The following is a 230,686-nucleotide window of genomic DNA, read 5'->3' on the forward strand; positions in this document are numbered from 1 at the left end:
TCCGGTGGCATAATCGCTTATTGTACCATCTCCATTATCTATAAAATTGTTTTTTCCATATGCTGTGTTTCCTCTAACCATGCGAAAATACATAGTGTTTTTATCTCCGGTTCTGGGTTTGTATTTAGGATATCCTTTAATTCTTCCATCCACAAAATTAACACCAAAAACGGTGGCGTCTTTTCTCATGGTTTTACCTACGTATTCTGTTGCCGACCAAGTTTGCGCATCAATTTCACGTTCACCAATACTTGTGTTTCCTAGTGGTTGATTAAAATATTCAGTATCAATAAACATATCTATGGTAGTAGCTCCTTTTACTTTTCCTGTAAATAAAATAAGTGAGTACAATTCTTTTATTGTTGGAACACGCCAATCTGTATGTTCTCCAAGATTTGAGTTTTTTGCTTTTACAAAGGCTTCTTCAAAAGTGATTTTTGTACCCATATTTTTTTCCCATACCAAGCCTGTAACATGGTCTGTAATCGTGCCGTCATTATTATCGGTGTAAGAAGGCTGATTACCAGTGTATGTAGCATCTTGCCCATAAAAAGGTTGAGCTTTGGTTGGTGCTGTTATTATGGCTGTATTACTATAAAATGCGTTTACACCTGTATCTACAATAGGGTAGGTGGCTTGAGCTTTTACCACAGAAATAACCGAAACAAATAGGCCTAGTGCCGTAAACAGTTTTTTGCTATAATGTATCATCTCTTTGTGTTTAGTATTAACTTACTACAAAGAACTTAAAGTGACGAGTGAAAAAAAAGTAATATCAACGGAAGGAGGTATTTAATCAATGGAATTTTAACTAAAAAAATTATTGCTAATAAATTCCTTAAATTGATCTATGTAAGTGTCGCTAACTACAATAAATCTTTTGTCGCTGTAAATAATTCGGTTGCGTTCTACGGTAACAATATGGTTGAGGTTTACAATGAAGGAACGATGAATACGCATAAAATTTCCCTGTGGTAATACTTCTTCAATATTTTTAAGACGGATTAATGTTTTTACCGGTGCACTATTTATCAAATGAATACAGACGTATTCTTTTTGAGATTCTAGATATTCTATATCGTTAAAATTAATTCGGATGTGTTTTTGCCCAGATTTAATGAACAGGTAATCGCCCGTCTTTTTAATTTCAGTTTTAACTAGCTTATCTTTTTTTATAAAATCTTCAGCTTTGGTAGATGCAGATAAGAAATCATTATATTCAATTGGCTTTAGTAAATAATCTACAGCATTTACTTTATAGCCTTCTATGGCGTAATCGCTATAAGCTGTAGTGAAAATTATTTTAGGCGGATTTTTAAGTGATTTAGCCAATTCCATGCCACTGATATCTGGCATATTAATATCCAAAAACATTAAATCTACAGTATTAGTTTCTAAGTATTCCGTTACTAATGATGCATTCGTGAATTTTGCTGAAAGTTGCAAAAATGGCGTTTGCTCAATGTAAGAAACAATTTGTCTCAATGCCAGAGGTTCATCGTCTACTGCTATACAGGTTGTCATATAGGTATTTTAATAGTTGAATTAAATATATTGTCGTGTTCTGTATGGGTAAATGTATAATTATTTTTGAAAAGTAATTTAAGTCGCTTTTCAGTGTTTTCTATACCTATCCCAGATTGTTCTGTAATTTTTTTCTTTTTATGTAAACTGTTGGATATATTAAATTCAAGCTCGTTTTTATGAATATATAAATTAATATGAACGAATGATTTTTCATCATAGCTTATGCCGTATTTAAAAGCATTTTCGAGAATATTTGTGAAAAGAAATGAAGGAATAGTGATATCGGGTAGTTGTTCTGGTAAGTTGAATTGTATATCGATTTCTTCACTAAACCGCAGTTTCATGAGTTCAATATAGCTATTAATGAAATTTATTTCTTTTGTTAAAGTGGTTGGTGTTGCGTCCGATTCGTATAACAGATGGCGCATTAACACCGAAAGTTTAGCAATAGAACTTTTGGCTTCTTTTGTATCGAAATCAACCAGGGAATGAATATTATTAAGCGTATTCATTAAAAAATGTGGACTAATTTGATTGCGTAAAAAAGCTAATTCGTTTTTAATATTTTCTTTTTCGATCTCTGCTTTTTGCTGCAGTCCCTGTGCCCATTTTACAGAAAGATTCATTCCGGTATCAAAACCAACCAATAAAATGGATAATAATATAAGGTTTATATAAGGTGGAGTTGAAGACATTGGTGCTTCGTAGTTTCCTGTTTTTCTCTCTTTAAATTCTTTATTAGAGTCAGGCAGTTGCAGTAAATTTTGCCCGTGTAATGGTGGTGCTTGTTGCGGGTTTTCCAGTTGTCGTATTGTTATGGAACCAATTACGGTTAGGGCTATTAATAGCGTTACAGAAATTATATATAAGGAAATTCGAGATTTAAATAGAAACTGAGGAATTAAAATAATTCTGTTGATGCAAAATATAATGAGTAGCGGTAAGTAATCGAACCAGACATTAAAAATGATGTTCCAGTTTATTTTATCTACGTTAATCCACTGAAAGAATAGTGGTGCCGTAAATAATAACAACCAAAAGGCTGAAATAAAACTGAACTCAAAAATCTTGGAATTACGTTTGTTTAAGAACTCTAGATTCATAATACTTTTTTAGGTTCTATTAAGATACGGTAAAACTGCAATTTTTATGTTTAGAATTCAAATGTTTTCAATGGAAATGCTGTTTGAGTCAATGGAAATTAGTTGTTGAGGTTGGGACGTTTTATTTAAGAGTAAAGGCGCGTAAATAATCTCTATGGCCGGTGTGCTTTTTGTTTTTTATTTAAATTTTTTCTTCCCACAATTGCCGTAATTTACATCTTTTGATGTAAAAACACCTCAGAATCGAATTATTCGCAAAACAAAAAGGTTCACTCCATTCAAAAAATTTCAAATAAAGTGAACCTTTTGTATAAATAAATTTTTATTTCTTAACTAATCTTCGCATAGCAACCCATTGTTTTAGCATATCACGAGCATCTTGCGCAGGATAACCTAAAACGGTTTGTCCGGCTTTTACATCGTTCATAACGCCAGATCCAGCACCTACGGTTGCTCCCGAATCAATGTTGGTATGGTCTTTAATAGAAGCACTTCCGCCAATAATAACACCATCTCCAAGTGTAACAGAACCTGCAAGACCACTATGTCCAGCCATAATACAAGATCGTCCCATAACACTATTGTGAGCCACCTGTACTAAATTATCAATTTTACAACCGTCGCCAATAATGGTCGAGCTAAATTTAGCGCGATCTACGCAAGAGTTTGCTCCAATTTCAACAAAATGACCAATAATTACATTTCCTATTTGTGGTATTTTAACTAAGCCTCTACCATCGTCACTTGGTCTATATCCAAAACCATCGGCACCAATACTTACATTAGTATGGAAAATACAGTTACTACCAATAATACAACGTTCGCGAATTACGGTACCCGACCAAACAATGGTTTTATCACCTATAATGGTTTCGTCAAAAACACAAACATTAGGGTATAGTATAACTTCGTTACCCAATTCTACATCTTTACCAACGTAGCAATTAGCGCCAATTTTACATCCGTTACCAATTTTTGCAGTTTCGTGTATAACCGCTGTTGGATGAATATCTGTATCAAAAACGGGTGCTGGTTGATTAAAAAGCTCCAATATTTTAGCCATAGCTAAATCGGCATTTTTCACTTTAATAATAGCGCGATTATCTCCTGGTTCAATTTTTAAATTATCATTTACAATAGCAGCACATGCTTTTGAGTCGGCCCAAAACTTTACGTATTTTACACTTCCCACGAAAGTGATATGGTTATTATTTGCGTTTTGTAATTGTTCTGGTCCAGTAATATTTTGAGTAGTTTGGCCAACTAATTCGCCTTTCAATACCTCGTTAATTTCCTCAATTGTATATGATGTCTTCAAATTTTATATAATTAGATTTGTTAGTAATCGTAAATCTAACGGAAAAAAAATAAAATAGTTCTAAAAGAAGAGATGTTTTTTCTGCGATGGACTTTGTATTTCGAATAAAAAGAGATGCTTAGTCTATATGCTTTAAAAGAAGGTAAGTGAAATCTATTATTTCTTTATTCTATTTTCATCGAAGGCAGAGGGTAATAATTTGGGGATAAATTTAATAACCAAAGGTAACAGTATGGCTCCACCTGGTAGTAAGAAAATCGCTAAACTTGGAATAGATTTAAAAATATCTAATAATTGATCGGTTACTTTTTTTTGCTCTTCTTTGGTCAAATCTCTAACGGTAGACTGTGTTAGTAATACCATAAGTTCTTTACTATCCTTGAGTTCTTGGTATAAACGTTTACTATTTCTAGTAATTAATTTAAAGACCATCTTGCTTGAGTTGTCGTAAAAACTGTGTACAATGTTTTTAGAGCTTAGTAGAGCAATATTACCTTTATTGGCTGTGTAAAATGTATTGACATTTTGTATAGATTGTTGAATACGATTAGTGTTCAGTTTTAAATCTTGCCCGAGTTTTACTAAAAACTGGTATTCTTTATCGTCAATAATAGCGTCGCTCCAAGATGCCATACAAGCAATATCTAGAATGTAATAAGCCTCCTTAGTCGTTTTTACCATAGACACAGCTGCATTATAGTCTATAAGTGTTTCATTTTGATAACGTAAAGACGATTCAAACAATTTAATTAAACTTTCATCATATTTGTTTTTAACGGCTTTGGCGTTTAAAACGTCTAAAGAGATAGAGGTAATGGCCGCTTCTAAATTTTTAAAATATTCAATTGAAATAGTTTCGTTTTTTAAATACGCTTGGTAAGCCAAAACATCAATATAAAGTAGAGCGTTAATAACAAAGTAGTTGAAGTTTTTTGTTAAAACATTGGCGTCTATTTGTACGCGTTTATGTATTATTTTTTCGAGTTGATCATTAGAAGTTTTACCGCCTAATAGCCCTTGAAAAAACGAATGTTTAGATTCTTTAATGGTATTGTAAAAACCAACAACACTATCTACAAACTCCACTTTTGAGGTAGATTTTTTGTGGGTGTATAAAAAGGCTAGGCATAAATTGGTTTTACATACCTCTTCTTCCGTAAGGTCTTTATTCTCGAAAGTTTGTTCCACAACTTGCAAATTACTTCCGTAAATAAAGCCAGAATCGCGTAATGCTTCATAAAAAGATTCTGTATCTATATTAAATAGCGCCTCTTTTGTACTAACATCTGTGAGCAATTTATTTATCCAACCTGCAGCCGATGGGTTCATTTAACTATCAATTTTAATATGCAGTAAAGATAAATTTTATCTGCAATAATTAGAAGGTTTTTTGTTTTAACATAATTTTAACAAAACCGCTCTAGTTGTTTCTTCGTAGGTATGGCTGAAATCAATAATTAACAGATTAACAAAAATTTCAAAATCATGAAAAATTTAAAAACAGTATTAGGTATTGGAGTAGTAGCTGCGGCGAGCTTCTTCATTGTTGCAGCAGATCACATTGATGCTCCTGCAGTAAAAGGTGGAACAAGTGATATTACAGACTTTTATGCATTTCAAGCTGAAAACACAAATAACTTGGTGTTTGTAGCAAATGTGCAGGGTTTAATTAGTCCCGATGCAACAGCCGATGCTGCATTTGACGAAAGTGTTTTAGTAGAAGTTAATATTGATACCGATGGTGATAATATTGAAGATTTAGTAATTCAAGCTATTCCGAGAGACGGAAAAATGTACTTTTTTGGACCTGTAGCACCGTCGCAAACAGGACTTAATAGTACCATTGCAACTACAGCAACAAATACAGGTTGGGTAGATATTACTGCTTATGGTGAAGCAGCTATGACAGAAACAAATGCTATGGGAATGACATTTTTTGCAGGACCACGTGACGATCCGTTTTTTATGGATTTTGCACAATACTCTGCGATTATTGCAGGTAATGCAACTAGTTTTAACGATCCAGGAGCCGATACATTTGCTGGCAGTAACGTAATGTCTATAGTTATAGAAGTACCAAAAAGTATGATTGGTGGATCGGGAACTATTAACACTTGGGTAGAATCTAAAAAGAAATAAAAAACTAACTATTAAAATTATAATTATGAAAACTATAAAAAGAATAAGTGTCGTATTTGCATTATCATTTCTAGCATTTAATTGCTCATCGGACGATGATAACAATACAATAGTAGATATGGAACCTGATTTTTCAGGAACTTTTATGCAACAAGATCAAATGGGAAGACCTGCTGTTAATACAGTATTTGTATCAAGTGCGAGTAAAGATGACTTTAATGTAACCATTCCTTCTGAACAAAATGCAGCATTTCAATCCATGTTTCAAACTAATTTAGAAGGGTTGAGTCCTGCTTATGCTAACGCAGGTGATAAAAACGCATTGCAATTAGATGCAGCAACCTTTACTGGTTTGCTTGCAACAGATGTTTTAAATGTGTCTTTAGACGGTACAACAACATTTTACGATGGAACTAATGTTTTAACAGGCCGTGCTTTAGCTGATGATGTTATTACTGTAGAATTATTATTGATTTTTGGTGGTGAAGATTTTACTGAAAACCCACAACTTTCTAATGATAATGTAAGTGCTAATGATAAAGACTTTTTGCCCTCATTTCCTTACCTAGCTTCTCCTTGGTAGAAGCTAATTTAGAGGTTGTTTAATTGTTCTTTTGAGCAACCTCTTATTTTTTTTATCTAAAGAAATTACACCTAAAAATCAAAATTATGAAAATCACAAAAATAATCAATCAATTACTATTTGTAGTTTTGGCCTCTTTTTTTGCCAGCTGCAATAATCAAGATAATCAAGATAATAAAATAACAAATCCAAAAGATTATAATGCCTTTTTAGAAATTAGTAATAATAAAGACTTAGAATTGGCTCAAGCAGATTTAAAATTTTGGAAACAAAAATTACAAAAAACACCCAACCAATTTCCTTATTTGGCAAAAGTTTCAGCATCACAATCTCAAATATTTGGAGTTACAGGAAAAATAGAATCTTTAATTGAAGCAGAAGAAAGTTTATTAAAAGCTAATGAAGCCGTTAATTATACAAATGCTGGGTATTTGCGTGCTTTAGCTAAAAATTATATTTCACAGCATAGATTTAAAGAAGCTTTAAAATTGCTTAAAAAAGCAGAAAATATTGGCGAACATTTAGAGAGTACACAAAAAATGTTGTTTGATGTTAATTTAGAAATTGGTGATTTTGAAACGGCTAAAATGTATTTAGATACCTTTAAAGATTTTTCGGATTTCGATTATTTAATTCGTTTATCAAAATGGTCCGATCATCGTGGTGATTTAGATGGCGCAATAAAATATATGGAGCGTGCAAGAGATAAGGCAGAATATGCCAATATACCATCAACAAAAAAATGGGTTTATACTAATTTGGCCGATTATTATGGGCATGCAGGTAGAATTAATGATTCTTACAACCATTATTTAAAGGCTTTAGAAATTGATTCTCAAGATGCTTATTCTAAAAAAGGAATTGCATGGATTGTATATTCTCATGAAAAAAATCCTGAAGAAGCGCTTCGTATTTTAAATCATGCGATAAAAACGCATGAATCTCCAGACTATTATTTATTACAAGCAGATATTGCTGAGTATTTAGAAGATTCTAATCTAAAAAACCAACAATTGGCTTTGTACAAAAAAGCGGTAAGCAATACACAATATGGAGACATGTATAATAAGTATAATGCGCTTTTATTTGCTGAAGATAACAAGAACAAAACTAAAGCTTTAGAAATAGCATTGACCGAGATTCAAAACCGTCCAACACCACAATCTTACGATTTGCTTGCCTGGTCTTATTTTAACTTAGGTGAGGATAAAAAAGCATTATCTATAATGGAAGATTATGTTGTAGGGAAAACTTCTGAACCTGATGTACTCTACCATTTAGCACGTATTTATAAGGTTAACGGAAAGTTAAATAAAGCACAAGAATTAAAAAAAGAGTTGAATAATAGTATTTTTGAACTTGGTCCTTTAATGGCTAATGAAATAAGTAATATTTAAAATATTTTTTATGAATTATAGAAAATACTTCCTTCTCGTTATAGTATTATTTTTTGTAAATACGGGGTTTGCGCAGCGCATAAAAGGAGTGGTTATTAATGACGATAATCAGCCATTAGAGGCAGCATATATTTATAACATAAATAATGATACCCATGCACATACATCTACAAACGGTGTTTTTGTTTTAGATGATAATAAAATAGGCGATTCTTTAAAAGTAGGCCTATTTGGTTACAAAACTAAAATTATAGTTTTAAGTGAAACGGAACTTACTAACGATATACGTATTGAATTAGAAGATAAAATATTTGAGTTAAAAGAAATGCACTTAACGGAGCAGTTAAATGCGCTCAGTACTATTTCTAGATTAGATTTAAGTATCGACCCTGTAAACTCATCTCAAGAAATTTTGAGAAAAGTGCCTGGTTTAATTATTGGACAGCACGCTGGTGGCGGAAAGGCCGAGCAGCTTTTTTTAAGAGGTTTTGATATCGATCATGGAACCGATGTCGCCATTTCTGTAGATGGTATGCCGGTAAATATGGTATCGCATGCGCACGGTCAAGGATATAGCGATTTACATTTTGTAATAGCTGAAACTGTTAATAAAATAGACTTTGGAAAAGGAAGCTATTATGCCAATAAAGGTGATTTTAATACTGCAGGGTATGTAGATTTTTCGACTAAAGATTATTTAGCTGAGAGTGAAATATCCTTGTCTATAGGGCAATTTAATTCTCTTAGAACTTTAGGTATGTTCGATTTATTAGGCGATTCTAAAAATGAAAATGCTTATGTGGCTATTGAATATTTAGAGAATGATGGGCCTTTTGAGTCTCCGCAAAATTTTAATCGTCTTAATTTATTTGGTAAATACACCCATATTTCGCCGCTAAATAATAAGTTGAGTTTAACGGTTTCTCATTTTACGAGTCGTTGGGATGCTTCTGGACAAATTCCACAACGTGAAGTTGATAATGGAAATATTTCGAGATTTGGCGCTATAGATGATACAGAAGGAGGAAACACGCAGCGTACCAATTTAAATGTGGAATACAGTAAATATATTAATGATAATACTAGATTAAAAACGAATTTATTTTATACGCATTCGGCTTTTGAGTTGTTCTCTAATTTTACATTCTTTTTGGAAGATCCTGTAAATGGCGATCAAATTAAACAAGTTGAAGATCGTGATATATTTGGGCTTAATAGTACATTAATACACGATACGTATTTAGGGGCAACACCTGTAAAGTTAAGTGCCGGGATAGGTTTAAGAAATGATGTGGCAAACGATACCGAGTTGTCTAAAACTTTAAATAGAACAACAACATTAGAGCAAGTAAAGCTTGGTGATATTAACCAAACTAATGCTAATATTTTTGTAAATGCAGAGTTTGAGTTTGGTAAATTAACTTTTGCGCCAGCTTTAAGATTAGAGCATTTTAAATTTTTGTATAACGATAAGTTACAAACGGAGTACACCTCGTTATCAGAAGATAAAACGATTTTACTTCCTAAGTTAAATTTCTTTTATGATGCTAAAGAAAATTTACAACTTTATCTAAAATCGGGTATTGGTTTTCACTCTAATGATACGCGAGTTGTTGTAAGTAATGCAAACGAAAATGTTCTACCTAAAGCTTATAGTTTAGATTTTGGTAATATTTGGAAACCTACACCAAAATTGGTTGTTAATTCAGCTTTGTGGTATTTATTTTTAGAACAAGAGTTTGTTTATGTAGGTGATGCTGGTATTGTTGAACCTAGCGGGGAAACTAGACGTTACGGATTAGATTTAGGACTTAGATATCAATTAAATAATTACTTGTTTTTAGATACCGATGCTACACTAACTAAAGCACGTAGTATCGAAGAAGCTGCTGGTGAAGATTACATACCATTGGCTCCAGATTTTACGTTGGCTGGAGGACTTACGGTAAATAAATATAAAGGGTTTTCTGGAGGTTTACGTTTTAGATATATAGATGATAGACCTGCAAATGAGGATAATAGCATTGTTGCCGAAGGATATTTTGTAAGTGATTTTAACGTTAATTATACTATAAATAAATTAACGTTTGGTATTGCTATAGAGAACCTTTTTGATACGGAATGGAATGAAACACAGTTTGCTACAACGTCACGTTTACAAAATGAAACAGTGGCAGTAGAAGAAATTCACTTCACACCAGGAACACCGTTTTCAGGTAAAGTGTCTGTTAGTTATAAATTTTAAATTGAAAGATATTACGATTGAACCAAGAATTTTGTGATTGATTTTGTTGGTTTTTAGGTGAAAGCACTTGATTGTAGAGATATAGTCAAGTGTTTTTTTTATGGAAAATATTTGGCGGGTTCTAATACTTTAAGAGCCTAAATAAGTTGAGTGATAGCTATAGCAAACTGTTTTAGATTATAATAATGGAGGAGATCTGTGCTTTTTCCTAGCAATAGAACGTAAAAATAAATTACTAAAATTTTTTTAGAATAAATTAATTGGCCAGAACAGCAAACGCATATAGAAACTACATAGTTTGAGTCACGCTTTCGCTAACAGGTTTTTAAGGGTATTGTTTTTATCGAGAATATTAGAAGTGTTCGTGTAATTTTAATAGGATAAACAGGCTTAACTAAAACTATAGCAAGCCGTTTTAGATTAAAAAAATAGAGGATCCCTGTACCTTTTCTTGGTAATAGAAGATACAAATAAACTATTGAAAACGTTTTAAAATGAATTAGCTAGCTGCAACACCTAATGTGTATAGAAATTCCATAGTTGGAGTTTTACTTCCGCCAGCAGGTTCTAAGGTTATACCAAATGCTTCACTTTGGTTGGTATTTGCTATTTCGAAAATTTTGTTAGCATCTGTAGCAAAATCATCAATAGTACCTAAACTTGTAGGTGTAAGTGGGCTAAGTTTTAAAGACCAAACTTGGTATACTTTACCTCTTGGAGGTTCTGGTAAACCTTGAGCATCTAAGAATATGCGTTGTTCTTTTTTATCCCAATATACTTTAGCATAAGCAGTGGCAAAATTACCTTGACCCGCTAAAGGTATTTTGGTAATAGCATCGTCTCTAAGAACAGATACTAAGGTTTGTGCTTCTTCTAAACTGTTTTTAGAATCGGCAATTTGTGTTTCTAATAAAGCTTCTTTTACTTGCGCGACTTCTATATCGGTTTGTAAAGTTTTGTTTTCGCTAATAGTCCATAGTAAGCCTGCTGCCAAAACAATAGATGCAGCCCAACCGGTATAAGTAATCCAATTGTATTTGGTAATAGATATAACTTGAGTATCGCTATTGCCTTTAAAACCTAAAGTTTTTTTGATACTCGTTAATATATAGTTTTTGTTTTTTGGAGCTGTAGCAGCAGTAAGTTTAATTACGGCAGCTTCAATATTTAAAACTTCTTGTAAAATTTCAGGATTTTTTTGCATAAGCGCATAGACCTCTTCATTTTCTTTATCAGAAAGCGAACCAGCGACGTAAAGTTCTAAAATTCCAGATTCTATATATGCGTTAATATCCATTTTTTTAAATAATACTTTGTTGTTTTAAATCATTGGTTTTAATTTAAAACCATGTTTCTCAGCTCTTTTATGCAATTTCTATTTCTTGTTTTGATAGTGCCAATAGGCATATCAAGAGTTTCAGAGGCTTCGGTTTGGGTATAACCTTTAAAGTAGAGAAGTTCTATAACTTCAATACATTTTTTTGCAAGCTTATTTACATAAGCTGCAATACCTATAGCGTCTGTTTTATTATCCAGATTATCACTGGTTTCAAGTATATCTACGAAAAAAGTGGCGTCGAGGTTTTGTTTTGAGTTCTTAAAGTTTTTAGAACGTGTTTTATCTATTGCTGCATTACGTGCAATGTTTAAAATCCATGTAAAAAAACGTCCTTTTTTGCTCGAGTATGTATCCGATTTATGCCAAGCTTTAATAAAAACATCTTGCATAATTTCTTCGGCAATATCGTTGTTTCTAACAATATTGAATATTACGCCATGCATACTTTCGCTGTACATGGCGTATAAACTTTCAAAAGCCTTTTCGTCTTTCTGTTTAAATTTTTCGACTAGAATATCTAAATCCATATATGGTTTTAAAAGTTGAGTGGTGTTAAGGTTGATGTATTAGTTTTCGCGTAAAAAAGTATTAACTTCAATAGCAACATCGTCCCATGTTTTACTAACGCCATCTGGGCCTTTATGTAAATCGAAACATACTTTGTTTAGAGAAGCTAAGGCATCTAAAGCGTCCCATTCTTTTAAATCCATAACACCTGTCATTACCACACGGCGCTCTTCGGTTATTTTAACTTCTAAAGGTAATTCACTTGTAATACCATTCATGACAATCGATGCAGTATAAGCCCCGTTGTCGTGTTTTATAGTACCTTGTAATATACTTGTGTCTAGCATAGCACCAAAAAATGATGTTTTTATTTTAGCATCACGAGTGTTAGTCGCATCATTTGTGAAAAGGCTACTTACTGGAATAGAAAAACTTAAGTTGTTTAAAGCTTCTTCTGGAGTTGCTCCAGTTTTCTCATCAAACCTTAATACTTTAAATTCTCCACCTACAGGTTTCTTTTCTGTAGTTTTATAAGCAGTCCATTTTACTGAAGTTGCTTCTGGCTTTACAACATATTTTACGGCCGTTTCAGTTGCTGTTGTTTCAGTTGCTTTTTCTTTTTTTTCATTTTTGCAAGAGGCTAAACTTACAGCCATTGCTAAGAAAAGGATACTTATTTTTTTCATTTTTTTATGCATTTTTTATTTAGTCGAAAGTTAAGTCATTATTAAGTGACATGCAAGAGTTGGTATGATATATATCATATTTTTAGAAGTGGAATTCTTATAATTTTGAACTATAATTATTAGGTATGAACAAATCATTAATAGATAAGTATAATATTTCTGGACCTCGATACACGAGTTATCCTACGGTTCCGTACTGGAATAACGAGACGTTTTCATTAAATAAATGGAAAGAATCGTTAATGCAATCTTTTAAAGAAAGCAACTCTAAGGAAGGAATTAGTCTTTATATTCATCTTCCTTTTTGTGAAAGTTTATGCACGTTTTGCGGTTGTAATAAGCGTATTACAAAGCAACACAATGTAGAATCACCATATATAAATGCGGTTTTAAAGGAATGGGATTTGTATTTAGAATTGTTTGATGAAAAACCTATAATAAAGGAATTGCATTTAGGCGGTGGCACACCAACTTTTTTTAGTCCGGAGCATTTAAAAATATTAATCAATGGTATTTTAAATAGATCGGTTTTAGCCGATAATTATGAGTTTAGTTTTGAAGGTCACCCAAATAATACAACACGCGAACATTTACAAGCACTTTTTGATGTAGGTTTTAGACGCGTAAGTTACGGTGTGCAGGACTATAATGAAACGGTTCAAAAAGCCATACATCGTATTCAACCATTCGAGAATGTTAAACGCGCTACCGATATGGCTAGAGAAGTTGGATACACCTCTGTAGGGCACGATATTATTTTTGGTTTACCTTTTCAAACTATAGAACACGTAAAATCAACCATATTAAAAACAAAAGCGTTATTACCAGATAGATTAGCCTTTTATAGTTACGCCCACGTGCCATGGATAAAAGGTAATGGTCAACGCGGTTTTAACGATCACGATTTACCCACACCAGAGTTAAAGCGTAAACAATACGAATTAGGTAAGCAGTTATTAGCAGAAGTAGGGTATCACGAAATTGGTATGGATCATTTTGCATTAAAAACCGATAGCCTTTTTAAGTCTATGGAAAATGGTGATTTACACCGTAATTTTATGGGCTACACGGCATCAAAAACGCAAGCCATGATTGGTTTAGGTGTATCGTCGATTAGCGATAGTTGGTATGGTTTTGCACAAAATGTAAAAGGTTTAGAAAGCTATTACAATTTAATCGAAGACAATATTATACCCGTTTATCGCGGACATATTTTAAACGAAGAAGATTTGGTAATCAGGCAACATATTCTTAATTTAATGTGTCGTTTCAAAACGAGTTGGACTAATGATAAACTTCGTTTTCCAGAATTACCAGATGCTTTAATTAGGCTAAAAGAAATGGAAGAAGATGGTTTATTAAAAATTGAAGCAGATAGCATTACGGTTACTGCTAAAGGTCAACCATTTGTAAGGAATATTTGTATGGCTTTCGATTTATTATTACAGCGCAAACAGCCCGATACACAACTGTTTTCAATGACGGTTTAAAAACAAAAGAACAAATTATTTTAAATTATAGTAAGCTGTAATGGCTCTGAGAATTTATATCAACTTAAAACCCAATTAACATGAAAAAGATTATTGTACCCATCGATTTTTCAGAACATTCAGAATATGCTTTAAAAACAGCAGCAAAATTAGCAAAAAAACATGATGCTGAAGTGCTTGCTTTGCATATGCTAGAAATGTCTACAGAAGCACTTTCTGTTTCAGATGAACTTTTAGGACAGAAAGCTGTGTTTTTTATGAAATTAGCAGAACAAAAGTTTAACGATTTCTTAAATAAAAAATATTTAGAAGGTGTAAATGTTACGCCTATTATTAAGCATTTAAAGGTGTTTAGCGAGGTTAACGATGTTGCTAAAGAACATAATGCCGATATTATAATTATGGGCTCTCATGGAGCTAGTGGACTGCAAGAAATGTTTGTAGGCTCTAACACAGAGCGTGTGGTTCGTAACTCAGATATTCCTGTTTTAGTTGTAAAAAATAATGTAGTCGACATCAATTTTGACGTTATAGCTCTGGCTTGCGATTTCTCTGAAGAATCTATAGAATCATACCATAATACCGTAGCAATGTTTCAGGATATTGTATCTAAAATTTATTTGGTACATGTTAATTTACCAAACGAAAAGTTTAATAGTACATCGCAATTAGAAAAAATGGCTGTTAACTTTTTTACAAAAGCTGATAAGCATTTAAGACGTTTAGAAGATGTGGTTTACGTAAGTGATTATACGGTAGACGATGGTATTGTAAATTTTTCTAATAAAAGCGGAGTAGATTTAATAGTAATGCCAACCCACGGCAGAAAAGGTTTATCTCGATTTTTTATGGGAAGTGTAGGAGAAGATGTTGTTAACCATTCACCTTTACCAGTATTAACTTTAAAGATTTAATAGTAGTTTTTTTATTGTAGTGGGGAATAATTTCGTCATTCTGGTTAAACTCAGGGTGGCGAAATTATATTTTACAGCAATACCTAATAAAAAGAATAAGGGGACTTTCTAAAGTGAACAATCCATACTAGACGAAACAGCATCGTAAACTGGAGCAGGCGAGAGGTAAGGAATCCCTAAACCTAAGCCACGAATAATAAAAAGAGCTCCAATAATTATTACAAACACCGGAATGGCTTTCTGAATTTTTTGTCTAGCCGTACCTTTCAAAAATTGAGAAAAGTAAATAGCCGTTGTCATTAAAGGAATAGTGCCTAAGCCAAAACAGGCCATATACAAACTGCCATTTAAGGCGTTTCCGCCAGCAATAGCAGCAAAAACAGCCATGTATACTAGGCCACAAGGTAAAAAACCGTTTAAAAAACCTATAGTTAAAAAGGTGTCCAAGGTTTTTCTCTTCATAGCAGAACCTAAAGAAGATTTTACTTTAGAAATAATACGGTAAATAGGTTTAGAGAAATTGTATTTATTAAATGTTTTCTGCGGTATTAAAACCACTAAAATCATTAAAATACCTATAAAAATAGAAAGTTGTTGTTGAAAACCAAATAAGTATAAACTCTTGCCAATTAACCCGAAAACAAGACCAATAATACTATAGGCCAGCAATCTGCCAAAATGATAAATACCAATTTGTAATACTTTTTTTAAAGCATTATTTCGATCTACCGGAAGCATAAAAGCAATCGGGCCACACATGCCCACACAATGAAAACTACCTAATAGGCCGAGTATAAATGCAGAGAAAAGCATGTTAATAACTTATAGATTCTTTAAATAAATAAGAATTTCCCTTATATTGCCAGTCAATTTTAATGTTCCAACGACCATCTACCAAACGTTTGTCAGGTATGAGCAAAGTAGAATTAGACAGTGAAACAATCGAGGTTTCAAAGTCAAGTTGTTTGTTAGATGGTCTATATAGGAACACTTTTCCTGTTATAGTTTTATAATCAAGTCCTTCTGGGAAATCAATTTTTAGGCCAGCATCTGTACGTGTGTAGCTAATGTTTGCCGATAATTCGTTAGATTTATTAAGTTTATTAATATCGTTTTGATATTGCAATTCTGCACCGTAATAATCCTCCGTTACCAATTCACTTTCATAGCGTTCGTCCACGAACATGGTAATAACAAAGTACATTATAAACGATATAAAACCCACAAATGCTAAAACAACTCCGGTTCCCCAATTAAATTTCATTTCAATACTTTTTTTTTATTTCCGCGAAAGCAAAAATGTATCATTAATAATCTCTTTTTTTAGGGGCATTCCCCTAACGGGTCGGGCTTTTCGTTACAAGTCCTCGCACCTCCTACGTCGGGCTTTGGGCTATTCACTTCAATCCCTAATGCATCATCCGCCAGAACCTTTTCTTCTACCAAGATCAAATACTTTCAACAAGCTGTTTTGTTCTTTTCATGAAGCGTAATTAGGAGTAACTTCAACTGAAAATTTATTTAAAGCTCCGTGGTCCTAAAAAGTTAGCCGTAGTCGTTTCAATTAATTTATCACCAGAGTAAATGCCAATTTTTATTTTATTTCTATCACCACTTAAGGCTGCATTGTTTATTTCAACAAATAAAGTTCCTTTAGATATTTCTTGTCTAGGTACTATAAAGTGATCATTGGTTGCAACTAATTTTAATTCACCTTTGTGCGACATTAATTTAAAGCTAACTGCTTCAATATCTTTAGATGTTTTATTAACCAATTTATAAGTAAACACATTACTAATAATGTTGTTGTCTTTATGTTCATAAAGTTGGCCAGGTAATCTTAAAATAGTAGCTTCCACATCGTTTCTTAGAAAAAGCATACCAGTTAGTAATCCGATCAAAATAGCTAAAACAGCCGTATAGCCCTTCATTCGAGCTGTGAATTTAAACGGTGTTTTCTTTTCTATGTTCTCCTCACTAGCATAACGAATTAACCCTTTTGGAAGGTTAATACTTTCCATAATATTATCGCACTCATCAATACAGGCTGTACAGTTTACACATTCTAATTGCGTACCGTTTCTAATATCAATACCTGTAGGGCAAACGTTTACGCATTGCATACAGTCAATACAATCTCCATGGCCTAAAGCTTCACGATCTTCATTTTTTCTGAATTTTTTTCTGCCATTTTCTGCCTCGCCTCGTTTGTGGTCGTAGGCAACAACAATAGATTTTGTGTCTAAAAGCGCGCCTTGCAATCTCCCATAAGGACATGCTATAATACAAACTTGCTCTCTAAACCAAGCAAAGACAAAGTAGAATACTGCGGTAAAAATAGTTAAAGACACTAATGTGTTTAAGTGTTCTGCAGGGCCGTCGGTGATGTAGGATATTAGTGTATCGCTACCAATTAAATATGCTAAAAATACATTCGCTATAATAAACGATATTAAAATAAAAATTACCGTTTTTAATACTTTTTTTCTAATCTTTTCAGCATTCCAGGGCATTTTTGCTAAACGCATTTGTTTACCTCTATCGCCTTCAATCCAATACTCAATTCGTCTGAAAACCATTTCCATGAAAATGGTTTGCGGACATATCCATCCGCAGAAAATACGCCCAAATGCAACTGTAAATAGCGCTACGAATACAACGCCAATAATCATCGATATTACAAATAGATGAAAATCTTGAGGCCAAAATGGAAATCCAAAAATATTAAATCGCCTCTCAAGAATATTAAACATTAAAAACTGGTTTCCATTAATTTTAATAAATGGAGCGAGTAATAAAAATGCTAGTAATGCGTAGCTTACGTATTTACGATATTTGTAAAACTTACCACTCGGTTTTTTAGGAAAAACCCAAGCACGTTTACCATCTTCGGTAACTGTACCAATAGAGTCTCTAAATGTTTCGTTTTCTGGCGTTTCCACTGTTTTTTGAATTTAACCTGTTAAGGCTATTTGTTTTTTAGATTAATCAGGTTTTTAAACCCCGATTAATCTAAAATTATTGAGTTCAGTATATCTTGTTAATTGGCTTGTGCTGTTTCTTCAATTTCTGCTTCCCAAATATCACCTTGTGGGTCTTTAGGGTTTGCTGGTGTTGTACCTTGTAAGCTTAATACATAACTAGATACTTGTGCCATTTGCGCAGGTTTAAGTTGTGCTTTCCAAGCAATCATTCCTTTTCCAGAACGTCCACCTTCAGATATGGTTTTAAACACGTTTTTAATATCACCACCTAAAATCCAGTATTTATCTGTTAAGTTCGGGCCTATTCCACCACCACCATCTGCCATATGGCAGGCGACACAGTTGGTTTCAAAAATAGTTTGCCCTGCTTTTAGATCTGATGCATCTGTTAATAACGTTACGGTATTAATATCTACTAAATCTTTAGCTGTTTTTTTGTACTCTTCAATTGCAATTCTGGCTTCTGCCAATTCGTTTTCTAATTCATCGAATTGGTTGTCTCCATTAAATACTTGATATCTAAACATGTAAACAACAGCGAATACAATAGATATATAAAAAGCATATACCCACCATGGTGGTAAATTATTATCTAATTCTTTTATACCATCGTAATTATGATCTAGAATTATTTCGCCTTCTTGTTCAATTGGTTTTTGCCCTAACAATTTAGTGTAGGTTTCTTTGATCCAAGTGAATTTATAGCCAAATTCTTTTTCAGCTAAGAAACGTGCTTTAGCTTCTTCATCTAATTTATGAAGCATAACATTTTCCAATGCGCCAATAACACCTTCAATAGCAATTAAAATTAATAGTACTAAAATTAAAAATAATTGAACGGCAGTAAATTCAATAAAAGCAGGCTTTTCGCCAGAATCTACAAAGTATTCTGTTGCTGCGAAAATTATAAAAAAGGCTACGGGAATTCGTATCCAAGATGGAATTAGTTTTCTCATAATATATCTTCGTTTTGAGTTTCTAAAGGCAGGTTGCTAACTTGTTTTAAGTAGTCTTTTTTTGCTGTAATAACCCACCAAAAAAGGAGTACAAAAAAAGTAAAGAATATCACTAACGAAATTATCGGATAAATTTCGATACCGTCAATACTCTCCATGTGGTATTTTACAAATTTCAACATGATTTTATATTGTTTTGATGGTTATTATTTTTGTTCTGGTTTAACATGAATATCGGTGCCTAATCGCTGTAAATAAGCAATAAGAGCAACAATTTCTCTGTTTTTCATTTCAATAAAAGGTTGTCCGTTTTCAGCGGCATATTTTTTATCCGCTTCATAGGTTTTAGCAAAATCTGGGTCTTGATATAGATTTTGTTCAATTTGTGAACCTTGAGCCAACATGCTTTCTTGTGCGTTAACAATTTCTTCTTCCGTATATGGTACGCCAAGGGTAACCATAGCTTCCATTTTTGTTTCGGTTAAAGATTTGTCTAGCTCACTGCTTTCACCTGTAATTAACCAAGGGTATCTTGGCATTATAGAGCCTGATGAGGTACTTTGCGGATCGTACATGTGATTAAAGTGCCAGTTATCTGAATACTTAGCTCCAATTCTATGTAAATCTGGACCAGTACGTTTGGATCCCCAAAGGAACGGGTGGTCGTAAACAAATTCTCCCGCTTTCGAGTATTCGCCATAACGTTCAACCTCGTGTCTAAACGGACGAATCATTTGTGTATGACAACTAACACAACCTTCACGGATATAAATATCTCTACCTTCTAATTCTAAAGGTGTGTATGGTTTAACACTAGAAATAGTTGGGATATTAGATTTTACCATTATGGTTGGAACAATTTGAACAATACCACCAATTAAAATAGCAATAGTTGCTAAAATAGTTAATTGAATAGGCTTACGCTCTAACCAAGTGTGCCATCCTTCATTTGCAGTACGTTTTTTAGATACACGTTCTAAAGCAGGAGCTTCTGCCGATTCATCTTCAACTTTGCTACCTTGTCTAACAGTCATGATTACATTATAAACCAAGATGAACATACCAGTAATGTACAGTGTACCACCAATAGCACGCATAAGGTACATAGGCATAATTTCGGTTACTGTTTCCAAGAAGTTACCATATACTAAGGTACCATCTGGATTGAATTGTTGCCACATAGAATATTGTGTAAATCCAGCAACATATAGTGGTAATGCGTACATAATGATACCCAATGTACCTATCCAAAAGTGTAGATTCATTAAGCCTAAAGAGTGCATTTTTGTTTTGAATAAACGAGGTACTAAATAATAGATCATACCAAAGGCTAAGAAACCATTCCAAGCTAGTGCACCAACGTGTACGTGAGCAATAATCCAATCGGTAAAATGCGCTACGGCATTTACACTTTTTAGGGAGAGCATAGGGCCTTCAAACGTTGCCATACCATAACCGGTAATTGCAACAACCATGAATTTTAAAACAGGATCGGTACGTACTTTATCCCAAGCACCACGAAGTGTTAGTAAACCATTGATCATACCACCCCAAGAAGGCATTAATAGCATTATTGAGAATGTGGTACCTAAAGCTTGCGCCCATTCTGGTAAGGCTGTATATAATAAATGGTGAGGTCCTGCCCATATATATATAAATATAAGAGACCAGAAGTGTACAATAGATAATCTATAAGAGTATACAGGTCTGTTTGCTGCTTTAGGAACAAAGTAATACATAAGTCCTAAGTAGGGCGTAGTTAAAAAGAATGCTACGGCATTGTGACCGTACCACCATTGTACAAGGGCATCTTGAACACCTGCATAAACAGAGTAACTTTTAAAAGCACTAACTGGTAATTCTAAATTGTTAAAAATATGAAGAACCGCAACCGTAACAAAAGTCGCTAAGTAAAACCAAATAGCAACATATAAATGACGTTGTCTACGTTTTAATATGGTCCAGATCATGTTTATACCAAAAACAACCCAAACAATGGTAATTGCAATATCTATTGGCCACTCTAACTCGGCATACTCTTTAGTAGATGTATAGCCTAAAGGAAGCGTAATAGCTGCTGCAACTATAATAAGTTGCCATCCCCAAAAGTTAATGTTACTTAATAAGTCGCTCGCCATTCTTGCTTTAAGTAAACGCTGTAGTGAGTAATAAATACCAGCAAACATAGCGTTACCAACAAAGGCAAAAATTACAGCATTGGTGTGTAGTGGTCTTAAACGACCAAAACTTAACCAAGGAATTCCATCGGTTAAATTTGGGAATAAAAACAAAAAAGCAAGTAGCAAACCTACCGACATACCTACAACCCCAAAAACAATGGTGGCGTAAATGAATTTTGTAACGATCTTATTATCGTACTTAAACTGTTGCATTTCCATAAATTAAAATGTTAATCGTTTTTAGTTAAAATTGTTTTTTTAGTTTTTTCTTTAACCACTTCGTCCTCAAAAAGCATACGAACCGAGGGTGTATAGCTATCATCAAATTGTCCGCTTCGGACAGCAACGATAAACGCTACAAAAAAACCAATAGCAACAATTATGCTAATAGTTAGTAAAATATATATAACACTCATACCTTAATTGAAGTTACGGATCAAAAGTACTTTTATACCATTTTCTAAAACATGACATTTGTCATGTTTTTTTTATTTTGAGCCAATTTTTATTTATTAAAAATAAGCAATTTATATTATTGTTTTATTGTGATGAAAAAAAATTTACTTTTTCAGTTTTCGTCCTAAAATATTGGTGCTGATTGTGGTGAATACAACAATGCTAATAGAACTTAAAGGCATTAATATAGCTGCTATAACAGGTGCTAATTGCCCAGTTACAGCAAAGTAAAGCCCTATACTATTGTAAAAAAATGAAAGTAGAAAACTCCATTTTATAATTTTTATAGCCGATTTTGATGCTTTTATAAAATCATGCAATTGATTAAATTTAGAAGCATCGAGAATAGCATCGCATGCGGGAGAAAAAATGTTTACGTTTTCTGAAAGTGCTATACCAACATTACTTTGTGCTAGAGCTCCTGCATCATTCAATCCATCTCCAATCATAAGTACTTTTGCTCCCGATTGTTGGTGATGCCTAATGTATTCTAATTTATCCTCAGGTTTCTGATTAAAAAATAATTTTGTTTTAGCGGGTAGTAATTTCGTTAAGTTTTCTGTTTCACCAGCATTATCTCCGGAAAGAATTACTAAATCGTAATGCTTTTTTAATTTATTAAACAGTTTAGAGAGTCCTTTTCTGTATTTATTATAAAATGTAAATCGACCCTTATATTGGCTATTTGTACTGACATAAACAGCTGTGTTTAACGTAGCAGTTTCTGCTGAATAGCCAACAAACGGGGCAGAGCCTATTTTAATAGTGTTTTTATTATGTTTAGCCTCCATACCTTTACCAATGTACTCTGCGTAGTTATCTAAGGTAACGATATCATGTTTGTTTAAAATATCGTAAAGTGATCTACTTAATGGGTGGTTAGAGTTTCTTAAAGTGCTTTTTAATAAAGATTCTTCATCGGTTGAAAGCTGCGAGCCTTCGTATTTAATAGCGGTTTCTTTATTTGCGGTAATGGTTCCTGTTTTGTCGAAAATTATGGTGTTAATAGCTGCTAGCTGCTCTATTACTGAAGCATTTTTGGCGTAAAATTTTAGTTTCCCAAAAATGCGAAGTAAATTCCCAAATGTGAAAGGAGCTGCTAATGCAATAGCACAAGGGCAAGCAATAATTAATACAGCCGTAAAAACATTTAATGCTTTTGATGGATCTACAACTAGCCAATATGTTGTGGCCAAAACGGCGATACTTAAAACGGCTATGGTAAACTTTTTACTTATGGCATTTGTAAGTGTTGTAAAGCTATCTTCTTTATTTTTATTAAATACATCGTTACTCCATAGTTGCGTTAAATAACTTTGCTCTACGGTTTTTAATACATCAACCTCAATACTACCATTTAGTTGTTTTCCTCCAGCAAAAAGTTTATCGCCCGATTGTTTAGAAACCGCTTCTGCTTCACCTGTTACAAAGCTATAATCTATTCTTGCTTTTCCGTTAATTAAAATACAATCTACAGGAATTAACTCTTCGTTCCTTATTAATAATCTATCGCCTTTTTCAATATCGTAAACCTGTACAGATTCTTCTGTGCCGTTAGTGTGTAGTTTTGTAATTCCGATAGGGAAATACGATTTGTAATCGCGCTCAAAAGAAAGAAAATTATATGTTTTTTGTTGAAAAAACTTTCCGAGTAATAGAAAGAATATTAATCCGGTTAAACTGTCGAAAAAACCTGTGCCTATATTTAAAACTATTTCGGCTGTACTTCTAACAAATAAAACAATAACACCTAAAGATATGGGTACATCAATATTTAAAATTTTAGAACGTAGGCCTTTATATGCCGATATTAAATAGTCTTGCGCCGAATAAAAAACAACAGGAAGTGAAAAGAAAAACATAAGCCATCTAAAAACAGGAGCATATTGTTCTATCCAAAAACCTGTAACCTGAAAATACTCCGGAAAAGATAAAAACATTACGTTTCCGAAGGCAAAACCGGCAATACCTAACTTGTAAATAAGCGATCGGTTTACGTTTCTTTTTCCAACACTATAATCATCTAAACTAATAAAAGGTTCGTAGCCAATACTACTTAAAAGATTAACCAATTGTTTTATAGAAATTACTTCACAATTATAGGTCACTCTTACTGTTTTCTTTCCGAAGTTTACAACAGATGAGCTTATGGATGGATTTAATTTGTTTAGGTTTTCTAGAATCCATATACAAGAACTACAGTGTATATGTGGTATGTATAAGGTTGCGATTTGTGTTTTTTCATCGTTAAAATCGAGTATGCTTTCAACAATTTTAGCATTATCTAAAAAGTTGTATTTGCCTTCAATATCGCTTGGTTTTGCTCCAGCAGATGCTTGTAAATCGTAGTAACACGTTAAGTCGTTAGTAGAGAAAATCTCGTACACGGTTTTACAACCGTTACAACAAAACGATTTATCATCAAATATGATATTAGCCGCAGACGCGTCTAAACCACAGTGAAAACATGGGGTTTTACTCATTTCAATTTGCTCATTTATACCTGTTGCAAAATTCAGAAATCAACCGTATTTTAAATATGATATTAATCATGTTTTTGCTATTTTTACAAAGTACAAAATTTTACCACAAGGAAATTGTGATAGCATGAAATTAAGATAATTAGCTTAATTCCGTCTTTATTGTTTTTTCTGTTTTCGTGTTTCATGTAAAGTTTCAAAATCAATTTAAGTAATGTTTCAAAATAATGGACGGGTTTTTAATGTGCTTTTTGAGGCTGTTTCAGAAGGTGTTATAGTTGTAGATAAAAATCAAAAAATTGTGGGTTCAAACAAGTCTTCCGAGAATATGTTTGGATACACTAAAAAAGAACTTCTAAATAGTGATCTTAGTATTTTAATTCCGAAAACATATCATGCGAACCATGGCGCCCATTTTGAAGGGTTTATGAAGAATAAGGAAAGTCGTAAAATGGGACGTGGTAGAGATTTATACGGATCACGCAAAGATGGCACCATATTTCCTGTTGAAGCTGGTTTAAATCCTTTAGAAATTGAAGGGGAAACTTTTGTTATGACTCTAGTTATCGATATTTCGATAAGAAAAAAGCAGGAACTCGAATTATTGGAATTAAATACGGAGTTAGAAAAAAAGGTAGAGCAGCGTACTGATGCCTTGAGTAATATTGTAAAAGAATTAAAAAGCGTAAACCTTGAGCGTGATGAGGAAATAAAAAAACGAATTGATGCTCAAAATAAAATTAGTAACGCCCTTAAAAAAGAAAAAGAGCTTAACGAATTAAAAACTAAATTTTTATCGTTAGTTTCTCATGAGTTTAAAACACCGTTGAGTGGTATTTTAACCTCGTCTATGTTGTTAAGTAAATATAAGTTAACAGAGCAGCAGGAGCGAAGAGATAAGCACATAAAAACAATATCAGATAAGGTACATTACCTAAATAATATTTTGAACGATTTTCTTTCTATTGAGAAGTTAGAAACCGGTAAAATGAACTATAAATTAACAACTTTTAAATTAAGTAAAGTTGTTAATGAGGTGGTGTATAATGCCAATATGCTTTTAAAAGATGGGCAAAAAATTAATTACCCAGAGAATATTGACGATTATTCAATGCACCAAGATGAGAAAATTTTGGAGCTAGCATTATCTAACTTAGTTAATAATGCTATTAAATACTCTTCGGAAAACACCATTGTAGATATTAACATTAGCCAAGATGAAACATATACCACGTTCAAAATAAAAGACAACGGTATGGGGATTCCTCTTAAAGATCAAAAAAGTATATTTAATCGCTATTTTAGAGCAGAGAATGTATTATTGGTTCAAGGAACTGGTATTGGATTAAATATTGTAAAAAGTCATTTAGAAAACTTAGGCGGTACTATAAGTTTTTTGAGTGAAGAGAATAAAGGGAGTATATTTACAATTGTATTAAAAAATAAAGCGGAATAAATGAATAAAGTATTACTGATAGAAGATGATGTTGTTCTAAGAGAAAATACAGCAGAATTATTAGAACTATCTAATTATGATATGATAACGGCTCCAAATGGTAGATTAGGAGTGGAAATGGCTATTAAAAATTTGCCAAATATTATAGTGTGTGATATTATGATGCCGGAACTCGATGGCTATGGTGTTTTAGAGGCTTTGTCTAAAAACGAAAGCACTAAGCATATCCCTTTTATATTTTTATCTGCAAAAACCGAACGTAGAGATGTAAGAAGAGGTATGGATTTAGGTGCCGATGATTATATTACAAAACCTTTTGAAGAAGACGAGCTTATTAGTGCCATAGAGAGTAGATTGGCCAAAGCTTCTATTTTAAAAGATTTGCACCAAGATAAGAAAGAAGATGATTCTGATGAATCGGAAATAAGAACGCTTAATGATTTAAAGAATTTTTTTGATGATAATGGTGAGGTAACAAAATATGCTAAAGGTGATATTATATATGAAGAAGGCCAGCACTCCAATTATATTTATTTAATATCTCAAGGGTTAGTAAAGTCTCATAAATTTGATGAAAAAGGAAAAGATTTAACCACGGCGCTTTATAAAGAAGACGATTTGTTTGGTTATACATCGTTTATTGAAAACACAACCTATCAAGAATCTACAACAGCAATAAAAGAAACCGTTTTAATAGGTGTTGCCAAAAGTGCTCTAAAAGAAATACTAAATAATAACCACCAGGTTACTTTAGAATTAATACAATTACTCACAGAAAACCTTACCGACGTAAAAGACCACCTATTACAAATGGCATACAGCTCGGTTAAAAAAAGAACAGCAAACACTATTTTAAAGTTTGCCGAAAAATTAAATAGAAATCCACAAGACACCATTAGAATTTCGCGAAACGATTTGGCTAGTGTTGCGGGGATAGCTACCGAAAGTTTAATTAGAACACTGTCTAGTTTTAAAGATAGCGGTATTATTGATATTGAAGGTAGAAATATTAAAATTTTAGATTTAGATAAACTACAACAAGTACGTTAAAATATCCTAATATGGCACATTCATGATATTGGTCATATTTCATTAAGCATCCTGCCTTTATTTTTGTTTTCTAGAAGAAGATAGGCATGAAGAATATTTTAATACCCACAGATTTTTCTGAAAACGCATGGAATGCCATAGAGTATGCCTTACGTTTTTTCGGCAAGTCGTCGTGTAATTTTTACATATTACATGTAGACAATTTAGAGGTTTCCAGGTTCCAAGAAAAGGTGCTTGCGGGAGATGGCACCATGGTTTCTAGTGTGGTGAAAAGTCCGTCAAAAAAATTATTACAGCAAACTATAAAGCGCATTATTAAAAGTCCTTATTTAAATTCTAAGCACCGTTTTTATCCGGTTATGGATAATAATTATATTGTTAACTCTATTAGAAAACAGGTTACAGAAAAAAAGATTGATTTTATAGTAATGGGCACACGCGGCGAGTCTGGGTTGAATAACTTAGCCGTTGGTAGTAATACAGGTAATGTAATCACAAAAGTAAAATGTACAACACTAGTTGTACCTGAAAATGCAAAGTACGTGAGCCCTAAAGAAATTGCCTTTCCAACAGATTTTTCATTTTTCTATCATGTAGAAACATTACAGCCCATGGCTGATATTATTGAGGCGAACCAAGCAGCAGTTAGGGCACTTCATATCAATAAAAACAGTTCGGCGTTAAATGAAGATCAACAAAAAAACAAAGAGTTTCTAGACGATTATTTTACAAACCAAGAGCATAGCTTTCACTCTTTAACAGATAACCATATAGAAGATGCTGTACAGAATTTTGTTGAGAAGAAACATATTAATTTAATTGCCATGATGGCTAAAAATTTAAATTATTTTCAAAAAATTCTATTTCACCCTACAACGCCTAAAAAGCGTTATTATACCGATGTTCCTTTTTTAGTTTTACATTAAAATGGGGTTTTCAATCAATATTTTTTCAAAGTAAAAACATTAAAATAGGTATGGGGAAGTGTGAACAATGTATAATAAAGCAGTTTAATTCAATGAAGTCTTTAACCAAAGATGAGTTAATCCGTATTTCGGGATGCAAAACGTCTAGAATAATTAAAAAAGGCGAAGTGATTTTCGAAGAAGGAGAAAATATTAACGGCGTATATTGTATTAGAGATGGTATTTGTAAGTTATCTAAACTAAGTGAAAACGGAAAAGACCAAATAGTGAAAATGGTTGTAAAAGGCCAGTTGCTTGGGCAACGCTCTTTAATAACAGAGGAGGTTTCAAATTTACAAGCCGTAGCACTAAACGATATGGAAGTTTGTTTTATTCCTCGAAATGAAATTATGGCAGATCTCCAAAACAATCTTAAATTCTCGTTTGATGTGCTTAAGGTTATGGCCAGAGATTTGCGAGAATCTGATGATATTATAGTCAACATGGCGCAAAAAACGGTTAGAAAAAGATTGGCCGATGTTTTAATCTACCTACACAGCAGTTTTGGCGAAAACACCGATGGCACGTTAAGCATTTTGTTGTCGCGTGAAGATTATGCGAATATTGTGGGCACGGCAACAGAGTCTGCTATTCGTATTATTTCTCAACTAAAAAAAGAAAACCTTATTTCTACAAAAGGGAAATACATTAAAATTGAAGATTTGGCAGGCTTAAAACGCGTAGAATAAGGTAGTATAACCGTATTCATGCTTCCCATAGATAATTCCGATTATCACATATTACTTTTTTGATTTAAAATTGAGTATTTTTATAGTGTTATGACTAAAAATACATCAAGAAAAGGTTTCATTTTTAAAACTTACGAAGCACCTTATCAATCTCCATTCGATAAGTTATTCGATATTTTTAAAGAATTAATTACCCATACTTCAGGCGATTTCGACGAAGCTATAAGCTGGTTGCGCGAACTCGATAAGGAATATACATTAACAACTGCAGAATATACTATAGACGATTTTATTGAAGACCTTAAAAAGAAGGGTTATATAAAAGAAGAAATAGATCTCGATGGTAATGGCGGTATGGCTATTACAGCAAAAACCGAACGCGCTATTAGGCAACAAGCTTTAGATCAAATTTTTGGTAATATAAAGCGCAGTGGGCAAGGTAACCATAAAAGTAAAGGTCAGGGTATAGGTGATGAGCATACTGGCGATTTTAGAAACTATCAGTTTGGAGATGCTCTAGATAAAGTATCGATGACAGAGAGTTTAAGGAACGCGCAAATAAATCATGGTATTTCAAATTTTACCTTATCGGAAGATGATTTGGTTGTTGAAGAAACTATGCATAAGGCCCAAATGAGTACAGTGCTCATGATTGATATTAGTCACAGTATGATTTTGTATGGTGAAGATAGAATTACACCTGCTAAAAAAGTAGCTATGGCTTTAGCCGAATTAATTACTACGCGTTACCCAAAAGACACACTCGATATTTTGGTTTTTGGTAACGATGCTTGGCAAATAGAAATTAAAGATTTACCCTATTTAAAAGTAGGACCATATCACACAAATACCGTTGCTGGTTTGCAGTTAGCTATGGACTTACTCCGAAGAAAACGAAACACCAATAAACAAATTTTTATGATTACCGACGGGAAGCCAAGTTGTTTGCGTTTACCCGATGGTCAATATTATAAAAACAGTAATGGCTTAGATACCCATATTGTAAATAAATGCTACGCCATGGCACAGCAAGCAAGGCGATTGCATATTCCTATCACAACCTTTATGATTGCTCAGGATAACTATTTAATGCAGTTTGTTCAAGAATTTACAAAGGCTAACCAAGGGAAAGCGTTTTATACCGGTTTAAAAGGATTAGGTGAAATGATTTTTGAAGATTACGAAACCAATAGAAAAAAGCGTATTAAAGGATAAAAAAGTTAAAAGAATAAAGAGGTAAAAAATAGAGAATTATTGACAGCTATGTAGGCTCTTTTTTCTCAATTCTATAGTCTCTTTTGTAAATATAAGATATGAAAATAGAAAATATAAATACATTAGGCGAACTTAAAAAAGCGGGCTACCAAAGCAAATCTATAAAAGATGAATTACGTGATAATTTAATCTTAAAAATAAAAAATAAAGAAACCACTTTCGAAGGAGTACATGGTTATGAAAACACTGTGATTCCTGAGTTAGAGCGTGCTATTTTATCTCGACACAATATTAATTTATTAGGATTACGCGGACAAGCAAAAACACGATTAGCGCGTTTAATGCTTAATTTGTTAGATGAATATATCCCGTTTGTTTCAGGTTCGGAAATTAATGACGATCCATTACAACCTATCTCAAGATTTGCTGTGGAATTAATCAAAGAACAAGGCGATAATACACCCATCTCTTGGTTACATAGAAGTGAAAGGTTTGCAGAAAAATTAGCAACACCAGATGTTACAGTTGCTGATATTATAGGAGATGTGGATCCAATAAAAGCGGCAAATTTAAAATTAAGTTATGCCGATGATCGTGTAATTCATTATGGTATGATACCTCGTGCAAATCGTTGTATTTTTGTAATTAATGAACTTCCCGATTTGCAAGCGAGAATACAGGTAGCCTTGTTTAATATTTTACAAGAAGGTGATATTCAAATTAGAGGTTTTAAGTTGAGGTTACCTTTAGATATTCAGTTTTTATTTACTGCAAACCCAGAAGATTATACTAACAGAGGTAGTATTGTAACACCTTTAAAGGATAGAATTGGGTCGCAAATATTAACACATTACCCAGAAGATATAGAAACGGCTAGGCGTATTACTGAGCAAGAATCTAATTTAGTTGAAGGTCAAAAGAGTACAGTAGAGGTGCCCGATTTTGCAAAAGATTTATTGGAACAAATTGTTTTTGAAGCTCGCGATAGTGAGTATATAGATGCCAAAAGTGGTGTGAGTGCAAGGTTAAGCATTACAGCATTCGAGAACTTATTAAGTACAGCCGAAAGACGTGCTTTAGTTTGTGGTGATGATACTACTATGGTGCGTTTAAGCGATTTTTCTGGTATTATTCCGGCTATTACTGGTAAAGTCGAATTAGTTTATGAAGGAGAGCAAGAAGGAGCTGCTGTGGTGGCTTACAGTTTAATTGGTGAAGCTGTAAAAAGCATGTTTGAAGAGTTTTTCCCGAAAATAGGGAAGCTTCAAAAACAAGATGAAGAAAGTCCTTATGATGATATTGTTTCATGGTTTTTTAATCAAAAAGAAGGTTTTGAGTTGTTAGATAATTTAAACAATAAAGATTATAAGAACTTGCTAGAAGCTATTTCTCCGCTAGATGATTTACTTGGGGAATACCAACCCCATTTAAAGAAAGAAGACTCTTATTTTATGAAAGAGTTTGTGCTTTGGGCATTGGTAGAGTTTAAATTATTAAGTAAACAGCGTTTTTCTGAAGGCACTCAATTTAAAGATCCTTACGGAAGTTTTATAAGTGGTATTTAAAAAGAAAATTAATAAGTTTTTAAATAAAAAAAGCGATAAGAAAATCATTTTCTTATCGCTTTTTTTGGTTTTCCAATTATCATATACTTAAAATTTACAGTAGTGTTTTTAAGATTTCGTAGTCATTTACCTTCTCTTTCCTATATATAGAAAACACTTTTGTATTAATTCGTTTTCTTTGGATTTTCGCCTAAAAAGCTCTATTTTCTACTCAAAATAGAGTGAAAATTGAAAATAATCGATAAATTTTAAAGATTTTATGGAAAAACCTAGTAGTGAAATTCAACATGATATCAATCTATTGTCTTTTGATATAGATAACACGCTTATAGATTTTAATACTCATAAAAGTAACTTTCGAAAAGTATGGAAAGCGCACAAGCCAAAGCAAGATGTTTTATTAGCATACAATACAGGGCGTTTAGTTGATGATGTTATTCATTTAATAGAAAAGGGAATATTGCCCGAGCCAGATTACATAATTTCTGGTGTAGGTACTCATATCTATGATTACAATAAAAAATGTGTAGTAAAAGAGTTTAACGACGTTTTAGATGATGGTTGGGATCTAAAGCTAGTTGAAGATATTATACAAAATATTGATGGCCCTATAAACGAGCAACCAAGTAAATATCAACACGCATATAAACGTAGTTATTATTTTCACAACGCCACAGATGGTGTTATTACAGAAATAGAAAACACCTTTGTTAAAGCCAATATGGATATTAATGTGGTGTATTCTCAAGAACAATTTTTAGATATTTTGCCAAAATGGGCAAACAAGGGGAATGCTTTACAGTGGCTTTTAAAGAAGCTAAACTTAAAAACAGCTAATGCCTTAGTGGCTGGAGATAGTGGTAATGATTCCGCTATGTTCGATATGGAAGGTATTAAGGGGATTGTTGTAGCTAATGCACACGAAGAACTTTATAAATACACTAAATACCGTCAAATTTATCATGCAGAAAAAGATTGTGGCGATGGAGTGATAGAGGGCTTAGTTTATTATGGTGTTTTACCAGAAGAGGCGATTGTAGAAAGCCATACAGACCACACAGAAGATTATATTATTCAGCAAGAATTAAATAGTATTGCCTCTGAGGACGATAAGGAAAAATTAGACCTTATTTTAGAAGGTTATGAGAAGGCTGTTGTAGCTCTAAAGAAGAATATTACACCTCTTGGTTTTTCGGCTTGTTCTATTGAAGATAATATCACCCACGGCACCGATGAAAACTACCACAGTGTTTGGGCTAGAGATGGAGCTATTACCGTAATTGGCTCTTTGGCTTTGGTTGATGATGAAGACATACATAAATGTCAACGGCAGACTTTGGTGACATTAATCGAGAATAGCTCTAGAAACGGACAGATCCCTTCTAATGTGCGTTTAAAAGATAATCAACCCGATTATTCCGGAGTAGGCGGTATTTGCTCTATAGATAGCGGAATATGGGTTGTAATTGCATTTTACGAATATGTAAACGTCACAAAAGATATTAAGTTTTTACGTAAATATATTGGTGATATTAAAGAAACCATGCGTTGGCTTGGTGCTCATGATAGTAATAATGATGCTTTATTAGAAATACCTGAAGCAGGAGATTGGACCGATTTATTTGGTGGAAGTTACAATATTTTATATGATGAAATTCTTTGGTATCGCTCTAATGTATGCTATGGCAGAATGTTAGAAATGCTCGGTGATTATGATGAAGCTGGAGAATACATACGATGGTCTCAAGTGATTAAAAAGGAAATTTTACAGAATTTCTGGCCATCTACACAGCAAAAATTATTTCAAACGGTATCATTCGCAGAGCGCCAGTTTACACTAGGAGATACGCCTTATTTAATTCAGCAAACTACACCATTCGACTTTAGTTGGCGTTGCGATGTTTTCGGAAACGTGCTCGCCTTTTTGTTTGGTACAGTCGATGCTGAAAAAGCACATCAAACCTTTAAATTTATGTTAGGTGTTGGCGTTAACGATCCTTTTCCGGTATCTAATGTGTATCCGGTTGTAACACCAGGAGATCCCGATTGGAAACCCTATTACACCGTTAATTTATTGAATTTACCAAACCATTATCACAACGGAGGTATTTGGCCATTTGTAGGTGGTTTTTGGGTGAAATTTATTGGAAAGCTTGGTTTTAGAGATATGGCTATTTCCGAATTACATAAACTCGCTTTAATAAATAAGGAAGGTTTAAATGATGAATGGGAGTTTAATGAGTGGGCACATGGTATAACAGGTAAAGCGATGGGGAAAGCTTATCAGGCTTGGTCTGCGGCGCAATACATTTCAGCTTGTCACGATTTAAAAATAATTAAGAAATAATTTAATAAACTATAAAACTATGAAATCAATATTAATGATCTCTTTACATGGATATGTAGGAGCTAATCCTGAACTTGGTAAACCCGATACAGGAGGCCAAGTAGTTTATGTTTTAGAACTTGCCGAACGTTTTAGTCGTTTAGGTAAGCGAGTAGATTTGGTAACACGTCAATTCGAAGATCAACCAGAGTATGATAATGTTCACGAAAATTATAGTGTTTGGCGAATTCCTTTTGGAGGTAAAAAATTCATTAGGAAAGAAGATATGCACGACCATCTTAAAGCGTTTGTAACAAATACTTTAGCGGCAATAAAGAAAGAGAATAAAAAATATGATGTGGTTTATTCCCATTACTGGGATGCCGGTTGGGCAGGCCAAAAAATAGCAGAAGAATTAGGTATATCTCACGTGCATACACCACATTCTTTAGGTTGGTGGAAACAGCACAGCATGGGAAGCGATATGGACGAGAAGGAAATGGAAAAAACTTATCGTTTTAAAGAGCGTATCAGAAAAGAATATTTTGTTTACCAAATGTGTAACCATATTGTGGCAACCACATTACCGCAAGTGGATTTGTTAACCCAGCAATACGATGTGCTTTCTAAGAACTGTACCATGATTCCTCCTGGTATTGATGAAAATCGTTTTTATCCAGTGCCTTCCAAAGAGAATGATAAAATTAGAGCCAAATACGATATACAACCTACCGATATTTTGGCTTTAGGTAGAATGGCGCATAATAAAGGTTACGATTTACTAATTAGAGCGCTCCCCACTGTTTTTGAACTTTGTCCAGAAGCCCGATTAGTTGCGGCTATTGGTGGCGACCAATCTGAGCAAGATGATAAAGGTGTTGCGGGGTTAAAAAAGCTAGCCAAGGAACTAGGCGTTTTAGATAAAATAACTTGGAAAAATTATATTGCTGATGAAGATTTAGCTAATGTATATCGAGCAGCCAATATTTTTGTGATGCCTTCTCGATATGAGCCTTTTGGTATGGTGGCTATTGAAGCTATGGCTTGCGGAACACCAAGTGTGGTAACTGTGCATGGTGGTTTATACGATTTAATTGATTTTGGAAATCAAGCATTATTTGCAGACCCACATAGACCTACCGAATTTGGTGCTATGATGGCTATGCCTTTATTGTATCCTAAAATGCGAAATGAGCTATCTGTGGAAGGTGCTCGTTTTGCTAGACGTAATTTTGGATGGACGGGTATTGCAAAGCGCATGTTGCAAGTATTTACAAGCTCAATTAGTCAAAACACCATGGAGTCCAATCTATTTTATTAATAGAGATCCTTAATTTACCAAGTATCTCTACTTTTGATATTATTAGCGCATAATCGAATAATTTCGGTTATGCGTTTTTGTTTTGTAGCTTCACGTTTAGCGCTGTGTAGCCAAAATAAATAATGCTTTTTATATGAAGGTGCAAAGTTTTGGTAGTTTTTAAAAGCCTCAAGGTTTTCGTCAAAAGCCTGTTTTAGAGCTTTTGGTATAATACCTTTTTCAACAGAATCGAGTGCGCTCCAGCTACCGTTCTGCTTACTAATGTTTATAATGTCTAATCCAGATTGATGTATTAAACCTTCTTGAGTAAGGGTTTTAATGTATTTTTTGTTTAAGGCGCTCCAAACGCTCTTATGGTTTCTTGGAGAGTAATATTGGCGGCGTTTTCCGTCTCCCAAACTTTTTACTGTAGAATCTATCCAGCCGTAGCAAATAGCAACTTTTACGGCTTCTTCCCACCGCATGGAAACTTCTTCGTTTTCAATTTTGTAAAATATTAAATAGACACCTTTAAAATCTTTGTGGTTTTTATGTAACCATTCACGCCATTCTATATCTGTTTTAAAATAAAGTTCAGGAATTTCCAAAAGCATTATAATTTAGATGTTTCAACATAGAAATCTTTAACGACTTCAAAGGTTGAAATTTTAGAATTAAATTCTAATGTTTTCAACTCATCAGTTGGCTCCAACCATAATATTTCTTCATTTATTTTAACTTCAACGGGCATATCAAAACCTGAAACATTATTTGTCCATTGGTATTTTAATACTTTTTTATCTATGGAATATTCTAAGGTAGGGATTTTTACAGATCTTAAGTATTGATCAAAAAAAGCAGTTAAATCAATTCCGGCTTCTTTAGATAGATAATCTTCAATTTGTTCAGTTGTTACGGTTTGGTGATAGAAAGTAACATTCATTTTTCGCAATATCTGTCTCCATTTTTCGTCATCTTCAATAAGTTGGCGTAATGTATGCAACATATTGGCTCCTTTATAGTACATATCTCCAGAGCCCTCGTGGTTTACGTTGTAGTTACCAATAATTGGGCGGTCGTTTTTAATACTTCTGCGTGTACCAATTACATATTCTGAGGAAGCTTGTTTTCCGTAGTAATAATCTAAAAATAAGCTTTCGGAATAAGCAGTAAAACTTTCATGAATCCACATGTCTGCAATGTCTTTATTCGTAATATTGTTAGCAAACCATTCGTGTCCCGATTCGTGAATAATAATAAAATCAAATTTTAAACCCCAACCAGTTCCAGATAAATCACTTCCTAAATAGCCGTTTTTATATTTGTTACCATAAGTTACCGAGCTTTGGTGTTCCATACCTAAATAAGGTGCTTCCACCAGTTTATATCCATCAACATAAAATGGATATTGTCCAAACCAATGCTCAAAGGCTTTCATCATTTTGGGCGCATCTTTAAATTGTTCTTTAGCTTTTTGTAGGTTGTATTTTAAAACATAATAATCCATGTCTAAATTTCCACCTTGACCATCGTAAACTTCAGAAAAATGAGCATAATCACCAATGTTTATGTTTACTCCATAATTATTAATGGGGTTTTTTACAAACCAACTATAAGTTTGAGTATCTCCAATACGTTCTACAAGTCTGAGCCTTCCGTTAGATACATTTATTAAATCTTTAGGAACATTTACACTAATAAGCATACTGTCTACCTCGTCGTACATATGGTCTTTGCATGGCCACCAAACGCTAGCTCCCAAACCTTGGCAAGATGATGCAATAAAATCATTACCATTATCATCTTTTTTCCACGAAATTCCACCATCCCAAGGCGCATTAACGGCTTCTCTGGGATTACCTTCATAATATACATCTAAACTTTTCAAGGTGTTTAAAGTTTGATTTTCTTTAAGTTTTATAAAATGCGCATTTCCATCGTTTATAACTTCAAGTTCTACATGATCTTGAATAACTTTAGTGATTTTTAAAGGCGATTGCAAATCAATTTGCATTACCGAATCTGCTTTTAGTACTTTGTATTGAATCGTGTTTTTTCCGGAAATAAACTTATGCTCTGGATCTACTTTTATATCTAAATGATAATAGGTTAAATCCCACCATGCGCGCTCTGGAGTAATACTTCCGCGTAGTGTATCTTGTTTTGTGAAATTATATTTCTCTTGCAATAATTCTTGCGAAAATGATGATATGGAAAATAGAAATATCAAGATGTAAACGGACCATTTAATTTTCTGAATAAACATGTTTTTTGGTATTTGTTTATTAATATGTTTTGCGCTTATACAATAGTATTATTTTTTAACACTGAAAGCAAATATATTCTAGAACTACGTAGAATAGATTAAATCTAGATTTTTTTTCTAAAATATTTTAAATCAGACTATAAAAAAAACGCTTCAAAAATCAATTCGAAGCGCTGTGTTTTTAATGTTAGAAAAATAGGTTTAGTTTACACACAAATCTAACTGCGTCATGTAATCTGAAGCTAATTTCTTAAGATTCGAAATATAATAGGTATTAATAGCATCTACACTGTCTTGAGATAAGTCTTTATCAGCATTAGCCATTATTTTCAAAGTATTGTTGCTACTGCACAGTTTTAAATTGTCGTTGTATAGTTTAGCCGTTGTGCTAATAGCGAGTTTATATTCGCTTATAAGCTGTTTCTTTTCCAAGTTTAAAGCTTCTATTTTTTGCGCTGCTAACTTCTTCTTAATTTCGGCTTCCTTTAGTTTTAACGCGGCTTGTTGTTGCTTTAGCTGTTCTTGTTCTTTTTGCAAATTGGCTAAGGCATTGTTTTCGGTTGGCGTTTCTACAACTTCAATATTATTAGCATTGTTGTAGGCGCATTTATCAATTTCAATAACGCTCTGTTTGCTTAAATCTCTGGCACGTTTTACATAAAATCGCCCATCTTCATTAGTCGTTACAGATTCTACCTGAACTAATAAATCTGAAACCTGGTTAGCTAAATCAAGCGCTTTTTCACAATTACAATCGGCTAAATTTTGCTTAGATAGTTTTATAGATTCTACCGAGCGGTTAGAGTAGTATTGTAAATGGCTAATGTTGTTAGAGTCGTAAGCATCTTTAACATGCGAGTAGGAATTTATTAAGTAAGCACTTGCATCTTCGCAATTGCCTTGACTGTGCATGGTGTATGTTAAAAATAAAATAGGTAGGAGTAAAAGAGTTTTCATAATAAGTAGGTATTTAAAGGGGGATTTGGATGGGCTAATGTATTAAAAACAATTTGGTCGAGTGTGCAGTTTGTCGAAAACACAGATAATTGTTGGTTTTGTCCTTAAAATTCGAGGTATACACTATTTCTAAATTCGCTTAGTAAGTCGTTTAATAAATTGTTTATTATATTTATAGAAATTAATTTCCGCAACATTATAATATGAAAGATATTAAAATCGATAAATACAAGGTAAAATCTCCAATTACCCTCAAAAACTCAGAAACTAAATTTGTAATAGACGATGCTAAAAGCGAGCTTAAGAGTATTCGTAAAAAACTAGGTGAGTGGCAAAACATTATGTATGCACACGATAAACACGCCGTTTTAGTATGTTTACAAGGTATAGATACATCTGGGAAAGACAGTTTAGTTCGCGAAGTTTTTAAAGAATTTAACGTGCGCGGTATAGAATGTCATAGTTTTAAAGTGCCAACCGATTTGGAGCGTGGTCACGACTATTTATGGCGTCACTATTTAGTGCTTCCACAACGTGGTAAATTTGGAGTTTTTAATCGCACACATTACGAAAATGTATTGGTAACCAGAGTACATCCAGAATATATTTTAGGTGAAAATATTCCTGGAATCGAAAGCGTAGACGATGTAAATGAAGCCTTTTGGGATAAACGTTTCGAGCAAATAAATAACTTCGAAAAGCATTTGGCAGACAATGGTACTATAATATTCAAGTTCTTTTTAAACCTATCTAAAGAAGAGCAAAAAAGTCGATTACTTCGCCGTTTGGATAAACCAGAAAAAAATTGGAAATTCTCACCAGACGACCTAAAAGAACGTAAACTTTGGGATCAATATCAAGATTGCTATCAAGATGCCATAAACAGAACCTCCAAGCCACATGCACCATGGTATACTATTCCTGCCGATGATAAACCGACAGCGCGTCTTCTTGTTGCAAAAATTTTACACGATACGCTAATTAAATATACCGATATTACAGAACCCGAATTAAACGATAAAATTAAAGCGAATTTAGAGAGTTATAAAGCACAGCTCGATAACGAGTAATTGATTTTGGGCGTTTTAACACGCTTTCACTACTCGCTCCCTTCCGTTGGTCGGGGAGCTTAAACAGGCCGTTCAATCGTTAACGCGATTTAGGCTGGTTAATTAACATAAAGTTATAATTTTCAACCAAGCTCTATTTTACTGAAATACTATCTTTAGCAAAAAATAACGAATCCATTTAATACCTAATCCATATTACTAATGATAAAATTAAAAAGAGTTTTAGCAATAGCTATAACTTTAAGTTCTATGGCACTAGTTGCCCAAACCGACGAAGATGTTCTTAAAACCATTTACAAACAATCTTTAACAAACGGACAAAGTTACGAGTGGTTAAATCACCTTTCAAATCAAATAGGTAGTCGTTTATCTGGGTCATTAGGAGCAGAAAGAGCGGTAGCATACACCAAAGAAGAGCTCGATAAGTTAGGTTTAGATAAAGTTTGGTTGCAACCCGTAATGGTGCCACGTTGGGTTCGTGGAGCAAAAGAGTATGCTTTTATAGAAACCGAGCGCGGTAAAACTAACACCGTAAATATTTGCGCACTAGGTGGCTCTGTAGCAACGCCAGGACTTGGTTTAAAAGCTAATGTTGTTGAGGTAAAAGATTTTAAAGAATTAGAAGCTTTAGGTAAAGCTAAAGTTGAAGGTAAAATAGTGTTTTATAATCGTCCTATGCAAGCCGATTTAATTAGCACCTTCGAGGCGTATGGAGGTTGTGTAAACCAGCGCTATAAAGGAGCTGTAGAAGCTGCTAAATATGGAGCAATAGCAGTAATTGTTCGTTCTATGAATTTACGTCAAGACGATTTACCGCATACCGGTAGCATGACTTACGGAGATTTGCCAGTAGATCAACGTATTCCATCGGCAGCAATAAGCACTAACGATGCTAATTTATTAAGCACCATGTTACAGCTTAAAAGTGATATAAAATTCTATTTTAAACAAAGTTGTAAGCAGTTAAAAGACGTACAGTCTTATAATGTAATTGGGCAAATTACGGGAAGTGAATTTCCAAATGAATATATGGTCGTTGGTGGGCATTTAGATTCATGGGATTTAGGAGATGGATCTCACGATGATGGGGCAGGAGTTGTTCAATCTATGGATGTTTTACGATTGTTAAAAGAATCTGGAATTACACCAAAACGTAGCATAAGAGTGGTGCTTTTTATGAATGAAGAGAATGGCCTACGTGGCGGAAAAAAATATGCAGAAGTTGCTAAACAAAAAAATGAAAATCATGTATTTGCTTTAGAGAGCGACTCTGGAGGGTTTACACCTAGAGGTTTTAGTTTCGATTGTTCCGATGCTAGTTTTAGCCAAGTTTTAAGTTGGGAATCATTATTTAAGCCGTATTTAATTCATTATTTTGAAAAAGGTGGTAGTGGTGCAGATGTTGGTCCGTTAAAAACAGAAACCAATGTATTGGCAGGATTAAGGCCAGATTCTCAGCGCTATTTCGATCATCACCATGCAAGTAATGATACTTTCGATGCTATTAATAAACGTGAGTTAGAATTAGGAGCGGCAACAATGACGTCTTTGGTTTACTTATTTGATAAGTATGGGATTAACCCGATAAATACCTCAGGAAATATTAAAAAATAAATGGGTCTATCTTTAGCAGAATTAATAGCCAACTTATTACTCTGTTTTGAGGATGTTAAATTTTGGTTTAAAAATAGAAAAAGGCGCAAATTTGAAAAAGAGCATGGACTTCCTAAAAAGTTCATGCTTTATCCTTCTCAAAAAATAGGATTAATCGTTTTTCCTTTTTCCTTAATACTATTAATCTCAGGGGTACTACTATTTAAAGATTCTAATCAAGATTTTACACGTAGTAAAATAGTAGAATTAGCAAAAATACTAGAAAAAGAAAAACAAGATATAGGTCGATATCCGGAAAAAATTGGTGATGTTGTTAGGAATAATCCGTTGAGACAAAATGTAATATTCGATTCGTGGAAACAAAAGTTTCATTATAAACCTCTTAATAACGGAACAGAATTTAAACTACAATCTTTAGGGAGTGATGGTGAATTAGATACAAGCGATGATATTAAACACAATAAATAAACTATGAAATTTAAACTTCTTGTTTTACTAATAACAATAAACGGAGTTGCTATGGCACAAAATAGAGAATTACCATATTACGAACTAGAAGAGCCAACTCAAAATTATACAGCAGGAAATGTCGCTGCCAGAATGATAGATGCTTTGGGGTTTCGCTATTATTGGGCGAGCGAAGGTTTACGCGATGTAGATTTGGAGTATAAGGCAAGTGATTCTGGTAGATCTAGTGGAGAAACAATTCACCATATATTAGGTTTGTCTCAATTTATTATAAATTCAATTTCAAAAGAAAGTAAAAAATCAGTTGAGAAAAAGGTGTCATTCGAAGATCAAAGAAGCGAAACATTATTTAATTTAAAAAAAGCTTCCGATATTCTAAGAGAAAGTGATAACCTCTCTGAATTTGATACAACACAACTTCCGTTTTGGAATATGATAAACGGACCGATTTCCGATGCTATTTGGCATTGTGGGCAATTAGTAACACTTCGCCGGGCTTCGGGCAATCCATTTAATTCGAAAGTAGGTTTACTTAGTGGTAAAGTTCGCGATTAATCGACTGTTTTTAGTGAAATTATTCAAATATTCAGTTTAAAATTGATAATAAAAGAGATTTTTTTAAAAGAAAAATAATAATTTATAATTTCTATGAAACGCTATTTTTCATCGATTTAGGGGAGAGCGTTTTTTGTAAGTTTGTGGGACAATTAATCCTATAAATTATTATTATGAAATCGAAATTACTTTTATTATTACTCGTTACGAGTTTGGGGTATTCCCAAACATCTATCCCTACTTTTGAGAGTGCAACAGGTTCTGAGTATGCCGTTGTAAGCGCGCCAACAGATCAAAGTGCAACAGGGGCAAATGCTACATGGACTTTTAATGTTACTTATGACAATCAAAATACATCAGATGAATATTCAACAACAGATGCGGCAATAGCTAGCTATCCAGGCTCTACAGCTGTTATAAATACTAATGCTGGTACTACCCAAGTAAGTAAAATCTTTTTAGAAAAAAGTGGTGCAGATATTTCATTTACTGGTGCTGAGAGCAACGGAGTAAATCTTGTCTATACAGATAAAGGAGAAATAGGAAGTTTTCCCTTAGCCTATGCCTATAATCCTAATCCAGACAATATAGCAGGAAGTTTTTCTTTTGGCGGTAACAATGGAACATTTAGCGGTACTATGAGTAGAAGTGTAGATGCTCAAGGAACATTAAACGTAAATATAAGTGGTTTAACAGGTGAGAATTTTACAGGAGGAGTTACTCGACTGAATCTTGTACAAGATTTAGATTTATATATGATTGTTGATCCGTTTCCATTCCCGATTCAGGTTGCAGATTTAGTGCAAACATCTTATTATTACTATAAGGATAATGGAGATTTAGTTTTTAGAACAACTCGTATAGATATTTCGAGTGATTTCTTTGATAATGAAACTTTTGAAACAGCTGAAAGCTTAGTAACTAGTACCCTTGGTTTAAACGATCAAACTTTAAGTCAAGTAGAATTTTCTATTTTACCTAACCCAGTAAAAAATGAGTTAAATATAGAAATTCAAGCAGAAATTGAATCTGTTTCTATAATAGATCTTTCAGGGCGTCAGGTTTTAAATTCAAAAACTAACCAAAGAAAATTAGTTGTAGATCAGTTGCAATCTGGATTATACATTGCAAATATTGCTACAGATAAAGGTGTGTTTTCTCGAAAATTTGTAAAGCAGTAAGATTAGTAAAATCTTATATAAAAAACAAAACCTGAAAATTAAATTTTCAGGTTTTGTTTTTCTAATAGTTTTCTTTGTTGCTTAATGGTAAGCGAACTTCCATCATGGCTCCAGCCAGGAGCAGCAAACGCATACATAAATTTATGATACCAGTTTTTAGACTTTTTCATGTCGTTCCAGATATCTTTGTATTCGTGTGTTAATATCACCAACGGATTATATGAGTTGGGAGCATGTGTAACACCATATTTTATTTCTATATTTTCATCTAGTTCTTTCCAAGTACCAAATATTTTATCAAAAATATTTAAAAATCCACCATGGTTTTTATCCATGTACTCAAAGTTTTGAGCATGATGTACCTGGTGCATGGTATGTGTATTCATGAATTTTTCGATAAATCCCATTTTAGGAATATAAACAGAATGTAACTGAAACTGCCAAAGGGCTTCAATACCTAAACAAACTACTAACATTTCTGGTGGAAATCCAATAGCAACAATCCACATATAGAAAAATGGTTTGTATAAAATAGTAAACCAACCGTTTCTTACAGCCGTGCCTAAGTTGAAATTATCTGATGAGTGGTGCACGATGTGAGCCGCCCATAAAAAACGAACGTTATGGTTTTGGCGGTGGAACCAATAATAACTAAAATCGTCTAGCAATTGACAAATTATCCAGATGTACCAAGCGTATCCAAATGATTCGTAACCCATAATATTGGTGCGTACGCCATCTACTAAAGGATTGAAAATTTCGTATACATAGTTAAAAAGAACAATAGCTGCTATGGTTTTTGTAAGTGGTGCTAATACCGCAGAACCAATACCCATAGTAAGGCTGGCCGCTAAATCTTTCCAGTTGTATAATTTTTGACTTCGTTCTTCTTTACGATGCTTACTGTATGAGAGTTCTAATAATATGAGTCCTAAAAAACAAGGAACTCCATATACTAAAGGGTTTGTAAAATCCATTAAAAAATATTTGTTGTCTCCAAAAATAGCGTGATTTTGCTCGAAAACCTTGATAAAAATAGTTTTTTTGAATAAAAAAATCCGTTTTAAGATAAATTTACCTCAAAACGGATTTAAAATTTTATAAAAAGTAACTTACTTCGTAGCTACAGTTTCTTTTTGTTCAGAAAAATCGACAGCTATTTGGTTGTGTAAAATATCATCAAAAGTTTCTCTTTTTCTAATTAAATGTGCTTTTTCATTATACCATAAAACTTCCGCAGGGCGCAAACGTGAGTTATAATTGCTCGCCATAGAGAAGCAATATGCACCGGCATTTTTAAAGGCTAAAATATCACCTTCGTTTATTTCGTTTATTCTTCTGTTATTTCCAAAAGTATCGGTTTCACAAATGTAACCTACTACGGTGTAGAAACGCTCACGACCTTTTAAGTTAGAAATGTTACTAATTTCATGATGCGATCCGTAAAACATTGGACGAATTAAATGATTGAATCCAGAATCTACCTGTGCAAATACAGTTGATGTGGTTTGTTTTACTGCATTTACTTGCGCTAAAAAGTAACCAGATTCGCTTACCAAAAATTTACCTGGCTCAAAAGCTAATGTTAATTCTTTACCGTAATCTTTACAGAAATCGTTGAACCTTTTTGAAAGTTTTTTGCCTAATTCTTCAATATTAGTTTCAATATCTCCTGGTTTGTATGGCACTTTAAAGCCAGAACCAAAATCGATAAATTCTAAATTATCAAATTGTTTTGCAGTTTCAAACAAAATTTCACTTGCATAAAGGAATACTTCAATATCCAAAATATCACTTCCGGTGTGCATATGGATACCGTTGATATTCATTTTGGTATTTTCAACAATACGTAAAATATGAGGTATTTGGTGAATTGATATTCCGAATTTAGAATCAATATGTCCAACAGAAATATTTGCATTTCCACCAGCCATAACATGCGGGTTTATTCTAATACAAACCGGTGTGTTTGGGTGTTTTGCACCAAACTGCTCTAAAATAGAAAGGTTGTCAATGTTTATCTTAACCCCTAATGTAGCAGCTTCTTCAATTTCATTTAAAGAAACTCCGTTTGGTGTAAAAATAATTTGCTCAGGCTTAAAACCAGCAGCCAAACCTAATTGCACCTCTTGTATGGAAACGGTATCAATACCAGAGCCTAAACTATGTAAAAGCTTTAAAACAGAAATGTTTGATAATGCTTTTACCGCATAATTAAGTTTTAACTTTTTTACATTTTTAAAAGCACTAGTTAAGCGTTTATACTGGTTCTCAATTTTATGACCATCATAAACATATACAGGGCTGCCAAATTCGTTGGCAATTTTAAGCAATTGACTCTCTTGCATGGTTTTTATAATTTTTGTCAAAGATATTTTTTTTGCTTCAATAAAAAATAAATAAAGTAAAAATTATACAAATTAAACATTTTGTTAAATAATTAACACTGAAAAATAGATAAATGATAATTTCCGCATAAAATAATTAGTGTAATTACCAACGATTATTTACATTTGTTGCACTTAAAATTATCAAGCAGATTATGAATTTACACGAATATCAAGGTAAAGAAATATTAAGCAGTTTTGGTGTACGTATCCAACGTGGTATGGTTGCTCAAAATGCACAGGAGGCAGTTGCTGCCGCAAAACAATTAACTTCGGAAACGGGAACAAGCTGGCACGTGATTAAAGCACAAGTTCATGCAGGTGGTCGTGGAAAAGGTGGCGGAGTAAAATTAGCCAAAAACCTTAAAGAAGTTGAAGAAATTGCAGGACAAATTATTGGGATGGACTTAGTAACACCTCAAACGTCTGCTGCTGGTAAAAGAGTACACCAGGTTTTAGTTGCTGAAGATGTTTACTATCCAGGTGAAACTGAAACTAGCGAATTTTATGTATCTGTTTTATTAAATAGAGGTACAGGTCGTAACATGATTATGTATTCTACGGAAGGTGGAATGGATATTGAAACTGTTGCAGAAGAAACGCCACATTTAATTTTTACTGAAGAAATAGACCCAAATACAGGTTTATTACCATTTCAGGCAAGACGCGTAGCATTTAACTTAGGGTTATCTGGTTTAGCGTTTAAAGAAATGACTAAATTTGTTACGAATCTTTACACTGCTTATGTAAAATCTGATTCTTCTCTATTTGAAATTAATCCTGTTTTAAAAACAAGTGATAATTTAATAATGGCAGTAGATGCCAAAGTAACTATTGATGATAATGCACTTTACAGACATAAAAACTATGTTGATTTACGTGATGTACGTGAAGAAAGCGCTATTGAAGTAGAAGCTGGAGAACTAGGCCTTAACTATGTAGACTTAGACGGAAACGTTGGTTGTATGGTAAACGGTGCTGGTTTAGCAATGGCAACTATGGATTTAATTAAGCAAGCAGGTGGTGAGCCAGCTAACTTTTTAGATGTTGGTGGTACTGCAGATGCTGCACGTGTTGAAGCTGCATTTAAAATTATATTAAAAGATCCGGCTGTAAAAGCTATTTTAATTAACATCTTTGGAGGTATTGTTCGTTGTGATCGTGTTGCTCAAGGTGTTATTGATGCTTATAAAAACATGGGAACTATTAACGTACCAATTATTGTACGTTTACAAGGTACCAATGCTGATATTGCAAAAGAATTAATTGATAATTCTGGTTTAGCAGTAATGAGTGCTACAGAATTTCAAGAAGCTGCAGATAAAGTTCAAGAAGTATTGGCTTAAGCTTTTACTACATTTTATATTTAAAAGAGTAACGTCTAGGCGTTACTCTTTTTTTTTGTGATATATTTTGAAATAGTTGCTGTTATTATAATTTTCTTATAGTTTTATAGTAGAATGATTTTTGAAAGGAATTAAGAGCAAAAAGATATGAAAATAGTGGTTCTAGACGGTTACACATTAAACCCAGGAGATTTAAGTTGGAAAGCAGTTGAAGCCTTTGGCGATTTAGAAGTGCATGATAGAACAGCTTTCGATCATGACACTATTATTAAATATATAGGAGAGGCAGAAATAGTTCTTACTAATAAAACACCTTTGCCAAAAGCGGTTTTAGAGAAAGCGCCAAAGCTTAAATATATTGGTGTTTTGGCTACAGGATACAATGTTATTGATATTGCGGCTGCTAAAGATTTAGGTGTTGTAGTGTCTAATGTTCCGGTTTATGGTACACAGGCTGTAGGGCAGTTTACTATGGCGCTTATTTTAGAATTGTGCCATCATGTTGGCGATCATAATAAAGCCGTTAAAAACGGCGATTGGACGAAGTCTAAAGATTTTTGTTTTTGGAATTCACCACTTATAGAACTGTCAGGTAAAACCTTAGGTATAATAGGTTTTGGAAGAATAGGGCAGGCTACAGCAAAAATGGCGCAAGCTTTTGGATTAAATATTTTGGCTTATAATCGAAGTCAGGATTTACGATTGGAATCGGAAACTTTAAAATATGTTGAATTAGATGAGTTGCTTAAACAATCGGACTTTGTGAGTTTACATTGCCCGCTAACCGAAAGCACAGAAGGATTAATAAATTCGGATTCTATTTCTAAAATGAAAGATAGTGCGTTCTTGATAAATACCTCTCGAGGTGGTTTAATTGTAGAAGAAGATTTAAAAAATGCTCTTAACAACAATGAACTAGCTGGAGCGGCTGTAGATGTTGTTTCTAGTGAGCCTATAAAAGCAGATAACCCTTTGTTAAATGCTAAAAATTGTATTATTACGCCACATATTGCTTGGGCATCAAAAGAGGCTAGGGCACGATTAATGCAAACAACGGCAGATAATATTGAAGCTTTTTTAGAAGGAAAACCAACTCATGTAGTGAGTTAAGTATTTAGGTAGTAATAATAAAGTGCGCACGAGAAGATTCGAACTTCCACATCCTAAAACGGATACTGGCCCCTCAAGCCAGCGCGTCTACCAATTCCGCCACGTGCGCATTTGAGGTTTTAAATCGGGCGTAAATATAATGATGTCTTTGTGAACTAAAAATATAAAAAGCAAATAATTACAAAGTAAGTAACCAACTGCGTTGAAGTTTCTTGAATTTTCTTAATTCGCTTCGTAGAATGGGTAAAAAGTCTTTCCCATTACTGTTCGATTTTTCTAAGCGATATGAGTTTGTGTAAAGCATATTCGTTAATCGTCTTAAAGATGCAATATGCTTATACTTTCTTTCAGAATAGCGTTCTAATTCTGCATTTACAATTTCTGGAACTAGTGATACAGATTGCTGAATAATATCTCCAGAAAAATATATGTTTTCATCCTCTGAGCCATCAGCTTTTAAACTCGATAAATCATCATTTAAGTACATAGAAATACTTTGAGACAAGGACAAAATCTCTATGGCTTTCTTATAAACCGGTAATTCCGATAGATTTGATGGGGTATTAGATTTCATTTTTTATTCTCTCTAGCAATTTTATCAAATTTACCAACAAGAAATCATTTTTATCTTTAGATTTTAAAGTAAAAAGGTATATTTGCTTTAAATATTAATTTATTATAGTTAAAATTCTTTCAAATGAAGTTAGATGTACTTAATGTAAAGATATTAAAGTGTTTACAGCAAAATGCGCGCATGTCTAACGCTGAAATTGGCAGACAAGTTGGTATAACTTCACCAGCAGTTTCGGAGCGTATTAAAAAAATGGAAGATCTTGGTATTATTGAGGATTATAAAGCTATAGTTTCTCCTTTTGAAATGGGATATCAGTTTAAAGCCATTATTACACTTCGCGCTTTTATGGGGAAATTAAAACCGTTTTTAGATAAGGTTAAAACTTACGACGAGGTTATAAATTGTTACCGTATTACTGGTGATGAAAATATTGTTATGGAGGTTGTTTTAAAAAACAATAAGCATTTAGAGACCTTCATAGATCAGTTAATAAGTTATGGTGAATCTAAAACGCAAATTGTTTTATCACGGGTTATTAAGCAAAAAGAAATTAAGCCCGTTTAATTTATGCGCCAAGCCGGATTTTTTCTATTTTCTCCTGCATAGAATAAAATAATATTATTGCCGTCAGGGTCTTTCAAATGTGCTTCGCGCCACAGCCATGGTTTATCATTTGGTAATTCTGAAAAAATAATTCCTTTTTCCTGAAGTTTCCCTACCCATTTATCTAGATGTTCGTCTTCAAAATAAATGTTTATACCATATCCTTTGGGTAATTCTTCTACATGATGTATTGAGAATGTAGCATCGCCATCTGGGCATTCAAAACGAACATATCTTGGGATTGAATCTACAATTAGCTTCAATCCCAAAATAGTGTAAAATTCTACGGCTTTTTCAACATTAATAGAGGGTATGGTTATTTGGTTTAAATTCATAGCACTCTTTTCTTTTTCTGTGTATTTAAATATTGACTTAAAATGAATAATAAAAGTACACAAAAGCCTGCTAGCATTGTAAAAATGTACCAAGTATTATCGAAACCCAAACCATCTACCATATGCATACCAGCGTTGTGAGCAAAGATATGAGCAATAGAAAAGGCTATGGAATACAAGGCCATATATTCTCCTTGGTTCCCTTTTTTAGCGCGATCTAGTGCAAAGGCGTTTGAAAAAGGAAACGTAATCATTTCTCCTAAACTCATAAATAACATACCAATGATTAGTATGCCAATCCATGATGTAAGGTTTAAAACTAAAATACTAAAGCCAAGCATTATTGTACCAAAAACCATGAGACCAGACTTTGTGAAATTAGTGTTCTCTAACCATTTTATTAAAGGCATTTCTAGTAAAAAAATAACAAATCCATTCAAACCTAAAAGAATTCCAATATCAAATTCTGTTAAGCGGTGGATATCTTTGTAATACAAAGGCATGGTAGAAAAATATTGTAAAAATACGATACCAAATAATACCATGGCAACTAAGAATATTAAAAATGCTTTATCGTAATAGGCTGAGCTTGGGGTATCGTTTTTTACTGTATCTAAAACTTTAGCTTTTTTAGGGTGTAATACTTTAATAAGTAAGCCAGTTGCCAAAATACAGGTGATACCATCTACCCAAAATAAACCACGATAGCTTAGTGTGGTAATAATTATACCGCCAACGGCTGGCCCAACCGAAAAACCAAGGTTAATAGCAAGTCTAATTAAGGTTACAGATCGTGTTTTGTTCTCCGGTTTACTGTATGCGCTAAGTGCAACAAACATGGCTGGACGAAACATATCTGCAACTAACATAACCAAAAATATTCCAATACAAAAGTCAACGAAAGTGTTTAGGAATTGAAGTGCAATAAATAAAACCCCGGTTGAAATTAAACTTCTAACCATAACTTTGTAGTAGCCAATTTTATCGGTTAATCGACCACCAAGCCAAGAACCAACAACAGATCCAAGACCAAAGGCGCTCATAATCCATCCAACATCTTTTAATGTGAAATCTAGATTTTCGGTAAGATAAAGCGATAAAAACGGTATAACCATGGTGCCAGCTCTATTTATTAGCGTAATTAGAGCAAGCCACCATACTTCGTGCGATAAACCTTTAAATGTGTTGATGTAGTTGTTAAATAGCGTTTTCATTTTTATTGATTTTAATTGCTTAGTTAGAGCAACTTTTGGAAAATATATTTTTGATAGAATTTTAAATTTTGGAAAATAAAAAAGTCCGACTTCGTAGTCGGACTTTTTAAATACTGAAAATAATATATATTTATATCATCACAATATAGAGCAAGTCCAACCTGTTCGCTTACAACGAGAGGTCCATAACTTTCTATAAATAGTGATGTTACTTTGCATTATTAATAAATAATTTTGTCAAATGTATTTAAAATTTTCTTAAGTTGTATTTTTGAAATGAAATAATTTAAGAATGAAGAACATATATATAAGTTTAGGTTTGTGCTTTTTACTACTATCTTGCGGAAGTAGCTTTCAAGGATTTTACAATAATCATAAAACTGATGTAGGGGCCACATCTTTTCAGGTTCCTAATTTTATGAAAGCGCTTTTAAGTCAAATTTCACCCGAAGTAAACCAAGCTATAGGTAATGTTTCAGACTTAAAATTTATAAAGTTTGATGCGCTTAATAAGTTTAAGCGCGAAAGTTTAATAGCCGAAATGAATGCTGTTACCAATAGTGGGTATACTGATGTCTTTAGAAAGAATGATATTGGTAATACACGTATTATTTCTGTTAAGGAGTTGGGGGTTGTAGTAACCGATGCTATAATTTTTAATAGTACTGAAAATGAAACAACAGCTTATTATTTACAAGGAAGTTTTGATCCGGAAAAAATTAAATCGTTTGCAGATGAAGACGCTTTTAATGAGTTTTCTAATAGTTTAATGCAATCTTATAAAACCAATATAAATCCATCTTTTAATTCAGGAAAATAATGAAGAAATTAGTGTTAATAGCTATAGTTTTAGTTTCTGTTTTTAGTTGCGGACAAAATAAACGCCCAATTCTTGGAGAAACGGAGTTTCAAAAAACTATAAATGCAGAGTATAAAGATGCAACAACATCACCATTAAAAGATAAAGATAGAAAAAGCTTTAGAGGATTGGATTTTTTTAAATTTGATTCTACTTATGTCGTGACAGCACAATTTAAGCGTGTTGAAAATGCCGATTGGTTTAATATGAAAACCACAACAGACCGAGTTTCTAAAGAGCGTGTTTTTGGTGTTTTAAGTTTTGAATTAAATGGAGAAACGTTTAATTTAAATGTTTATCAGGGCCAAGAACTGATGGGTAAAGAAGGTTTTGAAGATTACTTGTTTTTACCTTTTCTAGATCAAACAAATGGTAATGAAAGTTATGGAGGTGGTCGTTATCTCGATATGAAAATTCCGGATTCTAATGAGGTTATTATAGATTTTAATAAAGCTTACAACCCGTATTGCGCTTATAATGATGAGTTTTCTTGTCCAATTGTACCTCGTGTAAATTATTTAAAAACACGTATAGAGGCTGGTGTAAAAGTTTTTAAAAACCATTAAAATATTTATACCCATAAGCCTATATAGCTTATGGGGAATACAATGTTTTTTAATCTTCTAGTTTTGCTGAAAGCTCTAACCAGCGCTCTTCTTTTTCTTCTATAGTATCTAAAATGACTTGAAGTTTTTCGGATAGTGTATTTATTTCTTCTGGTGTTAAATCTGGATTATTAAATTTCGATTCTAATTCCTTTTTATCAAAATTTAAAGACTTTATCTTGCTTTCAATGTTATTTAACTCTTTTTCTTCATTGTAAGATAGTTTTTTATCATCAGTTTTTTTCCAAGCATTCTTGTCCTTTTTATCCTCAATTTCAGTTGCTGCAATTACATCTTGGCTGTCTTCATAAATACGGTAATCTGTATAATTTCCGGGGAAATCTTCAATCTCACCATCTCCTTTAAAAACAAATAAGTGATCGATTACTTTGTCCATAAAGTATCTATCGTGTGTAACTACTATTACACAACCTGGGAAATCTAACAAAAAACTTTCAAGTACGTTTAAGGTTACAATGTCTAAATCGTTAGTAGGTTCATCTAGAATTAAAAAGTTTGGGTTTTGTATTAAAACAGTACATAAATACAAACGCTTACGTTCGCCACCACTAAGTTTTTCAACAAAATCGTATTGCTTTTTTCTGCTGAATAAAAAGCGTTCTAACAGTTGTTGCGCAGAAATTTGTTTTCCTTTTTTTAAAGGAATATAGTCTCCAAATTCACGAATGACATCGATAACCTTTTGTTCTGGTTTAATTTTAATCCCATTTTGAGTATAATAGCCAAATTTCACTGTTTCACCCTTAGTTACTTTTCCTGAATCGGGTTGTGCTATTTGCGTTAAAATATTTAAAAATGTAGTTTTTCCTGTTCCGTTTTTGCCAATAATACCAACACGTTCACCTTTTTGAAACATGTAGCTAAAGCCATCTAGTATAGTTTTGTCTTTAAAGCTTTTCGATACTTTATGAAATTCTAAAATTTTACTACCCAAACGTTCCATGTTCAGTTCTAATTGAACTTCATGATCATTACGGCGTTGGTGTGCGCGATGTTTTATATCGGCAAAATCGTTAATTCTAGATTTAGATTTAGTGGTTCTTGCTTTTGGTTGACGGCGCATCCAGGTAAGCTCTTTTTTAAAAAGTTGCTTAGCCTTATTGGTTTCTATGGCGTCATTTTCTATTCGAGCTTCTCTTTTTTCTAGGTAATAGGAGTAATTTCCTTTGTAGTTGTAGATTTGCCCTTCGTCGAGCTCTATAATTTCATTACAAACGCGTTCTAAAAAATAACGGTCGTGAGTAACCATAAAAAGTGTAATGTTTTCTTTAGCAAAAAAGGATTCGAGCCACTCAATCATTTCTAAATCTAAATGGTTAGTTGGCTCATCTAGAATTAGTAAATCCGGTTTATTTATAAGTGCGTTTGCTAGGGCTAAACGTTTTATTTGTCCTCCAGAAAGTACACTTACTTTCTGAGATAAATCTTCTAATTTAAGTTTAAAAAGTATTTGTTTGTAAAGCGTTTCAAAATCCCATGCCTCATGGCGTTCCATGGCGTCAAAAGCGGCTTGGTAAGCATCGGTGTCATCAGGGTTTAACAGGGCTTTTTCATAATTTGAAATGACTTTTAAAATAGGGTTTTCACTAGCGAGAATTGTTTCTTCTATCGTTAAGTTTTTATCAAACTTAGGGTCTTGAGATAGAAATGAAACGGCAATACCTTTTCGGAAAGTGACGCTACCAGAACCAGCCTCGTCGTCTCCCGAAAGGATATTAAGAATAGAGGTTTTTCCTGTACCATTTTTAGCCACAAAAGCTATTTTTTGGTCTTTATGAACACTGAATGAAACATCTTCGAAAAGGGTTAGTTCTCCGTAAGATTTCGATATATTTTCTACTGTTAAATAATTCAAGGCTATTTGTTTTTTTGCAAAGAACGTCTAAAAAACCAAAAAAAAGGGTATAAGTTTTATTCTTCACGGTGAAAAGTTATATTTGTGGTTAATCTATTAACCTATATGTTAAAACAATTTGCCATTTTAATCCTTGTTGCAATTACGGTTGTTTGCACTTCATGTATTACAAATAAAGATGTAGTGTATTTGCAAGAAAAAGGAAGCGTAACTAACGATTCTTTGCAAATCCAGGCCTTGGCTAAGCCTTATAGGGTGCAGATTAATGATGTTTTGAGTATCGATGTAAAGGCTTTAGATAAGGAATTGGTTGAGATTTTTAATCCCACAACTAATGACGTTGGTAATACGCAACAAGCACTTTATTTTACTGGATTTACGGTAGATTTACATGGAAATATAGAATTCCCTATTTTAGGAGAAATAAATGTGCTCGGTTTTACAGTAGAGGAAATTGAAGATAAGGTGAAACATGAGTTATTACAGCAGTATTTTAAAGAAACGGCTCAAATATTTGTTACTGTGAAACTTGCTGGTTTGAAATACACAACGGTTGGAGAGGTTGCTAGTAAAGGTGTGCAAGTAATTTACCAAGATCGTGTTAATATTATTGAAGCTATTGCAAATGCTGGAGACATTCAACAAACAGGAGATAGAACAGATATTTTAATTGTGAGGCAATATCCTGATGGTCAAAAAATACATCATATAGATTTGACAGATATAGCAGCAATGAAATCTGAGTTTTATTATATACAACCTAATGATATTATTATGGTAAAACCATTAAAACGTAAATCTTTAGGGGCTGGTGAAACAGCTACGCAAACACTTACTACAATTGCTAGTTTGTTTTCAGTTGTTATTAGTACTTATTTTTTAGTAAAGAATTTGTAAGCTATGGATGATGGATTTGATTTTCAAAACGGACAGAACTTCAATTTTAAAGAGTTTGTTTTTAGGGCTATAAGCTATTGGAAATGGTTGCTACTTGGTCTTTGTATTGCTTTTTATGTCGTTTACCATCAAAATATTAGACGTGAGTTTCCTTATACTCTCGGTGCTTCTGTAACTGTCCAAGACGATAAAAACCCTTTATTTACTGCCAACACAAGTTTAGTATTTAACTACGGAGGTATATCTGGGAAGGTGCAAGAGGTGTTATTAAACTTAACATCTAGAAAACACCATGAGAAAGTTGTAGATAGTCTCAAGCTTTATCTAACATATTTACAACAAGGACGTTTTTATAAAACGGATATTTATAAAGAAACGCCTTTTATGTTTGAAGGTAAAGCTGATAGTTATCAGGTTATTGGTCACCCCTTAAAAATTACGCTACTCTCAGAAAATAGATTTCAAGTTTCATATGATTTTGGTGAATTGAATGTTGTGGCAGCTCAAAATTATCGAAATAAAAAAATTCAATATATAAACTTAAAGGAGAGTGTCTTTTCCGAAGAATATAATTTTGGAGATTATATAGATTTACCTTTTTTGAAAGGTCGCTTATTAAAAAGGAATGAAATAGCGTTAGTGCCTCAATCGGAATATTTTATTCATTTTAGTAATTTTGATAATACGGTTTCTAGTTTTATGCAATCTTATGCTGTTAGAAATGAGATGAACTCACCTCTTTTGACTGTAAGGTTAACTAATAAGAATAAATCTAAAATAGTTGATTACATTAATACATCTGTTTTTATTTTAGATCGTGATCAATTGCAACGTAAAAATCAGTATGCGATAAATACCATTGAATTTATTGATAAGCAATTATCTAGAGTGAAAGGGGAGCTGACAAAAAAAGCCGATTCACTTAATGATTTTATGAGGGTTAATAAAATATTTGATATAGAAAGTGAAAGTGCTTTACTTACATCTAAAATTGAAGAATATAAAAACCAGAAGGATGTTTTGACGGAGCAGCTGTTAGCTTTAGATTTATTAAAAAATTATTTAATAACGAACAACGATTATAGTGCTTTACAGGTTCCGTCAACCACAGGTATTTCAGAAACTAATATAGGAACAAATGTTTCTAAAATTATTTTGTTATCTGCTGAAAAATCTAAACTTGCTTATTCCGTAAGAGATAATGTATCAGTTTTTGATGATTTAAATAGGCAAATAAGTGCCTTAAAATTAGTTGTTCTTGAGAATATTGCTTCAGAAAAATTTAATATTCAATCTCAATTAAAGTCTGTCAATTCTAAGATTTATAATTCAGAGAATGAATTTTCTACCATTCCAGAAAGTCAACAAAGACTAAGAGCTATAGAACGGGAATATTTGTTAAGTCAGAGTACATACGATTTGTATTTAGCAAAGCGAGGGGAAGCCGACTTAATCAAAGCTTCTAATGTTTCTGATATTGTTTTAATAGAACCAGCAAAAGATACTGGGCAAGGAAGGAACGCTGTTAATCTTAACATAAGATATGTTTTTGCTTTTTTCGCTGTGCTTATTCCTCTGTTCTTAGTTGCTTTTATCGTAACGTTTTTTGATAATAAACTTCACGCTCCTGCAGATTTGGAAGATTTAAGCAGTATACCGTTGTTAGGTGTTATTGGTCAAAATGATACATCTAATAATTTGGCTGTTTTTAATAAGTCTCAGTCTGCTATGGCAGAAGCCTTTAGGGCTATACGGTCGAGTTTACAGTTTATGTATAAAAAGCATGATTTAGAAGGTAGTAAAACGGTTTTGATTACATCTTCTATTAGTGGAGAAGGAAAGACTTTTACGGCCATAAATATTGCTTCTGTTTTTGCTTTAAGTGGAAAGAAAACGGTATTGGTAGGGTTAGATTTAAGAAAGCCTAGAATTTTTGGTGATTTTGAATTGAAGAATGAAATTGGTGTTGTAAATTATTTGATAGGACAGAATTCACTAGAGGATATTGTTCAGCAGACAAAAGTAGAAAACTTGGATATTATTACTTCTGGTCCAATACCACCAAACCCTTCGGAGTTGTTGATTAGTGAAATAATGGACAAGCTCATAGTCGAGTTAAAAGCAAAATATGATTATATAATTTTGGATACACCTCCTGTTGGTTTGGTTGCAGATGCTTTGGAGCTTTTAGAATATGCAGATGCGTCACTTTATGTTGTGCGTCAAGATTATACTCAAAAAGAGATGCTTACTTTAATAAATGAAAAACACAAAAACGGTGTAGTTAAAAATATTAGTTTTATATATAATTTCTATAATTTAAAAGGGAAATACGGCTATGGTTACGGCTATGGTTATGGAGATTATGCTAATGGATATCATGATGTAGCTAAAGAAAAATCTTTTTTTAAGAAGCTGTTTTCTGTTTTTAAGAAATAGGCTGATATTAACACTGTTATTAATAATAGTACGCATTTATAAATTTTAATATATTGATTTGAATTCAACCCTGAAAGAGAAAGATTGGCTATATACTATATCCCCTAAAAAGAAATTAATAGACCTGAATTTTAAAGAAATTTGGAACTATCGTGATTTATTATTTTTATTTGTGAAGCGTAATGTAATTACATTATACAAACAAACTATATTAGGGCCGCTTTGGTATTTTATTCAACCCTTATTTACAACGCTTACTTTTACCTTAATTTTTAATAACTTAGCTAATATTCCGACGGGTAATGGGATACCTGCATTTTTATTTAATTTAGCAGGCCTAAGTTGTTGGAATTATTTTAGCAGCTGCTTAACTGGTACTAGTAATACCTTTAAAGCTAATCAAAGTCTTTTTGCTAAGGTTTATTTTCCAAGAGTAATAATGCCTTTGTCTACCGTTATTACCAACCTAATTAACTTTGGTATTAGGATGTTTTTATTTATCGGCTTTTATATTTATTTTAAGTTTTTTACAGAAGTAGCCAATCTAGCCTCACCTAATCTTGCGTTATTTTTATTACCAATTTTGATACTATTTATGGCCATTTTTGGGTTAGGATTTGGTATGATAATATCCTCATTAACTACAAAATATAGAGATTTAACGCATTTAGTTGGTTTTGGAGTACAATTATTAATGTACGGCTCTGCAGTGATGTATCCATTATCTTACTTTAAAGAAAAATTACCAGAATATTCGTGGCTAGTAGAGTATAATCCAATGACGACGTTTATAGAGTTATTTAGACATATGACATTGGGAACAGAGGAGTTTTTTTTGTCTTCTTTTTTATATGCAGGAGTTATTAGTATTGTTTTCTTTTTATTAGGACTTATAGTTTTTAATCGCACTGAAAAAACTTTTATTGATACGGTTTAATATGACAGATAAAGACATTATTCTTAAAGCTAATAATATCTCAAAACAATACCGTTTAGGTGTAGTTGGTACCGGTACTATTGCAGACGATTTAAAACGATGGTGGTATAGAGTGCGAGGTAAGGAAGATCCATTTTTGAAAATAGGAGAAAGTAATGATCGAAGTACAAAAGGACTTTCTGATTATGTTTGGGCGTTACAAGATATTAATTTTGAAGTTAAACGCGGAGAGGTACTAGGTATTATTGGTAAAAACGGAGCAGGTAAATCAACGCTTTTAAAAATACTCTCTAAGGTGACTGGCCCAACTACCGGTGAGATTAAAACTAGAGGACGAATAGCATCTTTGTTAGAAGTAGGTACAGGATTTCATGGGGAGATGACTGGGCGAGAAAATGTGTACCTAAATGGCGCAATCCTAGGTATGACTAAAAAAGAAATAAATGCTAAAATAGATGAGATTATTGAGTTTTCTGGCTGCGAACGTTACATCGATACACCAGTCAAACGATACAGTTCTGGTATGACTGTGCGCTTGGCTTTTGCGGTTGCAGCATTTTTAGAGCCTGAAATTTTAGTTGTGGATGAAGTCTTAGCTGTAGGTGATGCAGAGTTTCAGAAAAAAGCCATCGGTAAAATGCAAAATATTTCTAAAGGGGAAGGACGTACGGTGCTTTTTGTTAGTCATAATATGGCGGCAATACAGGATTTATGTACTAAAGTAATTATTTTAGAGAATGGCATGCAGGTTTTTGAGGGATCTGTGGAAAAAGGGGTCAATCATTATCTAACTTCAAATCTTATTAAAGATGGAGTAATTACTTTTGAAAGTAATAAAAACAATTTTAAAGGATATATTAAAAGTTTTAAAATTAAGAACAGTGATAATAAAATAGTAAACTCATTCTATTCAGGAGATAGTATGATTTTTGAAATTGATTTAAATGCGAATGATAGACTTATTAACCCAATAATGAGTTTGAGAATAAGTGATTTTAATAATAAAAACTTACTGACTTGGAGAAGTAATGATTATATTGATTCTCCTATTAAACCTTTTTCTGGAAGTACGAATATAAGAATTGAATGTAATAAATTGTTTTTATTAAATGGGTTTTATAGTCTGTCAATAGGTTATGGGGATGGTAAAGAACCTATAGATGTTAAACAGAATTTCATTGAATTTGAGGTGTTTCCTAATAAGTTTGATCAAAAACACAACTCAATTACTAAGGAAAAAAGTTCTAATAGTATGATATATCATGAAGCAAAATGGATTGTTAAATAAAAGAGTATTCAGATATTTTAAGAAAACTTATAAGAGTTTAATTAAAACGAAAAGTATTCAATTGAGGAAGCGTGTTATAAAAAAAATTGCTATCATAATTGATGAGGATAATGATAATATTGCTGGTCTTTTAAAGGCAATTAGGCTCTTATCAGAAGATTATAGTTTTAAATTTTATAATCAAGCTTTATCCTATGTATTTGAAGATGAAGATTTAATTATTTTTACAGATATAAAAAAATTTAACCAGTCTGAAAAAATGAATAATAATCCTATAATTGCTTTATTACTTCATGAGGATGCTGCGATAATAAAAAAAGGATACAAACTAGATCTTGTTTTGTGTAAAAGCTTTTATCAAGTGGATGCGTTAAAAAAACATTATAATACTATACACGCTTTTGGAATTGATTATATTATGTCGGATACAAATATTGAAGAGAAAAATATTGATGCATCTGGTATACTTAAAAAAAGATATGCAGGTTTAAAAGAAATAAATTCTAATGATTATAACTCAGAATTTTTGATTTCGCCTTTATGGGATATTAAGTATTTTTCGGAACAACTTAGAAAAGCTTTTAATTTATTTCAAACAGATACTACAAGAAAAATAAATCCCATTTTTTCTAATAGATTTTTAAAAGTAGGGAGGCATTCTTTTCATAATGGATATGAAATTAATGGAAATGTATTTGTAAACATTGGTTCATTTTGTTCTATAGGAAAAAATGTAAGTATATATACTGTAAATCATGATACACGGTTTCCTACAACACAAGGTTACCTTTACAGGAAATATTTTTTAAAGCCGCATCCAGCAGAAATGGATGTGAATTTATCAAAAAGTAGAAGTAAAGGACCAATTACTATTAAAAATGATGTTATTATTTACGAAGGTGCTAAGATAATGTCTGGCGTCGTAATAGGTAATGGTGCTTGCATTGGTGCAGGTGCTATAGTAACAAAAGATGTAGATGATTACGAGATTGTTGCAGGTATGCCTGCTAAACATGTTAGTTATAGATATTCTGAAAATATAAGGGAACAATTATTAGAAATAAATTGGTGGGATTGGTCTGATACTAAAATAGCAAGAAATGAAACCTTTTTCACAACAGATCTAACTACAATTGAGAGTGTTTTTGATTTAATAAATTAACAAAATGAAAGCCTCAATATTTTTTGATAGATATCCTTCAACTCATTTTGATTCTGTATTTCATGATATAAAATAATGATTAGTATAGTTTATAATAATAGTTTTAGAATTTATTTTTCGCATGTTTTATTTATATGTTCAATTATTTTGGATTAGAGTTATATTCATCCAATAATTGGGATTCCATTAATAACTATACTTGTTCTTGTAATGTCTAATATGATTATATCAATATTAAAAAAGAACAGATATACTAGAATAATATCAGGCTAAATGTAAAAATATGAATGTAGGTGTTATTTCAGGACGTTATCCAATTACAGAATTTGATTCTTCAATAAATCATAAACTGTATGCAGACACCTATGGATATACTTACATAAACTGTAATTGGCCTACACAAGCTAAAAACCCATATTTAAATAAAATATACTATGTTTTAGCTTATTTAGAACTGTTTGATTATGTTATTTGGATAGACGATGATGCTTTCTTTTTCGATTTTGATACCGATATAATGCAATATGCACCACAGGACCAAAAATTCATTTCGTTTTGTAAAAGCCCCAGTTACAAATCTTTAAAAACGTATTTAAGTTCTGGACAATTTATAGTTAAATCTAATGCACTTTCAAAACAATTTTTTCAAGACATATTAAAACAAGATTTAACCAAAATAAAAACTTGGTGGACTGACGATTTAGGTTATTTTTCTAATGGAGACCAAGACATTATGGTGTATCTGTTGTTAGTAAATAATGATTATATAGGTAAATGTCAATTGTTTGATTATAAAAAATTTAACAGTCGTTTTGAGAATGTTTTTTTAGAAGATATACATAAACCTTTGGTCTTACATTTTACAGGAAAACCCAATATTAAGCAAGAAAATTATCTTAGATTACAAATAGAATACAAGCTCATGCCGTCTTTAGTTGAAAGCACAATCTTAGCAAAATTTGGATTACCGATTTGGCAACAAAAACAAAGGATAAGTTATAAGAGACGTTTAAAACAATATATAAAACAAGTTTTAAAATGGTCTTAAGTTTAAAAAGGTATGCTGTCGATCTTATACCTTCAAATATTAAAGGAATTTTAAAAGGGTACAAGTATGTTTTTAATCCAAGCTACATTTTCTACAATGACTTAAGCTACCTAGCGGTTAGGGTTTATGACGATACTACTAAATCTATTTTAGCAAAATTGGTTGTTTGGAATAGTGATGTTAACTTAACCGAAGTTGATTTATCACAATTTTTTAAAGAAAAATTAGCACTGGATAAAGTTGCAGATCCTAAGTTGTTTATAATGAATAATGCGGTATGGTGCACATTTAATTCTGGACATACAAATAAAGAAGATAACCAATTAGTTTTATTTAAAATAGAAGGAAGTAATGTAAAAGAATACTATTCCTGTAATTATAAAGATAGAAACCAAGTTGAAAAAAATTGGGCTTTTTATTTTTACGAAAATCAAATTTTTGCGCTATACAGCTTAAATGGTTTAGTTATATTAAAAGCGACAAGTATTGATAAACATAAAATGGTTTTTGAAAACCATTTTAATAATACTAAAATAAATTTTGGAGCTTACACTATAGGCACACCTTTGGCTTTATACAACGGTAATTATCTTTTTATAGGACATAGAAAAATTACTAGAAAAGGAAAACGATTGTATTTGGGTAAGCCTTTTTTATTTAAACCCTCTAATAATCCTGAATTAACTAGTTCTAAAAAATATATAATACATTCATTAAAATCATTGTTTGGTGCAAAACACAAGTTTAACAGGTTTTTAATTTCATGCACTTATTTTTCTGGGATTAATATTTCAAAAAACAAAGTAATTGTAAGTTATGGTGTAAATGATGTGTCTTGGAAAATTGTAAAACTTAATATATCTAAAATATGGCGTTAAGAACTTATTTCTGGCATTCTAGAGTCATTTCAAAACTAGAGTATTACAAAGCTAAATTATTGGGTCGGACAATAACTGGATTTAAACACGGTAATGCGGGAGATATTTTTACTATAGATTTAATAAAATATCTTTACAATGAAAAGGTTTATAACAACAGAGAGGAAGGGAATAGACTTTTAATGGTTGGTTCTATCGCTTCTGTTATAAAAGATACTGACATAATTAATGGTATTGGATGGAAGGGTAATGATCTAGAGTCTATTAAAGATAACATTTCTAAAGTTAAAGTTTATGGTGTTAGAGGTCCATTAACTAGACAACTTTTTGAAAAGTATGATGCCGATTTATCAGAGCTTAAATTTATGTTAGATCCTGGTTTATTAGTAAAGGAAGTTTATAATCTAAAGGTTGAAAACAATATTAATAAACAAATCATCTTTATACCGCATTATAATGACGAGTCTGTTTATAGTTATTATCCTAAAGCATTTAAAAAAGTAAGTATTGATAATAACCCCAAAACAGTGGCTAAGGAGATTATGAGGTCAAAAGTGGTTTATACCTCGTCACTTCACGGTATAATCTTTAGTCATGCTTTAAATAAACCATGCGTATTTGTAGCGCCTCAATCTAATGAGCCACTATTTAAATATAAAGATTATTTTTTGTCAATAGGTATCGATTTACCAATACCAATTGAGTCTATTTACAAAGCTGATTTTGAAAAAGACGTTAAAACTTTTTTGAAAAAAGAGATCACGCGAAGTGATTTTTATTTTCCTAGTTTAGAAGAACTAAAAATAAGACAAACCATTTTTTAAATTTTAGACATGAATATTATTTATTTTAAGTCAGATATTGGGAATTTTGGGGATGATTTAAATCCTTGGCTATGGGAACAGTTGTTTGGAGATTTTTCTTCTTACAAAAAAGATCTTGATTTTATTGGGATTGGCTCTATACTGGATACTAGAATAAATAGCGATAATGCTAAACTAGTTTTTGGTAGTGGCGTTAGAGATTTTGATTTTGATATTAATGAAATATCAAATTTAGAGATTAGTTTTGTTAGAGGACCAATTTCTAGTAGGCTTACTAATAATTCTAATTATATCACAGATGCAGCTTATGCGTTAAGGCTGTTACCAGAAAAAAGTTATACTAAAAAATATAAGACTTCCATTATTCCATATTTTAGACATGCGTATCAATTTAATTGGAAGTTATTTGAGAAGTTTACCGGTATTCATGTTATTATGCCAACACAACCTGTTGAAAAAGTAATCGAAGAAATTAATCAATCTGAAAATATCTTAGCGGCAGCAATGCATGGTGCAATTTTGGCAGATATTTATCGTGTACCTTGGATGCGTGTAAAATTTTCTAAACATGGTCATGAATCTGCTTTAACTTCAGAATTAAAATGGAATGATTGGTTAGGGAGTGTTGAAATTAAAGACCCATCAATACATAGTTTTGATTTTAATTTTAATCAAGAATTATCAAAACCAAAACAATGGTTTGCACTAGTAATGATGCGGTTGAAGTTTAAAAATAATAGGTTTATATTGTCATCAGACAAGGTTGTAAAAACAATAGACAAAAAAATGAAAGAAGCTGTTGATCAGTTTAAAATGAAGTATAAAAATGTGTAAAATACTTATGACATCTGATTATAATTCTCCGAATACTTATGTGAAAAGTATAGTTGATGAATTAAATAAAACACACGAGGTTTTATGTGATGTTGATGGGTTTTGGAAGTCTAGTGACACTTTTGATATTATTCATATTCAATGGTTAGAAGAATTATTTAACTGGTCTGAAATAACAGAAAATAATTTATCAGATCTAAAAAAGCAGTTTTCGTATTGGAAAACAAAAGGAGCTAAAATTGTTATAACAAAGCATAATAAGTTGCCACATCGTATACAACCTTTAGGTGAAGTACTGTATTCTATTGCTTATAAAAATGTAGATGCAGTTATACATTTGGGAGCGTATAGTTTAAAAGAATTCGATAATAGAAATAATGTAATCATACCTCATGTTAATTATTCAAACCTTGTTGAAGTAGTCAATAAAAAAGAAGCAAAGCAGTACCTAAATGTTCCATTAGAAGGGAATTTATTATTAAGTTTTGGGGTTATAAGGGATGTAAATGAAGAAGAGCAAATAATAAAAGCTTTTAAAAAGATAAAACCAAAAAAGGATTATCTACTAATTTGTAATTCGTTACGTTTCAATAAAAAACCATCGTTTAGAAAAAAGCCACTAGCTAGAATACAATATAATGTCGAAAAATACATATATAAACAACAACATATACTATTCAGGAGAAAGCGTGTTTTAAATAGTGATTTAAAATATTATTTTAATGCTGCAGATATTATTATTTCACCAAGGATAAATACATTAAATTCAGGTGTTATATATATGGGTTTTTCATTTTCTAAAGTCGTTATTGGTCCAAATATTGGAAATATTGGTCAGATTTTAAGGGATCTTAATAATCCTGTTTTTGAACCAAATAATATTCAGTCTATTGCTAAATCCATGCTAGAAGCAAATTTTCTTGTGGGTACAGCTACTGAAAAACAAAATTTTGAATATGCAAACACAATATGTACTCCATATATGGTAGCAGGCAAGCATAATCAACTTTATAATTCCCTTTTAAATGACTAACATTTATAAAAATAGTTTAGTATCTATAATTATACCATGTTATAATAATGCAAATCATATAATTGAAACATTAACTTCTGTTTTAAATCAAACTTATACAGATTGGGAATGCTTTATTATCGATGATGATAGTACAGATAATACTGTAAAAATCATAGAAAAATGGTGTTCAATTAATCCTAAGTTTAGTTATTTAAAAAGGCCAGGTTTTAGAGAAAAAGGAGCAAATGCTTGCAGAAATGTTGGAATTGAAAATAGTCAAGGTATATATGTTATATTTCTTGACGCTGATGATATATTAAATAAATACTGCCTAGAAAATAGAGTTAAGGAATTTGATAAAAATCATGATTTAGACTTCGTAATTGCAAACACTTCTTTTTATAGTGATGGCGTGTTTTTAGATAAGGCAATATGCAGATATCCGGAAAATTATACAGCAGAACAATATTTAAATCTATTTTTAAGATACGAATTACCTTGGACTATAATGAGTGTGTTGTGGAAAAGAGAAACAATAGTAAATGTTTCATTTGATGAATCATTACCAAGGTTGCAAGATGTAGATTTTCATATCCAAATCTTATTACAAAATAATTTAAAGTGTATTAGATTAAGTGCAATTGATACTTATTATAGATCTAATACAAACGGTAAAACTACTATTGAACACAATCAAATAGTAATCAATGCTTCAAATTTATTTTTTGAAAAATACTTGACAAAACCATTTTTAAATAGTATTCAGAAAAAACAATTTAGACGTTTTATAATGTTATTTTTATTCAAGCATATTTATCCTTCTCAACAGGAATTAAAAGTAGAAGTACAACAGATTGAGGTTTTAATTAAAAATTCTAAATTGTTTACGATTAAAGAATTATTACTGCTGAAAATATATAAACTAATTATCAAGTATAATTTACAGACAAAAACGGGGTTAGGTGTACATAAATTATCTAAAGCATTAAAAAATGGACTTAACTATGACAGATAAAGCATTTATAACTTTTGTAGTACCGTGTTATAATCAAGCTAATTTTTTAGACGAAGCATTACTAACGGTGCAAAATCAAACTTATACTAATTGGGAATGTATAATAGTTAATGATGGTAGTACAGATAACACAAAAGCTATAGCGCAGATTTGGTTAGAAAAGGATGATCGTTTTAAGTATCTTGAAAAAGAAAATGGAGGCTTATCTAGTGCAAGAAATGCAGGAATTAAATTATGTAAAACAGAATATGTTTTTCCTTTTGATGCAGACGATAAATTGCATGAAGATTATCTAAAAAAAGCAGTTAGTATTTTATCTGACAATAAAAAAATAGAAGTTTTAACAGTAAAAGTCCAGTTATTTGGAACTAAAAACAATATTCTAGAACTACCAGAATACTCGTTTAAAAGACTATTAACTAGAAATTGTTTTATAGCTTGTTCTATATATAAAAAAGAAACATTTGATCGTGTTGGAGGTTATGATGAAAATTTAAAATCATTTGAAGATTGGGACTTTTGGATTTCAGCATTAAAAAATGGAGGAGAACATTACCAAATTGATAAGGTTTTGTATTATTATAGAAAGCATGAAGATCATTCATTATCTAATAGGTTTTATAAGGATAAAGACTTTTATGAATCGTTATATGATTATGTTTATAAAAAACATATAGATTTGTACGATAAGTATTATCCTAATTTCATTCTATTGTATAATGATTATCTATTGCTTGAAGAATTCAATAAAAAAGCAAAAAATAATTTTATCTTTAAAACATATCACAAGCTAAGGACTCTTTTTAAAAGCCAGAATTAAAGTCATGCAATGAAAAAGAAAATTAAAACAAAACTTATTGATTTTTTAGGAGCTAAATTAAATATCAGTTTTGCAAGAGCTGGAGACGATTTGCAGCTTATGAAACTTATAAATAATAGCACTCCAGGTGTTTATGTGGATGTAGGGTCTTGGCATCCTAAAAAAGCTTCAAACACATACTTTTTTTACTTAAGAAAATGGAAAGGTATTTGTATAGATCCAAACCCAGAATTAAAAGAGTTATATAGTAAGATGAGGCCCAAAGATATCTTCGTTAATGCAGGTGTTGGAAAATCAGACTCAAGCATGGAGTATTATATGTTTTCAGAAAGCTCAATTAATACTTTTAGTAGTGATTTTATCGAAAGGAATAATCTTACGTCTAAAATTGTAAAAAAAATAGAAGTACCAGTGTATTCTTTAAAAGAGATTTTGGGCAAACACATAAGTAGTACAGATCGCTTAGATTTTTTTGATATTGATGTAGAGGGTTTAGATTTAGAAGTTTTAAAAACTAATGATTGGAATTTGTATCGCCCCAAAGTAATAGTAATAGAGACAGATTTACCGATTAAAGAGGATATAGATTCTGAAATTGTAAAATATTTAGAAGCTAAAGATTATAGGTTATTAGGTAAATCAATAATTAACCAAAATCTTGGTAATCTATTTTTAATTTCAAATTAAAATGAGGAAAGGAGAAAACACTTCAAAAGAACAATTAATAAATATTAATTCTAGTCAGCATAGGGTCATTATACCATTATATATTCCTCATGAAAAGGATTATTATAAAGAGGCCTTTACTATTTTTAATTTGTGCATCAAATCTTTACAAAAAACATCACATTCAAAACTTAAAATTTCAGTAATAAGCAATGGTTCTAGCAATCAAATTAATGAAAAATTAATGGATTTGTACCAACAAGAAATTATTAATGAATTAGTTATAGAACGTGATGCAATAGGTAAGCTTAATAGTATATTAAAAGTTTTAAGAACCTGTGAAGAAAAAATTATAACTATTAGTGATGCAGATATTTTATTTGATAACAATTGGGAAGAAAAAGTTATGACTGTTTTTCATAATTTTCCTAAAGCAGCAGCTGTTAGTCCAATCCCCGTTTTTAGAACCCAAAACCATTACACTTCAAATATTTTATTTGATTATTTTTTTTCAAAAAAACTTCAATTTACTAAAGTAGCAAATCCTGAAGCCTTAACGCTTTTCGCAAAAAGTATAGGTTGGTCGAGACTGGATGAAAAATGGAAAGATGTTATCTTGACAATTTCGGCTAAAAATAATAGTAAAGCGGTAGTAGGCTGCAATCATTGTGCAGTAACTTATAGAAGAGAAGTGTTTGGTGTCATACCTAAACAAAATACTAATTACAAATTAGGAGGTAGCAGCGAAGGCGTATATTTAGATCAACCTCCATTATTTTTTGATGGTTACCGATTGGCAACAGAGGATAATTATGCCTTTCATATGGGTAATACCACAGAACAATGGATGTATAGAGTGTTTGATAATCTAAAAGATCAAGAAAAACAAGAGGGGCTTGTTTATTTAAAGCCAATAAAGAAGCAGCTTTTTAAAAATTATATTAAAAATATACTTTTTAAAAAAGTAATATCTTTAAAAAAATTAAGAATGTTTTTTTATTTAAGAAAAGGACTTTCGAAAGCACAAATAAAAAATTTTATTTAAACTAAGTTTTTAATTTTATAAATAGTGAGTATTATAAAAGTTATAGAGAATCATATCAAATGAAAGCGACGTCGTTTTATAACCAATCGAAACGCACAATTGAAATAGTCAGATGTTATAAAAATTAATGGTTGGGTCAATGAGTATACCAATTTAGAAATTATTAATATTTTCAAAAAAAAACTTTTGAATTAATAGAAAAAAAGCTTGACGCAAACAAAATATTTATGTTTTTAAAAAATAAAAATAATTAATGCTATCCATAATATATCCATATCGTGAACGAGATTTAGAACGTATACGTTTTAGTCTTAATTCATTATTTAAACAAACTAATAAAGATTTTCTTGTCTATTTTGTTGATTATGGTTCTCCTATAGATCATGCCCGTCAAGTTAAAGATCTTCTAGAAGATTATACTTTTGTAAAGTATTTTTACTGTTTTACAGAATATCAACCTTGGAACAAGTCTAAAGCATTAAATAGTGTTGTTAAATTACTGGACACTGATTACTTTTTTGTAGCGGATATTGATATGATTTTTCATCCATGTTTTATAAAAATTACAAAAAAACTATCTGAAACACGGGAAGTATGGTATTTTAAAGTTGGTTTTTTAAGTGAAACAGAATCTATAAAAGAGAAAGAGTTTAGTGAGTATAAAGTTAAATTTGAAAGTAATAAAGAGGCAACAGGCTTAACGTTATGCCCAACAAAGCAAGCACAAACAATAAACGGATTTGATGAAATATATCACTTTTGGGGAAGTGAAGATACAGACTTTCATGTGCGATTAGTTAACGCAGGATATAAGCTTAACTATTATGATAAAGGTTTAGTAATGTTGCACAAATGGCATAAAACTTATCGTAATAAAGAAGTCAATCATTTAACATTATCATTACAGGTAAAAGGTATAGTGCAATTCAATCAATTACATTTAAAGCAAGCTGTAGATAATAAGGTAACTAAAGTAAATAATAGTAATTGGGGAGAGGTAATAAGTGAAATAGATTTTAAAGAATTACAAAGTAAATCGCAAATTCAAGTTATTAATAATTTGTCTACCGAGGTCAATTATTTTGTTTTTCAGCAATTAGCAAATTTAAAATCAGGTGTTCATCATTTTCAGTTTAAAAAAAATAAAAATACCGCTCAATTAAAAAAACAATTAAAACAAGTATTAAAATTTAAACAGCAGTCTCAAAAAATTTATAGTTTAAAAGAAATAAATGATCTTGTGTTATTACATATTGTTAACTTTTATCATTATTACAGTTATACGTACCAAATTGAAGACAACTTAAAATCTATTAATTTATCAATCAAAGTAAATTAAACTAATGATATCAGTAGTTATAAGAAATAAAAATCAAGATAAAGCACTTACGTTTTTACTAAAAAATTTAACTGAGCGTTATATTAATGATATTGGCGAAATAATAGTCATTGATAATCTTTCATCGGATGATAGTGAACAAGTCGCAAAAAAATATGACGCACGTTTTATCACAATAGAAAAGTTTAGCTATGGTAGTAGTGCTAACTTAGGTGCCAAGTGTGCTAATTTTAATATTGTAGTTTTTTTTAGTGCACATTCTTATCCAGTAAGTCATGATTTTTTTAAATTAATTAAATCTAAATTTGATAATAGAAATGATTTAGCTGGTCTACGCTGCTTGCATAGTCCTAATGATTACAGAAATTATATTAATAATGTTTCATCAAAAGAAGATCCAAATAAGTCTGGATTAATATTTTCAGGTTCTGCTTTCAATAAAGAGATTTGGAAGTTTCATCCTTTTAACAATGATGTAGCTACTTTTGAAGATAAAGAATGGTCTAAGCGTGTCATCAAAAATGGCTATAGGATTGAATTTGTTCCAGCGATTTTTAGTTATGAAATAAAACGTACTAAAAAACAAGAATTATTTAGGTATAAAAATGATTTGATTGGTAATTATCAACTGTGGCAAGAGGGGCCCAGTTTTAAAAATGCTTGTGGATTTCTAGTTATTTCTTTTGTTAGGTTGTTTAAAAACTTGTTTTTAGATACTTATTACATCTTTATTAAATTTATGCTTGCATTAAAATTTGTTATTAAAAAGCCAACAAAATTAAAAGACTTATAAATGTTTACGAATAAAAAAATACCATTATTTTGGTGGAGTGAGGTGTATTTAATGCACAAGAAAAAAGAGAATTATGGAGATCTATTAGGTAAGTATTTAATAGAAAAAATATCGAATCGAGTAGTCGTATTTAAACACACAAAAAAAACGCATTTTTTTGATTCAAAAAAAGTATTGGTAACTATAGGTAGTATCTTATCAAATGTTAATAAGCGCTGTGTCGTTTGGGGGAGTGGAATAATATCAAAAAAGGATACTGTAGAAAATGCTACTTTTTTGGCGGTACGAGGTCCTCAAACAAGACAATTTTTGATTGAAAAAGGCTATAGTGTCCCTGAGATTTATGGTGATCCTGCATTACTATTACCTGATTATTATTCTCCTGTTATTGAGAAAAAATTTGATTATGGTATTATACCACATTACACAGATTTTAAACTTATAAAGGATCAATTTAATGATATTTCAGGAGTAAAAATAATTGATTTAATGACGTTGTCAATAGAGCATACTACAGATGAAATCTTAAGTTGTAAAAAAATAATTTCGTCATCATTGCATGGTGTGATCTTAGCGCATGCTTATGGTATACCGGCAGTCTGGCAAAAATTTTCTAATAATCTTTATGGCGATGATATAAAATTTCAGGATTATTTTGAATCTGTAAAAATTAATGCTTACCAATTGCCTATTTTCAACAAAGGATTTGATTTAAATACTCTAATAACACTTTTTGAAGAAGTAGAAACTTTACCAAGCAAGGTTATTGTAGATCAAATTAAGAAAGGGCTAATTGAAGTTTGTCCTGTATAATACAAATATGTCAAATTTCATTTTATCTTTAATTTATATACTTTCATCCTTAAAAACTGTATTTTAGCGATTAATTATATGAAAAACGAGTTTCAATATATGAAAAAAATAGGCTTCATTCCCTTGCGAAAAGGCTCTAAAGGTATTGTCGGTAAAAATAAACGAAAAATGGTTGGAAGACCATTGTATACATGGGTTTTAGGAGAAGCGTTACACTCAGATTTAGACCTAGTGTATATCTATACAGACGATCAATCTATTATTGATTTTATCGCTAAGGAATACCATTATACAAACAAAGTAAAAGCGGTTTTACGTAGTGATGCAAGTGCAACAGATACAGCCTCTACAGAAAGTGCCATGTTAGAATTTGCAACACAAATAGATTACGATTTTGATGTGTTTTGCCTATTACAAGCAACGTCGCCATTTACTACAGCATTGGATATAAATAATTGTTTAGATACTGTTGCAGATGGTAAAGATTCTGCATTAACCGTTGTTAATACGCATCGTTTTTTATGGAATGCAAACGGAACTCCCATTAATTATGATTACAATAATCGCCCAAGACGTCAAGATTTTGAAGGGTTATTAATAGAAAACGGAGCCGTTTACACGTGTACTAAACAAGTATTGCAAAATAATAAAAACCGATTAGGACAAAATATAGGCATTGTAAAAATGTCTGAAGATAGTTTGCAAGAAATTGATAGCGAGTCCGATTGGATTGTTGTAGAAAACTTATTGATCGAACGTCAAAAGCAATTAAAAAAAGCTGAGAAGATCACGCATTTAGTACTTGATGTTGATGGTGTCTTTACAGATGGAACGATAACTTACACTAAAGATGGAGAACATACTAAAAGCTTTGATATGCGAGATGGTATGGGATTAGAGATTTTAAGACAGTTTGGGATAGAAGTCATGATCATGACAAGTGAACAGTCCGAATTGGTTGCTAAACGGATGGAAAAACTTCAAATTAAACAAGTGTTTTTAGGTGTTAAAGACAAATATACGTTACTTAAAACCCTATCTATACAGCAAAATTTTTCTTTAAATAATGTTGCTTATGTTGGAGACGATGTTAATGATATGGCCAATATTTGCAGCGTAGGCTGGTCTTTTGCTCCTCAAAATGCGATGACAGAAATTAAAACCAACGCTGATGTTGTATTGTCAAAACCATCAGGAGCAGGTGCTATCAGAGAAGCTTGCTATTTTATTAAAAATTATAACAAAAGATATTAAGGATACATAATGAATACATACAGTAAACCCTACATCATAGCCGAAATTGGTTGTAACCATAAAGGTGATATGCAAATCGCTAAAGAGTTAATTCAAATGGCTAAAATCTTTTGTAACGTGGATGCTGTGAAGTTTCAAAAGCGTCACAATAAAGAATTATTAACAGAAGCACAATATAATAGTCCGCATCCAAATCCTACGAACTCTTATGGAAATACCTATGGCGCACATCGTGAGTATTTAGAGTTTGATGTTAACCAACACCAAGAGTTAAAAGGTTTTTGTGAATCTATAGGTATTGATTATTCAACCTCTGTTTGGGATGTCACTTCTGCTAAAGAAATAGCTTCGTTACATCCAAAATTTATAAAAATACCATCAGCTTGTAATAACAATGTAAAAATGTTAGAGTGGTTGTGTCAACATTATCAAGGAGACATTCATATCTCAACTGGAATGACTACTAAAGATGAGATTGAAGATTTAGTACAGCTATTTAAAACACACAAGAGAAATAAAGATTTAGTCTTGTATAATTGTACTTCTGGATATCCTGTGCCTTTTGAAGATGTCTGCTTATTAGATATTAATTTATTATTGGAACGCTATAGTGGAGAGGTAAAGCATATTGGGTTTTCTGGTCACCATTTAGGTATTGCAGTCGATGTTGCTGCTTATACTTTAGGAGTTCCTATTATTGAGCGTCATTATACCTTAGACAGAACTTGGAAAGGGACCGATCATGCGGCGTCTTTAGAGCCTATGGGATTACGTAAGCTGTCTAGAGATTTAAAGGCAGTGCATAAGGCACTAACGTTTAAGTCTCAAGATATTTTACCAATCGAGCAGGTGCAACGTGATAAGTTGAAGAATCAAAAGGGGTAGCGTGTAGTTTGTTTTGGGTATAATGCAAAGGAGAAAAGGGAAAAGCTGAAAAAAAATAAGACTTTAGATAAATTAGAAGTCAAAAGAAATTAGCTATAATTAGATTAGTGTATTAAAGAATGAAAAAGAAGGTGTTTGTGTTTTTTCCCGATGGTGTTGGTGTACGAAACTTCGCTTTTACTGATTTTAAAGCGGTTGGAGAACAGATGGGGTTTGATATTACCTATTGGAACAATACTGTTTTTTCTTTAAAAGACAATTTAGGCTTTAAGGAGGTTAAAATAGATAACCATCAGATACACCCATTAACACCTATATATTCTCGTGCTAGAAAGCGAGCCGAATTAAATGTGTCTAGAGACAAGTTTAATGATGACGTCTATCCAACGTATAAGTTTCCGTTTAGCTATAAAGGGGTTAAAAACACATTTAAAAGTGTGTATACTAAACTATTGATAGGCTTATACTCTTCAGAAAAAGGCATTGAAAAACTACGACATAAAATAGATGATTTAGAGCGTAAAAATCCTAAATATGCCTATTGTAAAGCACAATTAGAATTACATAATCCAGATTTAATTTTCTGTACTACGCAGCGTGCCACACAATCTATTAGTGCCTTATTAGCCGCTAAAGATTTAGGGATTCCTACAGTTGCTTTTGTGTATTCTTGGGATAATGTTCCCAAGGCAATGCAGGTCGTTAATACAGATTATTATTGTGTTTGGAGCGACCACATGAAGCGCGAAGTGTTACAATATTATCCTTTTGTAAAAGAGTCTCAAGTATTTGTCACAGGGACGCCACAATTTGAACCACATTATGATACTAGCTTAAAACAAAGTCGAGCAGACTTTTTTAAACACTATAATTTAGACGTTAATAAAAAATATATTTGTTATTCTGGAGATGACGAAACCACGTCGCCTTTAGATCAATATTATTTAGAAGATTTAGCAAATGCTGTTAGACGTCTAAATGCAAAAGGTGAAAATCTTGGCATTATTTACAGAAAGTGTCCTGTAGATTTTACAGATAGATACAATGCAGTAATTGAAGATAATAAAGATATTATTGAAGTTTTAAACCCTATATGGAAACAAGTAGGGAGTCAGTGGAATCAGGTGTTACCTGCAAAAGAAGATTTTAAAATGTTGTATAATGTTTGCGAGCATTCGGAGTTTGTCACTAACGTCTGTTCTTCAACTGTTTTTGATTTTGTAGCTCACGATAAACCATGTATTTATTATAATTATGAGCAACCACAACTTAAAAAGGGTATTAGAGATATAGGGCAAAATTACAAGTACGTACACTTTAGGAGTATGCCAAGTCCTGAAGCAGCTGTATTTTGTACCGATAAGAACGACTTAGAAGCCCTAGTCAAACAAATTTTAGATGGACAATTATCTAATGTTGAAGAAGGGAAAAAATGGTATGAGGTTATTGTTGGTGAAAGGCCTACAAAAGCTTCTGAAAATATTTGGAAAGTACTCAAACAAATTTCATAATGCACATAGCTTATATTACTTCCGAATATCCTCACCCAAAGGTTACGCATGCTGCAGGTATAGCTACAAGTATTAAAAATCTTGCAGAAACTTTAGTGCAAAAAGGAATTAGTGTTACGGTTTTTGTCTATCATCAAAAAGAGGATGCTGTTATTAATGATGAAGGTGTAACGATTCATTTAATAGCTAAAAAAAAGTATAGATTATTGTCGTGGTATTTTTACAGAAAACAACTTCAAAATTATGTTAATGCTATAACTGTAAAAGAAAACATTACCCTTGTAGAAGCTCCAGATTGGACTGGTATCACAGCTTTTATGCGATTAAAAGTACCATTAGTAATACGCTTTCATGGTAGTGATGCTTATTTTTGTAAATTGGATAAAAGGCGACAAAAATTTAAAAATTTTATTTTTGAAAAAAAAGCTTTGAAGTCTGCTTCCGCTTATATTGCACCAACAACATTTGCAGGGGAAGAGACTGCTAAGATTTTTGGTTTAAACCGAAAGAAAATAAAAACTATTCATTATGGTTTGCAATTAAATCAATTTAATAATGAGACTCCAGAGAATTATGAGCCGCAAACACTATTATATATAGGGACGATTATACGAAAAAAGGGAGTTTTAGAATTAGCAGAAATTTTTAATAAAATTGTAGAAAAAAGACCACAGATTCAGCTTAAATTGATCGGTGGAGACTCTGGAGATATACAAACAGGAAGTGCTTCGACCTATGCCTTAATGCAGGTCATATTTTCAGATCAGGCCAGAGCTAATGTTAGTTATCTGGGTAAAATACCTTATGCTGAGGTGCAAGGTCATATGAAAAAAGCGCATGTGTGTACCTTTCCAAGTTTTGCAGAAACCTTAGGTATGGTGACTATAGAGAGCATGGCCTTGCAAAAACCAGTCGTTAATACTAGTATTGGTTGGGCCAAAGAGTTAATTGATGATGGTGTTAATGGATATTTAGTACATCCTTCAAATATTGAACTGTTTAGTCAACGCATATTACACCTTTTTAATGACCAAGACTTCTGTTTGAAAATAGGAAGCGCAGCAAGAGAAAAAGTAGAAACTACTTTTGATATTAATACTATTGCGGAAACTAATATAGCATACTATAAAACAGTTATTGAATGATAATTTTAGTCCATGAGAACAACAAAGTCGTAGCACTTTTAAATGCTGGTTTAGAGCCAATGGATGTGTCTCTTGATAAACATATTGCCACTGCTTTGATCGCTGTGGCAAAACAATTTCCAGAGACCCTAATTATTTGGTGCCACAAAGCTTTTGTAAATAGTCTTAATACTGATCTTTTACATTACATTTTTCATCATAAACGGATATTGGCTAGTTATAATCCATCCGAGTTAAATTACTTACCAAATCAAATAGGATATGTCGATCGAGAATTTTACTTAAAAATAAATAAAACAGTAAGTTATCCTACTTGGGTAACAAGTAGTAATATTGGAGGTGTAAATTCTAGTGTTATTAATTCTTTAGTAAATCAGTTGAATCCTAAAGTAAGCTTCGATTATTTTTTAATTTCCTTAGCCAAGCGAGCTATGGTCAATGGTTTGTTCTGTTACTCAGAACCTAAATTGTTAAAAACAAATACTTCGGTGTTGATTGAAACGCCAAAGGCTTCAACATCCGATTTGTTTCTATTTGTGAAACAACATTATAAATGGGTTTGGGTGTTTTTTTTATCAATGTGTTATTTTGTGTATGAAAAGAAAATAGTGCTATTTCCTTTGCTAAAAAGTTTATTTTTTAAACGGTTGTCACAAGATTTAAATTTAGAAGGAGTAGTCGTAGAATCTACTAAATTAATTCTTGAAAAGAAAGCGATAGATGTGATTATCCCAACGATAGGGAGAAAAGAATATTTATATGATGTTTTAAAAGATTTAGCCTCACAAACGCTGTTGCCTAAAAATGTTATTATAGTTGAACAAAACACTTTGTCAGGATCCGTATCTGAATTATTTTATTTAAAGACTGAAGATTGGCCATTTACTATAAAACATACCTTTACACATCAACCTGGTGTCGTTAATGCCCGTAATATTGCGTTGTCTGAAGTGCAAAGTGAATGGGTGTTTTTTGCAGATGATGATATTAGATTTGATAAATATTTATTAGAACACTCTTTTAAAACTATTAATCAATTTGGGATTTCTATTTTAAATTATTTATGCTTGTTGCCTAATCAAAAGCAAGTTTTTTTTAGATTGCAACAAACCAGTATTTTTGGCTCGGGTTGTAGTCTTGTAAAAAGAGAAGCTTTAAAAGCTACAGTGTTTAATAGTGCATTTGAGTTTGGTTTTGGAGAGGATAGTGATTTTGGAATGCAATTAAGAAATAAAGGATATGACGTTATTTTTGTACCGCATATAAAAATTACGCATTTAAAAGCACCAATTGGTGGTTATCGTACTATAATTAAACAACGCTGGGCTGACGATGCTATTCAGCCTAAACCATCACCAACCATACAATTGTTATATCAAACCTATTTTACAGACCATCAATTATTAGGTTATAAATTATTGTTAGGTTTACGCAGTTATAAACATAGTGCTATTAAAAATCCGATGACTTATATTAAACATTTTAATAAACAATGGCAGCGTAGTCAATTTTGGAGTCATCAATTAAATTAAAAGGGAGATGAATATAAGAAAATCTTTTAGCCGTATCGTATTAAGGTATAATACCATTAAAGCACACCCTTTAACAAAAGACGCTTCTTTAAAGGGATTATATCGTTATCTTATTTTTAATTTATCTCAAGCCATAAAAAAAAGGCCACAAGTTTATGATTGGATAAATGGATTACAATTTTATGCTGAAAAAGGAGATGCAGGTATTGTTGGTAATATTTATTATAAGTTAATGGATTATGAAGATTCGATGTTTTTATTGGATCATTTAAAAAAAGAGGACTTATTTGTTGATATTGGTGCTAATTTGGGGCATTATACTTTACTAGCCAGTGGGGTTTGTCAATCCAAAACAGTCGCTATTGAACCTATAGTATCCACATTAATAAAATTAAAAAACAATATAGTACTTAATAATTTAGAGGAAAAGGTATCTGTATTGGCTATGGGAGTAGGGGATGCAAAGGAAACTCTTAATTTTACCACCAATAATACTGTGATGAATACCGTTTCTTTGACAGAAAACAGTAATACAGTTAAGATTGAAGTTGATACTTTAGATTTTATTTTGGAAAGCCAACACCCTTCTTTTATAAAAATTGACGTGGAAGGTTATGAGTATAAAGTGCTTAAAGGGGCCACTCATGTTTTACAACAACCTCAGTTAAAATTTTTGTTAGTAGAATTTAATAATTCTGGAGCTAAATTTAATTTGAAAGATGAAGATGTTTTTGAGTTAATTACTCAAAACGGATTTAAGCCTATAAGATATAATCCAATTTCAAAAGAAATAAGAACTATTAAAAGTTATAATAGAGATAAGTTTAATACCTTGTTTATTCGGTAAATCTAATGCTTAAACTATACACAAATAAAGAGTTTTTAACAGAAACGTATCGACGTCAAGTCTTTCCGTTGTTGTTTGATTTGGTGTTTTTAAAGAACAAAACTCTTTTAGAGCATTATACAATAGTGAATACTGTTGCCGATGCAGATATTGTTGTATTTCCTGTTGATTATGCCGTGTTTTTAAAACAAAACACCGTATTTCTAAGTTTATTAAAAGCAGCAAAACAACATCAAAAAGCAATATGGATTTATACCGCAGGAGACTATGGGTTTACTAATTATATAAACAATAGTTATACCTTTAGATTAGGTGGTTTTAATAGTAAATTGAACAGGAATACGTTTATTTTACCTTCTTTTATTAATGATCCCTATTCTTCATTTTTACCACAAGGGTTTTCAGTTTTAGAAAAAGAAAGAAAACCAAGTATTGGATTTGTAGGACATGCACAATCTGGGGTTATAAAGTATTTAAAAGAATATAGTAATCATTTAAAATATCTGGTTAAACGGAAAACTAATCTGTTGCTCGCGGATCGCCAGCTGTTTTATCCTTCCAGTGTTAAACGGGCCAATTATTTACAGCGTTTAACATTACATGACGACTTAGACGCGACATTTATTTTGAGGCAGAAATACCGTGCAGGCTCTCATTCTAAATTAACACAACAAGAAAGCTCGCAGCAGTTTTTCGATACCATTTTTAATACAGCTTATACGTTTTGTATTAGAGGCGTAGGTAATTTCTCTGTTCGATTTTATGAAACCTTAGCAGTTGGTCGTATTCCTATTTTGTTAAATACAGATTGCCGATTACCGTTAAGTACGGAAATAGATTGGACTAAACATTGTGTTATTATTGACCATAATAATAAGGATACTGTAGCGGATCAAATTTTAGCATTTCATAATAATTTAACAGATGCTGAGTTTGAAAACATACAACACTCAAATCGTGAGTTATGGTTAAACACGTTAAGACGTGATGTTTATTTTATAAAAATAGGGAGACAATTTAAAACAAAAAGACAATAATGAGTCAGTCGTTTTCATTAATAATTTGTACATACATGCGATCCAAAGTGATTGTCAAGTTGTTGAAGTCCGTTGCAATACAGACCTTATATCCTGATGAGATATTAATTATTGATGGTTCTACAAACAAGGATACCGAAATTGTTTTAAAAAATAAGGCGTTTAAAAATTTGGGTTATTATAAAGTTGAGGCAGAAGATAGAGGCTTGACTAAACAGCGTAATATTGGGATTAGTAAAGTTAATAAGGCGTCTGAAATTGTTTGTTTTTTAGATGACGATGTGGTTTTAGAACCAGATTATTTTGAAATGGTAATTGCTGCTTTTAAATCAGATTCAAATATTGTAGGCGTAGGTGGTATTGCTATCAATGAATATCGATGGTTGCCAAAAGCAGCAGGATTCAACTATTCTAAGAAGCGATTTTATACTTTAGGAAGTTATGTAATTAAAGAAAGTATAAGAAATGTGGCTCGTAATTATTTAGGATTACAATCTCATGAAAAACCCGGTGTAATGCCTTATTTTTCACATGGAAGAACTTACAATTACCCTTTAACGGGCCAAATTTATGAAGTTGATTTGTTAGTAGGGATGTCGTTTAGCTTCAAAAGAGCACTCTTTGATAAGATTAAATTTTCCACTTATTTTGAAGGTTATGGTTTATATGAAGATGCAGATTTTAGTCTTAGAGCTTTGCAATATGGTAAAAATGTAATTTCGACAAAAGCGAAATTATCACATTACCATGACGCTTCTGGTCGGCCAAATCAATATAATTACGGTAAAATGGTGGTTAGAAATGGGTGGTATGTTTGGCGTGTTAAGTATCCTAACCCTAGTTTAAAAGCACGTTTTAAATTCCACGCTACCGTTTTACTACTCTTATCTATTAGAGCTACTAATATTATAACTTCTAAAGATCGAGTCAAAGCACTAACTGAAACTTTAGGACGTCAAGTAGGATGGATTTCCCTTATATTTAACAAGCCTAAACACCAATAATTGTTTTGAGTTTAAAGTCAGATTTTATAAAATATAAAAAGTATAGCGGGAATAAATCGGTATTTTTACTGTTATTAACACAACAAGGCTTGTGGGCTTTAGCAGTGTATAGGCTATCAAATACAATATATCGAAGTTCTATTTTTGGACCACTAAAAAAACTATTGCTAGGTTTTGCAGTAATACATCAAAAATGGATAGAAATAGTAACTGGTATTAGTATTCCGTATACCGTAACTGTTGGGAAGCAGTTTTACATTGGGCATTTTGGTGGTATTATTATAAACGCCAACGTTGTTATTGGAGATAATTGTAATATCTCGCAAGGCGTGACTATTGGGGTTAGTGGACGAGGTGATACTCGTGGGGTTCCAACGCTTGGAAATAATGTATATATTGGTGCCAATGCAGTTATTGTTGGACCAATAATAATTGGGGATAATTGCGTTATTGCAGCTAATACGTTAGTCACAAAATCTATGGACGCTAATGCTATTGCGGTTGGTGTTCCAGGCGTTATCATTAATCATAAGGGCTCTAAAGATTATATATAATGAAGTTTTTAGTCGTTACAAATGCACCAACCTTAAAAGAAGATCATAGTTATCAAGCATATACGCCGTATGTCAGAGAAATGGATATTTGGAGTGCTAATGTCTCAGAGTTTAGAATAATTTCGCCCACACAATACAATCAAAAATTATTAAAGTCCTCATTTAAAAAGCAACCCACGGTAACTTCAATACCGAGTTTAAATTTTTCGAATGTTTTATCAGCCTTACTAAGTGTGTTTTATTTGCCGATAATTGTGTTTCGTTTGTTTAAAGCCATGTTGTGGGCAGATCATATCCATTTAAGATGTCCTGGGAACATTGGTTTAATCGGTTGTTTTGTGCAACTGTTTTTCCCAAAGAAACTAAAGACAGCAAAATATGCAGGTAACTGGGCTCCAAATGCAAAACAACCTTTAAGTTATCGTCTTCAAAAAACGATTTTGAGTAGTACAAAATGGACAAAAAAGATGACTGTTTTAGTTTATGGAGATTGGCCCAATCAAACTAAAAATATTAAATCATTTTTTACAGCAACGTACAATGATCAAGATCGTTTAGTACCTGTTATTCGAGACTATACAAAAGCATTAGAATTTGTGTTTGTTGGAAGTTTAGTAACTGGTAAACGTCCTTTGTTAGCTATTCAAATTGTAGCGCAATTATTAAGCTTAGGTTTTAAATGTAACTTACAAGTGTTTGGAGATGGTGTTTTAAAACCGAAATTGCAACATTACATAGATGATAAACAACTAAGGAAGCATATTGTTTTGCATGGTAATAAAACTAGTGAAACCGTAAAGACAGCTTTACAGTCTGCTCATTTTATAATATTAGCTTCTAAGTCCGAAGGTTGGCCTAAAGCCTTGGCTGAAGCTATGTTTTTTGGAGTTATACCAATCGCAACGTCCATATCATGTGTGCCAAATATGTTAGACTATGGTAACCGTGGTATGCTTATAGCTCCTAATGTGGAGGACGCAGTTTCTAAAATAGTCTTAGCTTTAGGAGCTAATCAAGCGTTAGTAACAATGTCTAAATTAGCGTCGGGCTGGTCACAACGGTATACTTTAAATGTATTTGAAAGTGAAATTAAAAAACTATTAAAGGTTTAGAATGAAAGTATTGCAACTTATAGATAGTTTAGAAGCAGGAGGAGCAGAACGTGTTGCTGTCAACTACGCTAATGGTTTGTTTGATTATGTAGACGGTAGTTATTTGTGTGCGACTAGAGCAGAAGGTCTTTTAAAATCTAGTGTAAACAATGCGGTTGGTTATTTGTTTTTAAATAAAAAAGCGATTATAGATGTTACGGCGATTTGGAGGTTACATCGTTTTATAAAAAAAGAAGGCATAACAGTAATACATGCACATTCTTCGTCTTATTTTTTGTCTACGCTGATTACTATTTTAAATCCTAAATTGAAATTAGTGTGGCATGATCACTATGGTAAAAGTGAGTTTTTAGAGCAACGTCCCAAACGTATTCTGCAATACTGCTCTAAATATTTTGATCACATATTTAGTGTTAATTCCAAATTAAAAGATTGGGCTTCATCACAATTAAAAGCAAAAACAGTTAGTTATTTGCCTAATTATGCTGTGGTTGGAGATACAGTATTGTCTACACGATTAAAAGGCACAGATGGTAAGCGCATTGTTTGTTTGGCAAATTTAAGACCACAAAAGGATCATTTAAATTTACTTGAAGCATTTAAATTAGTAGCTAAAAACAATCCAGATTGGACACTGCATTTGATTGGTAAGGATTTTGAGGATGATTATTCTAAGCAAGTGTTTGAATATATTAAAAGCGAGGAATTAGAGGGGAATGTTTTTTTTTATGGGCGTTGTGCAGATGTTTCTGCAATACTATTAGCTTGCAATATTGGTGTTTTATCGTCTCAGTCAGAAGGCTTACCTTTGGCTTTATTAGAATATGGTTTGGCTAAATTAGCAGTTGTAGCCACTCATGTAGGCGAGTGTAATCAAATTATTAAAAATGAAAATACGGGTCTATTAGTTAATGCTGAAGACAGTAAAGCTTTGAGTGATGCTATTATAAATATTATAGAGGACCTTGATTTAAGAAACTCGTATGCTATAGAGTTAACACAATTAATTAAAACTGATTTTTCTGAGACAACAACACTACAGGCAATTGTAAATACATATTCTCGATTATAATATAAATGCAAAAAAAATATTTAAAACTATTAGTAATACATGTTTTGTTAGGGGCTTTAATATACCTGTCAAGACCTTTAGGTAACCTGTATTTTTACGGAATTTTTATTTATTTTTTAATTAGAATTATTAGTGCCAAAAAGCAATTAAAAACATTTGAGATTATAAGAGCTAGTGCTTATTTTATAGGGGCTGAGGTTATTTTACGAATGACTAATAGTGGACCTTTTTACGAGGCTAGCAAATATATGGTTATAGTTTTTTCTGTTTTTGGTTTGTTCTATAATGGGTTTAATAAAAAAGCTACACCTTATTTATTGTATATATGTCTTATGATTCCGAGTATTTATGTCTCTTTGTATCTCTTGGAAGTTGATCAGAACATTAGAAAGGCAATTGCTTTTAACTTAAGTGGGCCAGTTACTTTAGGTGTTTCAGCTTTGTTTTGTTTTGGATTAAAAGTTACAAGAAAACAACTAGAGGGGATAGTTAATTTTATCTTATTTCCTTTAGTAAGTACACTTGTTTATGTTTTTATGTATAATCCAGATGTATCTGCAGTATCAACGGGTACGGGGTCAAACTTTGCGGCTTCTGGAGGATTTGGACCTAATCAAATGGCAACTGTTTTAGGTTTAGGTTTTTTTTTAATGACGGTTCGTTTTTTTTATTTTAGCAAAAGTAAAATTTTTCGATATTTAGATTTGATATTTGTATTGTTATTTGCTTTTAGAGCTATTGTTACTTTTAGTCGGGGAGGTGTGTTTACTGCTATTCTTATGATTGTTGCGTTTATATTCATTCTATACAAAGTGATGGATAAAAAACATAAACGTAAAATGCGTATATCTATAATGATGTTCTTAATAATAGGCATTGTTACATGGGGTATTTCTGCAGTGCAAACAAATGGAATGATTGAAAAACGTTATGCCAATGAAAATGCTTCAGGACAAGAAAAAAGTGATATAACAACAGGCAGGGGGAGTTTATTTTTATTAGAATTTGAAGAGTTTATAGATAATCCGTTTTTGGGTATTGGGGTTGGTAGAGCCAAAGAAATTAGATTTCAAAAAACCGGCATTCATGCGGCCTCTCATAATGAAGTAAGTCGTATTGTTGCAGAACACGGTTTGTTTGGGGTTTTTGCATTTTTAGTATTGCTATTGGTTCCATTATTTTTTAGAATAGGTGACCGAAGTAATGTGTTGTTTTATTCTTTTTATCTATTTTGGCTACTTACTATAAATCATTCAGCTATGCGTATTGCGGCGCCTGCATTTATTTATGCTTTAAGTTTATTACATATTGTTGATGAAAAACATCCTCTACATAGGAAACAAATTATCGAAAAAAGGTAAAACAGAATCTACAATCGATACTTTAGAAACTGGACTGAAAAGTTTGGGATTTCATGTTGTTTCAGTTTCAAGTTACAAATCGATTACACTTCGTTTTATAGATATGCTTTGGGCTGTAGTTAGATACAGAAAAACAGTCGATTATGTATTAATAGATACTTACAGTACATTAAATTTTTATTATGCCTATGCTGTTAGTCAATTATGTAGATTTTTTAAATTAAGGTATATTCCCATACTTCACGGAGGCGAGCTACCCAAACGCTTGATTAAATCTCCTAAATTATCTCAAGCCATATTTAAGCCTGCGTTTAAAAACGTAGCACCTTCTTTGTATTTAAAATCACATTTTGAAGCTAGTGGTTACCTTAATTTAGTTTATATACCCAACTCTATTAAAATTGAAGATTATAAATTTCAAAATAAACGCTATGAATCAATTAAATTATTGTGGGTGCGTTCATTTTCCGAAATTTACAATCCGTCGTTAGCGATTCATATTTTTAAAGCTTTAAAAAATGAAAACATTGATGTGGAGCTGTGCATGGTAGGTCCAGAAAAAGATGGTAGTTTGGCAAGTGCTAAGCAGCTTGCTCAATCATTAAATTTAGATGTTGAGTTTACCGGCTTACTGTCTAAAAAAGAATGGCATGTAAAAGCCGAAGATTTCAATATATTTATAAACACAACTACTATTGATAATACACCTGTAAGCGTTATAGAAGCTATGGCCTTAGGTTTACCTGTAGTATCTACCCATGTTGGAGGCATGCCTTTTTTAATTGAAAATAATAAAGACGGTATCCTTGTGGAATCTAATAATATTGAAGCTTTTGTGTTGAGTATAAAACAATTAGCTTCAAATACTAATAGAACTCAATGTATTGCAGACAAAGCAAGGGAAAAAGTTGAAAATTATGCTTGGGAAAAAATTAAGCACCAATGGTATAATCTCTTAAGTTAAATAAGGGCAGTCTATTTAACTTTTATATCTTTACCGCTCTCTAACTAGTGCAAAATATGTTTAAAAGTAGCATCCATTTTGATATTTCAGAACGAAAAGTCCTTTTACGGATTGTGGATGTGCTTTCGGTACTTGTAACTCTTTATGCAGTTAGCAATTTTTTCGATTTTAATTATTTTATTATTAATAAAGAAAATTGGAAGTGGGTACTAGTCCTTATTCTTTACATGTCTATATTCGGAACTATTTTTGAACTTTACGATTTACAAAAGTCTAGTAAGCTAGATAAAACCTTTGCAAATATTGTTTTTGCATCATCTATCACAGTGCTGTTTTATTTTTTAACACCGCGCTTAACACCCGTTTTACCAGATAATAGGCTACAGATTTTATATTTTTATTGCTCTATAATTTTTGCTTTACTCTTATGGCGTTGGATTTACGTAACTTTCATTACGTCGCCACGATTTCATAAAAAAGCCTTAATTGTTGGTGAGATTTCCAGTATTCAATCTATAGTAGAAGCTTTTAAAAATTCCGATCCTAATTATAAAATTATTGGTTTCATTAACTGTGAAATAAAGAAAACGGAAGGTATTAAATATACGGGAGCAAAAGAGTTTAGACCAAATGAAATCCATAAGGTTATTAAGGATGAAAATATATCAGAGATTGTGATTGCAAGCTACAACTCTGAGTCCATAACACCTGAAATCTATCGTGATTTAATTACATTACTAGAAAGTGGTTTTCCAATAAAAGAATATACGCAAGCTTATGAAGAAATGACACAGCGCGTGCCTGTGCAGTTTGTTGGTAAAGATTTTTATAAATACTTTCCATTTAGCCGTAGCAATCATAATAAGTTGTATTTGTTTTTTAGAAGAATTTTTGACATTTCAATTTCAATTATAGGTTTAACTGTTAGTTTGGTTTTTCTTCCTTTAATTTTTATTGGAAATTTAATAGGAAACAAAGGCGCTCTTTTCTATACTCAAAAGCGAATAGGAAAAAATGGTAGAACTTTTCAGATTATAAAATACAGAAGCATGGTTGAAGATGCTGAAAAAAATGGAGCAGTTTGGGCTCAAAAAAATGACTCTAGAATTACGCCGTTTGGGAAGTTTTTAAGACATTCCAGATTAGATGAAATTCCTCAGTTTATCAATATTTTAAAAGGAGAAATGAGTTTAATTGGGCCAAGACCAGAACGCCCACGTTTTGTTTCAGAACTGTCTGAAGTGTTACCGTTTTATGAAACACGACATATTGTAAAACCAGGACTTACCGGCTGGGCACAAGTGAAAACGAGATATGGAAGTTCTGTAGATGATAGTTTATTAAAACTTCAATACGATTTATATTATATCAAACATCGTAGTTTTTTCTTAGATATTAACATTTTAGTAAAAACAATAAGCACCATGATATTTTTTAGAGGTCAGTAGTCTATACAAACCCTTAAAAGAATGGTTTTATCCCTTTAGTTAAATTGTTTCACCAAATATATATATCGAATAAATAGCGCTATTAAAAGCGGGATAATTCCAATAGCAAAAACTTGAACACCAATAAGCCAATGCAAAGTAAGTAAGCATAGCATAATTACTAATAGTTTTAAATATTTACCAAACCAAGCGCTTGGTGCGTTTTTAAAAAATTGGCCAATAACAAAAATGTTTAAAACAAAAGCCCAAAGTAGATTGTAGTTTTGGTGTGTTCCCGTATGGTCTGTAGCAAACCAAAGGAGTAAAATAACGATACCAATAAAGCCTGTAAGGACAAATAAACTTATATCTAACCAGTTACTTCGTTTATCGTTTTTATAATCTTTATAGGTTATAAAAATAATAAAACACGCAATAAGGCTAATTATAAATATCGGACTCGTTAAAAACGAAGTCGACACATATTTTTCTTTCTTATTAAATAAAATATGGTTTTGGGATACTAGAGGTCTATTATCAGTTCCAATAGTTGCAACCTCAAAAAAGCGATAGATGTTTTCTGGTAAAAACATGTGTTCTTCAGGAGTGGCTTGTCTATCAATTACAGAGCCTAAGGCCAAATCGATACCAAAACTACCCCATGTGTTTTTATCTACATTTTGGTAAATTAATGCTCTAAAAGTAGCATCTTCAAAATCTTTTGGCTTATTAAAAGTTATGCTATTATTTACCGAAGTATTTGCAACTTCTTTTATTTTAGTAGCGCAATTGTCAAAAAAGAACTCGTAAAGATAGCCTCGGTTTTCTGGTTTGTAGTTATTAATTAGAAAGTCGTAAAGCTTTTGTTTTTCAACTTGAGATAAATTTAAAACTTGAGCCTTTATACTTCTGTTAAAATAAATATAGTTTTGATAAAATTTATTGAATTCCGATTTGCTTATCAGGTAATCCAATTTTCCTTGTGCAAATTTTAAATAAAAGTTAGGTGAGTCAAAATCATATTGACCATAACCATAAACCACATCTAATCCGCGAGAAACATCTTTTATTCTAAAGGCACTATGGCCAAAGGCATCATTTAATTCGGTTCCAGGACCAACGGTAAGTACACTTATTTCTGCATTTTCAGACAATAGATGCTCTTGCGCTTGTATGGTTTCAAACGATAATAAAAGTATAAATAGAAAATATATGTTTTTCATAAATAGTGAAATTATCTAAAAATGCTTAAATCAATTTTTAAAGAAAACACATTAGAATAAAGGGCTACACTTTGGTCGCCAATATCAGTAAAAGCATAATCTACCTGAATGCCGTTGTATTTAAAACCTACACCAAAACTAGGTTGAAAGCTTAATTGCTCGGTATTATCAAGCTGTAATTCATTTTGAAAATTTCCCATTCCGGCGCGTAAGTAAACCATATCAATATAGCCAAATTCAAATCCTAAGGCAGGATTGATACTAGCGACAGATGTTGAAATAATATCATTATTTTCCTCAAATCTAACGTTTAGATTAACAGCAGTTAATAGCGTGTAGTCGTAATTAAAATCGACAAGTTTAGAAACTCCAATTTGTAATTTAGGAATAGTAATTTCGGTAGTTTCAGGTAATTCTTGGTTTTGTCCTTCAACAGCATTTTGCACGGTTGCAAATTCTTCTTCATCAATGGCCCAAGCATTAAACGTTGTGGTAATATCGCGAGCCATAACACCAAATTTCCAATCGTTTTCGGTTTCAAACTGAACACCTAAATCGAATCCAAAACCCCATGAAGATGCAAAATCGCCAATAACACGACGGATTACTTTAGCATTTATACCATAATTTAAGCCTTGTACAGGCAATGCTCTAGCATAAGAAAAGGTTAATCCATAATCTGCTGTGGAGAATAAGCTAATTCTGTCGTAGTTAATATTTCCTTGATCGTCAATAAGTTGTGTTGTATTCAAAATGTCATCAACAGCAAAACGTATTAATGAGATTCCAATAGCGCTTCTATCATCTAAGGGCATGGCATAGGCCGCATAATCGTAATTTGCAATATTCGCAAAGTAGCTTGAGTGCATTAATGAAAGCTGATTGTCTTCTAATTTTAAAAGTCCTGCCGGATTCCAATACCCAGAATTAACATCGTTAGAATGCGAAGTAACGGCGTTACTCATCCCTAATGCTGCGGCATCTACACCAATATTCATAAATTCGTTCGAGTATTTTCTAGCCGTTTGGCTAAATACCGAAATAGAAATTATAAAAAATAAAGTGCTCAGGTTAAGTTTCAATAGAATTTTTTTTTACAAAGATGCACATAATACCGTTTTAATCATAAAAATTCAAATTGAAACTTCAACTTATTTAACATCTAAGTGTATTATATTTAAGAGTATAAACTTGAATTTGCTATAGATATTGTTTTAGACGAAATTTGTTTGCTATTTTTACAAAATTAAAAGACTAAATATGAAGAGACACATACCTAATGCTATTACACTTTTGAATTTACTGAGTGGTTGTATAGCTGTTATTTTGGCTGTAAATGATGATTTTGTTGCGGCTGCATTATTTGTGTTTTTAGGTATATTTTTCGATTTCTTTGATGGTTTTGCCGCAAGAAAACTAAATGTATCTAGCCCTTTGGGTTTACAGTTAGATTCTTTGGCCGATATGGTAACAAGTGGTTTAGTCCCTGGAATTATTATGTACAAACTATTGATGTTATCTACAGGTGATTTTGTTGATTACGCGGAAGCTTCGCATTGGCAAGAACATTCAGGTTGGATAAGTACAAAATTACAGATTTTACCATTATTGGGGCTTTTAATTACTTTAGGCTCGGCATATAGATTAGCAAAATTTAATATAGATGAAGATCAGCAAACCTATTTTAAAGGCTTACCAACACCTGCAAATGCCCTTTTAATATTATCGCTACCTCTTATCATGGAGTTTCAAAATAACGACCTTATAAATACTATTATTCTAAATCAATGGTTTTTAATAGGGCTTACTTTGTTAAGTTGCTATATATTAAATGCCGATATAAAATTATTTGCCTTAAAATTCAAAAATTATGGTTTTAAGGACAATATTACGCGCTATATTTTTCTAATTTTGTGCGTGGTACTTTTAATTGTTTTACAATTTGCTGCTATACCTTTAATAATAATTCTTTATATACTTTTATCTGTTATAGATAATTTAAACTCCAAATAATTTACCAATGTTAGAAAACATTTTTACTCTGTTAATGCTAGTTCTATTACAAGCCGTTTTAGGATTTGATAATTTATTATACATTTCTTTAGAAAGTAAAAAAGCTCCAGAAAGCGACCAAAAACGAGTACGTAAAGTTGGTATTTTAATCGCTATAGTCTTGAGAATTGTGCTTCTGTTTGTTTTAGTTTCTATTATTGGGTTTTTTAAAGAGCCTTTTTCTTTTTTAACAGGTGGGATCGAAGATATTCTTCATTTTGCATTTAATGGACACAGTATTATTGTTTTAGCTGGTGGCGGATTTATAATTTACACGGCTATTAAGGAAATCTGGCATATGATTTCTAATCATGATTTAGAGCATGATGTGGAAGGTGGTGACGGTAAGCGTTTAAAATCTGCTAATGCCGTTATTACTAGTATTGTAATTATGAATTTAGTTTTTTCTTTCGATTCAATTTTAGCCGCTATTGGACTTACAAGTCATTTAGAAAATAGTACTACAGCATTCATTATTATGGCCATCGCCATTGTAGCAAGTGGATTACTTATGCTTGTTCTTGCCGATAAAATTTCCTCATTCTTGGCCAAGAATCGTATGTACGAAGTGTTAGGTTTGTTTATACTTTTTATAGTTGGTATCATGCTCGTTACCGAAGGTGGTCACTTAGCTCACATTAATATATTCGGTGAAAATATTGAGCCAATGAGCAAAACAACGTTCTATTTTGTATTAGCTGTTTTGGTTATTGTAGATGTAGTACAAGGGCGTTACCAAAAGAAATTAATAAAAGAACAAGCAGCTAAAAATAAATAATTTACCAATATGCAAAATATTTCATTTCCATTAAATTTTAAGTTTAACATTTCAACTTTTGCTAACGATTTTGTTGCAACCGATGCTTCTGGAGCTACCGTTGCATATGTTAGGCAAAAAATGTTTAAGCTTAAAGAAGACATTCTTATTTACAGCGACGAGAATAAAACGCAAGTCAATTATAGAATACAAGCCGATAGATGGATCGATTTTTCTGCTGCTTATAGTTTTAAGGATGCATCTGGTAATGAGCTTGGCAAAATAGCAAGAAAAGGTTGGCGATCGATTTGGAAAGCGAAATATGAGCTTATTGATCAAAATCAAAAAATGCAATACCATATTCGTGAAGATAATGCGTGGGTAAAAGTATTTGATTCTATGTTTGGTGAAATTCCTATTCTAGGGATGTTTACGGGTTATTTTTTTAACCCAAGTTATAGTGTTTCAGATTTGAATGGTAAACCTATAGTTAAGCTTAAAAAAGAAGGTTCTTTTTTTGGTAGAAAATTTAGTGTGTCTAAATTACAAGAAATTGATAAAGACGATGAATACCGTATTCTTTTAGGTTTAATGATGATGGTATTATTAGAAAGAAGAAAAGGATAATCGCGGTTCTGTATTTCTATTAGGTCGATAACGGTTTGTGGTATATTGATTTTTTAAACTGATTTTGTTTTCAAAATTATGAAAGTCAATTTTTCACAGAAAAAGAGATTAAATCAGCATATTATAATTTCTAGAGTTAAAAACAAACCGAAAATTATAATTGGAGGTAATGCTGATAAGACAATTGAGTAAAAATTATAATAGTTAATTTGTTCTATATCTCCTTTGTTTTCGACCCAAAAACCATCACTTAATTGATGTCGAAATGTCTGAAATGGTGTTTTTCTAAATACTTTTTGAAAAAAGTATGCTGTGCCCTTTGCTAGATTTAAAGTGATGAATGGCGAAGATGTAAGTAAGATACATTGAAAACGGCATAAGTGATTCCAATCCAATACCTCCATTAAAACACCAATTAAAAGAAGTGCAGAAGTTAGTTTTAAATAATTTGTGTAGTATCTTGTTTGCTTTAAATCTTCGGTAGTAGATATTATAAAAACAGAGAATAGCTGAATGAATATAATTAAGATGAAGAAATAAACTTCAGAAAGCGTCATCATATTACAACTGTGTTCTATTAAAAAGCAATAATATTCAATAAATGAAAAAACAATATGTTTTACTTACTCGCGAATCTTTTTTCTTCGCAACTCAAAGTTTTGACCAAGATAAACCTTACGCACCATTTCATCACTAGCTAATTCTTCTGGTTCACCAGCTTTAAGGATGCTACCTTCAAACATTAAGTATGTTCTATCGGTAATGGCTAGTGTTTCTTGCACGTTGTGGTCGGTAATTAAAATACCAATATTCTTTTTAGTAAGTTGTGCTACAATACGCTGAATATCTTCTACAGCCACAGGATCTACACCGGCAAAAGGTTCATCGAGTAGAATAAAACTAGGGTCGGTTGCTAAAGCACGAGCAATCTCTGTTCTACGGCGTTCACCACCAGACAATAAATCGCCACGAGATTTTCTAATATGCCCCAAACCAAACTCATCAATAAGCGATTCCATTTTATGAACTTGCTCTTTTTTACTTAATTTGGTAAGTTGTAATACACTTAAAATATTATCTTCAATAGATAGTTTTCTAAAAACCGAAGCTTCTTGAGCCAAGTAACCAATACCATTTTGTGCACGCTTGTACATTGGGTAGTTGGTAATCTCTTTATTATCAAGAAAGATATGACCACCGTTAGGTTTTACTAAACCAACAATCATGTAAAAAGATGTCGTTTTTCCAGCTCCATTTGGACCAAGAAGTCCAACAATTTCACCTTGGTTAACTTCAAGAGAAATATCTTTTACAACTTTTCGTCCGCTATAGGACTTCATTAAATTTTCGGCTTTTAGAATCATATCTTTATAATGAACGTTAAAAATAGTGAAATCATATACACTTTTTTAACAGTTGTTGGTTTTTTATGTTTTTATTGGGTTTTGCTATCTTCTTCCAAAGCATCCCAAAACTCATAAGCACGTCTTAAATGCGGTATTACTATAGTTCCGCCTACTAAGGTTGCAATACCTAATGCTTCTACGACTTCTTCTTTTTTTAGTCCAATTTTATAACTGGTTTCTAAGTGATATTTTACACAATCGTCGCAGCGTAAAACAGTAGAAGCTACTAAACCAAGTAACTCTTTTGTTTTTACATCTAGAGCTCCTTCCGCGAAAGCGTTAGTATCTAAATTAAAAATACGCTTTATAATTTTATTGTTATCACCTAAAATTTTATCGTTCATTTTAGAACGGTAATCGTTGAATTCTTTAACTGACTCTGACATTTTTTTTCTCTTTTCGTTTTTGATTTCTAATCACTATTTTAGAAATAGTGATACTTACTTGGTACAAAATTATTATTGGAATAGCCACAATAACTTGACTGGCAATATCTGGAGGCGTAATAATTGCAGATAAAATTAATACAATTACCATGGCATACTTTCGATAAGTTTTTAAGAATTCTGGAGTAACCAAACCTATTTTTGTTAGAAAATAAATAATGATTGGTAACTCGAAAATTAATCCTGAAGCTAATGCCGAAGCACGAACTAAGGCAATATAAGAGCTAATATCTATTTGGTTATCTACCATCGATGATATGCTGTAGTTTGCCAAGAAATTAATCGATAACGGCGTGATAATGTAATAACCAAAAAGTACACCGATAAAGAATAGGAGTGAGCAAATAATGATAAAACCACGTGAATGCTTCCGTTCTTCTTTATGTAAACCAGGACTAATAAAACTCCATAATTGGTAAATTACATAAGGAAATGAAATTATGAAACCACCCAAAATAGCCGTCCAAATATCGGCAGAAAATTGCCCTGCCATGGTACGGTTTTGAAGTATTAAAGGAATTTTATCTGCGCAAAATGTTGTAGTAACATCAAGAAATTGAGCCGCTTTACATAGAAAGTCGTAAGTGGGGAAATCCATGTGCAGTGGCGCAAAAATAATTTCGTCGAAAATAAAACGACTAAAAATATATGCCAACGTGGCCACAATCATTACAGCCGAGCAAATTCTAATTAAGTGCCAGCGTAAATCTTCAAGATGGTCTAAAAAAGACATCTCATTAATATCCTTTTTTGCCATTATATAATACCTTCTTTTATTAAATCGTGTAAGTGAACCACACCTGCATATTTGCCCTCGTTTTCAACTAAAAGTTGCGAAATATCGTTGGCTTCCATAATCTCTAAAGCCTCGATAGCCATGGCGTTTGCCTGAATACGTTTAGGGTTGGCCCCCATAATATCTTTAGCTTTAAGTTTAGAGAAATCGTCTACTTTGGTAAGCATTCTACGTAAATCACCATCGGTAATTATACCTGTAATTTCGTTATTTTCTACCACAGCAGTAACCCCTAGCATTTTTGCTGTAATTTCTACTATAACCTCTTTAATACTCGCATCGCCATTAACGGCTGGTTTTTCGTTGGTAGAAGAAATATCTTCTACTCTTAAATACAGTTTTTTACCTAAGGCTCCACCAGGATGATATTTTGCAAAATCTGAGCTAGAAAATCCGCGTAAATTTAATAAGCAAACTGCAAGCGCATCACCAATTACTAATTGTGCTGTTGTGCTTGTTGTTGGTGCTAAATTATTTGGGCAAGCTTCTTTTTCTACGTATGCATTTAAAATATAATCAGCATGTTGTGCTAAAAAAGAGTTTGTGTTTCCGGTAATAGCAATCATTGTATTATTAGCACGCTTTATTAGCGGAATAATAACTTTTATTTCTGGAGTATTACCACTTTTCGATAAACAGATTACTACATCATCATTTAAAATTAAACCCAAATCGCCATGTATGGCATCGGCCGCATGCATAAAAATAGCGGGCGTTCCAGTAGAGTTTAAAGTGGCTACTATTTTATTACCAATAATGGCACTTTTGCCAATACCAGTAATAATAACACGACCTTTGGAATTATATATTAGATTTACAGCAGCTGCAAAATCTTCTGTAACCAAGCTCGATAAGTTTAAAATGGCTTTACTTTCCATTTCAATTGTTTGCTTAGCAGTTTCAATAATAGAATTTTCTGTACTCAAAATTTATTATTTTTTATAGTTGAAGCATTAAAGATTTTATTATCTTTAAACTTAATAACCAAAATTAATTTTATTTTAACTTGTTTTTTTCGTTGCAAAACTAACGAAAAAAAGATTGAGACTCTCTAAATACACGATGAAATTGATAGCAATTAATAGGCTTTGTGTGTTTACAATTTACAGGTGAAAAATAATTTATACAATTCATGTTGACAGTTAAAAAAGAAATACACAGTGCCTTAAAAAAATATTTTGGATTTAATCAATTCAAAGGACTACAAGAAGATGTAGTAACAAGTATTATTTCGGGCAATCACACATTCGTGATTATGCCAACAGGTGGCGGTAAATCGCTATGTTACCAACTGCCTGCGTTAATGCAAGAAGGTACAGCAATTGTGGTATCACCATTAATTGCTTTAATGAAAAATCAAGTAGACGCTATTCGAGGGATTTCGAATGAAGAAGGCGTTGCACATGTATTAAATTCATCTCTAAATAAAACCGAAGTTAAACGCGTAAAGGAAGATATTGTAAATGGGGTAACCAAATTACTATATGTCGCTCCAGAGTCGTTAACAAAAGAGGAAAATGTTGAGTTTTTACGTACTGTAAAAATATCATTTATGGCGGTCGATGAGGCGCATTGTATAAGTGAATGGGGACACGATTTTAGACCAGAATATAGAAATTTAAGGCATATTATCGGGCGTATAGGTGATAATATTCCCATTATTGGCTTAACCGCAACCGCAACTCCTAAGGTACAAGAAGATATTATTAAAAACTTGGGTATTTCTGGCGCAACAACCTTTAAGGCTTCTTTTAATAGGCCAAATTTATTTTATGAGGTACGCTCAAAAACTAAAAATGTAGATGCCGATATTATTCGTTTTGTAAAGCAAAACGATGGTAAATCGGGAATTATATATTGCTTGAGTCGCAAGCGGGTAGAAGAGTTGGCGCAAGTTTTACAAGTAAACGGTATAGACGCTCTGCCTTATCATGCAGGTTTAGATGCCAAAACACGATCCAGCCATCAAGATAAATTCTTAATGGAAGATTGTGATGTTATTGTAGCAACCATAGCCTTTGGTATGGGAATAGATAAACCCGATGTGCGTTTTGTAATCCATCACGATATTCCAAAAAGTATAGAAAGTTACTACCAAGAAACCGGTCGTGCAGGTCGCGATGGTGGTGAAGGGCATTGCTTAGCTTATTATGCTTATAAAGATATTGAAAAGCTTGAAAAATTCATGTCAGGGAAACCTGTGGCCGAGCAAGAAATTGGGCATGCTTTACTGCAAGAAGTTGTTGCTTTCGCAGAAACTTCAATTTCTCGACGTAAATTTATTCTGCATTATTTTGGGGAAGAGTTCGACACTGAAACCGGAGAAGGTGGTGATATGGACGACAACGTTAGGCATCCTAAAAAGAAAGTGGAAGCCAAAGACGAAGTTAAAATTCTATTAGAAACTATTTCTAAAACAAACGAGAAATACAAATCTAAAGATTTGGTAAACGTTATTATCGGTAAAGAAAATGCACTTATAAATTCGCATAAAACAAACGACCAAGACTTTTTTGGAAAAGGGAAAGCACGCGATAATAAATACTGGATGGCACTTTTACGTCAAGTATTAGTATCCGGATTTCTTAAAAAAGATATTGAAACCTATGGTGTTATAAAATTAAAAGATGCTGGTCGCGATTTTATAGCAAATCCAGAATCTTTTATGATGACGGAAGATCACATTTTTGATGGCGCTCAAGAAGATGGCTCAGTGGTTACAGCAGCAAAAGGCGCAAATGCCGTTGCCGATGCCACTTTAATGCGTATGCTTAAAGATTTACGGAAAAAGAATGCCAAAAAGCTAGGCGTACCTCCATTTGTTGTTTTTCAAGACCCATCATTGGAAGATATGGCGCTTAAATACCCAGTAACCATTGCCGAGCTTGGTAATGTACATGGTGTAGGCGACGGAAAAGCTAAAAAATACGGAAAAGATTTTGTGGCGCTCATAGCGCAATATGTCGAAGATAACGATATTACGCGTCCCGATGATTTGGTCGTGAAATCTACCGGAAGCAACTCTGCAAACAAGCTATATATTATTCAAAATGTAGACCGTAAATTACCGCTAGACGATATTGCATCATCAAAAGGGATGTCTATGGGAGATTTCATTAAAGAAATGGAAGCCATTGTATACTCTGGAACTAAATTAAATATTACCTATTGGGTAGACGATATTCTCGATGAAGATCAGCAAGAGGAAATTCACGAGTATTTTATGGAGTCTAGTACCGATAGTATATCTGATGCTATTGAAGAATTTGATGGCGATTACGACGATGAAGAACTTAGATTATACCGTATAAAATTTATTAGCGAAGTAGCTAACTAAAATTTGGGCGTTACCCGAAAAGGGTCGGGCTTTCACTACTCAATCTGTTTGTTTTTTTTAGGAAAAACAAACAGGATTTCAAACATGCCGTTCAATCCCTAACGCATTTTTTGTAGATGTTTGGTTAAGTCTTTAACTTCATGTTTTATACTTGCAGAGGTAAGCTATTGGATTATATTACATTTAAAATATTTTATTATACCATTTTTTATACTTTCTATTCTTTATGTATTTCGGACTTGGGAAATTTGTAAACGCTTTGCAATAACCCGAGTTAGGATTTGTTTCTCCGTAGATATCGTAGGGAATAATTGTGTATATAGGCGCAGCCTTTTTCTTTTGTTCGTTATATGCCCATGTATAATTCATGGTTATTACTAGCTCTTCTTTCGATTTGTATCGGTGAGCATAATTAATGTCTGGTCCTTCTTTTGTATATGGAATTTCTGCCAAAATATCAACATCGGCTCTTACGCTATAGTATTCCGAGTTCCATTCACACGTTATAATTTGGGTTGATTTCACCTTCATCAAATAGATTTTTGTAGCGTATTCACCTTCATAGTTACAGCAATCGCAATAATCCAAAATATAGGGATCGGTATTTAAAAATTTACAGACTTGTTCTGCTTGTTGTAAGGTTAAATTATCCCATGCATCAGCACACAATAATCGTGGGATTATAAGTGAAAATATAATTAAGGTGTTTTTCATTTTATCTTTTGGTTAATGAGGTTATGGCAGTATTTTTTGCTATTTCGACATCGCGAAAGGAGTTAAAATTTTAGCTAGATTTTTGTTTCGAATCGTAAGGCGAAGTTATTTATTTTCAAGATACTAAGAGATGTTTAGTTAGGAAATAATAATAATATAGAAAGTCGATATATTGTGAGGCATAACCTTTAAAACAGCAAAACGTTATGATAATCATAAAACTTTAAAATTTTCTGCTAAAAATTTGGATATTAACCTTAATTAATTGAATATTTGCATTCACAAAGTTCAAAAACTTACTGAAATGTTATCAAGAAAGGTGGAGGGATAGACCCGCTGAAGCCTTAGCAACCCTTTACACTTAGTAATGAAGGTGCTAAATTCTACTTAAATTACCAATTCATTTATTGGTGTTTGGATAGATAACTAACAAGAATTGCTTTCTGCAATTTTAAAACTTCTTATAACATTTTTCTATTAAGTACACTTTTTTAAAGTGAATTTGACTTTTTACTTAATCGCACAAAGCGGCAATCAATTAACTAAAAAAATAAGAAAAATGAGTGATCACAAATTATCAACAAACGCATTACACGCAGGCCACGACGTTAAAGCAAACGGAGGAACACAAGCAGTGCCAATTTACCAAACATCATCATATGTTTTTAACGACTCAGATCATGCAGCAAACCTGTTTTCATTAAAAGAACTAGGTTTTATTTATACACGTTTAAACAACCCAACTAACCAAATTTTACAAGATCGTTTAGCGGCTGTAGAAGGTGGTGTTGGAGCCGTTGTTTTTGCTTCAGGAACAGCAGCAATTTCAACGGGGTTATTAACACTTTTAAAATCTGGAGACCATATTGTAGCGTCTAGTAGTTTATATGGTGGTACTTACAACTTGTTGAGTGTAACTTTACCTCGTTTTGGTATCACAACTACGTTTGTAGATGCTTCTAACCCAGAGAATTTTAAAGCAGCAGTGCAAGATAATACAAGAGCATTTTTTGTGGAGTCTTTAGGAAACCCAAAATTAGATGTTTTAGATTTAGAAGCTATTGCAGTACAGTCTAAAGCGGCAGGAGTTCCTTTTATTGTAGATAATACAGTGGCTACGCCAGTATTATTAAATCCTTTAAAGCACGGAGCAGATATTGTTATTCATTCTTTAACTAAATATATTGGAGGGCAAGGAACGTCTTTAGGTGGTGCTATTGTTGACGGTGGAACTTTTAATTGGGCTAACGGAAAATTCCCTGAATTTACGGAGCCTTCTGCAGGTTACCACGGATTAAAATACTACGAAACTTTAGGTGCGGCTTCTTATGTTTTTAAATTAATATTAGAAGGTTTACGTGATTTTGGTGGTGCTTTAAGTCCGTTTAACGCCTTCCAAATTATTCAAGGTTTAGAGACTTTACCAGTAAGAATTAAGCAACACAGTGCAAATGCATTAGAGATTGCTAAATGGTTAGAGGCTCAAGAGGAGATTGCTTGGGTAAACTATCCTGGTTTAGAAAGCAGTAAATACAAAACTTTAGCAGATAAATATCTTCCAAAAGGACAAAGTGGTTTAGTCACTTTTGGGCATAAAGGTGGTTTTGAAGCTGCTAAGAAAATTGCTGATAACACCAAGTTATTTTCTTTACTTGCTAATATTGGAGATACAAAGTCTTTAATTATTCACCCAGCAAGTACAACGCATCAACAATTAGATGAAACAGCACAAGAATCTGCTGGAGTGTCTAGCGATTTAGTGCGTCTATCTATTGGTCTTGAAGATATCGAAGATTTAAAAGCAGATTTAAAAGCTGCTTTTGCAACGATATAATTAGTAAAATAATACATCATCCTGCAAGGTTTTGCGATCTTGCAGGAAATAAAATAAACCTACACGATTTTAAAAATGGTGTCGGTTAAATAAAAACTTAGTCGTTTTTAAAAACATAAAGAATTGAAGCACCCATTGCAACATATTACTATTAAAAATTATCGCACTGAAAGCGATGTGCTTAATGCTGAACTTAATTTAAGTTATCAAGTGTTTGGAAAACCACTGGGTAGCGCACCTATTGTGTTAATAAATCATGCCTTAACCGGAAACAGTGATGTTGCTGGCGAAGATGGCTGGTGGTTAGATTTAGTTGGCGATGATAAAGTAATCGACACAAAACTATACAGCGTTTTAGCATTCAATATTCCTGGAAATAGTTACGACGGCTTTGTTGTTGAAAATTACAAGGATTTTATAGCACGCGATGTCGCAAAAATATTTTTGCTAGGTTTAAAGGAATTAAAAATAGGAAAGCTTTTTGCTGCTGTTGGAGGTTCTTTAGGAGGTGGAATTGCTTGGGAAATGGCGGCATTACAACCTGATTTCACCGAAAATTTGGTGGTTATTGCAACCGATTGGAAATCTACCGATTGGCTTATAGCAAACTGCCAGATTCAAGAACAGTTTTTAATAAATTCAAAAAATCCGGTGCACGATGCGCGAATGCACGCCATGTTGTGTTACCGCACTCCAGAATCTTTTAAAGAACGTTTTCATCGTTCTAAAAATGTAGATTTAGAGATTTTTAATGTAGAAAGTTGGTTGTTACATCACGGTAAAAAGTTGCAAGAACGTTTTCAGCTTTCAGCTTATAAATTAATGAATCAGTTGCTTAGAACAATTGATGTTACCAAAAACAGACCAGAAGACTTTAATGTTTTAGAAAATATTAAAGCGAATATCCATATTGTAGGTGTCGATTCCGATTTGTTTTTCACAGCTGAAGAAAATAGAGAAACACACAAACAGTTAGCATTAACCAACCCGAATGTTACGTACAACGAAATTCATTCGGTACACGGTCACGATGCGTTTTTAATGGAATACGAGCAATTAGAAAAAATTATAGAAGGCATTTTTGTGCCAGATTCAAAAAAGAAAAGAATGAAAGTATTAAAGTTTGGAGGCAAATCTTTAGGCAATGGCGAAGGATTGAGTAATGTAATTACCATTATTGAAAATAAAGTTAATAATGGCGATAAAATTTCGGTTGTCGTTTCAGCGCGTGGTAATGCTACCGATGAGTTGGAAGCTATTTTAAATCTTGCTGCAAAGGGCATAGATTATAAAGCACAACTTGAAACGTTTAAAACCTATCAAAAAGAGCCTTTAAAAACTATTGATTTTACTGAAGAGTTTACTCTTCTTGATAAATTATTTGAAGGTGTTAGTTTACTTGGAGATTACAGCGGAAAGATTAAGGATACTATTTTAGCACAAGGCGAATTATTATCTATTAAAATGGTTGCAGCTTTATTGAATGAAAAAGGTATAAAGTCTAATGCGGTAGATTCTAGAACACTAATAAAAACGGATGAGAACTTCGGAAATGCAATTCCTATTGCTAAATTATCTAAAGATAACGTCACTGCTTTTTTCAAAGCACATAAAGATGCTGTAAATGTAATTACAGGTTTTATTGCTTCAAACTTAAAAGAAGAAACAACGACTTTAGGTAGAAATGGAAGTAATTACACAGCAGCGTTAATTGCAAATTATTTAGATGCTGAAGAGTTACAAAATTATACACACGTAAACGGTATTTACACAGCAAACCCAGATTTGGTTGCCGATGCTCAAAAAATTAGAGAATTATCGTTTAGTGAAGCGAATGAGTTAGCTAACTTTGGAACCACTATTTTGCATGCCAAAACCATCATTCCTTTAGTTGAAAAAAATATTAACTTACGTATTTTAAATACCTTTAATCCAGAAGATGAAGGCACCTTAATTACCGCAAAACCAAGTGCTAAAGAAGTGACATCGCTTTCTGTTCTAGATAACGTAGCACTTTTAAACCTTGAGGGGCGTGGATTATTGGGTAAAAGTGGTGTAGATGCTCGAATTTTTAGAGCGCTAAGTATCCATGATATTAGTGTTAGCATCATTTCTCAAGGATCGTCAGAGCGTGGTATAGGGTTGATAATTAATGCAAACCAAGCTACGCAAGCGGTAATTGCTTTAGAGCGTGAGTTTGAAAACGATTTCTATTCTCAGGATGTAAATAAAATTGATGTTGTGGACGATGTGTCTGTAATCTCAATTATTGGTATCGAATTGAGTTCGTTCCACAAACCATTTAATGCGCTAATCAAAAACCAGATTACGCCGTTGTTATTTAACAATACGGTTACCGGAAGAAATATAAGTTTAGTGCTTAAAAAATCGCAATTACATAAAGCTATGAACGTGATTCATGGTGAGATTTTCGGAATTTCTAAAAAGATAAACATTGCCATTTTTGGACACGGAGGTGTTGGAGGCGCTTTGATTAATCAGATTTTAAAATCCAGAAGCGATATTGAAAAACGTAAAGCGATTAACTTAAATGTGTTTGCTATTGCGAATTCTAAAAAACAACTTTTAAGTAAAAATGGTGTTGATGCTAATTGGGAGGATGCTATTAAAACGGTAGAAACAGAAAGTTCTATTGAGGATATTATTGCTTTTGCAAAAACAAATCATTTAGAAAATTTAATTGCAGTGGATAATACGGCGAGTCCAAGTTTTTATGAAAACTACATCCCTTTAATAGAGGCTGGTTTCGATTTGGTATCTTCTAATAAAATTGCAAACACCATTTCTCATAAATTTTATAAAGATTTACGTGTTCAGTTAAAAGAAAATAAGAAACAATATTTATATGAAACTACGGTTGGCGCAGGTTTACCGTTAATTGATACTATTAAGTTATTGCACGAGTCTGGTGAGAATATTACTAGAATTCGTGGGGTGTTCTCGGGAACGTTGAGTTATTTATTCAATAATTTTTCTGTTGAAAATAAACCGTTTAGTGAAATTATTCAGGAAACTATCGACAAAGGCTTTACAGAACCTGATCCTAGAGAAGATTTTTCAGGAAATGATGTGGCTAGAAAGTTATTAATTCTAGCGAGAGAGTTAGATTTGCATAATGAATTTGAAGATGTTTCGGTACAGAATTTAATTCCAGAAGCGTATCAAAATATATCTGTGGAATCGTTTTTAGGACAATTAGATGTTTTAAATGAACAATATCAAGCTATAAAGGATAAACAAGAGCCAGGGCATGTATTGCGTTATATTGGTGATTTATCGGGAGATTTATCTCAAGATAAAGGCGTTTTGGAAGTGAAGCTCGTATCTATACCAAATGATAGTACTTTAGGGCAAATAAAAGGTTCGGATGCTATTTTTGAAATATTTACTGAGAGTTACGGGGAACAGCCTATCGTGATTCAAGGAGCAGGTGCTGGAGCTGAGGTTACAGCACGTGGTGTATTTGGTGATATTTTACGATTATCTAAGCATATTAATTAGGTTTGTTTTTTCATTTCTGCGAAGGCGGAAATTTCAGATTTGTTAGGTTTTTAAAATCTAATAGGTCTTTGGAAGAAAACCAAAACCCTGTCGGTTTTAAAACAAACCATAGCAGGTAAGTGCATTAGGGATTGATGCGGCATCCTTTTTTGTTTTTCTCAAAAAAGATATAGCGGAAAGCCCGACCCGATAGGGGAATGCCCAAATAAAAATATTAAAAATAAATCTTTGAGGGTTTTTTACCTTTATTGAATAGTGAAAATACAATGAGCGAGAAGAAAAAACATTTTGAAACAGAAGCGATACGCACACAGAGTGAAAATACACAATTTTCGGAGCATTCGGTACCTTTGTACTTAACGTCCGGATTTGTGTTTGAAGATTCTGAGGAGATGCGCGCGTCTTTTGCGGAAGAGAAACAACGCGATTTATATAGTAGATATAGCAATCCTAATGTAAACGAATTTGTAGATAAGGTTTGTAAAATGGAAGGTGCAGAGGCTGGTTTTGCTTTTGCAAGTGGTATGGCTGCTGTGTTTTCTACATTTGCAACGTTGTTGGATGCTGGAGACCATGTGGTGTCTTGCAGTTCTGTTTTTGGTGCTACGCATGGTTTGTTTACTAAGTATTTTCCGAAATGGAATATTGAATGTTCATATTTCAATATCAATGAAGTTGAAACCATAGAAAGTTTAATACAGCCAAATACGAAGTTTATTTATGCTGAAACACCTACAAACCCGGGTGTTGATGTGTTGGATTTAGAGCTTTTAAGTGCTATTTGTAAAAAGCATAATTTACTGCTTGTTATAGATAACTGCTTTGCGACGCCGTATTTACAGCAACCTATAAAATTTGGTGCAGATTTGGTTATTCATTCTGCTACTAAACTAATGGATGGACAAGGGCGTGTGTTAGGTGGCGTAACGGTTGGTAAAAAAGAATTGATTCGAGAAATTTATTTATTTTCTAGATTAACAGGACCGTCTATGAGTCCGTTTAATGCTTGGGTATTATCTAAATCTTTAGAAACTTTAGCGATTAGAGTTGAAAGACATTGTGAAAATGCATTAAAATTGGCTACATTCTTAGAAGCACACCCTAAAGTAAAATGGGTGAAATATCCGTTTTTAAAGTCGCATCCTAAATATGACATTGCTAAAAAGCAAATGAAAATGGGAGGAAGTATTGTGGCTTTTGAAGTTGAAGGTGGTATAGAAGGTGGAAAGTCGTTTTTTGATAGTATAAAAATGTGTTCGTTATCTGCTAATTTAGGAGATACTAGAACTATTGTAACACACCCAGCAAGTACAACGCATGCTAAAGTTGAAGCGTCTGTAAAAGCAGCTGCAGGTATTACTGATGGTATGGTGCGTTGTTCTTTAGGTTTAGAACATATTGATGATATTATTGCCGATATAGAGCAGGCTCTTGATTAAATTTTACATATAGTTTACTGAATAGCCATTGTTTTTTAGTTTCTCATAATTTAAGGTGGTATTTTTATAAAAATTATTTAGATCATGAAATTATTAAATATTGTTTGTGCGTTTTTAGTATTAACTGTTGCCTTTAATTGCAGTTCAAGCGAATCTGGAGGAGAAGAGCAGGTTGATCTCTTAGATGTATCTGCAGTTTCTGAGTTTTCAGCAAGTGGAGAAACGAACTCAATAGCAGTAACGGCTAATTTGTATTGGTACACAGCTAATAATAATGATTGGATAACTTTGTCTCCTACAAGTGGGACTAATAATGGTTCTATCAATGTCTCTGTAACGGCAAACCCTAACAACACTTCTCGTACAGGTATTGTAAGCGTTATTGGAGGTGATATTTCAAGAAATATAACAATTACTCAGGCGGCCAAGGCTGCAAGTACTGGGATTCTAGATGCGAGCGCAGCACCATCTGAAAATTTTGATTTATCTACATGGAACTTAAGTATCCCGGAAAATAAAGGAAATGGTACCGCTTTGACTATAACTGTTGCTGAAATAAATGCAGATTACGAAAATGGCACCTATTTTTATACTGCTACAGATGGTGGTATGGTTTTTAAATGCCCTATAGCTGGTTTTAAAACGTCTGTAAATACAAGTTATACGCGTGTTGAATTACGTGAAATGCTACGAGGTATTAATACAAGTATTAGTACGCAAGGTGTAAATAAGAATAATTGGGTTTTTGGATCTGCTCCAACAGCAGATAAAACGAATGCTGCAAGTTTTGATGGAGAGATGAGTGCTACAGCTTCTGTAAACCATGTAACAACAACGGGAAGTGATAGCCAAGTTGGCCGTGTTATTGTGGGACAAATTCATGCCAATGATGATGAGCCTATTCGTCTTTATTATAGAAAATTAAAAGATAATGCTTTGGGATCTATATATTTTGCTCACGAACCTAGGGATGGATATGGTAGTGAACAATGGTATGATTTAATTGGCTCTAGAAGCAGTAGTGCTTCTAACCCAAGTGATGGTATTGCATTAGATGAAAAATTCTCTTATAATATAAAAGTAGTAAGTAATGCTTTAACGGTTACTATTTCTAGAGAAGGAAAGGAAGATATTGTAAAGACTATTGATATGGCTAATAGTGGTTATGATGTTGGTGGACAGTATATGTATTTTAAGGCAGGTGTTTATAATCAAAATAATACTGGAGATGCAGATGATTATGTACAGGCTACTTTTTATTCACTTGAAAAAAGCCATACCAGTAATTAATATCGCTAGGGTACAAAGGATTTAAGTTTTTTTCGATTGATTTTTTACTTTCGTTTTTTTTTTATAAACTAAGTATATTAGAGACAAGCATATTATAAATGCGAGAATGTAATAATATGTATTGTCCGAATTATTTTTAAAGTCTACTGCATCTGTGTTACCGATTATATAAAAACTTCCCCAATAAAATGGGTTGGTGTAAAAGGCTTCTGTATTAGCCAGGTATTTTAATTTAGCTTGTTGGAGTGCTTTGGGCTTATTCATGCCTTTTTTTAGGTTTGAATAAAAGCATTTCATTAATTCAGGCGTGCTTTTATCATGTACTTCCCATTTGCTTAATAGTAAACTTTTGGCTCCTGCATATTGAAAAGCATTTCCTAAACTCATTATGCCTTCTCCGTTAGCAATTTCGCCTATACCAGTATTACAAGCACTTAGTACAACAAGATCTGCAGGAATATCCAAAGCAAAAAGTTCGTGATTATATAAAATATCGTCTTCTATGGTGTCGTTACTTTTTGTGAAGAATAATTTAGAGTTTTCGGGTTTTTTATTATCAACGTCACCATGTAGGGCTAAATGTAAAATACTGTAATTTTTTACATTTTGTTTAAAGGTAGATTCTACGGCATTAGCTCCATAATAATAGTGACCATCTATAATTTTAGATATCATGTCAATTTCTTTTCTCGCACCAGGTAAATCTTCTTTAATATCGCTAGTAAGAGAGGTGTTCTTTTTACTAGATTTTTTAGAGTTAGGAGCGTTTGAATATGAAAAGGCGAGACACTCTTTTAAGGTTTTAGATTCTGAAGCGTTTTTTATTATAGGATTGAATAATAAATCTGCCGAATTGGAATAAGAAATGGCATACTTTTTTAATAAATAGGGGAGTTCTCTACTGTTTTGATTGTTGTTATTTGTGAGTAATAAATCAAAATTTAAATACCATAATATATCATCTGGGATAATTATTAATTCATCACCTATCAGTTTTTCATCTAGGGGTTTAATAAGTTCTTGATATAAAATTGATGCTATTTCTTTATAAGCATTTAAATTTTCGGAAGTAATTGATGAATTAAAGTGTTCAATTTTTTTATCTAATTCAGAAATTGTTAATTCTTTTATTGAAATATCATTTTTTGAAATTGTAAAGGCATAGATTTTACTTTCAGTAGAGAAAAACTCTAATACCGTTGTTCTATTATTTATTTTATCTTGAATATCATTAACGGAAAAGGACTCTGTTTTATGCTTTAATTGATAATATTTTGGATAGTCCTTTTTAAGTCGTTTTATTAAAGAATCCTTTTTTTGATTAATAGTAAATAATTCGTTTTCAAAGTTCTTAATTTTATCTGTATCTAAAATGTTTTCAGATTGTTCTGCGACAATTTGTGATTGATAATATGCTATATCTGATTTGATGCTTTTTTCAAAATCTATGAGTTCACTTGGTAGGTTTGAGAAGTTTTTAGCATTAGTATCATTAAGTAAATCTTTTAAAGTATTAGATCTGCTTTTTTCAGTAAAGTGCCATGCGTTTATTAAATGTTTGCTTTCTGCTGTGTTTTTATATTGTAATACATGTGTAGCAATAGCATCGGCATAAATTGCTTTTGCTTGTTCTGCTAAAACTAATTTATCTTGGTGGTTATTTATAGATTCGCGGATATAGTCTATAACATGATCTGCTTGATAGTATAGTGTTGCACTTCGTTCTAGCAGCTCGTTATCTTTAGTTTGAATAGATTTTAGCTGTAATGTTTGTGCTTTTTTATATATCGTTTTTAATAATAATTGGTGATCAAAATAATTGTTAAGATTAAAGAGCTCTTTATCATTTACCTTTTTAGAGTTCGAAATAAGAGCGCTATCTAAATGTTTTAAAGCAATTTTGTAGTTTTCTTTTTTATAATGTGTAATGCCTATATTGTAGTGAAAATTTGAAGTTAGTAAATGTGTGGCTCCATATATTTCTTGAGTTAATTTTAGTCCTTTTTGATTATAATTTAAAGCTTCATTATAAAATTCATATTTATACTTAAGCTCTCCTAACAGTTTTAGGGAATATGCTGTTTCAAGATGATTACCTAATTTTTCATGAATGTTTATTCCTTTTTTAGAATACTTTAGAGCTGTAAGGTATTCTCCTTTAGAAGCATATAGCGAGCCAATATTGTCATACAGTTTTGCTATTTTATCTTGGTTTTTATCTAAAGTAGCTTTGTAATACTCTAAAGATTTGTTTAAATATATTAAAGCATCATCATAGGCGCCTAGCATTCTATATGTGTTGCCAATATTCATGTAAATTAAAGAGAGTAAAGAAACATCTTCTTTAAAGTGCTCCAGGGTTATTGCTAAACTTTTTTGGTAGTAATTTAAAGCCTTATTTAATTCTCCCTGAGATTTTAGTATGTTTCCGGTATTGTTGTAAACACCTAAAATCCCTTTATAATAATCATTTTTAACAAAATAGGGTAAAGATTTTTGGTAATACATCATAGCCTTATCATCTTGCATAAGATCAAAATAAATAAGCCCGATATTAATGTAACTAAAGCCAATATTAATATGGTCTTCTTCTAATGATTTTATATCAATATTTAAGCTTTTTTCTAGGTATTTTAGTGAGGTGTGTAAGTCTCCTAGATTATAATAACAGAGGCCTATATTATTGTATTTATTTCCTATAACTTCATCGGTCTCTTTATGTGCCTTCAATGAAACCGTTAATGCTTCTTCAAAAAAACTTAAAGCCGTTTTGTAGTTAGATTGAATAAAATTTAATCGTCCTAAACCCGAAAGCGATATCGAAATACTCTCATGGTTTGTTGATAGCTTTTCTTTTTTAAGCTTTAAACTTTTCTCGTAAAATTTTTGAGCGTTATTATAATCTAAAGATTCCTCGTAGCAATAGCCTAATTTATAATAACAATCTGCTATTTTTTTGAAAGTACCTGTTTTTTTATATACAGTAAGGGCTTCATTAAATAAGAGAACAGATTTATTAAAATCTCTTTTCTTTAAAAGTGAATCCGCTGTTTTGTAATTTATAGAAGCAGCTAAGGTATCAGCTTTTTTTTGAGCATAAAAATTAGGTGTAAAAAGAAAACTAACTAAGATCCAAAAGAAAAATAGATGCTTATTCATCATGATAAGTATTGAAAACGTTAAAAATATTTGTTACTAGATATTTTTACTTTTCACTCTCTTAGTTTCAATTCTTCAGTTTTGTTTTTAGGTAATTCTACAAATTTTTTGGCAGTTTCTATATCGCCTTGTTCAAGGTAAATAAGGCCCTTATACCAATTTGCTACTTTAGATTTTTTTCCTGTATGGTATTTAGAAAGTGTGTCTAATGTTTTTAGAGCAATATCAGATTCTTCTTTTTTATAAAAAGATAAGGCTCTAAGCAGTAAAACATCTTCATAATAAATAGTGTCCGCTTTATAATCACTAAGTAAGTTAATGGTAGATTGGTAATTCATGTCACTATAAGTATTGTAAGCAATACTAACGAGGCTTTTTAAAGAATCTTTTTTAGTACTACGGATGGTATTAAAATCTAAACCAATTTTTTTACTCCAAGAACTAGCAATTAGTTTATTTAAGTTGGGTTCTTGAAATGTAGAATTAAGTTGCCAAATAAAAAATGTTATAACAAAACCTGCCGCAATAGCAGCAATCCATTTCCATGGTGTTTTTTTTGTCGCTATTGTTGTTTCCTTATCGTTTAATAGGGGCTTCCATTTTTCTGTTCTTGTCTGTTTATCTTTATCTGGATAAGTCGTGTTTACTATATCGTTGGCTGCCTTAAAAGCTTCACATCTTTCGCGAAATTTTATATCGAGCAATATTCTTTTTTCAAATTCCTTTAACTCTTCGTGAGATAGGTCTAAGTCGAAAAAACGTGTAATTAAGTCTAAATCTTTTTCTGGAATCATTATTAAGAATTATTTTTTTTCAAGTTAATTAAAGCTTCAGTAACTTTTTTAACTAGTCTTTTTTTACAATTATATTTTGCTTGTACTAAAGCTTGGTAATTATTATACCCCATTTCTTGCTGTAAATCTTTTAATTTTATATTGTTATCAAGCTCTGCCTCAATAAGTTTTTTGCATTTATCACATAACTCATTAATGGCAATAGATAAGGCCTTGTGCTTTAGTGAAATATCGTTTTCTAAATCTATTTTTTCCTGCTCTGTTACCAAAATATCATTCTTAGATTTATTGAGGTTGTGTGCATTATTATCTACTAAAATAACAGAGTTCCATGGCTGTCTTTTTTTATGTAGCCATGCGTTTCGACACATCATATAAATATAGGCTATACTATTAAGAGGTAGTTCTTCTTGTTTAATAACAAAGCGTTCCCAAAATTTATGCATAGATGTTATAAAAACGTCTTGCGCATCGTCTCTTGAGTTAGTGAGAGCGGTTAGTTTGGGTAATAGTTTTTTGAAAGTATCTTCAAAAAATCTATTAAAAGGAAATTCATGTCCATTAACGGCGCTATCAATTATTTTTTTGATATTAATTTCTGTCATAGGGAACCACAATGATACTAAAAATAAAGATATCTGCCTTTCTGAATTTCTTTCAGTTCTGAGGGGAAATAAAAAAAACTTGTTATTATTTTTTTAATCTACATCATATACGTGGGAAGCCATGCTAACAGCCTTTTCTTCTTTTTAATAAAATCATGTGCTATAAAAATGGTTTCTCAAAAAAAGCGGTAGCCGAAAAGCTTATATGAATAGAGTAGGCATCTAAATAAATTTTAAAATGAAAAAATTATCAGATTTTAAAGAAAACAAAGTAGAGTTAAAAAATATTGATGGAGGTAAACATTGGCCTACTATGTCTTTTTCTGCTATAAACGCATACCCTGGTGGTACTTCTACTCCTGGAAACTACATATCTACTATTGGTACAGATATAAATGGAAGTTATGTTTGGACTGATTATGAGCCAGGGCAATTTGCAGCAGCACCTAGATAAAAACTTGCAATTTGTTTATTAAAAGTATTTTGAATTAAAAATTTGAGTTCTTTTATGATCATGTTTTTGTGTTTTATAAATGCTCATTAAATAATAATATATAAAAAATAAGATGAAAAATTTAAATGATTTCAGTGACTTTCAATTACAAGCTAAAGTAACAAGAACCGTTTTAGGAGGCAATGGAGATAATGGAATTACTAACGGAAATTGTACGTTAGATCCTTTTGGGCAGCACATTAAGGATAAACTTGGTTTATAATAATTAAAAGCGGTAGCCGAAAAGCTTATAAAAAATAGAGTAGGTATATAATTAAATTTTTTTATGAAAAAATTATCAAATTTTAAAGACAAAAAAGTAGATTTAAAAGAAATTCAGGGAGGAATTGGAGGCACTCCTATTTTGGTGCTCTCTGGAACATTTGTTCCATTACGTCCACCAGGTCATCCAGAAGGTATTGGTCCAGAAAGTTGTGTTCTTAATTGCGATGCGTATATGTCGCCAGTATAATTGTTTAAGCGGTAGCCGAAAAGCTTATATGAATAGAGTAATATTTAATACTATAATCAGTACCGTTTCTTACTGCTAATTATTGTGTTAAGATTCGATTATTGATTCAATAAATTTATTTTAAGTTAACAATTTTTAATATTAAAAATGCTCAACCCTTAATAAGGTTGAGCATATTTCTACATATGATTTTACTACTAACAAATAGTGAACATGATACCACACCAGAAAAAGTAATGGATTGGTTATCATATTATAAACAAGACTTTAAAAGGCTTCATGCTGAAAACTATTCTAATTGGGATTTTAAAAATATAAAAAAAGTAAGTACAGTTTGGTCATGGCGCTGGAGTTTGGTTAAAGGCCTTCCTCCAACAACTGTTGTTGATAATGAAAAAAATATGATTACTTTAAATCATAATATTACAGATGAAAATAAAATGTTATCTCAATATTTTATGTATTTGCTTAAATCTAAAAATTGGCTATCTCAACCCAGTTCTATTGATGTTAATAAATTAATTGTTTTAGATGAAGCAAAAGCTGTGGGGTTTAATATTCCTGAATATCAAATTATAACTAGTAAAAAGCAACTTATAAATTTCAAAGAAAAACACGGTAGAGTAATAACAAAAAGCTTGGGGAATACATTTCCTTTATCGAGTAGAGCCTGCTTTACTATGTTTTATACAAAAGAAGTTACTAATATAGAGGCTATTCCTTCTACATTTCCAAGTTCATTTATTCAAAAATTTATTCCCAAAATACTCGAAATTAGAACTTTTTATTTCAATAAGGAAATTTTCTCGATGGCTATAATGACGCCTAATTCAGAGGTGGATCATAGAAAGTATAGTAAAGATTTACGGAAGGTACCATATCAACTTACAAGGGAAGTTGAAGATAAAATTCACCTTTTAATGGAAACCTTAAATTTAGAAACGGGCTCTCTAGATTTTATGTTAGGGCAAGATAATCTTATCTATTTTCTAGAGGTTAATCCTGTAGGTCAATTTTCTATGGTATCAGAACCTTGTAATTACTTTTTAGAAAAAAAAGTAGCATTACACTTAAAAACATTACATGAAAAAAAACATTAAACAAGGGGTAGAAAATTTGCCTTTATTATATCAGCTTTCTGAAGCTAAAGAAATTGGAGGTGGTACACCTATTCAACCAATTATTCCAAGGCGACCAAATCGAGTTATAAAAATGGAGGTTTATGAGTCTGTTAAAACACTTACAGGCAGTGCTCCAAAACCAATAAGTAAAAGCTTTAATTTTTTTTAATGAAATATTTTTTAATTTTTTCGAACTGCACGCTAACTATAGGTGCAACTAGAACCGTGATAAGTGATTTACAAGAAAATAAACTTTTTTTTATACCCAATGAATTATATGATATTCTAATTGAGCTAAAAAAAACACCTCTAATTCAGGTTAAAAATAAATTAGATCTAGAGACCCAAGAAACGCTTATGGAATACATAAACTATTTTATTGACGAGGGTATAGGTTTTTATACAAGTTCTCCTGATAGTTTTCCAGATTTTCCTTTAGAATATGATACATCAGAAGTTATTAATAATGCGATAATTGATTTAGATGAAAAATCGGATTATGATATTAAAAAAGTAATTAATAATCTTACAGATGTTCAATGTAAATATTTAGAAGTTAGAGCTTACACTACTTTAAGCTTAGGGCAAATGGAGGACATTATAGAGTATTGTTTTAAAGGCTACTTTAAAAATGTTGATTTCATAGCTCAGTTTTCTAATGAAGAAAATTATGTAGAGCAGGTTAAAACTTTAGTATTAAATTCTCCTTTAATAGGTCGCGTTCTATTGCATAGCGCTCCAAGTGATTATGAAGACGATTTTATAAAACAAACTAAAGCTGTAATTCTAAATAATACCTGTTGTGGTGTTGTTAATCAAGGCTATTTTGTGTCTACAATAGCTGTTTTTACAGAAGCTCAAAATCATAATACTTGTCTAAATAAGAAAATTTCGATTGATGTTAACGGGAACATTAAAAACTGCCCAAGTATGTCTAAAAGTTTTGGAAATATTGAAAACACATCTTTTTTAAATGCTTTAAAGATTAAAGATTTTAAAAAATATTGGAATGTTTCTAAAGACGAAATCGAGGTTTGTAAAGACTGCGAATTCAGATATATCTGTACAGATTGTAGAGCTTATACAGAAGACCCAAATAACGATTTCTCTAAGCCTTTAAAATGCGGATATAGTCCTTATACAAACGAGTGGGAAGATTGGAGTACAAACCCATTAAAAGTAGAAGCAATAGAGCATTATGCTATGCCTTATCTTAATAATAAATAAAGAACAACTTTTCTTGCTATTAAATAGTTGTAATTTATTTCTTATTGGAAGAGGAGAAAAGGATGCTACGATTTGAAGTGCGAATTTTTTATAATTACTAAAATTTTAAAGAAAATGTGTTATTATTTTTTTTAAAGGTATCTAAGTATATAGAAGGCTATGTTGTAAAGTTAATTTTGTTTTGACATTAGCTTTTAAAAGCAGAAGTAACCGCAAGGTTCATATAAGCAGACATTAATGTTTTAATAAGTTTAATATTTTGAAATTAGCGATTACACTAATTTTTAATCAAAGTGAAAAATATAGTTAAAGGGAGTATTGAAGATAATGTTATAACTAATTCGTAGAATATATAAACAAGTTAAACTAATAACAAGTAAAAGCGTAAACCGAAAAGCTTATTTATAATAGAGTAGGTATTTTATAAAATTTTAGATTATGAAAAAACTATCGAATTTTAAAAATAGTAAGATAGATTTAGAACAAATCCAAGGAGGGAAAGTTTCGCCTTCATCATATTATCTAGTATGGCATGCTCCAGGAGGAGCAAGTACTCCAGGTAATTGGGTAGAATATGGCCGTTATGATTATCCAAGTCTAAGTTCAATAGAAACATGTGGATGTCAGTAGCTGGTAATAGTTAAGAATAGATAATATCCGCTATGGCCATCTACGAGAAAACTATTTATGGTTATTAATTTCAATAACTTTAAATTAAAGTGATAAAATAACCCAATTCTTTCTAGAATTGGGTTGTTTTATTAAAAAATAGAGAATTTCATACAATACCAGAAATGCGAGAGTTATAGCAAAACCCCATTAAAAGTAGAAGCTATAAAAAGTTATGGCATGTCTCATCTAATCAATACAAATGATTAAAAAGTTTCCTTTTTATAAACAGCTCGATTTTAAAGATTGTGGTGCCACTTGTTTAAAAATAATAGCAAAGCATTATAATAAAATAATACCGATACAAGAGTTACGTACCTTAAGTGAAACTACTAGGTCAGGAAGTAGTTTGTCAGGATTAAGTGATGCGGCAGAAAGTATAGGGTTTAGAACACTTGGTGTAAAAATTACTTCGAAGCAATTAGAAGAAGCACCGCTACCTTGTATTTTGCATTGGAATAAAAACCATTATGTTGTTTTATATGAAATAAAAAATGGCATATATCACATATCAGATCCGGCTCATGGATTGCTTAAATATAACCTACCCGACCTTTTAGAGCATTGGATTGGTAATAACGCGAGCTCAGAAACCGAAGAAGGTATTGTTTTATTATTAGAAACAACACCTAATTTAAAAGAGTATACTACAACAACTAAAGAGGCGGATAAGGATTTTAGTTTTTCGTTTATATCAAAATATGTATTAAAATATAAACAGTTTTTATGGCAATTAGTTATAGGGTTAATTGCGGCGAGTTTACTTCAGCTTGTTTTTCCGTTTTTAACGCAAAGTGTTGTCGATGTTGGTATAAAAAATCAAGATGTACACTTTATATATCTTATTTTATTTGCCCAATTAGCTTTGTTTATTGGGCGCACAGCTATTGAGGTTGTTAGAAGCTGGATTCTATTACACTTAAGTGCAAGAATAAATATATCGCTGGTTTCAGATTTTTTTGTAAAACTGATGAATTTGCCAATAGCCTTTTTCGATACGAGAATGACGGGCGATATTTTACAACGTATAAACGACCATAAGCGTATAGAAAGTATTTTAACAACATCGTCGTTAAACGTGCTCTTTTCTATGGTGAATCTTGTTATTTTTAGTATTGTTTTGGCATACTATAGTTTACAGGTTTTTGGTGTGTTTTTATTAGGAAGTTTTTTTTATTTCGTATGGATTATTATTTTCTTAAAAAAGCGTAGAGATTTAGATTACAAGCGTTTTTCTCAAGTAAGTCAAGAACAAAGTAAAGTTATTGAGCTTATAAATGGGATGCAGGAAATAAAACTGCATAATGCTGAAAAACAAAAACGATGGGGTTGGGAGTTTTTACAAGCTAAACTATTTAAAGTTTCCATAGAGGGGTTAGCACTCGAGCAATACCAAACGGTGGGTTCTGGTTTTATAAATGAAGTAAAAAATATTTTAATTACCGTACTCTCTGCTAAATTAGTAATCGATGGTGATATTACCTTAGGGATGATGTTGGCTATTACATATATAGTAGGGCAGTTAAACTCGCCAATAGCGCAACTTATAGGTTTTATTAGAGAAGTGCAAGATGCTAAAATATCGTTAGAGCGCTTGGCAGAAATTCATAATAAAGAAGATGAAGAGCAGCAAGGTGCTAATAAAATAACAGACCTTTCTCAAGATGCAGATTTAAGCCTCGAAAAGGTTTACTTTAGTTATACAGGGTCAGATCAAATGGTTTTAAAAAATCTCGATTTAACTATTCCTTCTAATAAAATTACAGCTATTGTCGGCACTAGTGGTAGTGGTAAAACCACCTTAATGAAATTGCTCTTAAAATTTTACGAACCTAATGCTGGAAATATAAAACTTGGTAATTACAATTTACAGCATGTATCTCAAAAAGCATGGAGAAGGCAATCTGGTGTAGTGATGCAAGAAGGCTATATTTTTAGCGATACTATTGCTAATAATATTGCAGTTGGCGAAGATTATATAAATAAAAATAAGTTGGCACATGCAGTAGATGTTGCCAATATTAAAGAGTTTATAGAAATCTTACCATTATCGTACAATACTAAAATAGGCATGGAAGGTGTGGGGCTAAGTACAGGACAAAAACAACGTTTACTTATTGCAAGAGCGGTTTATAAAAACCCTGATTTCTTATTTTTTGATGAAGCAACCTCGGCTTTAGATGCAAACAATGAAAAAGTGATTATGGAAAAGCTGAATACTTTTTTTGAAAATAAAACAGTAGTTGTTATTGCGCACAGATTGAGTACTGTAAAAAATGCAGACCAAATTGTTGTTTTAGATCAAGGCAAAATAGTGGAAGTTGGTAATCACGAAACCTTAGTGAAGCAAAAAGGAAATTATTATAATTTGGTTAAAAACCAATTAGAATTAGGGAAATAGCATGTCAGACAAACTAGAAGACATAGATTTAAGGAGCGAAGAGGTACAAGAAATACTTAGCAAAGTACCACATTGGATGATACGTTGGGGCAATGTATTGTTCCTCATATTAATAATATTAGTGTTGTTATTATCTTGGTTTGTAAAATACCCAGATATCATTGCATCAGAAGCTTTAATTACAACTAAAACACCACCGCAAAAAGAATATGCTAAAATTACTGGGAAGTTAGAAGCTCTTTTAATAAAAGACAATCAAGAGGTGAGTAGTGGGCAGCGTTTGGCTATACTAGAAAATACGGCTAATTATAAAGATGTATTTAAGCTCAAATCGATTATAGATACTATAACTTTAAATAGACAATATTTTAAGTTTCCTATAGATAGTTTACCTCTTTTGTTTTTAGGGAATATTGAATCTCAATATGCTTTATTTGAAAATAGCTATATACAGTATCAATTAAATAAAGAATTAAAACCTTATTCTAATGAGGCCATAGCAAATAGATATTCTATTTCAGAATTAAATAGAAGATTACGGAGTCTTCAGTCTCAAAAAGAAATTAATAAAACGGAATTAGACTTTAAAAAGAAGGATTTACAGCGGTTTGTATCATTGTTTGATAAAGGTATTATTTCGGCTCAAGACTTCGAAAATAAACAACTGGAAGCAGCTCAGGCAGAACGTAATTATAAGAATTTTGAATCTTCAATATCTCAAATTAGAGAAGGGATAAGTAACGCAAACCAAACTTCTAAAGGCACTGAAATTAATAGGGTGAAAGAAGAAATGGTATTACTTAAAAATGTTATTCAATCTTTTAATCAATTAAAAAAAGCAGTTAGAGATTGGGAGTATCAGTACGTTTTACAATCTAATATTGAAGGTAAGGTTTCGTTTCTAAATTTTTGGAATTCTAATCAAACCGTTAATCAGGGCGATTTGGTTTTTACAATAATTCCTAGTGAAAACTCTTCGTTTATAGCTAAGTTAAAAGCACCTGGTCAAAATTCTGGAAAAATTAAAATTGGTCAAAAAGTGAATTTGAAAATAGAAAACTATCCTGATACAGAGTTTGGTGTGCTTAACGGAATTGTTAAAAATGTTTCAATAGTACCAGATGTAAACGGTTTATATATTATAGATGTAGAGTTACCCAAAGTACTAGTTACGTCTTACGGTAAAACAATAGATTTTAAACAAGAAATGCGCGGTTCTGCTGAAATTATCACCGAAGATTTACGCTTAATTGAGCGTTTTTTCTATCAGTTTAAAGAGGCTTTAAGACGGTAAATAATTAGAGTAGTAGTTTTTCATATATAAATTGAAGCATTTTATTTTAGCACTTTATAAAAACCAGAGGTCACTAATTATAAAATTTCTTCAAAATAATTATATTAGCAAAGTGTTTTAAATAACTATATTTACCACATGCTATCTAAAAAAACTAAATACGGATTAAAAGCTCTCACTTTTATTGCAAGACATGAAAGCGAATTACCAGTTCCTGTAGGTGAAATTGCTAAAGGAGAAAACATACCTCAGAAATTTTTAGAAGGTATTTTATTAACTTTAAGGAAGGCTGGCGTTTTAGGGTCTAAAAAAGGGAAACATGGTGGCTATTATTTAAGGCAGCCGGCTACGGAAATTAAAATGACAGAAGTAATGCGGGTTCTTGAAGGTCCAATTGCTATGGTGCCCTGCGTAAGTCTTAACTTCTATGAAAAATGTGACGATTGTCCCGACGAACATCAATGTAGCGTGCATAAACTTATGATTATGATACGTGATAACACGTTAAAAGTGCTTCGAGATAATACTTTAGCAGATTTAGCAAATATCAAATCCTGATAAAATTACGAGGAATTTTTGGTTTTCTATAAATTTTCTTCAGTTTAACCCGAAAATATTCCATTATCCTAAAAAATTCTTAAAAGCTATTTGTAATGTACAAAAATGTATTACATTTGTAACTCCTACTAAAACGGTAGGATTAATATAAGATTAAGAAAATGATAGCGCAAATGTTATTAAAAAATAAAGAAAAGTCCACTTACCAAGAAGATGCTGTTGGTGAAAAACCAATTAGAAGTGTGGCAAAAGCTTTGAGCTGGAGACTTATTGGAACGTTAGATACTTTAATAGTTTCTTATTTTTTAACAGGTGAACTATCGGTAGCAGCATCTATTGCTTCTGTCGATTTTATAACAAAAATGGTATTATACTTTTTTCACGAGCGTATTTGGAATTCAGTTAAATGGGGGAAATAATGATAAGTCAGTCAGAATTAGATACATTAAATGAAGCTTTTAAAAATGCTTCACCATCAGAAATAATTGCTAAAGCCTTTGAGTTAAGTAACGAGGCTGTAGTTACTACAAATTTTAGACCTTACGAGGCAGCTATTTTGCATGCTGTAAATACAGTAAAAGCGAAAACGGCTGTAGTTTGGTGCGATACAGGTTACAATACACCACAAACATATAAGCATGCCGAGCAAGTAATAAAAGACTTGGATTTAAATGTGTTTTTATATGTGCCAAAGCAAACATCGTCACATAGAGATGTTGTTTTAGGAATTCCTAGTGTAGATGCTCCAGAGCATGCTTTGTTTACAGAACAAGTAAAGTTAGAGCCTTTTGCAAGAGCTATGGCAGAGCATAAACCAAAAGTATGGTTTACAAATTTACGCCAAGGCCAAACAGCATTTAGAGATAGCATTGGTATTTTTAGTGTAAGTAAAACTGGAGTTTTAAAAGTAAGTCCGTTTTATTTTTGGAGCGATGAAAAATTAGACACCTATTTGGAAGAGAATAACCTGCCAAACGAGTTTAAATATTTCGATCCAACAAAGGCGTTATCCAATAGAGAATGTGGTTTACACGGATAGAAGGTTGAATATTACAGATAGTAAATAAGAAATAAAGAATATATTCCGCGAAAGCGAAATAACAAACAAGATTATGAATAAAGACACATCAAATATAAATTCGTTAGAAAACGAGGCTATATACATTATGAGAGAAGTGGCAGCACAATTTGAAAAACCTGTGTTGTTATTTTCTGGAGGAAAAGATTCTATTACTTTGGTTAGATTGGCTGTTAAAGCTTTTTACCCAGCAAAAATCCCTTTCCCTTTAATGCATATAGACACGGGGCACAATTTCCCTGAAACTATTGAATTTAGAGATCGTTTATGTAAAGAATTAGGCTTAGAGCTAATTGTACGTAACGTTCAAGATTCTATTGATGAAGGAAAAGTGAAAGAAGAATCTGGTCGTTATGCAAGTAGAAATATGTTGCAAACTACTACGCTTCTTGATGCTATAGAAGAATTTAAGTTTGATGCTTGTATTGGTGGTGCGCGTCGTGATGAAGAAAAAGCAAGAGCTAAAGAACGTATTTTTTCTGTTCGTGACGATTTTGGTCAATGGGATGAAAAAAACCAACGTCCGGAGTTATTTGATATGTTGAATGGAGATATAGAGCACGGACAAAACGTACGTGTATTTCCAATTTCTAACTGGACAGAATTAGATGTTTGGTCTTATATAGAAAAAGAAAATATTGAGATTCCTTCAATATATTTTGCTCACAAACGTAAAGTATTCTTAAGAGATGGCATGATTTGGTCTGCTGAAGACGATGTGGTTTACAGAGATGAGAGCGAAGAAGTTATTGAAAAAATGGTGCGTTTTAGAACGGTAGGAGATATGAGCTGTACTGCAGCTGTATATTCAGATGCAGTATCTATTTCGAAAGTAGTAGAAGAAATTAGAGACTCTTCTATTTCGGAACGTGGAGCTAGAATCGATGATAAGCGTTCTGAAGGCGCCATGGAAAAACGTAAACAACAAGGGTATTTCTAGAATACCAATTTTGTTATTTCCGCGAAGGCGGAAATCTTTTAAAATGAATACAAATTAGGCTTTAAAGCCAACAGCCAATAAAAAAATGGAAGTATTAAAAATAGCAACAGCAGGAAGTGTAGATGATGGAAAAAGTACGTTAATTGGACGTATTCTTTACGATACAAAATCATTAACCTCAGATAAGTTAAAAGCGATTGAAGATAAAAGTGAACAATTAGGATATGATTACCTAGATTTTTCTTTAGCGACAGATGGTTTAATGGCTGAAAGAGAACAAGGTATTACTATTGATGTGGCACATATTTACTTTTCAACTAAAAAGAAAAGTTACATTATCGCAGATACTCCTGGTCACGTAGAATATACGCGTAACATGGTTACAGGAGCTTCAACATCTCAAGCTTCTATCGTTTTAATAGATGCTAGAAAAGGTGTTATTGAGCAAACCAATCGTCACTTTTTTATCAATAACTTATTGAGAATTAAAGATGTTGTAGTCGCTATTAATAAAATGGATTTAGTTGATTATTCTGAAGAGGTTTACAATAAAATTAAAGCCGATTTTACAGAATTAATGAACAAAAGAGATTATCAAGATCAAAAAATAACATTTATTCCTGTTAGTGCATTAAAAGGTGATAATGTTGTAAATAAATCTGATAAAATGCCTTGGTACACTGGTGATGCGTTATTGCAGCATTTAGAAGATTTGGATAAAAACGATATCTATAACGTTGGTACGCCACGTTTCCCTGTGCAGTATGTAATTCGTCCTAAAACTGAAGATTTTCATGATTTTAGAGGTTATGCCGGAAAAGTTTACGGTGGTGAATTAAGCGTTGGTGATGATATTATTGTTTTACCATCTAAAACAAGATCTAAAATAAAAGAGATTTATTTTTATGATGAAAAGTATCAAACGGCTTCTAGACGTTCTTCGGTAACCATTACTTTAGAAAACGATATTAATGTATCTCGTGGAGATATGATTGTAAAAGAAAACGATTTACCAAAAATTGATAAGCAATTTACAGCTAATGTATGTTGGATGGATTCTGAAAACTTAACTGTTGGAGGTAAATATATTGTACAACATGGTGTTAATAAAGTATTAGCTAAGGTTGATAGAATTAACCACAAAATTAATCCTGATTATTCAGGAATAGATAAAGAAGCAACATCTTTAGGTGTTAATGATATTGCGTCGGTTTCATTTAAATTAAACAAGCCTATCTTTTTTGATCAATTCAAAAACCATAGAACAAACGGTTCGTTTATTTTAATAGATCCACAATCTAACAACACAGTTGGGGCTGGTTTTATCCAGTAAAAAATAATAAAAAATATTTTTCTAATAAGAAAAAGGTCAGGTATATCATGCAAAGTTTTGAAACAGAAATAGAAAATCCAATAGTACAAAAGGATATCATTGAATTAGCTAATAAAATTGAGCTATTTAACAATGGTAAAATTGATGAAGAAAAATTTAGAAGTCTTCGTTTGGCGCGTGGCGTTTATGGCCAACGTCAAGAAGGTGTTCAAATGATTCGTATCAAGATCCCTTATGGAAAAATGAAAAGTAACCAATTACGCAGAATTGCTGATGTTTCAGATGAATATTCTCGTGGTCGTTTACACATTACAACCCGTCAAGACATCCAAATTCACTATGTAGATTTGCAAAGAACTCCAGAACTTTGGGCAGAACTTGAAAAAGATGAAGTTACAGTTCGTGAAGCTTGTGGAAACGTGGTTAGAAACGTAACGGCTTCGGAAACAGCAGGGATAGATGCTAACGAACTTTTTGATGTATCACCTTATGCGGATGCGATTTTTAAATTCTTTTTACGTAACCCAATTTGTCAAGAAATGGGACGTAAATTTAAAGTGTCTTTTTCTAATACAGACGAAGATACAGGATTATCGTATTTACATGATATTGGTTTTATTGCCAAAGTAGAAAATGGTGTTCGTGGTTTTAAAGTAATGGTTGCTGGTGGATTAGGTTCTCAACCACGTCATGCTGAAGAGCTTTACAGCTTTTTACCTACAGATAAAATTATTCCAGTAATGGAAGGTGTTTTACGCGTTTTCGATCGTTATGGTGAACGTAAAAGTAGAGCTAAAGCACGTATGAAATTCCTTTTAAAGGATATTGGATTAGAGGCTTTTAAAGCTTTAATTGCTGAAGAACAAAAAGCAATTGAATTTAAAACCGTAACTATTGATGCTGATGCTTATGTGGCATCAACACCAGTTTCAGTAGAAGCACCACAAGTTGAAATAAAAGATCAAGCAGCCTTCGATTTATGGAAATCTACAAACCTTATTCCTCAAAAACAGGAGGGATACGTTGCAATTGGTGTTAAAGTTTTATTAGGTGATTTTTATACCGATAAAGCACGTTTACTAGCTAATTTAATTGATAAATATGCTGCTGGCGAAGTGCGTTTAACATTACGTCAAAACATAGTTATTCCTTTTGTAAAGGAAGATTTAGTACCGTTTTTCTATAAAGAACTTGAAAAATTGGGTTTTGTAGAAGCGGGATATAATAAAGCCGTAGATATTACAGCTTGTCCAGGTACAGATACTTGTAACTTAGGTATAGCGAGTAGTACAGGTATCTCTGTAGAATTAGAACGCATGATTACGGAAGAATACCCACAATATTTACAAAATGAAGATCTTGTAATTAAAATTAGTGGATGTATGAATGCTTGTGGTCAACACAATATGGCAAACATTGGTTTTCAAGGAATGACGGTTAGAACACCTGAAAAATTAGTGGCGCCTGCGTTACAAGTTTTATTAGGAGGAGGTAACCTAGGTAATGGAAATGCATTATTTGCAGATAAAGTAGTAAAAGTACCAAGTAAAAGAGGGCCAGAAGCTTTACGAAGAATTTTAAACGATTTTGAAGCGAATGCTAACGGAAAATCTTTTGTAGATTATTATAAAGTAACAGGAGAGCGTTATTTTTATGATTTATTAAACGATTTGCAAGATGTAACTAATTTAACTCAAGAAGATTTTATCGATTGGGGAGAAAATGAGAAATACGTAAAAGAAATAGGAATTGGTGAGTGTGCAGGTGTTGTTATTGATTTAATTGCTACATTGTTCTTTGAAAGTGAAGAAAAAATTGATAATGCTAAAGCTTCTTTTGAAGATGAGGTGTATTCTAGTGCTATATATTATGCTTATCAATCACTAGTTAATTCCGCGAAAGCGTTATTATTAGCTGAAAATAAAAAGACAAATACACACGCTGGAATTGTATCTCAGTTTGATGAATTTTTTATTGAAGGAGGAAAAATTGATTTAGGAACGTCGTTTTCAGAATTAATTTACGAAATCAATAAAAATGCACCAACTAAAGATTTTGCCTTGAGTTATATTGCTAATGCCGATAAATTTTTGGCAGCAGTAAGAGCTTATAGAGAGGCAGAACAAGCTAAGGCATAAGGATACTAAAAAGCAAAAATGAGTATACAAACCCCAATATTAACCATAGTAGGTGCTGGTCCTGGAGATATAGATTTAATTACCCTTAAAGCAATTAAGGCCATTGAATCTGCAGATGTTATTCTTTATGATGCGCTTATTAATGAAGCCTTACTAAAATATGCTGCGGCAGATGCCGAACTTATTTTTGTAGGTAAACGTAGAGGGTGTTATGCTTTTCAACAAGATCAAATAAACGATCTTATTGTATCTAAAGCTAAAGAGAAGGGGCATGTGGTACGCTTAAAAGGCGGCGATCCTTTTATTTTTGGTCGAGGGGCAGAAGAGATTGATTATGTGAGACAATTTGGGGTAGAAACTTATGTTGTTCCTGGTATTTCTTCATCAATGGCAGTGCCTGCTTATCAGGGTATTCCGTTAACAAAACGAGGGTCTTCAGAGAGTTTTTGGGTTATTACCGGAACCACTAAAAAACATCAATTATCTGGTGATGTAGCTTTAGCAGCAAAATCATCGGCAACAGTTGTTATTTTAATGGGCATGGGAAAACTTAGCGAAATTGTAAAGATTTTTTCAGAAGAAAATAAGCAAGATGTTGCAGTTGCTATTATTCAAAACGGTACAAGAGATAATGAAAATGTTGGCATTGGCACAATAAGTTCTATTGAAAGTATTGTGGCAGAAAAACAAATAGCAAACCCTGCTATTATTGTTATTGGTGATGTGGTGAAAGAACGGGCTATTCTATCGTCTGTTGTAGAATCGGTTAATAAAAATAAATAATATGCTAGACGAAGCAGATAAAATAAAAACGTCGAGTTTAGCTGAGAAAGAGAGGAATAATTTATATCCTATTTTTTTAAAAACAAAAAGCTTAAATGTGCTTATTGTTGGCGGAGGAAACGTAGCTGAAGAAAAATTAACGTTCTTATTAAAATCAAGTCCAGATGCACATGTAACCATGGTATCTCCAATGTTTCGAGAAGGAACAAAAACACTTGCAAAAACAGGTTGTGTAACATTAGTTGAAGATGTTTACAAAAAAAAGTACCTTATTGGCAAGCATATGGTTGTTGCTACGACAGATATACCTGAAGTAAATGTGCAAGTTTGGAAAGATTGTAGAGCAGAAGCTAAACTAGTTAACGTAGCCGATAATCCACCATATTGTGATTTTTATATGGGTGGTATTGTAACTAAAGGTAATGTAAAAGTGGCGATTTCTACGAACGGAAAATCACCAACTACAGCTAAACGTTTACGTCAATTTTTTGAGGATGTTATTCCTGAAAATGTAGACGATTTAGTGAAAAATTTAAGCGAGTTTAGAAAAACTATAAAAGGTGATTTTGAACAAAAAGTGGAAACGTTAAACGAGTTCACAAAAGGATTAATAGAAAAAAAAGAGTAATTATATATAAAGCATAGTAAAAATGATTAAAACAGATATACTAATAATTGGCGCGGGGCCAACAGGGTTATTTACAGTATTCGAAGCTGGATTATTAAAACTTAAATGTCATTTAATTGATGCATTACCACAGCCTGGTGGACAATGTTCAGAGTTGTATCCTAAAAAACCAATTTATGATATTCCAGGGTTTCCTGAGATTTTAGCTGGAGATTTAACAAAAAACTTATTAGAGCAAGCAAAACAATTTGAGCCTGGTTTTACTTTAGGTGAACGTGCAGATACTGTTGAAAAACAGGAAGACGGTACGTTTATAGTAACTACAAATAAAGGAACAAAACACCAAGCGCCAGTTGTTGCTATTGCTAGTGGTTTAGGTAGTTTTGAGCCTAGAAAACCGCAACTTGAAAATCTTTCTAAATACGAAGACAAAGGTGTTGAGTATATGATTAAAGAACCAGAAGTGTATCGCGATAAAAACGTGATTATTGCTGGGGGTGGTGATTCTGCTTTAGATTGGTCTATCTTTTTGGCCGATGTAGCAAAAAGCGTTACACTTATTCATAGACGTAATGAGTTTAGAGGACATTTAGATTCAGTTGAAAAAGTTCAGGAACTAAAAGATGCTGGAAAAATAAATCTAATTACACCTGCAGAAGTTACCGATATCTTAGGAGACGGTAAAGTTGAAGCGATAGAAATAACTAAAAAGGATGAAGAACCTTTTACTTTAGAAACCGATCACTTTATTCCTTTATTTGGGCTTTCACCTAAACTAGGACCTATTGCAAATTGGGGATTAGAGATTGAAAAAAATGCAGTAAAAGTTAACAATGCATTAGATTATCAAACTAACATACCGGGTATATTTGCTATTGGTGATGGTAATTTTTATCCAGGGAAATTAAAATTAATACTTTGTGGTTTCCATGAAGCGACTATAATGTGTCAAGCGGCGTATAAAATTATACATCCAGGAAAGAAAAATGTTTTAAAATACACTACAGTTTCCGGTGTAGATGGTTTTGATGGTACTCGTAAAGAAGCTCCTAAGGCCGTAGTTCAAGCTATTACCTAGTAACAATAAACCTTTTTAGTGTTTACTAAAAAGGTCTAAACTAAACACAAGGCATGACTATCCTGCAAGGTTTCCAAAACCTTGCAGGATTTAATGTTTAAAAAAAGAAGCTTTTTAAAAGGATTAGTTTTATTTTTATGAACTGATTAAATACACCATTAAATACAATGGTTTTACACATATAGCAGCAAATGAAAAGTTATAATGTTTGTTTAAAAGACACAGTTAAAGCCTTTACCAAAAAAGTGTTTTATTCTTTGTTCGATTGTGATCACGAAGCAGAACACGCCGAATATTTAGAGAAAACATTCTTGCAAATTCTAGACAAATTAGAAATTGAGAATGGCGAAAAAATATGGAAAACCTTTAAAGCGGAACTTCCAGAAATTAGAAGAAAACTAGATTTAGATGCCATTGCTTTCGAAAATAACGATCCTGCATCGCATTGTTTAGCCGAAATTTATATGGCTTATCCTGGTTTTCATGCTATTTCAATTTACAGATTAAGTCATGCACTTTATAAACTAGGTGTTTACATTTTACCTAGAATGATGAGTGAATATATTCACGGTATTACAGGTATTGATATTCATCCGGGAGCTACTATTGGCGAATCGTTTTATATCGATCACGGTACAGGAATTGTAATTGGCGAAACCTCTATAATTGGAGAGCAAGTAAAAATATATCAAGGGGTTACTTTAGGTGGTATTCAAGTTTCAAAAGATTTGGCTTCTACTAAAAGACACCCAACCATAGACGACAATGTTACCATTTACGCTAACGCTACTATTTTAGGAGGTGATATTGTAATTGGTAAAAACAGTATTATTGGAGCTAATGTTTGGATTACCCAATCGGTACCCGAAGGTTCATTAGTGACTTATCAAACAGAAATTAAAATTAGACCGAAGAAAAATGGCATACGGTAAAACAATATTAGACGAAATAGGGAATACACCTTTAGTTGAAGCAACGCATTTAATTAATAAAGAAGGCGTACGTTTATTTTTAAAGTTAGAAGGAAATAATCCCGGAGGAAGCGTAAAAGATCGCGCTGCTTTCAATATGATTTCTGAAGCTTTAAAACGTGGCGATATTAAAAAAGGAGGCACTTTAGTTGAAGCTACTAGTGGAAACACAGGAATTGCTTTAGCTTTTATAGCACAATTATTAGGATTGAAGATGGTATTAATTATGCCTGAAAACTCTACAGTAGAACGTGTTAAAACCATGCGTGCTTATGGTGCTGAGGTAATTTTAACACCAGCGGATATTGGTATTGAAGGTTCTAGAGATGTTGCTTTTAAATTACGTGATGAAAAAGGGTATACCGTTTTAAATCAGTTTGAAAATGATGATAACTGGAAAGCGCATTATAAAACAACAGGTCCAGAAATTTGGAGAGATACCGAAGGCGAAATAACTCATTTTGTTGCCACTATGGGAACTACGGGAACCGTTATGGGTACTTCAACATTTCTTAAAGAAAAAAAACCGGAGATTGTAATAGTAGGAGCGCAACCTGCTGATGGTGCCAAAATACCTGGTATTAGAAAATGGTCGCCAGAGTATGTACCCAAGTTTTTTGATCGTTCCAAAGTAGATGTTGTTATAGATGTAACCGAGGAAGATGCTAAAAATATAACGCAACGCCTAGCCAAAGAAGAAGGCGTTTTTGCGGGTATGAGTAGTGGCGGTTCTGTTTACTGTGCTTTGCAAATTGCGGAGTCTTTAGAAAGTGGTGTTGTAGTTGCTATTATTTGCGATCGTGGCGATCGTTATTTGTCGTCTAGCCTATTTGAATAGTCTAATAATTTTATAAATATCACAAGGTTAACAATAATATAGTTGTTATTTTTGCAAAAGCAAATCCACAATGGTGGTAACAGTTCATTAATGTAATTGTGTTATCAAGAAAGGCAGAGGGAATAGACCCGTTGAAACCTTGGCAACCCTTTAAGAACCGAGATAACTATCAAGGAAATAAAGAAGGTGCTACATTCTACTTAGTAATTTTTATAATTATTAGACAGATAACGAAAAGTATTTCTTTAACTTTTCTTGATAAAACTTATAATAGAATACAGCGTTTTTGTTAAGTGTTTCGTTCATCAGTATTTTTAATTGCTGTTAACGGAAATAACCTAAAGCGTAAAAAGAAAAGAAAACATGTCGAATATCAGAGAAGCATTAAAAGAGCGAATTTTGGTTTTAGATGGTGCCATGGGTACGATGCTACAAGCTTACAAATTTCAAGAAGAAGATTTTAGAGGCGAACGCTTTAAAGATTATCCAACACCTTTACAGGGCAATAACGATTTACTATCGCTTACCCAACCCGAAGCTATAAAAACTATACATGGTAAGTACTTTGCCGTAGGTGCCGATATTGTAGAAACCAATACCTTTTCGGGAACTACAATTGCTATGGCAGATTACCAAATGGAAGATTTAGTTTACGAACTAAACTACGAGTCTGCAAAAATAGCCAAAGAAGTTGCCGATGAGTTTACAGCAAAAGAACCACACAAACCTCGTTTTGTAGCAGGTTCAATAGGGCCAACAAACCGTACCGCAAGTATGTCTCCCGATGTTAACGACCCAGGATACAGAGCTGTTACTTTCGATGAGTTACGTATTGCATACAAACAACAAGTAGAAGCGCTTATCGATGGAGGAGTAGATTTGCTTTTAGTTGAAACCGTGTTTGATACCTTAAATGCCAAAGCTGCATTATTTGCTATAGAAGAAGTAAAAGACGAACGTGGTATCGATATGCCAATTATGTTAAGTGGTACTATCACCGATGCTTCAGGACGAACTTTATCAGGACAAACAGCTGAAGCTTTCTTAATATCAGTATCTCATATTCCATTACTTTCAGTAGGGTTTAACTGTGCTTTAGGTGCTAATTTATTGCAACCTCACTTAGAAGCTATTGCTTCTAAAACAGATTTTGCTATATCAGCGCATCCTAATGCCGGATTACCAAATGCTTTTGGTGAGTACGACGAAAGTCCTGAAGAAATGGGAGAGCAAATAGAAGAATATTTAAAACGTAATTTAATAAATATTATAGGCGGCTGTTGTGGTACTAGTCCGGAGCATATTCGTGTTATAGCAAATCTTGCTGCCAAGTATAAACCTAGAACTCATGGTGAATTAGTTTAATTTTTAAATTAGAAATTATGATTCTTGAAGTAGCCATATTGAATATAAAAAAAGGATTATCAAGTGATTTTGAAAATGCATTTCAAATCGCTCAGAAAATTATTTCTTCAATGAAAGGCTATATTTCACACGATTTAAAAAAGAGTGTTGAACAAGATGATAAATACATATTATTAGTGCATTGGGAAACGATTGAAGACCATGAAGTTGGCTTCCGTAAATCACAAGAGTATCAACAATGGAAAACGTTGTTACATTCATTTTACGAACCTTTTCCAATAGTAGAACATTATAGATAATGAAGATAAAGCAAACAAAATACATGAAATTGTCTGGTTTAGAACCTTTGGTTTTAAGCGAAAATACCAATTTTATAAATGTAGGAGAGCGTACTAATGTAGCGGGATCTCGTAAGTTTTTACGATTAATTAATGAAGAGAAGTTTGATGAAGCTTTGGATATTGCACGTCACCAAGTAGATGGTGGAGCGCAAATTATCGACATCAATATGGACGACGGTCTTATTGATGGTAAAGCATCGATGGTGCGTTTTCTAAACCTTATTGCTGCAGAACCAGATATTTGCCGTGTGCCTATCATGATCGATAGCTCTAAGTGGGAAATTATAAACGCTGGTTTGCAAGTAGTGCAAGGAAAATGCGTTGTGAACTCTATTTCCTTAAAGGAGGGTGAAGAAAATTTTATTTGGCAGGCCAAGCAAATTAAACGCTACGGTGCTGCAGTTATTGTTATGGCTTTCGATGAAGTTGGACAGGCAGATAACTACCAACGAAGAATTGAAATCGCCGAACGCTCGTATCGCGTTTTAGTTGATAAAGTGGGGTTTCCTTCAGAAGATATTATTTTCGATTTAAATATTTTTCCGGTAGCAACTGGAATGGACGAACATCGCAGAAATGCTATCGATTTTATCGAAGCAACGCGTTGGGTTCGTGAGAATTTAGAAAATGTAAGTGTGAGTGGAGGTGTTAGTAATGTATCTTTTTCCTTTAGAGGAAACAACGGTGTTCGCGAAGCTATGCACTCGGTGTTTTTATATTATGCCATTCAGGCCGGTATGAATATGGGGATTGTAAATCCTGCGCTTTTAGAGATTTATGATGATATTCCAAAGGATTTATTAGAGCACGTTGAAGATGTAATTTTAGATAGAAGAGATGATGCTACCGAACGTTTACTAGACTTTGCAGAAACAGTAAAAGGTTCTAAAGTTGAAAAAGGTGTGGATTTATCTTGGCGAGAAAATCCAGTGCAAGAGCGTATTACACATGCTTTAGTAAAAGGTATTGATGCCTTTATTATTGAGGATGTTGAAATAGCAAGACAAGAAGCAGCTAAGCCTATTGAAGTTATCGAAGGTCATTTAATGATTGGGATGAATGTGGTTGGGGATTTATTCGGAGCAGGGAAAATGTTTTTACCTCAGGTGGTAAAATCTGCGCGTGTAATGAAAAAAGCCGTTGGTTATTTAAACCCGTTTATTGAAGCTGAAAAAGGGGATAAGCAAGAGCCTGTTGGTAAAATATTAATGGCTACCGTGAAAGGCGATGTGCACGATATTGGTAAAAATATTGTGAGCGTTGTTTTAGCTTGTAATAACTACGAAATTGTAGATTTAGGTGTTATGGTGCCGCCAGAAAAAATTATAGAAATGGCCATCAGCGAACGTGTTGACGCCATTGGTTTATCAGGGTTAATTACACCATCATTAGACGAAATGGTGTATTTAGCCAAGGAAATGCAACTTCAAAATTTTGAAGTGCCTTTACTTATTGGTGGAGCAACAACATCTAAAGCGCATACGGCTGTAAAAATTGATACGCAGTATAAAAATGCGGTGGTACATGTTAATGATGCATCTCGTGCTGTTACCGTGGTTGGAGATTTATTAAATAAGAAAACTAGCAACGCTTATGTGGCGAAGTTAAAAGCGGATTATGATGATTTTAGAAACAAGTTTTTAAAGCGTGGTAAAGAGAAATCTTATATTTCTATTGAAGAAGCACGGAAGAGAAAATATAAAATAGACTGGGAAACGTCTAATATTTCTAAACCAAGAGAATTAGGTGTTCAAATTTTAAAACAGTTAAGTTTAAAAGAACTAGAACCGTTTATAGATTGGAGTCCGTTTTTTAGAAGTTGGGATTTACATGGGAAATTCCCTGATATTTTAACCGATGAGGTAGTGGGCGAGCAGGCTACTATTATGTATGCTGAAGCTCAGGAGATGATTAAAGAAATTATTGCCAAGCAACTTTTAAAGCCAAAAGCTGTTTTTGGTTTGTTTGAAGCTAATACTATTAACGATGATGATATTTCGGTTCAGAAAAACGGAAAGGAAATCGCGATTTTTAGAACCTTGCGTCAACAATTAAAAAAACGTGAAGGGATTCCAAATCATGCATTGTCTGATTTTATAGCTCCTAAAGAATCTGGTAGAACGGATTATATGGGCGCATTCTGTGTTGCTATTTTTGGCGCTCAAGAATTAGCCGATAGTTATAGAGCTAAGGATGACGATTATAATGGTATTATGGCACAGGCTATTGCTGATAGATTTGCTGAAGCTTTCGCTGAATATTTACACAAGAAAATAAGATTAACGCATTGGGGTTATGCTGCTGATGAGGATTTGAGTAATACCGATTTAATTAAGGAAAGTTATAAAGGTATCCGTCCGGCACCTGGTTATCCAGCATGTCCTGATCATTTAGAAAAGGAAACAATTTGGGAATTGCTAGAGGTTGAAAAACTAATTGGTGTAACCTTAACGGAAAGTTTAGCCATGTGGCCTGCTGCTGCTGTTTCGGGGTATTATTTTGCTAATCCAGAAGCGAAGTATTTTGGTTTAGGTAAAATAACTGACGATCAGTTAACTGATTATTCTGAACGTAAAGGTATTGATAAGAAAACAGCTAGAAAATGGTTGCATCCTAATTTAGCAGAAGAATAGTATGGCATTTATAGAGGTGACGTTAGGAAGCCACATGATTTCTCATGGTTATGATGCAGATAACAAAGAGGTTTTGGAACATGTTGCGGTAGATGGTTTTTCAAAGAAAGTAGTTGCCGTATCTCGAATAAAATCGTTAAGTGAAGAATATATCCTTACGGATTATTTGGATGGAAGATGGATTTATTGGGAGTACGCAGAAACTTTTGATGAGGTTAAAAGTAAGTTGGTAAACCCGCGTTAGCGATTGCAACGGCATCCTTTTTTTGTTTCTGCCAAAGGCAAAAAAAGATATAGTGTAAAGCGCGACCCTTGTGGTAACGCCCAAAAATTAAACTAAAATATTGATAAGATTCTCGTTTTATGAGGATGACAAAAAATAAGTAATGAAAGTAACAGACCATATTAAAAAAGCCAACGGTAAAACGTTGTTTTCTTTTGAGGTAATTCCGCCAAAGAAAGGTACAAATATTCAGGATTTATATAATAATATAGATCCTTTAATGGAGTTTAATCCACCATTTATTGATGTTACCACATCTCGTGAGGAGTATGTATATATTGATAAAGGCAATGGTTTGTTGGATAAGCGTATTACGCGTATGCGCCCTGGTACAGTGGGTATTTGTGCATCTATTATGCACAAGTATCAGGTAGATGCTATTCCACATTTATTGTGTGGTGGTTTTACAAAAGAAGAAACAGAATATGTTTTGGTAGATTGCCACTATTTAGGTCTGGATAATGTAATGGCTTTGCGTGGTGATTCGATGAAAGATGAGCCATATTTTAAACCTGTAGCAGGAGGGAATGCATTTGCGAGCGACTTGGTGCAACAAATTGCAAACCTTAATAAAGGGCAGTATTTGCACGATGATTTTAAGGTTGAACATAATTCTGACTTTTGTATAGGTGTGGCTGGTTATCCGGAGAAACACATGGAAGCACCATCACTGGTTAATGATTTGCGCCGTTTAAAAGAGAAGGTAGATGCAGGTGCCGATTATGTAGTTACCCAAATGTTTTTTGATAATAATAAGTATTTCGAGTTTGTAGATAAGGCAAGAGCAGCTGGAATTAATGTGCCTATTATTCCGGGAATTAAGCCTATTGCTGTTAAAAGACATTTACAAATTTTACCTCAGGTTTTTAAAATTGATTTACCTCAAAATTTAATTGAAGCCGTTGAGGGGTGTAAAGATAACAAGGCTGTTAGGCAAGTAGGTATTGAATTTGCTATTCAGCAATCTAAAGAATTAAAAGCAGCGGGTGTGCCTGTACTGCATTATTACTCTATGGGGAAAAGTGATAATGTTAAGGCTATTGCCGAAGCATTGTTTTAGTAAATAGTGTGGTTTGTACTTAAGTTTTAAGGTTTACGTTGAAATTTAAGTACATTTGCCGCACAGAAACCCAATCATGAAATTACTTTATACCTGCATATTTTGTGTCTTTTTTTTTAGTGCCTCTTCACAAGATAAAACACATACATCTTACCTCGATTTTAGTTATTTTAAAGGTAATATAGCGCTTCATAATAACGATATACTTCATTTAACTAAAGGACATCCGGAAGGATATCTTTTAAGTTGGAATAAAAAAACATATGGTTTCAACGATTGGGAACAGCGTTTTAATTATCCTGATTATGGTGTAACTTACGCTTATCAAAACATGAAAAATGATGTTTTGGGTAGTGTTACATCTCTTTATGCTCATTTTAATTTCTATTTTTTTAATAGAAATTTACAGTTTAGAATTGGGCAAGGTATGGGCTATACCGAAACGCCTTATGATAAGGTTGATAACTATAGAAATATTGCCTACGGTTCTAAGTTAATGAGTAGCACTATGGTGATGCTTAATTATAAAAAAGAACGTATTTTCGATCGTTTTGGTTTAACGGCAGGTTTTTCTTTAATACATTATTCCAATGCCAATGTTAAGGCGCCTAATGCGAGTACAAATACTTTAGCGCTTAATGTTGGGTTAACTTATAGTTTAGATAAAAAAGAGCTAGAGTATCAACATACTTTAGCTGGCAATGACAGGCAGTTTACACAACCAGTAAAATATAATTTTGTTTTTAGATCGGGTGTAAACGAAAGTGATATTGTAGATAGTGGTCAGTACGCATTTTATGTGCTTTCTGCCTATGCGGATAAACGTATTAACCGTAAAAGTGCTTTGCAGTTTGGTGCCGATGTTTTCTTTTCTAACTTCTTAAAAGAACTTATTTATTACCGAAGTGTTGCTTTTCCAGAGTTAGATGTATCTGGTGACGAAGACTATAAGCGTGTTGGTCTTTTTGTAGGGCATGAGTTGTTTATTAATAGAACCTCATTGCTTACCCAGTTTGGATATTATGTGTATTATCCATACGATTTTGAAGGACAAACATATTTAAGAATTGGTTTAAAGCGCTATGTTGGAAAAAAAGGAAAATGGTTTGGTACCATGACCTTGAAGTCTCACGGGGCTAAAGCAGAAGCTGTTGAATTTGGAATTGGTGTTCGATTATGAAAAAGTTAATATATATATTCGTTTTTAGCCTACTTTTTGCTTGTGATAGTGAAAATACAGGCGATTGTTTTCAGACAACGGGAGCTGTAATACAGCAAGAATTTAGTGTTGATGTTTTTACTAAAATATTAGTAAATCGGGATATTGAATTAATAATTACCGATGGTGAAACTCAGAAGGTGACTGTTGAAACTGGTGAGAATTTAATGAATGATGTTGAAGCTATTGTAGTCGATGGTACATTGACATTAACCGATAATAATACTTGCAATTATGTGCGTAATTATGGTATTACTAAAGTCTATATAACAGCACCTAATATTACCGAAATTAGAAGTTCTACGCAATACACCGTTAGTTCTAATGGTGTTTTAAGCTATCCAAGTTTATCAATTTTATCAGAGGATTTTGGAGCAGAAGATTCGTTTACTAGTGGTAACTTTGATTTAGAAATTGATAACACCAGTTTTTCTCTTGTTTTTAATAACCTCTCCAATTGCTTTGTCTCTGGTAAAACTGAAAATTTACGCATTACTTTCGCTGCAGGAACGTCTCGTTTTGAAGGTCGAGATTTAATAGCGCAATTTGTTAGTGTATCAAATAGAAGTTCTAACGATATGGTTGTAAATCCACAGCAATCCCTTACGGGGAAAATTTCTGGACCCGGAGATGTTATTTCGCTTAATACTCCGGATATTATTACTGTGGAAGAACTTTATACAGGTCGATTAATTTTCGAATAATTGAACCGATTGTTTCGCTATTTCTAACTCTTCATTGGTTGGAATAACTAATATTTTCACCTTAGATTCAATAGTATTTACGGCTCTTAATAGTTTAGATCTTTCTTTGTTTTTTTCTGTATCTAAAATAATACCTAGAAAATCTAAATCTTCACAAACCATTTTTCGCATTAATTCTGAATTTTCTCCTATGCCTGCGGTAAAAACAATGGCGTCCAATCCGTTTAAAACTGCGGCATAACTACCAATGTATTTTTTAATGCGGTAAGTGTTCATTTGTAGAGCGAGTAAGCAATCTCTATTGCCTTTGGCGGCTTCCGTTTCTATTTCTCTTAAGTCGCTAAAACCTGTTAAGCCCAGCATACCGCTTTTCTTTTGTAAAAGGGTGTTAATTTCATCTATGGAATAATTTAATTTACTCGCTAAATGAAAGATTACAGAAGGATCAATATCTCCACTTCGCGTACCCATAATTAAGCCGTCTAAAGGTGTTAAGCCCATAGAGTGATCCACGGCCTTTCCGTTTTTAATGGCTGTTATGCTGCAACCATTGCCTAAGTGAATTGAAATTATTTTAGATTCTTTTTGACCTAAATAATGAATAGCTTGTTCTGATACGTATTTATGGCTGGTGCCATGAAAACCATACATTCTAATTTTATGCTCGGTTAAAAGATTATTCGGTATAGCATATCTATAAGCATGCTCGGGAATAGATTGGTGGAATGCCGTATCGAAAACCGCGACTTGCTTAGCTGAAGGAAAAATAGCTTCGGCTACTTCAATACCTTCAAAATTTGCAGGATTGTGTAAAGGTGCCAAGCTAAAAAGATCTTTTATATTATCTTTTGCCCATTGCGTAATTTCGGTTGTTTCTTTAAATCGAGCACCACCCTGTACTACACGGTGCCCAACAATATCAATATCTGAAGCCGATTTAATGATACCAGTTTCACTATCTAAAAGTTGATGAGATAGTAGTTCTAACCCTTGTTTATGATTGTAAATAGCAGTGATGTGCTCTATGGTGTCTTTTTCTGTTTTGTATATAAATTTAGCATCTTCCATGCCAATACGCTCAATTAAACCCGAACACAAAATAGTTTCTGCTGGCATTGAAAATAATTGAAATTTGAGAGATGAACTTCCTGAGTTTAAAACGAGTACTTGCATATTTTATAAATCTTGTGCTTGAATTGCTGTAATAATTACTGTGCTATAAATATCGTCGGCAGTACAGCCTCTACTTAAATCGTTTACAGGTTTGTTTAAACCTTGTAACATTGGGCCTATAGCTAAAGCGCCAGTTTCTCTTTGTACAGCTTTGTAAGTGTTGTTTCCTGTGTTTAAGTCCGGAAAGATTAAAACACTAGCTTGTCCTGCAACTTCAGAGTCTGGTAATTTACTTTTACCAATGCGCATATCTACAGCAGCATCATACTGAATAGGACCTTCAATTTTTAAATTAGGTGCTTTTTCTTTAGCAATTTCTGTGGCTTTTCTAACGCGTTCTACATCTTCACCCTTTCCAGAAGCTCCAGAGGAATAAGATAACATGGCAACTTTAGGTTCTACCCCAAATTCTTGAGCTGTTTTTGCAGATGAAATCGCAATTTCTGCAAGTTGTTCTGCGTTCGGGTTTGGGTTTATGGCACAATCACCAAATATAGAAACACGATCTTCTAAGCACATAAAGAAAACAGAAGAAACAATATTTACTCCTGGTTTAGTTTTTATAAACTGAAGTGCAGGGCGTAAGGTGTGTGCAGTGGTGTGTATTGCTCCAGAAACCATACCGTCTGCATGCCCTTTGTAAATCATCATGGTAGCAAAATAAGACACGTCGGACATGGCATCCCTTGCCATATCTAGATTTACGTTTTTATGTTTTCTAAGCTCATAAAATGTATTTACATAATCTTTGAAATGTGGCGATTGTTGCGGGAAAACAATATTTATATCGTTGATGTTTAAAGGAATATCATACCTTATTAAGCGTTCTTGAATTTTATCTTTTTCTCCAATTAAAGTTAAGTCCACTACGTTAGCATCGATTAATCGTGCTGCAGCGCGTAATATACGTTCGTCGTAACCTTCAGGGAGTACAATGTGTTTTTTGTCTTTTAAGGCGCGTTGCAATAAATTGTATTGAAACATGCGAGGGGTAAAAATTTCAGATTTAAAAGTAATAAGATCTTCTGATAGTTTTTCGGTAGCTACATGTTGTTCAAAAGTAGCAATTGAGGTTTCAATTTTTTCAATATTTTCGGCATAAATTCGAGATTTTATTTTACCTATAATATTGGTAGTGCTAAACGTTCCTCTTTTAACACTAATAATGGGTACAACACTAGAAAGGCCTTCAATAAGTTTTAAAATAGGCTCTTCGGGAATTATACCTCCGGTTAAAATAATACCCGATATTTTAGGGTAGTTTTTTGAAATGTGCGCTTGTAAAGCACCAAGAATAATATCGGCTCTATCACCAGGAGTTATAACTACAGCGTTTTCTTTTAGGTGTGTTAAATAATTGCGTAATTGCATGGCGCCTACACTAAAATTATCCGATTGGTTATTAAGCATGTCTTCGCCAAATAGAATGATACCATCCAGCTTTTTAGTAATTTCTTTTATGGTTGGGCTCGCTAAACTTTTAATTTTAGGAATTACAGTGATATCCGTACCACTGTTTATTCTCGCTTTTAAAAGAGATTTTAGGGATGTAACATCGTTAGGGGCAATTTTATTGGTCATTATAGATAGAACATCTACTTCTTCTTTAAAAGTGTCGTGCGCTAATTGTACATTATCTACAACCTCAGTTAAAGTTTTACCATCGCCTTGAGAAACAATAATAGCTGGTAATCCTAAGTTTTTAGCAATTAAAAGATTAATATCTAACTCTAAACTCGAATTTTCATGAGAAAAATCGGTGCCTTCAACTAAAATAAAATCAAAATGATCTTCAAGGTATTTGTATTTTTTAATAACCTCGTCTATCACGTCTCCAGATTTACCTTGGTTATAAAGATCTAAGACTTGACTTCTAGTAAAAGCAAAAGTTTTTTTGTAGTTTATATCAATTTCAAAATAAGATATCACTGTATTTATGTGATTATCTGTTTCGCCAACTTTTGTGTCTTCAATAATTGGTCTAAAATAGCCAACCTTTGCTGTTTTACCCAAAAGCATGCGCATTAAACCAAGAACAACAACAGATTTTCCGCTATTAGGCTCAATAGTTGCAACGTAGATTCCTTTACTCATCGTAATATATTTGTATGTTATAAATATAAGTATTACCCTTTTAAATTTAGAGTAATCTATGTTTATAATAGGTGATGCTGCAAATTTATCAGGTTTCTGTATTGTTAAAGATGATTTATATCATACTTTGTAATTTAGATACGCTGGCTTATGATGTTAAATCTCTAAAAAGTGATTCTAGGCTAGCGTTTTTTTGATTTAATTGAAGAATTTTCAATTCATTATCATGAGCAAAATCAAAAACATGTGAGCGCATATCTTCGGAAGTTTTAAATGTAACTTCGTAAACAAAACCATACGTGTTTTTTACATGTTCCACTTTTGGCAATCTTAATAAAAAGGCATCTTCAACCCTAAAATCAAATTCTACAATTACGGTTTGCTCTTTTTCGTTCCTTAATTCATGAAGTTTTTTATCGGCAACAATTTCACCTTTGTTAATAATAATAACGCGGTCGCACATGGCTTCAACCTCTTGCATAATATGAGTAGAAAGAAAAACCGTTTTTGTTTTACCTATGTCTTTAATTAAGTTTCGAATTTCTACCAACTGGTTGGGGTCTAATCCGGTAGTAGGTTCGTCTAAAATTAAAACCTCCGGGTCGTGGAGTAGGGCATTAGCCAAGCCAATGCGTTGGCGATAACCTTTAGAGAGTTGCCCTATTTTTTTATGCATTTCGGGAGTTAGGCCCGTGAGTTCTATAACATCGTTAATACGATTTTTGTCTACCTTATAGATGTCTGCATTAAATTTTAAATATTCTTTCACAAACATGTCTAGATATAGTGGGTTGTGCTCTGGTAAATAGCCTACGCTTTTTTGCACATGCTGTTTGGCTTCATTTATATCGTGGCCGTTTACTTTTGCTTCGCCTTGAGAGGGCGTAATAAATGTAGTTAAAATTTTCATCATGGTCGATTTTCCTGCACCATTAGGACCAAGGAATCCAACAATTTCAGGTTTTTTTACGGTAAAAGAAATATTGTTTAAAGCCTTTTGATTTCCGTAAAGTTTTGATATTCCTGTAACTTCTATCGACATATTTTAATTGTTTTTTCAAAAATAATGAATATGAATTTAAAAATATGAACGAATGCCTTTTTTAAGATGTTTTAGTGTATTGAATATATAATTTAAAATAGTGCATAATAATGGAGGGTTTTGTGTGGAATCTTTATTTTTTTCAATAAAATGTAAAAAAAACTTTTATTGTATTTTGATTTCTTAAATAAATAATTACTTTAGCCACTCAATTATCACTATGACAGTATATTTTACATATTTTAACAACTGGTTTTATTTCTTTTTTAGCGAAAAGACCGAGGCGTTGTATGTATAATTTAAAACTATAAATTTAATATGAGTCTCGATGAAAATCGAGACTTTTTTTGTTTAACAATTTATTGAACATTAATAAAAAATAATAAAAATTGATAAAAACGGTTGCTATACAAGGTATAAAAGGATCATATCATCATATTGTGTCGCAGCAATTTTTTGAAACTCCTGTAGATACTATCGATTGTTTAACATTCGATAGAGTAGTAGATTCTTTAATTACAGAGGAATGCGATGCTGGTATTATGGCTCTCGAAAATTCTATTGCGGGTTCTATTATTCCAAACTATGCGTTAATAGATAAATATAACCTTCATGTTGTTGGGGAGCATTATTTAGATATTCAGCATAATTTAATGGCGTTGCCAAATCAAAGTATTGCCGATATAGAAGAGGTTTATTCTCATCCCATGGCGCTGTTGCAGTGTAAAGCGTTTTTTAGAAATTATCCGCATATTAAATTAATAGAAGATAAGGATACCGCAGAAGTTGCCGAGCGTATTCAAAATAAGCAATTAAAAGGTGTTGGAGCTATTGCAAGTACATTGGCAGCTGAGATTTTTCAGCTTGATATCTTGGCTAAAAGCATTCAAACCATTAAGCATAACGAAACACGTTTTGCTATTGTAAAAAGAACGAATTCGGATTTTACCGAAACAAAAATAAATAAAGCATCTATAAAATTTGAAGCAAACCATAAGCGTGGTAGTTTAGCGACCATTTTAAATGTAATGAGCGATTGTAAACTGAATTTAACAAAAATTCAAAGTTTACCAATTGTAGAAACACCATGGAAATATGCCTTTTTTGTAGATGTAACGTTTGATGATTATTCAGATTTTAAAAAAGCGAAATCACTTATAGAAATTATGGGTGAAGCTTTTAAAGTTTTAGGTGAATATAAAAATGCGAAATTATGATTGGAGTAGCCGATAGATTGCATAGTGTTGAAGAGTACTACTTCTCAAGAAAATTAAAAGAAGTAAACTTGTTAATAGCAAGTGGGAAGCCGGTAATAAATTTAGGTATTGGTAGTCCAGATTTGCAACCACCGCAAAAAGTAGTAGAAGCTTTAACGGAAGGTTTATTAAGTCCTAATGCACATAAATATCAAAGTTATCAAGGGTTACCAGAGTTGCGTCAAGCTATTTCAGGGTTTTATAAAACGCATTACGACGTTAACTTAAGTGCAAATACCGAAGTGCTTCCGTTAATGGGTAGTAAAGAAGGTATTATGCATATTTCAATGGCATATTTAAATAAAGGAGATGCTGTTTTAATACCAAATCCAGGTTATCCAACCTATCAATCGGTAACCAAATTATTAGAGGCAGAACCTATTTTTTATGAGTTAGATGCTGCTAATAATTGGCAACCAGATTTAAAAGCTTTGGAGCAACAAGATTTAAGTAAAGTAAAATTAATGTGGGTAAATTATCCACATATGCCAACAGGAACTCAACCTTCTGAAACGCTGTTTGAAAACTTAGTAGCTTTCGCTAAAAAGCATGATATTTTAATAGTTAATGATAATCCGTATAGTTTTGTTTTAAATGATAACCCTACGAGTATTTTAAATGTAGAAGGAGCTAAAGATGTTTGTTTAGAGCTTAACTCACTAAGTAAAACGTTCAATATGGCTGGATGGCGAGTAGGGATGGTTGTTGGAGATCATAAGTACATTAACGATATTTTAAAAGTGAAAAGCAATATGGACTCGGGTATGTTTTATGGCATTCAGAAAGGGGCTATTGAAGCATTACAGTGTTCTAGCATGTGGTTTTCAACCTTAAATAGTGTTTATAAAGAGCGTCGCGATTTAGTTTGGAAATTAGCCAAAGCACTAAATTGTACTTATGATGAAAATGCAACAGGACTTTTTGTTTGGGCTAAATTGCCTGCACATGTAAAAGCAGAGGAGTATATAGATTTAATATTGAAGGAGAACAGTATATTTTTAACGCCAGGAACAATTTTTGGTTCGCAAGGCGAAGGTTATATTAGGTTTTCCTTATGTGCACAAACCGAAGATTTACAAGAAGCCATAGCTAGAGTAAGTTAATAGTTTTGTTGTCAAATAGAATGTTAGACGTTATAAAAACGTAAATAGTAATAAAGTAAAACCCGTAACATCTCGTTCTCCAAAAGGAGGAGGTTAGGGACAAAAATGAAAAATATATATTCAATAGGTATAGGGTTAATAGGTGGTAGTTTGGCTAAGGATATTAAAGCGCTTAGACCAGATGTAATTATCCACGGTATCAGCCGTAAAGACAGTACGCTTGAAGAAGCTTTGTCTTTAAATTTAATTGATAAGAAAGCAACGCTAGACGATTTGAAAAATGCCGATTTAGTTATTATTTCTATACCAGTAGATGCAACCGTAAAATTGTTGCCAACTATTTTAGATCTTATTCCGGAAACAGGTTTGGTGGTCGATGCAGGTTCAACAAAAGTCGATATATGTAAGGCGGTAGAAAGCCATCCAAAACGCAGAAACTTCTTAGCGATGCACCCTATTGCAGGAACAGAGCATTCTGGACCAGCAGCAGCTATTAGTGGTTTGTTTCAAGGAAAAACAAATATTGTTTGTGAGGTAGAAAAAACAACTTTTAAGCTACAAGAAAAGGCTTTAAAATTGTTTAGTGATATTGGTATGAGAATTCGGTATATGAATCCTGAAGCTCACGATAAACATATTGCTTACGTGTCGCACTTATCGCATATTAGTTCTTTTATGCTGGGAAAAACAGTTATTGATAAAGAAAGAAATGAACGTGATATTTTTGATATGGCGGGCAGTGGGTTTGCGTCAACGGTGCGTTTAGCAAAAAGTTCGCCAGCCATGTGGACACCTATTTTTAAACAGAATAAAACCAACGTAATTGAAACATTAGAAGAATATATTAGTAATCTATCTCACTTTAAAGAGCTAATGAAACAAGACGATTTCGAAGCTATTTATAAGGAAATGGAAAGCACAAATCATATAAAAGATATTTTAAACGGAATACATTAAACTAAAAAAAAAGAATTGAACCTCCAATTTCAGCACAATACAAAACATTAATTTAAAGCGTGGAAATTGGAATTTCATTTTGAAATTTGATTAAGATTATGGAAAACACAAAAGAAATGAGAACCTGGTTAGATGATTTAAAATTAGATCATCCATTAGTAATTGCTGGACCTTGCAGTGCTGAAACAGAAGAACAAGTATTAAAAATAGCTCATGAGCTAAAAGATACCGATGTAAGCTATTTTAGAGCTGGTATTTGGAAACCAAGAACACGCCCAGGAATGTTTGAAGGTGTTGGAGCTTTAGGTTTAAAATGGTTACAAAAAGTAAAGGCTGAAACAGGTATGAAAGTTTGTACAGAAGTAGCAAATGCTGCTCACGTAAAATTAGCTTTAGAGCATGATATCGATTTATTATGGATTGGTGCACGTTCTACAGTAAGTCCTTTTATCATGCAAGAAATTGCAGATGCTTTACAAGGTACAGATAAGCCTGTATTAATTAAAAATCCAGTAAATCCAGATTTAGCCTTATGGTTAGGTGGAATTGAAAGAATTTACAAAGCGGGTGTTAAAAATATTGGAGCAATCCATAGAGGTTTTTCTACTTACGAAAAAACAAAATATAGAAATACTCCAGAATGGCAATTAGCTATTGAATTTCAAAATAAATATCCAGATATTCCATTAATTAACGATCCATCGCATATTACAGGAAAAAGAGATATGATTTTTGACGTATCTCAAACCGCTTTAGATTTAAACTTTGATGGGTTAATGATTGAAACTCATTACGATCCTGAAAATGCATGGAGTGATGCTGCACAGCAGGTAACACCATCTACTTTAGTACAGATCATGAGAGACTTAAAAATTAGAAAAGAATCTAATGCTGAAGCAGAATACAATAGTTCTTTAGATAATTTAAGAGCACAAATTGATGTTGTTGACAATCAAATTCTTGATTTATTAGGAAAAAGAATGAAAACTTCTGATAGTATTGGAGCGCTTAAAAAACAAAAAAACGTTGCAGTTTTACAATCTAAACGTTGGAACGAAATTTTAGGTAAAATGGTTTTAGAGGGAGAGCAACATGGTTTAAGTGAGGAATTTATCTTAAAAATGTTTAAAGCAGTACACCAAGAATCTATTAATCATCAAGAAAAAGTGATTAACGGATAATAACTGTCAATTTTAGATATATAAAAAAGCCTCGCACAGCGAGGCTTTTTTTATGGATTCAAATATCTAATATATAGTAGGACTATAAAAAGATTAATCGTTTTTAGTATAAGCTAAACGTCTAGACGCTTTTCTCATTAAAATGTTAATTAAATCTTCTGGAGAGCTACCTATGCTTCCTCTTACTTTTTTGTTGTAATTCCATAGTAAAACACCATCTAGTGCGTTATGCACAGTCATGTTTATTACCGCATTATTTGTACTTCCCCAAGCACCAAAAAGCACTCCTAAAGCTACACTTGCGCCTTCGGACATTGGTTTATTGGTTTCAAAATCTCCAGATATTACTGCATCGACTTCCAATAAATCTGCTAATTCTTTAGGAGTGTAATCTGTAATATTATCGTAATCTATTTCTTTTCTTTTTAATAAAGCGGTCGTTACTTTAGGATCTTGAACTTCCAAAGAAAGTAATTTACCTCTTTTCTTTCTTTTTAAAAACCAAGAATACATAGCTGTTTGTATGCCTTCGCCTTCGGCTTTTTCAAGTTTATGCAACTGCTCGTTGCTCATGTCTTTCATTTGTTTAGGCCTTAGTTTTACTTGTGTTTTAAAAGGTACAACAGCAATTTTTTTATGAGATTTGGCAATTTCATCAAAATCAGGGTTTTCATAAAGGTTTGTTTGAGCGTTTGCACCAACAGTAATGGTTAAAAATAAAATTGAAAATAATAGTTTTTTCATGTTTTTTGGGTTGTTTTAAATTATGTTACTAATATATGTTTAGTCTTAATCAATAAATAATTTTTTTAGATTATTTTTGGAGAATATGACAGGACGCGTTTATAAATCTACAGGAAGCTGGTACACCGTGAAAACCGATTTGGGTGAAACTTACGAGTGCCGAATAAAGGGGAAGTTTAGAATTAAAGGTATTAAAAGCACCAACCCAATTGCTGTTGGCGATATAGTAGATTTTGAAATAGAAACCGATAATAATCAAGAATCGGGAATTATACATAATATACACGATAGGTTTAATTACATTGTACGTAAATCTGTAAACCTATCTAAGCAAACACACATCATTTCGGCCAATATAGATCAGGTTTTTTTAATGATTACCATTAATAATCCGCCAACACTAACCAGTTTTATAGATAGGTTTTTGGTAACGGCAAATGCCTATTCAATTAAAACGATTTTGTTGTTTAATAAAATTGATACCTACGATCAAGAAACCCTAGATGAAGTAAAATACTTGGCGCATATTTATAGAAAAATAGGTTACGAGTGTCTTGGTGTATCTGCTGTTACTGGCAAAAATGTAGACAAAGTGAAGGCTTTAATGCATGGTAAAGTAAGTTTGTTTTCTGGGCACTCTGGTGTTGGGAAATCTACACTTGTAAATGCTATTGAACCAGATTTAAATATAAAAACCAAGGCAATTTCTACGCAACATATGCAAGGACAACATACTACAACTTTTGCTGAGATGTTCGATTTAAGTTTTGGAGCTCAAATTATAGACACACCAGGGATTAAAGGTTTTGGTGTTGTGGATATGGAAAAGGAAGAAATTGGTGATTATTTTCCTGAGTTTTTCGCTTTAAAGCAAGATTGTAAATTCAATAATTGTTTACATATTAAAGAACCAAAGTGTGCTGTTAAAGATGCTTTAGATGAAGGTGATATTGAGTATTCTCGTTACCGAAGTTACATTCAACTTGTAGAGGGTGAAGATGAGCATTACAGAACCGATATTTGGGACTAACCCAATTGGCCATCCGAGAGACATTTCCCCGTAAGGGTAATTTACTTAAACCTTAAAAAATACATTTGTTAGGTTTTTTAAAAATGCAATTAATTAGATGAAAGCAGTTATACAGCGTGTTACAAAAGCAAGCGTAACTATTGAAGGTGAAAAAGTAGCCAATATAGAAAACGGACTTTTAATTCTTTTAGGAATTGTAAATGATGATGAGCAGGATGATATTGTTTGGCTGTCTAACAAAATTGTTAATCTTCGAATTTTTTCAGATGAAAATGATGTTATGAATTATTCTTTAAAAGATACCCATGGCGATATTATTGTGGTAAGTCAATTTACACTTCAAGCTTCTACTAAAAAAGGCAATCGCCCGAGCTATATAAAAGCAGCGAGGCCTGATGTTGCTATACCATTGTATGAAGCGTTTGTAAAACAAATTGAACAAGATTTAGGGAAAACAGTGCAAACCGGACAATTTGGAGCCGACATGAAGGTAGAGTTGCTAAACGATGGCCCAGTTACAATAATTATAGATACAAAAAATAAAGAGTAATGGCATCCATTTTTGGACATGGCATAGTTGGATATACTTTGGTGAAAGTAACCAATAAACAAAATTTAAAGTGGTTGCTATGGGCTGCGGTGTTTTCTACAATTTTACCCGATTTTGATGTTATTGGTTTTAATTTAGGTATTGCTTATGGTGATCCGTTAGGGCATAGAGGCTTTTCACATTCTATAGTATTTGCTTTAATTTGGGCACTGATTTTAACGTTTACTTTAGGTCGAAATAATAAATTGATTTGGTTTTTAGTCATTTTTATTTCAACAATGTCTCATGGTATTTTAGATGCTATGACTTCCGGAGGAAAAGGTGTGGGCTTTTTTATTCCTTTCAATAACGATCGATTTTTCTTTTCTTTTCAAGATATACGTGTTTCACCTATTGGTATTGGAAATTTTATTTCCCAACGTGGAATTCAGGTGATTTTAAGCGAATTTAAATACATATTTTTACCGTGTTTTATTATATTAGCTGTCAGGTTTTTAGTTGTAAAATTTAAAAAGGGAACAAATTAGTTCGTTTTACTATAGTTGAAATAACTAGGCGCTGTAAAATAAACATAACCCCTTTTTCATGATTATAAAGCGTATTCTCAATACACTGTTTTTATTCGTAACACTTTTTAGTTTTTCTCAACAAAATTTATACACTAGTTTTAGTATTCCCGATAGTTTAAAGCAAAATGCTAATGCTGTTGTTAGAGATGATGTTACCACTATTGTTTTGGAGTCTTCACAAAGTATGCTGGTTACCGAAAAAAGAATTGTAACTGTACTAAATAAAGAAGGAAACGAAGCTGTTAATGCCTATATGCATTATGATGATAATGTAAATATTAAAATATTAGAAGTTCTTATTTACGATAATTTTGGTAAGGTTATTAAGAAGATTAAAGAGAAAGATTTTAGAGATGTAAGTGCTGTAGATGGCGGTACTTTATACTCCGATTCTCGAGTTAAATATCTAGAATATACACCCATAAAATATCCATATACCATCGAGTTTAATTCGGGATATGAAACGAATAATACGGCTTTTATTAATTCTTTTTTTCCGGTAACCGAGTATTTTTTAAGTGTAGAAAATAGCAGCTATACTTTAAGTTTTCCCGGAGAACTTGTTATTAGAAAAAAAGAAAAGAATATTGAAGGTTATAAAATTAGTAAAGACGTTACTTCAACTAAAATACATTACAGTATAAAAAATGTTTCAGGAATTAAACCAGAAGACTACAGTCCTAATTTTTCTGATATTGTTCCAAAAGTAATGTTTGCATCAAAGCAGTTTTCATTAGAAGGTGTTAATTCTGAAGTAGAAAATTGGAGTGAGTTTGGAACTTGGATGTATCATGATTTAATAAAAAGTACTCATGATTTATCGGAAGGGACTATAACTAAAATTCAGGAATTGGTAAAAAATGAACCTGATAATATAGCTAAAGCAAAAAAAATATATCAATACGTTCAGGATAAAGTTCGCTACATAAGTGTGCAAGTAGGTATTGGTGGTTGGAAACCTTTTAATGCTTCGGAAGTTGATAGGTTAGGGTATGGCGATTGTAAAGCGCTTACTAATTATACCATGGCTTTGCTTAATGCAGTTGATATAGACTCTAATTATTCTGTTGTTTTTGCAGGAGATTCCCAGCGCAGTTTAGAGAAAGATTTTGCAGCTATGCAAGGCAATCATGTTATTTTGAATATCCCGAATAATGATGAGAATATTTGGTTAGAATGTACAAGTCAGAAATTGCCTTTCGGTTTTATTGGTGATTTTACAGACGATAGAGATGTTTTGGTGATTAATCCAGAAGGCGGAAAAATACAACATACCAAAAAATATATTCCAGAAGAAAGTTTGCAAACCATAAAGGGAGTTTGTGATATTTCAAACGATGGTTCGATTAAGGCCGTGGTAGGTGTAAATTCCAAAGGCATTCAATATGATAATAAATATTGGTTAGAAACGGAGACAGAACGTGATTTAGATGTGTATTACAAAAAGCGTTGGAAGTACATAAACAACATGTCTATAAATAGCATGAGTATTGAAAATGATAAAAATATTATAGAATTAATTGAAAATATCAATTTTCAAGCTATTAATTACACCAAAAAAGTAGGTGAACATATGCTCGTTAATTTAAATGTTTTAAATAGAAATACACATATTCCAGATAGATATAGAAACAGGAAACTTCCGTTAAAAATAAATAGAGGGTTTAAAGATGTTGATGAGGTAGAAATTAATTTACCATCAGATTATAATATAGAGTCGTTACCAAAAGGGCAGTCGTTAGAAACTAATTTTGGTAGCTATATCACAGAGATTTCAGCTATTGATAATTCTAAAATAAAATATAAGCGAACATTTATTATAAAAGATGGCAAATTTCCTAAAGAAGATTATGCTGCGTTTAGAACCTTTTATAAAGAAGTATCGAAACTTGATAACGCTAAAGTCGCATTAATTAAAAAGTAAATTTTATTATGAAACTAACCTCATTATTAGTAACCCTTTGTTTTTCATTAACCGTATTTGCCCAAGATTACCATTTTGGGAAAGTATCTAAAGAAGAATTGCAAGAAAAGTTTAATCCTTTAGATTCTTCAGCAAGTGCAACGTATTTATACAAACATCGAAAATCTTATTATGAATATGTTGAGCCAAGTGGCTTTCGTTTAATAACAGAAATCCATGAGCGCATTAAGATTTACAATCAAGAAGGGTTTGATTATGCAACAAAGTCTAATCGATTGAGTACAAGTGGAGGTTCCGATGAGGAACTTAGAAATTTAAAAGCGTATACATATAATTTGATTGATGGTAAAATTGAAGAAACCAAACTTTCAAAAGATGGGATTTTTAAAACAGAATTATCTAAATATACCAATGAGTATAAATTTACTATGCCAAATATAAAAGCAGGTTCTATTGTAGAGTATAAGTATAGAATTAATTCACCATTTATATACAATGTAGATGAGTTTGTTTTTCAGCATAGTATTCCAGTAAAAAAAATAGAAGCGCGATTTGAGGCTCCCGAATATTTTAACTTCAAAGAAAGTACGAGAGGCTATTTAATGATTACACCAAAGAGGAGTAGTCAAACAGATAAAATAAAACTCACAAGTAGAACGAGCATAGGAAGGTCTTATTCTGAGGATTTAGCTTTCAAAAAGAATATTATAGAGTTTGATTTGAAAGATGTTCCAGCATTAAAAGATGAACCTTATGTCAATAATATTAATAATTATAAATCATCTGTAAAATTCGAGTTGTCTTATACTAAGTATCCAGATTCTCCATTAAAATCATACAGTACAACATGGACGGATGTAGTAAAAACTATTTATGATAACTCTAACTTTGGCGCAGAACTAAATAAAAAAGGTTATTTTGAAGATGATATTGATGCGCTTATATCAACAGTTTCCAATCCACAGGAACGCACGGCATTAATCTTTAATTATGTAAAGAACAGAGTGAAATGGAACGGTTATTATGGCTATGGTACCGATGATGGTGTTAGAAAAGCCTATAAAGAACAAGTAGGTAATGCGGCCGAAATTAATTTAATGCTTACCGCGATGCTAAAACATGCAGGGCTTACCGCATACCCCGTTTTAGTAAGTACTAGGCAACACGGTGTTCCATTATTTCCAACTTTAGAAGGTTATAATTATGTGGTAAGTTATGTAAAGCTAACCGATGGTGATATACTTTTAGATGCAACAAGTAGGTTTAGTACACCTAATGTTTTACCTTTTAGAACCTTAAATTGGAAAGGGCGAGTTATTGCGGAGGCCGGTGGTTCTACTTTAATGGATTTATACCCTAAACAAATTTCTGAAAACACCATATTTTTAATGGGAAGTTTAGCCGATAATGGAGATTTATCAGGTGGATATCGAAGTATAAAAAAGAGCCATAAAGCTTTATCGTTTAGGGAACGTTTTGTTGATGTAGATCGAGATGATTTTATTGAGCGATTAGAAAACAAGTATGACGGACTTGAAATTTCAGATTACGATGTTAAAAATGAATTAGATTTAGGTAAGCCTGTAGTAGAATCTTATAAATTTGTAAAAGAAAGTCAGGCTGATATTATTGGTGATAAAATGTATTTTTCGCCATTATTTTTTCTAAGAACAATAAATAACCCTTTTAAACTAAGTGAGCGAGAATTTCCAGTAGATTTTGGTTACCCTTCTCAAACCAATAGTAAATTGGTGGTTAATATTCCCGAAGGATATAAAATAGAAAGTCTACCAGAATCTAGTGCCATAGAATTACCAGATAATTTGGGGAAATTTGTTTATCATATTAGTGGTGCAGGTAATAAAATACAATTATCTGTTTCACATGATATAAATTCGGCTATTATTAATCCAGCATATTACGGAACTTTAAAAGCTTATTTTGCACAGATGATAGAAAAAGAAAACGAACAAATAGTTTTAAGTAGAATATAATGAATATAGAAAACGCACAACAAGAAGTAGATAATTGGATAAAAGAACATGGCGTTCGTTATTTTAACGAGCTTACCAACATGGCTCAACTTACTGAAGAAGTAGGAGAGGTCGCTAGAATAATTGCACGTAGATACGGAGAGCAAAGCGAAAAAGAAAGTGATAAAAACAAAGATTTAGGCGAAGAATTAGCCGATGTTTTATTCGTTGTATTATGCTTAGCTAATCAAACCGGAGTCGATTTACAAAAAGCTTTTGATGAAAGAATGTATAAGAAAGGAAAACGCGACCACGATAGACACCATAATAACGAAAAATTAAAGTAAATTAGCAGGCTTTAAAACGTATAGAATTTTACAATGAATATTACCCTTCATAAATCGAAACTCGAAAACCAAAAATCGGCAGTTACAATTACAGGTTCAAAAAGTGAGTCTAACCGTTTGTTATTATTGCAAGCTCTTTATCCGGAATTTAAACTCGAAAACGTATCCAATTCCGATGATAGTAATTTAATGACAAATGCCTTAAGCTCGCAATCCAACTTGGTAGATATTCACCATGCTGGAACCGCCATGCGATTTTTAACAGCGTATTTTTCAATTCAAGAAGGAAGAGAAGTAACACTTACGGGTTCTAAACGAATGACGGAGCGTCCAATTAAAATATTAGTGGAAGCTCTTCAAGACCTTGGCGCTAAAATAAGTTATATCGATAACGATGGTTTTCCTCCAATAAAAATTACAGGAAAAAAATTAACAAATCATAAGGTTTCATTAAAAGCAAATGTAAGTAGCCAGTACATTTCGGCTTTATTATTAGTTGCTTCTAAATTGGAAAATGGTTTAGAATTAACTTTAGAAGGCGAAATTACATCGGTACCGTATATAAACATGACGTTAAGCTTACTCGACGAAATAGGTGTAGAGTCGTCGTTTGTAAATAACGTGATTACCGTAAAACCAAACACAAAAGCATTAACACCAAAAACATTAGTTGTTGAGTCCGATTGGTCTTCGGCATCGTACTATTTCAGTATTGCAGCCATTAGTGATATCGGTACGGAAATTACTTTATCATCATATAAAGAGAATTCTTTACAAGGCGATTCTGTGTTAGTTGAGATTTACAAGCGCTTCGGAGTAACTAGTACATTCAATGGTAATTCTATTACATTAAAAAAAGAAAAAGCTAGTGAATCAACATTAAGTTTAGATTTAAAGAACGCACCAGATATTGCTCAAACCATTGCAGTAACATGCTTTGCATTAGGTATGCCTTGCGATTTAATAGGTTTGCACACTCTAAAAATTAAAGAAACAGATAGATTAGTTGCTTTAAAAACCGAAATTGAAAAATTAGGTGGCGAAGTAAAAATCACAGATAAGTCTTTACACTTGGCGCCATCAACTAAAATAAAGGAATTAGTGCCAATTGCAACCTATAACGATCACCGTATGGCTATGGCATTCGCGCCTTTAGCCCTAAAAACATCATTAATTATAGAACATGCTGCCGTGGTATCTAAATCATACCCAACCTTTTGGGACGACTTAAAAGCTATCGGTTTTAAAATAACCGAATAATAATCACGCATTTACTTGACAACCCCTATGCGCAAATTGTATATTTGCAGCTGTTAGATTTTTTTTGGGGAGGCTCAAAATAAATCAAAACACATTAACTTAAAACCTTTTTGAATGAAATTATCACATTTTGGTTTCAATTTACCAGATGAATTATTAGCGGAATATCCAGCTGAAAACAGAGATGAATCACGTTTAATGGTGCTTAATAGAAAAGAGCAAACCATTGAGCACAAAATGTTTAAAGACATTATTGATTATTTTCAGGAAGACGATGTTTTAATTTTAAATGATACTAAAGTTTTTCCTGCCCGTTTATACGGAAACAAAGAAAAAACAGGTGCGAGAATCGAAGTTTTTTTATTAAGAGAATTAAACGAAGAGCAACGCCTTTGGGATGTTTTAGTAGATCCTGCGCGTAAAATAAGAATTGGAAATAAATTATATTTTGGTGACGACGAAACGTTAGTAGCCGAAGTTATAGATAACACAACCTCTAGAGGGCGTACTTTACGTTTTTTATATGATGGTTCTTACACTGAATTTCGCAAAAAATTAAACGAACTTGGTGAAACACCTCTTCCAAAATACATCAAACGTGATGTAGAACCAGAAGATCAAGATCGTTACCAAACTATATACGCAAAAACAGAAGGCGCTGTAGCGGCACCAACTGCTGGACTTCACTTTTCTAGACACTTATTAAAACGCTTAGAAATTAAAGGCGTTAAATTTGCTGAGGTTACGTTACACGTAGGTTTAGGTACTTTTAATCCTGTAGAAGTAGAAGATTTGTCTAAGCACAAAATGGATAGCGAAGAGCTTAAAATTGAAGGTAAAGCAGTAGAAATTGTAAACACAGCGCTTAAAGAAAAGCGTCGTATTTGCGCCGTTGGAACAACAGCTATGCGTGCCATAGAAAGTGCCGTTTCTACAAGCGGACAGCTTAATGAAGTAGAAGGATGGACAAACAAATTTATTTTTCCTCCATACGAATTCAGTATCGCAAACTGCATGATTACTAACTTCCATACACCAAAATCTACATTATTAATGATGATTTCGGCATTTGCAGGTCACGATTTTGCTAAAAAAGCATACGAAGAAGCTGTAAAAGAAAAATATAAATTCTACAGTTATGGTGATGCGATGTTAATCATCTAATCCATTCAAAATAAAATTTAAGCCTCATCTATTAAAAACGATGAGGCTTTTTTTTGTTCTATATTTAATAATAATAGTAAGTTTTAAAATTTGGGCATTCCCTTTCAGGTCGGGCTTTTCGCTATATCTTTTTGTAAAACAGTCTATGTTTATTTGTAATTAGGTTTTTTATAAAGTATCACGCCTACAAAAAACTAATTTATAAACTCTACAAAAAGGATGCCGCTGCAATCCCTAATGCAGCCATGTGCTAAATTTAAGGTCTATACTAAATTTAGGACGACTTTATAAAAACAAGTGCTATAAAAGAAAAAGCTTTCACTATTTTTGCAACCAAATGAAAGATAATAAAAAAGACATACGCGCCTTAACCAAAGAACAACTTAGGGAATTCTTTGTAAAAAATGGCGATAAAGCTTTTCGAGGCAATCAAGTTTACGAGTGGCTTTGGCAAAAATCGGCTTACACCTTTGAAGATATGACAAACGTATCTAAAGAAACACGCCAAATGCTGGAAGACAATTTTGTAATCAATCACATTAAAGTAGATACCATGCAACGTAGTAGTGATGGTACAGTTAAAAATGCGGTACGTTTGCACGATGGTTTAATTGTAGAGTCGGTTTTAATACCAACAAAAACTAGAACCACAGCATGTGTTTCTAGTCAGGTAGGTTGTAGCTTAGACTGTAAGTTTTGTGCAACTTCGCGTTTAAAACGTATGCGAAACTTAAATCCAGACGAAATTTACGATCAAGTTGTTGCTATCGATAACGAAAGCCGCTTATATCACGATCGTCCCTTAAGCAACATTGTGTTTATGGGTATGGGCGAGCCGCTAATGAATTATAATAACGTGATTAAGGCTATCGATAAAATAACATCTACCGATGGTTTAGGTATGTCACCAAAACGAATTACGGTTTCAACATCAGGAGTGCCTAAAATTATTCGAAAAATGGCAGATGATGAAGTTAAATTTAACTTAGCAGTATCTTTGCACTCTGCAATAGATGAGGTTAGAACACGAATAATGCCATTCAATGAAACTTTTCCTTTAAAAGATTTAAGAGAATCTTTGGAGTATTGGTATCTAAAAACAGGTCGTAAACTTAGTTATGAGTACGTGGTTTGGAAAGACATAAACGATAGCCAAAAAGATATTGATGCCTTTGTTAAATTTTGTAAATATGTACCTTGCAAGGTTAATATTATTGAATATAACCCTATTGATGATGGCGAATTTCAACAAGCCTCTAACGAAGCCTTAGAAAACTACATAAGTACATTGGAAAAAAATAGAATTGTTGTTAATGTGCGTCGTAGCCGCGGTAAGGATATTGATGCCGCTTGTGGGCAGTTAGCGAACAAAAGTTAAGTATTTCGTATTTCGCATAAAATCATAAACCGTTTAGCACATAAATTTATAAATCATATATTTAATTTCTTTTAATATTTCATCTTGAAAATAGTAGAACAAATAAAGCAACCCATAGCTTACGAAATGGATCTTTTTGAACAAAAGTTCCTGCTTTCTATGTCGAGTAAAGTGGCTTTGCTAAACCGAATTACACATTATATTGTTAACCGAAAAGGGAAGCAAATGCGACCTATGTTTGTGTTTTTGGTCTCTAAAATGGTCTCTAATGGCGAAGTTTGCGAAAGAACATACCGTGGAGCATCTGTTATAGAACTTATCCATACAGCCACTTTGGTACATGACGATGTAGTAGATGATAGTAATAGGCGCCGTGGTTTCTTTTCTGTGAATGCACTTTGGAAAAATAAAATTGCCGTTTTAATTGGCGATTTTTTACTTTCAAAAGGTTTGTTATTGTCGATTGATAATAATGATTTCGATTTGCTTAAAATTATTTCGATTGCGGTTCGGGAAATGAGTGAAGGAGAATTGCTTCAAATAGAAAAAGCCCGAAAATTAGATATTACAGAAACCATTTATTACGAGATTATTCGTCAGAAAACAGCAACCTTAATAGCTGCTTGTTGCAGTTTAGGTGCTGCATCTGTAAAGCCAGAATCAGAACATGTGGAAACCATGCGTAAATTTGGAGAACTCATTGGTATGGCTTTTCAGATTAAGGATGATTTGTTCGATTATGGTGATACGCAAATCGGAAAACCAACGGGTATTGATATTAAGGAACAAAAAATGACATTGCCTTTAATTCATGTGCTAAATGGCGCATCTAAAAAGGATAAAAAATGGCTTATTAATTCCATTAAAAATCATAATAAGGATGCCAAACGCGTTAAGGAAGTTATTGCCTTTGTGAAAAATAATGGTGGTTTAGATTATGCTATTTCTAAAATGACACAATTTCAAACCGAAGCTTTAGAATTACTTGAAAAATATCCAGATTCTGAATATAAGCAATCCTTAGAGCTTATGGTTAATTATGTTATCGATAGAAAAAAGTAAAATAAAATTTTATTGTTGCTGCTGTTGCTGCTGTTGTCCGCCACCGTTTTCTTTTTCTTCTAAACTACGCTTGTAGCTGTTCGATGGATATACGGTAGAAATTTCTGGATTTATCTGTTTTCCACTTTCGTTTTTATCATTTTTAACAGATACGGTTACTTGCATTTCTGCTTCAACACTACCTTTAAACACTCCTTTAACAGGTGCGCAGTCGCTATAATCTCTTCCAATTGCTAATCTCACATGGTTTTCATTTGCTATGGCATGGTTTGTTGGGTCGAATCCTAGCCAACCATAAAATGGGATATAAGCCTCTATCCAGGCATGTGTAGCCCCCTCGCCACGAGTTATTTCATCGTTAGGGCAAATATAGCCGCTTACATATCTAGCTGGTATACCTAGCATTTTAACCATACGTAGCATAACGTTTGTAAAATCTTGGCAAACACCTGCTTTTAATTCCCAAGCCTCATCTAAAGCGGTTTTTACGTTAGTAACACCAGTTTTATATTCAAAGTTGTTATAAACATATTCGCATATGGCAAGAACGGCCTTGAATGGTGTTTTGGTTTTTAACATAAGGTCCAGAATAACGTCTGATACTTCTTGACTACCCTTAAAAGGTTTGTGCGCCGTAAAATCTATAAAGTCGGTGGTATTCTTTATGCGTTTAAGTTCTTCCCATTGTGCAGCTTTCTCAATACTATCATCCGGAATTAATTTTGGAGAAGTAACTACTTCTATTTCAGATATGATATTTAGCTCTTCATGAGGCTCAATCACCATGAATGTACCAACTCTATTGTTATAAAAATCTATAAAGGTTTCTATAAACGGATTGTTTGTTATCGATATTAAATGTGAAATTACTTTTTGATTATTATCATTAATAGGGTGTAGCCTTGTTAATGTAGCCCCATCGATTACTGGGGCATTGTAGTTATATTTTGTTGTATGTTTAATGAAAAATGTAGCCATGATAATTATAAATCAATTATTAGAGTTGTAAACTGCATTGATATTCGTTGAAATATTACTGATATCTTCCTTAATACTATGTATAAAGTTATTTAAGCCTTGATCGTTAATGTTTTCAATGGTTGTATATTTTATAGAACTTTCTAGTTTACCAATTAAAAATTCTAAATTCTTTTTTTCAAGTTCGTTGGTTTCAATTAAACGCGCAATATGCCTACTTAGTTTATTAACACAATAATATACTGATCTTGGAAATAATTTATCCTGAAAAACCATGGTAATTACGTGATCTTGATTAAAAGTGGATTTGTGAGTTTTAAGATATAATTGATAACCACCAATGGATAGAAGTAAATTTTTCCAATAGAAACTTTTTTCTAAACTATCCGATGTACTTCCTATTTCCTGAAGTTTAAGCGAAGTAAAATCGGCAATAAGATTAACACGTTCCAAAAATTTTCCAACATTCATAAAATAATATGATGTACCACGTTCTTGGGTAATATCGCTGGTGCCGTTATAAATTAAATGATGCTTACGTAGATCTTCCAAAAACTGAACAGGATCTTCTTCTTTTAATCTTTTTCTTAAGCTTTTATCTGTTATATACAAATAATAATTATTGATACATAACCAAAGTTCTCGCGATATATGTTCTTGTACGCTACGGGCATTTTCTCTGGCTTTTGTAACAATGTTTAGGATTGAATTAGAGTTGTCTGTATTGAAAACCATAAAATCGATACATTCCAAAGCATCTTCAGTATAATACTCGTTGTCGAATGCTGTGAAATTTTTCATTACGGGGGTCCAGGAAAAAAGTTCTGGCGAATCTTGATTGGCATAATAATTTACTTTTAGTAAACTAAGAATACCACTACCACGTTCCATATATCGATCTAACCAAATAAGATTATTTGCTACTCTACTTAACATACATATTTATTTTTGTGAAATTATTCTAAAATCCAAGTGTCTTTACTGCCGCCTCCTTGCGAACTATTAACTACTAGAGATCCTTTTTTTAGTGCAACACGCGTTAATCCTCCTGGGCAGATATCAATCCCATCCCTTCCAGAAAGGGCGAATGGTCTTAAATCAATACATCTTGGGGATAATTTGCCATCGATGTAACAGGGCGCGGTTGATAGCCTTAAGATAGGCTGGGCAATAAAATTTTCGGGTTTTTTACTAACAGTATTTAAGTAATCTTTAATTTCTTCGTCTGTCGCTTCATGTCCCATAAGCATACCGTAACCACCACTACCATCGGTTTTTTTAATAACCATTTCTTTGATGTTTTTGGTAACATATTCCAATTCATCTGGTCGTCCTAATTGGTAGGTTTCAATATTTTTAAGAATAGGTTCTTCATCCAAATAATATTTTATCATGTCTGGAACATAAATATAAATGGCTTTGTCATCGGCAATTCCGGTTCCAGGTGCATTAACAATATTTACGTTTCCTTTTCGGTAGGCAGCCATAATTCCGGCAACACCTAAAACGCTTTTTTCATTAAATTCTAATGGATCTAAATAATCGTCGTCCACACGTCTGTATATAATATCAACTTGCTTTAATCCGTTGGTTGTTTTCATGTAAACAAAATGGTTTTTTACAACCAAGTCGCTACCTTCTACCAACTCAATCCCCATTAATCTGGCTAGTGTGGTATGCTCATAATAGGCCGAGTTGTAAATTCCCGGTGTGAGCAACACAATGTTAGGTTTGGAAAGATTGGAAAGCTCTTTAAGCTTTTTGTATAATAAATTTGGATAGTCTGAAACAGAGCGAACATTGTTTTTTGGTAAAATACCAGGAAACAAACGTTTAGAAATTTCTCTGTTTTCTAGCATATAACTTACGCCAGAAGGTGTTCTTAAATTATCTTCAAGAACATAAAATTCGCCGTCGTTGTTTCTTATTAAATCTACTCCAGATATATGTACATATACATCATGCGGTACCTTAACACCTTTCATTTCTCGTAAAAAGTTAGGGCAAGAATAAATTAATTCGCCAGGAATAATGCCGTCTTTAATAATAAACTGGTCATTATAAATGTCTTTAATAAACAAGTTTAAAGCTTTTAGACGCTGCTTAATTCCAGCTTCTATTTTTTCCCACTCATTGGCGGTGATAACTCTTGGGACTATATCGAAGGGAAATATTTTTTCTATTCCTTCATTATCATTATAAACCGTAAACGTAACACCTTGACTCATAAATAACTGTTTTGCAAGATCTTCTTTTTTAGAAAGTTTTTCGGGCGATGTGTTTTCTAAATATTTTATAAAACCATCATATTGCGATCTAAATTCTGCATTGTCGTTATACATTTCATCCCAAGTACTAGCAAGTTTCTCATAGTTCGAGAATAGGTTTTTGTCTTTCATAAGCTCCAAGTGTTATGCTCAAATATAGGTATTTGTTAAAAAATATTTAGTGTTTTGTGAATTTAAGTAAATAAAACTTACGGTTTATTGATATTTGTTAAAATAAATATAGTTTTTTAACTGTTCTTGTTTTTTTTGCCTGATTTATTTGCGACATAAATAATTTAAAAAAATAAAAGTTATTTATTATTGACGAGTTATTACATGGGTTTTAGTAAAATTAAGATAGACTTAATACTTAGGAAATGTTAGCTAAACATAATAAGATTTTTTGGTTGTAATAACACTGAATTGTTAAGTTTTATTTTTTTTCTTTTAAAATATAAGTGCATTGTTTTAACAATTATTATTTTTGTCGTAATGCAAAACCTACTAATAAGTTATATTCCACACCATGCTAAAGATCAAGTTTTAAAACTTTTAGAGCATGATAATTTGGTGGTAAAAATAAAAAACGAGCGTAAAACACGCCACGGTGATTATCGACAATTACCGCATGGTAAACACCAAATTACCATAAATTCTAATCTAAATGAATATCGGTTTTTAATTACCCTTATTCATGAAATAGCTCATTTTGAAGCATATGTAAATTACGGAAAATTTATAAAGCCTCATGGCAAAGAATGGAAATATACGTTTAAAAATTTAATGTTACCATTTTTAAATCCGGATGTATTTCCTGATAGCTTGTTGCCTCTTTTGGCCAAACATTTTAAAAATCCAAAGGCTTCGAGCGATACAGATACGGCATTATCATTAGCTTTAAAACAATTTGACGAACCAAATGACAAAACTTATGTTTTTGAAATACCTAGGGGACAAATATTTGAATTATATAATGGACGAGTTTTTAAAATGGTAAAAAAAAGGGTAAAACGATTTGAGTGCGTGGAAATTAAAACAGGAAGGTTATATTTGTTTAACCCAAATGCGGAGGTTAAACTTATTTAGTTTTTATAAAATAGAAATAAAATAATAATAAGCTAGAATTTTTAATACTATTCTAGTTAAAACAAAGTAAGCAATGAAGAATAATTATTATGCCATATTAATGGCAGGAGGAGTAGGATCAAGATTTTGGCCAGTAAGTACAAGTGATTTTCCAAAACAATTTCACGACATGCTAGGAACGGGCGATACGCTTATTCAAAAAACATTTCAGCGTTTATCAAGATTAATTCCAAAGGAAAACATATACATACTTACCAACGAGCGTTATAACGATTTGGTTTTAGAGCAGCTTCCAGAGGTAACACAAAAACAAGTAGTTTTAGAGCCAGCAATGCGAAATACAGCACCTTGTATTTTGTATGCGTCTTTAAAGATACAGAAAGAAAATCCCGATGCACTAATGATTGTAGCACCAAGTGACCACTGGATTGAAGATGAACAAACTTTTTCAAAAAATGTAGAGGAAGCCTTTAATTATTGCTCAGAAAATGATGCTTTGATGACATTAGGAATTCAACCAACATTCCCAAATACAGGTTTTGGTTATATTGAATTCGATAAGGAATCTAAAGATGTAATAAAACCAGTTAACCAATTTAGAGAAAAACCAGATTACGAAACGGCTAAAGCCTTTATAAGTCAAGGGAATTTTCTGTGGAATGCAGGTATATTTATGTGGAGCGCAAAAAGTGTTGTAGATGCTTTTAAAAATAATCAACCTGAATTATATCAATTATTTGAGTCAGGAATTTCGGTATACAACACTGAGCACGAAGATGATTTTATTAAAGAAAATTATTCTAAAGCAGAGAACATATCTGTAGATTATGCCATAATGGAGAAATCTAAAAATGTTTTTGTTATTGGGGCAGAATTCGATTGGAACGATTTAGGAACTTGGGGAAGTTTATATGATAAACTTGATAAAGATACCAATAATAATGCTATTTTAAATGCTAAACATTTGGTAGAATACTCTGAAGGTAATATGATAAGAACAAAACCCGGTAAACAAGTTATTATCGATGGGTTAAACGATTATATCATTGTTGATAATGATGAAGCTTTGCTTATTTATCCTAAAAGTAAAGAACAAGATATAAAACTTGTTTTAAAAAGGCTTAACGATAAGTATGCCAACTAAAATTTAAGCGGTTTTGCTAATTAATATACAATGGAAGAAAATAAATTCAATTTTTCTGATGAAGAGATTCAGGCAAAGAAAAATCAAAATGTAGAGGAATCTAAAAAGGCTGTAAAAAAAGATGCAGAAGGATTGTTTAAAAGCATTACGGTGTTTTTTAAAGAATTATTAGACTTTCGAGACGATACAGATCGCGATGCAACTATTGAGGCTATAAAAGCCGATATTCCTTTTAAAGGTGCAACGGCATGGATTTTAATTTGTTCTATTTTTGTCGCTTCCATTGGACTTAATGCTGATTCAACAGCTGTTGTTATTGGTGCCATGTTAATTTCTCCACTTATGGGACCTATTTTAGGTATTGGCATGTCTATCGCTATAAACGATATTGATACTCTTAGAAAATCGTTAATAAACTTAGCAACCATGCTTGTATTAAGTTTATTAACGGCTTTTTTATTCTTTAAATTTTTTCCTTTAGGAAACCAAGAAACCTCAGAATTACTAGGGCGTGTAAAGCCTGATATTCGTGATGTTCTTATTGCCTTTTTTGGTGGTTTAGCATTAATAATTGCACGTACTAAGCGAGGTACTATTGCGTCGGTTATTTTTGGTGTGGCTATTGCTACAGCTTTAATGCCTCCATTATGCACAGCTGGTTATGGTTTAGCACATGGTAATTGGACCTACTTTTTAGGAGCCATGAATTTGTTTACCATTAATACCATTTTTATTGCGTTAGCAACATTTATTGTTCTTAAACTTTTAAGGTTTCCAATGCTTAAATATGCTAATTCTGCTAAAAGAAGGCGCACAGCGCGTTTTGCAGGGTTGGTTGCGGTGGTTGTTATGATTTATCCAACAATTACTTTCTTAAGAGTTTTAAAAAGTAGTGGTTTCGAGAATGACTATAACAATTTTATCGCAAAGGAAATTAAACTAAATCAAGAACTTTGGTTTCAAAACGGAACTTTAAATACAACTGAGAAAAAAATAACACTATATTTTAATGGTGAAATTTCTGAAGCTACAGAGTCCGATTTATTAAATGAAATTAAAGGATACGATAAAATCAGTGATTTTAAATTAGAGATTTTCGGTAATAAAAATAGAAGTTTCGATAAAATTTCTGATGCTTATGATAGAGCTATTAGAGATTTAGATGAAAAGGATCATATTATTTCTGGCTTAAGAAATGAAATTGAAGTTTTAAGAGAAGAGCTTCTTCTTGTAAATGGAGGTAGTAATGTAATCTCTTTTACCAACTTATCCCGTGATGCCAAAGTTAGATTTAACGATTTAACGTATTTTAGTTATGCTAAAACATTAGAATCTAAAGATTTTATTAACACAGATACATTGCAGGTTGCCACCGTAACTTGGAGCGAGTCTTTAAATGATAGTTTGGTGGTTATAAAAGAAAAACAACTTACCGATTGGTTAAAAGAAGAGCTTAAAGCCAAGCGCGTTATCATTAAAAGAAATTAATAATGATATAATAAAATAGAGACGAGAGTTACTGGGTTTAGCTATTTTCTTCCAAGTACATTTTACGTACTTTTTTGAACAAGTTGGATGAGTATACAAAATCGGTAACTACTTCGTTATCTGTTCTAAAAATGGTTTCTTTAGAGCCTTCCCATGCTTTTAATCCATCTTTTAAGAACACAATTTTTTCACCAATTTCCATAACAGAATTCATATCGTGAGAATTAATTACCGTGGTAATTTGATATTCTTCTGTAATTTCTTTAATCAAATTATCAATTACAATAGCCGTTTTTGGGTCTAAACCCGAGTTTGGTTCATCACAAAACAAATATTTAGGTTTGTTTACAATAGCACGAGCAATAGCAACACGTTTTTGCATACCTCCTGAAGCTTGACTTGGCATTTTGTTATGAGCATCTGGTAGATTTACTCTATTTAAAACGAAGTCCACACGATCTTGCATTTCGCTTTTACTTTGTTTTGTAAACATTTGCAGTGGGAACATAACATTCTCAGCAATAGTCATAGAATCAAATAAGGCACTTCCTTGAAAAACCATGCCTATTTTTGCACGCATGTTTCGTTTCTCATCTTCTGTAAGTTTAGAAAATATCTGGCCATCGTAAGCTATACTACCTTCTTCATAATCAAACAAACCCAATAAGCATTTAAGAAAAACGGTTTTACCAGAACCACTTTGCCCGATAATTAAGTTTGTTTTTCCTTTTTCAAAAGTGGTTGTAATTCCTTTTAAAATATGAGCTTCTCCAAACGATTTCTGTAAATCTTTAACTTCAATCATGCGCTTAACAACATTTGGGTTAGTAAATAATTTAAAAGAATAATAACAACACTAGTCCATACAAAAGCAGTTGTACTGGCTTTACCAACCTCTAATGCACCACCTTTCATAAAATACCCATGAAAAGATGGAATTGTAGCTAGTATGAAAGCAAAAGCAAAAGTTTTTATAAATGCGTAAGTAATATGAAACGGGATAAAATCCATTTGTATACCAACAATATAATCTTCTAATGAGCTAAAACCACCGTAAACACAAGCAGCCATACCGCCTAGAATACCTAAAAACATCGCGATAGAAATTACAAAAGGATACAACATTAACGCGATAAATTTGGGGAAAACTAAATAGTTTAGTGAGTTTATTCCCATAACTTCTAGAGCATCAATTTGCTCAGTTACGCGCATAGTACCAATACTCGATGTAACGAATGAGCCTACTTTACCAGCCATTACAATAGAAATAAAAGTGGGTGCGAATTCCAATATAATAGATTGTCTGGTGGCAAAACCAACCAAATATTTTGGAATTAACGGATTGTCTATGTTTAATGCGGTTTGTATGGTAACTACACCACCCACAAAAAAGGCAATAAAGGCAACAATGCCTAGAGATCCAATAATTAAATCGTCTATATCTTTTAATATTAATTGTTTCATAACACTCCATTTAGTTGGCTTGCGAAACATTTCAACAATCATTAAAAAATAAGCTCCTATATTATGTAGGTACGTCATATATAAATTTGAACTGCTAAAGTAAAAAAAGTTACTCGGATTTAACGATTATTTTAAATTATCATGTTTTTAAAATATGTATTTTTGACACTTAAACTTATTATAATGAATAAAAATATTTTCTTTTTAGTTGTCGTTTTTGTGTTTAGTTTATCTTCTAAAGCACAAAATAAATCTGATGACACCAATCCGAAATTAGTAGTTGGTATTGTTGTAGATCAAATGCGCTACGACTATTTAACAAGATTTGCAAACCGATATGGAGAAGGCGGTTTTAAGCGCATGATGAATGAAGGTTTTAACTGTAAAAACAATCACTTCAATTATATTCCAACTTACACGGGGCCAGGACATGCCTCGATATACACAGGCACAACTCCTAAATACCATGGTATTATAGCTAATAATTGGTATGATAAAGAATTAAAGACCATGGTGTATTGCGCACAAGATGATTCGGTTTCTTCAATTGGAACTAAAACGGATGCAGGTAAAATGTCTACACAACGCATGAAAACAACAACTTTTGCCGATGAGAATAGACTGTTTACACAAATGCGCGGTAAAACTATAGGGATTTCAGTAAAAGACCGTGGTGCTATTTTACCTGCAGGGCACACTGCAAATGCAGCATATTGGTTTCAAGGAAAAAATGAAGGAAACTTTATTTCGAGTTCTTTTTATATGGATGAATTACCTAAATGGGTAAGTAAATTTAATAAATCGGGTATTGCAAAATCATATCTTAAACCTTGGAATACGTTATATAATATTGAAACGTATTTAGAAAGTGGGGATGATTTAAATGATTACGAAGGTGGTTTTAAAGGGCAAGCGACAGCTACATTTCCTTACGATTTAGACGCATTGAAAAGTAAAAATGGAGGTTTTGATATTTTAAAAGCAACGGCTTATGGTAACAGTTTAGTTGCCGATTTTGCTTTAGCAGCATTGGTTGGTGAAGATTTAGGTAAAGATGAGTTTACCGATGTTTTAACAGTTAGTTTTTCGAGTACTGATTATGTTGGTCATAACTTTGGAGTAAACTCTAAAGAAATTGAAGATACATATTTACGTTTAGATCAGGATTTAGAGCGTTTTTTTAAAGGCTTAGATGCTGAAGTTGGAAAAGGAAATTACACCGTATTTTTAACTGCAGATCACGGAGCAATCAATGTACCCGCTTATATGAGATCGAAAAAAATTCCGGCGGGATATTTGAATAATAAAGCTATGAGAACTAAGTTAGAAGCCTTTATGAAAGCAACCTTTAGCGCCGATGATTTAATTGAAAACATAAGTAATAATCAAATATTTTTAAATAGAGAAAAACTTAAAACTCTTAACTTAGAATTAGAAGATGTTCAGGACGCTATAGTTAACGAAATAATTAATTACACCAACGTTTACAAAGCTTACACGGCTACAACAATGGGGAAAGCAGCATTTACAGTGGGAATTGAGAAATTACTTCAAAATGGTTATAACCAAAAACGCTCTGGTGATGTTTTAGTTATTCAAGATCCTGCATATATTTCTTATGGAAAAACAGGTTCTACGCATGGTAGTGGTTTAAATTATGATACTCATGTGCCTCTTTTATTTTTCGGAAAAGGTATAAAACACGGCAAAACAGTTAGGAGAACAGAAATTACGGACATTGCCCCAACAATTTCTGCTTTGTTAGATATTAATGCACCTAATTTTAAAATAGGAGAACCTTTAGAATTTATTTTAGAATAATGACGAAAAGAAAGTTATTATCGGCTATTGCGATTGTTGTTCTTTTAATTGTTTATGGTTATGAGCATTTTTTAAGCGAAGAAGAAAAAAGCGAAGTCGTAACCGAAGGGAGACAATCTAAGTCTGATACAAACGAGTACTTTTTGCCAACCAGTACAACGGGACAAATTGTTCATCATGATGGGTATTCGCTTTCGTATAGTGAACCTTATGAGCAAGCTGAATGGGTTGCTTATGAGTTAAAAAAATCTCATTTATCAAAAAATGATTTTAAGAGACCTTATTTTGAAATTGATAATGCTGTAAAAACGGGTGCTGCACATTGGCGTAATTATAAAAACTCAGGTTACGACCGTGGGCATTTATGTCCTGCGGGAGATAGAGGTTATAGTAAAGAAGCATTTGATGAGACGTTTTTAACAAGTAATATTAGTCCGCAAAAGCATGATTTTAACGCTGGTATTTGGAATACGCTCGAACAAAAAGTGCGTTATTGGGCTAGTAAATATAATGGTGTTTTTGTTGTAACAGGAGGTGTTCTAAAAGGAAGTATGAAAACTATTGGAAACGAAGATGTTGCTGTGCCAAATCAGTTTTATAAAGTTTTAATTGATAATAATTCGGGTAAAACTAAAATGATAGCTTTTTTAATGCCAAGTGTAGAATCTAACAAGCCTCTATATAAGTTTGTAGTTTCTGTAGATGAAGTTGAGAAGCTCACCGGAATTGATTTTTTTCCAGAGTTAGAAGATGATTTAGAGAATAAATTAGAAGCTTCTAGCAGTTATAAAAACTGGAGTTTTAATTAGGATTTAATATAAATGGTTTTATAATACAAACTCCCTTTCAAGTTTTAAACTGAAAGGGAGTTTTTTTAATGTATTATTCTAGTCAACTAAAACACGAACACCTTCGCTATGGCTACTAAATTCTGGAGCATACATGCTTTGTATAGTGGTGATACCGTTGCTCATATTTCCGGAGTTGTTTACCCGTAAATCGTATTCAAAAACATAAACGCCTTTTGGTAAATAATCAAAAAAGAAGTTTGTGCTTGCATCTTTAGTGCTTTCATAATAACCTAAGCCATCTTGCCATTTATAAGTGGATATTACATTCACAGGTTCAAAACCAGCTGCTCGCATATCCTTCATGTGTATAAATTCCATGGCTCTGTCGCTTTTTAGTTCTATACGCACACGTACTAAATCGCCAACATTTAAAGCGGTTTTATCTGTTATTTCTGTTATTTTTTCACCGGTGTCCGTATTTGTTTTTAAGAATAATTTCTTTTTCAATTGTAAAGGTGTTTCAGCAGAAGTTATTTTATCTAAATCTTCAAAATATTGCCAATACAAGCTACCCCAAGCGATACCTACTCCTTTCTTAGAAATACTAACGTCTCCCATTTCTGGTTTAATTTCAGTAGTATTCCAGGATGTTTTATAGTAACCTGTTCCGGCTTCAACTTTTACATCTTCAAGTTTTGATGGTTCAATCTTTTGTCCGCCTAAAACAATGTCAACAGCATCGGTTACACTTAACCAATCGCTACCTTGTAGTAGTAAGGCATACACGGCATCGGTTGTAGATTTTGTAGTTTTCCAGCGGTTGGTTTGCTTGTTTTTAAGTAACCATATTTTTAAATGATCAATAGTTTCTGTGTCATTTTCTATTTCCGAAAAGGCTTCAATTAATAACGCTTGAGTTTCAATTGGTGCTTGATACCAGAACCAAGAGTTGGTATTAGCTTTCCAGTACATCCCTAATTCTTCCGAAGTAATGCTTGTTTCTTTCAACGATTTTAAAATTTTGGTAGCCATAACAGGTGCATTATTTCTATGTGAAATTAAGGCCATTAGGCCTTTTGCATAAAGTGAACGACTTAACCAATATTTCTCAATTTGTGTTTGGTAATAATTAATAACATTTTCAACTTCTTTAGATTTTTTAATGTTAGGGTAGAAGCTTCGCATATATAAATAATGCAGTTGTGTATAGCTTAAATGGTCTAAATCTAAATCCATGTTTTTATCATGTTTTCTGATGTCTTTATATTCTTGAAGAAACTCATTATCTAAATATTGAATGGCTTTAAAAATCATTTCAGAAGTTTTTTCATTAGCATCTGTAACAGAAAGCTGTTTTAAATGACCAAAACCTGTAATAATATGTTGTGTAATATATCGGTTTCCGCGACCGCCTTTAAACCAAGACCAAGCACCATTCTGCATTTGGTTAGCATCTAGTTTGTTAACTGCAGATTGTAATTCATTATTCATTTTGTTTAAATCGAATAATAAAGCAATACGTTTTTTTTGCTCCGTTTCGCTTTGTGCATCACGTAGCCAAGGTGTTTCTTGAATTAAAATAGATTTTAAATCTTCATTTTTTTCTAAGTTAGAAAGCAACGCATCGCTATTTTTCCATTGGTTAAAAACCTCATGAATTCTTGGGTTCGAGTTTGCAATATGGCTCGCCAGGGCATTGGCATAATACCGACTAAAAGTTTGTTCGTTACACTCGTACGGATATTCCATAAGGTATGGCAAGGCCTGAACGGCATACCAAGCAGGATTAGAAGTTACTTCTAAAGTAAGTTTATGGTTTTTTAAAGTTGAAGAGTTATTGTTTTTAAGCTTATCTAAAACAAATGTTTTGGTTTCATTGCTTCGTACCCACATTGGTAAAGTTTCGGTTACTAACATGCGGTTGCTTAAAACAGGTAGAGCATTTTGCTCACCATCGCTATAATCACCAGCTTTTGCAACAATTTTGTATTGCACAGCTTGTATGTTGTCTGGAACGTTTAGTTTCCAAGATACTTGTGTATTACCAGCAGCATTTACATTAAAGGTTTTATTAGCTTCCGTAATACCTAATACAGTATTAATTTCTTTTCCGGTTAAGGCATCGGTTAAAATTAACTTGGCCTGACCAGAAAGTACTTGGTCTGTAAGGTTTGAAATTTTAGTGCTGATAGAAATAACATCGCCTTGGCGTAAAAAGCGTGGTGCATTTGGCGAAACCATTAGCTCCTTTTGGGTAACTGTTGTTAATGTTCTAGTGCTGCTTTGTAAGGTTTTGGTGTGCGCTAAAAGTTGCAGTTTCCATTGAGTTAAAGCTTCGGGAGTGGTAAAATTAAAACTGATATTCCCTTTTTGGTCTGTTTTTAACTGTGGAAAGAAAAAGGCTGTTTCCTGCAGGTTTTTACGGATTTTAATTACGTTTAAATCCTTCGAGTTACTACTAGTCTTTATAACTATTGCTCCTCCTGAAGCCTTATTTCCGTATATAGATATTGCTTCCGCTCCTTTTATAATTTCAATAGACCTTATATTTAAATCGTCTAAATTATAAAGTCCTTTTTGTTCTATTCCATCTATTACAAATAAAGGGTACTCGAGAGAATCATAGTCGTTATATCCTCTAATAATTTTATCTTTAAACTTTGTCTTAAAAGGACTCTCAGGTGTGGAGTCCTCTTCAGTGTTAAATTCCGAAATAACTGTTTCTCCAACTTCTGCACCATCTTCAACTATGGCTAAACCTTCCATTTTCGCAACAGCTCCAGTTAACGCCCTTTTCTTTTGAGTTGCATACCCTATGGTGACAACTTCATTTAGATTAGCACTATCTTCAATCATATAGATTTCGTAACTATTGTCTTTATTAATCTTTATTTCATTGTTTAAATAACCTATATAACTCATTTCTATTGTGTCCTTTTCCTTAGCTTTTATGGTGAAGACACCGTCGAAATCTGTTATTGCTGTATTAGAAGTTCCTTTATTAATAACATTAACTCCAGGTAAAGGAATTCCTGAAGAATCGTATATTACGCCTGTAATTGTACCATTTTTTATAGTACTGTCATACTTACCTTTGTTTTTACTTTCTAACTGTATTTTTAATCGGTTTAGGTATCTCGTATAAACCCAACGATTATTATTAAAGTCAAACCCATACCAATCCCATTGGTCATAATATTGTTGAGGGTATCTTTCGTTAATATGATCGTTATAGACTCTAAAGTCTTTTGTGCCAAAACTGGCCTGAGCACGAGTATAATTTTTTGAGTAATATGAAGGATTGTAAATCGGATTAAAACTCCAAGCATGAGGTTTAAATTGGTCTAAAGACGCATCGTACATGCTTGCTAAAATTTCTGCAGTTACCCTTTCTCCATTTGGACCTTTAATTTTAAATTGCCAACTCTCGTCAGTTCCTGGTTGCAATTTATCTCTAAAGGTTAAGGTTTCAATCTCTAAATCGGTTTTTGGGTATGGAATGGATATTTGCATAGAACCTGATTGATAGCTATTAAAAGCCGCGAAACTATAATTTACAGAAAAGCCTCCTAAATCGTCTGATGTTACGGGGATAGAAATCTTTTTCTTATTTTTGTTGAGCTGAATAATGTCAGTTCTAATAATCTTTCCATCTTTTTCTACAGAAACTGTTACGTTAATATTTTCGGCTGCTGAAGCCAAAGTTATTTCAACTTGATCTCCAATATTGTACTGATTCTTATTACTCGTAATTGAGAATAGCTGATTATCAGCTAAAGTTTTATCTGTTTCACTAAACAAAGTAGTTTTAGCTTCATCTTTAACGAGTTGCCCGAACTTATCTTTACTCTCTAAAACGATTAAATATTGACCAGATTTCCACTTTTTTATATTTCCTAAAGGAAGCGTTTTTGAATCTTTGGTGTTAAATTTTTCTTGAAACACGACATCTCCTTTAGTCCAGTTTCTTGCATTATCTTCATCTTGATAAGCTTCATGTGGAAAATAGTTTTTAAAAGCTTCCCGTGTCATACTTTTATAATCGGGAGCTTCCCATGGACGAGAGCGTAAAACAGAATTAGGAGCATTTAATTTATAGATTTTTACAGTTCCGTTAGCTTCGATAAATTCGTCATTGAGGTTTCTTGTATCAATATTTATCTCATAATTCTTCTTTGTTTTATCTAAAACAGGTTCAATATTTAGTGATGCCGTTAAAGCATGGTAACCAACATTTACAATGGTTTTAGCACTTCTTGTTTCACCATTTAAATCGGTTACATCTGCTGTAATTTCATATTTAAAAATAGGTAAACTGGCTTTGTCAATGCTTTTATCGGGTTGGGCTTTAAATGTAATTTCAAATTCACCTTTATCATTGGTTGTGGTTTCTCCATGTGTTATCTCTTGCGGTTCACTATTAAAATATGGACGATACCAATAATACCAACTCGGGTACTGTACTATGCGCTGTACGCGATAAACAACTTTTGCATCGGAAATTGTACTGCCTGCATAGGCTAACGCATTTCCTTTTGCCTTAATTAAATCGTTAACTTTATAAGTTTCGGAAACCGGATTAAATTTAGTTTCAAATTTTGGCCGTTTATATTCTTCCACAGAAAAATAACTAGAACTACTGGTGTTAATGTTTTTAGAAACGGTATTAAACTGAATAAAATATGAGCCATTTAAGCCTGTGCTTGGTAAAATAAATTCGCCAGCAACAGAACCAAACTCGTTAGTTGTTAACTCTAATGTTTTAAGCTTTTCATGGTTTGTATTGTATAGGGAGACTGCTACATTTTCATTTTCTAAAACCTTAGATGTTCTGCTTTCTGTTTGCATGGCAATGGCTTTAAAAAATACGGTTTGCCCTGGACGATAAATACTTCTATCTGTAAATAAGAAAGATTTATTAGATACACGATCTTTATCAATGTGGTAACTACGGTTTATGTAATATTCACCAAAATAAGCTTTTTCATTTTCGGTTTTAACTGTAGTTCTAATATTACGGTACCAATTTGTCCTTTCTTTTTTAACTTTAAATTCACCTAAATCATTAGTGGCGAATTGTTTTGTTTTCGAAGTGTTTGTATAGTTTACGTTATATTTAAATTCAACTTGAGCATTTGCAATTGGAGCACCATTATTCCTGTTAATAAACTGAAAAATCTTAGCGTCTGGCGTTTCAGTTTCTACTAGTGCTATATTGGTGATTTGTACGTTGGTGATGGCAAAATTCTCTTTACTGTTGTTGGCCGTAGATGCTACAATAATGTAACGTCCATTATCTAGTTTTGGAATTAAAAGTTCGGTGCTGTGGCTTTGATAATCGTTTTCATTTTTTAATGTGTTTTTCCATGTTTTATTAGATTTCAATGGCTTAATAAAATCCCATTGATCATCACTATTATAAAGGGTTATAAATTTTTCAAACTGTTTTTCGGTTACTTTATAGGCGTTAAATTGAAGGTGGTTTAAGTTTTTGTATTGAACGAAAATGCGTCCGCTTTGCTGAACCGGTAAAAACGCTTCACTTGTAATTTCAATTTGAGTGCGGTTAATTATGGCTTTTAAAACTTCACACTTTTCTGCCCCATTACTTTTTGGAAATTTAGCGATAACAGCATCGCAGATGTCTAAAGCTTCTTTAGCTTTCCATCTATATGTATCGCTTGTTTTTGGATGATAGGTATTACTTTGTTGGTAGTAGAGTTGAGCAATTTCAAAATCATACAAAGCAGAAGCTTCATGTGTATTTAAATGTTTTTGTTCCGTTTGAAAAGTGTTTAATAATAAGGCTTCGCTGTTATCGAAAGTGGCGTGCTGCTTTACAAAATTTAAACGTTCAATATTTATATCAGTTAAGGCTAAAGGCGATTTGCTTTTTAAATGAAATTGAATAAGATCTTTATAAATTTTTAAAGCGTGTAATTGGAGCGAAGTAGAATCTTTTGAGTTAATCTGTAATTCTGAAAACGTTTTGGCATCGCTTAAAAAAGCTTCACGGTCTATTTCAAATTTATAAGCAGGTTTTACAATGTTTGTTTCTGTGGTTTTATAAAAGTTTAGCGCATTATGGTATAGTAAATCGAAAAGTGTTGGTCTGTAAATTTTAGAATTTGTCTGCTCCGTTAATAAGGCGTTGTAGTCTTCCAAACGCTCTTGTTGCAGCATTAAGCCGTTTGCCAAGGAATTTTGAAAATGCAGATGTGTTTCGTCAAATAGCGTTTGTAAGTCCCAAGTTCTAAAGTCTGTGGTATCAACTTTTTCACTTGTTTTTGTACGGTTATAAAATTTCCATCGATTTTGTTTAAAATATTGCCAGTAAAGATTGGCTAAAATATTTTCTAAAATGTTTTTAGTAGGAAATTCACTTTCTGAAATTTTCGACTTAAAATTGTTAATAATATCTAGTTGAGCGTCTTCTTCTAACAGCATAGCGAACTTGCTTTTAAAAAGCATAGTTTTTATGGTTTGAGCTTGGTTTTTATCGGTTTTTGCTAGTTTTTCGATGTTTTCAACCACTTTTAAAGCCGATTTAGGTAAACCTTCAACTTCAAACTTGGCAACATCTTGCCATAATTTGTCGTAATTATGGTTTTGAGCAGAAGAAAAATGTGAAAATAATATAAGCACTAAAATAGATATCTTGTTTTTCATGGCATTAAATTTGTATCTAAAATATAAACAAAAGACGTTCCAAAATACACCAATGCGTGAACGGTTTCGTTTATTGAGTGAAGTTAACCATTTTTGCAGTAAAGCAGAAAGTTTAACTTTGCATTTTCTAACTAATGTTTATGAATAAGTTTTTAATTTTTATGCTATTACCTATCATGGCTTTTTCTCAAATGTCTATACATGATTTTGAGGAACTTATTAAAATAAAGGAATATCAAAAAGCAGAGCCTTTACTTGTTCAATATCTAGAAAATACGCCTAACGATTTGCAAGCGATTGAATTATTAGGAGATGTTTATGGACATCAAAAAGAATGGGATGATGCTATAGATATTTATAAAAAACTTGTTGATAGTAAACCTAATACAGCTAATTACCATTACAAATATGGAGGTGCTTTGGGGATGAAAGCATTATCGGTAAGTAAGTTTACCGCATTAGGGTTAATAGGTGATATAAAAAATGCATTTTTAAAGGCTGCAGAATTGGATGTAGCTCACATTGATACGCGTTGGGCTTTGGTAGAACTGTATATGCAGCTACCAGGAGTTTTAGGTGGAAGCCGAAGTAAATCGTTACAATATGCCGAAGAGTTGGAAGCACTTTCTAAAGTCGATGGTTATTTGGCGAAAGGGTATGTTTATGAATATGACGACGAGCCTAAACTAGCCGAAAAGTTTTATAAAATGGCTATAGCCGAAGGTGGATCTTTAAACTGTTATAACAAATTAACAGCGTTTTACGAAAATGAAAAAAGACCACAAGATGCTATAAAGAATATTGAACACGCAGAAGCACAGCACAAACGTAATGCATTGCATTACCAAATAGGAAAAGTTGCGGCAGAATACAATGTAGAGCTTGCAAAAGGTGAAGCTTGTTTAAACCGATATTTAGAACAATACTCGGCTAAAGATGGTGTTCCGAAAGCTTGGGCATATTATCGTTTGGCTCAAATTGAAACGCATCAAAAAAATAAAGAAAAAGCTTTAAAGTATATTGATTTGGCAATAATTGAATTGCCAAAAATTAAGGTGTTCCAAGAGCACAAAGAAGCTGTGTTAAAGCTCTAGATTTATATTTACTTACTGTTCTATTCTATTAAATCTGTAAATAGTTTCATTTTGTTTTATATGAAAGAATTTACAATTAGAATAAGGAATAAATTCAAAAGTATCATTAAATTCAAAACCTTCATTTTCAATTTTAAAAAAGGTATCTACATCTATATTTCCGTAAGGGGAAATACGCCTAAACCTATAATTTAATGTATTTTCTGTTTGATGCAATTCAAACCATGCTCCAGCGGCAATACCGGGTAACCATTGTGCATTTTGATGGGTTTCGCTAACAGGTTTTGCTTTTAAAGTCCCTATTAAGTTAACTTCGTGATCTTTTAATTTATCTAAAAAACAGCGTATGTTTTCACTTCTTTGAGAACCTTTAAATTCTGAGATTTCTCCATTTTGAGATACTTCAAAAGCATGTGGTTCTGTATTAGCAAGTAGCACATTACCAACGGTACTTGGTGTAAACCATTTAGAGCTTTCAATACTTTTTCTCATATCTGGCTTTGTAACAGAAGCGATTAAGGCATCACAAACAAAACGGGCACAATTACTAGCGTTTTTAATAAAGGCAGCATAACGTATAAAATGTTCGTTTTGCATCATGGTTATAAAGCTTCTAGCTTTTTTATAATCAATAGTATTACAAACAGAGGCTACTAATTTACCATCGCCATGGGTAAGTTTAGGTTTAGTGGCTAAAAACTTTAAAATTGCGTTTAAATTCGTGATCTCATCATTTTTAATTTCTGCTTTTATAGGGAAATGTAGTTCGTTGTCGGTATGTCTGCCACGAACACGTCCGTTTGGTTCTGGGGTTATGTAGCGTCCAAAATCGTGATATTCTAAAACACCTGTTTCTTTTTCAATTAAAACTAAAGCAGCATGACCAGCACGCAAATAATTCTTTTTTCCTACCCCTACAAATCTTAAAAATGGAGAAAACCATTCTTCAGAGACCATAACAATGGTATCAGGGTAGGCGAGTGTTAAAATAATTCCGGTATTATCCATTAACAATTTGAGGTGTTTGTAATGTTTTAGTAGAAACACTTTGGTTATGTAAACTTTCGTAACGCATATTAATGTTACTATTTGCCTTTATAACCTGAGTAATACTTGTTGTTTTTACAGTGTCGCGATTCATGATAACCCCGTATTCGTTATTATTTTGTCCTGCCGTTTTATGGAAATTTAAAATTGAACTTGATGTTAATTTGTTTTCATTTTTATAATTATCGAACCATTGTAGACGTTCTGCTTTCATGGACGGATTGTATAAAGTGGACGAAGACCAAACTTTTGGTTCTAGAGGTAGTTGCGTAAAATGTTTGTTGCTACCATCCCAAACTAATTCGTAGAATTTTAATTTAGAATTCCAGTCGGCAACTACAACAGTAAAAGGTTCAATATCATCAAAATTGTAGTTTTCAATACAACGCTCTATATTGTCTGTAATTAATAAGTCTTTAGTTACAACACCACGACTAACTCTGTATTTAGGTTGACGTTTATGAATTTTAAAACCACCGTTGAGTAAACAAATAACCCGGTTTTTTTCACTAACACCAATCCATGTGCCACCAGCTACTTTATCTTTAGGAAAAAGAAGCGTTGTGTTTTCAATATTGTAAAAATCGGGTTCAAGAGAAATACGGTTTGGAGCTTCATCTCGGTTAGAGGTTAAAACAAAATCGTTATCACTTGTTCGAAAAAGAGTTACTGTACACATAAAAATAATAGTCTGAAAACAGATTGGCAACTTACGAAAAATTGTTTCCAAATTTTAATTTCGAAAGTCAAATATCAAATTTTCAGACTATTTAAGCGCACTAAAAGGCTTTATTTTGTGTATGCACCAGACGAATATGTTAACTCGTAGCTATGTGTATAAACCTCAAAAACAATTCCGAATGGATCTTCTACGTAGCACATTCTGTAGGGTTTATCTTTTGGATAATATTCTCTAATTGGCATTCTTTGTTTTCCTCCGTTCGCTACAATTTTTTCAACTAAACCTTCGATATCTGGGTCCTAAATACAAAAATGAAAAAGGCCTGTGTTAAATGGGTTAAACTCAGGAGCTTCTTTTACACCATGCGGAAAACAGAATAACTCTACTCCAATACCATCAGAGGTTGATAAATGAGCAATCTCAAAGGTTTCCCAGTCTTCACCAAAAACATCAATACACATTTGCCCGATGGCTGTATCGCTTTCTTTTTTTATTTCAGAAGGTTCCATTATGGTGTACCATCCCATAACTTCAGTATAGAATTTTACAGCTTTTTCAATATTTGGAACTGTAATTCCAATATGTGAAAAAGATTTTGGGTAATTATTATTTTTAGTCATATTTTCAAATTTTATAATGCAAAATTAAATTATATTTGCTTATTGGGCAATAACTTACTAAAAAGTAGTATAGTTACCTAAACGAGTAAATTATTGATTTATAATAGTATATATTTTTAAAATGAATAAAGAAAATTACTGTCCACTTAATTATACCATGACGCTGATAGGAACCAAGTGGAAACCTTTGGTGTTATTTCATCTTTTGGAAGGACCTTTACGCTCTGGTATTTTACAGAAGCATATTATAGGTATTTCTAATAAGATGTTTACACAAACTGTTCGTGAATTAGAAAAAGATGGTTTAGTGCTTAGAAAAGTGTATCCCGTTGTACCGCCTAAGGTAGAGTACAAATTAAGTAAGCGTGGTGCATCACTAGAAGGTATTTTGAGAAGTCTTGATGCATGGGGAGCAAACGACTTAAAAGAGTAGCTTTTAAAAATGTGTTAGCATTTATTTTGAAAAAATGAAAATTAGTTAGGTTTTAGTGGTTTGGCTCAAAAAATTAACGCCCTTTTAAGAGTATTTCTTTCAGGTATATCATTTTAAAATTCTTAGATTTGTAATGTATTTACTGAATATTCAATAACGAAAAATAGAAAATCATGGGAAAAGGCTTTTTTAACGTACCAATTGCTGTTAACGAACCTGTAAAATCTTACGCACCAGGAAGCCCTGAGAGAGCGGAAGTATTAGAGGCTTATAAAACAATGTTTAATAGTAAAGTGGACGTTCCTTTGTACATAAACGGTGAGGATGTTGAAACGGGTAACACCAGAACAATGTCTCCTCCGCACGATCACAAACATGTGGTTGGAACTTATCACGTAGCAGAACAAAAACATATTGATGATGCTATTACTACAGCTTTAGAGGCTAGAAAAACATGGAGTTTAATGCCATGGGAGCAGCGTGCAGGAATATTTTTAAAAGCTGCCGAATTAATAGCAGGCCCATACCGAGCTAAAATTAATGCTGCAACCATGATTGCGCAGTCTAAAAATATATACCAAGCAGAAATTGATGCAGCTTGTGAGCTTATCGACTTTTTGCGTTTTAACGTACAGTTTATGTCGGATATTTACATGGAGCAACCAGAAAGCACAAGTGATGCCTGGAACCGTGTTGAGTATCGCCCGTTAGAAGGTTTTACTTATGCTGTAACACCATTTAACTTTACTGCAATTGCTGGAAATTTACCAGCTTGTATGGCGTTAATGGGGAACGTTGTAGTTTGGAAACCTAGTGATAGCCAAGTATATTCTGCAAAAGTTATTATGGATGTGTTTAAAGAAGCAGGTGTTCCTGCTGGCGTTATTAACGTTGTTTTTGGAGATCCGGTAATGATTACGGATACCGTATTAGCGAGTTCAGATTTTTCTGGATTACACTTTACAGGTTCTACTTATATATTTAAAGAACTTTGGAAACAAATTGGAAACAATATCCATACTTATAAAACGTACCCAAAAATTGTTGGAGAAACAGGAGGGAAAGATTTTATTGTAGCTCACAAATCGGCGAATGCTAAGCAAGTTGCAACAGCTATTGTTCGTGGCGCATTTGAGTTTCAAGGTCAAAAATGTAGTGCGGCATCTCGTGCTTACATTCCAAAGAGTTTATGGAGCGATGTAAAGAATTTTGTGATAGAAGATGTAAACTCGTTTAAAATGGGGTCTCCAGAAGACATGAGTAATTTTATTACAGCCGTTATTCACGAAGGTTCTTTTGATAAATTAGCCAAATATATTGATCAAGCTAAAGCAGATGCGGATGCTGAAATTATTGTTGGTGGAGGTTATGATAAAAGTAAAGGTTACTTTATCGAGCCAACTGTAATACTTACTACAAATCCGAAATATACAACTATGAGTACAGAGTTATTTGGCCCTGTAATTACTATTTATGTGTATGAGGATGACGCTTACGCGGAAACATTAAAGTTAGTTGATGAAACTAGTGATTATGCATTAACTGGAGCGATATTATCAACTGATAGATATGCTGTAAATCAGGCAACTGAAGCTTTACAAAATGCAGCTGGAAACTTCTATATTAATGATAAACCAACTGGTGCCGTTGTAGGGCAACAACCATTTGGAGGTGCAAGAGCATCTGGAACTAATGATAAGGCCGGTAGTGCACAAAATTTATTACGTTGGGTGTCACCAAGAATGATAAAAGAAACGTTTGTAACACCTAAAGATTACCGTTACCCATTTTTAGGAGAATAGATATTAAGAGCATATTTTTTTAAAGACCATCTAAAATTTTAGATGGTCTTTTTTGTTATATGAAATTTTTATTATCGATATATACTTTGTTTGAAATTGATAAATAAATCAACAAAAAGCCCGCGTTAAGGATTGAACGGTATGTTTAAGCTCCCCGACCAAAGGAGGGAGCGAGTAGTGAAAGCCTGACCCGAAGGGAAACGCCCATAAGAAATGAATGCGTTTGCCGAATAGAAAATGTATCTAATTATATAAAAAATAATTATCTTTAATCAAAAATTGCTAAAGTCATTTAAAATGGCATATTAATTGTTCAATTAATATAATATGAAAAAACTCTTTACTTTAATTTTAGTTGCTTTGCCTATACTGATGTTTGGTCAGGCAAATAAATTATTTCGACAAGCTTTAAAAACGGAAGATTTAAACGAAAGAATAGAGCTTTTAACTCAGGTTATCAATTTAGAATCTGATAAGTTAGATGCTTATTTTTATCGTGCTATTGCAAAAAATGACTTGGGAGATTACTCTGGAGCTATAATAGATTACTCTAAAATAATACTGACAGAACCTGATGCCGATAGTTATTTTAATCGAGGGAACGCCAGATATAGTTTAGAGGATTTTGAAGGTGCAAGACAAGATTATAAAGATGCTGTTAAAATAGACCCTAATTTTTTGGATGCTATTTACAGTTTGGGCTGTGCTAATTATGATTTAAACGATTACTCTGGAACAATTGAAGTTCTTAATGAGTTACTTGTAAAAGAGCCGTATTACATAAAGGCTTATACACTAAGAGGTTTAGTTTTTGATAATTTAAAAGATTATAAACAAGCTTTAAAAAATTACACTATGGCTGTACTTATGGATCCATCTGCAGATACTTACTATAATCGAGGTGTGTCTTTAATGGGGATTAATTATTATAAAAAAGCAAGAAACGATTTTTCTACGGCTATTAGATTAAATGAAAATAACGGATTTGCTTATTTCTATAGAGGAACGGCTAATTTACTTTTAGGCAAATATAAAAATGCTATTTCGGATTTTGAAACAGCTTTAAAATTTGATGCCCTAGACTTTGATGCTATGCTCGGACTTTCTATGGCATATTATAAATTGAAAGATTTACCCAATACCAAAATTAATTATCATAAAGCCAAAGATATTTTACAAAGAAATGGAAACTCTACGTCTGGTATAGCTCTTTTTGAAAATACATATTGGTATAAAAATCAGTTTTATTTCTTTAATGAAATGAATAAACAAATAGGAATATTGTAGTTTGTAAATTGGTTTTTATGGTTGTTTAAGGAGGTTACTTCTTTGTAAAATTTTAACGTCTTTTAATACATCCGATTTTGTTTTTAATTCCGTGTTAGCTTTAAATATTTGGTTTAATTGAAGGCTATATTGTTTTACATTCTCTTGTACATCTGGGCATTTTTTGAGATCGTTTTCGAGTTTAGCTCTTAACCTATCTAATGTTTTTATTTGATTTTGCTGAGTTGTAATTTGTGTCGATAAGCTGTTAATTTGAATTTCGAATTGCTGAATACTGTCGGTTAATTTATTGGCCTGTTCCTTGTTTGTTTTTATTTCTATACCAAAAACAATAATATGTTCGGCATCTGTAAGTAGCATTTCTATTTGAGGTTTAAAAATAAAAAGCGCTAGTGCGGCAAATAGTGCCCATATTAACGTTTTATATGGGAAATGGGATGTTGTTTCGTTAGGCATGGTGTCTTGTTTTTATAGTGAAGCTATCAAATCGTCGTCCGCAATTGGGTTTAGGTTAGGTTCTAAATCTACTTGTGCTAGATCTACGTTCTCTAAGAATGTATTGGAAAACAATTTGGCCATATCTTCAGAAAGTAAAGCCTTTCTATATTGTTTCCAGGTTTTAACGGCATCGCTACCATACATATGGTTTACTAAATTCGGGAAATTCCAATCACTACTTTTTCCCCAATGGATGGTAAAAGGAATGTTGTTTTCTTTTAAAACCTCAATCATTCGCTTAGAATACTCGGTTAAACTCATTATTTTTTTAGTTTTTTTCCAAAGGACACCGTCAATTTCTAACATACAAGTTACCGGAAATTTCGTGAATCCAAGTGTAGCTTTGGTTTGTTTCACGAAGCGCATGGCAAAAATACCAGGAATTGGCCCTTCGTTATTTGTTAAATCGGCTAGAAGTTTTAAGGCCTTTGGAGAGTCGGTGTAATTTACGCCAAACGAGCAAGCAAAAGCAGGCCCTTGATAGGGTGCATCCCAAAATATTTCGGGTAGGGTACCAGTTAATTCTTCATCTACCATAGGTAAAATAGATTTGCGTAAACGCTTTACGAGCCATGGAATACTTTTAGGAAAGTTTTCTGCCATTTTAGTAAAAAGGTGAATTAGATCCCGATATAATGATTGTTTTATTATAGGAAAGGGATCTTTATAATTGGCATGGTATGGCTTTTTATACATTAACTCTACAACATATTCTGCTTCGTTGCTATATTGATTTATGAAGATTTTGTAATGATAAGGTATGTTGCCTGAACCATCGACAGAGGTTTCTTCGGGTATTTTAAATGTAGAGTTCTTAAAGTCTAATGTTTGAGCCAATTCTAAGGCTAAGTCTTTATTAATTTTTTTAACGTAGCGTTTTAATAGAAATCGTGGTTCGGCTTCAATAACGATACCATGTATAAATCCGAAAGCGCCTAAACCTACGAGAGCAGCATTAAATAAGCCATCGTTTCGAATAACTCTGTGGCTTATTTTTTCTGCGAAAGCATTATTTATAGCAGGTTTTGTATGTGGCTCTAAATAAACAATATCTTCCGGGTTTGGGCCGATAATAAGGTTTAGACCTACCACATAATCTTGAATTGCTCCAACATGTAAAGCTGAGCCATGAACACCTGTAGAAATGCAGCCAGCGAGTGTTTGTCCATTACTAGCGCCTGTAGTTTTTAGCGATTTGCCATGTGCAGAGAGTACTTCGGAAACGCGTTTTATAGTTGTGCCACATTCAAATAAAAATAAATTTGAAGCATCAAAATTGGTGCCTATATGGCACTGGTTTTTCTCGATTGGCATATGGATGTTCATAAAACCATTGTAATGCATGCGGTCTTTTTGGCTGGCTATATGGTTCATTGACCAGGCCGATCCATAAGCTCTAAAACCATGGTTGGCATCGTGAGATTCTTTAATCAATCTCCGAATTTCTGTTGCAGCATCGTTATACCGATCTAGTTTTTTTTGCATATTACCATCGCCTTCTAATTCGGTTACGTAGAGTTTTTTTATCTCGAAAGGGCCATTGTTGTGCAGTGTGTCCCATTTTTTTAGAGTATGTGTTTTTGTAGTGGCCATAGTTTTAGTTTAAAGGTTGTGCGCAAACATATTTTACTTTCATTCTACGCTTTCTACCAAAGGTGATCATGCTTAGTAAAGAACCGCCAAAAGTATTTCGGAATTCAACGGTATGTAGTTTACCTGTTTTGCATTTATCTGTTTCTTTCACTAGAAAAGTAAAATCTTTAGAGACGATATCTATTTTAATTACAGTGTCTATTTCTGTTACTGCCATATTTCGATAATAATCTTCGCGAATAGAAATGGGATCGGGTTGCATAGCACCATTAGTACTCCGTAATCTTACAGAATAGCAAGAGGTGAGAATAAAGCATAAGCTAATTATTAAAGGTTTTGAGATAAGGCTTTTCATTATGTTTAGATTTAAATAGATTTTATTTTTTTGATGATGTTTAACGCGTACTGGCTACCAAAATTAGCATCAATATTGAGCGATTCTTCTCTGCCTAGTGTATAGAATATTTCGGTTACGTTTTGGGCGGCGTAACATAAAATTAAATCTGTAAATACATTATAGGCACCTTTTGTTTTTTTATGAGAATCGTTTAGTTCTGCATAGCTATTTGATGCAAAACTTGAACAATCTTGCAATTCATTTTTATGGTTTAAATAGCTTTTTCCTGCTATAACTTGACAACCAGCAGAAAAGTTAGAACGCCCTATGCCAGACCAATGTATATTGATGGAAGGATTAACTTGCATACCTTTTAGTTTACCATTAGAATCCTTTATTAGTAAGTCGTTATTGGTTAAAGCATTGTTATTATCCCAATCTCTAACTACCATAACACCTGCGCTGTTTTTAGGTTTTAGTGCTTTGTATATTTTTTTCTCCACAGATATTTTGTGCCAACCAAATCTATATTTGTGCTGTCCTTCAATCAAAAAAGGTTCATCGTTGCGTTGTGCCATATTTACACTTGGGTCTGTAGATCCCCAAAAAGTAAAAACCATACCGTTGATGAGAAGAAAAAATAAGTCGTCGTTTTCGCGTTTTTTGATGCTTTGAGCTTCGTTTCTGCGAACACCAATTAAATGTATGTCGGTTGGGTTAAAACTCCAATCTTCTACTTTAAAGGATGAGTATGTTTTGCTTAGACCATTTAATGTTTTTAATATGGGTCCTGGAGTATTTTTGTAATAAGTTTTGGCATTATGGAGTAAATCTATCCATGCTGTATATGCCTCTGTAGGATTGTTATTTGATGTTTTTCCCCAATCTGATACTTTTTTTTCATCTTTCCAACGTTGTATATGTTTCATTGTACCAGAGCCAACAATACCGTCGGGAACCATATTTTTAATGTTTTCTTCTGTGCGGATATATTCTTGAAATAGCCTTACTGAGGCTTGGGTTACATAACCAAAAACACCATCGAAAGCACTACGAGGCATAAAACCTGCGTGGAACAGAAACAATTGAAGTTTCATAACATCGTTATCATTGCCTTCTCTAAAAGATCGCCACTTTGTGCGATTGTCGTCCCTAAAGCTTACTTTATTCACTAGTAAACCGTCTATATGATAAGGTTTGAGAAAGGCTTTTCTACTTTGAGGTATTTTTCCTTTATCGCAACTTCCTAGGTATAATGTGGCCATATTTTAACGATTTTAGTATTTGTTCAATTCACTTTTAATATAATTTAAGCTCTTTATAATTTTGGGGTCTTCGACATAATCTAAAAAGAAATCGATTTGAGAAATTTCAATGTTTATATAGCGTGGACTGTATAATTGTCTGAAGATTTTACGGTACCATTTTAAAATGTTTTGTTCTTCTTTATTAATGTTTTTAGGGTTAATTAAAATTAAAGCATAACTGATCTCTGTCATGCCAATAAGTACAGAAATATCAAGATCTGCTTTATCATAATCATCTAATTCTATATAAAAATCAGCAAAGTGTTTTTCCAGGTTCTTAATGCTCGAGAAAGGTTTGTTTTCTTTAAAACGGACTACTAATTTTTTGTCGCCTAACAGTTCTAGAAAATGACCGATATAGACCATGTTAGAAATAGCATCGAGATACTGACCACTATGATTATCTTTAGAGATGATAAGTGCATCTTGATAAAATGTATATGCCATTTTTAATTGGTCGATACATTCTTTTTGCTCTAAATGAATAGCCGAGTGTTTGTAAGCATTGGCAATAATGTTTAGGCGACTCGGGTTTTTCCCGGCAAGGGTTAGAAGTTTTATTTCGCTTAAATACATGGATATTATATGCGGAATAGTAGTTGTATTATTTTCTTTTTTAGCGAGTTTAACATCTTCTCCCAATCGGTAGGACTGTACCGAGCAATACTGTTCTAATGCTTTAATGGAATAGTTACCATTATCAAACTCAAAAAGATCTTTATATTTTTGATATGCAACATCGGTCATCCCTAACTCATCATAAATCATTGCCTCTTTTTCTAAAACAACAGCATCGAGTAGATTAGAGGTTTCGGCACGATCTATAAGTTTATCGAGCTCTCTAAGTGCCGATGCATGATCTTCTTTTTTATCACGAATGGCAATAAATAAATTGTCTAAGTCTGTGTAAACTTGTGAGGATACAACGTACTCGTTTGTAAATTGACTAGATTTTGATTGATTTTGAAATTTATAAAATTGATTACCATAGCATTGATAAGCACCCCAAGTATTCGAGCTACGATATTTTTGAAAGCATGCCAAACGTGCCTTTTGTACAGCAACGCCAAAAGCATAGCCTTTAAACATATTTTCGTAGAAGGTTTCCGAGAATACTTTAGCTGCACCATCGTTAACCGCCCAACCAGAAATTATAATGGCTTTTACGCCCATTTCTATAAGTTGTGTACCAATATTAGCCGCTAAGCGGTATCGGTTTTTGCTATAAGCATCATCTTTAGCATCTAAAGTTCCAGAATAGCAGCAATTTATAAATACAAATTCTGGCACGTAACCAATTTGATTTATCATGGCAGGGTCTATACAAATACCATTACCTATTGCAATACCAACATTGCAGTTATCAGGGTCGTAAATACCATGACCAGCGAAATGCATTATTTTGTAAGGCTTACTAAACAGCTCCATCATAATATTTTTTGCTGTTGAGTTTATTAGTGCATTCACATTATAATTTGCTTGTTTTAGTGTATTACTCACCCATTCGGCTTCTACTTTGGCTGCTGGTAATTGCGGTAAATCGTTTTGATAATACATAGGGTCTCCCACAATAAAAGCTTCAATGTTATTAAGTGATACTTGACTGAAGCGTACAGAGTCGTTAGTAATTAATTGCCTAATAAAACTGGAGGTCACAGATGCAGGAACATCTGTAGTGCTATTGTCGTGTAGTAATTCCCAAGGTAATTGTGCAGCGTATTTATCTAGTTTTAAAATAAGGTTGTTTTGATCTCGAAAAGTGTTTTTAAATTCATTTGGAACTAACATTTCAAATAGCGATTTTGATAAACGCGTATCCCATGTGGAGCTCGTTGACATTTCTTTTATTAAATGATTTATTTTATGTAAACCAATGCCAACCATTTCTTGTTCAACTCTAGCTAATCCTGTAGATGAGTAATATTTAAAGCCTGTAATACCTTCATTATTTTCGCAAGCAAGATCTTCGTTTTTCATGCTATCGATATGCAAATTGAACCAGCGATCGTATTCGTTGTTTCGAAATCTATTTCGTTTTTTGGCACCTGTACGTTTGGTGATGCCTTTTTCTAATCGAAACATCATTCTATCGTCGTTATTTTGTAACCTTGATAGACTAAAATAAGCTTCGCTGGCAACAGACTCGTAGTAGTTTACAATTTCAATATCTTTAATACATTGTAAACCTTCTTCGGTTTTTTTAATTTGTTTGTTTGCGTCTGCAACGCCAAGAAGTATTCCTTTAATAGATTCTTCTACCGGTAATTGTCCATAACCAATACCCATTAAAACAAAAGACATCCCTTTGGCGTATTTTTTTGCTCGCGGTAAGGTGTAATTATCACGCATAAACATAGCATACTTTAAAGCCGCTTGTTTAACCGCTTTTGCAAGTAGAAAGGATGTTAGAGCGTCTGGACTACCTAAACCACATACAACGGCACCTCTTGGTTGTGTGTTTAAATTGAAAAAGACTTCGCTTTCTCCAACTTTTCCAGGATAATACCCAATACTCATACGTTGAGACAAACGGCTATTTAGGTAATTATCTAGCGCTTTTTCTGAACTTAAGATTAAGTCCATAAAAAAATGACCAACCATAACAGGGTAAGAAGCTACTTTTAAATCGCCATGAATAACTTTTACATTGAAAGATTCACTTTCTACTTTTATTTGCTTTTTAACATCGAAAATGGCATTCACAACAGCTTCCGAATCAAACGTTGGCTCAACCGATTCATATACTTCTGAAATAATTTCGCTTCCTCTATTACTTGGTCTTTGCGTACTTAGGGCATTGGTGCTTCCTGTAGATAAAATATCGGTTATACCTTGAAATATGTAGTCTTCATTAGCTAAGTCACCATGTGTAGTTTGCGAATAGTATAGGTTATTGCTGTTTAATAATTGTTTTGGTATGCCTGATGCCCAAGTAACGCTGCCATCTCCATGTGAAGTTGCCTTGTAGACCAACTTTTTATTCTTAGAAAGAAAACGATCTTTTAAGGTATAGTCGAAAACTGTTTTATCGGCCTGACCACAGATATAAAATACATTATTGAAGTCGGTTTCATTTAAATTATTTATAAAACTAATTACTTCTTGTCTATAGGTTTCAAAGTCGTTTAACGATTTTGTATTGCTAGATGGTTTTGGCATGTGTTTTAAATTTGCTGTTTCATCTAGATTTTGCCAGAACCCTTCTTCCCAAAAATGTCTATCAGTTTCTTTTTCTATTGGCAGAAGCTCAAATATTCCAGGGAATTTCCAAAATACCCTGAGTAAATCGCTTCTATCATTTTTAAAATCTATAGCAGCCAATTGTTTAACACGACCACTGTGCCCAGTGAGCACTTCCATAATTAAGTAAGAGCCTAACCATGGTGTACCTAGCATAATAAAACGGTTAGCTTGGTTTTGTTTAAATAACGCCCAAGTATCGGCATAACTCATCATGCATTGTCGAGCCACAAGGCCTCCCATGGAATGTGCTACAATATGAATTTTTACTTTATGATGATTAATAATGTTTTCTATTTCAGTTTTTAGAACCTTAGCGGCTTCTTTTACTGATTTTCTCCAATCGAATTCGAGTGTAATAACATCATATTGGTTTAATAAGTGGTTAGCTAAATCATTGTAGTATTTAATGATAACACCGCTTGCTTCTACGTTTGTAGCACTAATATTTAAATTTTTGGGTATGCCGCCTTGGTTTAGCTTTCTCATATTTACCCATTGGCTTTCATTACTACGCGATAGGGTAGAACCCATTATTCCGGGAATGAGTATTACAACGTCTCGAGTAATTAATTCGGGACGAATGCTAATGCCTTCCATTGAAAGCTTATCGAGTAAAATACCTCGTTTACCTTCTGTGTAAATTTCCTTTTTAAATAAAAGCGCAGGAGTATCTTCGTTTGCTTTTATGGCGTCTAAAATAGCTGCCCTCGAATTTTTTTCTGTGAAATAATTAAAATGATTGGTTTCGCTGCCTTTAGATAAAAACTTGTAGATACCATTACCTCTTATTACACCATGATCCATACGGCGCGTATCGACAACTAAATCGTTAGCTTCTAAATAAAATAAGTTTGCGAGAATAACTTTTAAAGAGTTAAAATTTAGTCCACCAATATCAGCATCGCCGGCAATACTGTACAACTCGCTAGCTACTGTAGTATCCGAAATATTTAGCATTTTTTGAAATAACGATTCGGGCATCATACTGTTTAAGCCCGGTAATATTTCTGGATTTTCTTTTTGGCTAACGAGTTCTAAAAGAAAAGCTTTAACCGAATGATATAACGGATTAGTAATGCCGAAAGCGAGTGATACAGCATTTAATACTAAGTTGAAATAATGATCTGCTCTTCTGGATAGAATGGTTGTGCCACTAGCAGGAGCAGCCACACGAACCACTTTGTTTATAGTTATTTTTTTACGCTGAACAATATTATTGATTGCTTCCATTAAGGCTCTATTCTCCTTTTCCTCTTCGCCTTTTAAAATGCCAATTTCTAGCGAGCTGAAGCCTTTCGTTTGGTTCCTAAAGTCGCATTTTGCTAAAATATCGGCGACTAAACCGCCTCTAGAATGGCTTAAAATATCTATAGTAATAGTGTTCGGGCAGGCTTCTAAAAAATCGAGTACATTTTGTAGCGGACTAACCGATAGCGTGTAATGCTCTAAAGCAATAATGTGATTGCCGTAAATACTGTGTATCGAATTCCAAATATCTGTATTTTTATTTAACTGACTAAAGGCATCTAAAGTTGTAGATAATGTACCATGAATAAGTAGTAAAAATGGAGATGATACATTAGTGGGTATTTTGTATTTCGATTTGTTAAAATTTAAATCTAATTGATAGATGCCGGGATGAGGTTGTATTTTTTTATCATAGGCTTCGGCTAAAGCCATGATGGCGACTTCTTGAACTATAGTTGCAGGACTAAAAACGCTAAATACTTTTATAAGCGCCCGTTTTATATAGCCTCGACTAGCATCTTCATGTGATATTTGCGTGTCGAAAACATAATCTGTACTATTTACGGCACGCTGATTTAGTGTTTTTTTATCGTAAATTTCTTGAACATCTGCCGGATGACCAATCCATTCGGTTTGATCTGTAAATTGAATGGCAACCAGATCGTTTTCGTCTAAATCAATAGTGTTAATGTTGTTGCTAGATCGAGTTTCCGAAACTTCAATATAAGATTTTAGCTTGTACTTTTGGGTTAATGTATTGGGCATAACGAAGTTTACCGTTTTTACGTTGTGCGCAATGCCTACAATTTTAGCTTTTTTAGTCATTTTATTTTTAATAGCTTCAACAGAAAAAGGATCGAGTAAAAACAGAGTTAAATTTGTGTAACGAACTAATTTATGTGTTGGTTCATTTAGTTTTTACCTGCAATTTTCTTGTTATGTTGGTTGTTTATTGAACAAAATAGGGTTGCTCGCTATTTTTAAAATAAGAGAGCAACCGTGCTTATCTACGACATCTTCAAAGATGGTGTAGATATCACTTTTTGCTATTAAAAGGTTAATGGAGAGAGACTCTGTTAAATTGAAATATTTAAGGGAGTCGCAATAAAAGTACAAAATAATCATTAACAATCAGTTAGTTACGATTTATTTTTTGTGTTTTATTTGAAATTAATAAAAAGATGGATACAATTTAATATCTGAGTTTATAATAAATCGATACCGTTATTGAGAGAAGTTTTTAAAGTTTTAATTTAACAAGGAGAGTTTTTAATTATCATCCTTTTCAGGAACAGGATCATATCCTGAACCTCCCCAAGGATGGCAGCTAAATATTCGTTTTATAGCTAACCATCCGCCTCTAAATAAGCCGTGTTTTTCTAAGGCTTCTTTAGAGTATTGCGAACAAGTAGGGTGGAACCTACAAGTTGCGGGTGTAAGTGGTGATATCAGGTTTTGATAGACCTTTATTAAAAATAAAAAAGGTGCTACTAAGATTTTTTTCAGCATAATATCTAAATAAGATTATAAAATCTCAGGTTATAAAGTAGCTTTTTAAATTTTTGCTGAATAAAGAGGCTATTAGTTCACCGAATAGGTTGTACCATCCTTACCATCTTTCAATAAGATACCAGCTTCTGCTAATTCGTCTCGTATTTTATCAGATAAAGCAAAATCTTTATTAGCTCGTGCTTCTTGTCTTAATTTTATTAAAACATTTACCGCTCCAGTTAATTTATCGGTGCCAGAATCGTTTTTCACAACGTTTTCTAAGCCTAAAACATCAAATACAAAAATATTTATAGTTTCTTTTAATGTTGTTAAATCTTCCGCAGAGATAGTTTCTTTGCCTTCTTTTATTTGGTTAATATATTTTGCAGCTTCAAATAAGTGCGCGATTAAAATGGGCGAATTAAAATCGTCGTTCATAGCATCATAGCAAGATTGTTTCCAAGCATTGATATCTATAGAAGATGCTTTTGATGCGGTTAGTTTTTCTAATAAATTTACAGCATCCATTAATCTGTAAAAACCTTTTTCACTAGCTAATAAACCATCATTAGTTAAATCTAGAACGCTTCTATAAGACGATTGTGCGATAAAAAACCTAATTACACTTGGTGCATATGCTTTACTAAAAAAGTTATTATTACCCGAAAGTAATTCGTCAGGATTTATAGTATTCCCTGTAGATTTAGACATACGTTGTCCGTTTAACTCTAACATATTGGCGTGCATCCAATAGTTTACAGGTGATTTACCTTTGGCAGCTTCATTTTGTGCAATTTCACATTCGTGATGCGGGAATTTTAAATCCATTCCTCCACCGTGAATATCAAATTGCTCTCCTAAATATTTTGTACTCATAGCAGTACATTCTAAATGCCACCCAGGAAAACCATCGCTCCAGGGAGAAGGCCAGCGCATAATGTGTTGAGGTTCTGCTCTTTTCCAAAGGGCAAAATCTTGCGGATTTCTCTTATCACTTTGTCCGTCGAGTTCTCTGGTGTTGTGAATTAAATCTTCAAGTTTACGCTTACTTAGTTTTCCGTATTCGTGAGTTTCATTAAATTTATGAACATCAAAATATACAGATCCGTTAACTTCATATCCAAAGCCATTTTCAATAATGGTAGAAATTAATTCAATTTGTTCAATAATATGTCCCGTTGCTGTAGGTTCTATACTTGGCGGTAAAAAATTGAACGTGTTTAATATATTATGAAAGTCTACAGTGTAGCGTTGCACTACTTCCATAGGTTCTATTTGTTCTAAGCGTGCTTTTTTTGTTATTTTATCTTCACCAGCATCTGCATCGTTTTCTAAATGTCCAGCATCTGTAATATTACGAACATACCGCACTTTATAACCCAAATGCTTTAAGTAACGGAACACCATATCGAAAGACATAAACGTTCTAACATTACCTAAGTGTACATTGCTGTAAACGGTAGGTCCACAAACATACATACCCACATACCCGGTTTCAATAGATTTAAAGGTTTCTTTTTTTCCTGTAAGTGAATTGTATATTTTTATAGGGTTATGCTCGAAAAGTTGCATGCGTTAAATAGTGTTAGGTTGGGATGTTGATTATTTTAAAATTGATACTAGTAAAGCGGTTATAGCTTAAAATTTGGTTTCTAGTTTTATGTAATCTAAAAATTCTCTCCTAGTAGATTCTTCTTTAAATTTACCACCAAATTCCGAAGTTACAGTACTGCTTTCAATATCGCGAATACCTCTAGAGTTTACGCATAAGTGCTTAGCATCGATAACACAAGCAACATCGTCTGTGTTTAATACTTCTTGTAATGCTTTTACAACCTGAATCGTCAAACGCTCTTGAACTTGAGGGCGTTTTGCATAATAATCTACAACACGGTTCATTTTAGATAAGCCAACTACAGTTCCATTAGAAATGTAAGCAATGTGAGCTCTACCTACAATTGGAAGTAAATGATGTTCACAAGTTGAATAAACCGTGATGTTTTTTTCAACAAGCATTTCTCCATACTTGTACTTATTGTCAAAAGTTGAAGCTTTTGGCTTTCTTTTTGGGTCTAACCCGCTAAAAATTTCGTTTACAAACATTTTAGCAACACGATTAGGTGTTCCGCTTAAACTATCGTCGTTTAAATCTAAGCCTAATGTTTCCATAATGTGACGCACGTCGTCTTTAATAATGTCTATTTTTTCTGAGTCAGAAAGTGTAAAGGCATCATTTCTTAGAGGTGTGTCAGATGATGTTCCAATATGATCATCACCTAGAGTATCGTGTTCTTCAATATTATTATCCATTTTCATTTGCGAAAAAAATCTTATTTTTAAGTCTGCAAAGATAAGTAATTCCGTTTTGTTATGTTTTATCTTAACATATAATTGTTGTTTCTAGTTGGTCTGTTTTTTGCTAGAAATATTACATTTAAAATGAAAAAAGCTCGAACTTTTTAAAGTTCAAGCTTTTTATGTGTTTTAAAATTTTAGTAACTACTAAATATTGAAACTTAAAGATAAAGTAAGATTTGAGTTTACTCGGTCTATATCAACCGTATCTATTAAGCCAATATTGTATAAGGGTGTTTGATAAGAACGCTTTGCTTGATCGAAAGTTAAATCTAATTTTGTATTACCAAAATTATATCCTAAGCCTAAAGAAAAACCATTTAAGTCTCCAACGGTAACACCATCTGCATATGGGCTTTCCTCATAACGATATCCACCTCTAAAACTAAGTTGTTTTACTTTGTACTCACCACCAAAGCGGTAAGTAGAGGCCGATGTTAGTGCGTTGGTAATATCTGCATTTAAATCTGTGTAATCGGCTTCTGGTTTAAATGTAGTATTCGCGTAATTTTTGTTCGAGTAATCGAAACTTATTAAACCTTGCTGACCAAAAATATAAGCTAAACTTCCTGTGAATTTACCTGGCGTTTGTAGTTTGTACTCTGGGTAAATATTTACGATTTGTGGATCTAAAGCATCAAAGTTTTGACTAACTAATTCGCTAGTGTCTAAAAATTGAGATGTTTCTTCTTCAATAGTATACCAAGTAGGGGAGTCGTAGGTTAAACCTAACCTAAATTCTTGTGACAATTTAAAAATTCCTCCAATTTGAAAAGAAAAACCATTACCGGTTGTAGACAGGGCATTATTGAAATCTATAGTAGAAATTAAACCACCATTTTTGTTGTCTTCTAATAAAGATGTTGACCGTTGATAATCTATAAAATGAGAATTTAAGTTAACCCCTAAATAAACATTGTCTTCATATTGAGTAGCAAAGTTAAAACTTATTTTACCGTTATATCCTGTTTCAATATTTGTATATCGGTGATCAAAATAGCCAGAATTTACGTTAGAAGTATATGTAGTATTCCCATCATCATTAATATCATCGGCTTCTAAAATAAAAGATTCAAAACCTAAAAAAGCTTGTTGATTAGCAAACCCGTAAGCTCTACCTATTTCAGAATAAGCTTCTCTAATCGATTCTCCGGGAAATGCTGAAATTTCATCTAGCCTTCTGCCGTCAGCATAATCGTAAAAATAACTTGCTATGGAATTGCTAAATTGGCCATCATCATTTGTATTAAATCCAGCGGCATACCAACTGTTATTATGGTCGTTTGATCTATCATAAGCTATGGCTAAAGTGAATTTTCTCCATGGCGAATTGTTATTGTTTTTAAAAACAAAAGCGGCGCCTACTTGGTTTAAATCAAATTTAGAATCGTTTGTTTTTTCAGTATTACCGAAATAATTCGCTTTGTTATTTTTATCGGCACTTACAAAAGATAGTGAGGCATGACTTTGGCTAAATACAGCCGAACCTGCAGGATTTATACTTACAGCACTCATGTCACCTCCTAATGCTCCAAAAGCACCACTTAATGCTCTAAATCTAGCACTTCCTTGTATTTCATCTTGTGAATAGCGTAAGGCATCACTAATATCTTGAGCGTATATATTAGACATAGAGAGTACACCTATGAATAGTAAACTTAACTTTTTCATATATAAATAGTTTTCTTTTTTTAGAATGAATTAACGACGTCTTCCACCACTAGAAGATGATCTTGTGCTACCAGAACTACGACTGCTACTGCTACTTGATGATCTAGTCGTTGAGCTACTTGAACTTGAAGAGCTTCTACTTGGTGTGTAGGTGGAGCTTCTTGAGCTTGACGAACTTCTAGAACTTGAAGGATAAGAACTTCTACTACTTGTTGATGGTGTGTATGTAGAACTACGTCTTGTTGATGTCGATGTTGATCTTGTTGTTGAGTTTGTCGACGGCGTTCTAGTTACCGTAGATGTTCTTCTAGAAGTTGTAGAACTAGGCGCTGTACTTCTTCTAACAGTATTTCCATTAATTGTAGAACTTGCAGTGCTACTTCTTCTGGTTGTTGTGTTGTATTTTGATGTAGAGCTACTACGCCCTGATACTGTAGAAGCTGTTGTGCGACGACTTGTACCGCTTCTGTTAGCAGTGCTACCATAACTATTTCTTCTACTAGCGCTATATGCTACACGATTATTGTTGAAATTTCTATTACGGTTATAATAACCTGTGTTACCCCAATATCCATTAAATCCATTATTATTCCAGTAGTTGTAATAACCCCAGCCTCCATAACCGCCGTAAAAGATGTTGTTGAAACCTCCATAACGATATGGATTATAGTAACCCCAGTTGTTAAATCTGTTCCATCCCCAATTATTATATCTATTCCATTCCCAACTGTTGTAACCCCAAGAATTCCACCCGTAGTTATTCCAACCGTTATCTATGTAATTAATAGTAACATTATCGGTAGCTTGTCCCCAGCCAGCGTAACCTTGGTAATTATTATCAATTGCAATACCTTCTTCTTCAGAATAGTTATCGCTTTCATAACTATCAATATCAGTGAAAATTTCACTATTGACTATCATTTGTTCGGTTTCTAAAGCTCCAGTTTTAAAATAGTTTTCGTAATATTTACTATTAGAGTTGCCTGGTGCTGCAACTACTGCCTCTTCGTTTTGAACAACGCGCACAGTTTCTTCGCCATAAATTCCATCATTGTCAACACCTACGTATTGATATGAGCCACAAGATGACACACCAATTAGCAAAGCAAGCAGTGCTAAGTTTGGCATTTTTTGTTTTAAGTAGCTATTTAATTGCATATCTGTATAATTTTATTGTTGGACACTACAAAAATAGTTAGTTTTGCTGAACTATTTTATTATTTAACATAATCACAATTTTTGTGCCAAAACATCAATATGAGCAAAAAACTTACTAGTAGAGCAGAAGATTATTCTAAGTGGTATAACGAACTCGTTGTAAAAGCCGACCTAGCGGAGAATTCTGCGGTTAGAGGTTGTATGGTAATCAAGCCTTATGGCTATGCTATTTGGGAGAAAATGCAAGCTGAATTAGATAAAATGTTTAAAGAAACAGGACATCAAAACGCATATTTCCCTCTTTTTGTGCCTAAAAGTTTATTTGAAGCAGAAGAAAAGAATGCTGAAGGTTTTGCAAAAGAATGTGCTATTGTTACACATTATAGACTGCAGAACGATCCTGATAGACCAGGAAAGTTACGTGTAGATCCAGAAGCTAAGTTAGAAGAAGAGCTTATTGTTAGACCAACTTCTGAAGCAATTATATGGAATACCTTTCGTGGTTGGGTACAATCTTACCGCGATTTACCTTTATTAATAAACCAATGGGCCAATGTGGTACGTTGGGAAATGCGTACACGTTTGTTTTTGCGTACTGCAGAGTTTTTATGGCAAGAAGGGCATACGGCTCACGAAACTAAAGCAGAAGCCCTAACAGAAGCAGAAACAATGAATAATGTATATGCCACATTTGCTGAAAAGTTTATGGCCATACCAGTTATTCAAGGATTAAAAACAGAAAGTGAGCGTTTTGCAGGTGCAGATGAAACTTATTGTATTGAAGCCTTAATGCAAGATGGAAAAGCATTGCAAGCAGGAACATCACACTTTTTAGGGCAAAACTTTGCAAAAGCATTCGATGTTAAGTTTGCTAATAAGGAAGGAAAGCAAGATTATGTATGGGCAACGTCATGGGGTGTTTCGACACGTTTGATGGGTGCATTGATTATGACACATAGTGATGATTTAGGGTTGGTTTTACCTCCAAGCTTAGCACCAAACCAAGTTGTAATTGTTCCTATATATAAAACAGATGAAGATTTAAAGGCTATTACGGAAGTCGCAACTACTATAATGGGCGATCTACGAAGTAAAAACATGACGGTTAAATTTGATAATAGAACCACGCACAGGCCAGGAGCTAAATTTGCACAACACGAGTTGCAAGGTGTTCCATTACGTATTGCTATTGGAGCAAGAGACCTCGCAAATGGCACTGTTGAAATTGCTAGACGTGATACTCTAACAAAGCAAGTTGTTGCTTTAAGCAATTTAACAGAAATAATTGAAGGCTTATTAAAAGAAATGCAAGATGGTTTGTTTAAAAAAGCATTAGATTTTAGAGATTCTCACATTACAGAGGTGAATTCTTTTGAAGAATTTAAAAATATTTTAGAAAATAAAACAGGATTTATTTCTGCGCATTGGGATGGTACAATTGAGACAGAAGATAAGATAAAAGAGATCACAAAAGCTACTATTAGATGTATTCCTTTGGAATTCAAGGAGGAAGAGGGAGTGTGTGTCTATTCAGGGAAACCATCGAAAGGAAGAGTGTTATTTGCGAAGGCATATTAATTTAAAAAAAAGGCAAAAAACTTTTAAAAAAACTTGCAGAACTTAAATTTAGATGTATCTTTGCACCCGCAATGGAAAACATTGTTAAGTTATTTGAAAAGAAAATATTTTATTTGAAAAAATAAATTTGCAGATTAAAAATAAAGTTTTATATTTGCACACTCAAAAAATAATGGCCCGTTCGTCTATCGGCTAGGACGCCAGGTTTTCATCCTGGTAAGAGGGGTTCGATTCCCCTACGGGCTACAATTTAAAAAATTAAGAAAAAACAAAATGGCAAATCATAAGTCAGCATTAAAAAGAATTAGAAGTAACGAAGCAAAGCGTTTAACTAACAAGTATCAGCACAAAACAACTCGTAATGCTATCAAGAAATTACGTGAGTTAACTGATAAGAGTGAAGCTGAAACTTTATATCCTTCAGTTGTATCTATGTTAGATAGATTAGCTAAGAAAAATGTAATTCATGCTAACAAAGCGGCTAACCTTAAATCTGGTTTAGCAAAATTTGTTGCTGCACTTTAAGAGTGATTTAAAATTTATGATACTAAAAGCTTCTCAGAAATGAGAAGCTTTTTTTTTGCATTTTTTTAATGCGCTTTATAGTGTAAAAAGTAATTTAAAAATATAAATTTGCAAATAGAATAAGTTTATTAACCACATAATAATAGCACCGTTGGAAAATCAAAAAGCAAATAAATTAGTCGATAAAATTCTTAATGATCTTGATGAGTCAGGTATTAACAAAGAAGCGCTAATAGACGATATCAAGGAATTAAGAACTTATGCTTTAGAAGAGCAAATCCCTTTAGTGGTAAAAGTATTAAGGTTGACTTATGAGCATTTAGAAGAGAATAGCACGTTTCTTATTCCTATACTTGATGATGAACCTATAGAAGATGCTGAAGAGGGCGTTGAAGCGGTAAATGATTTAGATACTCCTGTAGAGAGTTTAAAATACTTAATAGCGCTAACTAAAAATCTTAATAATAAAGGTAATATAGCCGATTTAAGAGAGTATAAAGAGCTTTTTGCACGATACTAAAGGTTTATTAGTAAAATAAATCTGGGCAATAGGTTTTATAATAGATTAGAAAACCCCTTGACATTAAAACTGTCAAGGGGTTTTTATTTTTTATTAATATGTTGTTGATTAAAAACTATGTGACTCAATTCTTGTAAAATAGTTTAGATAAATTGATTTTAATCTTTTTTTACTGAAGTACTACAAAGAAGTTTGTTATTTGTTGAATGTTCGATTTAGTAACCCCATAGCAAAATATAGAACAGGAGAAATAAGCATTTCTTGTATACCTCCAGCAAAATGTCTTGCGTTTAGCGATATATCTTGAATAAACCAATCGTAAAGCCCCATCACTCCAATTATAAATAAACCAGTGATATGGATAAAGTGCCAAAGAGACGACATCCAAGTATCTTTTAATTTACCTAAATGAAAAGTACCTATAAAATAAACGGCTACTGTGGTAGCAAAGGTAATAAGGTGTCTAATTTTCGATGGAATAGAGGCTATGTTCTTGTTTTCTGCAAAATAGATGTAATACCAAGAGTAAACAATAATAATTAATATAAGCCCAACAATGAAGCGAACTTTATCCGATTTATACAGTTTCATTTTTTAAATGAATTTTACGGGCAAAGTATCCCCAAATTATTAATGTTGCGGTATATACTACAGCTTTAAAAAGATAATGATGTGCAAAATCGAAATATACATCGAAGTACTCTTTCAAATAGATTAGGCCTACACATCTTAAAATGTTTATAACATCGAGTAGTAAAATACCTAAAATAATATATTTTGTTTTTCTCCAAAAAGATGAAGGCATACAAATTATAAAGCCAATGTAAAGCACAAATACTTCTAGTCCATTACAAGCATTCGCAATGTATAGTGATATATAGTCGTAGTGATAAATTGCAGATATTTCGTGAACGGTTTCGCCGCCTTCGAAAACAAAACTTGTGTTTTCTCTATTTGTAGAGAAATCGCTCATACCACCTAAGTTATTTAGGAGGTAAGTAGAGGCTTTAGCAACGTGTGAGGTTAAAGGGTGATCTAGGTATTGAGAGTCATAAAGAAAGCCAGAATATATAACCTTCCATATTATAAAAAGCAATAAGGCTTTTCCGAGAAAAAGCCTTATTGGTAATGGTATGTCTTTGAGTAAAGATTTAAGCTTTAGCATCTTTCTTTGAACGCAATTTTTTAACACCTAAAGCAGCAGCTCCTAACATAAGGAATCCAAGTCCACCATCTAATGGTACTGAATCTGGAGGCGTTGGAGTTGATCCACCACCGCATTTTCCAGAGTGTGCACTCTTACATCTTCTACACTTACTATCGTTATGCCTTAGTTTACAGTTTCTAATACCATGACTACATCTACTACCTCCACCTACTACCATAAAGTGTGTTGTGGCAAGAGTTACATTAGTAGTTGATACTGCACTAACAGAAGTTGCATTTGCGTTAGTAGAGAAAGAGAATGCCAATATAATAGCGAGAGTAGCAATTATATTAACAAAAGTTTTTTTGTTGTTGTTCATCATTTTCACATTTAATTAATTAATAGCTTAATAGCGTGTCAAAAATAGTAACTATTTGAGTAAAAAAATATCTATTGTTGGTATTTTCGATAAAACAAGGAATAAAGTCTACTAAATACAACTTTGCTTATTAAGTAACCTCAATTTTATTAACTTTTACTCTGTTTTTGTTTTAATTCGGAAGTATAATAAGCCTTAAAAGGCCATGTTTGAAGTATTTGTTAAGTTACTAGTATAAGGTTTAATTTATTTACTAATCCCGCGTTAGCGATTGCAGTGGTTAGCTTTTGGCGAGGCGAGCATCGAGCCAAAACTAGTAACGGAAAGCGCGACCCTTGTGGTAACGCCATAATTAGTGCATAAAAAAAGCCTTAACTTTTACATTAAGGCTCTATATCTATATAATGATAGTTTTAACCGTTCATTGAGATTAAAAACTCTTCGTTATTTCGAGTTTGTTTAAAACGCTCGTTTATAAATTCCATAGCTTCTACCGGATTCATGTCTGCAAGATATTTACGCATAACCCACATACGCTGTATGGTGTTGGCATCTAGTAAAATATCGTCGCGACGTGTGGATGAAGATGTAAGGTCTATAGCAGGGAAAATTCTACGATTAGATATTTTTCTATCTAATTGTAATTCCATATTACCGGTTCCTTTAAACTCTTCGAAAATTACTTCGTCCATTTTAGAACCTGTTTCGGTAAGTGCTGTAGCAATAATGGTAAGCGAACCTCCGTTTTCTATATTACGTGCCGCTCCAAAAAAACGTTTTGGTTTGTGTAAAGCATTAGCATCTACACCACCACTTAATATTTTACCAGAAGCGGGTTGCACACTGTTATATGCACGGGCTAAACGGGTAATAGAATCTAAAAGAATAACAACATCGTGACCACATTCTACTAAGCGTTTTGCTTTTTCTAAAACAATGTTTGCAATTTTTACGTGTTCGTGTGCTTCTTTATCAAAGGTTGATGCAATAACTTCACCGCGAACATTACGTTGCATATCTGTTACTTCTTCTGGACGTTCATCAATTAATAAAATCATTTGATAAACTTCTGGATGATTTGCTGCAATGGCATTGGCAACATCTTTAAGTAACATGGTTTTACCTGTTTTTGGCTGCGACACAATCATACCACGTTGTCCTTTACCGATAGGAGCAAACAGATCCATAATTCTGGTAGAAATGGTGCTTTGACGTCCGGCTAGATTAAATTTTTCTTGAGGAAACAATGGTGTTAAATGCTCGAAAGCAACGCGGTCTCGAACCACATTTGGATTTTGACCATTAATTCTACTAACCTTAATTAAAGGGAAATATTTTTCTCCTTCTTTTGGAGGACGTACTTGCCCTAATACAGTATCTCCAACTTTTAAACCAAATAATCTAATTTGCGATTGCGATACATAAATATCATCTGGTGATGATAAATAATTATAATCCGATGAGCGTAAAAATCCGTACCCATCTTGCATAATATCTAGAACGCCTTCACTTTCAATAATAGCATCAAACTCAAAATCTGGCTCACGATAGCGGTTACGGCTATCTTTATTACCATTATTTCCGGCGTGTACATTACCATTTTTTTGGTTTTTGTTTTGATCGCGTTTTTGTTGCGGTTTTGGTCTTGGATTTGGCTGATTATCGTTTTTACGCTCCTTTTGAGGGCGTGGTCTTGGTTTAGGTTTGTTGTCTACCTTAGCCTCAACTTTTTCAGTTTGTTGAGCTTGTTTATTTTCAACTTTAGCTTCTTCTACTTGTTTAGGTTCAGCTACGGGTTTTGTTTCTTTTGTTGTTTTGGTTGGCGTGCTAGCTGTATTTACAGTAGGCTTTTGCACGCGCTGTCTAGGTTTTCTAGGTTTTGGTTTTGCGGCCGGTGCTTTTTCTGCTGGTTTAGCAGGAGCAACTACTGCATCCACCGCTTTTGGGTCTGCGGCTTGGGTATCTAATATTTGATATACTAAATCCAATTTTTTTAATGAACGGTACTTAGGAACGTTCAGTTTTTTTGCAATCTCCTGTAGGTCAGTGAGTTTCTTTTCTTTTAATTGTGAAATTTCAAACATTGATATATTTTGAATATTATATATTGAATATAAAATTGAGTTTTTTTGAAAAAAAATGAATTTTTATTCTGAAGAATTAACCGCCTGTTATTGCGGTTGTTGAGAATTAATACTGCAATTATACAACTTTATTTTAATTTTTTGTGCTATTTTTTTAAAGAAACCATTATTTTTGCGTCCTAGTTAGTTAGAATAATATGTTACAACGCATTCAATCGGTTTATTTGTTAGCAGCAGCAGGAGTATCTGCTGGGTTAATTTTTGTGGTTAATTTATGGACTACAAATACTAATGAGATTGTGTTTGCAAAAGACAATATATTGTACTTGGGTCTCTTTTTAGGATCTGCTTTATTATCTTTAATTTCTATATTTATGTTCAAAAATAGGCAACTTCAATTTGTTTTGGGGCGGCTTAACATCATATTAAACTTTATTTTATTAGGATTTTTTGTGTATCAATCTCTAAATTTATCTGGAGAGACGGCGGTTTCTGAGAAAGGTATTGGGATGCTTCTTCCACTTGTTTCTATCGTGTTGTTGGCATTTGCTAATAAGGCCATCAAGAAGGATGAAGACCTCGTAAAATCTGTAGATCGATTGCGATAGACCTAACATCTTAGTAGTATTAGTGCGTTAAAACTCCGAAGTGAAAACTTCGGAGTTTTTTATTTACAAATAGTTTTTTATGTCTTATTAGTAGGTATCAGAACCGTATTAGTTTTTTGGATGCCTATTTGGGAACTCTACAACTTCTAAATTATCTATTTTTTTACCATCAATTGTAAAGCGCAACATGGTCCTTATTTTGTGGAAGCCATGTTTTCCAACAGCGCCGGGATTCATATGTAAAACATTTAGTTTTTTATCGGGCATTACTTTTAAAATATGCGAATGGCCAGAAATAAATATTTTCGGAGGGTTCTTTTTTATTTCTTCAATAACTCTTAAATTATATTTTGGAGGGTATCCACCAATATGAGTAATCCATACATCAACATCTTCACACATAAATCTGTTGTGTTCTGGAAATTCACCGCGCGCTTTAGCATCGTCAATATTGCCATAAACTGCTCGTAATGGTTTGAGCTCTTTTATAGCATCGGTTACTTTTAAATCACCAATATCTCCAGCATGCCAAACTTCATCGGCTTGTTTGACATATTTTAAAACATCATTATCTATATAACTATGGGTATCCGAAAGGAGTAATATTTTTTTCATTAAAATCTTTTAATATATAATTAAGATTTGAGTATTCACAAGAACCTTAAAACTGACTATATTTGTTCTTTCAACAAAAGTATTAAAACAAATTGCGATATTTTATAGAACTTTCATATAACGGTGCAGCATATCATGGTTGGCAAGTTCAGCCTGATGCCATTTCTGTACAAGAAGTTTTAGAGAAAGCCTTGTCGGTTTTATTAAATACCCCAATCTCTATTATGGGAGCAGGCCGTACAGATACGGGTGTGCATGCCAAGCAAATGTTTGCTCATTTTGATTATGAGGGTGTTATAGACAACGTAGATTTGGTTTTTAAACTTAATTCGTTTTTACCTAAAGATATTGCCATTCACGATATATTTAAAGTGAAAGAAGATGTACACACGCGTTTTCATGCTGTGAGTAGAACATATTTGTATCGCGTTTCTTTAAAGAAAAATGTTTTCAATGTCGATGCTGCTTACAATGTGAAGCAAAAGTTAGATATTGATAAAATGAAAGAAGCTACTAAAATATTGCTAGAATATAGCGATTTTCAGTGTTTCTCTAAGAGCAAAACGAACGTAAATACTTTTTTATGTAATATAATGAAAGCCGAGTGGCAAATAGTAGAAGGTGAATTGCAGTTTACTATTAAAGCCGATCGCTTTTTGCGTAATATGGTGCGCGCTATTGTGGGTACTTTAATTAATATTGGCTTAGGTAAAATGCCGGTAGCACATTTGCATAATATTATTGAATCCAAAAATAGGAGTGAAGCTGGGTTTTCTGTTCCGGCACATGGCTTATATTTAATTGAAGTAGAGTATCCAGAAGATATAAAAATATAAATGAGTAAACCTAAAGAGAAAATATTTGATGTTAACCTTTTTAAAAGGCTATTTACTTACATAAAACCCTATAATTTGGTTTTTGTATGCTTGCTTATAATGGTGGTTTTATCAGCTGTATTTAGTGCTGCAACGCCATATTTAACAAAATATGCTATAGACAATAGTATAGCTGTGAAATTGAAAGATGATTTTCTCTTTTACATTATACTGATGTTGGTGGTTTTAATTTTGCAAACCGTTATACAACTTAGTTTTATTTATTACGCCGCTTGGTTGGGGCAAAATTTAGTAAAAGATGTACGAACAAAATTGTTTAATCATTTATTACGTTTTAAAATGAAGTATTACGATAATTCATCGGTAGGCGTGCTTATTACAAGATCTGTTACCGATATGGAACGTATTGCCGATATTTTTGGGCAAGGTTTATTCATGATTGTGAAAGATTTACTGACTATGATTGTTGTTTTCGCTGTTATGGTTTATATCAATGTAAAGCTGAGCATTATTGTATTTATCATGCTTCCTTTATTGTTATATGCTACACGGATTTTCCAAAAAGTAATGAAAAAGGCTTTTGAAGAAGTAAGAACCGAAGTTTCCAACCTAAACTCTTTTGTACAAGAACGATTAACAGGAATGAAAATTCTACAACTTTTTACAAGAGAAGATACCGAGTTTAAAAAGTTTAAAGCCATAAACGAACGCCATAAAAAAGGATGGTTAAAAACTGTTTGGTATAACTCTATTTTCTTTCCATTAGCAGATTTATCTGGCTCCATAGCTATGGGTTTAGTGGCCTGGTATGGAGGTTTACACGTAGTTTTGGAAGCTAGTGATGTGTCTCAAGGCGATTTAATTGCCTTTATCATGTTTATACCGATGTTGTTTAGGCCTTTACGACAAATTGCCGATAAATTTAACACGTTGCAAATGGGGATGGTAGCAGCAAACCGTGTGTTTAAAGTTCTAGATACTACATCACAAATTGATGATTACGGGACGTATATTGCAGAAACGTTTAAAGGAGATATAGATTTCGAAAATGTGTATTTTAACTATGTCGAAGATGAAGCTGTTTTAAAAGGCATTTCATTTAATGTGAGTTCTGGTGATACTGTTGCTATTGTAGGTGCTACAGGTGCAGGAAAATCTACTATTATTAACTTATTAAACCGTTTTTATGAAATTAAAGATGGTGTAATTTCAGTAGACGGTATTGATATAAAGGATGTTACTTTAGAATCTCTTCGAACTCAAATAGCTGTTGTTTTACAAGATGTATTTTTGTTTGCAGATACTATTTTGAATAATATTACTTTAAATCATCCAGAAATTACGGAAGAACAAGTTTATCAAGCAGCTAAAGATATTGGTATTCACGATTTTATTATGTCTTTACCAAACGGGTATCACTATAATGTAAAAGAACGTGGCGTTATGCTTTCTTCAGGGCAGCGTCAGCTTATTTCGTTTTTACGTGCTTATGTTACAAACCCAAGTATTTTGGTTTTAGATGAAGCCACATCATCGGTAGATTCTTATTCGGAACAACTTATTCAAAATGCTACAGATAAGATTACTAGAGGTAGAACCTCAATAGTTATAGCGCACCGATTAGCAACAGTTAAAAAGGCTGATAAAATTATTGTTATGGATTCTGGTAAAATTGTTGAGCAAGGCACGCATAATGAACTTCTTAAAAAAGAAAATGGGTACTATAGAAACTTATATGAGGTTCAATTCTTGAAGGAAGATGTTGCTTAAAATTAAAATTTTGATTTTAAGCTAAATCTGTTTTTATAATTTCGGTAAGTGCATTAGTATCATCAAAAACAACAAACTCACCATCTTTAAAATAAGAAATGTGTCCGGTTTCTTCACTTACAACAAGCGCTAAAGCGTCCGTTTTTTCGGTAACACCAATAGCTGCTCTGTGACGAAGTCCAAAACGTTTCGGTATGCTTCTATCATTATTAACAGGAAGAATTACACGAGTAGCTTTAACAATATTATCGTTTATAATAATGGCGCCATCGTGCAAGGGACTATTTTTAAAAAAGATACTCTCTATAATAGGTTGTGTAACTTTTATATTCATTTCATCTCCAGAGGCTGCAATAAAATCTAAGTTATTACTGCGTTCAAAAACAATAAGCGCTCCTGTTTTAGACATTGCCATTTTATTACACGCAGATACAATAACCTCTACATCGGTAGCATCGCTAGTTTCGGTTTTTAAGAATTTAAACTGTTGTAAAAATTTGCGTCGGCCATTAAAATTAGTAGAACCTACCATTAATAAAAACTTTCTTATTTCTGGCTGAAAGACAACAATTAAAGCAATAATACCCACTTTCATAAAGCCTCCAAAAATGCCTGTAAGCAATTCCATTTCTAAGAATTCCGTAAGCTTCCAAACAAAATAAATAATAATTATACCAATAAAAATATTGATAGCAACCGTGCCTTTTGTTAATTTATAAACATAATAAAGCAGCACTGCTACCAGAATTACATCAATAATATCAACAATTTTAAAGTTTAAGAGGTCATTAAAAATTTCCAATGGTGAAAGTGTTTTTGTAAATTTAGTGAATAAAGGTTAATTAAAAATAAATTCTTTATTCGATATTTTTGCTTCCTTTAAATTTATATTTTCTAATAATGATTTATAAGTTATATAGTCTTGAAAGTTCAAATTTTCATTAAAGTTTAAATAGATTAAAAAGCCTTTAGTATCATATTTTTTTAAATCTTTTAACAAATTATTTTTATCTGTTTTGGTAGCAACTAAGTTAGTATCAATTTGTATTAAGGTTAATTTACTATGTTTATCAATTTTGAGGTTAATTGATTCGTAAACGAGGTCTGAGTTTTCTGGGTTAGATAAATATGAAACACTTGAGTCTTCAATATATTCTGTTCCTGTAAATTCAATAAATCCTAAATTTTTTATACTGGTATCGTTACAAGTAAAATAGTTTTTGGCTCCTTCTTTTTTATGCCCAGCATTTTTCTTTTTATTCTGAAGAAATTTGATTTGCGGAATTACCAACTTCAATTTTAAACGTTTATCTACATTAACCAACCAATTGGTTGTGCTAATTAAGTTTTTTCGGTTTAATTCTATGCTGTCTTTTTCTGAGTCGTAAAAAAGATAGGCTGGAGAAATATCATCGATTTCTGTTGTTTTAGAATTACTAATTTCAGGTAGTTGTAGTATTTTTTCATTATCGCAAGAAAAAAAAAGAACGGTAATAAAAAAGGTTAGTATATGTTTCATTTTAAATATTGAGAGATTCAACAAGTTTAATAGTTTCCATGGCTTCTTTTACATCATGCACACGTAAAATGGAAGCGCTTTTTTGTAAAGCTATTGTGTTTAAAACCGAAGTGCCATTCAAAGCATCTTTCGCCGTATTGTTAAGTGTTTTGTAAATCATTGATTTTCTTGAGATGCCAACAAGAAGTGGTTTATCTAATATATGAAGTAATTCGAGTTTATTTAAGAGCTCAAAATTTTGTTTTAAAGTTTTGGCAAAACCAAAGCCAGGATCTACTACAATATCAACAATACCAAGTTGTTTTGCAGCCGCTAAACGTTCAGAAAAATAGACGATAATATCTTTTAATAAATCTTTATAATCGGTTTGTTGTTGCATGGTTTGGGGTGTGCCACGCATATGCATCATAATATATGGCACGTGTAAATCGGCAACCGTTTTCAGCATATTGTCATCGAGCTTTCCTGCCGAAATGTCGTTTATTAATGCCGCACCAGTTTCAATAGCTTGTTTTGCGACCTCGCTTCTAAATGTATCGATAGAAATAAAAATTTCAGGAAAGGTTGTTGTTAGAAGTTCTACTATCGGCAAAATCCGTTTTAACTCTTCAGCTTCACTTACATGATCTGCATTAGGACGAGAACTATACGCACCAATATCAATAAAAGTTGCACCTTCACAAAGCATGTTCTCTGTATGATTCAGAATAGATTTTTTATCTTTATGTTGTCCGCCATCGTAAAATGAGTCGGGTGTTATGTTTAAAATCCCCATTACTTTTGGCGACGATAAATCAATAAGTTTTCCTTTGCAATTAATGGTCATAACCTCTTAAAATGTCAATATTTTCAATATTAAATATCAAACGTAAAACTTTAAAATTGTATCGTCAAACTTCCTCCTAAAAACTTTTGAACTTTAAACAATTTAAGCGAAATTTACACAAAATATAATTGATACATGCCAGATACTTCAAAACAATACGATACGGTTGTAAATACTTGTAAAAGTTTATTCATTAAAAAAATGAGTGATTATGGAAGTGCTTGGAGAATTTTACGTTTACCATCCTTAACCGATCAAATTTTTATAAAGGCACAACGTATTCGAGGTTTACAGCAAAACGATGTGAGAAAGGTAGATGAAGGTGAAGTTAGTGAGTTTATTGGTATTATCAATTATTCTATTATGGCGCTCATTCAATTGGAATTAGGTGTTGTAGAACAGCCAGATTTATCAACAGAAGAAGCTACAGAATTGTACGAAAAACATGTTTCTATTACTAAAACTCTGATGGAAAACAAAAACCACGATTACGGTGAAGCTTGGCGAGATATGCGTGTAAGTAGTTTAACCGATTTAATTTTACAAAAATTACTTCGCGTAAAGCAAATTGAAGATAATAAGGGCAAAACTCTTGTAAGTGAAGGTATTGATGCTAATTATCAAGATATGATTAATTATGCCATTTTTGCCATGATTCATTTAAATGAAACCCATTAATTTAGGCGGAATATAAACACACTTTAGAACTTAAATTGATATTTAAGTTGAACATAAAATATAATACCACATGAAATTTTTAGTAGGAATAAGCCGAGTATTTGTTGGAGTTTTATTTATTATTTCTGGATTTATTAAACTCAACGATCCATTAGGGTTTTCGTATAAACTAGCAGAATATTTTGGTCAGGATGTTTTAAACTTGCCGTTTTTAGAACCTTATTCTTTAATGATTTCGGTACTTGTAGTGGTGTTTGAAGTGGTGTTGGGGGTGTTTCTGCTTATTGGTTATAAACCTAAATTTACAGTTTGGAGTTTGTTGTTAATGATTGTTTTCTTCTCGTTTTTAACTTTTTACTCTGCATATTTCGATAAAGTAAAAGATTGTGGATGTTTTGGCGATGCTTTAAAATTGACGCCATGGGAAAGCTTTACTAAAGATATTGTACTACTGTTTTTTATTCTCATTTTATTTTTAGGAGTAAAATACATAAAACCGCTTTTTGGAAACCTAGCAACAACGGCTTTAGCATTATTAAGTTTTATTGTGAGTTTATGGTTTGGGTACCATGTATTAATGCATTTACCCGCAATAGATTTTAGGGCATACCACATAGGCGCAAACATACAAGAAGGGATGAGCGTGCCTGAAGATGCAGAAAAACCAGTAACGGAATATGCCTGGAAGTTTAAAGTTGATGGTGAAGAAAAAATTATTACTACAAATGGTTCTTACCCTACTGTGGAAGGCGAATTTATAAGTGTAAATACAAAAGAGATTTCTGCGGGGTATACACCTCCAATCTACGATTTTTCGATTGAATCGGAAGATGAAAACTTAACCGATTACTTTTTAAATGAAGATAATTTAGTTATTGTAATATCTTATAATCTAGATGTTATAGAGCAGGGTGGTGCTTTAAAATTGGAAGCATTACAAGATGAAGCTCGAAAAAATGGATACAAAATTATTGGCTTAACGGCCTCTGGAGCAGAATCAAAACAGCGTATAAAAGAAGCTTATAATATTGATTTCGATTTCTATTTATGTGATGAGAAAGCGCTAAAAACAGTAGTGCGTTCTAATCCTGGAATTATTGAGCTCGATAAGGGAACTATAAAGCAAAAAGTACACTGGAACGATCTAGACAATCTTCAATTACCAAAAGTAGAACGAGCTCCTGAGCCTTTAAAGATTGAAAATATTGCATATTTTGTTGATGGAGCAATGTCTACTAAAACAGAAGTGGAAGCTATAGATACAGAAACTATTGAGTCTGTCAGCGTTTTTAAGGAACAAAACAAAGAGTTAGATTCTGTTAATACAGCCAATAGCAGCAATTTTACGAGTTTGGTAAAAGTGGTGTTAAAAAAATAAATAATTAATTTGAACTACTTAATAAATAAACTAGGCTATGCCATCATCACACTATTTGGGGTAGTTACGGTTATATTCTTTTTATTTAACGTGCTTCCTGGAGATCCTGCACAAATGATGCTGGGGCAAAATGAAGACAGTGAGCAACTTGCCATAGTAAAGCAAAAATATGGTTTTGATAAACCTTTGGGTACGCAGTATTTGTATTACTTAAACGATTTGTCTCCTGTATCATTTCATTCTAATAAAAAAGAAGATTATACTTTTTTACGAAATGGTAAATATTCCGCAAGCAAACTATTTACAATAGGAAATATAACAACGGTTTTAAAATTGCCGTATTTGCGCGAATCGTTTACCAAGCAAGGTAAAAAAGTGAGCCAAGTGTTATCAGAAACCTTACCAAATACTTTTGTTCTTGCTGTTTCTGCCATTGTAATAGCTATGATATTGGGGGTTGTTTTAGGTATTGTTTCTGCCTTGTATAAAGATCAATGGATAGATAAAACCATTCAAATATTCAGTACTTTAGGTATGAGTGTGCCATCATTTTTTAGTGCTATTTTATTCGCGTGGTTTTTTGGGTTTGTATTGCATGAATATACCAATTTAGAGATGACGGGTAGTTTGTACGAACTAGACGATTTTGGCGAGGCTATGCACATTAAATGGAAAAACTTAATACTTCCAGCTGTTGTTTTAGGTATTCGCCCGTTAGCGGTTGTTATTCAGCTTATGCGTAATTCTTTGCTAGAGGTTTTTAACCAAGATTATATTAGAACAGCGCGTGCTAAAGGACTTAGTGAATTTCAAATTATTAAAAAGCACGCTGTAAAAAACGCTTTAAACCCGGTAGTTACAGCCATATCAGGTTGGTTTGCTTCTATGCTTGCCGGCGCCGTTTTTGTTGAGTACATTTTTGGATGGAACGGCCTTGGTAAAGAGATTGTAAATGCATTAAATACGCTAGATCTTCCCGTAATTATGGGGGCTGTTTTAGTAATTGCAGTGTTATTTGTAATTATCAACATTTTTGTCGACTTAATCTACGTTTGGTTAGATCCAAAAGTTAAATTAAAATAAATAGTTTTTTCCGCGAAAGCGTGAACATTTTCAAATCTTTGTTATATGAATAAGTTAAAGTATATTTTCGTTTTATTAATTAGTTTTTTAAGCTGTAAAGACGAACCAACACAATTTTCGGCCGAAGCTTTAAACGATACTTTTATCGCTCAAAATGGCACGGAGGTTACCTTTCAAAGCATTTTAAATAAGCATAAAGGAAAAACCATAGTTATAGATGTATGGGCATCTTGGTGTAGCGACTGTATTAAGGGTATGCCTAAAGTTAAAGCATTGCAGGCTAGTAATCCAGAAATAGCTTACGTATTTTTATCTTTAGATAGAGAGCAAGGTGCATGGCAGCGTGGTATTAAAAAATACAATGTTAATGGTGATCACTATTTTATGCCAAATGCAAAAGATTGTGATTTTGCTGATTTTTTAAATATAAGCTGGATTCCTAGATATTTGGTAATAAATAAAGCTGGCGAAATCGTTGTATTTAATGTTATTGAAGCTGATGACGATAAGTTAATAAAAGCTATAAAAAATTAACTATTTTAGCAGTAGAAAACAACAATTATTAACTATTTTAAAAAAATATCCTTGTCGATTTAGGGAAGGTTAAAAGGCAATCATGAGAAAAAACATTGTAGCAGGAAACTGGAAAATGAATAACGATTTAGCGCAAACCGAAGCGTTAATCACAGCTTTAAAAAACCAAACAACAAGCTCTAATGCCGAAGTAATGGTAGCACCAACCTTTACCAACTTATTTCAGGCCTATCAGGCGTTAAGAACTTCAAATATAGAAGTTATAGCGCAAAACATGCATTTTGCAGAGAATGGAGCCTATACAGGTGAAATTAGCGCAAATATGTTGAAAAGTATCGGTGTGAACACCGTTATATTAGGTCATAGTGAACGTCGTGAATATTTTAATGAAACCGATGAGTTACTTGCCAAAAAAACAGATGCCGCTCTAGCAAAAGGGATGCGTGTAATTTTCTGTTTTGGTGAAGAATTAGCCGATAGAAAATCAGGAAACGAAGAAACTATAGTTGGTAATCAAATAAAAAATGCATTGTTTCATTTAGAAGCTGCTGCATTTCAAAATATAGTATTGGCTTATGAGCCTGTATGGGCGATTGGTACCGGGGAAACAGCAAGTCCAGAGCAAGCTCAAGATATGCACGCTTTTATCAGAAAAACATTAGCTGATAAGTATGGAAACGATGTTGCCGATGAAGTTTCTATACTTTATGGAGGTAGCGTTAAACCAGCAAATGCAGAAGAAATTTTCTCTAAACCAGACGTAGATGGCGGTTTAATAGGAGGAGCTGCACTTAATGCAGAAGATTTTTTCGCAATTGTAAATGCATTTTAAAGTAACCTATTAATTAAAATAAATTTGGGCGTTACCCAAAAAGGAGTCGGGTTTTATTCGTGCAGTCTTATTTTTCAATTAAAGAACTCATGAATATAAATATTTCGGCAGTCGTTTTTTTGTGTTGCATAGTTGCAACCACACAAAAAGAGCTCCAACAAAGTCTCAGTCCCGAACGCAGGGTTACTAGCGAAAATAGAGACTAGACTTAGAGTTTTCCTTTTTTGAACGAATCCATTTATTTGAAAAATATATTTAAAAATAAAAAACACCTTATTTTAAAAAGATAAGGTGTTTTTTGTTTTTCTGCTAAAACAGAAGTTAGTCTTCAGTTTTTTAATAAAATTTTATATCGAACTCCATTTATAAGACTTAAATTTGCACTTCAATAAAAAAGAAAATGTCAAACATTATTTATATCGGTTATTATTTTAAAGTAGTACCATTACAGCCAGCAGTAGAAATTTTGATAGCCGAGTTAGGTTATGCGGGTTTTGAAAGTTTTGTAGAAAATGAAGATGGAGCAACAGCATATATTCAAAAGGAAGAATGGAATGCTAATATTTTAGATGATGTTCAAATCTTAAAATCCGATGAATTCGAAATAACTTACGAGTTTAACGAAATAGAGCAAACTAATTGGAACGAAGAGTGGGAAAAGAATTTTAATCCTATCATTGTGGATAATACTTGCTCTGTTCGTGCACCTTTTCACGAAAAACCAGATACCACTTACGATATTGTAATAGAACCAAAAATGAGTTTTGGAACCGGGCATCATGAAACTACACACATGATGATACAACATATTCTTAAAACAGATTTAACTAATAAGTCGGTTCTAGATATGGGTTGTGGTACAGGCGTATTAGCAATTCTTGCGGAAATGAAGGGGGCAAAACCATTAGATGCTGTAGATTATGATAATTGGTGCTATTTAAACAGTTTAGAGAATGTAGAACGTAACAATGCCAAGCATATTACCGTAATAGAAGGCGATGCTTCTGTGCTTAAAGAGAAAAGTTTTGATGTTATTATAGCGAACATTAACCGAAATATTTTACTCCAAGACATGGAAACCTATGCAGGATGTTTAAACAAAAATGGTATGTTGTTTTTAAGCGGATTTTACGCTGAGGATATCCCACTTATTACAGCTGAATGTGAAAAATATTTGTTAAAATTTGAAGAAAAGTTGGAAAGAAACAATTGGGTATCGTTAAAATTTTTAAATTAGTAACATAATTAAAATGTTAATCAAGTGTTTTCTTACAAGAAAATATAAGAAAGTAAAATTTAGATTATGAGTACACAAGAAAAAACATTCGAAGAATTATTACTAGAAGAAGAAGTTTTAACTCAAAACGAGATTGTTTTGCATAACGATGATGTAAATACTTTCGATCACGTTATAGATACGTTAATATATGCTTGTGAGCATACACCAGAACAAGCAGAACAATGCGCTATGTTAGTACATTACAAAGGGAAATGTACGGTTAAAACCGGTTTATTAGACGATTTAAAACCACGCTGCTCTATGTTGTTAGAAGCCGGCTTAAGCGCAGAATTAGTTTAGAACTGAACTATAATATAATAATACAAAGTAAAAGACCTTTCATTTTAATGAAAGGTCTTTTTTTTTGCTATTAATCTAAATTCTACTGTGGTTCTATTTTATTTTTTTTTTATTGAGCTTATTTTAAAAATACTATAAAGCGGACAGAAATTAATGAAACTCGTTATTAGTAAAATAACAGCAACTGTCATTAAAATTAAAGCTAATGTACCTGAGATAATATTAAAATAATAAAATAAGGCAATGGCAATTCCGGCAAGTACTCTAATGGCTTTGTCGGTTGGACCTATGTTCTTTTTCATTTTTTTTAATTAAGTATAAATGTTTATAGCGTACTTGGGCAAACAAAATCGGTTGTAGGTAAATCTGAGTTTTTAATAGCTCCAAATCCGCCAGCAATATCAATGAGGTTATTAAAACCACGTGCTTTTAAAATAGAAGCAGCTATTACAGAGCGGTAACCGCCCGCGCAATGCAGGTAATAGGTTTTGTTTTTATCGATATTATTCATGTTTTGGTTTATATAATCTAACGCAAAATGTTTAACGTTGTCGCCTTCTAAATGCTCCGAGTTGTATTCTCCATCTTTTCTAACGTCTAAAACTTCAATGTTTTCAGAGTTGTAACGTTTAGAAAATTCGTCTACAGGTATAGAGTCTATAGTTTCTGTATCTTTTCCTGCCGCGATCCAGCTTTCAATACCACCTTCTAAATAGCCTAAGGTATTATCATACCCAACTCTAGATAATCTCGTTACCGTTTCTTGTGCTTTCCCTTCGGGTGTTACAAGTAAAATAGGCTGTTTTAAATCGGTAATTAATGCACCAACCCATGGAGCAAAACCACCGTGAATACCAATAAAAATTGAATTTGGAATATGACCTTTTACAAAATCTTGTTCTCTTCTAACATCTAAAACTAGTGCGTCGTGGCTATTGGCCAATGCCTCGAAAGCTTCAGGAGAAAGTGGGGTGTCTCCTTTTTTCAAAATAGTTTCAAAATTATCATAGCCAGATTTGTTCATCATGGCATTTTTTGCAAAATATTGAGGAGGAGGAGCAATACCTGTAAGTACTTCTTTTATAAACTCTTCACGCGTCATGTTTGCTCGTAAGGCGTAATTAGTTTTTTTCTGTTCACCTAAAACCCCAACTGTTTCTTTGCTTAAGTTTTTTCCACAGGCTGAGCCAGCACCATGAGCAGGATAAACAATAACATCGTCTGAGAGTGGCATAATTTTATTGCATAGGGAATCGAAAAGCATACCAGCTAAATCTTCTTTTGTTAAATCAGATTTTATGGCTAAATCTGGTCGGCCAACATCGCCTAAAAATAAGGTGTCTCCAGAAAATATAGCATGATCTTTTCCATTTTCATCTATTAATAAAAATGTTGATGATTCTAAAGTATGCCCAGGAGTATGTAACACTTTTATGGTGATAGTACCAAGTTTAAAGGTTTCATTATCTTTGGCTATATAAGCTTTATATTTGGTTTCGGCGTTTGGACCAAAAACGATATCTGCTCCGGTTTTTTTTGCTAAATCTATATGTCCAGAAACAAAATCGGCATGAAAATGTGTTTCGAAAATGTATTTTATTTTCGCATGTTCTTTTTCTGCTTTATCTACATATTGCTGTGTTTCGCGTAATGGATCTATAATAGCAACTTCGCCATTAGATTCTATGTAATATGCGCCTTGTGCTAAGCAGCCTGTATATATTTGTTCAATTTTCATTTTATTTTTTCTTTTTATAACCGGTGATGATTCAAAATTAAGGAACTCTTTCTTTTGTTGAGTTACAATTATTACATAACCTATTTAAGTTCTTTATATATAATGTATATGGCCATGAAAAGCACAAAAAAACCAAAGCTTTTTTTAAGTTTATTTCCACTTATTAACTTCGAAAAGTAGGTGCCTAAAACAATACCAATAATTGATATACCTGTAAACGTTAATAGAAACGTCCATTCTATATCTAGTGTTTGCATATCTCCTGTAAAGCCAATTAGCGAGTTGATGGTTACAATAATTAAAGAGGTTCCTACAGCTTTTTTCATGGGGATGTTTGCCCAAAGTACCAAGGCAGGAACATATAAAAAACCGCCGCCTGCTCCAATTAATCCCGTAATAGTTCCAATAACTAAGCCTTGAACAAAGGTTTTGTAATAGGGTTGTTTTATAGCAACAATGTCATCCTCATCTTTTCCTTTTTTTATCATAGAAATTGATGCTATAAGCATAATTATGGCAAAGAAAATCATAACACTCATTTCTTTGGTAATAGCGAAATCACCAAAATTAAAAAGTGTTTCTGGAATGTTTGGAACTAAATAGCGTCGTGATAAATAAACAGCTATAAAGGAAGGAAAGGAAAATGCTAGTCCTGTTTTTACATCTACAAGGCCTTCTTTAAATTTTTGAATGGTTCCAACAAGTGATGTTGTGCCTACCACAAAAAGTGAGTAGGCTGTGGCTATTATGGGGTTGTAGCCTAGTAAATACACCAGTAGAGGTACGGTTAATATTGAACCGCCACCGCCAATAAGTCCTAGAACTAGGCCAACAATGAGAGCCCCCACATAACCTATAATTTGTGCACTATCCATTTAATGAGGTAATTTGTTTTTAAGAACCCCATATAGAAAGGTGCCTAATAATGCCGCAAGTATTGCAACTATAATGCTCGTTGCTCCTGTGCCTAATAGAATATATAAAGGACCGGGACATGCTCCAATAAGTGCCCAACCTAAACCGAAAATTGTTCCTCCAATAATGTAACGCGTAAAACCATTTTCTTTATCTGGTATGGAAATGTTATGCCCTGTTAGGTTTTTTATGTAGCCTCTTTTAGTAAGTTGCACAAATAAAATACCTGTTGCTACTGCTGTTCCTATAATACCATACATGTGAAAGGATTGAAATCGAAACATTTCGTAAATGCGATACCAGGAAACAGCTTCGGATTTTACCAATACAATACCGAAAAGTATGCCTACGAGTAAGAATTTTGTAAATTTCATGTTTAAAAAATTAGTGGTAAAATAAGGTTCGTCATTATTAAACCTCCTATAAAGAAGCCGATTACAGCTATTAGTGATGGTTTTTGCAAGTTGCTCAGGCCTGTTATTGCGTGGCCAGAAGTACAACCGCCTGCGTAACGTGTTCCAAAACCTACTAGTACACCTCCTATAATTAGTATAATTAAGGTTTTTGGAGATTTTAGTGATTCCAGACTAAATAATTCACTAGGTAATAGTGAAGCTCCTGCGTTTTGGAAACCCATATTTTGGAGTTCGGCCACAGTGTTTGGGTTTAAGTCTATTGGTGTATTATTAGATAAATACTGCGTTGCTATAAAACCGCCTATAATGGCTCCAAGGACTACCGTTAGATTCCATAATTGGTCTTTCCAATTGAATTTAAAAAAATCTGAAATTCTCCCTGCTCCACCTATAGCACATAATGTTTTAAGGTTTGATGACATTCCGAAGGTTTTGCCAAAATAGAGCAGAAGCGCCATGACTAAGGCTATTATTGGGCCAGAAATATACCACGGCCAAGGGTTTAAGAGGGTTTGCATACTTTTTATTTAGTGCAAAAATAGGGGCTTGAACGGGTTTCTTATGTAATAAATGTTACTTAGTTTTATTTTTAAGTGTAAGTGGTTTTATGTGAGTTGGTTATGATGTATTTTTTGTTTGTACCCGTGGTATTTAATAGTTTTTGAAAACTTTATTTACTACTTATAGTGAGTAATGTTGATTTCTGGTTTTAGCCTTTGGTTGCTTGTAATTGCGCTAGGGGTAGAACAGAAAAGCCCACAGCATGTGCTATGATAATTGCGCTAGCGAGGACATGTAACGGATAGCCCGACTCAGGTCCTGAACATGTTTCAGGATAACGGGAGCGCTCAAAGTTTTTAAAGTATTTCTATTTTATTTCGGCTTAGCTTTATTTTATTTTCATTTTCTAATTGTTTTAATAATCTTGAAATTACTACGCGCGATGTGTGCAGGTCTTCGGCTATATCTTGATGTTTTACAATTATGGTGTTGTCTCCACTAAGGTTTACTTTGTTTTGAAGGTGATTATAGAGACGCTGGTCCATTTTTAAGAATGCAATGTTGTCTATGGTTTCGAGCATTTCATTAAAGCGTGTTTGGTAACTTTCTAAGATAAAATTACGCCAGCTATGGTTGGTGTGGAACCAGGCTTGTATGTTCTCTACTGGTATAAGTACTAAACTTGAATTAGTTTCGGCTACGGCTCTTATTTTGCTTTTCGTGGATCCCATACAACAGGTAAGTGACATGGTGCAGGTTTCTCCGGTTTCTAGAAAATAGATAAGAAGGTCGTTACCTTCTGTATCTTCACGTAGTATTTTGATTGTACCACTAAGTAGTAAAGGAATATATTTTAATTGCTGATTGATGTCTATTATAATATCATTTTTTTCAAAGGTTTTGAAACTTCCGATTTTTAAAATTTCTTCTATAATCTCTTGATCCAGAAGCGGACTAAATTTTTCTTTTAATAGTACTTTTTCCATATTCAAAAATAATCATAAAAAAGTTTAAAAAAAATTTGGTTATCATTTATTAAAAGATGTATATTTGCACCCACGAAAAAAGGCCTCGTGGCGCAACTGAATAGCGCACTTGATTACGGCTCAAGAGGTTACTGGTTTGAATCCAGTCGAGGTCACGAAATTAAAGCTTCCATGAAAATGGAGGCTTTTTTTATGTCTTTAATCGAGAGCATTTTTTGTTACGTAAACACGCCAACCAATTATAGCTAATTGTAGTTTATTGGCTTTAGATAAATCGAGTTGTTTTTTAGAATAACTAGGTAAGATTGCTTTATTAACCTTTGCTAAAATTTTGAATACTTGCTTTTGCATGTGTTACCACTTTTTTGTAAAAATAGTAAAACTTATTCTAGACTAAGTTTTACTTGTTTTGTGGTTAAAGGCTTGTAATGATTGTGATTAATAAATCGATTGCAAGTTTGGCAAGTGTCATCATAATGTTTTAGTTTTAAAGGGTTAGTGTTATACTCAGTTTTTCGATTGAGATTTCAATATATATTTTTAAGAAGCTATCTTCCAAGTGTTTCTATTAAAATCGATGAAATTGCATATGAATTTGTAAGTATAAAAACCAATTTTGTTTTAATATTTGAGTGACCTGCTTTGAATGTGTTGTGTGTTTTAACTTAAAAGTGTTAATTTGGTTTGTATTTGTAACTTTTTAAGGGCTTTTTTTAACTGTAATTTTGAAACCAAGGGAGATTTGGCGTTTAGTAAGTGCTTTTTTTAATGTTTCATCTTTTTTATAATTTAAAACACAAAAAAAAGACACTCATTGCTGAGTGTCTTAAATTTTTAATTTGTGTGATTCCGAATTTATTTTTTTGTATAAATCTCGATAACTCCATGTTTAGCTTTTTCGCCATATTTCTCGGTTGCATTTTCATTTTTTAAAACATTCATGGATTTTATCGTGTTTTGGTCAATGGTTTCTAGTTCGTCGTAATCGATTTCTAGATTGTCCACATATACTAACGGTCGTTTTTCTTTTTTAACGTCTAAGTTATTTTCCTTTTTTACAACTTTAATTGTGTTGCTCGTTTTTCCGTAGCTTGTTACTGTTGCGCTGCTCATTCCGTTTTCTTTTGCAGAACTAACATTTTTTGTTGTTGTAATTTCTATAACGCCATTTTTTCCTTTATCGCCATATTTCTCGGTGGCAGATTCTCCTTTAAGTGCATTAATGTATTTCACGCTATCCTTCATTAAAGTAAATCCTTTCTCTGTAATAACTTTATTATCTATAACATATAAAGGGTTTTTATCTGTTTGAATTAGGGCTTTTGCTAATGCCGGAGCTATATTAGAAACTTGATTTGCCTGGTTGTCTATTGTAATGCTGTGCGTTTTTTTATCAATAGTAATTTTTATGGTTTTTAGCGGATCGGGTGAGTTGGTTTTGAAATTAGAATTATGTGAATTCTTGTAGCTCACCGTTATGCTAATGGAAGTAATATTATTAGCCGAATTTCTTTTAATATTTTTTATATCTAGAGTATACCCGTTTTCTTTTAGTTTAGTTGTGAGCTTTTGTAAATCATCGTCCGAGCTGTCTTTATTGATATAAACGCTTAATAAATTCTCGGCATTTAATGATTTAGTTGTGTGCGCGTCGTTGTGAGAAGTATGGTTAATTGTAATTTCTTTTGTATTAAAGCTCATTATAAATACGCACAAGAGTGGCATTATTAATAGGTGTTTAAGTAAATTAATGTTGTTCGATTTTGATTTTTGTAACATAACGATTCGTTTTTTGATTAATGATGTGTGAAAATTATTTGTTAAAGCCATTTGATGAGATGGCAAGCTTGTTTTTAGTAAGGTGATTTGATATGTTTTTTTACAATCTATTTGATGTTGAGTTTCATTATCGGCTATAAATTCTAAATTTTGTTTTAAAGCTTTGTTGTAAAACCATATAAACGGATTAAACCATAGCGCAATACAGCTAAGTTGTGTGAGTAAAACATCGATAGAGTGTTTTTGATTAGCATGAATTTTTTCGTGAATTAGAATTTGTTCTAACTCGTTGTTGTTAAAGTTCTTCGGGTTAAAAACAATCCAGTTGAAAAAAGAAAAAGGAGATATGTTTTTGTGTGTTTTAATGTAAGTGTATTTACCGTTTTTCTCTTTTTTACTTTTCGAGATTACTAAAGTTAAAGCGGTAAGTTGTATTAAAAACCGAATAGAAAAACCGATAACTCCTAATAAATATATTGTGGGTAAATAATCTAATATACTAAATGGTGTTTCTATATTTTCGGAAATCTCCGTAGGGATATTATTGAAATTTGGTATGTCTACTGGAGTATATTCCACATAAATAGGAATCACTAAAAAAGGCAACACAAATGCTGTTAAAATGCCGAGTATTAAAAACCATCTATTCTGGTTAAAAAAAGTCTCGCGTTGCAAAAAGACTTTGTAACTTAAATAGAAAATGGCTAATAAAGCAGATGCTTTTAAAAGATATTCCATAATTAATTGTCTTTTTCAATGAGTTTAATAATCTCTTTAAGCTCGTCTACGCTAATCTTTTCCTCTTTAGCAAAAAAGGAAACCATGTTTTTATAAGAGTTGTTAAAATAGTTGTTAATGGCGGTATTCATAAACCCTTTTCTGTAATCTTCTTTAGAAATAATAGGGTAGTATTGGTGGGTTTTCCCGTAAGCGTTGTAAGACACATAGCCTTTTTCTTCTAAATTTCTAATAATGGTAGAAAGCGTGTTGTAATGCGGTTTATCTTTCTTTATTTCAGCTAATACATCTTTTACAAAAGCTTTTTCTAGTTTCCATAAAATGTGCATTATTTCTTCTTCTTTATTTGTTAATTTCTCCATTTAGATTAATACGTTAATTATCAGTACTCAACAAATATACAACTATTTTTTTAGTTATAAAACTAAATATGTAGTTATTTAACTATAATTTAAGTTTTCAAAAAAAAGTATGACTTATTACTTTTCATTTTTAGTTTCAATTATCTTCGCAAAAAATTATAGTTATGAGTTTACTTTGGGTTATCCTTGGTTTTATTTTATTAGTTATTGGTGGCGAGTTTTTAGTTAGAGCATCTGTAGCCTTATCTTTTAAGTTTAATATCTCTAAAATGGTAATCGGGATGACGGTAGTTTCTTTTGCGACTTCGGCTCCCGAATTATTGGTAAGTTTACAAGCTGCGTTATCTGGTTCTCCTGCTATAGCTATAAATAATGTTGTAGGTTCTAATATCGCAAACATTGGTTTGGTTTTAGGAATAACGGCTATGGTGAGTGTAATTGCTGTAGATAAGTCGTTTTACAAATTGAATTGGCCTGTGATGATGGTGTTTTCTATAGCGTTGTATTATTTTTTAGAAAACGACAATGTATTAACGGCTATAGAAGGTGGTATTCTATTTTCAGGACTCGTCGTGTTTTTAATATATTTAATCAAAACAGCTAAAAAAGATGCCGTATCTGATGAGGTCGATGATACCTTAGCAGCCGTTTCTAACTTTAAAATAGGTTTGTGGCTATTAATAGGCGCTGCGGCCCTTTATTTTGGTAGTGAATGGTTAGTAGAGGGCTCTAAAGCTATTGCTCGATCTATTGGTGTCTCTGAGGCCGTTATTGGTGTATCTCTAATTGCTATTGGAACTAGCGTTCCTGAATTGGCTGCATCTGTTATTGCCGCGGCTAAGCAAGAAAAAGCAATTTCTTTAGGAAACTTAATTGGCTCTAATATTTTTAATATCGCTTCAGTTTTGGGTTTAACAGCCATGATAAAACCTATTCCAGTTACCGAACCTTCTATTTTAAGTACTGATGTTTTTTGGATGCTTGGTTTTTCGGCTATTTTAATTCCGTTAATATTTCTTCCAAAGCGTTTACAAATTAGCAGACTTAAAGGTTTTCTTTTGGTTGTAGGTTATGGTATTTTTATGTTTTTGGTATTTACCGGAAAATAGATTGGTAAGAGTATGATTAAAATAGAAAAAGCAACAATTAATGATGCGAAATTAATTGCTAAAATTGGGTGCCAAACTTTTTTAGAATCTCACGGAAATAGTGCATCGGAAGTTGATGTTAAAAATTTTGTTGATAAAACTTATCATGAAAAAGCCATAGTTGAAGAGTTTAAAAACAAGAATGTTCAGTATTATATTATTTCTGTTGGGAGTGAAATAGCAGGCTTTACAAAGATAGAGTTGAATGTTGCAAGCCAATGGGTTAAAGAAAGTGCTATTACTAAATTAGATCGTCTTTACTTATTGGAAGAATTTCACGGTATAACATTAGGAGTGAAACTTCTTAATTTTATTATTGAAACATCTAAACAGCACAACCAAAAAGGGATTTGGCTTGCGGTTTGGGTTGAGAATAACAAAGCCATAGGGTTTTATACCAAAAATGGATTTAAAGTTGTTGGAGATTACCTATTTAAAATATCCGATACACATTCAAATCCTAATCATATTATGTATTTAAGTTTTTAATTTAGCTTTTAAATTTGATAATTTTTTCACGTTTACTTAGAAAGTTTGGGTTCAAAACCATTGATAATACTTAGATTTACACTTTTAAATAACATCAATGAGGCAAACTTTAGAAGCATTAAAAGGAGGTGAATTAATAGGGGTAAAAACACTAAAACTAGCTTGTGGCTTAAAAGAATTTCCAGAAGAAATTTTTACGCTGGCCGAAACGTTAGAGGTTTTAGATTTATCGGATAATAAATTGAGTGAATTACCTGAAGATATTTATAAGCTTAAACATCTACGAATTATATTTTTTGCAAGGAATAATTTTAAGGAGTTTCCAAGTGCACTTGCAAAATGTCCAAGTTTAAATATGATTGGTTTTAAATCGAACCAAATTAAAACAGTGCCAGAATATGCATTTCCACCATTATTAAATTGGTTGATTTTAACTGATAATAAAATTGAAAAACTTCCAAAAAGTATTGGTGATTCCGTATTGCTTCAAAAATGCGCTCTCGCCGGTAATTTAATTGAAGAATTACCTATTGAAATGAAAGCATGCCTGAATTTAGAACTCATTCGGTTTTCGGCTAACCAATTGAAGTCTATTCCAGAATGGTTTTTTGAGTTGCCTAAATTATCATGGGTTGCTTTTGGAGGTAATCCAGCAGCCGAAAAGATAGAAGCAGAGGAAGATTTTGAATCTTTTGATTGGAGCAATTTTTCTGTTAAAGAATTATTAGGTGAAGGAGCTTCGGGCTTTATTTCGAAGGCTTACTGGAAATCAGAAAATAAGGATATTGCAATAAAGGTGTTTAAGGGCGATGTTACTAGCGATGGTTTGCCTGATGACGAAATGGCAATTTCTATTGCAGCAGGAACTCATGAGAATTTAATTCCTGTTTTAGGAAAAATTAAAAACCATCCAGACGATAAAATAGGGTTAATTATGACGTTGATTTCTCCAGATTACGTCAATTTAGGAAATCCGCCAAGTTTACAAACCTGCACACGCGATGTATTTGATGAAACTTCTGTTTTTAATGCAGAGGAGTTATTAAAAATTGTAAAAAGTATCGCTTCAGTTTGCGAGCAGTTACATAAAAATGGTATTAACCATGGTGATTTGTATGCTCATAATATATTAGTGAATGCATCGGCAGATTGTCTTCTAGGCGATTTTGGCGCAGCTTCTTTTTACGATGTTAATTCTGAGCTTGCTTATGCTGTTGAGCGTGTAGAAGTGCGTGCTTATGCTTGTTTAGTAGAAGATGTGTTAGGTCTTGTTCGTGAAAATGACATGAATAGTGAACTTCTCGAAAAATGGCAAAAATTAATCGCTGATTGTACAAGTAGCGATGTTAGATTGCGACCAGGCTTTTCTGATATTTTAGAGGTTCTGGATGAGTTTTGATAAGGTTTTTAACGTGTAAATGTTGTTTTATTTCGTGACAAATTTTTTATAGAAGCGTTATTGTACAGCTTTAAAATTTCCAAAAATCAAAGAGGTTAATAGTAACCCTAATCCTATTCCCATAAAAGAACCTTTCGCAAAATCTGATAATTCAATAAATTGAGAAAATATTTGAGAAATCGCAATTACAGACATTCCAATGGATAGGAGAATTAGTGTTTGTTTTTTCGTTATTTTTTTCATTTTAGCTTTTATAGTTAGTATTAACTTTATAATATTTGTTACATATTTTAAGGTTAATTTCTTAATTAAAACGAAGATTAACTCCAATTTGCCCTGGAGCGAAAGATAAATCCCAATTTACCTTCTTAGTGTTGTTATTGTATTTTTGTTTATAGCGAGCATCTAAATACTTATCGATAGACTCTACAATTAAAATACTCATTACTGTGCCTAGTGCAACATCGGAAAACCAATGTTTACTTATTACTATTCTTGTAAATCCAGGAATCATGCCTATAGTGTAAATACCTGCTTTTATCCATGGACTCTTAAATTGTTTGGCAATGGCATAGGCATTCCCAAACGATAAAACGGTATGGCCAGAGAAAAAGGAATCGTAATTATTAACTTTTTTTAGTAATAAAGGATCAAAACTATTCGCTGAATCTCCAGTTAATGGTCGAGATCTTCCTAGAACACGTACGGTAACTTGCTGTAAAAATCCGCCTGTAATCGTGGAAGCTAGCATTAAAACACCTGTTCTTCTAATTTTTTCGTTTTTAATAAATAAACCCGTAAAATATACAGCACCGCTAAGGCTATAGTTTCCTTCAGGATTAGCTGTTTTGCCACCAAAATGTAGTACGTTGTTAGGAATAGAACTTCGAAAACCATCAGACCAATGGTCTATTTCATCATCAACAAAGGTTAATAGAGCTGTTCCAGCTGCTATTCCAGCAAAGTCTACCCATTGTTTACCTTTCCATTGTGTTGGTCTGCTAAAAGCATAACCAACACCTTTTCCAACACTACCCATATCGTATTTAAAGGTCTGCCAGATTGTTTGATCTTTAAATGATTCATTTGTGTTTTGCCCGTTCATGAAGCTTGAACAGAACAATAAAAAGACTATAAGTGTTTTCTTCATGCGGTTTTTTAAGTTGGGGATGCAAATATAGTAATATACTAATGATGGCGAACATTTTTTATGCGCATTGAGGTTTTGCGATATTTATGGAGGTCTGCTGGTATGTTTAATTTGTAATAGAGAAGAATGTTGGGTGTGCTAATTTTATAAAACTTCTACCAGAAGGATAAAGTTTTATAAGAATGGCAATAATTTTTATGAGCGATGACCTTAGCGGAGATTTGCGTTAGGGATTGATGCGACATCCTTTTTTGTGCTAGCCTTTATTATAATGAAGTGGAGATCACTTATTTTTTATCCAAATATAATTAAGAATATAAATAGTTGCAGCGCAAATAAAGATACAGCGGAAAGCCCGACCCTTGGGGAACGCCCAGACTATAATTCAATTAAAAATTATCTAGATTTTAAGTATAATAAAAGCGCTAACAAATACATGTTAGCGCTCTTATTATGAACAAAATGTTATACTATAGCGTATTAAACTTTAGCAGATTTAACTGTTTTCACAATTCTTGCTGCAATTTTGTATGGATCTGCGTTTGAAGCAGGACGTCTATCTTCTAACCAGCCTTTCCAGCCTTTTTCTACTGCGATTAAAGGAATACGAATTGAAGCTCCTCTATCTGAAATTCCCCAAGAGAAATCTGTAATAGCTGCAGTTTCGTGTAAACCTGTTAAACGTTGGTCGTTAAACTCACCGTAAACAGCAATGTGTTCTTTTACTACTGGGCGGAAAGCTTCGCATATTGCAGCGTAAGTTTCTTTGTCACCACAAGTTCTTAAAATCTCGTTAGAGAAGTTTGCGTGCATACCAGAACCATTCCAATCCATATCTTTACCTAATGGTTTTGGGTGGTACTCGATGTAGTAACCATATTTTTCAGTTAAACGATCTAATAAATATCTTGAAATCCAAAGTTCGTCACCAGCTAATTTAGCGCCTTTTGCGAATAATTGGTATTCCCATTGCCCTGAAGCAACCTCTTGGTTAATTCCTTCGAAGTTTAAACCTGCGGCAATACATAAATCTGCATGTTCTTCAACGAAATCTCTACCATGTGTATTTTTACCACCAACAGAGCAGTAGTACATACCTTGTGGAGCAGGATAACCACCTACAGGGAAACCTAAAGGTAATTGAGTTTTAGTATCCATAATGAAATATTCTTGTTCGAAACCAAACCAGAAATCATTATCATCATCATCAATAGTAGCTCTACCATTAGATACGTGTGGCGTTCCATCAGCATTCATAACTTCAGTCATAACTAAATAACCGTTGATACGATCTGGATCTGGATAGATTGCAACAGGAACTAATAAACAGTCAGACGATCCGCCTTCTGCTTGTCTAGTAGATGAACCATCAAAAGACCAGTTTCCTATTTCTTCTAATGTCCCTTTGAAGTCTTCATGCTCTTCAACTTTAGTTTTACTTCTTAAGTTTTGAGTAGGGTGGTAACCATCTAACCAAAGGTATTCTAATTTAATTTTTGCCATAATAAATATTTTATAATTGAAATATTGATAATAATATCACAAATATATATTTTTAAGTTTTTACTACATATTTATTAGGGGTGTTTTAACAAAAGTGTGACTTGTTTTTATTTATACCCTACTTTTTTCGGGATTATTTTAAAAAAAGTTGATTATTTATTGAAAATACTGAAAAAGTGTTAATAATATATTTAAGGATTTTACGGAATTCTTGATTTTGGTGCCTATTTTTGCCGTAAAGTTTAATACTGTTGATCAGAATTAAATATTTTAAGGGTTATATTGAAGAATTATTAGAATATATAAAATAGCTTTAGAAAATGTCTACATTAAGATTTCATGCTGTAAAAGAATCGTTGGCCTACAAACCTGTACATATAGAGGAAAAAGAAAGGCGCTCAGACTTATTTGGTAAAAATGTTTTTAACGAAAATACTATGCGTCAATATTTAACCAAAGATGCTTTTAATGGCGTTATGAATGCTATTAGTCATGGTAAAAAAATAGACCGAAGTATTGCCGACCAGGTATCATCTTCCATGAAAGATTGGGCTTTATCTAAAGGGGTTACGCATTACACGCATTGGTTTCAGCCATTAACGGGTGCAACTGCCGAAAAGCACGATGCTTTTTTTGAAACTATTGGTGGAGGTATGGCTATTGAAAAATTTGGCGGCGACCAATTGGTGCAGCAAGAGCCAGATGCTTCTAGCTTTCCAAATGGTGGTATTAGAAACACATTTGAAGCGCGTGGTTATACAGCTTGGGATCCTACATCACCCGCTTTTATTTATCAAACAACATTGTGTATACCAACTATTTTTGTGGCTTATACGGGTGAAGCTTTAGATTTTAAAACACCTTTACTTCGCGCACTTAATGCAGTAGATACTGCTGCTACGGCTGTGTGTCGTTATTTTGATAAAAACGTGAAAAAAGTAACCAGTTCTTTAGGTTGGGAGCAGGAGTATTTTTTAATAGATAAAATGCTGGCTGCTAGCCGTCCAGATATTACTCTTACAGGCCGCACTATGCTTGGGCATTCGGCAGCAAAAGGGCAGCAGTTAGACGATCATTATTTTGGATCGATACCTAACCGCGCTTTAAATTTTATGCGCGAACTAGAAACAGAATGTATGCTTCTGGGTATTCCGGTAAAAACAAGGCATAATGAGGTGGCACCTAATCAATTTGAATTGGCTCCAATTTATGAAGAGGCCAACTTAGCAGTAGACCATAACTCGCTTTTAATGGATTTAATGGGGCGTGTAGCATCGCGACATAATTTTAAAGTGTTATTTCATGAAAAACCATTTGCTGGAATGAATGGGTCTGGTAAGCACAACAACTGGTCGCTTTCTACAGATACTGGTGTTAATTTGTTAGGCCCAGGAAAGACACCGATGAGTAACTTGCAGTTTCTTACTTTTTTTATAAACACAATAAAGGCTGTTTATAAACATGAAGCTCTATTGCGCGCCTCTGTAGCATCGGCAAGTAACGATCACCGTTTGGGAGCTAGTGAAGCACCACCGGCCATTATGTCGGTTTTTATTGGTGAGCAACTTACCAAAGTTTTAGACGAGTTGGAAGGCGTAACCAAAGGGAAATTATCGCCGCAAGAAAAAACAGAACTAAAGCTTAATGTTATTGG

208 protein-coding genes, 3 tRNA genes, 1 pseudogene and 2 riboswitches (2 of these 214 running past the window's edge) are annotated in these 230,686 nt (G+C 32.7%); of the genes and pseudogenes, 132 read left to right on the forward strand and 80 right to left on the reverse strand.

Translation table 11 applies throughout. The annotated features are described in order from the left end of the window. From ACJJV4_RS14620 to ACJJV4_RS14640, 5 genes are all read right to left on the reverse strand, one after another. Positions 1–711, reverse strand: the 5' portion of a protein-coding gene (locus ACJJV4_RS14620; protein ID WP_405295739.1) for a DUF1566 domain-containing protein. Its footprint begins 474 nt before the window's first position; only the first 711 of its 1,185 coding nucleotides appear in the window; it begins with the start codon at positions 709–711; the stop codon falls past the left edge of the window. A gap of 96 nt (positions 712–807) precedes the next feature. Continuing rightward, on the reverse strand, positions 808–1,524 hold the full coding sequence (locus ACJJV4_RS14625) for a LytR/AlgR family response regulator transcription factor (RefSeq protein ID WP_405295741.1): 717 nt from the start codon (positions 1,522–1,524) through the stop codon (positions 808–810). Continuing rightward, complete coding sequence (locus ACJJV4_RS14630) at positions 1,521–2,630, reverse strand: sensor histidine kinase (RefSeq protein ID WP_405295743.1); 1,110 nt, start codon at positions 2,628–2,630, stop codon at positions 1,521–1,523. Before ACJJV4_RS14630 ends, ACJJV4_RS14625 begins: the two co-directional genes overlap by 4 nt. Before the next feature lie 322 nt (positions 2,631–2,952). Further along, entirely contained in the window at positions 2,953–3,948 is a 996-nt protein-coding gene (gene lpxD, locus ACJJV4_RS14635) for a UDP-3-O-(3-hydroxymyristoyl)glucosamine N-acyltransferase (RefSeq protein WP_405295745.1), read from the reverse strand. A 156-nt stretch (positions 3,949–4,104) separates the two neighbouring features. Continuing rightward, on the reverse strand, positions 4,105–5,277 hold the full coding sequence (locus tag ACJJV4_RS14640) for an LETM1-related biofilm-associated protein (protein ID WP_405295747.1): 1,173 nt from the start codon (positions 5,275–5,277) through the stop codon (positions 4,105–4,107). Positions 5,278–5,433: 156 nt separating this feature from the next. Here ACJJV4_RS14640 and ACJJV4_RS14645 point away from each other — a divergent pair, with 156 nt between their 5' ends. The 4 genes from ACJJV4_RS14645 to ACJJV4_RS14660 all read left to right on the forward strand — a co-directional run bounded on the left by ACJJV4_RS14645 (position 5,434) and on the right by ACJJV4_RS14660 (position 10,312). Further along, entirely contained in the window at positions 5,434–6,087 is a 654-nt protein-coding gene (locus ACJJV4_RS14645; RefSeq protein ID WP_405295749.1) for a DUF4331 family protein, read from the forward strand. A 25-nt stretch (positions 6,088–6,112) separates the two neighbouring features. Then, the gene (locus ACJJV4_RS14650) at positions 6,113–6,670 is read left to right on the forward strand and encodes a DUF4331 family protein (RefSeq protein WP_405295751.1); all 558 of its coding nucleotides are present in this window, start codon (positions 6,113–6,115) and stop codon (positions 6,668–6,670) included. Between the two features lie 86 nt (positions 6,671–6,756). After that, positions 6,757–8,067 carry a tetratricopeptide repeat protein gene (locus ACJJV4_RS14655; RefSeq protein ID WP_405295753.1) on the forward strand — a complete coding sequence of 437 codons (1,311 nt, stop codon included), beginning with the start codon at positions 6,757–6,759 and terminating at the stop codon, positions 8,065–8,067. 10 nt (positions 8,068–8,077) lie between these two features. Beyond that, positions 8,078–10,312: a TonB-dependent receptor gene (locus ACJJV4_RS14660; protein WP_405295755.1), complete on the forward strand. Its 2,235-nt coding sequence runs from the start codon at positions 8,078–8,080 to the stop codon at positions 10,310–10,312. Between the two features lie 499 nt (positions 10,313–10,811). Here ACJJV4_RS14660 and ACJJV4_RS14665 read toward each other — a convergent pair whose 3' ends face one another. From ACJJV4_RS14665 to ACJJV4_RS14675, 3 genes are read right to left on the reverse strand one after another with little or no spacing between them, the layout of a single operon-like run. After that, entirely contained in the window at positions 10,812–11,609 is a 798-nt protein-coding gene (locus ACJJV4_RS14665) for an anti-sigma factor domain-containing protein (protein ID WP_405295757.1), read from the reverse strand. A 38-nt stretch (positions 11,610–11,647) separates the two neighbouring features. Continuing rightward, complete coding sequence (locus tag ACJJV4_RS14670; RefSeq protein WP_405295759.1) at positions 11,648–12,178, reverse strand: RNA polymerase sigma factor; 531 nt, start codon at positions 12,176–12,178, stop codon at positions 11,648–11,650. A 39-nt stretch (positions 12,179–12,217) separates the two neighbouring features. Continuing rightward, on the reverse strand, positions 12,218–12,844 hold the full coding sequence (locus ACJJV4_RS14675; protein ID WP_405295761.1) for a hypothetical protein: 627 nt from the start codon (positions 12,842–12,844) through the stop codon (positions 12,218–12,220). 125 nt (positions 12,845–12,969) lie between these two features. Here ACJJV4_RS14675 and hemN point away from each other — a divergent pair, with 125 nt between their 5' ends. Beyond that, complete coding sequence (gene hemN, locus ACJJV4_RS14680; protein WP_405295763.1) at positions 12,970–14,334, forward strand: oxygen-independent coproporphyrinogen III oxidase; 1,365 nt, start codon at positions 12,970–12,972, stop codon at positions 14,332–14,334. 80 nt (positions 14,335–14,414) lie between these two features. After that, positions 14,415–15,248, forward strand: coding sequence for a universal stress protein (locus ACJJV4_RS14685; RefSeq protein ID WP_405295765.1), 834 nt, complete (start codon positions 14,415–14,417; stop codon positions 15,246–15,248). 108 nt (positions 15,249–15,356) lie between these two features. Here the strand turns inward: ACJJV4_RS14685 and ACJJV4_RS14690 are convergent, their stop codons facing one another. From ACJJV4_RS14690 to ACJJV4_RS14725, 8 genes are all read right to left on the reverse strand, one after another. After that, on the reverse strand, positions 15,357–16,061 hold the full coding sequence (locus ACJJV4_RS14690) for a sulfite exporter TauE/SafE family protein (protein ID WP_405295767.1): 705 nt from the start codon (positions 16,059–16,061) through the stop codon (positions 15,357–15,359). Position 16,062: 1 nt separating this feature from the next. Beyond that, complete coding sequence (locus ACJJV4_RS14695; RefSeq protein ID WP_405295769.1) at positions 16,063–16,512, reverse strand: FixH family protein; 450 nt, start codon at positions 16,510–16,512, stop codon at positions 16,063–16,065. Positions 16,513–16,765: 253 nt separating this feature from the next. Beyond that, on the reverse strand, positions 16,766–18,190 hold the full coding sequence (gene ccoG, locus ACJJV4_RS14700) for a cytochrome c oxidase accessory protein CcoG (protein ID WP_405295771.1): 1,425 nt from the start codon (positions 18,188–18,190) through the stop codon (positions 16,766–16,768). Positions 18,191–18,288: 98 nt separating this feature from the next. Then, positions 18,289–19,188 (reverse strand): cbb3-type cytochrome c oxidase N-terminal domain-containing protein, encoded by a 900-nt coding sequence (locus ACJJV4_RS14705; RefSeq protein WP_405295773.1) that lies wholly within the window; start codon positions 19,186–19,188, stop codon positions 18,289–18,291. Further along, positions 19,185–19,370 (reverse strand): CcoQ/FixQ family Cbb3-type cytochrome c oxidase assembly chaperone, encoded by a 186-nt coding sequence (locus ACJJV4_RS14710; RefSeq protein WP_405295775.1) that lies wholly within the window; start codon positions 19,368–19,370, stop codon positions 19,185–19,187. The genes ACJJV4_RS14705 and ACJJV4_RS14710 overlap by 4 nt, the downstream gene beginning before the upstream one ends. Positions 19,371–19,394: 24 nt before the next feature. Beyond that, a complete protein-coding gene (gene ccoN, locus ACJJV4_RS14715) occupies positions 19,395–21,587 on the reverse strand; it encodes a cytochrome-c oxidase, cbb3-type subunit I (protein ID WP_405295777.1) in 2,193 nt (730 codons plus the stop codon). An 11-nt stretch (positions 21,588–21,598) separates the two neighbouring features. Next, positions 21,599–21,784 (reverse strand): cbb3-type cytochrome oxidase assembly protein CcoS, encoded by a 186-nt coding sequence (ccoS, locus tag ACJJV4_RS14720; protein WP_405295779.1) that lies wholly within the window; start codon positions 21,782–21,784, stop codon positions 21,599–21,601. 144 nt (positions 21,785–21,928) lie between these two features. Continuing rightward, positions 21,929–24,307, reverse strand: coding sequence for a heavy metal translocating P-type ATPase (locus tag ACJJV4_RS14725; RefSeq protein ID WP_405295781.1), 2,379 nt, complete (start codon positions 24,305–24,307; stop codon positions 21,929–21,931). A 211-nt stretch (positions 24,308–24,518) separates the two neighbouring features. Between ACJJV4_RS14725 and ACJJV4_RS14730 the strand changes: the two genes are divergently transcribed. From ACJJV4_RS14730 to ACJJV4_RS14765, 8 genes are all read left to right on the forward strand, one after another. Then, positions 24,519–25,760 (forward strand): ATP-binding protein, encoded by a 1,242-nt coding sequence (locus tag ACJJV4_RS14730; RefSeq protein WP_405295783.1) that lies wholly within the window; start codon positions 24,519–24,521, stop codon positions 25,758–25,760. Beyond that, entirely contained in the window at positions 25,761–26,810 is a 1,050-nt protein-coding gene (locus tag ACJJV4_RS14735; protein ID WP_405295785.1) for a response regulator, read from the forward strand. A gap of 86 nt (positions 26,811–26,896) precedes the next feature. Next, entirely contained in the window at positions 26,897–27,736 is an 840-nt protein-coding gene (locus tag ACJJV4_RS14740; protein ID WP_405295787.1) for a universal stress protein, read from the forward strand. Positions 27,737–27,786: 50 nt separating this feature from the next. Further along, positions 27,787–28,464 carry a Crp/Fnr family transcriptional regulator gene (locus tag ACJJV4_RS14745; RefSeq protein ID WP_405295789.1) on the forward strand — a complete coding sequence of 226 codons (678 nt, stop codon included), beginning with the start codon at positions 27,787–27,789 and terminating at the stop codon, positions 28,462–28,464. Between the two features lie 90 nt (positions 28,465–28,554). Next, a complete protein-coding gene (locus ACJJV4_RS14750; RefSeq protein WP_405295791.1) occupies positions 28,555–29,679 on the forward strand; it encodes a vWA domain-containing protein in 1,125 nt (374 codons plus the stop codon). Positions 29,680–29,777: 98 nt separating this feature from the next. Continuing rightward, the gene (locus ACJJV4_RS14755) at positions 29,778–31,244 is read left to right on the forward strand and encodes a magnesium chelatase (RefSeq protein ID WP_405295793.1); all 1,467 of its coding nucleotides are present in this window, start codon (positions 29,778–29,780) and stop codon (positions 31,242–31,244) included. Between the two features lie 259 nt (positions 31,245–31,503). Continuing rightward, positions 31,504–33,591, forward strand: coding sequence for an HAD-IIB family hydrolase (locus ACJJV4_RS14760; RefSeq protein WP_405295795.1), 2,088 nt, complete (start codon positions 31,504–31,506; stop codon positions 33,589–33,591). 19 nt (positions 33,592–33,610) lie between these two features. Beyond that, on the forward strand, positions 33,611–34,891 hold the full coding sequence (locus ACJJV4_RS14765) for a glycosyltransferase (RefSeq protein ID WP_405295797.1): 1,281 nt from the start codon (positions 33,611–33,613) through the stop codon (positions 34,889–34,891). Positions 34,892–34,905: 14 nt separating this feature from the next. On the opposite strand, the gene ACJJV4_RS14770 is transcribed toward ACJJV4_RS14765, so the two are convergent. The 3 genes from ACJJV4_RS14770 to ACJJV4_RS14780 all read right to left on the reverse strand — a co-directional run bounded on the left by ACJJV4_RS14770 (position 34,906) and on the right by ACJJV4_RS14780 (position 38,093). Next, positions 34,906–35,484, reverse strand: coding sequence for a YdeI family protein (locus ACJJV4_RS14770; protein ID WP_405295799.1), 579 nt, complete (start codon positions 35,482–35,484; stop codon positions 34,906–34,908). Continuing rightward, entirely contained in the window at positions 35,484–37,136 is a 1,653-nt protein-coding gene (locus ACJJV4_RS14775) for a M1 family metallopeptidase (RefSeq protein WP_405295801.1), read from the reverse strand. Before ACJJV4_RS14775 ends, ACJJV4_RS14770 begins: the two co-directional genes overlap by 1 nt. Before the next feature lie 201 nt (positions 37,137–37,337). Further along, a complete protein-coding gene (locus ACJJV4_RS14780) occupies positions 37,338–38,093 on the reverse strand; it encodes a hypothetical protein (RefSeq protein ID WP_405295803.1) in 756 nt (251 codons plus the stop codon). 203 nt (positions 38,094–38,296) lie between these two features. On the opposite strand from ACJJV4_RS14780, the gene ACJJV4_RS14785 reads away from it, so the two are divergent. The 5 genes from ACJJV4_RS14785 (at position 38,297) to ACJJV4_RS14805 (ending at position 42,981) form a co-directional block, all read left to right on the forward strand. Then, the gene (locus tag ACJJV4_RS14785; protein ID WP_405295805.1) at positions 38,297–39,163 is read left to right on the forward strand and encodes a PPK2 family polyphosphate kinase; all 867 of its coding nucleotides are present in this window, start codon (positions 38,297–38,299) and stop codon (positions 39,161–39,163) included. Positions 39,164–39,364: 201 nt separating this feature from the next. Then, complete coding sequence (locus ACJJV4_RS14790) at positions 39,365–40,777, forward strand: M20/M25/M40 family metallo-hydrolase (protein WP_405295807.1); 1,413 nt, start codon at positions 39,365–39,367, stop codon at positions 40,775–40,777. Continuing rightward, positions 40,778–41,245, forward strand: coding sequence for a type II secretion system protein GspG (locus ACJJV4_RS14795; protein WP_405295809.1), 468 nt, complete (start codon positions 40,778–40,780; stop codon positions 41,243–41,245). Positions 41,246–41,248: 3 nt separating this feature from the next. Further along, positions 41,249–41,800 (forward strand): hypothetical protein, encoded by a 552-nt coding sequence (locus ACJJV4_RS14800; protein WP_405295811.1) that lies wholly within the window; start codon positions 41,249–41,251, stop codon positions 41,798–41,800. 173 nt (positions 41,801–41,973) lie between these two features. Then, the gene (locus ACJJV4_RS14805; RefSeq protein WP_405295813.1) at positions 41,974–42,981 is read left to right on the forward strand and encodes a T9SS type A sorting domain-containing protein; all 1,008 of its coding nucleotides are present in this window, start codon (positions 41,974–41,976) and stop codon (positions 42,979–42,981) included. A gap of 38 nt (positions 42,982–43,019) precedes the next feature. Here the strand turns inward: ACJJV4_RS14805 and ACJJV4_RS14810 are convergent, their stop codons facing one another. Both ACJJV4_RS14810 and lysA read right to left on the reverse strand, forming a co-directional pair. Continuing rightward, positions 43,020–43,958: a sterol desaturase family protein gene (locus ACJJV4_RS14810; RefSeq protein WP_405295815.1), complete on the reverse strand. Its 939-nt coding sequence runs from the start codon at positions 43,956–43,958 to the stop codon at positions 43,020–43,022. A 135-nt stretch (positions 43,959–44,093) separates the two neighbouring features. Beyond that, positions 44,094–45,329, reverse strand: a complete 1,236-nt coding sequence (gene lysA / locus ACJJV4_RS14815) for a diaminopimelate decarboxylase (RefSeq protein ID WP_405296548.1) — start codon at positions 45,327–45,329, stop codon at positions 44,094–44,096. A gap of 194 nt (positions 45,330–45,523) precedes the next feature. Between lysA and sucC the strand changes: the two genes are divergently transcribed. Together sucC and ACJJV4_RS14825 are read left to right on the forward strand one after the other, a co-directional pair. Further along, positions 45,524–46,714: an ADP-forming succinate--CoA ligase subunit beta gene (sucC, locus tag ACJJV4_RS14820; RefSeq protein ID WP_405295817.1), complete on the forward strand. Its 1,191-nt coding sequence runs from the start codon at positions 45,524–45,526 to the stop codon at positions 46,712–46,714. A gap of 147 nt (positions 46,715–46,861) precedes the next feature. Continuing rightward, complete coding sequence (locus ACJJV4_RS14825; protein WP_405295819.1) at positions 46,862–47,824, forward strand: D-2-hydroxyacid dehydrogenase; 963 nt, start codon at positions 46,862–46,864, stop codon at positions 47,822–47,824. A gap of 23 nt (positions 47,825–47,847) precedes the next feature. Here the strand turns inward: ACJJV4_RS14825 and ACJJV4_RS14830 are convergent. Together ACJJV4_RS14830 and ACJJV4_RS14835 are read right to left on the reverse strand one after the other, a co-directional pair. After that, positions 47,848–47,933 (reverse strand) — tRNA-Leu (locus ACJJV4_RS14830). Between the two features lie 69 nt (positions 47,934–48,002). Beyond that, entirely contained in the window at positions 48,003–48,398 is a 396-nt protein-coding gene (locus tag ACJJV4_RS14835) for a hypothetical protein (RefSeq protein WP_405295821.1), read from the reverse strand. A gap of 123 nt (positions 48,399–48,521) precedes the next feature. Here ACJJV4_RS14835 and ACJJV4_RS14840 point away from each other — a divergent pair, with 123 nt between their 5' ends. Then, positions 48,522–48,962: an Lrp/AsnC family transcriptional regulator gene (locus tag ACJJV4_RS14840; protein ID WP_405295823.1), complete on the forward strand. Its 441-nt coding sequence runs from the start codon at positions 48,522–48,524 to the stop codon at positions 48,960–48,962. Here ACJJV4_RS14840 and ACJJV4_RS14845 read toward each other — a convergent pair. After that, positions 48,959–49,336: a VOC family protein gene (locus ACJJV4_RS14845; protein WP_405295825.1), complete on the reverse strand. Its 378-nt coding sequence runs from the start codon at positions 49,334–49,336 to the stop codon at positions 48,959–48,961. The two genes, ACJJV4_RS14840 and ACJJV4_RS14845, sit on opposite strands and share 4 nt — an antisense overlap. Further along, the gene (locus ACJJV4_RS14850) at positions 49,333–50,550 is read right to left on the reverse strand and encodes an MDR family MFS transporter (RefSeq protein ID WP_405295827.1); all 1,218 of its coding nucleotides are present in this window, start codon (positions 50,548–50,550) and stop codon (positions 49,333–49,335) included. Before ACJJV4_RS14850 ends, ACJJV4_RS14845 begins: the two co-directional genes overlap by 4 nt. Positions 50,551–50,842: 292 nt before the next feature. On the opposite strand from ACJJV4_RS14850, the gene ACJJV4_RS14855 reads away from it, so the two are divergent. Together ACJJV4_RS14855 and ACJJV4_RS14860 are read left to right on the forward strand one after the other, a co-directional pair. Next, entirely contained in the window at positions 50,843–51,370 is a 528-nt protein-coding gene (locus ACJJV4_RS14855) for a DUF4252 domain-containing protein (RefSeq protein WP_405295829.1), read from the forward strand. Further along, positions 51,370–51,975: a DUF1684 domain-containing protein gene (locus tag ACJJV4_RS14860; RefSeq protein ID WP_405295831.1), complete on the forward strand. Its 606-nt coding sequence runs from the start codon at positions 51,370–51,372 to the stop codon at positions 51,973–51,975. The genes ACJJV4_RS14855 and ACJJV4_RS14860 overlap by 1 nt, the downstream gene beginning before the upstream one ends. Before the next feature lie 49 nt (positions 51,976–52,024). On the opposite strand, the gene ACJJV4_RS14865 is transcribed toward ACJJV4_RS14860, so the two are convergent. Then, positions 52,025–53,890: an ABC-F family ATP-binding cassette domain-containing protein gene (locus tag ACJJV4_RS14865; RefSeq protein WP_405295833.1), complete on the reverse strand. Its 1,866-nt coding sequence runs from the start codon at positions 53,888–53,890 to the stop codon at positions 52,025–52,027. 105 nt (positions 53,891–53,995) lie between these two features. On the opposite strand from ACJJV4_RS14865, the gene ACJJV4_RS14870 reads away from it, so the two are divergent. The 31 genes from ACJJV4_RS14870 (at position 53,996) to ACJJV4_RS15020 (ending at position 87,429) form a co-directional block, all read left to right on the forward strand. Then, entirely contained in the window at positions 53,996–54,787 is a 792-nt protein-coding gene (locus ACJJV4_RS14870) for a polysaccharide biosynthesis/export family protein (RefSeq protein ID WP_405295835.1), read from the forward strand. 3 nt (positions 54,788–54,790) lie between these two features. After that, positions 54,791–57,226 carry a polysaccharide biosynthesis tyrosine autokinase gene (locus ACJJV4_RS14875; RefSeq protein WP_405295837.1) on the forward strand — a complete coding sequence of 812 codons (2,436 nt, stop codon included), beginning with the start codon at positions 54,791–54,793 and terminating at the stop codon, positions 57,224–57,226. A 58-nt stretch (positions 57,227–57,284) separates the two neighbouring features. Beyond that, a complete protein-coding gene (locus ACJJV4_RS14880; RefSeq protein WP_405295839.1) occupies positions 57,285–58,163 on the forward strand; it encodes an ABC transporter permease in 879 nt (292 codons plus the stop codon). A 1-nt stretch (position 58,164) separates the two neighbouring features. Continuing rightward, the gene (locus tag ACJJV4_RS14885; protein ID WP_405295841.1) at positions 58,165–59,451 is read left to right on the forward strand and encodes an ABC transporter ATP-binding protein; all 1,287 of its coding nucleotides are present in this window, start codon (positions 58,165–58,167) and stop codon (positions 59,449–59,451) included. Next, complete coding sequence (locus ACJJV4_RS14890) at positions 59,426–60,613, forward strand: CatB-related O-acetyltransferase (protein WP_405295843.1); 1,188 nt, start codon at positions 59,426–59,428, stop codon at positions 60,611–60,613. Before ACJJV4_RS14885 ends, ACJJV4_RS14890 begins: the two co-directional genes overlap by 26 nt. Before the next feature lie 283 nt (positions 60,614–60,896). Beyond that, a complete protein-coding gene (locus ACJJV4_RS14895) occupies positions 60,897–61,661 on the forward strand; it encodes a putative nucleotide-diphospho-sugar transferase (RefSeq protein WP_405295845.1) in 765 nt (254 codons plus the stop codon). Next, entirely contained in the window at positions 61,652–62,539 is an 888-nt protein-coding gene (locus ACJJV4_RS14900) for a hypothetical protein (RefSeq protein WP_405295847.1), read from the forward strand. Before ACJJV4_RS14895 ends, ACJJV4_RS14900 begins: the two co-directional genes overlap by 10 nt. Further along, positions 62,530–63,363, forward strand: a complete 834-nt coding sequence (locus ACJJV4_RS14905) for a polysaccharide pyruvyl transferase family protein (RefSeq protein WP_405295849.1) — start codon at positions 62,530–62,532, stop codon at positions 63,361–63,363. The genes ACJJV4_RS14900 and ACJJV4_RS14905 overlap by 10 nt, the downstream gene beginning before the upstream one ends. Positions 63,364–63,372: 9 nt before the next feature. Further along, positions 63,373–64,197 carry a hypothetical protein gene (locus tag ACJJV4_RS14910; RefSeq protein WP_405295851.1) on the forward strand — a complete coding sequence of 275 codons (825 nt, stop codon included), beginning with the start codon at positions 63,373–63,375 and terminating at the stop codon, positions 64,195–64,197. After that, complete coding sequence (locus tag ACJJV4_RS14915) at positions 64,190–65,230, forward strand: hypothetical protein (RefSeq protein WP_405295853.1); 1,041 nt, start codon at positions 64,190–64,192, stop codon at positions 65,228–65,230. The genes ACJJV4_RS14910 and ACJJV4_RS14915 overlap by 8 nt, the downstream gene beginning before the upstream one ends. After that, positions 65,223–66,227: a glycosyltransferase family 2 protein gene (locus ACJJV4_RS14920; protein WP_405295855.1), complete on the forward strand. Its 1,005-nt coding sequence runs from the start codon at positions 65,223–65,225 to the stop codon at positions 66,225–66,227. Before ACJJV4_RS14915 ends, ACJJV4_RS14920 begins: the two co-directional genes overlap by 8 nt. Then, a complete protein-coding gene (locus ACJJV4_RS14925; protein WP_405295857.1) occupies positions 66,217–67,047 on the forward strand; it encodes a glycosyltransferase family 2 protein in 831 nt (276 codons plus the stop codon). Before ACJJV4_RS14920 ends, ACJJV4_RS14925 begins: the two co-directional genes overlap by 11 nt. A gap of 9 nt (positions 67,048–67,056) precedes the next feature. Next, positions 67,057–67,734: an FkbM family methyltransferase gene (locus tag ACJJV4_RS14930; RefSeq protein WP_405295859.1), complete on the forward strand. Its 678-nt coding sequence runs from the start codon at positions 67,057–67,059 to the stop codon at positions 67,732–67,734. A 1-nt stretch (position 67,735) separates the two neighbouring features. Next, positions 67,736–68,758: a glycosyltransferase family A protein gene (locus tag ACJJV4_RS14935; RefSeq protein WP_405295861.1), complete on the forward strand. Its 1,023-nt coding sequence runs from the start codon at positions 67,736–67,738 to the stop codon at positions 68,756–68,758. A gap of 253 nt (positions 68,759–69,011) precedes the next feature. Next, positions 69,012–70,097 carry a glycosyltransferase family 2 protein gene (locus ACJJV4_RS14940; protein ID WP_405295863.1) on the forward strand — a complete coding sequence of 362 codons (1,086 nt, stop codon included), beginning with the start codon at positions 69,012–69,014 and terminating at the stop codon, positions 70,095–70,097. Positions 70,098–70,101: 4 nt separating this feature from the next. Beyond that, a complete protein-coding gene (locus ACJJV4_RS14945; protein WP_405295865.1) occupies positions 70,102–70,890 on the forward strand; it encodes a glycosyltransferase in 789 nt (262 codons plus the stop codon). Further along, a complete protein-coding gene (locus ACJJV4_RS14950) occupies positions 70,891–71,703 on the forward strand; it encodes a polysaccharide pyruvyl transferase family protein (protein ID WP_405295867.1) in 813 nt (270 codons plus the stop codon). 99 nt (positions 71,704–71,802) lie between these two features. Continuing rightward, on the forward strand, positions 71,803–72,957 hold the full coding sequence (locus ACJJV4_RS14955; RefSeq protein WP_405295869.1) for a cytidylyltransferase domain-containing protein: 1,155 nt from the start codon (positions 71,803–71,805) through the stop codon (positions 72,955–72,957). A gap of 9 nt (positions 72,958–72,966) precedes the next feature. After that, a complete protein-coding gene (locus ACJJV4_RS14960) occupies positions 72,967–73,842 on the forward strand; it encodes an N-acetylneuraminate synthase family protein (protein WP_405295872.1) in 876 nt (291 codons plus the stop codon). A gap of 119 nt (positions 73,843–73,961) precedes the next feature. Then, positions 73,962–75,353: a CDP-glycerol glycerophosphotransferase family protein gene (locus tag ACJJV4_RS14965; protein WP_405295874.1), complete on the forward strand. Its 1,392-nt coding sequence runs from the start codon at positions 73,962–73,964 to the stop codon at positions 75,351–75,353. Beyond that, the gene (locus tag ACJJV4_RS14970) at positions 75,353–76,498 is read left to right on the forward strand and encodes a glycosyltransferase family 4 protein (protein WP_405295876.1); all 1,146 of its coding nucleotides are present in this window, start codon (positions 75,353–75,355) and stop codon (positions 76,496–76,498) included. The genes ACJJV4_RS14965 and ACJJV4_RS14970 overlap by 1 nt, the downstream gene beginning before the upstream one ends. Continuing rightward, complete coding sequence (locus ACJJV4_RS14975; protein WP_405295878.1) at positions 76,495–78,030, forward strand: glycosyltransferase family 2 protein; 1,536 nt, start codon at positions 76,495–76,497, stop codon at positions 78,028–78,030. The genes ACJJV4_RS14970 and ACJJV4_RS14975 overlap by 4 nt, the downstream gene beginning before the upstream one ends. Before the next feature lie 7 nt (positions 78,031–78,037). Further along, the gene (locus ACJJV4_RS14980; protein ID WP_405295880.1) at positions 78,038–78,877 is read left to right on the forward strand and encodes an FkbM family methyltransferase; all 840 of its coding nucleotides are present in this window, start codon (positions 78,038–78,040) and stop codon (positions 78,875–78,877) included. Between the two features lie 5 nt (positions 78,878–78,882). Beyond that, positions 78,883–79,914: an exostosin family protein gene (locus tag ACJJV4_RS14985; RefSeq protein ID WP_405295882.1), complete on the forward strand. Its 1,032-nt coding sequence runs from the start codon at positions 78,883–78,885 to the stop codon at positions 79,912–79,914. Beyond that, positions 79,914–80,918, forward strand: coding sequence for a glycosyltransferase family 2 protein (locus tag ACJJV4_RS14990; RefSeq protein WP_405295884.1), 1,005 nt, complete (start codon positions 79,914–79,916; stop codon positions 80,916–80,918). The genes ACJJV4_RS14985 and ACJJV4_RS14990 overlap by 1 nt, the downstream gene beginning before the upstream one ends. Positions 80,919–80,923: 5 nt before the next feature. Beyond that, positions 80,924–81,472, forward strand: coding sequence for a serine O-acetyltransferase (locus ACJJV4_RS14995; RefSeq protein WP_405295886.1), 549 nt, complete (start codon positions 80,924–80,926; stop codon positions 81,470–81,472). Then, the gene (locus ACJJV4_RS15000) at positions 81,472–82,584 is read left to right on the forward strand and encodes a glycosyltransferase family 4 protein (protein WP_405295888.1); all 1,113 of its coding nucleotides are present in this window, start codon (positions 81,472–81,474) and stop codon (positions 82,582–82,584) included. Before ACJJV4_RS14995 ends, ACJJV4_RS15000 begins: the two co-directional genes overlap by 1 nt. Position 82,585: 1 nt before the next feature. Continuing rightward, positions 82,586–83,656, forward strand: a complete 1,071-nt coding sequence (locus ACJJV4_RS15005; RefSeq protein ID WP_405295890.1) for a glycosyltransferase — start codon at positions 82,586–82,588, stop codon at positions 83,654–83,656. A 5-nt stretch (positions 83,657–83,661) separates the two neighbouring features. Beyond that, positions 83,662–85,017 carry an O-antigen ligase family protein gene (locus ACJJV4_RS15010; RefSeq protein WP_405295892.1) on the forward strand — a complete coding sequence of 452 codons (1,356 nt, stop codon included), beginning with the start codon at positions 83,662–83,664 and terminating at the stop codon, positions 85,015–85,017. Then, positions 84,971–85,981: a glycosyltransferase family 4 protein gene (locus ACJJV4_RS15015; RefSeq protein ID WP_405295894.1), complete on the forward strand. Its 1,011-nt coding sequence runs from the start codon at positions 84,971–84,973 to the stop codon at positions 85,979–85,981. The genes ACJJV4_RS15010 and ACJJV4_RS15015 overlap by 47 nt, the downstream gene beginning before the upstream one ends. A 56-nt stretch (positions 85,982–86,037) precedes the next feature. Next, positions 86,038–87,429 (forward strand): sugar transferase, encoded by a 1,392-nt coding sequence (locus tag ACJJV4_RS15020; protein ID WP_405295896.1) that lies wholly within the window; start codon positions 86,038–86,040, stop codon positions 87,427–87,429. Positions 87,430–87,464: 35 nt separating this feature from the next. Here the strand turns inward: ACJJV4_RS15020 and ACJJV4_RS15025 are convergent, their stop codons facing one another. Next, positions 87,465–88,631 carry a DUF4105 domain-containing protein gene (locus ACJJV4_RS15025; RefSeq protein ID WP_405295898.1) on the reverse strand — a complete coding sequence of 389 codons (1,167 nt, stop codon included), beginning with the start codon at positions 88,629–88,631 and terminating at the stop codon, positions 87,465–87,467. Positions 88,632–88,642: 11 nt separating this feature from the next. Continuing rightward, entirely contained in the window at positions 88,643–89,713 is a 1,071-nt protein-coding gene (locus tag ACJJV4_RS15030) for a PorV/PorQ family protein (protein ID WP_405295900.1), read from the reverse strand. Between the two features lie 178 nt (positions 89,714–89,891). On the opposite strand from ACJJV4_RS15030, the gene ACJJV4_RS15035 reads away from it, so the two are divergent. Genes ACJJV4_RS15035 through ACJJV4_RS15045 form a run of 3 tightly spaced genes read left to right on the forward strand, consistent with a single transcriptional unit; the run spans position 89,892 to position 92,067 of the window. After that, positions 89,892–90,644, forward strand: coding sequence for a CDP-alcohol phosphatidyltransferase family protein (locus tag ACJJV4_RS15035; protein WP_405295902.1), 753 nt, complete (start codon positions 89,892–89,894; stop codon positions 90,642–90,644). A 7-nt stretch (positions 90,645–90,651) separates the two neighbouring features. Then, a complete protein-coding gene (locus ACJJV4_RS15040; RefSeq protein WP_405295904.1) occupies positions 90,652–91,461 on the forward strand; it encodes a TerC family protein in 810 nt (269 codons plus the stop codon). A gap of 9 nt (positions 91,462–91,470) precedes the next feature. Continuing rightward, positions 91,471–92,067: a hypothetical protein gene (locus ACJJV4_RS15045; RefSeq protein ID WP_405295906.1), complete on the forward strand. Its 597-nt coding sequence runs from the start codon at positions 91,471–91,473 to the stop codon at positions 92,065–92,067. 113 nt (positions 92,068–92,180) lie between these two features. On the opposite strand, the gene ACJJV4_RS15050 is transcribed toward ACJJV4_RS15045, so the two are convergent. The 5 genes from ACJJV4_RS15050 to ACJJV4_RS15070 form a co-directional block, all read right to left on the reverse strand. Further along, positions 92,181–92,627 carry a hypothetical protein gene (locus ACJJV4_RS15050; protein WP_405295908.1) on the reverse strand — a complete coding sequence of 149 codons (447 nt, stop codon included), beginning with the start codon at positions 92,625–92,627 and terminating at the stop codon, positions 92,181–92,183. A 63-nt stretch (positions 92,628–92,690) separates the two neighbouring features. Next, positions 92,691–93,431, reverse strand: coding sequence for an LPS export ABC transporter ATP-binding protein (gene lptB, locus ACJJV4_RS15055; RefSeq protein WP_042503199.1), 741 nt, complete (start codon positions 93,429–93,431; stop codon positions 92,691–92,693). Positions 93,432–93,502: 71 nt separating this feature from the next. Continuing rightward, on the reverse strand, positions 93,503–93,859 hold the full coding sequence (locus ACJJV4_RS15060; protein WP_074938235.1) for a carboxymuconolactone decarboxylase family protein: 357 nt from the start codon (positions 93,857–93,859) through the stop codon (positions 93,503–93,505). Further along, positions 93,843–94,676, reverse strand: a complete 834-nt coding sequence (tatC, locus tag ACJJV4_RS15065; RefSeq protein WP_042503198.1) for a twin-arginine translocase subunit TatC — start codon at positions 94,674–94,676, stop codon at positions 93,843–93,845. Before tatC ends, ACJJV4_RS15060 begins: the two co-directional genes overlap by 17 nt. Beyond that, positions 94,676–95,641: an SIS domain-containing protein gene (locus ACJJV4_RS15070; RefSeq protein WP_405295911.1), complete on the reverse strand. Its 966-nt coding sequence runs from the start codon at positions 95,639–95,641 to the stop codon at positions 94,676–94,678. The genes tatC and ACJJV4_RS15070 overlap by 1 nt, the downstream gene beginning before the upstream one ends. 206 nt (positions 95,642–95,847) lie before the next feature. On the opposite strand from ACJJV4_RS15070, the gene ACJJV4_RS15075 reads away from it, so the two are divergent. Further along, positions 95,848–98,052 carry a RecQ family ATP-dependent DNA helicase gene (locus tag ACJJV4_RS15075; protein WP_405295913.1) on the forward strand — a complete coding sequence of 735 codons (2,205 nt, stop codon included), beginning with the start codon at positions 95,848–95,850 and terminating at the stop codon, positions 98,050–98,052. A gap of 183 nt (positions 98,053–98,235) precedes the next feature. Here the strand turns inward: ACJJV4_RS15075 and ACJJV4_RS15080 are convergent, their stop codons facing one another. After that, positions 98,236–98,766 carry a hypothetical protein gene (locus tag ACJJV4_RS15080; protein ID WP_405295915.1) on the reverse strand — a complete coding sequence of 177 codons (531 nt, stop codon included), beginning with the start codon at positions 98,764–98,766 and terminating at the stop codon, positions 98,236–98,238. 304 nt (positions 98,767–99,070) lie between these two features. Next, positions 99,071–99,195, forward strand: a riboswitch (SAM riboswitch). Positions 99,196–99,325: 130 nt separating this feature from the next. Here ACJJV4_RS15080 and ACJJV4_RS15085 point away from each other — a divergent pair. From ACJJV4_RS15085 to ACJJV4_RS15100, 4 genes are all read left to right on the forward strand, one after another. Next, a complete protein-coding gene (locus tag ACJJV4_RS15085) occupies positions 99,326–100,600 on the forward strand; it encodes an O-acetylhomoserine aminocarboxypropyltransferase/cysteine synthase family protein (protein WP_405295917.1) in 1,275 nt (424 codons plus the stop codon). A 123-nt stretch (positions 100,601–100,723) separates the two neighbouring features. Continuing rightward, positions 100,724–104,122 carry a bifunctional aspartate kinase/homoserine dehydrogenase I gene (gene thrA, locus ACJJV4_RS15090; protein ID WP_405295919.1) on the forward strand — a complete coding sequence of 1,133 codons (3,399 nt, stop codon included), beginning with the start codon at positions 100,724–100,726 and terminating at the stop codon, positions 104,120–104,122. A 266-nt stretch (positions 104,123–104,388) separates the two neighbouring features. Next, positions 104,389–105,561 (forward strand): trans-sulfuration enzyme family protein, encoded by a 1,173-nt coding sequence (locus ACJJV4_RS15095; RefSeq protein ID WP_405295921.1) that lies wholly within the window; start codon positions 104,389–104,391, stop codon positions 105,559–105,561. 84 nt (positions 105,562–105,645) lie between these two features. Next, a complete protein-coding gene (locus tag ACJJV4_RS15100) occupies positions 105,646–106,851 on the forward strand; it encodes a polysaccharide lyase family 7 protein (protein WP_405295923.1) in 1,206 nt (401 codons plus the stop codon). A gap of 21 nt (positions 106,852–106,872) precedes the next feature. Here the strand turns inward: ACJJV4_RS15100 and ACJJV4_RS15105 are convergent, their stop codons facing one another. Genes ACJJV4_RS15105 through ACJJV4_RS15115 form a run of 3 tightly spaced genes read right to left on the reverse strand, consistent with a single transcriptional unit; the run spans position 106,873 to position 111,409 of the window. After that, positions 106,873–110,013: a CHAT domain-containing protein gene (locus tag ACJJV4_RS15105; RefSeq protein ID WP_405295925.1), complete on the reverse strand. Its 3,141-nt coding sequence runs from the start codon at positions 110,011–110,013 to the stop codon at positions 106,873–106,875. Between the two features lie 50 nt (positions 110,014–110,063). Next, on the reverse strand, positions 110,064–110,804 hold the full coding sequence (locus tag ACJJV4_RS15110; protein WP_405295927.1) for a tetratricopeptide repeat protein: 741 nt from the start codon (positions 110,802–110,804) through the stop codon (positions 110,064–110,066). 2 nt (positions 110,805–110,806) lie between these two features. Next, on the reverse strand, positions 110,807–111,409 hold the full coding sequence (locus ACJJV4_RS15115; protein WP_405295929.1) for a hypothetical protein: 603 nt from the start codon (positions 111,407–111,409) through the stop codon (positions 110,807–110,809). 238 nt (positions 111,410–111,647) lie between these two features. Between ACJJV4_RS15115 and ACJJV4_RS15120 the strand changes: the two genes are divergently transcribed. The 27 genes from ACJJV4_RS15120 (at position 111,648) to ACJJV4_RS15250 (ending at position 137,036) form a co-directional block, all read left to right on the forward strand. Then, complete coding sequence (locus ACJJV4_RS15120) at positions 111,648–111,863, forward strand: hypothetical protein (protein ID WP_405295931.1); 216 nt, start codon at positions 111,648–111,650, stop codon at positions 111,861–111,863. A gap of 112 nt (positions 111,864–111,975) precedes the next feature. Continuing rightward, positions 111,976–112,125 carry a hypothetical protein gene (locus ACJJV4_RS15125; RefSeq protein ID WP_405295933.1) on the forward strand — a complete coding sequence of 50 codons (150 nt, stop codon included), beginning with the start codon at positions 111,976–111,978 and terminating at the stop codon, positions 112,123–112,125. Positions 112,126–112,188: 63 nt separating this feature from the next. Then, positions 112,189–112,374: a hypothetical protein gene (locus tag ACJJV4_RS15130; RefSeq protein ID WP_405295935.1), complete on the forward strand. Its 186-nt coding sequence runs from the start codon at positions 112,189–112,191 to the stop codon at positions 112,372–112,374. Positions 112,375–112,559: 185 nt separating this feature from the next. Beyond that, positions 112,560–113,474 (forward strand): hypothetical protein, encoded by a 915-nt coding sequence (locus ACJJV4_RS15135; RefSeq protein WP_405295937.1) that lies wholly within the window; start codon positions 112,560–112,562, stop codon positions 113,472–113,474. Beyond that, positions 113,458–113,664 carry a hypothetical protein gene (locus ACJJV4_RS15140; RefSeq protein ID WP_405295939.1) on the forward strand — a complete coding sequence of 69 codons (207 nt, stop codon included), beginning with the start codon at positions 113,458–113,460 and terminating at the stop codon, positions 113,662–113,664. The genes ACJJV4_RS15135 and ACJJV4_RS15140 overlap by 17 nt, the downstream gene beginning before the upstream one ends. Then, entirely contained in the window at positions 113,664–114,722 is a 1,059-nt protein-coding gene (gwsS, locus tag ACJJV4_RS15145) for a grasp-with-spasm system SPASM domain peptide maturase (RefSeq protein ID WP_405295941.1), read from the forward strand. Before ACJJV4_RS15140 ends, gwsS begins: the two co-directional genes overlap by 1 nt. Before the next feature lie 438 nt (positions 114,723–115,160). Next, on the forward strand, positions 115,161–115,352 hold the full coding sequence (locus ACJJV4_RS15150) for a hypothetical protein (protein ID WP_405295942.1): 192 nt from the start codon (positions 115,161–115,163) through the stop codon (positions 115,350–115,352). A gap of 244 nt (positions 115,353–115,596) precedes the next feature. Then, positions 115,597–117,792 carry a peptidase domain-containing ABC transporter gene (locus ACJJV4_RS15155; protein WP_405296549.1) on the forward strand — a complete coding sequence of 732 codons (2,196 nt, stop codon included), beginning with the start codon at positions 115,597–115,599 and terminating at the stop codon, positions 117,790–117,792. A 1-nt stretch (position 117,793) separates the two neighbouring features. Beyond that, entirely contained in the window at positions 117,794–119,086 is a 1,293-nt protein-coding gene (locus ACJJV4_RS15160) for an HlyD family secretion protein (RefSeq protein ID WP_405295944.1), read from the forward strand. Between the two features lie 138 nt (positions 119,087–119,224). Then, entirely contained in the window at positions 119,225–119,644 is a 420-nt protein-coding gene (locus tag ACJJV4_RS15165) for an RrF2 family transcriptional regulator (protein WP_405295946.1), read from the forward strand. A 161-nt stretch (positions 119,645–119,805) separates the two neighbouring features. Then, positions 119,806–120,063, forward strand: a complete 258-nt coding sequence (locus ACJJV4_RS15170) for a DUF2061 domain-containing protein (protein WP_042497199.1) — start codon at positions 119,806–119,808, stop codon at positions 120,061–120,063. After that, positions 120,063–120,683: a phosphoadenosine phosphosulfate reductase family protein gene (locus tag ACJJV4_RS15175; RefSeq protein WP_405295949.1), complete on the forward strand. Its 621-nt coding sequence runs from the start codon at positions 120,063–120,065 to the stop codon at positions 120,681–120,683. Before ACJJV4_RS15170 ends, ACJJV4_RS15175 begins: the two co-directional genes overlap by 1 nt. Before the next feature lie 73 nt (positions 120,684–120,756). Beyond that, complete coding sequence (gene cysD, locus ACJJV4_RS15180; RefSeq protein ID WP_405295951.1) at positions 120,757–121,662, forward strand: sulfate adenylyltransferase subunit CysD; 906 nt, start codon at positions 120,757–120,759, stop codon at positions 121,660–121,662. An 85-nt stretch (positions 121,663–121,747) separates the two neighbouring features. Further along, a complete protein-coding gene (locus ACJJV4_RS15185) occupies positions 121,748–122,995 on the forward strand; it encodes a sulfate adenylyltransferase subunit 1 (protein WP_405295953.1) in 1,248 nt (415 codons plus the stop codon). 47 nt (positions 122,996–123,042) lie between these two features. After that, positions 123,043–125,133, forward strand: a complete 2,091-nt coding sequence (locus ACJJV4_RS15190) for a HEPN domain-containing protein (RefSeq protein WP_405295955.1) — start codon at positions 123,043–123,045, stop codon at positions 125,131–125,133. Positions 125,134–125,151: 18 nt separating this feature from the next. Next, positions 125,152–125,916 (forward strand): uroporphyrinogen-III C-methyltransferase, encoded by a 765-nt coding sequence (gene cobA / locus ACJJV4_RS15195; protein ID WP_405295957.1) that lies wholly within the window; start codon positions 125,152–125,154, stop codon positions 125,914–125,916. 1 nt (position 125,917) lies between these two features. Beyond that, a complete protein-coding gene (locus ACJJV4_RS15200; protein WP_405295959.1) occupies positions 125,918–126,544 on the forward strand; it encodes a bifunctional precorrin-2 dehydrogenase/sirohydrochlorin ferrochelatase in 627 nt (208 codons plus the stop codon). Between the two features lie 22 nt (positions 126,545–126,566). After that, entirely contained in the window at positions 126,567–127,622 is a 1,056-nt protein-coding gene (locus ACJJV4_RS15205; RefSeq protein WP_405295961.1) for an NAD(P)/FAD-dependent oxidoreductase, read from the forward strand. A gap of 191 nt (positions 127,623–127,813) precedes the next feature. Beyond that, positions 127,814–128,554, forward strand: coding sequence for a serine O-acetyltransferase EpsC (gene epsC / locus ACJJV4_RS15210; RefSeq protein ID WP_405295963.1), 741 nt, complete (start codon positions 127,814–127,816; stop codon positions 128,552–128,554). Continuing rightward, complete coding sequence (gene cysM / locus ACJJV4_RS15215; protein ID WP_405295965.1) at positions 128,541–129,431, forward strand: cysteine synthase CysM; 891 nt, start codon at positions 128,541–128,543, stop codon at positions 129,429–129,431. Before epsC ends, cysM begins: the two co-directional genes overlap by 14 nt. A 98-nt stretch (positions 129,432–129,529) precedes the next feature. Next, positions 129,530–129,665: riboswitch (SAM riboswitch) on the forward strand. 129 nt (positions 129,666–129,794) lie between these two features. Then, a complete protein-coding gene (locus ACJJV4_RS15220) occupies positions 129,795–130,796 on the forward strand; it encodes a homocysteine S-methyltransferase family protein (protein ID WP_405295967.1) in 1,002 nt (333 codons plus the stop codon). Between the two features lie 17 nt (positions 130,797–130,813). Beyond that, the gene (locus ACJJV4_RS15225) at positions 130,814–131,095 is read left to right on the forward strand and encodes an antibiotic biosynthesis monooxygenase family protein (protein ID WP_405295969.1); all 282 of its coding nucleotides are present in this window, start codon (positions 130,814–130,816) and stop codon (positions 131,093–131,095) included. Continuing rightward, a complete protein-coding gene (gene metH, locus ACJJV4_RS15230) occupies positions 131,095–133,770 on the forward strand; it encodes a methionine synthase (protein WP_405295971.1) in 2,676 nt (891 codons plus the stop codon). The genes ACJJV4_RS15225 and metH overlap by 1 nt, the downstream gene beginning before the upstream one ends. A 1-nt stretch (position 133,771) precedes the next feature. Next, on the forward strand, positions 133,772–134,014 hold the full coding sequence (locus ACJJV4_RS15235) for a hypothetical protein (RefSeq protein ID WP_405295973.1): 243 nt from the start codon (positions 133,772–133,774) through the stop codon (positions 134,012–134,014). 142 nt (positions 134,015–134,156) lie between these two features. Then, positions 134,157–135,113, forward strand: coding sequence for a methylenetetrahydrofolate reductase [NAD(P)H] (gene metF, locus ACJJV4_RS15240; RefSeq protein WP_405295975.1), 957 nt, complete (start codon positions 134,157–134,159; stop codon positions 135,111–135,113). Between the two features lie 76 nt (positions 135,114–135,189). Beyond that, the gene (locus tag ACJJV4_RS15245; protein ID WP_405295978.1) at positions 135,190–136,293 is read left to right on the forward strand and encodes an acyloxyacyl hydrolase; all 1,104 of its coding nucleotides are present in this window, start codon (positions 135,190–135,192) and stop codon (positions 136,291–136,293) included. Beyond that, positions 136,290–137,036 carry a head GIN domain-containing protein gene (locus ACJJV4_RS15250; protein ID WP_405295980.1) on the forward strand — a complete coding sequence of 249 codons (747 nt, stop codon included), beginning with the start codon at positions 136,290–136,292 and terminating at the stop codon, positions 137,034–137,036. Before ACJJV4_RS15245 ends, ACJJV4_RS15250 begins: the two co-directional genes overlap by 4 nt. Here the strand turns inward: ACJJV4_RS15250 and ACJJV4_RS15255 are convergent. From ACJJV4_RS15255 to gldA, 3 genes are all read right to left on the reverse strand, one after another. Continuing rightward, on the reverse strand, positions 137,022–138,209 hold the full coding sequence (locus tag ACJJV4_RS15255) for an acetate/propionate family kinase (RefSeq protein WP_405295982.1): 1,188 nt from the start codon (positions 138,207–138,209) through the stop codon (positions 137,022–137,024). The genes ACJJV4_RS15250 and ACJJV4_RS15255 overlap by 15 nt on opposite strands. 3 nt (positions 138,210–138,212) lie before the next feature. Further along, positions 138,213–140,303, reverse strand: coding sequence for a phosphate acetyltransferase (pta, locus tag ACJJV4_RS15260; protein ID WP_405295984.1), 2,091 nt, complete (start codon positions 140,301–140,303; stop codon positions 138,213–138,215). Positions 140,304–140,451: 148 nt separating this feature from the next. Next, the gene (gene gldA / locus ACJJV4_RS15265) at positions 140,452–141,345 is read right to left on the reverse strand and encodes a gliding motility-associated ABC transporter ATP-binding subunit GldA (protein WP_405295986.1); all 894 of its coding nucleotides are present in this window, start codon (positions 141,343–141,345) and stop codon (positions 140,452–140,454) included. A 389-nt stretch (positions 141,346–141,734) separates the two neighbouring features. On the opposite strand from gldA, the gene ACJJV4_RS15270 reads away from it, so the two are divergent. The 4 genes from ACJJV4_RS15270 (at position 141,735) to ACJJV4_RS15285 (ending at position 145,842) form a co-directional block, all read left to right on the forward strand. Beyond that, complete coding sequence (locus tag ACJJV4_RS15270; protein ID WP_405295988.1) at positions 141,735–142,562, forward strand: prephenate dehydratase; 828 nt, start codon at positions 141,735–141,737, stop codon at positions 142,560–142,562. Further along, on the forward strand, positions 142,559–143,704 hold the full coding sequence (locus tag ACJJV4_RS15275; protein ID WP_405295990.1) for a pyridoxal phosphate-dependent aminotransferase: 1,146 nt from the start codon (positions 142,559–142,561) through the stop codon (positions 143,702–143,704). Before ACJJV4_RS15270 ends, ACJJV4_RS15275 begins: the two co-directional genes overlap by 4 nt. Positions 143,705–143,809: 105 nt before the next feature. After that, on the forward strand, positions 143,810–144,661 hold the full coding sequence (locus ACJJV4_RS15280; protein WP_405295992.1) for a prephenate dehydrogenase: 852 nt from the start codon (positions 143,810–143,812) through the stop codon (positions 144,659–144,661). A gap of 98 nt (positions 144,662–144,759) precedes the next feature. Beyond that, positions 144,760–145,842: a bifunctional 3-deoxy-7-phosphoheptulonate synthase/chorismate mutase type II gene (locus ACJJV4_RS15285; protein ID WP_159017905.1), complete on the forward strand. Its 1,083-nt coding sequence runs from the start codon at positions 144,760–144,762 to the stop codon at positions 145,840–145,842. Positions 145,843–145,935: 93 nt separating this feature from the next. Here ACJJV4_RS15285 and ACJJV4_RS15290 read toward each other — a convergent pair whose 3' ends face one another. Further along, positions 145,936–146,586 carry a hypothetical protein gene (locus ACJJV4_RS15290; protein WP_405295994.1) on the reverse strand — a complete coding sequence of 217 codons (651 nt, stop codon included), beginning with the start codon at positions 146,584–146,586 and terminating at the stop codon, positions 145,936–145,938. Positions 146,587–146,671: 85 nt separating this feature from the next. Here ACJJV4_RS15290 and rsgA point away from each other — a divergent pair, with 85 nt between their 5' ends. The 10 genes from rsgA to ACJJV4_RS15340 all read left to right on the forward strand — a co-directional run bounded on the left by rsgA (position 146,672) and on the right by ACJJV4_RS15340 (position 157,843). After that, the gene (gene rsgA / locus ACJJV4_RS15295; protein WP_405295996.1) at positions 146,672–147,616 is read left to right on the forward strand and encodes a ribosome small subunit-dependent GTPase A; all 945 of its coding nucleotides are present in this window, start codon (positions 146,672–146,674) and stop codon (positions 147,614–147,616) included. A 97-nt stretch (positions 147,617–147,713) separates the two neighbouring features. Further along, a complete protein-coding gene (gene dtd, locus ACJJV4_RS15300) occupies positions 147,714–148,166 on the forward strand; it encodes a D-aminoacyl-tRNA deacylase (protein ID WP_405295999.1) in 453 nt (150 codons plus the stop codon). Next, the gene (locus ACJJV4_RS15305) at positions 148,166–148,693 is read left to right on the forward strand and encodes a metal-dependent hydrolase (protein ID WP_405296001.1); all 528 of its coding nucleotides are present in this window, start codon (positions 148,166–148,168) and stop codon (positions 148,691–148,693) included. Before dtd ends, ACJJV4_RS15305 begins: the two co-directional genes overlap by 1 nt. 58 nt (positions 148,694–148,751) lie before the next feature. After that, a complete protein-coding gene (locus ACJJV4_RS15310; RefSeq protein ID WP_405296003.1) occupies positions 148,752–150,659 on the forward strand; it encodes a DUF3857 domain-containing transglutaminase family protein in 1,908 nt (635 codons plus the stop codon). 8 nt (positions 150,660–150,667) lie between these two features. After that, entirely contained in the window at positions 150,668–152,653 is a 1,986-nt protein-coding gene (locus tag ACJJV4_RS15315; protein ID WP_405296005.1) for a DUF3857 domain-containing protein, read from the forward strand. Further along, positions 152,653–152,979, forward strand: coding sequence for a nucleotide pyrophosphohydrolase (locus ACJJV4_RS15320; RefSeq protein ID WP_042503119.1), 327 nt, complete (start codon positions 152,653–152,655; stop codon positions 152,977–152,979). The genes ACJJV4_RS15315 and ACJJV4_RS15320 overlap by 1 nt, the downstream gene beginning before the upstream one ends. Positions 152,980–153,012: 33 nt before the next feature. Continuing rightward, positions 153,013–154,239, forward strand: coding sequence for a 3-phosphoshikimate 1-carboxyvinyltransferase (locus ACJJV4_RS15325; protein WP_405296007.1), 1,227 nt, complete (start codon positions 153,013–153,015; stop codon positions 154,237–154,239). Between the two features lie 114 nt (positions 154,240–154,353). Then, positions 154,354–155,403 (forward strand): tRNA preQ1(34) S-adenosylmethionine ribosyltransferase-isomerase QueA, encoded by a 1,050-nt coding sequence (gene queA / locus ACJJV4_RS15330; RefSeq protein ID WP_405296009.1) that lies wholly within the window; start codon positions 154,354–154,356, stop codon positions 155,401–155,403. A gap of 337 nt (positions 155,404–155,740) precedes the next feature. Further along, positions 155,741–156,781 carry a 23S rRNA (adenine(2503)-C(2))-methyltransferase RlmN gene (rlmN, locus tag ACJJV4_RS15335; protein WP_405296011.1) on the forward strand — a complete coding sequence of 347 codons (1,041 nt, stop codon included), beginning with the start codon at positions 155,741–155,743 and terminating at the stop codon, positions 156,779–156,781. 84 nt (positions 156,782–156,865) lie between these two features. Beyond that, positions 156,866–157,843 carry a polyprenyl synthetase family protein gene (locus ACJJV4_RS15340; RefSeq protein WP_405296013.1) on the forward strand — a complete coding sequence of 326 codons (978 nt, stop codon included), beginning with the start codon at positions 156,866–156,868 and terminating at the stop codon, positions 157,841–157,843. A gap of 9 nt (positions 157,844–157,852) precedes the next feature. Here ACJJV4_RS15340 and ACJJV4_RS15345 read toward each other — a convergent pair whose 3' ends face one another. Genes ACJJV4_RS15345 through ACJJV4_RS15355 form a run of 3 tightly spaced genes read right to left on the reverse strand, consistent with a single transcriptional unit; the run spans position 157,853 to position 161,220 of the window. Next, a complete protein-coding gene (locus ACJJV4_RS15345; RefSeq protein ID WP_405296015.1) occupies positions 157,853–158,821 on the reverse strand; it encodes a transglutaminase domain-containing protein in 969 nt (322 codons plus the stop codon). A 12-nt stretch (positions 158,822–158,833) separates the two neighbouring features. Then, entirely contained in the window at positions 158,834–159,757 is a 924-nt protein-coding gene (locus ACJJV4_RS15350) for an alpha-E domain-containing protein (protein ID WP_405296017.1), read from the reverse strand. Between the two features lie 20 nt (positions 159,758–159,777). Next, a complete protein-coding gene (locus ACJJV4_RS15355; RefSeq protein ID WP_405296019.1) occupies positions 159,778–161,220 on the reverse strand; it encodes a circularly permuted type 2 ATP-grasp protein in 1,443 nt (480 codons plus the stop codon). A 360-nt stretch (positions 161,221–161,580) separates the two neighbouring features. Between ACJJV4_RS15355 and ACJJV4_RS15360 the strand changes: the two genes are divergently transcribed. The 3 genes from ACJJV4_RS15360 to ACJJV4_RS15370 all read left to right on the forward strand — a co-directional run bounded on the left by ACJJV4_RS15360 (position 161,581) and on the right by ACJJV4_RS15370 (position 164,806). Continuing rightward, a complete protein-coding gene (locus tag ACJJV4_RS15360; RefSeq protein ID WP_405296021.1) occupies positions 161,581–162,174 on the forward strand; it encodes a SprT-like domain-containing protein in 594 nt (197 codons plus the stop codon). Positions 162,175–162,247: 73 nt separating this feature from the next. Beyond that, positions 162,248–163,318, forward strand: coding sequence for a mannose-1-phosphate guanylyltransferase (locus ACJJV4_RS15365; protein ID WP_405296023.1), 1,071 nt, complete (start codon positions 162,248–162,250; stop codon positions 163,316–163,318). A 30-nt stretch (positions 163,319–163,348) separates the two neighbouring features. Further along, positions 163,349–164,806: a DUF389 domain-containing protein gene (locus tag ACJJV4_RS15370; protein ID WP_405296025.1), complete on the forward strand. Its 1,458-nt coding sequence runs from the start codon at positions 163,349–163,351 to the stop codon at positions 164,804–164,806. A gap of 37 nt (positions 164,807–164,843) precedes the next feature. Here the strand turns inward: ACJJV4_RS15370 and ACJJV4_RS15375 are convergent, their stop codons facing one another. Beyond that, a complete protein-coding gene (locus ACJJV4_RS15375) occupies positions 164,844–165,611 on the reverse strand; it encodes an ABC transporter ATP-binding protein (protein ID WP_159017888.1) in 768 nt (255 codons plus the stop codon). After that, on the reverse strand, positions 165,608–166,348 hold the full coding sequence (locus ACJJV4_RS15380; RefSeq protein ID WP_405296027.1) for an MlaE family ABC transporter permease: 741 nt from the start codon (positions 166,346–166,348) through the stop codon (positions 165,608–165,610). Before ACJJV4_RS15380 ends, ACJJV4_RS15375 begins: the two co-directional genes overlap by 4 nt. 105 nt (positions 166,349–166,453) lie before the next feature. Between ACJJV4_RS15380 and pafA the strand changes: the two genes are divergently transcribed. Next, a complete protein-coding gene (gene pafA / locus ACJJV4_RS15385) occupies positions 166,454–168,091 on the forward strand; it encodes an alkaline phosphatase PafA (protein ID WP_405296029.1) in 1,638 nt (545 codons plus the stop codon). Then, the gene (locus ACJJV4_RS15390) at positions 168,091–168,900 is read left to right on the forward strand and encodes a DNA/RNA non-specific endonuclease (protein WP_405296031.1); all 810 of its coding nucleotides are present in this window, start codon (positions 168,091–168,093) and stop codon (positions 168,898–168,900) included. The genes pafA and ACJJV4_RS15390 overlap by 1 nt, the downstream gene beginning before the upstream one ends. Positions 168,901–168,978: 78 nt before the next feature. On the opposite strand, the gene ACJJV4_RS15395 is transcribed toward ACJJV4_RS15390, so the two are convergent. Continuing rightward, on the reverse strand, positions 168,979–175,551 hold the full coding sequence (locus ACJJV4_RS15395; protein WP_405296033.1) for an alpha-2-macroglobulin family protein: 6,573 nt from the start codon (positions 175,549–175,551) through the stop codon (positions 168,979–168,981). Positions 175,552–175,691: 140 nt separating this feature from the next. Between ACJJV4_RS15395 and ACJJV4_RS15400 the strand changes: the two genes are divergently transcribed. After that, positions 175,692–176,645 (forward strand): tetratricopeptide repeat protein, encoded by a 954-nt coding sequence (locus ACJJV4_RS15400; RefSeq protein WP_405296035.1) that lies wholly within the window; start codon positions 175,692–175,694, stop codon positions 176,643–176,645. A gap of 12 nt (positions 176,646–176,657) precedes the next feature. Here ACJJV4_RS15400 and ACJJV4_RS15405 read toward each other — a convergent pair whose 3' ends face one another. The 3 genes and pseudogenes from ACJJV4_RS15405 to ACJJV4_RS15415 all read right to left on the reverse strand — a co-directional run bounded on the left by ACJJV4_RS15405 (position 176,658) and on the right by ACJJV4_RS15415 (position 178,994). Continuing rightward, the gene (locus ACJJV4_RS15405) at positions 176,658–177,653 is read right to left on the reverse strand and encodes a DUF6695 family protein (RefSeq protein ID WP_405296037.1); all 996 of its coding nucleotides are present in this window, start codon (positions 177,651–177,653) and stop codon (positions 176,658–176,660) included. Further along, entirely contained in the window at positions 177,646–178,371 is a 726-nt protein-coding gene (locus ACJJV4_RS15410; protein ID WP_405296038.1) for an NRDE family protein, read from the reverse strand. Before ACJJV4_RS15410 ends, ACJJV4_RS15405 begins: the two co-directional genes overlap by 8 nt. A gap of 110 nt (positions 178,372–178,481) precedes the next feature. After that, a pseudogene (locus tag ACJJV4_RS15415) lies at positions 178,482–178,994 on the reverse strand (lactoylglutathione lyase family protein). A gap of 121 nt (positions 178,995–179,115) precedes the next feature. On the opposite strand from ACJJV4_RS15415, the gene ACJJV4_RS15420 reads away from it, so the two are divergent. The 3 genes from ACJJV4_RS15420 (at position 179,116) to ACJJV4_RS15430 (ending at position 182,516) form a co-directional block, all read left to right on the forward strand. Beyond that, a complete protein-coding gene (locus ACJJV4_RS15420; RefSeq protein ID WP_405296040.1) occupies positions 179,116–179,427 on the forward strand; it encodes a winged helix-turn-helix transcriptional regulator in 312 nt (103 codons plus the stop codon). 173 nt (positions 179,428–179,600) lie between these two features. Continuing rightward, positions 179,601–181,229 (forward strand): L-glutamate gamma-semialdehyde dehydrogenase, encoded by a 1,629-nt coding sequence (gene pruA, locus ACJJV4_RS15425; protein WP_405296042.1) that lies wholly within the window; start codon positions 179,601–179,603, stop codon positions 181,227–181,229. Between the two features lie 327 nt (positions 181,230–181,556). After that, positions 181,557–182,516, forward strand: a complete 960-nt coding sequence (locus tag ACJJV4_RS15430) for a tetratricopeptide repeat protein (protein ID WP_405296044.1) — start codon at positions 181,557–181,559, stop codon at positions 182,514–182,516. 15 nt (positions 182,517–182,531) lie between these two features. Here the strand turns inward: ACJJV4_RS15430 and ACJJV4_RS15435 are convergent, their stop codons facing one another. The 10 genes from ACJJV4_RS15435 to ACJJV4_RS15480 all read right to left on the reverse strand — a co-directional run bounded on the left by ACJJV4_RS15435 (position 182,532) and on the right by ACJJV4_RS15480 (position 197,417). Continuing rightward, positions 182,532–182,972, reverse strand: coding sequence for a hypothetical protein (locus tag ACJJV4_RS15435; RefSeq protein ID WP_405296046.1), 441 nt, complete (start codon positions 182,970–182,972; stop codon positions 182,532–182,534). A gap of 12 nt (positions 182,973–182,984) precedes the next feature. After that, entirely contained in the window at positions 182,985–184,607 is a 1,623-nt protein-coding gene (locus tag ACJJV4_RS15440; RefSeq protein ID WP_405296048.1) for an FAD-binding protein, read from the reverse strand. A 4-nt stretch (positions 184,608–184,611) separates the two neighbouring features. Further along, complete coding sequence (locus ACJJV4_RS15445; RefSeq protein WP_405296050.1) at positions 184,612–184,962, reverse strand: hypothetical protein; 351 nt, start codon at positions 184,960–184,962, stop codon at positions 184,612–184,614. A gap of 11 nt (positions 184,963–184,973) precedes the next feature. Next, positions 184,974–186,209, reverse strand: a complete 1,236-nt coding sequence (locus ACJJV4_RS15450; protein WP_405296052.1) for a peptidoglycan-binding protein — start codon at positions 186,207–186,209, stop codon at positions 184,974–184,976. 12 nt (positions 186,210–186,221) lie between these two features. Continuing rightward, on the reverse strand, positions 186,222–191,567 hold the full coding sequence (locus ACJJV4_RS15455; protein WP_405296054.1) for a CHAT domain-containing protein: 5,346 nt from the start codon (positions 191,565–191,567) through the stop codon (positions 186,222–186,224). A 444-nt stretch (positions 191,568–192,011) separates the two neighbouring features. Further along, on the reverse strand, positions 192,012–192,251 hold the full coding sequence (gene yidD / locus ACJJV4_RS15460) for a membrane protein insertion efficiency factor YidD (protein ID WP_405296056.1): 240 nt from the start codon (positions 192,249–192,251) through the stop codon (positions 192,012–192,014). 72 nt (positions 192,252–192,323) lie between these two features. Further along, entirely contained in the window at positions 192,324–193,805 is a 1,482-nt protein-coding gene (cysS, locus tag ACJJV4_RS15465) for a cysteine--tRNA ligase (RefSeq protein ID WP_405296058.1), read from the reverse strand. A gap of 66 nt (positions 193,806–193,871) precedes the next feature. Continuing rightward, positions 193,872–194,549: a GTP cyclohydrolase I FolE gene (folE, locus tag ACJJV4_RS15470; RefSeq protein WP_405296060.1), complete on the reverse strand. Its 678-nt coding sequence runs from the start codon at positions 194,547–194,549 to the stop codon at positions 193,872–193,874. Between the two features lie 186 nt (positions 194,550–194,735). Further along, positions 194,736–196,259: an OmpP1/FadL family transporter gene (locus ACJJV4_RS15475; protein ID WP_405296062.1), complete on the reverse strand. Its 1,524-nt coding sequence runs from the start codon at positions 196,257–196,259 to the stop codon at positions 194,736–194,738. Between the two features lie 30 nt (positions 196,260–196,289). After that, on the reverse strand, positions 196,290–197,417 hold the full coding sequence (locus tag ACJJV4_RS15480; RefSeq protein WP_405296064.1) for a hypothetical protein: 1,128 nt from the start codon (positions 197,415–197,417) through the stop codon (positions 196,290–196,292). A 99-nt stretch (positions 197,418–197,516) separates the two neighbouring features. Here ACJJV4_RS15480 and proS point away from each other — a divergent pair, with 99 nt between their 5' ends. The 4 genes from proS to ACJJV4_RS15500 all read left to right on the forward strand — a co-directional run bounded on the left by proS (position 197,517) and on the right by ACJJV4_RS15500 (position 200,040). Beyond that, positions 197,517–198,995, forward strand: a complete 1,479-nt coding sequence (gene proS / locus ACJJV4_RS15485) for a proline--tRNA ligase (RefSeq protein WP_405296066.1) — start codon at positions 197,517–197,519, stop codon at positions 198,993–198,995. A gap of 174 nt (positions 198,996–199,169) precedes the next feature. Further along, positions 199,170–199,241, forward strand: a tRNA-Glu gene (locus tag ACJJV4_RS15490). Positions 199,242–199,268: 27 nt separating this feature from the next. After that, positions 199,269–199,520, forward strand: a complete 252-nt coding sequence (gene rpsT, locus ACJJV4_RS15495) for a 30S ribosomal protein S20 (protein ID WP_042497482.1) — start codon at positions 199,269–199,271, stop codon at positions 199,518–199,520. 151 nt (positions 199,521–199,671) lie between these two features. Next, positions 199,672–200,040 (forward strand): hypothetical protein, encoded by a 369-nt coding sequence (locus ACJJV4_RS15500; RefSeq protein ID WP_405296069.1) that lies wholly within the window; start codon positions 199,672–199,674, stop codon positions 200,038–200,040. A gap of 195 nt (positions 200,041–200,235) precedes the next feature. Here ACJJV4_RS15500 and ACJJV4_RS15505 read toward each other — a convergent pair whose 3' ends face one another. The 4 genes from ACJJV4_RS15505 to rho all read right to left on the reverse strand — a co-directional run bounded on the left by ACJJV4_RS15505 (position 200,236) and on the right by rho (position 203,650). Then, a complete protein-coding gene (locus ACJJV4_RS15505) occupies positions 200,236–200,631 on the reverse strand; it encodes a hypothetical protein (protein WP_405296071.1) in 396 nt (131 codons plus the stop codon). Continuing rightward, positions 200,618–201,205, reverse strand: coding sequence for an archaeosortase/exosortase family protein (locus tag ACJJV4_RS15510; protein WP_405296073.1), 588 nt, complete (start codon positions 201,203–201,205; stop codon positions 200,618–200,620). Before ACJJV4_RS15510 ends, ACJJV4_RS15505 begins: the two co-directional genes overlap by 14 nt. Continuing rightward, the gene (locus tag ACJJV4_RS15515; protein ID WP_405296075.1) at positions 201,192–201,569 is read right to left on the reverse strand and encodes a PID-CTERM protein-sorting domain-containing protein; all 378 of its coding nucleotides are present in this window, start codon (positions 201,567–201,569) and stop codon (positions 201,192–201,194) included. The genes ACJJV4_RS15510 and ACJJV4_RS15515 overlap by 14 nt, the downstream gene beginning before the upstream one ends. A gap of 410 nt (positions 201,570–201,979) precedes the next feature. After that, positions 201,980–203,650, reverse strand: a complete 1,671-nt coding sequence (gene rho, locus ACJJV4_RS15520) for a transcription termination factor Rho (protein ID WP_405296077.1) — start codon at positions 203,648–203,650, stop codon at positions 201,980–201,982. Between the two features lie 197 nt (positions 203,651–203,847). Between rho and ACJJV4_RS15525 the strand changes: the two genes are divergently transcribed. Beyond that, a complete protein-coding gene (locus ACJJV4_RS15525) occupies positions 203,848–204,258 on the forward strand; it encodes a DUF4293 domain-containing protein (RefSeq protein ID WP_405296079.1) in 411 nt (136 codons plus the stop codon). 108 nt (positions 204,259–204,366) lie between these two features. Here ACJJV4_RS15525 and ACJJV4_RS15530 read toward each other — a convergent pair whose 3' ends face one another. Then, entirely contained in the window at positions 204,367–204,873 is a 507-nt protein-coding gene (locus ACJJV4_RS15530; RefSeq protein WP_405296081.1) for a metallophosphoesterase family protein, read from the reverse strand. Positions 204,874–204,965: 92 nt separating this feature from the next. Between ACJJV4_RS15530 and truA the strand changes: the two genes are divergently transcribed. After that, positions 204,966–205,709, forward strand: coding sequence for a tRNA pseudouridine(38-40) synthase TruA (gene truA, locus ACJJV4_RS15535; RefSeq protein WP_405296083.1), 744 nt, complete (start codon positions 204,966–204,968; stop codon positions 205,707–205,709). Beyond that, positions 205,710–207,479, forward strand: a complete 1,770-nt coding sequence (locus ACJJV4_RS15540; RefSeq protein WP_405296085.1) for an ABC transporter ATP-binding protein — start codon at positions 205,710–205,712, stop codon at positions 207,477–207,479. A gap of 16 nt (positions 207,480–207,495) precedes the next feature. Here the strand turns inward: ACJJV4_RS15540 and ACJJV4_RS15545 are convergent, their stop codons facing one another. Genes ACJJV4_RS15545 through folP form a run of 3 tightly spaced genes read right to left on the reverse strand, consistent with a single transcriptional unit; the run spans position 207,496 to position 209,824 of the window. Beyond that, positions 207,496–208,281, reverse strand: a complete 786-nt coding sequence (locus ACJJV4_RS15545) for a diadenylate cyclase (protein WP_405296087.1) — start codon at positions 208,279–208,281, stop codon at positions 207,496–207,498. A gap of 36 nt (positions 208,282–208,317) precedes the next feature. Further along, positions 208,318–208,998, reverse strand: coding sequence for a hypothetical protein (locus tag ACJJV4_RS15550; protein WP_405296089.1), 681 nt, complete (start codon positions 208,996–208,998; stop codon positions 208,318–208,320). Between the two features lies 1 nt (position 208,999). Next, positions 209,000–209,824, reverse strand: coding sequence for a dihydropteroate synthase (gene folP / locus ACJJV4_RS15555; protein WP_405296091.1), 825 nt, complete (start codon positions 209,822–209,824; stop codon positions 209,000–209,002). 135 nt (positions 209,825–209,959) lie between these two features. Between folP and ACJJV4_RS15560 the strand changes: the two genes are divergently transcribed. The 7 genes from ACJJV4_RS15560 to ACJJV4_RS15590 all read left to right on the forward strand — a co-directional run bounded on the left by ACJJV4_RS15560 (position 209,960) and on the right by ACJJV4_RS15590 (position 215,908). Further along, entirely contained in the window at positions 209,960–210,502 is a 543-nt protein-coding gene (locus ACJJV4_RS15560) for a DUF1599 domain-containing protein (RefSeq protein WP_405296093.1), read from the forward strand. A gap of 70 nt (positions 210,503–210,572) precedes the next feature. After that, positions 210,573–211,880: a BT_3928 family protein gene (locus tag ACJJV4_RS15565; RefSeq protein WP_405296095.1), complete on the forward strand. Its 1,308-nt coding sequence runs from the start codon at positions 210,573–210,575 to the stop codon at positions 211,878–211,880. Between the two features lie 9 nt (positions 211,881–211,889). After that, positions 211,890–212,963, forward strand: a complete 1,074-nt coding sequence (locus ACJJV4_RS15570) for an ABC transporter permease (RefSeq protein ID WP_405296097.1) — start codon at positions 211,890–211,892, stop codon at positions 212,961–212,963. 45 nt (positions 212,964–213,008) lie between these two features. Next, complete coding sequence (locus ACJJV4_RS15575; protein WP_405296099.1) at positions 213,009–213,497, forward strand: TlpA family protein disulfide reductase; 489 nt, start codon at positions 213,009–213,011, stop codon at positions 213,495–213,497. Positions 213,498–213,579: 82 nt separating this feature from the next. After that, a complete protein-coding gene (gene tpiA / locus ACJJV4_RS15580; RefSeq protein WP_405296101.1) occupies positions 213,580–214,329 on the forward strand; it encodes a triose-phosphate isomerase in 750 nt (249 codons plus the stop codon). Positions 214,330–214,729: 400 nt separating this feature from the next. Beyond that, entirely contained in the window at positions 214,730–215,566 is an 837-nt protein-coding gene (gene prmA / locus ACJJV4_RS15585) for a 50S ribosomal protein L11 methyltransferase (protein WP_405296103.1), read from the forward strand. A gap of 66 nt (positions 215,567–215,632) precedes the next feature. Continuing rightward, the gene (locus ACJJV4_RS15590) at positions 215,633–215,908 is read left to right on the forward strand and encodes an ATP-dependent Clp protease adaptor ClpS (RefSeq protein ID WP_405296105.1); all 276 of its coding nucleotides are present in this window, start codon (positions 215,633–215,635) and stop codon (positions 215,906–215,908) included. A 98-nt stretch (positions 215,909–216,006) separates the two neighbouring features. Here the strand turns inward: ACJJV4_RS15590 and ACJJV4_RS15595 are convergent, their stop codons facing one another. From ACJJV4_RS15595 to ACJJV4_RS15620, 6 genes are all read right to left on the reverse strand, one after another. Further along, positions 216,007–216,210, reverse strand: a complete 204-nt coding sequence (locus ACJJV4_RS15595) for a DUF2892 domain-containing protein (protein WP_405296107.1) — start codon at positions 216,208–216,210, stop codon at positions 216,007–216,009. A 23-nt stretch (positions 216,211–216,233) separates the two neighbouring features. Further along, positions 216,234–217,646 (reverse strand): rhodanese-like domain-containing protein, encoded by a 1,413-nt coding sequence (locus ACJJV4_RS15600; protein ID WP_405296110.1) that lies wholly within the window; start codon positions 217,644–217,646, stop codon positions 216,234–216,236. Between the two features lie 80 nt (positions 217,647–217,726). Further along, on the reverse strand, positions 217,727–218,521 hold the full coding sequence (locus tag ACJJV4_RS15605; RefSeq protein WP_405296112.1) for a sulfite exporter TauE/SafE family protein: 795 nt from the start codon (positions 218,519–218,521) through the stop codon (positions 217,727–217,729). After that, complete coding sequence (locus tag ACJJV4_RS15610) at positions 218,522–218,935, reverse strand: DUF6691 family protein (RefSeq protein ID WP_405296114.1); 414 nt, start codon at positions 218,933–218,935, stop codon at positions 218,522–218,524. Between the two features lie 2 nt (positions 218,936–218,937). Beyond that, a complete protein-coding gene (locus ACJJV4_RS15615; RefSeq protein WP_405296116.1) occupies positions 218,938–219,495 on the reverse strand; it encodes a YeeE/YedE family protein in 558 nt (185 codons plus the stop codon). A gap of 339 nt (positions 219,496–219,834) precedes the next feature. Further along, a complete protein-coding gene (locus ACJJV4_RS15620; RefSeq protein WP_405296118.1) occupies positions 219,835–220,464 on the reverse strand; it encodes a Crp/Fnr family transcriptional regulator in 630 nt (209 codons plus the stop codon). Positions 220,465–220,545: 81 nt separating this feature from the next. On the opposite strand from ACJJV4_RS15620, the gene ACJJV4_RS15625 reads away from it, so the two are divergent. Next, positions 220,546–220,619 (forward strand) — tRNA-Arg (locus ACJJV4_RS15625). 43 nt (positions 220,620–220,662) lie between these two features. On the opposite strand, the gene ACJJV4_RS15630 is transcribed toward ACJJV4_RS15625, so the two are convergent. The 3 genes from ACJJV4_RS15630 to ACJJV4_RS15640 all read right to left on the reverse strand — a co-directional run bounded on the left by ACJJV4_RS15630 (position 220,663) and on the right by ACJJV4_RS15640 (position 223,343). Then, a complete protein-coding gene (locus ACJJV4_RS15630) occupies positions 220,663–220,815 on the reverse strand; it encodes an SsrA-binding protein (protein WP_405296120.1) in 153 nt (50 codons plus the stop codon). 504 nt (positions 220,816–221,319) lie between these two features. After that, complete coding sequence (locus ACJJV4_RS15635) at positions 221,320–222,981, reverse strand: M56 family metallopeptidase (RefSeq protein ID WP_405296122.1); 1,662 nt, start codon at positions 222,979–222,981, stop codon at positions 221,320–221,322. A gap of 2 nt (positions 222,982–222,983) precedes the next feature. Beyond that, positions 222,984–223,343, reverse strand: a complete 360-nt coding sequence (locus ACJJV4_RS15640; RefSeq protein WP_405296123.1) for a BlaI/MecI/CopY family transcriptional regulator — start codon at positions 223,341–223,343, stop codon at positions 222,984–222,986. 164 nt (positions 223,344–223,507) lie between these two features. Here ACJJV4_RS15640 and ACJJV4_RS15645 point away from each other — a divergent pair, with 164 nt between their 5' ends. The 3 genes from ACJJV4_RS15645 to ACJJV4_RS15655 all read left to right on the forward strand — a co-directional run bounded on the left by ACJJV4_RS15645 (position 223,508) and on the right by ACJJV4_RS15655 (position 226,379). Further along, complete coding sequence (locus tag ACJJV4_RS15645; protein ID WP_405296124.1) at positions 223,508–224,452, forward strand: calcium/sodium antiporter; 945 nt, start codon at positions 223,508–223,510, stop codon at positions 224,450–224,452. A 12-nt stretch (positions 224,453–224,464) separates the two neighbouring features. Then, complete coding sequence (locus ACJJV4_RS15650; protein ID WP_405296126.1) at positions 224,465–224,980, forward strand: GNAT family N-acetyltransferase; 516 nt, start codon at positions 224,465–224,467, stop codon at positions 224,978–224,980. Between the two features lie 97 nt (positions 224,981–225,077). Then, positions 225,078–226,379 carry a leucine-rich repeat-containing protein kinase family protein gene (locus tag ACJJV4_RS15655; protein WP_405296128.1) on the forward strand — a complete coding sequence of 434 codons (1,302 nt, stop codon included), beginning with the start codon at positions 225,078–225,080 and terminating at the stop codon, positions 226,377–226,379. Between the two features lie 57 nt (positions 226,380–226,436). Here the strand turns inward: ACJJV4_RS15655 and ACJJV4_RS15660 are convergent, their stop codons facing one another. The 3 genes from ACJJV4_RS15660 to ACJJV4_RS15670 form a co-directional block, all read right to left on the reverse strand. Further along, a complete protein-coding gene (locus ACJJV4_RS15660; protein WP_405296130.1) occupies positions 226,437–226,622 on the reverse strand; it encodes a hypothetical protein in 186 nt (61 codons plus the stop codon). A gap of 61 nt (positions 226,623–226,683) precedes the next feature. After that, positions 226,684–227,529: a phosphatase PAP2 family protein gene (locus ACJJV4_RS15665; RefSeq protein ID WP_405296132.1), complete on the reverse strand. Its 846-nt coding sequence runs from the start codon at positions 227,527–227,529 to the stop codon at positions 226,684–226,686. A 480-nt stretch (positions 227,530–228,009) separates the two neighbouring features. Next, positions 228,010–229,032, reverse strand: a complete 1,023-nt coding sequence (locus tag ACJJV4_RS15670; RefSeq protein ID WP_405296134.1) for a glutamine synthetase beta-grasp domain-containing protein — start codon at positions 229,030–229,032, stop codon at positions 228,010–228,012. Positions 229,033–229,352: 320 nt separating this feature from the next. On the opposite strand from ACJJV4_RS15670, the gene ACJJV4_RS15675 reads away from it, so the two are divergent. After that, positions 229,353–230,686 carry the 5' portion of a glutamine synthetase III gene (locus ACJJV4_RS15675; RefSeq protein ID WP_405296136.1) on the forward strand. Its footprint extends 853 nt past the window's final position, so only the first 1,334 of its 2,187 coding nucleotides appear in the window; the start codon lies at positions 229,353–229,355; its stop codon lies off the right edge, out of view.

It is taken from the genome of Algibacter sp. Ld11 (genome assembly GCF_045066735.1).
In the GTDB taxonomy this organism is placed as follows: domain Bacteria; phylum Bacteroidota; class Bacteroidia; order Flavobacteriales; family Flavobacteriaceae; genus Algibacter.

Bases quoted from the DNA above. Each gene is read 5' to 3' on its own strand.
- ACJJV4_RS14625 (WP_405295741.1), bottom strand. From the start codon at position 1,524: ATGACAACCTGTATAGCAGTAGACGATGAACCTCTGGCATTGAGACAA.
- ACJJV4_RS14630 (WP_405295743.1), bottom strand. From the start codon at position 2,630: ATGAATCTAGAGTTCTTAAACAAACGTAATTCCAAGATTTTTGAGTTC.
- ACJJV4_RS14640 (WP_405295747.1), bottom strand. From the start codon at position 5,277: ATGAACCCATCGGCTGCAGGTTGGATAAATAAATTGCTCACAGATGTT.
- ACJJV4_RS14645 (WP_405295749.1), top strand. From the start codon at position 5,434: ATGAAAAATTTAAAAACAGTATTAGGTATTGGAGTAGTAGCTGCGGCG.
- ACJJV4_RS14650 (WP_405295751.1), top strand. From the start codon at position 6,113: ATGAAAACTATAAAAAGAATAAGTGTCGTATTTGCATTATCATTTCTA.
- ACJJV4_RS14655 (WP_405295753.1), top strand. From the start codon at position 6,757: ATGAAAATCACAAAAATAATCAATCAATTACTATTTGTAGTTTTGGCC.
- ACJJV4_RS14660 (WP_405295755.1), top strand. From the start codon at position 8,078: ATGAATTATAGAAAATACTTCCTTCTCGTTATAGTATTATTTTTTGTA.
- ACJJV4_RS14665 (WP_405295757.1), bottom strand. From the start codon at position 11,609: ATGGATATTAACGCATATATAGAATCTGGAATTTTAGAACTTTACGTC.
- ACJJV4_RS14670 (WP_405295759.1), bottom strand. From the start codon at position 12,178: ATGGATTTAGATATTCTAGTCGAAAAATTTAAACAGAAAGACGAAAAG.
- ACJJV4_RS14675 (WP_405295761.1), bottom strand. From the start codon at position 12,844: ATGAAAAAAATAAGTATCCTTTTCTTAGCAATGGCTGTAAGTTTAGCC.
- hemN (WP_405295763.1), top strand. From the start codon at position 12,970: ATGAACAAATCATTAATAGATAAGTATAATATTTCTGGACCTCGATAC.
- ACJJV4_RS14685 (WP_405295765.1), top strand. From the start codon at position 14,415: ATGAAAAAGATTATTGTACCCATCGATTTTTCAGAACATTCAGAATAT.
- ACJJV4_RS14690 (WP_405295767.1), bottom strand. From the start codon at position 16,061: ATGCTTTTCTCTGCATTTATACTCGGCCTATTAGGTAGTTTTCATTGT.
- ACJJV4_RS14695 (WP_405295769.1), bottom strand. From the start codon at position 16,512: ATGAAATTTAATTGGGGAACCGGAGTTGTTTTAGCATTTGTGGGTTTT.
- ACJJV4_RS14705 (WP_405295773.1), bottom strand. From the start codon at position 19,188: ATGAGAAAACTAATTCCATCTTGGATACGAATTCCCGTAGCCTTTTTT.
- ACJJV4_RS14710 (WP_405295775.1), bottom strand. From the start codon at position 19,370: ATGTTGAAATTTGTAAAATACCACATGGAGAGTATTGACGGTATCGAA.
- ccoN (WP_405295777.1), bottom strand. From the start codon at position 21,587: ATGGAAATGCAACAGTTTAAGTACGATAATAAGATCGTTACAAAATTC.
- ccoS (WP_405295779.1), bottom strand. From the start codon at position 21,784: ATGAGTGTTATATATATTTTACTAACTATTAGCATAATTGTTGCTATT.
- ACJJV4_RS14725 (WP_405295781.1), bottom strand. From the start codon at position 24,307: ATGAGTAAAACCCCATGTTTTCACTGTGGTTTAGACGCGTCTGCGGCT.
- ACJJV4_RS14730 (WP_405295783.1), top strand. From the start codon at position 24,519: ATGTTTCAAAATAATGGACGGGTTTTTAATGTGCTTTTTGAGGCTGTT.
- ACJJV4_RS14735 (WP_405295785.1), top strand. From the start codon at position 25,761: ATGAATAAAGTATTACTGATAGAAGATGATGTTGTTCTAAGAGAAAAT.
- ACJJV4_RS14740 (WP_405295787.1), top strand. From the start codon at position 26,897: ATGAAGAATATTTTAATACCCACAGATTTTTCTGAAAACGCATGGAAT.
- ACJJV4_RS14745 (WP_405295789.1), top strand. From the start codon at position 27,787: ATGGGGAAGTGTGAACAATGTATAATAAAGCAGTTTAATTCAATGAAG.
- ACJJV4_RS14750 (WP_405295791.1), top strand. From the start codon at position 28,555: ATGACTAAAAATACATCAAGAAAAGGTTTCATTTTTAAAACTTACGAA.
- ACJJV4_RS14755 (WP_405295793.1), top strand. From the start codon at position 29,778: ATGAAAATAGAAAATATAAATACATTAGGCGAACTTAAAAAAGCGGGC.
- ACJJV4_RS14760 (WP_405295795.1), top strand. From the start codon at position 31,504: ATGGAAAAACCTAGTAGTGAAATTCAACATGATATCAATCTATTGTCT.
- ACJJV4_RS14765 (WP_405295797.1), top strand. From the start codon at position 33,611: ATGAAATCAATATTAATGATCTCTTTACATGGATATGTAGGAGCTAAT.
- ACJJV4_RS14770 (WP_405295799.1), bottom strand. From the start codon at position 35,484: ATGCTTTTGGAAATTCCTGAACTTTATTTTAAAACAGATATAGAATGG.
- ACJJV4_RS14775 (WP_405295801.1), bottom strand. From the start codon at position 37,136: ATGTTTATTCAGAAAATTAAATGGTCCGTTTACATCTTGATATTTCTA.
- ACJJV4_RS14780 (WP_405295803.1), bottom strand. From the start codon at position 38,093: ATGAAAACTCTTTTACTCCTACCTATTTTATTTTTAACATACACCATG.
- ACJJV4_RS14785 (WP_405295805.1), top strand. From the start codon at position 38,297: ATGAAAGATATTAAAATCGATAAATACAAGGTAAAATCTCCAATTACC.
- ACJJV4_RS14790 (WP_405295807.1), top strand. From the start codon at position 39,365: ATGATAAAATTAAAAAGAGTTTTAGCAATAGCTATAACTTTAAGTTCT.
- ACJJV4_RS14795 (WP_405295809.1), top strand. From the start codon at position 40,778: ATGGGTCTATCTTTAGCAGAATTAATAGCCAACTTATTACTCTGTTTT.
- ACJJV4_RS14800 (WP_405295811.1), top strand. From the start codon at position 41,249: ATGAAATTTAAACTTCTTGTTTTACTAATAACAATAAACGGAGTTGCT.
- ACJJV4_RS14805 (WP_405295813.1), top strand. From the start codon at position 41,974: ATGAAATCGAAATTACTTTTATTATTACTCGTTACGAGTTTGGGGTAT.
- ACJJV4_RS14810 (WP_405295815.1), bottom strand. From the start codon at position 43,958: ATGGATTTTACAAACCCTTTAGTATATGGAGTTCCTTGTTTTTTAGGA.
- lysA (WP_405296548.1), bottom strand. From the start codon at position 45,329: ATGCAAGAGAGTCAATTGCTTAAAATTGCCAACGAATTTGGCAGCCCT.
- sucC (WP_405295817.1), top strand. From the start codon at position 45,524: ATGAATTTACACGAATATCAAGGTAAAGAAATATTAAGCAGTTTTGGT.
- ACJJV4_RS14825 (WP_405295819.1), top strand. From the start codon at position 46,862: ATGAAAATAGTGGTTCTAGACGGTTACACATTAAACCCAGGAGATTTA.
- ACJJV4_RS14835 (WP_405295821.1), bottom strand. From the start codon at position 48,398: ATGAAATCTAATACCCCATCAAATCTATCGGAATTACCGGTTTATAAG.
- ACJJV4_RS14840 (WP_405295823.1), top strand. From the start codon at position 48,522: ATGAAGTTAGATGTACTTAATGTAAAGATATTAAAGTGTTTACAGCAA.
- ACJJV4_RS14845 (WP_405295825.1), bottom strand. From the start codon at position 49,336: ATGAATTTAAACCAAATAACCATACCCTCTATTAATGTTGAAAAAGCC.
- ACJJV4_RS14850 (WP_405295827.1), bottom strand. From the start codon at position 50,550: ATGAAAACGCTATTTAACAACTACATCAACACATTTAAAGGTTTATCG.
- ACJJV4_RS14855 (WP_405295829.1), top strand. From the start codon at position 50,843: ATGAAGAACATATATATAAGTTTAGGTTTGTGCTTTTTACTACTATCT.
- ACJJV4_RS14860 (WP_405295831.1), top strand. From the start codon at position 51,370: ATGAAGAAATTAGTGTTAATAGCTATAGTTTTAGTTTCTGTTTTTAGT.
- ACJJV4_RS14870 (WP_405295835.1), top strand. From the start codon at position 53,996: ATGTTAAAACAATTTGCCATTTTAATCCTTGTTGCAATTACGGTTGTT.
- ACJJV4_RS14875 (WP_405295837.1), top strand. From the start codon at position 54,791: ATGGATGATGGATTTGATTTTCAAAACGGACAGAACTTCAATTTTAAA.
- ACJJV4_RS14885 (WP_405295841.1), top strand. From the start codon at position 58,165: ATGACAGATAAAGACATTATTCTTAAAGCTAATAATATCTCAAAACAA.
- ACJJV4_RS14890 (WP_405295843.1), top strand. From the start codon at position 59,426: ATGAAGCAAAATGGATTGTTAAATAAAAGAGTATTCAGATATTTTAAG.
- ACJJV4_RS14895 (WP_405295845.1), top strand. From the start codon at position 60,897: ATGAATGTAGGTGTTATTTCAGGACGTTATCCAATTACAGAATTTGAT.
- ACJJV4_RS14900 (WP_405295847.1), top strand. From the start codon at position 61,652: ATGGTCTTAAGTTTAAAAAGGTATGCTGTCGATCTTATACCTTCAAAT.
- ACJJV4_RS14905 (WP_405295849.1), top strand. From the start codon at position 62,530: ATGGCGTTAAGAACTTATTTCTGGCATTCTAGAGTCATTTCAAAACTA.
- ACJJV4_RS14910 (WP_405295851.1), top strand. From the start codon at position 63,373: ATGAATATTATTTATTTTAAGTCAGATATTGGGAATTTTGGGGATGAT.
- ACJJV4_RS14915 (WP_405295853.1), top strand. From the start codon at position 64,190: ATGTGTAAAATACTTATGACATCTGATTATAATTCTCCGAATACTTAT.
- ACJJV4_RS14920 (WP_405295855.1), top strand. From the start codon at position 65,223: ATGACTAACATTTATAAAAATAGTTTAGTATCTATAATTATACCATGT.
- ACJJV4_RS14925 (WP_405295857.1), top strand. From the start codon at position 66,217: ATGACAGATAAAGCATTTATAACTTTTGTAGTACCGTGTTATAATCAA.
- ACJJV4_RS14930 (WP_405295859.1), top strand. From the start codon at position 67,057: ATGAAAAAGAAAATTAAAACAAAACTTATTGATTTTTTAGGAGCTAAA.
- ACJJV4_RS14935 (WP_405295861.1), top strand. From the start codon at position 67,736: ATGAGGAAAGGAGAAAACACTTCAAAAGAACAATTAATAAATATTAAT.
- ACJJV4_RS14940 (WP_405295863.1), top strand. From the start codon at position 69,012: ATGCTATCCATAATATATCCATATCGTGAACGAGATTTAGAACGTATA.
- ACJJV4_RS14945 (WP_405295865.1), top strand. From the start codon at position 70,102: ATGATATCAGTAGTTATAAGAAATAAAAATCAAGATAAAGCACTTACG.
- ACJJV4_RS14950 (WP_405295867.1), top strand. From the start codon at position 70,891: ATGTTTACGAATAAAAAAATACCATTATTTTGGTGGAGTGAGGTGTAT.
- ACJJV4_RS14955 (WP_405295869.1), top strand. From the start codon at position 71,803: ATGAAAAAAATAGGCTTCATTCCCTTGCGAAAAGGCTCTAAAGGTATT.
- ACJJV4_RS14960 (WP_405295872.1), top strand. From the start codon at position 72,967: ATGAATACATACAGTAAACCCTACATCATAGCCGAAATTGGTTGTAAC.
- ACJJV4_RS14965 (WP_405295874.1), top strand. From the start codon at position 73,962: ATGAAAAAGAAGGTGTTTGTGTTTTTTCCCGATGGTGTTGGTGTACGA.
- ACJJV4_RS14970 (WP_405295876.1), top strand. From the start codon at position 75,353: ATGCACATAGCTTATATTACTTCCGAATATCCTCACCCAAAGGTTACG.
- ACJJV4_RS14975 (WP_405295878.1), top strand. From the start codon at position 76,495: ATGATAATTTTAGTCCATGAGAACAACAAAGTCGTAGCACTTTTAAAT.
- ACJJV4_RS14980 (WP_405295880.1), top strand. From the start codon at position 78,038: ATGAATATAAGAAAATCTTTTAGCCGTATCGTATTAAGGTATAATACC.
- ACJJV4_RS14985 (WP_405295882.1), top strand. From the start codon at position 78,883: ATGCTTAAACTATACACAAATAAAGAGTTTTTAACAGAAACGTATCGA.
- ACJJV4_RS14990 (WP_405295884.1), top strand. From the start codon at position 79,914: ATGAGTCAGTCGTTTTCATTAATAATTTGTACATACATGCGATCCAAA.
- ACJJV4_RS15000 (WP_405295888.1), top strand. From the start codon at position 81,472: ATGAAGTTTTTAGTCGTTACAAATGCACCAACCTTAAAAGAAGATCAT.
- ACJJV4_RS15005 (WP_405295890.1), top strand. From the start codon at position 82,586: ATGAAAGTATTGCAACTTATAGATAGTTTAGAAGCAGGAGGAGCAGAA.
- ACJJV4_RS15010 (WP_405295892.1), top strand. From the start codon at position 83,662: ATGCAAAAAAAATATTTAAAACTATTAGTAATACATGTTTTGTTAGGG.
- ACJJV4_RS15015 (WP_405295894.1), top strand. From the start codon at position 84,971: ATGAAAAACATCCTCTACATAGGAAACAAATTATCGAAAAAAGGTAAA.
- ACJJV4_RS15020 (WP_405295896.1), top strand. From the start codon at position 86,038: ATGTTTAAAAGTAGCATCCATTTTGATATTTCAGAACGAAAAGTCCTT.
- ACJJV4_RS15025 (WP_405295898.1), bottom strand. From the start codon at position 88,631: ATGAAAAACATATATTTTCTATTTATACTTTTATTATCGTTTGAAACC.
- ACJJV4_RS15035 (WP_405295902.1), top strand. From the start codon at position 89,892: ATGAAGAGACACATACCTAATGCTATTACACTTTTGAATTTACTGAGT.
- ACJJV4_RS15040 (WP_405295904.1), top strand. From the start codon at position 90,652: ATGTTAGAAAACATTTTTACTCTGTTAATGCTAGTTCTATTACAAGCC.
- ACJJV4_RS15045 (WP_405295906.1), top strand. From the start codon at position 91,471: ATGCAAAATATTTCATTTCCATTAAATTTTAAGTTTAACATTTCAACT.
- ACJJV4_RS15050 (WP_405295908.1), bottom strand. From the start codon at position 92,627: ATGATGACGCTTTCTGAAGTTTATTTCTTCATCTTAATTATATTCATT.
- lptB (WP_042503199.1), bottom strand. From the start codon at position 93,431: ATGATTCTAAAAGCCGAAAATTTAATGAAGTCCTATAGCGGACGAAAA.
- ACJJV4_RS15060 (WP_074938235.1), bottom strand. From the start codon at position 93,859: ATGTCAGAGTCAGTTAAAGAATTCAACGATTACCGTTCTAAAATGAAC.
- tatC (WP_042503198.1), bottom strand. From the start codon at position 94,676: ATGGCAAAAAAGGATATTAATGAGATGTCTTTTTTAGACCATCTTGAA.
- ACJJV4_RS15075 (WP_405295913.1), top strand. From the start codon at position 95,848: ATGTTGACAGTTAAAAAAGAAATACACAGTGCCTTAAAAAAATATTTT.
- ACJJV4_RS15080 (WP_405295915.1), bottom strand. From the start codon at position 98,766: ATGAAAAACACCTTAATTATATTTTCACTTATAATCCCACGATTATTG.
- ACJJV4_RS15085 (WP_405295917.1), top strand. From the start codon at position 99,326: ATGAGTGATCACAAATTATCAACAAACGCATTACACGCAGGCCACGAC.
- ACJJV4_RS15095 (WP_405295921.1), top strand. From the start codon at position 104,389: ATGAGCGAGAAGAAAAAACATTTTGAAACAGAAGCGATACGCACACAG.
- ACJJV4_RS15100 (WP_405295923.1), top strand. From the start codon at position 105,646: ATGAAATTATTAAATATTGTTTGTGCGTTTTTAGTATTAACTGTTGCC.
- ACJJV4_RS15105 (WP_405295925.1), bottom strand. From the start codon at position 110,013: ATGATGAATAAGCATCTATTTTTCTTTTGGATCTTAGTTAGTTTTCTT.
- ACJJV4_RS15110 (WP_405295927.1), bottom strand. From the start codon at position 110,804: ATGATTCCAGAAAAAGATTTAGACTTAATTACACGTTTTTTCGACTTA.
- ACJJV4_RS15115 (WP_405295929.1), bottom strand. From the start codon at position 111,409: ATGACAGAAATTAATATCAAAAAAATAATTGATAGCGCCGTTAATGGA.
- ACJJV4_RS15120 (WP_405295931.1), top strand. From the start codon at position 111,648: ATGAAAAAATTATCAGATTTTAAAGAAAACAAAGTAGAGTTAAAAAAT.
- ACJJV4_RS15125 (WP_405295933.1), top strand. From the start codon at position 111,976: ATGAAAAATTTAAATGATTTCAGTGACTTTCAATTACAAGCTAAAGTA.
- ACJJV4_RS15130 (WP_405295935.1), top strand. From the start codon at position 112,189: ATGAAAAAATTATCAAATTTTAAAGACAAAAAAGTAGATTTAAAAGAA.
- ACJJV4_RS15135 (WP_405295937.1), top strand. From the start codon at position 112,560: ATGATTTTACTACTAACAAATAGTGAACATGATACCACACCAGAAAAA.
- ACJJV4_RS15140 (WP_405295939.1), top strand. From the start codon at position 113,458: ATGAAAAAAAACATTAAACAAGGGGTAGAAAATTTGCCTTTATTATAT.
- gwsS (WP_405295941.1), top strand. From the start codon at position 113,664: ATGAAATATTTTTTAATTTTTTCGAACTGCACGCTAACTATAGGTGCA.
- ACJJV4_RS15150 (WP_405295942.1), top strand. From the start codon at position 115,161: ATGAAAAAACTATCGAATTTTAAAAATAGTAAGATAGATTTAGAACAA.
- ACJJV4_RS15160 (WP_405295944.1), top strand. From the start codon at position 117,794: ATGTCAGACAAACTAGAAGACATAGATTTAAGGAGCGAAGAGGTACAA.
- ACJJV4_RS15165 (WP_405295946.1), top strand. From the start codon at position 119,225: ATGCTATCTAAAAAAACTAAATACGGATTAAAAGCTCTCACTTTTATT.
- ACJJV4_RS15170 (WP_042497199.1), top strand. From the start codon at position 119,806: ATGATAGCGCAAATGTTATTAAAAAATAAAGAAAAGTCCACTTACCAA.
- ACJJV4_RS15175 (WP_405295949.1), top strand. From the start codon at position 120,063: ATGATAAGTCAGTCAGAATTAGATACATTAAATGAAGCTTTTAAAAAT.
- cysD (WP_405295951.1), top strand. From the start codon at position 120,757: ATGAATAAAGACACATCAAATATAAATTCGTTAGAAAACGAGGCTATA.
- ACJJV4_RS15185 (WP_405295953.1), top strand. From the start codon at position 121,748: ATGGAAGTATTAAAAATAGCAACAGCAGGAAGTGTAGATGATGGAAAA.
- ACJJV4_RS15190 (WP_405295955.1), top strand. From the start codon at position 123,043: ATGCAAAGTTTTGAAACAGAAATAGAAAATCCAATAGTACAAAAGGAT.
- cobA (WP_405295957.1), top strand. From the start codon at position 125,152: ATGAGTATACAAACCCCAATATTAACCATAGTAGGTGCTGGTCCTGGA.
- ACJJV4_RS15200 (WP_405295959.1), top strand. From the start codon at position 125,918: ATGCTAGACGAAGCAGATAAAATAAAAACGTCGAGTTTAGCTGAGAAA.
- ACJJV4_RS15205 (WP_405295961.1), top strand. From the start codon at position 126,567: ATGATTAAAACAGATATACTAATAATTGGCGCGGGGCCAACAGGGTTA.
- epsC (WP_405295963.1), top strand. From the start codon at position 127,814: ATGAAAAGTTATAATGTTTGTTTAAAAGACACAGTTAAAGCCTTTACC.
- cysM (WP_405295965.1), top strand. From the start codon at position 128,541: ATGGCATACGGTAAAACAATATTAGACGAAATAGGGAATACACCTTTA.
- ACJJV4_RS15220 (WP_405295967.1), top strand. From the start codon at position 129,795: ATGTCGAATATCAGAGAAGCATTAAAAGAGCGAATTTTGGTTTTAGAT.
- ACJJV4_RS15225 (WP_405295969.1), top strand. From the start codon at position 130,814: ATGATTCTTGAAGTAGCCATATTGAATATAAAAAAAGGATTATCAAGT.
- metH (WP_405295971.1), top strand. From the start codon at position 131,095: ATGAAGATAAAGCAAACAAAATACATGAAATTGTCTGGTTTAGAACCT.
- ACJJV4_RS15235 (WP_405295973.1), top strand. From the start codon at position 133,772: ATGGCATTTATAGAGGTGACGTTAGGAAGCCACATGATTTCTCATGGT.
- metF (WP_405295975.1), top strand. From the start codon at position 134,157: ATGAAAGTAACAGACCATATTAAAAAAGCCAACGGTAAAACGTTGTTT.
- ACJJV4_RS15245 (WP_405295978.1), top strand. From the start codon at position 135,190: ATGAAATTACTTTATACCTGCATATTTTGTGTCTTTTTTTTTAGTGCC.
- ACJJV4_RS15250 (WP_405295980.1), top strand. From the start codon at position 136,290: ATGAAAAAGTTAATATATATATTCGTTTTTAGCCTACTTTTTGCTTGT.
- ACJJV4_RS15255 (WP_405295982.1), bottom strand. From the start codon at position 138,209: ATGCAAGTACTCGTTTTAAACTCAGGAAGTTCATCTCTCAAATTTCAA.
- pta (WP_405295984.1), bottom strand. From the start codon at position 140,303: ATGAGTAAAGGAATCTACGTTGCAACTATTGAGCCTAATAGCGGAAAA.
- gldA (WP_405295986.1), bottom strand. From the start codon at position 141,345: ATGTCGATAGAAGTTACAGGAATATCAAAACTTTACGGAAATCAAAAG.
- ACJJV4_RS15275 (WP_405295990.1), top strand. From the start codon at position 142,559: ATGATTGGAGTAGCCGATAGATTGCATAGTGTTGAAGAGTACTACTTC.
- ACJJV4_RS15280 (WP_405295992.1), top strand. From the start codon at position 143,810: ATGAAAAATATATATTCAATAGGTATAGGGTTAATAGGTGGTAGTTTG.
- ACJJV4_RS15285 (WP_159017905.1), top strand. From the start codon at position 144,760: ATGGAAAACACAAAAGAAATGAGAACCTGGTTAGATGATTTAAAATTA.
- ACJJV4_RS15290 (WP_405295994.1), bottom strand. From the start codon at position 146,586: ATGAAAAAACTATTATTTTCAATTTTATTTTTAACCATTACTGTTGGT.
- rsgA (WP_405295996.1), top strand. From the start codon at position 146,672: ATGACAGGACGCGTTTATAAATCTACAGGAAGCTGGTACACCGTGAAA.
- dtd (WP_405295999.1), top strand. From the start codon at position 147,714: ATGAAAGCAGTTATACAGCGTGTTACAAAAGCAAGCGTAACTATTGAA.
- ACJJV4_RS15305 (WP_405296001.1), top strand. From the start codon at position 148,166: ATGGCATCCATTTTTGGACATGGCATAGTTGGATATACTTTGGTGAAA.
- ACJJV4_RS15310 (WP_405296003.1), top strand. From the start codon at position 148,752: ATGATTATAAAGCGTATTCTCAATACACTGTTTTTATTCGTAACACTT.
- ACJJV4_RS15315 (WP_405296005.1), top strand. From the start codon at position 150,668: ATGAAACTAACCTCATTATTAGTAACCCTTTGTTTTTCATTAACCGTA.
- ACJJV4_RS15320 (WP_042503119.1), top strand. From the start codon at position 152,653: ATGAATATAGAAAACGCACAACAAGAAGTAGATAATTGGATAAAAGAA.
- ACJJV4_RS15325 (WP_405296007.1), top strand. From the start codon at position 153,013: ATGAATATTACCCTTCATAAATCGAAACTCGAAAACCAAAAATCGGCA.
- queA (WP_405296009.1), top strand. From the start codon at position 154,354: ATGAAATTATCACATTTTGGTTTCAATTTACCAGATGAATTATTAGCG.
- rlmN (WP_405296011.1), top strand. From the start codon at position 155,741: ATGAAAGATAATAAAAAAGACATACGCGCCTTAACCAAAGAACAACTT.
- ACJJV4_RS15345 (WP_405296015.1), bottom strand. From the start codon at position 158,821: ATGGCTACATTTTTCATTAAACATACAACAAAATATAACTACAATGCC.
- ACJJV4_RS15350 (WP_405296017.1), bottom strand. From the start codon at position 159,757: ATGTTAAGTAGAGTAGCAAATAATCTTATTTGGTTAGATCGATATATG.
- ACJJV4_RS15355 (WP_405296019.1), bottom strand. From the start codon at position 161,220: ATGAAAGACAAAAACCTATTCTCGAACTATGAGAAACTTGCTAGTACT.
- ACJJV4_RS15360 (WP_405296021.1), top strand. From the start codon at position 161,581: ATGCAAAACCTACTAATAAGTTATATTCCACACCATGCTAAAGATCAA.
- ACJJV4_RS15365 (WP_405296023.1), top strand. From the start codon at position 162,248: ATGAAGAATAATTATTATGCCATATTAATGGCAGGAGGAGTAGGATCA.
- ACJJV4_RS15370 (WP_405296025.1), top strand. From the start codon at position 163,349: ATGGAAGAAAATAAATTCAATTTTTCTGATGAAGAGATTCAGGCAAAG.
- ACJJV4_RS15375 (WP_159017888.1), bottom strand. From the start codon at position 165,611: ATGATTGAAGTTAAAGATTTACAGAAATCGTTTGGAGAAGCTCATATT.
- ACJJV4_RS15380 (WP_405296027.1), bottom strand. From the start codon at position 166,348: ATGACGTACCTACATAATATAGGAGCTTATTTTTTAATGATTGTTGAA.
- pafA (WP_405296029.1), top strand. From the start codon at position 166,454: ATGAATAAAAATATTTTCTTTTTAGTTGTCGTTTTTGTGTTTAGTTTA.
- ACJJV4_RS15390 (WP_405296031.1), top strand. From the start codon at position 168,091: ATGACGAAAAGAAAGTTATTATCGGCTATTGCGATTGTTGTTCTTTTA.
- ACJJV4_RS15395 (WP_405296033.1), bottom strand. From the start codon at position 175,551: ATGAAAAACAAGATATCTATTTTAGTGCTTATATTATTTTCACATTTT.
- ACJJV4_RS15400 (WP_405296035.1), top strand. From the start codon at position 175,692: ATGAATAAGTTTTTAATTTTTATGCTATTACCTATCATGGCTTTTTCT.
- ACJJV4_RS15405 (WP_405296037.1), bottom strand. From the start codon at position 177,653: ATGGATAATACCGGAATTATTTTAACACTCGCCTACCCTGATACCATT.
- ACJJV4_RS15410 (WP_405296038.1), bottom strand. From the start codon at position 178,371: ATGTGTACAGTAACTCTTTTTCGAACAAGTGATAACGATTTTGTTTTA.
- ACJJV4_RS15420 (WP_405296040.1), top strand. From the start codon at position 179,116: ATGAATAAAGAAAATTACTGTCCACTTAATTATACCATGACGCTGATA.
- pruA (WP_405296042.1), top strand. From the start codon at position 179,601: ATGGGAAAAGGCTTTTTTAACGTACCAATTGCTGTTAACGAACCTGTA.
- ACJJV4_RS15430 (WP_405296044.1), top strand. From the start codon at position 181,557: ATGAAAAAACTCTTTACTTTAATTTTAGTTGCTTTGCCTATACTGATG.
- ACJJV4_RS15435 (WP_405296046.1), bottom strand. From the start codon at position 182,972: ATGCCTAACGAAACAACATCCCATTTCCCATATAAAACGTTAATATGG.
- ACJJV4_RS15440 (WP_405296048.1), bottom strand. From the start codon at position 184,607: ATGGCCACTACAAAAACACATACTCTAAAAAAATGGGACACACTGCAC.
- ACJJV4_RS15445 (WP_405296050.1), bottom strand. From the start codon at position 184,962: ATGAAAAGCCTTATCTCAAAACCTTTAATAATTAGCTTATGCTTTATT.
- ACJJV4_RS15450 (WP_405296052.1), bottom strand. From the start codon at position 186,209: ATGGCCACATTATACCTAGGAAGTTGCGATAAAGGAAAAATACCTCAA.
- ACJJV4_RS15455 (WP_405296054.1), bottom strand. From the start codon at position 191,567: ATGACTAAAAAAGCTAAAATTGTAGGCATTGCGCACAACGTAAAAACG.
- yidD (WP_405296056.1), bottom strand. From the start codon at position 192,251: ATGCTGAAAAAAATCTTAGTAGCACCTTTTTTATTTTTAATAAAGGTC.
- cysS (WP_405296058.1), bottom strand. From the start codon at position 193,805: ATGCAACTTTTCGAGCATAACCCTATAAAAATATACAATTCACTTACA.
- folE (WP_405296060.1), bottom strand. From the start codon at position 194,549: ATGAAAATGGATAATAATATTGAAGAACACGATACTCTAGGTGATGAT.
- ACJJV4_RS15475 (WP_405296062.1), bottom strand. From the start codon at position 196,259: ATGAAAAAGTTAAGTTTACTATTCATAGGTGTACTCTCTATGTCTAAT.
- ACJJV4_RS15480 (WP_405296064.1), bottom strand. From the start codon at position 197,417: ATGCAATTAAATAGCTACTTAAAACAAAAAATGCCAAACTTAGCACTG.
- proS (WP_405296066.1), top strand. From the start codon at position 197,517: ATGAGCAAAAAACTTACTAGTAGAGCAGAAGATTATTCTAAGTGGTAT.
- rpsT (WP_042497482.1), top strand. From the start codon at position 199,269: ATGGCAAATCATAAGTCAGCATTAAAAAGAATTAGAAGTAACGAAGCA.
- ACJJV4_RS15505 (WP_405296071.1), bottom strand. From the start codon at position 200,631: ATGAAACTGTATAAATCGGATAAAGTTCGCTTCATTGTTGGGCTTATA.
- ACJJV4_RS15510 (WP_405296073.1), bottom strand. From the start codon at position 201,205: ATGCTAAAGCTTAAATCTTTACTCAAAGACATACCATTACCAATAAGG.
- ACJJV4_RS15515 (WP_405296075.1), bottom strand. From the start codon at position 201,569: ATGATGAACAACAACAAAAAAACTTTTGTTAATATAATTGCTACTCTC.
- rho (WP_405296077.1), bottom strand. From the start codon at position 203,650: ATGTTTGAAATTTCACAATTAAAAGAAAAGAAACTCACTGACCTACAG.
- ACJJV4_RS15525 (WP_405296079.1), top strand. From the start codon at position 203,848: ATGTTACAACGCATTCAATCGGTTTATTTGTTAGCAGCAGCAGGAGTA.
- ACJJV4_RS15530 (WP_405296081.1), bottom strand. From the start codon at position 204,873: ATGAAAAAAATATTACTCCTTTCGGATACCCATAGTTATATAGATAAT.
- ACJJV4_RS15540 (WP_405296085.1), top strand. From the start codon at position 205,710: ATGAGTAAACCTAAAGAGAAAATATTTGATGTTAACCTTTTTAAAAGG.
- ACJJV4_RS15550 (WP_405296089.1), bottom strand. From the start codon at position 208,998: ATGAAACATATACTAACCTTTTTTATTACCGTTCTTTTTTTTTCTTGC.
- folP (WP_405296091.1), bottom strand. From the start codon at position 209,824: ATGACCATTAATTGCAAAGGAAAACTTATTGATTTATCGTCGCCAAAA.
- ACJJV4_RS15560 (WP_405296093.1), top strand. From the start codon at position 209,960: ATGCCAGATACTTCAAAACAATACGATACGGTTGTAAATACTTGTAAA.
- ACJJV4_RS15565 (WP_405296095.1), top strand. From the start codon at position 210,573: ATGAAATTTTTAGTAGGAATAAGCCGAGTATTTGTTGGAGTTTTATTT.
- ACJJV4_RS15575 (WP_405296099.1), top strand. From the start codon at position 213,009: ATGAATAAGTTAAAGTATATTTTCGTTTTATTAATTAGTTTTTTAAGC.
- tpiA (WP_405296101.1), top strand. From the start codon at position 213,580: ATGAGAAAAAACATTGTAGCAGGAAACTGGAAAATGAATAACGATTTA.
- prmA (WP_405296103.1), top strand. From the start codon at position 214,730: ATGTCAAACATTATTTATATCGGTTATTATTTTAAAGTAGTACCATTA.
- ACJJV4_RS15590 (WP_405296105.1), top strand. From the start codon at position 215,633: ATGAGTACACAAGAAAAAACATTCGAAGAATTATTACTAGAAGAAGAA.
- ACJJV4_RS15595 (WP_405296107.1), bottom strand. From the start codon at position 216,210: ATGAAAAAGAACATAGGTCCAACCGACAAAGCCATTAGAGTACTTGCC.
- ACJJV4_RS15600 (WP_405296110.1), bottom strand. From the start codon at position 217,646: ATGAAAATTGAACAAATATATACAGGCTGCTTAGCACAAGGCGCATAT.
- ACJJV4_RS15605 (WP_405296112.1), bottom strand. From the start codon at position 218,521: ATGGATAGTGCACAAATTATAGGTTATGTGGGGGCTCTCATTGTTGGC.
- ACJJV4_RS15610 (WP_405296114.1), bottom strand. From the start codon at position 218,935: ATGAAATTTACAAAATTCTTACTCGTAGGCATACTTTTCGGTATTGTA.
- ACJJV4_RS15615 (WP_405296116.1), bottom strand. From the start codon at position 219,495: ATGCAAACCCTCTTAAACCCTTGGCCGTGGTATATTTCTGGCCCAATA.
- ACJJV4_RS15620 (WP_405296118.1), bottom strand. From the start codon at position 220,464: ATGGAAAAAGTACTATTAAAAGAAAAATTTAGTCCGCTTCTGGATCAA.
- ACJJV4_RS15630 (WP_405296120.1), bottom strand. From the start codon at position 220,815: ATGCAAAAGCAAGTATTCAAAATTTTAGCAAAGGTTAATAAAGCAATC.
- ACJJV4_RS15635 (WP_405296122.1), bottom strand. From the start codon at position 222,981: ATGGAATATCTTTTAAAAGCATCTGCTTTATTAGCCATTTTCTATTTA.
- ACJJV4_RS15640 (WP_405296123.1), bottom strand. From the start codon at position 223,343: ATGGAGAAATTAACAAATAAAGAAGAAGAAATAATGCACATTTTATGG.
- ACJJV4_RS15645 (WP_405296124.1), top strand. From the start codon at position 223,508: ATGAGTTTACTTTGGGTTATCCTTGGTTTTATTTTATTAGTTATTGGT.
- ACJJV4_RS15650 (WP_405296126.1), top strand. From the start codon at position 224,465: ATGATTAAAATAGAAAAAGCAACAATTAATGATGCGAAATTAATTGCT.
- ACJJV4_RS15655 (WP_405296128.1), top strand. From the start codon at position 225,078: ATGAGGCAAACTTTAGAAGCATTAAAAGGAGGTGAATTAATAGGGGTA.
- ACJJV4_RS15660 (WP_405296130.1), bottom strand. From the start codon at position 226,622: ATGAAAAAAATAACGAAAAAACAAACACTAATTCTCCTATCCATTGGA.
- ACJJV4_RS15665 (WP_405296132.1), bottom strand. From the start codon at position 227,529: ATGAAGAAAACACTTATAGTCTTTTTATTGTTCTGTTCAAGCTTCATG.
- ACJJV4_RS15670 (WP_405296134.1), bottom strand. From the start codon at position 229,032: ATGGCAAAAATTAAATTAGAATACCTTTGGTTAGATGGTTACCACCCT.